Source organism: Rhizobium leguminosarum, assembly GCF_002953715.1.
Classification (GTDB): domain Bacteria; phylum Pseudomonadota; class Alphaproteobacteria; order Rhizobiales; family Rhizobiaceae; genus Rhizobium; species Rhizobium leguminosarum_V.
Genome location: NZ_CP025014.1, coordinates 225084 through 455769 on the forward strand (window position 1 = coordinate 225084; position 230686 = coordinate 455769).

A 230686-nucleotide genomic window follows, 5' to 3' on the forward strand; every position below is an offset into this window, starting at 1 on the left:
GTCGGCCCATGACGGCTTCACGCTGACGGACACGGTCTCCTTCGACGACAAGCACAACGAGGCGAACGGCGAGGATAACCGGGACGGCCATTCGGACAATCATTCCGACAATATGGGCGCCGAGGGCACGACGGATAATGCCGATATCAACGCCGCGCGGGCACGGCGCCGGCGCAACATGGTGGCGACGCTGATGCTCTCCCAAGGCGTGCCGATGATCCTGGCCGGCGACGAGCTCGGCAATAGCCAGGACGGCAACAACAACGCCTATTGCCAGGACAATGAAATCGGCTGGACGGATTGGGCAGGGCTCGACGACCCCTTCCTCGATTTCTGCCGACAGGCCGTCGCCTTCCGCAAGGCCCATCCCGTCCTGCGGCAGGAGCGGTTCCTGACCGGACAGGTTAGCGAGGACGGGCGCATCGAGATCGCTTGGTACAAGCCGGACGGCAGTTTCATGGACGACGGTGCCTGGAACGACGACGGGTTGCAGGTGCTCGGCGTCTATGTCTCGAGGAGCGTGAATGCACCAGACACCGAGACGATGGACGACCTCTTCCTCATCTTCAATGCCGGCGGCGATTGCGAGGTTCACCTGCCTGTCGTGAATGGGCTGAAACAGTGGTCGAGGGTTCTCGACACCGGGAGGGAGACGGATGCCTTCGAGGTGCAGGAGCCGGAGAATCCGGTCATCGTCTATGCCCAGAGCGTGCAGGTCTTTGCACCGAAGGGACAGACCGAGCCGCCGAAGGGCGCGACAAAAGCCGAGCGCCGCCGCTGGTTCCAGTTCGGCCGCAGGAGCAAGTAGCAGAGACCATGAATGCCGAAGCCATCACCGACCTTGGTCTCGTCTATGTCAGCGATACTGAACCAGGCATCCGCAGACGAAGGAAGGGCAAGGGCTTCAGCTACGTGATGCCTGACGGCACGACGCTTGCCGACGAATTGCAGCGGGCGCGCATCGGCGCGCTCGGTCTGCCGCCGGCCTATGAGAATGTCTGGATCTGCCTCTACGAGAACGGCCATCTGCAGGCGACAGGCTTCGACGCGCGCGGGCGCAAGCAATACCGCTACCACAAGGAATGGCAATCCTTCCGGAGTGCGGGAAAATTCCATCAGCTAACCGAATTCGGCCGGGCCCTGCCTCGCATACGCCGCACCGTGCTGCGCCATCTCGACACCGGTGCGGAGGATGTCAACGGCGTGCTTGCGGCTTTGACGACGCTGCTCGACGAGGCGCACTTACGCGTCGGCAACCAGGCCTATGTCAGGGAGAACGGGACCTATGGCGCAACGACGCTGCTGAAGCGCCACCTGAAGATCGTCGACGGGCAGATAGAGCTGAAATTCCGCGCCAAGGGCGGCAAGCGCGTCCAGCGCAGCCTCAAGCATCCCAGGCTGCAGAAGATCCTGGAGGAGATAGCGGACCTGCCCGGCCGCCAGCTCTTCGTCTGGAAGGATGAAAGCGGGGCGCTAAAACCAATCGATTCCGGCCGATTGAACGCCTATCTCGCTGAGATATCGGGCATTCCCATTTCGGCGAAGACCTTCCGCACCTGGGCCGGATCGCTGGCGGCCTTCGGGGCGGCGCGCGAGACGATTGTCGGCGGCGGCCGGCCGACGGTAAAGCAGATGTCGGAAGCCGCAGCAGAGGCGCTGCACAACACACCGGCGATCTCGCGCTCGAGCTATATCCATCCCGCGATCATCGCGCTCGCCGGCAACGATCATCCGCTGATCGAGACTGGCAACGAGCCGCTGCGGGGCTTGCGGGCCGAGGAAAACAGGCTACTTGATTTCCTCACAAGCGAGATCGAAGAATGAGCCCCAAGAATCCGCCGGTATCGGACGTATCGCTGACCCATCCCGACCGGCTCTACTGGCCGGATGAGGGCGTGACCAAGCAGGCGCTGGCGGATTATTACGCTGCGGTGTGGCCCTTCATGGCGCCTTATGTCGTCAATCGGCCGCTGGCACTGCTGCGGCTGCCGGACGGGATAAAAAGCCACCAGCGGTTTTTCCAGAAACATGCCTGGAAGGGCATGAATCCGCATATCGAAGAGATCGCCGACCCGCAGGATGCGGACGACGAAAAGCTGCTGCGCATCGCCGATTTCAACGGTCTCGTGGCGCTGGTGCAGTCGGCCGTGCTCGAAATTCATCCCTGGGGCGTAACAACCGAAAATTGGGAAAAACCCGATATGATCACCATGGACCTCGATCCCGGCGAGGACGTGGCCTGGAGTGCTGTCATAACAGCAGCGCTTGAATTGAAGGCGCGGCTGGAAGCCCGCGGCCTGCCGGCCTTCGTCAAGACCTCAGGCGGCAAGGGGCTGCATGTGGTGACGCCGCTTGCACCGAAGGCCGGCTGGGCCGAGGTGAAGGATTTTGCCCATTCGCTCGCCGAAAGCATGTCGGCCGACGCGCCGGAGAAATATCTGGCAACCGCGACGAAGGCAAAACGCGGCGGGCATATCTACATCGACTATCTCCGCAACGGTCGCGGCAACACGGCAGTCGCGGCCTATTCGACGCGGGCGCGACCGGGTGCGCCGGTTTCGATGCCGCTCGATTGGGCTGATTTGAACGAAGTCACCAGTCCGGCCGCCTTCACGCTCGGCAACGTGCCACAGCGATTGGAAACCCGGCCGAAAGACCCGTGGGGAAATTTCTTCGATGCGGCCGTGCCGCTCGCATGAACGGCACTTAACTCATACCGTGCTGTCGAGCTCAGGATAATGCCTGAAAATCCCTTCTTCGTTGAAGGCGAGGCGGCGGGGGGAGGCGAGATAGCGGGCAATGTTTGGACGTTTCGCCACCGCATCATGCAGAGCCAGCAGGGCCGGGTATTCCGCCTTGCGGTTCACCATGGCTTTCGGAAAGGCATAGGTCAGGCCCTCGATCACCTGGAAGAGCGAGAGGTCGACATAGGTCAGCGCATCGCCGACCATATGCTCAGGGCCTTTCGGGTTCTGCCGCAGCACACGCTCGAAATAGCCGAGGAATTTCGGAATGCGTTCGCGGATGAAGGCGGCTGAGCGGGCTTTTGCCTCTGGCTTCTGGTCCTCGTAATAGAGCGACATGTCGATCGGGTGATGCGTATCGTGCACTTCAGCGACGAAATCGGCGACGGTCAGCTGCAGGCCGTTGGCGACGTGGCGAAGGCCTTCGTCTTCAGGTGCTAGGCCGAGCTTCGGACCGAGGTAAAATAATATGTTGGCGACATGCGGGATGATGAGGTCGCCGTCCTTCAGGAAGGGTGGTGCGAAAGGAATGTGCGGTTCGCTTTCACTCTCCATGATGTCGATCATGGCGCCCGTACCGCGCCCGCGGCCGGACTGGCGGGTGATATCGATATAGTCGGCGCCGGCTTCTTCCAGCGCCAGCCGCACGAATTCGCCCCGACCTTGAATGCCGTCCCAATAATAAAGCTCGTATGCCATGGCTGCTCAATCCTTCGGTTGACGACCGAAGTCTTTTCGCAATTCGTCCTTGGCCTTTTCAAGAGTGCCGCGCCGCTTTTTCGTCAGCTGGTCGCCGGCGCGGTTGATGTAGAAAGTCAGCATCGACATGGCGGCGCGATAGGGGCTCGACTTGCCGCGATCGCTCTCCTCGGCGGAGTGCTTGACGGAGCGGGCAATCTTCTTCGGATCGTCCGATTTGAATACGCCTTCCTTCAGGTCCATCGCATCGCTGTGTTCGGTGACATCCTGCGACCATTTCTTCTTCGATTTGACCATGTCGAAAATCCTTTTGCCGGATGCGGCCGGCGGCAATCCACCGGCTGTCGATCTCTGGTTGGCGGTCGGTTTGCAAAGGAATTGAACCGGCACGGCGCCTAAAAGTTCCGGCCGAGGTCGTGGCCCGCAAGACCCGGATTCGGGACAAAAGCCGGTTTTATCAGGTTTCGAATGGGAGAGGCCTGCAGGAGCTGCACATAAGAAGGAGCCGAGAACATGGAAAAACACATCGTCAAAGCCAATGGAAACGGCGCGATCGACGTGAACGGCCAAGTATCGCCGGTCACTTATACTGTCTGCCTCAAGCAAGGAAAGGGCCGTTCCTACGAGGTCGACATCCGCCTGATGGCGCCGCGCGACTGGCTGCTGCAGCGGGGTTTCGAGCGGGATGCGGTGCTGGTCAGCCAGAGCGGGGCGCGCATTCCCGTCTATCACGATGATGACAATCGTCACGATGACGGCCGTCTCGACCCTGCCGACACGATCTCGATCGAACTGACGGCGCGCGACGACAGCTGCATGAGTGAGGTGGATCTGATCCTTCGACGGCGCCGATTCGCAAAATGCAGAAGTGCTTTAGCCGACGGGCCGCTGCTGGACGGCGGTCTTGACCGCCCGTTCGAGCGCGGTGCTGCTGAAAGGTTTTGACAGCAGCACCGAGCCGGACAGGCGGCTTGCATCCGGCAGGCTGCTGTGGCCGGTGGCAAAGACCAGGCCGACCGATGGAAAGGCTTCGCGCGCCTTGGCGGCAAAGACCGGACCCGACATGCCGGGCAGGCTGACATCGGCGACGATGATGTCGACGATGGTGTTTCCGATGATTTCCACACCCCGTTCGCCGCTATCAGCCTCGATGACATCATAGCCGAGATCCTGCAGAATCTCGGCAGTATCCATGCGGATGAAAGCGTCATCTTCCACGAGCAGCAGCTTCAGCTTTTCACCGGCGCTATCGGGCTGTTTGGGAACGGGCGCTGCGGCATCGCTTGCCCCTTGGCGGCGTTGCGTCCGGTTGGCAAGCACGTGGCGGATCTTGCGGGCGAGCTCCTCGCGCGTATAGGGCTTGGAGAGCAGTTCCAGACCAGGATCGAGCCTGCCGCCATGGACGATCGAATTTTCGGTATAGCCCGATGTGTAGAGCACGGCGATATCAGGCAGGCGTTCGCGCGCCATGCGCGCAAGCTCCGGGCTCCTCAACGGGCCGGGCATGACGACATCGGTAAAGAGCAGGTCGATATGGGCGCCGCTTTCGATAACGGTGAGCGCGCTTTGCGCATCCTTGGACTTCAGCACGTAGTAGCCGAGATCCGTCAGCATCTCGACGACAGTCGTGCGCACACCCTCGTCATCCTCGGCGACAAGGATGGTTTCCGTGCCGCCGGCTGCCGGAACGCTATCGACATTGGTGATGCGATCTTCGCTCTGGAACGAGCGGGGCAGGTAGAGTTTGACGGTCGTGCCTTCGTGGATCTCGCTGTAGATCTTCACGTGGCCGTCGGACTGCTTGACGAAGCCATAGACCATCGACAGGCCAAGACCGGTACCCTTGCCTTCCGGCTTGGTCGAGAAAAAGGGCTCGAATGCCTGTTCTATTACCTCCTGCATCATGCCGGAGCCGGTATCGGTGACCGCCAGCACGACATATTGGCCGGCGGTGACTTCAGGATGGGTGCGGCTGTAGGAATCGTCGAGGAAGGCGTTGCCGACCTCGATCGTCAGCTTGCCGGCGCCGTTCATCGCGTCCCGGGAGTTGATCGCAAGGTTGAGCAGGGCGTTCTCGATCTGGGTCGGATCGGCAAAGCTGTTCCAGAGGCCACCGGAGACCATGGTCTCGACTTCGATCTCTTCGCCGAGGGCGCGCCGCAGCATGTCGTCCATGCCGGTGACGAGACGGCCGATATTGACGACCTTCGGTTCAAGCGGTTGGCGTCGGCCGAAGGCGAGCAACTGGCTTGCCAGCCGCGAGCCGCGTTCGACGGCGGCAAGCGCGTTGGAAATGCGTTCCTTGGCCCGGCCGTTATCGGCCACGTCCTTGCCGAGAAGCTGCAGGTTGCCTGAAATCACTTGCAGCAGATTGTTGAAATCATGGGCGACGCCGCCGGTGAGCTTGCCGATCGATTCCATCTTCTGCGATTGCTGGAGTGCTGCTTCGGCCTGCTGGCGCTCGGCAATCTCGGCCGCGACGCGGACCTCTAGCATTTCATTGAGTTTTCGCAGCTGATCTTCCATATCGCGGCGCTGGTCGATTTCGACTTTGGCGGCACGGAAGAGCCGGATATTGTCGATCGCGACGGCTGATTGACCGGCGAGGCTGACGAGGCTTGCCTCGGCCGCTTGGGAAAAACGGCCGGGCTGGCCGTGGCCAAAGAACAAACCGCCGATGACGCTGCCGTCGCGTGATTTCACCGGCACGGCAAGATAGCTCCTGACCGGCAAATGCCCCTTGGGCATGCCTAAATGCGGCGCATTCTGCCCGTAGCGCGGGTCGAGCAGGATGTCGTCGGAGCGCACGATGCCTTCGCCATTGAACGTCGGCGCGAAGACTTTGGTGTTGCGCGGCATCGGGAATTTCTCGAAATTCTTCCGATCGACACCGGAGAGGGCATAGAGCATATAGCTGCCGCTCTCGTCATCATCGACATTGTAGAAGAAGGCGCCGAATTCCGCGCCGGTCAGCGTCACGCCGGCATCGACGACAATCTGGGTGAGGCGTTCGACACTGGGCTCGGCGGTGACCGCGGCACCCGCCCGGTTGACGACCGCAAGCGCCTCCGATTTCACGCGCAGCTCTTCGAGCGCCGTCTCTTCGCCGCGCTTGGCCGACACCTGGTCGGTGACATCAAGGGCCGCACAGAGGATGCCGGCGACCTTGCCGTCATCGTCGCGCAGTGGCGTGTAGGAGAAGGTGAACCAGGTATCTTTGGTGCGGCCGTCGCGGCGCATCGGTATGAGCAGCTCCTTGAAGAGCTGCGAACTGCCTTCGAGCGTGCTGGCGATGATCGGCGAGAACTGTTCCCAGATATCCGCCCAGACCTCGCGGAAAGGTCGTCCAAGTGCATTGGGATGCCGTTCGGAGAAAACGGGCACATAGGCATCGTTGTAGAGAAAGGCGAGATCCGGACCCCAGGCGACGAATTTGGGCTGGCGGGAATTCAACACCATTTCGGTGATATGCTTGAGAGAGGCAGGCCAGCTTTCGACCGGACCGAGACCGACGGCGTGGAAAGCCGGATGCCGTAATAATTCGCCGATTTCGCCGCCGCCTCTCGGCCAGCCGTTCCCGACGCTTCCCATTCAAAATCGCTTCCTTGTCGTCCGCTGCGCCGGAGTGTTGGCCACCTCGGGGTTCAGCCCTTCCAAACCGTCAACATAGAGGCTTCCGATAGGAGGGAAAGGGCGCGGTCGAAATATCCTTAACCCAGAGCTTTGTGCGTCCTTTCGGATGCGCAAAGCTCGATGCGCCAGGGCGTTCGACACCTTTAGCCGTCTACGGACGGCGCCTGCGAGCTGTTATTTTCGATAGAGTTTCTGCGATGCGGCGAAGGCGCGTCCGATGTAGACGGAGACCAACTGCACCGGCGCGCGCGGATCGCGGAAAACCAGTCCGACGAGGTTATCGACGACAAGGATGAACCCGAGCGCGAGACCGAGGTAGAGCAGCGCGGCGATGATGAGGAGCGACATCTCCATCCCTCACACGATCGCAGTCGAAGCGCGGTTGCTGGCTAAAAAGAGGATTTCGGTATGACCGTCGTTCATGGCAACTTCCCCGTTCCGCCATAAACAGCCATCGCACCTTGTTGTTCCCGATTATCGGGGGAGGGCTTAACCTTTTTTAGAAGCCTCAAAGCTTTCAGCGTCATCCGGCCTCTGTTCACCCCCGCATGGAAGCCCCACCTCTGAAATTCCATAAAGCACAACTAATTCAGACATATGACAAAGAGGGATCAAGGGCGTCGCGACGACGCCCTTTTTTCGATGTGCTCGGTATTTTGGTGTTCAGGACGCCGTCTTGCGGCTCGCAGTCCGTTTCGGTGCCGGTGTCACGACGCCGTTCGTCTTGCTGCCCGTCACGCTTCGCTTCGCCTTGGGCTTGACTTCCTTGCCGTCGGAAGACGCAGCAGAACCCTCGAGCGTGTCGCGCTCGTGTCGTGCCTGTTCCCAATGGATGGAATCTCGCCCTGTCGGATAGCCCTCTTCTTCCCAGAGGGCGTATGCACGTTTTTTGATCCACTCTTCCCGAGTTTCTGCCATCGCTGATCTCCAGTCACATGATGCCGTCGTTCGAACGCGATACTGCTTAGATGGTTCCAGAGGAGGGGAGCTCTTTCAAGCGAAATCGCCCTGCACCCGCGAATATTTCGCGTTGCAGCATATTAGGGTTGAGAATCGGCCTTCACCGGGACTGAAACTCCACCGCCCTGTGCAGATCTGACACGAAATCCCGGCGCTGCCGGCGCCGCTCCGCCTCGTCGCGGATGCGCAAGAGATAGGAGGGGTGGATAGTGACCAGAACGGACGGACGGTTTGCCGGATGCAGGATATGGCCGCGCTCTGGCGTCAGCTTCACCTTCGGCCCGAGCAGCGCATAAAGCGCGCTTGCGCCGAGCGTCACGACAAGTTTCGGCTGCAGGATGTTGAGCTCTGCGCCGAGCCACCAGGCGCAACGCCTGATCTCACCGGCATTCGGCTTTGCATGCAGCCGCCGTTTGCCGCGCGGCGTGAACTTGAAGTGCTTGACGGCATTGGTGACATAGCAGCGCTGTCGGTCGAGATCGGCCTCTTCCAGGCAGCGATCGAGCAGTTGGCCGGCGGGACCGACAAAGGGCCTGCCGCTCAAATCCTCCTGATCGCCCGGCTGCTCGCCGACGAGAACGATCTCGGCTTTCACAGGACCTTCGCCGAAGACGATTTGCGTGGCATTCCTGTAGAGATCACAACGGGTACAGCCTTCTGCCTGATGCCGGAGTTCGGCAATGCTTGCGGCGTCCGCAACTTCGAGCGCCAAGGCAGGGCCGACATTTCCGGCTATGTTCATGATGGCGATCCTCATCTCCTCGGGATCAATCGATCTGTGCCGGGATTGTTCCCGTTCGGGAATGGGCAACGCGCTTTCGAAATCTGCGGGCCTATTCCGGAACTGTTCGCCATCGGTTCTCGGGCCGGCAAAATGGTCACGGTGCAAAATTTCGCGTCATGGGAGAGCCGCGGCGCGATTGAACGTCGCCGTTTCGCGGCTATATTCGCCAGCGATGTTCTATCTCCTATCGATCTACTGGCCGCATATCCTCTTTGTCGTTTCGATCGCCATGGGGGCCGCGGCGGCGATCCATGCCGCTATGACCAAGGAGGAGGTGCGCGCGGCGATCGGCTGGGTCGGCGTCATCATTCTGTCTCCGATCATCGGTGCGCTGCTCTATGCGATTGCCGGCATCAATCGCATCCGCCGCAAATCGCTGAGCGTCCGTCGTGACGCGCTGCTGCTTGCGGCCGAATTCGACGAACTGGAGACATTCGATGCCGAGGCCGAGACGGTGATCAGCCAGTTCGGCCGCCGCTTTGCGGCGCTGCAGACGCTGGGCGACCGGGTGACGCGCAATCCGCTGACAACAGGCAATACGATCGATGTGCTGGAGACCGGCGACGAGGCCTATGCGGCGATGAAGACCGCCATCGACGAGGCGACGCGCAGCATCCTGCTCGAAACCTATATCTTCGACCGCGATGCTGTCGGTCTTCGCATCGCCGATGCGCTGATTGCGGCGGCCAGCCGTGGTGTGGAAGTCCGGGTACTGATCGACGCGGTCGGTGCGCGTTATTCGGTTCCGAGCATTCTCGGCCATCTCAGGGAAGGCGGCGTCACCGTCGCCGTCTTCAACGGCAACGTCATCATGGGCTTGCGGCTGCCCTATGCCAATTTGCGCACCCACCGCAAGATCCTGATCGTCGACGGGAAAGTTGCGCTGACGGGCGGGATGAACATCAGGGCGGGCTTCAGCGAGGAGGCAACGGGCGAGAGTTTTGCCCACGACACGCATTTCAGCGTCACCGGCCCTGTCGTGGCCGACCTTTTCGACCTCGCCGCCGAAGACTGGCGCTTCTCCACCCAGGAGTTGTTGAACGACGAGCCCTGGCGCATCGAACCGCCAGAGCGCAGCCCCGGTGATCCCATCCTGATGCGTATCGTCGCCTCCGGCCCGGACCGCAGCGTCGAGACCAACCATAAGATGCTGATGGGCGCCTTTTCCGTGGCGCGCCAATCGATCCGCATCATGTCGCCCTATTTCCTGCCGGATCGCGAACTCATCAGCGCCCTGGTGACAGCAGCGCGGCGCGGCGTCGAAGTTGATATCGTCGTGCCCGCGGTCAACAACCTCGTCCTGGTCGACCGGGCGATGACGGCGCAATTCGACCAGATCCTCAAGAATTATTGCCGTATCTGGCGCTCGACCGGCAGCTTCAGCCATTCGAAGCTGCTGACGATCGACGGCACCTGGGCCTATGTCGGCTCTTCCAATCTCGACCCGCGTTCGCTGAGGCTGAATTTCGAGGTCGATCTCGAAGTGCTGAACGAGGGCTTCGCCACCGAGATCGACGAGCACATCGAGGAAACCTTGAAAACGGCGACGCCGGTGACGCTTGACGGGCTGCAGGCGCGACCCTTCGCGGTGCGGCTGCTCGAGAAGGTGCTATGGCTAGGGTCGCCCTATCTCTGAAGGATTTTTTGTGATCGGACGTGGCAAGTTCGGCTTGCCTGCCTATACTGCTGAGAGAAGCCTTTTCGATCAACGGAACAAGTGCGCCTGCCGATGCACGCCAGAAAAGACAGCCTTCCCGCCAGCATTCTCGCCTCGATCAGGAGCAGGAAAAAGCGGCTCGACGCAGCCTATACGGAGGCAAGGCCGCGCAGTGCGGGAACGCTGATCGCCTCGTACAACGTGCACAAGTGCATCGGCACCGACCGCCGCTTCGATCCGGAGCGCACCAGCCGGGTCATCCATGAAATCGGCGCCGACGTGATCGCGCTGCAGGAGGCCGATACGCGCTTCGGCGAACGCACGGGCATTCTCGATCTCGGCCGGCTGGAGCGGGAGACGGGACTGATCCCAGTGCCGGTTGCCGGCATGGCGAAGGCGCATGGCTGGCACGGCAATGTCGTGCTCTTCAAGAAGGGGCTGGTGCATGATGTGCATCAGGTGAAGCTGCCGGGGCTGGAGCCGCGCGGCGCGCTGGTTGCCGAAATCGAACTCGAGCAGGGCGGGGTGCTGCGTATCATCGCCGCGCATTTCGGATTGCTGCGCCATAGCAGAGCCCAGCAGGCCCGCACATTGGTCGAGCTCATCAACGACAGGCACGAGATGCCGACCATCCTGCTCGGTGACCTCAACGAGTGGCGGCTGGGCGACCGGTCTTCGCTCAACACCTTCCAATCCGCCTTCGGACCGCTGCCGCCCGCCGTCCCGAGTTTCCCCGCCGGCCTGCCGCTTCTGGCCCTCGACCGTATCATCGCCAACCGCAAGGGGATCATTTCGCAGGTGGAAGCGCATGATACGCCACTGGCGCGCATCGCCTCCGACCACCTGCCGATCAAGGCGCTTGTCGATCTGGAGCCGGTGGCCCCTTAGAGCCGGTCGGAGACTTTGCGCTACGCCAATCACCTTGCCGCAGTCTACGATAAGCTTAAGCTCCGCTGCCTATGTCCAACTGGTCACGGTGCGCGCCACTATTCAGCCCTGATAGGGCTCCGAAGGGGAGCAGCCAGCTCCAAAGCGAGCGTGGGGAATCGTAACGCCCACTCACTTATCGACATCGTCGTCACCATTCCGCTCAAGCATCTCCAGATGCTCGGCGCACGTCGTCTTGACCAGTTCAAGCAGCAAAGCGGTTTGCTCTGCAAGCCAGGCGAGAGCCTCCTCGCTGATCTCGTAATGTTTAGAATAGCGAGCCTTCACATAGGCCTCGTTCAATGTGTTGAACCAGGCGCGTTCCTTGTGCTGATCACGCGGAAAGGCTTCGGCCAGCCGGCGGTCCTGCTCCTCCGCGAGCGAGCGCAGAAATTTGATGTTATGCGATGGTGGGCCGTAGTTGGTCAGAGTGAGCAGAACGCAGGAATAGGCTTGCTCGAGGGATTGATGCATAATGAACGCGGCTTCGTTGTAGTCCTTCTCACTCAGGCAGAACATCGAAACCTTGTGGAGCTTCGAGGCACTCCTGAACCGATGTTCAAAGTGGTCTCTCGCTAGCCGCAACCGATCGGCCGGCGAAAGCGGCATAGGTTCGGCAAGCGGCTCATCGTCGAGTTCATAGAGAACTATGCCTTCCTTGCGAATGTCGGAGAAGAAGTATTGCCCTTCCTTGAGATAGGTATTCACCTCCCGCCTGGAGTGGACGATGAAGCTCACCGGCGTTTCGATCGACTTATCGTGGATCAGCCGGTCAGCCGCCTTGTGCCAATATTCGGCGAACTCGCAGAGCTTGCGATTGTTGACGATGATCAGCAGATCGAAGTCGGAGCGATAACCCTTCATGGTGAAGGGTTCATCGACCCATCCGCCCTTGGCGTAGGAGCCGAACAGGATGATCTTCAAGATCCTGCCGCGCTTCTTGAAGTCGGCCGTGCCTTCCTTCAGCGCGTCCTCGAATTCCTCGTGCAGGATTTCGAGAACCCGGCCGAGTTCTCGCTGTTTGCGAAGCGGCATGTGTTCAAGCGACGACTTCATGAAACACCGATAGGCGAAAGATCCTGCACCGTCCAGCCGCAGTTTTCACATTGTACGACCCTAGGTTCGCGTCGGAATACGTCCACTTTGGTCCACCCTGCGAACGCACCCTTAACGTTCGCCAAGGCACTGTGGCTGCCCTGGCGTACTCTCAGGAAATTCCAGGGCCTGCTGGGCGCATATCGTCCGGCCGGGGCTCCATTCCGCCGACGCCGCCGGCTCTACGAAATCTGCTGAAGCAGTCTTCGCGCCTTTCGCCGTGACGATTTCTTGGGCGAAGCATGTTGCACCGTCATATCGATAGCCGCGACGCAGCTTGCGGCTGGTCACGCGCTCACAGGCAGTCTCAGCGTCTTCAGGCGTATCGTACAGTTCCACCATCCGCCGGCCTTCGGTACCGATCCGGCCCCAATTGCGCATGAGAGAGCTGCCTCCGAACAACGTCGACTGGATCGACAGACGATAGAAACGCGCCATATTCCGGGACGGATCGATCCGATAGAGCAGCATAATGTCAGCCGTTGTATCCATGATCGGATCATGCGCGCTCACCAATTGGCCGTCCAACGAGTTTCCTGAATCGGTCGTGGCGGATCGATTCATGTTCTTGATGCATGCTACCGCCTGACGGCTTCTTCAACACCCGGTGAAGAGCTCTTGCCGACGATCGGCGATGAGAGAGCCGACCTTGCCGATCGCAGCCGGCTGTCGCGCAAGATGGCTTGCTGCCCGGCGCAGATATGCGGAAGGAAGATCCATCCAGCTCGTGTAAGACGTCCGGGGCAGGGCTCCTGCACGAGCCGGCAATCGGATCGCCATGGATTGCTGTCTCCTGACGGTCGCTGTTCAGGACTATTCCCGTTCACCCTGCCGCCTTTCTAAGGGACCGGCCGCCATCAGCGTCAACCCGCAAGGGGTTCCCCTGCGCTGGCGCTCCGGTGACGCCTGCGGCTCGGCCCCTTCTTCGGGCGCCATCGGGAATGGTCCCGAGCAACCGAAGGAGACAGTACCATGGCCACCACGATCGCAACCCTCACCGCAAAGAGCGACGGCACCCTCGAAGGCATCTTTGCCACCATCCGGGTCAACGCCCCGATCGCCATCGTCCCGAATGACAGCAAGACGAGCGATGAAGCACCCGACTACCGCATCATCCACCGCAAGACCGGCTTCGAGATCGGCGCGGGCTGGAACCGCATCGCCCGCCTGACCGGCGAGGAATACCTCTCGGTAAAGCTGGAGGCTCCGGAGATCGGCGTGATCTTCGGCAACCTCGCACAAGCCCCCGGGGGTGAACCGAACCGCAAGGTCATCCTCTGGAACAACCCGGCCTGAGGCCTACAGGCCGGCCCCGAAAGCGGGGCCGGCTCCCAGAATGTCTCTGCCGCGAGCCTTCTTGTTATTCGAGCCGTCAAGGGCATCGAGCCATTGACGGCTATTCTGGTGCCATACGGAGAGGGAAAGTCTGCTCAGTCGATCCGAGGGTGCCATGGCGGCATAAAGGCCTCAAGCACTTCGTGGTTCCCCCAATTTTGCCTCCGCTGCGGCTCCCTCCGCTCCGACAAAACCGGCACCCCCACTTGCCGGCTCCGCCGGTCGCTGACGCGATCCTTGACCCCTCCATCCCACCATGACCGGAGCGCTCGTCTTTCACAACAGTCAAGGAGACGACAATGACCACTTGCATCGACGAAGTCATCGAAGTGCTGCGCGCAGAGCTTAGAAACGCTGACCCCGCCGAGCGTCCACAGATCGAGAACGAACTCGAGCTGGCGCTGGCCGAACGCGAGGTGATCTGGGCCGAACAGGACGGCCGCGCGAGCTCTGAGCCTCCGTTCTGACGGGGGCTTATCGCCGTATCCGTAAGCCTGGCTGGCCGGATCGACCGGCTGCCGGGCTGTCAGGGATTTCGCCCCTCGACAGTTCCGCAGGCTCGCGCCTGATAGGGTCGCGGCCCCTTCTGTCCGCCGATCTCTTCTCCTCTGACGTCCTGTGTCATCAACGAAGGAGGTCGCATTCTGACAACCGATGTGAACCTGATGCTATATACCAAGCTTGCCTGCTTCGGCTCGTCGTCCTCTCAAACCGCTTCGGCCGGGCGATGACCTTTTACAAGAGCTTCACGATCGGCTGGCCGAGGGAGCAAGGTCATCATGGAATTGGAACGAAGCGTTTTCGCGAGAGCCGGCGAGACTTGCGCAGCTGCCCCACTCCTGGCGCTTCTCATCCAGACCGCATCCACCCGGGCCTGCTCGACTGTCGATTTGCCGATCCAATTGGATTTGCGGTTAGACTAACGCAGAACCATCAGTATCTCCTTGCTTGACGTAGTCGGCCCGTGCGTAGCGACGACCTATGACCCAGCGTGATGATCTGGTCGACCCAATGTTATCGACTAGGCAGTGATGCGGCCCGATCAGCAGTCGGCGCGCAAGCTGACGCGCCGGCTTTCCCGCGTTCGACCGTTTCGGTTGCTCAGCTTAGATGGTGCGAGAAGCCTTCACCCTGGCCATGGAAGACCTCACACGCCTACTGTTCCTTTTGTTTTCGATGAGCGATGCCAGCCAACATACTAACTAGAATAACATAGTAAAATGCGCTAGCGTGCGGCGGCAAAAGCGGCATCGGCCCTTCGGTCCGATCGGTTTGAGGGCGCAATATACGTCGCTGTCGCGACGTGCTCGGATGATCAGGAGACGGCAGTGGCGATCATGTTCGTCAGAGCGCAGGTGATCAGCAGGGGAGCAGGACGCAGCATCGTCTCGGCCGCCGCCTATCGTCATCGCACCCGGATGATGGACGAACAGGCCGGTACGTCCTTCAGCTACAGGGGCGGGGCCTCCGAACTCGTTCATGAGGAACTGGCCCTGCCGGACCAGATGCCGACCTGGCTGCGGACGGCGATCGACGGCCGTTCCGTTGCCGGCGCCAGCGAGGCGCTCTGGAATGCGGTCGACGCCTTTGAGAAACGGGCAGACGCGCAGCTGGCGCGTGAGCTTATCATCGCGCTGCCGGAGGAACTGACGCGGGCCGAGAACATCGCGCTGGTGCGCGAATTCGTGCGAGACAATCTCACGTCGAATGGAATGGTCGCGGATTGGGTTTATCACGACAGGGACGGCAACCCGCATATCCATCTGATGACCACGCTGAGACCGCTGACGGAGGAGGGGTTCGGGCAGAAGAAGGTAGCGGTGACCGGCGACGATGGCGCTCCGTTGCGGGTCGTTACGCCGGACCGCCCAAAGGGCAGGATCGTCTACAGGCTCTGGGCCGGCGATAAGGAAACCATGAAAGCGTGGAAGATCGCCTGGGCGGAGACGGCCAACCGACATCTGGCGCTTGCCGGCCACGAGATCCGGCTCGACGGTCGCTCCTATGCCGAACAGGGCCTTGATGGCATCGCGCAAACACATCTCGGTCCCGAGAAGGCGGCGTTGGTCCGTAAGGGCAGGGAGCTTCATTTTGCGCCGGCCGATCTTGCCCGGCGCCAGCATATGGCCGACCGACTGCTTGCCGATCCTGCGCTCCTGCTGAAGCAGTTGAGCAACGAACGTTCGACCTTCGATGAGCGCGATATCGCCAAGGCGCTGCATCGCATTGTCGACGATCCCGCCGTCTTCGCCAATATCCGCGCGCGGCTGATGGCCTCGGACGAGCTGGTCATGCTGAAGCCGCAGCAGATCGATGCCGAAACGGGCAAAGCGAGCGAACCCGCTGTCTTCACCACGCGCGCGATCCTTCGCATCGAATATGATATGGCGCGGTCGGCGCAGCTTTTGGCGGAGCGCCGCGGATTTGCGGTTTCCGATCGGGTGGTGGCGGCCGCGATCAGAAACGTCGAGGCCCGGGATCCGGAAAAACCCTTCAAGCTAGATCCGGAGCAGGTGGACGCCGTCCGTCATGTCACCGGCGACAATGGCATTGCCGCCGTGGTCGGTCTTGCCGGCGCCGGCAAGTCGACCCTGCTTGCCGCCGCACGCGTAGCGTGGGAAAGCGATGGCCGCCGGGTGATCGGTGCTGCCCTTGCCGGCAAAGCCGCCGAAGGGCTGGAAGACAGTTCTGGCATCAGGTCGCGAACACTCGCCTCCTGGGAACTCGCCTGGGCCAATGGACGCGAGTTGCTCGAACGAGGCAATGTGCTTGTTATCGACGAGGCTGGCATGGTGTCGTCGCAGCAGTTGGCCCGCGTCCTGAAAATTGCCGAGCAAGCGCAGGCGAAAGTCGTGCTGGTCGGCGATGCGATGCAGCTCCAACCGATCCAGGCGGGTGCGGCGTTCCGGGCAATCACCGAACGCATCGGTTTTGCCGAACTTGCCGGCGTGCGCCGCCAGCGCCAACAATGGGCGCGCGAGGCGTCGCGGCTTTTTGCGCGCGGTGAGACGGAGAAAGGTCTCGATACCTATGCCCGACATGGTCATCTGATCGAGGCAGGGACGCGAGACGACATCATCGGACGGATTGTTGGCGACTGGACGGAGGCGCGCCGACAGGCGCTCCAGAACTCAGCCGCGGAAGGCAATGACGGTCGTCTTCGCGGTGACGAGCTTCTCGTGCTCGCCCACACCAATCAGGACGTGAAGCGTCTGAACGAGGCGCTGCGATCGGTGATGACGGGCGAGGGCGCGCTGGGTGAGAGTGGCTCTTTCCAGACCGAACGCGGCGCGCGGGAATTTGCCGTCGGCGACCGCATCATCTTCCTGGAGAATGCCCGCTTCCTCGAGCCACGTGCTCCCCGTCTCGGTCCGCAACATGTCAAGAACGGCATGCTCGGCACGGTCGTTTCCACCGGCGACAAACGTGCCGACACATTGCTGTCGGTCCGTCTCGACAATGGCCGTGATGTCGTCATCAGCGAGGACAGTTATCGCAATGTCGATCACGGCTATGCCGCGACCATCCACAAGTCTCAAGGGTCGACTGTCGAGCGAACCTTGGTGCTCGCCACCGGCATGATGGACCAGCACCTGACCTATGTGTCGATGACCCGACATCGCGACCGCGCCGATCTCTATGCGGCAAAGGAAGACTTTGAGGCGAAGCCGGAATGGGGACGGAAGCCGCATGTCGAGCATGCCGCCGGCGTCACCGGCGCGCTCGTGGAGTCGGGACAAGCCAAGTTCCGGCCGAATGACGAGGATGCCGACGACAGCCCCTATGCCGACGTCAAGACGGATGACGGAACTATCCATCGACTTTGGGGCGTCAGCTTGCCGAAGGCGTTGGAGGATGCCGGTGTCTCCGAGGGCGACACGGTGACCCTGCGCAAGGACGGAGTGGAGCGGGTGACGATCAAGGTTGCGACCGTCGACGAACAAACCGGCCAGAAGCGGTTCGAGGAACGTGAGGTCGAGCGGAATGTCTGGACCGCCAAGCAGATCGAAACCGCCGAAGAACGCCACGAGCGTATCGAGCAGGAAAGCCATCGGCCTGACCTGTTCAGGCAGTTGGTGGAGCGCCTGTCCCGCTCCGGCGCCAAGACGACGACGCTCGATTTTGAAAGCGAGGCGGGTTATCGCGCCCATGCCGACGACTTCGCGCGGCGCCGTGGTCTCGATCATCTCTCTCTTGCCGCAGCCGGGGTGGAAGGAAGCCTTTCCCGGCGGTGGGCCGGGATTGCCGAGAGGCGCGAGCAACTGGCGAAGCTTTGGGAGCGGGCGGGCGTTGCGTTCGGCTTCACGATCGAGCGGGAACGGCAGGTCGCCTATAGCGAGGAACGGGCCGAAACGCAAACCGTCTTGGACGCAGACGTTGTTCGTGGACGATATCTGATCCCGCCCGTCACAGTCTTCGCCAGGAGCGTGGAGGAAGACGCGCGACTGGCTCAGCTTGCGTCGCCGGCCTGGAAGGAACGGGAGGCGATCCTGCGGCCGCTGTTGGAGACGATCTATCGTGACCCGGATGCAGCACTTGTCGCCCTGAACGCGCTTTCATCGGATACAAGCATCGAACCGCGCAGGCTTGCCGACGATCTTGCCAAAGCACCGGAGCGGCTCGGCCGCCTGCGCGGTTCCGATCTCATCGTCGACGGCCGTGCGGCACGCGACGAACGAAATGCCGCGATCGCCGTCTTGACGGACCTACTGCCGCTCGCCCGCGCCCATGCCACCGAGTTCCGTCGGAATGGCGAACGCTTCGATCTCCATGAGCAACAGCGCCGCACTCATATGTCATTGCCAATCCCGGCGCTCTCGAAGACGGCGATGGCACGTCTTACGGAGATCGAGGCGGTGCTCAAGCAGGGAGGGGACGATGCCTACAAGACGGCCTTCGCAATCGCCGTCGAGGACCGTGCCGTCGTGCAGGAGATCAAGGCCATCAGCGAGGCGCTGACAGCCCGCTTCGGTTGGAGCGCCTTCACACCCAAAACCGATACGGTTGCCGAACGCAACGTGATCGAGCGTATGCCGGAAGACCTCGCGAGCATCAGAGGCGAGAAGTTGACCCGGCTGTTCGAGGCGGTGAAGCGCTTTGCCGACGAGCAGCATCTTGTCGAGCGGCGGGATCGTTCGAAGATCGTCGCGGCGGCGAGTGCCGATCAGGGGATGGAGGCAGACAAGGAGAGTGCCGCCGTGCTGCCCATGCTTGCCGCCGTCACCGAGTTCAAGACCCCTGTCGACGAGGAGGCGCGATCACGTGTGCTCTCAGATCCTCTTTATCGCCAGCAGCGCGCCGCGCTGGCGACGGTGGCAAGCACGATCTGGCGCGATCCGGCCGGCGCCGTCGGCAAGATCGAAGAACTGCTTCAAAAGGGTTTTGCTGCCGAGCGCATCGCGGCCGCGGCGACCAACGATCCGTCCGCCTACGGCGCATTGCGCGGTTCCGATCGCCTAATGGACCGGCTGCTGGCTTCCGGCCGGGAACGGAGGGCGGCGGTGCAGGCCGTGCCTGAAGCCGGGGCTCGCCTGCGCGCGCTCGGTTCGGCCTATGTCAATGTGCTCGATGCCGAACGCCAGGTTGTTGCCGAGGAGCGACGGCGCATGGCAGTCGCCATTCCCGGCCTGTCGAAGGCGGCGGAAGACGTGCTCATGCGGCTGTCGGCCGAGGCGAGGATCAACGGTCGCAAGCTGAGCGCATATGCCGCTTCTCTTGATCCGAGCATTCGCCGGGAGTTTGCCGCCGTCAGCACCGCGCTCGACGAGCGCTTTGGTCGCAACGCCATCATTCGCGGCGAAAAGGACCTCATCAACCGTGTGCCACAAGCGCAGCACCGCGCCTTCGAGGCGATGCAGGAGAGGCTGAAAGTCCTGCAGCAGGCGGTCCGCAGGGAAAGCAGCGAGCAGATCATCTCGGAACGGCGCCAGTGGGCTGTCAACCGTGGGCGTGGCGTTGGTCTCTGACCAACCGAGGAGGGCTCCATAAGCTTAGTCGTGCTTCTTTTTTGCCTGTTCTTCTGAATCCGACGCAAGTCGAAAGCGCGATGGCAGTCAGATTGAGTCACGCCCTTAGGGCATTCGCTCCTGAGCTGCGAGCGGAGGTTGTCTGATTGATGAGTAAAACTGGACGCGCGGCGGTAAACAGCTTGATCTGCCGGTTCAGTTGAGCACTCCGTTCAGCCTGAAGCCTGTATCGTTGAAGTGCCAGTACCTCGGTTGTCGATTTCGCAGGAAATCTTGGAGAAGGACGGGGCGGTCAATCGTCGTCACTCGGCGGCTGAAACGTCACCAGCCGGATGACGTTCAATATGATCTCGAATATCCGCTTGCGCATCGATATCTCTCCTTCACGATAATATGCCGCCTCTTGCCTCGCGCCTTCAAACGAGCTTATCGTCGGCCTCGAATGACTTGAGGTTATGGATGAAACGCGGACGCCTGCCATTGACGGCCTTGCGCAGTTTCGAGGTCGCCGGCCGTCTCGAAAGCTTCACGCTGGCGGCGCAGGAGCTGTTCATCTCGCAGGCGGCGGTCAGCCGGCAGATCCGCGAGCTGGAGACGTTGCTGGGCGAGGCGCTCTTCGAGCGCCGCCATCGCGGTGTCCATCTGACCGCCTCGGGCAACAAGCTGCTAGCGATCTTGACGTTATCCTTCGACCGGATCGACGAATGCCTGGAAGAAATCCGCAGCCGACCGGCGACAGCAGCGGTGACGATCAGCGTGGAACCTTCCTTCGCGGCGTGCTGGCTCGTTTCCCGCCTGCCGGAGTTTCGGGAACTGCATCCCGAGATCGACGTGATGATCGACGCCGATTCGCGGCTCGTCGAGTTCCGCAGTGGTCAGGCCGAGATCGCCATCCGCCACAGCGCCAGCGTGACCGCCTGGCCGAGGACGGAGAGCGGGCATCTCGCCGATGTCAGGATGGTGCCGGTCGCAGCGCCTGCGCTGCTCAAGGCAGGGCCTGCGATCGACCGCCCGGAAGACATGCTCCGTCATACGCTGTTGCATGAGGAGACCCGCGACGTGTGGTTCCGCTGGTTCCAGACGGCAGGCATCGCCATGCCGGAAACCGCGCGGGGGCCGGTCTATGCCGATAGCGGGCTGGTCATGCAGGCCGTCCTGCGCGGACAGGGCATAGCGCTGATGGACGATATCTTCGCCGAGGAAGAGATCAGGGCGGGCCGATTGCTTCGCCTGTCCGATCTTGCCGTTGCCCACGGCGCCTACTGGCTGGTCGCACGCAGTTTCGAGCGGCTCGCCCCGCCTGCCTCACTCTTTGTTCGCTGGATCAGCTCCCGGATCGAAACCTTCTGAAGGCGGCCGATATCGGCAGAACTCGGCCAAGGCGGCCTATCGACCGTGACGCCCGACCTCGGTCAGCGCCGTGATGAAGGCCCGCAAACCCTGCGGCACGTGACGGTGGCCGGGATAATAGAGACAAAGGCCCGGAATGGCGGGACACCAGTCGTCAAGCACGGTGACGAGCGCGCCGCTTTCGAGAAAAGGCCGGGCCGTGCGATCCGAGACATAGGCGATGCCGAGCCCGTTTGCCGCGGCCTGCGCCATCAGCTCGACATGGTCGAGCGTCAGCACGCCCGGAACGTCAACGGTAAGCTCGTGGCCGTGTTTTTCGAACTCCCAGCGGAAGAGTTTGCCGCTTGGCAGCCGGAAGCGGATGCAGGCGTGGGTCTTTAATGCGTCCGGTGTCTGCGGCGCCGGATGCGCTGCGAGATAGGCCGGCGAAGCGACGGCGACAAAGCGGGTGTCGCCGCCAAATTCCACCGCGATCATATCGAGCGGCACCGCCTCGCGAAGCCTTATGCCGGCATCGAAACCGTCGGCAACGACATCGACGAGCCGATTGTCGGTAACGAGATCGAGCGACATGTCGGGATAGCGTGTGAGAAAGGTCGGGACGGCGGCATCGAGCAGCACCCGCGCGGCGATCTCGCTGGTATTGATCCGCAGCGTCCCGCTTGGGTGGCCGCGGAATTCGTTGACCTCCTCGAGCGCCAGATCAAAATCCCTGAACAGAGGCGTCAGACGGGTGACGAGGCGCTCGCCGGCTTCCGTCGCCGCGACGCTGCGGGTCGTCCGGTGGAGAAGCCGAACTCCCATATTTGCTTCGAGCGAACGCATCATATGGCTGAGCGTCGAAGGCGACAGACCCAACTCATCGGCGGCCTTGCGGAAGCTGCGATGGTTGACGATGGCAGACAAGGCTCTCAGATCGGCAAGGGTCGGCCTGTAATTCATGGCTAAAGTTCACCAACTCATGCAGCATTCGACGGATGGAAGCAGGAATAGGCTCATCTATCTTTACCTTCAAGAGCACCGCAATCCCGCGGCATGAAAGGTAAGACAATGGCAAAGACATGGATGATAACAGGCGCCTCCTCCGGTTTCGGACGCATCATGACCGAAAAACTGCTGGCGCGCGGCGATCGCGTCGCGGCGACAGTGCGCAGGCCGGAAGCGCTCGACGATTTGAAGTCGCACTACGGCGAGAACCTCTGGATCGAGACGCTTGACGTCAGCAAAGCCGGGGCGGTGCGCCCGGTCGTCGACGCCGCCTTTCGAGCGATGGGCCGGATCGACGTCGTCGTCAGCAATGCCGGCTACGGCCTGTTCGGTGCTGCGGAGGAGGTCAGCGACGAACAGGTCCGCCATCAGATCGATACCAACCTGATCGGCTCGATCCAGGTGATCCGGGCAGCGCTGCCGCATATGCGGGCGCAGGGCGGTGGCCGCATACTGCAGGTGTCTTCGGAAGGCGGACAGATCGCCTATCCGAATTTCAGCCTCTACCATGCGACAAATGGGGCATCGAAGGCTTTATCGAAGCCGTTTCGCAGGAGGTTGCCCCCTTCGGCATTGAATTCATCATTGCCGAGCCAGGTCCGGCGCGGACCGATTTCGGGCGCGGCCTGGTGATGCCGCAGCCGATGAAGGCCTATGACGCGACGCCGGCCGGCGAAATCCGCCGCGCCATCGCCGACGGCACATTCGAAGCCAAGGGTGACCCCCTCAAAATGGCGCAGGCGATGATCGAGGCTGCCGAACAAATCCCTGCGCCGAAGCGGCTGGCGCTTGGCGCCGGCAGCTATGCCTCGATCCGCAAGGCGCTGGTCGAGCGGTTGGCTGAGCTCAACGCCTTCAAGGAGGTGACGATTTCCGCGGATGTCGATGCCTGACCGCGACCAGCAAATGTCGCTACCGGCGCCGGCCGGGTCGATGTCAGCCGGCGCCGTATGTCCAATCCTGCAATTTGCGCTATACGCGCGGTTGGCTGCCCAGCTCTGAATTCGAGGGATGATGATAACTGCGGAGACGAGCAGCGTCCCAGGGTTCGTCGCAGAACTCGTGAGGGCGGCGAATGAGGTCGACCGCCTGACCGCGAGCGAAATCGAGAGCTTGTTGCTTCGTGCGATGATCACGGTGCGCGATCTGCGCGAGCAAGCTGGCATCCCTGGAGGTGGTACTGAACACGATGCAATCGTCCGCCTGGATATCGTCGCAAAAGGCGTCGTCACATTTTCCCAAGCGAATATCTCGGCAACCCTTCGCGAAGCGGCAGATATGGTCCGGACTCTCTGGATCATCGTCGACAGCGGGACCGTTGTGACCTTGAAGCCGTCGCGGTGATCGGGTTCCGGTGCGATCCAGACTAGCAGCTTCTCGGGGGATGGGGCCGGCATTTGCGATGGACATGGGGCCCTTGCGATTGATCGTTATCCAAAGAGAGCACGGCGAAGATGCCCATGACGCGAGATCGGACGTCGAGCGCCACTCCTATCCTATTGCCCGCCCAGTTTCCAACTATCACCAGACGGGCAGACCACGCCGTTGAAGCGCGTCATGCCGTCAAGCGATTGCCGACTGGTTACAAAACCGCGACATCCGTCCGGCCCATCGTTACTGGCATCGATCTGTTCGATAATGCCCGCGCTTCCGGTCGATGGGTTGGCCCAAGCAAGCGCAGTTGCACCGACAGCACCGCGACCGACAGTATCTGCGATTACCGCCTGATCGGTCAAAGGCGTCTGGTGCTGAATTGCTGACTGGGCGATGGGCGTCTCAAGCGGCTCGATATGCGAGCATGCCGCCAAACCCGCTATGCCCATTGCCGAGATGAAATGCTTCGGATTCATCGCTCGGATAAAGCGCTTTGCCTGTTGTGTTTCAAGTTACTAATAGTTCACAATCTGGCGAGGTCTGAAGAAAACGTGGTCACTTGGAGCGGCGCGAACGTGTTCTCCAAAGTGTGGTCTAGAGGCCGTCAATGAGCTTGGGGCCCGAAAGCTGCGATTTCGAAGCTTCGGACGACGTCGATTTACCAATTTTTCCGACCTGCCTGTTTACGCTGTCTTCGCTCAAAAGAGGCGGCGATAATGGACCCCGCTGGGAACCTCCGAAACGACATCGAAGCAGCACTGCTTCGCCAGAACTTGACCGCTTGGCAGCGCGCCTTTCTGGCCGATATTCACGCTCGTCTCGAACGATCCGGCGGGCAAGCTCGTCTTTCCGATAAACAATGGCGGAAGATTTTCGAAATTCTCGGCCGGCCGAATAATGTGATTGCCCTGCCGCCGGCGGTTGGCAGCAGGTATCGGTATCGTCCCGTGGCCACGAAATCGTTCAGGCCTCATTTTGGCCGCGCGGCCAGACGGTTGAAATGGCGTCTTCGAAACGTAGCCATCGGATTTCTAGTCGTTGCCGCAGTGGCCGTTGGACAGCAAGCGTTCGATTTCGGGCGAGGACAATTTCAGTCGGCCCCAGTGACAATGCAAGCATCGCAGACGCAGGACTTTACGGTTACCGACGGAGACACCGTTCACGTTGTTGGCGAGGCGGCAGGGACCAGGCTAATCGGCTTCAATACGCCAGAAAAGTTCTCGCCCCAGTGCGAGTACGAACGCCGGCAGGGCGAGCGGGCGTCGGCACGACTTCGGGAACTGGTCGCCCGCGGCAGTGCCCGGCTGACGAAGGTCGCGTGCGCGTGTGCGCCAGGTACTGAGGGTACGAAGAAGTGCAACCATGGGCGCTATTGCGGCACCCTGCTGGTTGACGGGAAGGATGTCGGCAGCATTCTTGTCAGCGAGGGCCTTGCAGTACCATTCGTCTGTGGCAGAACGAGTTGCCCGCCAACGCCTCGGCCATGGTGCAGGGGCAACCCATGAATTTAGGCACTTCGTCTAGGGGGCCAGATCCTTCTTCTCCAGGCGAAGGGCGCAAAAGATGCTAGAATGCGATGATTGCTCGGAACGTTGCAGATCGGATCTTCGATTTGCGTCGTTTAGTTCCGCTTACTGCTATTCTGGTGGCTTCCGTCCTCGGCGGCTGCGCCTATTATTTCACGCCGCACCTCCCATAAAGCATACAGTGATCGAGTATGATTCCTGCCTGGGGATCGCTGCAGGATAGCGCTCTTTAGTCCGGCCGGATCAGTTTGCATTTGTAATTAACCGCGTCACGATTTCTACTTTGACTTTTCTCACAAGAGACCGCTTACTCGTTAGAGGGTGGTAGGGGTTTGCTCAAGTGCGTGGTCTGTGGCTCGCGTGTTTCCTTCTGTTTTCGTGGCTATCCCACGCTTGGGCCGCGAACATTCAGATCGAAAAACTTAAAGACGATATCTCTCTGATTTCGGTAGTAGGTGAGTTCACCGAAGGAGATGACGCACATTTCAAGAACCTTGCCATAACGACTGACAAAGCCGTCGTGTTCTTCGACAGCCCGGGCGGCTTGGCAGGCGTTGGGATGGAGATTGGACGTACAATTTCCATCAAAGGGTTCGCGACAGGGGTCGATCGCAATGCGGTGTGCGCTTCGTCCTGTGGACTTGCATGGCTCGCTGGCAAAATTCGCTTCATAACGCCGACGTCAAAGGTCGGCTTCCATGCGGTTTTCAAAGACGACGCGGGACAGAAAGACGTCAGTAGCGCGGGCAACGCCCTTGTCGGGTCGTATCTTCAGCAGCTTAACCTGAACGCCAACGTCATCGTATATGTGACCAACGCTGCACCAGGGGCTATGCAGTGGCTGACGGCAGACGATGCCAAGCGGATTGGCTTGGAGATCGACCTGCTCACTGATGATTCACCTCCGCAGGCCGGGCCGGTTCCGTTCGGTGGAGACGCTAGCGCCAGCTATGCACCGACGACGGTCACCATCACGCCTCCGCCCCAACCGCAGGGGCCGGCTTGGCGACTCTACGAATATACCGACCTCCCTGGCTATGATTTGCCTGGCATGCCGCTCAAGGTCTTCACGGCCGAAGACTGCAAGCTCGAGTGCGATGGCAATGATCGTTGCCGGGCTTTCACCTTCAACGAAGCGCACAACGTCTGCTTTCTCAAGGGAATGGCCTCGGAAGCCATGCAGTTCTCAGGTGCCGTATCTGGCTACAAAGGCAGCGATGGAGACATTCGTCGCATCGGGCATGATTTCGGCCCCTCGCTGCAATTCCGCACTAGCAGAAACGTGGAGATCACGGGCAAACCATTCGCGAAATTCAATGGCTCGACGTTGGACGCATGCCAAGACCAGTGCATAGCAACGGCGGCGTGTGAAGGCTTCAATTATTACCGCAACGGCATGTGCTTCATGTTTAAGGTTCGGAAACCAACCCGCAACAACTTGCTTTCCGTGGCGGGGAGCCGAACGAATTGAAGTATTGGGCTATTGGTGCAGTTGCACTCCTTTCGGCTGTGGCATTGGTCGCCGAGCCCGTGTCGGCTAACACGCCCTGCAGCGGCCGAAAAGGCGGTATCGATCACTGCCAAGGTTCCACATTTATTTGTCGTGACGGATCGGTGAGCGGCAGCAAGAAGTCGTGCGAGGCCACGATGGGTACGGTTGGTATTCTCGGATCGCAGGCTGAAGAAATGGAGCCCACGCTTTCGGGTGATTGCTCATGTCGGGGCTGGAACCACTGCACGGGGCCGAGAGGAGGTCACTACTGTCTGACGGACAGCGGAGCCAAAAGCTACATTCGCAACTAGACCCGATCGACGATGCTGACAACGAGTGCAAGTTGGATTCCTCGTTGACGGAATTTTCGAGGCGGGCCCTCTTTGTGAGGTGGACGAAATCGCCGCCAGACATCCCTGAAGATAATCCCGACCGCTTTCTTCGATGCCATGAGACCCGATCCGTCTGGCCTGGCCAGTGTTCGGGTTCGAAATCGAGGGTCGCTTGGATGAAAATCCAGATCGGGGCCGTGTCCCGGAAGTTCTTGGCAAATGGGGCCGTCGCCTTGGTGTCGCTCTCGTAGATGTCGATCGCGTTGTTGACGTGCACGAAACTCGAGAAGCGTTTCTTCTTGGCCACCGGAGCGCGCAGCATCCAACTGTTGTTGAAGACGTAATGCGGGTCGTCGGCAACGTGGGTTGCCGCGAATTTGAACAGTTGGCCGCCAGTGTGCAGGTCGTGGGTGGGGCCAGGCTTTCGCTGGTTCCAGCCCTGATTTCCGTAGACGTAGAAATAGCCCGATCGTCCCACCTGCACTCTCGGAACGGAAGCGGCGTCGGTTTAACGGCGCTGCATAGCGTAGCACCTACAGCCGGGCTGTTTCTTGCGCAGAGCGCGAAAGTGTTTCCCTTTGTGAGGCCTTTTTCCCGAAGTTCAAGAAGTTAAGTTTTGACCCACGGCGGAGGAATGCCGTTGGGAGGATTTCATGAGCTTCAATTTGTTTTGCCGGGTCGGCCTTGTTCTGCCTGCCTAACAAGGCGTCGAGCCCCTGCAGTCGGGAAACATGATTTCCCAAGACCTCAACCGAGCCGGTCCTCCGGCAGTCCAAAACTCAAAAATCAAGAAGTAGATCGATGATCAAGCATATCGTCATGTGGGACGTCCGTGGGGAAAGCGCCGAGGAAAAACAGGCCGCCGCCTTCGACCTCAAGGCAAAGTTCGAGAGCCTCCGCGGGGAAATCCCCGGACTGTTGTTACTTGAGGTCGGCATCGACTTCTCTCGCGTCGATTACGCCTGCGATGTCGTGCTCTATTCCGAGTTCACGGACGAAGCGTCCCTTGAGGGCTACGCAACTCATCCCGCGCACCTGCGGGTCAGGGATTCCCTGAAGGACGTCCGGATCGCCCGACACCAAGTCGACTATTCCCCGTTCAAGAGCGCCAGCGCGCATGCAACGCCGACTGAGGCGTGAAGGCGGAGGAACCTATGACCATGACGATCACGCAGTCCCAAGACCTCATGTCTTCGCCGGTCCTGAACGTCCGAGGCCTCCGCAAGACCTATGGCGGCGTCGTCACTCTGAAGGGTGTCGACTTCGACCTGATGCCGGGCGAAATCCACGGGCTGTGCGGGGAAAACGGAGCCGGCAAATCGACCTTGGTCAAGATTCTCGGTGGTCTTGTCGCCCCGACGGAGGGATAAATCGCAGTCGACGGCGTCTCACTCAAGGGCGGCCGCCGAACCGACCCTCGGCTGATCTCGATCGTCCATCGTGCTCCAGTCGCCGATCGACGATGGCGTCTACGCCGCCCAGGCCGTCGCTGACGTCGTCGACGGCAAGACGTTGAGAAGAACCCGCTTCCTGCCGCATGAGATCATTACGAAGGACAACGTGAAGGATTGCTACACGGCCAACGGGAAGTGATCGACGCAGGCTCGGTCGCGGCGTGCGAGCTGCTACCGCTCCATCCGAGCTGACCCCTGAGGGAGAGCGATGACGATGAAAGGAAAAGTCCATGCTCTTTGCGGTTCATTGCCTTGACCATGCGGATGGCCTGCCACGCCGCCTGGCGAACTACGACGCCCACAAGGCATATCTCTCCGCGGGCGCGGTGAAGACCATAATCTCGGGACCGCTTGTCGCCGATGATGGCGAAACCATGATCGGCTCGCTCTTCGTCTTCGAGGCCGACAAGATCGACGACATAATCGCGTTCAACAACGACGACCCGTTCGCCCACGCCAATGTCTGGCGGCAAGTGGACATCAACCCATTCTTGAAGCGCGTCGACAATCGCTAGGAACGCAGGAGGTCCGGTCCGATCGAGGCCGGAATTCGAGGAACCAACATGCAGTCTTTCGTCTATAACGGCCAGTCGGCCAGAGTGATTTTCGGGTCAGGAACGTTGGCCCAGCTTCCCGCGGAAGTCGATCGTCTCGGGCTGAAGCGGGTCTTGGTACTGGCGACGCCGCCGCAGGCCGAGGATGCGGAGAATCTTTCCGCGCTTCTGGGCGCGCGTTCGGTCGGTGTCTATTCTCAAGCGACTATGCACACACCCGTGGACGTGACCGATGACGCGATGAGGGTCGTGGCCGACAAGAACGTCGACGGCCTGATCGCAGTCGGTGGCGGATCGACCACAGGGTTGGCCAAGGCGATCGCGCTGCGGACCGATCTGCCTCAGATCGTCGCCCCGACCACTTATGCCGGATCGGAAATGACCCCGATCCTTGGCGAGACCAAGGACGGGCAGAAGGTCACGCAGAGCAGCCCGAAGATTCTTCCGGAGGTTGTCATCTACGATGTGGACCTCACCCTCACCCTTCCCGTCGGCATGTCGGGCACCAGCGGCATGAACGCCATCGCCCATGCGGTCGAGGCTCTCTACGCGAAGGAGCGGAATCCGGTCGTGTCGCTGATGGCGCTGGAGGCGATCCGGGCCTTGGCACGGTCGCTGCCGCTTATCCACGACGATCCAGCCGATCGCGACGCGCGGGCCGACGCGCTCTATGGCGCGTGGCTCTGCGGCATCTGTTTGGGTTCCGTCGGCATGGCTCTCCATCATAAGCTCTGCCACACGCTGGGCGGCTCGTTCGATTTGCCACATGCGGAGACCCACACCGTCGTCCTGCCGCACGCGCTCGCCTACAACGCGCCCGCCATCCCCGAGGTGATCGAAAAACTCCGGGACGTGCTTGGCCACCAGGACCCCGCTGCGGCGCTTTTCGAACTCGCGGGACGGATCGGCGCGCCGAGGTCTCTGAGAGAGATCGGCATGCCGGAACACGGTGTCGAGGTGGCGACCGAGCGCGCACTGGCCAACCCGTACTGGAACCCCCAACCATTGGAGCGCGACGGCATCCGCGCGCTCATCGCCCGCGCCTATGCGGGCGAGGCTCCGGCCATTTGATGGCGAGCAATTCGGGCCGAGGAGGATAGAAAATTGTCTGAGATGAGCCAAACCGAAAGGTCGAAGCCCAAGTATCCCTATTTCGAGGAAGAGACCTCGGTCGACGTCGTCAACGCGAGAATGGGGCCGGACGTCGATCCACGCCTGCGCGAGGTCATGTCCGTTCTGGTGAAGCACCTCCACGCGGCGATCAAGGAGATCGAGCCCACGCACGAGGAATGGCTCCAGGGGATCAAATTCCTCACCGAGGTCGGGCAGATGTGCTCGGATTGGCGTCAGGAGTTCATATTACTTTCCGACACCCTCGGCGTCTCGATGCTGGTCGACTCCATCAACCATCGCCGCCCCAACGGTGCGACAGAAAACACGATCCTCGGGCCGTTCTATGTTCCAGCGGCTCCGCGCTACGCCAACGGGATCAATATTTGCCTGGACGGCAAGGGCGAGCCGATGGTCGTGCGCGGACATGTCGTCGACACCGATGGCAAGCCGATCGCCGGCGCTCTCGTCGACGTCTGGCAAACCAATGACGACGGCTTCTATGACGTGCAGCAAAAGGACGTGCAGCCAGATTGGAACCTCCGCGGCGTGTTCACCACGGAAAACGACGGCTCTTACTGGTACCGGGCGGTCAAACCCCGCTACTACCCAATCCCCGACGATGGTCCGGTGGGCAAACTGCTGGGTCACCTGGGCAGACATCCCAACAGAGCCGCGCATATCCACTTCATCGTGAGCGCGCCGGGCTATGACCCTGTCATCACCCACATCTTCACGCCGGACTGCCAGTTCCTCGCGGAAGACTCGGTTTTTGGCGTCAAGGACTCCCTCATAGCGGACTTCCAAAAGGTGACCGATCCGGCACGGGCGTACGAACTCGGATTCGAAAGCCCCTTCTGGGCGGTCGACTGGGATTTCGTCCTCGCCGCGAAAAAAGACCCCGCGAAAGAGAAATGACGATGCCGCAACTCACCTTCGAACTTCCCGACACGGTCGTAGTGACCGGAGCGTCGCCCGGCCTTGGCCATGAACTTTGCAGCCTTCTCGTTGAGGCGGGAGTGGCCACGGTCGGCGTCGATCTTGCAGCCGCCCAGGACAAACCTCGCCGCGCTCGCGGGGTACCATCACGTCGGGGGGATGTCGCCGGAGAGGCGACGTGGGAGAAGGTCGTCGCCCGCCTGAGGTATTCGGGCGCGAAACGCATCGGCCTAGTGACGTCTGCAGCCATCCTCGACGTCGGTACAATCCTGGAGGCCACACCTGCGATCATGTCCCGGGCGCTCAACGTCAACATCGTGGGCACTGCGCTGGCGATCAAATTTCTGCTGCCCTGATGATCGATGCCCATGACGGGACAATCGTGGCGGTGGCGAGCGTGAACGCCACGTTGGCGGAACAGCAACTCGGTATCTACAACGCCACGAAAGCGGCGGTGCGACAGTTAGCCCGGACGGTCGCGCTCGACCACTCGCGCAGCGGCGTCCGCGTCAACGTCCTCAGCCCCGGGCCTATGTTGGCCGGCCTCTTCAAACGCCACCTCGAATCCGCCACCGACAGCGACAAGTTCTTGGCAACCCGGTCGGCGCGCCAGCCGGGCGGCCGCATCCTAGAGGCCCGCGAAGTCGCGCAGGCGGCGATGTTCCTGTTGTCGAGCGGTTCGACGGCGGTTCTAGGCGCGGACCTCGTCGCCGACGGCGGGCTGACCGCGAGCTTTGTTTTCCGAACCGGGGAGGAAGGCGCTTCGATCTGACGCGCCCCCGATATTCAAACAATCCAAGGGACTAGAGAAATGGAAACTGGACTGAAGGGTAAGATCGTGTTCATCACGGGTGCCGCCAACGGCATCGGCCGCGCGACCGCCGTGGCGTTCGCGCGCGAAGGCGCTACGTTGGGCCTCGTGGACATCGACGAGAAAGCCATGGCCGAGGTCAAGGCCGAAGTCGCCGCCGCGGGCGGAACGGCCCACACCGCAAAGGCGGACCTGTCCACCGGCGTTGGCGTATCCGCGGGCCTGGACGAGTTGCTCAAGGCGACGGGCGGCGCGGTAGACGTGCTCGTGAACAATGTTGGCTCGGGCGCGATCCGCACCTTCGACCAGCTGACCGACGAGGAATGGGAGAAAACCTTCTCCCTTAATTTCATGAGCTATGTCCGGGCTACGCGGAAGCTGCTTCCGATCCTCCGCGAGCGGAAGGGCGTAATCGTCAACAACGGTTCCGATCTCGCCCGTCAGCCCGAACCCGTGCCGATCGACTACTCGGCGTCGAAGGCCGCCGTTCTCGCCCTGACCAAGGGCCTCGCGCGCGCCGAGGGCAAGGCCGTGCGGGTCAACGCGGTCGCTCCGGGACCCATCTGGACCCCGTTCTGGACCAAGCCGGGCGGCTTCGCCGAGACGATGGGCGCGTTCCACAAGATGGAGCCGCAGGCGGCTGTCGAGCACGAAATGAAGCTGCGGCAGCTTCCCCTCGAACGCCTTGGGACGCCGGAGGAGGTCGCCAACGTGGTGGTCTTCCTCGCGTCCGACCTCGCCAGCTTCGTCACGTCGGCTGTTTGGGGCGTGGACGGCGGCAGTATCCGATCGATCTGATCCCACCTCATTGTATATCTTTGGGCTACAATGTTGATCTCCGCGGCGTAATTTATCGCTCCGGGGCTTCAGTATATAAAAGGCAATTCAAACGGATGCGGCGCGTGGCCGCCGGGAGTATGGCAATGACTGGGAAAAACGGCATCGAGTTGCTGGCGGCGTTCTTCACACTCGGAGGCGACGTCTATCCGTTCGGTCCGACCGAAATCAGTCCGATCCCCTTCAAGGATCGCGTCGAGGCGGCCGCCAAGGTTGGCTACAAGGGCATGGGCCTGATCCACGCAGACGTTCAGGCTACGGCCGCCCAGATCGGTCTCAAGGAAATGAAGCGGATCGTCGACGACAACGACATCAAATACCTCGAGTACGAGTTCCTCTCCGGCTGGTATCTCGACGGCGAGCGCCGGGCGAAGTCGGACGTCATGCGGACGGAGATGCTTGACGTTGCGCAGCGTCTCGGAGTCCGAAATCTCAAGATTGCTCCCGGCCTCGGAAGCGATCTCTACGCGCCGACCGAAGCGGAAATGACGCCCGACGTCGACCGCATGCGCGAGGCATTCGCCGGAGTGTGCCGCGATGCGGCTGAGTACGGTGTCAGGGTGGTCATGGAGATCATGCCCTTCTCCAACGTCAGGACGCTGGAAGTGGCGCGCGCGATCGTGGAAGGGGCGGATCAGCCCAATGGCGGCTTGCTCATCGACATCTGGCACATGGCCCGCGGCGGCATCCCCTACAAGGACATCGAGAAGATCCCGTCCAGGTTCATCGGTTCGATCGAGCTGGATGACGCCGACGCCGAGGTGAAGGGCCTCCTTTGGGAAGACACCATCTACCATCGCCGCCTGCCCGGCGAAGGCGTGCTGAAACCCAAGGAGTTCATCCAAGCCGTCGAGAACGCCGGTTACGAAGGCCCGTGGGGCGTCGAGATCATCAGCGAGACCTACCGGAAGCTTCCGCTGGCCGAACAGGCCAAGCGTTCCTTCGAAACCACCGCGGCCCAGTTTAAGTAAAGAAGGAAGACAAGATGAAATACCCCACCGAAAATCGGATGCTGTGGCTGTCCCAGGTCCGCAGCGTCCCCTATCGGCAGCGCGTGGAACTTGCGGCCAGCAATGGCTTCGGTTGGCTTAGCACTTCTCCGATGGATTACAAGAACACGCGCGCGGGCGGGCTGTCTGACAAGGACATCCGCTCGATCGCCGCCGACAACGGCGTCCGGCTGAGCTACCTTGACCCACTCACGAGCTGGGTCCCCGACGGCCTGACCCCTGGCGAAGACCCCGACATCAAGCCCTACCTCAACACGACGCCGGACGACTTCTTCCGGATCGCCGAGGCCTTGCAGGTCGACCGCATCCACCTGATCGGCAGCTTTCCGGAGGGTCGTTACACTCTCGAAGAGCTGACTGGCCACTACGCGGCGATGTGCGACCGCGCCGCCGAAAACGGACTCAAGTGCCTTATCGAGGCAATGCCGCTCTGGGGCCTGAAGACCGTGGACGAAGTCTGGACGATCGTCAGGGACGCCGGCCGGAAAAACAGCGGAATCATCTTCGACACCTGGCACTATGTCCGCGGCGGCCGCAACGATGCGCTTCTCAAGGAAATCCCGGTCGGAACGTTTGACACCGTACAGATCGCCGATGGTCCCCTTGTCTGCCCGCCGGGGCGCTCGATGAAGCGGGACTGCCTCTCCTACCGGGTGCCGATCGGTCAGGGAGAAATCCCCAACCTTGAAATCCTCAAAATCCTCAAGGACGCCGGGCATATCGAAAGCGTCGGTCCCGAAATCTTCTCCGACGCGCTCGACAAGCTCGAAGGCGACGAGATCATGTCGCGCCTGATGCCGGGTTTCGAAGCCCTTCTCGACGAACTCGACAAAGCATGAACCACTCTAGTCGGGGGCAGGATGTCCCTGCCGCCGGCCGCCTCTCCACGGAAGTCGCCCGCGATTTTTGCAGATTCCGGTAAAGTGTTTTCCGCGCCACCCACTTCCGATCGTTCGCGTGATTGCTACTGTCCGGCCTGGAGGGGTTTCGGCATCGTCTGCTCGATCGGCCGCCGACGTCGGCGGCCGCGGAATGTCGCCTGTGCATCTGGAGGAACACCGTTTGCGAGCGCTAAGATTCCATAAAGCCAAAGACCTTCGAATTGGAGAGCCACTGGCGCGCTTGATCGCCAGCGGGAAATTCCCGGTCGAAAAGATCGTGACGGGCCGCGTGACGCTCGACGCCGCGGTAACCGAAGGATGCGAAGAACTCACCAAGAAGGGAAACGACCACCTGAAAATTCTGATCAGGATGGCCGACGTTTCCCCCGCCGACCAGACATAGCAGTCGGGCGCTCAAACGACACATCACAGAGGAGGAAAAATATGGGTAGGCTTCAAGGCAAGGTGGCGATCGTCACCGGCGCGGCTCAAGGCATCGGGCGCGCCGTCGCCGAGCTGTTCGCGGCGGAAGGCGCGCAGGTCATCGCTGGAGACGTGAAGAAGCAGCCAGCGGCTCTCGCAGGCATCGTGAACCAAGACCTGGATGTCTCCGACGAAGCCAATTGGAAGGCCGTCGTCGACTTCACACTCCAGGCTCATGGCCGGATCGATGTTCTCGTGAACAACGCGGGGATTGTCTTCAACTATGGGCAGATACTCGACACTAGCCTTGCCGATTGGAACAAGGTGATCGGCGTCAACCTGACCGGATCGTTCCTGGGCATGCAGGCAGTGCTGCCCGCGATGCGCAAGGCCCGCTCGGGGTCGATCGTCAATTTCTCCTCGATCTGGGGGAATGTGGGTGTTCCCGGTGCTGCGGCCTACAACGCCGCGAAGGGCGGCGTCCGCAACATGACCAAGAACGCCGCGGTGTCCTATGCGCCAGACAACGTTCGCGTGAATTCCGTCCATCCCGGGCTCATCCGCACTCCGCTGGTCACGGCCCAGTCCGAGAAGATGAACAACGGCATCATCAGCAACACGCCGATGGGTCGAATGGGAACGCCGGAAGAAGTGGCCCAATGCTGCCTGTTCCTGGCGGGCGACGATTCCTCGTTCGTCACAGGAAGCGAACTGGTCGTCGACGGCGGTTATCTCGCGCAGTAGTTCCGCGAACCCGATGATACCGAAATGGACGTGATGAACAGCCAGACCGAACCCACGATCGAGCACGGTGGCAGTTGCAATACCATTTCATGGTCCCCAAGGAGTCGGTGCCGGCGGTGACCGAGGGGTTTTATCTCGAATATGTCTCCGAGTGCGAGATCGCCGTGGCCCCGTCTGGGGCCGCATCGGCACAACACCCATGAGTATTACTAGATGCTCAAGGGCAAGGCGCACATGCGGATCGGGCACGAAAAGTGCGAAGTCGGACCTGGGGACTTGATCTACATCCCGCCGAACGCCGTGCATTCGACCTCGCCCCTTGGGAACGAGCCGATGCGGGCTCTTGCATTCGCGGCGAGTTTCCTTTTCTTGCCCGCGCTTCTACCCGTAGGCGTGGTTCACCAAGAAACATGCTCGATGAATTTGCCGAAGTGGGCCGCGATTACATCTCGGATCCTTGATCTGTAAGCATGAAATACGAGCTGAGACCTGAGCATTTAAGCGCGATCGGCTTCGAATGCACTTGGTTTGCGGCTGCCGACTTAGCCGTTTCGCGTCGCGCACCAGAACGACCGTACGGCAGACGCCTTTTTCCCACGGAACGCAAAACTGTTTCCCCCAAGCGCGTCTTTATCCCACTTCGCGACACTAGCATAACCGTGGCCGAGGGAAGAGGAGGAAAATATGTTCAATACCCTTAGACTAGCTTTCGCCACCAGCATTTCCATTTCTGCCGTTATGATCGGAAGCGCCAGCTACGCCGAAACGATGAAGCTTGGTCTCTCGATGCCGACGCTCAATACCCCGTTTTTCACGGTATTGGTGAACGCGGCGACAGAACAGGCCAAGTCGTCCGGCGGGGATGTGGTTCAGACGACCAACGCCAACCGCGACGCAAGCCAGCAGGTCACTGACTTCCGTAATCTGATTAACGCAGGTTCCAACGTCATCCTGGCCGGGGTGGTAGATCGTGCCGCTATCAAGCCGGCTCTGGACTACGCGAAAAGCAAGAATGTTCCCGTCGTCATCGTCGACGACAAGCCTGCGGCCGGTGACGTCTACGCAGTGGTGCGCGCCGACAATCTTGCCATGGGCGCGCGTGCCGCGGAAGCACTTGCGACGGCGATGGTCGACAAGAACGCGACGGTTCTCAACATCACTGGCGGACTGACAACGACCAACGGCCGAGACCGTAAGAATGGTTTCGACGAGGCCTTCAAGAAAATCTCGACCGCAACGGTGATTGAGCAGACGGCCAACTGGGATGGCCCGCAGGCCGCCAATGTCGCCTCGACGGTGATGAGCGGCAATTCGGAAATCGCTGGCATCTATCTGGCGACGGACACACTCTACTATGATCCGGTTGCCGCCGCGTTGAAGTCTCGTGGCCGCCTCGCAAAGGTCGGCGAGGTTGGTCACATCGCAGTCGTCGCAATCGACGGCGGTGCGAGCGCTCTCAAAGCCATCCGCGACGGCTATCTGGATGCGACGGTTTCGCAGCCGGTCACCGATTATGCCAAGTACGGCGTCATGTATCTCCAGGACGCTCTGGACGGCAAGGAAATGAACGAAGGCCCGACCGATCACAACAGCACCGTGGTCAAGGACGGTAAGTACTTCGTGGACAATCTGCAGTCTCCCGTCGTGACGAAGCAGAATGTCGATGACAAGGGCCTCTGGGGCAACGCCAAATAATCACAACATTTGTCCTGGAGTGCTGAATATGCTGGAAAGCCCGTCGGAACAACTTGTCGCAATCGACAGCGCCGTAAAGCGTTTCGGAGGGACCGTTGCTCTGAACGGGCTTTCCATATCGATAAAAAAGGGGGAATCTCACGCCCTGATCGGTCGAAACGGTGCTGGCAAATCTACCCTGGTATCAATCCTGACCGGGTTGCGAGCGATCGATTCAGGGTCTTTTCTCCTGAATGGTGCCGCTCCCCCCGCGTTGAACGATCGAAACGCTTGGCGCGAGGCGGTGGCGTGCGTCTACCAGCACCGAACTCTCGTGCCGGATTTGACCGTGGCCGAGAATCTCTATCTCGGACGGTATCAGGGCAAACAGATGATCTCGTGGCGCGGCCTCAACCGCCAAGCGGCGGCGGCGCTCGAAAGCTGGGATATTCCGATCCTGCCTACCACTCCGGTCCGCGAATTGGGGGTGGGGGAGGCCCAGATGGTGGAAATCGCCCGCGCCCTTAGCCAGGGCTCAAGGTTCGTGATCCTGGACGAGCCGACCGCGCAGCTGATTTCCAGCGAGATCGACCATCTGATCGAGCGGGTGAACGAACTGCGCGCCAAGGGGATCACATTCCTTTTCATCTCACACCACCTCGACGAGGTCCCGAAGGTTTGCGACGCGGTCACCGTGCTGCGAAACGGGCGCGACGTATTGCATGGCAACGCGAGCAAACTCACGACAGCCGAAATCGTTTCAGCGATGGTGGGCGACGAGGGGGCGGGCAAAGCACTCACCTCCAGTGAGAAAGTGTGCCGCCCAGCATTGCCCACGAGCACGCCGGTGGTACTCGAAGCGAACCTGCGGCTTGATGCATGCGAGGACCCTCTCGGTCTCACGCTGCGGGCGGGCGAGGTCGTGGGTTTCGCCGGACACTCGGGGTCAGGCACCCGTCAAATCGCGCTTGCCCTCGCGGGCCATTATTCAAAATGGTCGGGTGCGATCAAATTGAACGGAAGAGAAATTCCGAAGCCCTGGAAACCGCCAACGGCGGTGAAAAATGGGGTCGCACTTCTACCGGAGGACCGGATAAAGACCGGCCTGGTCGGCGAAATGTCGATCGAAGACAATATGACTCTACCGAGCCTGAAGGCATTCACCAACCGCGTATTTTTGAACGGCAAGGCGCGTCGGAAGTTCGCGGAGGACAATCGGTCCGAGCTCGGCGTTGTCTGTCATTCCGTCAGACAAAATGTCGGTGAGCTGAGTGGCGGCAATCAGCAGAAGGTACTCCTGGGGTCCGCATTGAGCACGAACCCCAGCGTACTAATTCTCCTGCACCCGACCGCAGGCGTCGACATCGCGTCAAAGGCAACCATTCTCGACATCGTTGAGCAACGACGACGTCGAGGACTTGCAGTCATTCTCGTCAGTGACGAGCCAGAAGAACTCGCGTTCTGCGACCGAGTACAGGTCTGGGTTCGCGGCAAGAAAGTCGTCGAGAAAAGCGGCATGAACGAGGAAGAGCTCGTGTCCGCCATGGAAGGCTTTCACATATCTCGGGAGGAAAAATGACCCACACTCAAACAACGGGCGTCACCGGAACGGACCTCCGTTCCCGCCGGCTCCTCAGCGACCTGTTCCAACCTGAATGGGCGATAGTGCCGGTTCTGGTTGTCGTCATGATCGTAGGCACGCTTCTCAACAACGCGTTCCTCTCCTACGACAACTTTTACGGTGTAGTGCAGCAGGCCAGCGAACTTGGCGTGCTCACGATGGGACTTACCCTGGTTCTGATCGCCGGGAAGTTCGACTTGTCACTCGAGTCGACTTTCGGCCTTGCGCCGATGGTGGGCGTGTACTGCCTCCTCGAAGCAGGTGGCTCGGGCCTCAATTTTGCGAATTCGCCGCTTCTGGCGCTCCTGGTGATCTTCGCCGTGGGTGCCATTATTGGCGCGTTCAATGGTTTGCTGGTGATCTACCTTCGGTTCAACGCCTTCATCGCAACCTTGGCGACGCTGATCCTCCTGCGCGGCATCAGCCTCGGATTGACTCGCGGCGAGACACTCTCCGACCTGCCTGTGCTCCTCACATTCCCTGGAGACTCCACGTTTCTGGGTGTGCCCGTCTCCTTCCTGCTTGCCTTGACCTTGCTCGCCGTTCTTACGGTCTTCCTGTCGCGGCACCGGGTTGGAAGAATGCTTTACGCCGTCGGTGGAAACCAGCAAGCAGCTCGGGTCGCCGGCATCCCGGTGGAGCGTGTCTTGATGGGAGTCTTCATCGTTGCGGGCATCCTTGCTGCGCTGGCAGGGTTGCTGCAGGCGGGCCGGATCGCGTCCATTCCTTCTTCGCTCGGGCAAAATCTGATCTTCAACGCATTTGCGGCCGCGGTCCTCGGTGGAGTCAGTCTCAACGGAGGGCGAGGCACGATCGCTGGTGCCTGTGGCGGTGTGCTGCTGCTTGTCCTCATTCAGGATGTTTTGGTTCTCTCCCAAGTACCCGCCTATTGGATCAACGCGACTACAGGCGGCATCATCCTGATCGCTCTATACATCAGTAAAATTAGTGGGGCGGATAAAGGCAACTGAAGAACTCCGCTGGTTCATTCAAGCTGGAAATGGCCGCCGATTGGCGGCCTTTCTACTTCACACCCTCCGCTGGTCGGAAGATGTGACCGTCTCTTATCGTCGCTGTCCTGTGGTAGGTGGCGGCGCTGCAGCGGTGCCGGACTCGCCCTTGTGGGCAGCGTCGGTTCTGGCTTTGAGATCGCGCAGGGTCTTCAACGCCAGTTCGCTTGGAGCCGGCTTGACATCCAGGTCCTCCGCGAACTTGACCTTCCAGCCGCAAGTCTCCTGCACCTTCGCTGGTCGCACCGGGTGAAGCGACATGACGGTGAACTCCTTGGTCACCAGGTCGGGCCTCCAGATCGCTAGGTCTTTAATTGGCAGCGTGGATCATTTGGTCGCGATGCCGAGGCGTTCTCGGTGATCGCCACCTTCGCGGTGTCCGAAAGAGGCGACGAAGTCGATTTTATCGACCATGCCGCGGGTCGACTGAGCCATGGTGATGTAGATTTCGCCGTACGAGCTTGCGATCTCGGGCGCTCCGCCGCCGGGCAGCCGGGTCTTCGGTTTTTCGTAGCCGCCGATGACGGTCGTGTTGATGTTGCCGAACTGAACTTATCGAACTGCGCCGCACCGAGGAAGCCAATTTGATGCGGCCGCCCTGGAGGCAATAGCGAAACATCTCAGGGACCGAGACTGTCGTCACCGACGCCTCGCAAAGGTCGCCGTCGCCCATGGAGAGAGGCAGAACGGTGGGAGCCGTCCCGGATCGTACCGGATTCATAAAGGAGCGTGATGTCGGGAGCGTGGGTCAGCCGGGCGACGTTGTATGCCGCGGAAGGTGCTCCGATCCCGACGAAGCAGACGTCGGAATTGGACCGCGCCCTGGCGGCCGTGATGGTCGTGATCTCGTTTGAGTGAATGGCCGATTCATTTGGCGGACCTCAGATGTGCGACGCGTCGTTCGAAGTCTTCGCGCGTCGCCGACAGGACTTCGCCCTTGATTGCGCGATACCGCGGTGGCGCTTGCGATCGGCCCAGTTTCATTCCATCGACACCAGTATCTTCATCTTTCCGCTGTTTGGGTCGAGGAGTTCGCGGAAGCCCTTTTGCACGACGTCTTCCATCGCGATTTCGGCGTCGACGATCTTCTCGGCCGGATAGAGTCCCGTCCTCATCATCTCGAAGATTCTAGGCCAGATGGTCAGCGGGTAGTTCAGCGAGCCCCGCAGTGTGATGTCTCGCATCGTCAAGTCGAACGGGCTGATCTCAGCGGGGCCGCCCATCAAGCCCACCTGGACGACGGTGCCCTGTGCGCGCACCGCCTGGAGGCAGGCGTGCAGCGCGCGGGGATGGCCTGCGCATTCGATGGCGGCGTCAACCCCGACACCCTCTTCGGTGCCGTCCTTGATCGTGGGCAGGAAGTCCGAGGAACCAGGATCGAGGATTGTGACATCGCTCGAGAGCGCCGCGATGCGCGCCCGACGGTTGGCGTTCGGCTCGCTCACAAAAATGCGGGTGACACCTGCGGCAATAGCGGCGAGAACCACCAGCGCCCCGATCGGGCCTGCGCCCGTGATAAGGAGCGTGCCACCAGGCTTCAAACCTGACCGATCAACGGCATGCACCGCGACCGCTGCGGGTTCGACAAGCGCGCCTTGCTGGTCGGTCACGTCGTCGGGCATGCGGATCGCATTGTATTCGTGGACGATGGCGCGCTTCGCCATGCCGCCCCATGGCCAATTAAGGCCGACGACTGAGGCCCTTGGCCCCAGGAAGGAGAGATTGCGGCTGCCGAAATAGTCTACTCTTGGGCCGATCTGCGGCTGGATCGACACGCGGTCTCCAGGCTTCAGCGTCTCGACGCCGGGGCCGACCGAGGTCACACGTCCCGCGAACTCATGCCCCAGGATTTGGGGCAGGATTGCCCCGCTATAGGCATTCGGTGTTCTTGGCGTGAAGATTGGGCCGGACTCATATTCATGCAGGTCGGTGCCGCAGATGCCGCAGAATGTCGGCTCGACGATGACCTGACCGTGCTGCGGTGTCTGGGGCTCCGGCGCGTCCTCGACGCGGACGTCATGCCTTCCGTAGTAGCGCACTGCCTTCAAAGCGATCTCCTGTCGATTGCGACAGCCGCCTGGCTTCGCGATCGTGACCTTCCTCGGCCGTCCTTTGCAGAAGGACAGCGACGTCGGGCTTTAATCCTGGGGGAGATCGTTCTTTCGCGAAAAAGGCAGCTAAACCACCTGATCGAACCTCCCTCCGGCTCCCACTCCGGCGTTGGGCGAGATAATAGCGTTGCCGCAGGTGGCAAAAAGGGATCAAAGCGGAAAACACTTTCCCGCTCGCCGCGAAAATCGCCGCGCTCAAGTTGGCTTGCCGCATCCGTCTTGTCCATTTCCAGCCATCTGGCTGGATCGCAGAAACGTTGTCGATACAGGGGGCAATGTTTAGTCGAGTTCTCCCTGCCGCCCCTTTTCCGCGAGGAAGTCCACGACCGTCCTGACGCGTGGCAGCAGGTGTCGCGTTACGGGCCAGACGGCATAGACAGACACTGGGACATCTGCGACCTCATCGAGGACCGAGATCAATGCGCCTGTCTCTAGGTGAGCTCTCACGAGCGAACGAGGCATCTGGCACAGCCCCAAACCGGCCAACGTCGCCGCTACGATAGCCTCTCCGTCTCCGAACTGGTGCGACACGGGTGGCAAGTAGCGGATCGGGGCACCGTTGGAGTCTTTGATGCGCCAGCTCGCGGAGTTGTCTCGCCCAAATCCGCAAATGCAGTCGTGGCGCTGGAGGTCCGCCACGCTCTGAGGTGTTCCTCGTGTTTCCAGGTACGATGGCGCGGCGACGACAACGGATGGCTGCTCGGTGAGCTTCTTCGAAATCAGTCCGGTGCAGTCGCGTGTTTCGCCGAACCGAACCGTGAGATCGACACCCTCTTCGACGGGATCGACGATCGTATCGGTGAACGAGAGCGACAGTGTCAAGCCCGAGTAGCGTCGCGAAAAGTCCAGCAGTAAGGGCATGAGAATCTGGCGACCGAACGCTGCGGGGGAGTCGATCCTCAACCTTCCGGATATGGCTTGGCTTTTCGACAGCAAGGTGGTCTCAGCCGCCTCGATCTCGCCAAGCGCATGTCGAAGGCTCGCGAAATAGGCCTCGCCGTCCGGAGTGAGGCTCAAGCTCCTGGTGCTTCGATGGAGAAGCTTGATCCCGAGTCGCTCTTCCAGTTTCGTGACGCTTTTGCCGACTGCGGACTTCGTGATGCCCAATTTGGCGGCGGCTGCCGTGAAGCTGAGAGCTTCAGCGGAATGCACGAATGCGATGACTCCGTTCAACTGGTCGACCTGGGTCATTGTAAACCTTTGCTCCACACACTGGAGAGATATGAAGCCTTCTGTTCCCTGAGGGTTACATTATTCTACAGCGCACGCGCAAGCAAACCCCGAACATCGACAACCGCTTTCGCGCCAAACGCAAGATTGTGCGGGTCATGGATCGCCTAACCGAGATCGAAGTGTTCATTCAGATAGCGGAGCGCGGCAGCATCACCAAGGCTGCCGATGCGCTCGACATGTCGGTGTCGGCCACAAGCAGAAACCTGCAATCCCTCGAGGAGCGCCTCAATGCCAGGCTGGTGCAGCGCACGACCCGGCAACTCAGCCTGACAAGCGAAGGGGAGCACTTCTACCAGCGGGGCAAGGAGCTCATCACCGGAATGCTCGACGCCGAAGCGAGCGTCAGCGCGGGAGCGATGAGCCCGAGCGGGCTGCTCCGCATCAGCGCCTCGCTATCATTTTGCCTTCTGCATCTCAGTCCTCTGATCCCTTCGTTTACTCAGCGATATCCGAAGGTGAGGGTCGAGGTCGTCGTCTCGAACCGCTACTACGATCTCATTGAAAACGGCGTCGACCTCGCGATCCGCACCCGCCGCGTGGAGGCGGACTCGTCGATCACTATCCGTCGGCTCGCGGAGACACGGCGGTTGCTCGCGGCGTCGCCCGACTATCTGGCACGGCGCGGTGTGCCGACCAATCCAGGCGAGCTCGCAAACCATGCCCTGCTGCTCTATACACTTGCCGACAACTGGAACCACCTGACCTTCCGGAAGAACGGTGAGGCTGTCACGATTCCGGTGGCTGGCCTCCTGAACTCCAATGACGGACAGATAATAAGAAAGGCCGCCTTGGACGGCCTCGGAATTTTGGCGCAGCCGACATATATCATCAACGAGGACCTTCAGTCCGGTCGACTTGTCCGCATCATGGATGATTGGGATTTGCCGCGCCTGACGATGAATATCGCGTATCCGACGCGGCATCATCTCCCAGCAAAGACCCGCCTCTTCATCGATTACCTCGTCAAAGAATTCAAGGACAAGGACTACGAGGCGCTGTGGACCGCGTAGTCGTTTGGAAGTCCATTTGATATCGAAAGATCAGCAAGCCGCATCAGTGTTTTCCGCGAGATTTCGTAATATTCGCGGCGCCTTGCCGTGGCCAGTATTTAGAGAGGCGATATCGTCGAGTACCTTTCGTGGGATCAATTTCTATCTCGTAGTAGGCGTAGAAGTTCTGATTGAAGTATCGGCTGACATTGTCCTTATGTTTCTGCGAGGTCTTCGACAGAAGATCATTGATGATTTTGGCGATCTCTGAGGTTGTGAAGGAGGGCCGCTTCTCATCATCTGTCTCACTTCGTGAGAAGAGCCACAAGAATCGCGTCCTCGGGCTTCAGCCTTTTCTGCTGAGAAACGATCGACAACCATTTATGCAAATCAGGCTCGCCCAGGGGAACTCCCCGACATCTCACGACAAGATATCGAACAGGCGCTGCGTCGTCCGAACTTGACGAGCTGGCAGCGGACGTTCCTGAAAGACATCCACGCCCAGCTCGAACGGTCGCGGGGACAGGCCCGGCTGTCGGACAAGCAGTGGCGCAAGATCTTTGAAATTCTCGGGCGAGCAACCGGCACGAGTGCGGTGCCGCCATCCCCTGCGTTGCGCCATCCGACACCGGACCAGAAGGGAAGCCGGTTTAGACAGCGATTCAGGCCACGCCGAAGAAGACTGGACCGCGGTCTTCAAAGACTGGCCATTGGATTCCTTTTTGTTGGCGTAATTGCCGTTGGACAGCAGGTAGCTGAATACGGGCGAGGGCAGGTTCCCCAAACTCTTGTGACCAATGCCGCTTCGGAGATGCAGCGGTTCACCGTAACGGACGGTGACACCGTCCACGTCATTGGTGACGATGCCGGCACGCGGCTTGTTGGATTCAACACGCCTGAAAAATTCTCGCCCCAATGTGAGAGCGAACGTCAACTGGGGGAGCGGGCTTCATTGAGGCTCAAGGAGCTGGTTTCGAAGGGCGTAGCCCGGCTGACCAAGGTCGCATGTGCATGTATGCCAGGCACGGAGGGCTCTGAAAAATGCAATCACGGCCGCTCTTGCGGAACGCTGCGGGTCGACGGCGAAGACGTCGGAAACATCTTGATCCGGGAAGGTCTTGCGGTACCGTTCGTGTGCACAGGAACACGTTGCCCGCCGACGCCGCGGCCTTGGTGCCGGGGTTGATCCCGTCTCCGTGCCTATGTTCGTGTTGGAGACGGCAGTTCGGTCGAGGAACGTGAATGCATGAACGTGCCTGCCGTAGGAAATGGAATTTGGCAAAACCCGATATCAAGAGACCATGGTTCAGGAGGCAGAATGGGCACACAAATCGTGAGAGTTCCACCCGGTTTTAGGCACCCCGTCGATGAGGAGGGGGAGGTCATGGCGGGCGGCCACCTTGAGCCGCTCTATTATACCGACCCTGCCTCTCTTTCCTCATATCAAGTCTATGAAAACGTTAGTGATGGCACTCCCATCAGTCCTGTTTTTGAGACGGTAGACGAACTGCATGAGTGGCTTAGACAGGAGGGCTGGGATCAAGAGACCATAGAGTTCCTACTAACCCATGGACACGCTCCGTCCCTGATCCGGAAGCTCCGTCCCTGATCCGGAAGATTGAGGGTATGTGCAAAAAAACCGTCATAAGCAATTCTCAGGGCTGGGCCGGCCACGTTCTGCGGCCGCTCCCGCGGGGCAGGCGGCAGTCGCAACCGCGGCGTCGCTGAAACCTCCGCCGTCTCGCATCCGGCATGAAGAAAGTGCGTGGCCTCCTTCGCAGAAAGATGTCCGAGCAGCTCCTGGATTTGTCGGCCTTCTTGAACAAGCGATCGGAGACCTCTACTGCGGGCACAACCGATCAGCGTCCTGAACGGTGCGGCTTATATCGCCTCAGAAAATTTAGCGTTCGACCTCTGTGCCTTTGATAACGTAGTCGGAAATCCCGTATTCTGATTCACTGTGGGTGGCGAGGTAATAGCGAAGCTCTTCGATATAGAACCCATTGTCCTTGTTCCCATTATCGTAGTGGCAATTCAGCGGCCAAGCCTTGCCCTTAAGCGAAGCGTGGACTGTTTCGGCTTCGACCGGCTGGCCGAGATGACACGACGTGTCGGACTTTGTCGATTTGCGCCCTGTCAACATTTCCGTCTGGAACACAATCCCTGCATCGGGCGCCCAGATCGGGGCCTCAACCGCCAATGATTGGGTAATCGTGACGTCCCTATCTCCCGAAAGGCTCGAATTCATCTTTGATTTCAACTGCACAGGACCGAGCCATTCTCGGTCCACGGTGAACTGGGGGCTATAGATCTCCTGAACGCGAACAGTTCCGTTCTGGCTCGGCTTTATGATCTTCACTACAGAGCCGTCGCCCTGATGTTTGCTGTTCTGAATCTCTACTGCAATCTTGGCTGATGCCGCCATCGGCCCTTGCGGCAGGATTGACTGGAGTTTAGCTGCCGCGGCAATCACTGCGGGGGGATTCGCCACATCTTCAAAATTCTGGTCCCTCGGAAGCGAGGCTTTCGGTCTGATGGGGCTCCCACCGATCCCCGCAAATTTGATCGGATCGAGCGAGCTGTCACAAGCAACGTCCTTTATTGCGAGCACATAGTCGTCGTTCGCGGTGAACGGCAAATCTTCGTCACTAGGTTCGGTCATTCCGTCCGTCATCGCCCCTTCGGGCGTAAAATCGTAACCGAGTAGGATCCGATAACTGCTTGCGGCACAATTCACTTTGATGAACTCACGCTTTGAATCGAAAGGAGCGTCATATGGAGGATCGAGATGGATTTCAGGGTAATCATACCGGGTCCAAAGGAACACGCTTTCGCCTATTCTTTTGACACTGCTGACGTCGACCTGGATCAAGGTATCATCGTCCCTGAGTCTCGCGTTCACCAACCGCTCTTTTGGAAGAGGCAACCTGCAGGCCCATCGATAAAAGCTCTCGTTTTGCGGGGTGGCGTCCACCTCGGAAAACTGTACCGGGGTATAGCCGCGAGCTGAGTTGCTATAGAAACGGGTATTCATCCGGCCATAACTGAGATCGGCCCATGATGTGCGCATTGCATGTTTCCCACAGTCGAATTCGACGGCGGCTGTGTATTTCGAGAAGGCGTCCGGTGGGGACGCTCGATGAACCAGATAAACATGGTCGCCAATACGATGGGCGGAATCGACTAGATATTGAGTGTCTGGTCTATCCGGGATCGCCTGCCACGGCTCCGCCATTGCTGGCAGGCTGAACAGCAAGCAGCAAGTGAAAGCGATACTTTGTTCGATACGCGATTTCCGCAGCCGAGGGGATGAACGCCCTGGCGACCGCACGACTGCCGCGGCTGCATCGACGGCAATGGCCAAAAGTGACCCAATCATGGAATATCCTGTCTTCAAGTCGGCAGAGGGAGTTCATGCGGCGGCGCAACGACGGCGCCCTGCACCCGCACCGACGATCATCCGACTGCAAAGAATATGAGGCTCACGACCACGCCAAGCGTGACCCTGAGATTTGCGATCAATTCTTCGCGGCATGTGTCGATCCGTCATTACAATGACGACGGTGATAGCAGTGGGGCGTTAAAAATTCGCCATTTCACTCGCTAAAGTTGCTTAAATCGGATCCGTTATGGACTGCCAGTGTCGAGGCAGAGGATCTGCCCTGACGTCTCGCCAGTTTGCAAGCTGGTCGCGGGCAATCGGAAAGGGTCTTGAACTTCTTGGAATAGAAACGGTCCGGAGGATCTAATCGTCAACTCGACCGCGAGGCCAATTTAGCCCTTCAAGCTGCCATCATGTAGCGTCAGTGGACCTGCCGTGGGATCGAGTTTTCAACATGCCAGTAAAGATCCTCAAAGAACCCCATATCAGTCAGATGTTTATAAACCTTGCCAACCATGTCTTCGGGCTTCTCGCATTGGCACCAGATCGCCGGCGTCGCAATGTCGAATGTCTCTTCTACACCTGCCTCGACGATCAGGATGCGATAGATTCCGCAGGCGTCTCCGGAAGCGGCGTCGACCGCGATATCAAAGCAGGCGCATGGCGCACCTGAAGTGCGATCATAGGCTATCGCGGTGAAAAGCTCCGTGCCTATGCGGCCCTCGATCGCTGTCAATAGGTTCCTATGTGCGCTTTCCGCCTTCAGTGGGATGGCCGTGCTCCAATATAAACCAGAGAAGGGAGACACCCTGAGTTTAGATTTTTCACGCATAACCTCGCCGGCGTGCGAATGCTTCAGCATCGTCGTCTCCTGGTGCAATTATTCAGATTGGTGTTTGTAGTCGCTGATATTCTTATTATGTTCTCATATTTGGGATTGTCAACAGATTCTGGACGAACGAAACAAGCGTGGTTCGCGCAAGTGTCCACACCGTTTAAAGCAAGAACCGCAACTGCGGCGTCACTTCAGACCTTCGCCGGTCCAGTGAAGACAGCGAGACGCCAAGCAGGCGTATGCCATTGCGGGGCGGGAAGATAGGCGCGAGAAGCAGAGCGACTATCTCCTCGAGATCGACGATCGCTGACAGCGCTGAGGAAACTGTCTTGCTGCGAGTGATCTGACTGAAGTCGGCATATTTGACCTTGAGCGTCACCGTCTTCGCGCCTATTTCATTGGCCTCGCAGTAGCCCCAGACCTTCTCAATCAGCGGCTGAAGCCCTTCGCGCGCGGGCTCAAAGGAATGGATGTCCTGCGAAAACGTGTCTTCCGCACCGACTGATTTCCGCACGCGGTCCGGCCTGACCAGACGATCGTCGATTCCGCGAGCGATCCCATAAAAATACGGTCCTGACTTCCCGAAATGTTCGACGAGAAAGTCGAGCGTTCTCTCCTTCAGGTCAGCTCCCGTCTCGATCCCGAGCCGATGCATCTTCTCGGCCGTCGCCGGCCCCACGCCATGAAACTTCTTGACGGGCAGGCGCTCGACGAAGGCCGAACCGTTCTTCGGCGTGATGACGAACTGGCCGTCCGGCTTGTTCTGGTCGGATGCCATCTTGGCGAGGAACTTGTTGTAGGAAATGCCGGCCGAGGCGGTGAGCCCCGTGGTCGCTTTGATTTTGGCACGGATTTCCGCGGCGATCTCGGTAGCGATCTCCATGCCTTTGAGATTTTCGGTGACATCGAGATAGGCCTCGTCGAGTGACAATGGCTCGATTATCGGCGTGTACTCGGCAAAGATCGTCCTTATCTGCAGCGAGACAGCCTTGTAGACATCGAAGCGCGGCTTGACGAAGACAAGGTCCGGGCATTTCCGCTGTGCGGTCACCGACGGCATGGCGGAATGAACGCCGAACTTTCTGGCTTCATAGCTGGCGGCCGCCACCACTCCGCGGGCAGCAGGACTGCCGACGGCAACCGGCACGCCACGCAGCTCGGGATTGTCACGCTGCTCGACCGATGCGTAGAAGGCGTCCATGTCGACATGCACGATCTTGCGCGGCCGCCTGCTGCTTTCTTCACCTGTCATCTTCTAGTTTCCATCAGTGAGACCATTACCCAAACATGGGAAATGTGCTCCACACCTGTCACCCTCGGACGTCTGCATCCGTTCGCAGCCCATCGCCATGCGTCGGCGGATTTCCGCGAAGCTGACGCTTGCGCCAAACGCTTTCACCAACAGCCTGCGCTCATGCGCGCAATGGCGATCGCAGAAACGACAGATGAGTTCGATCACCGGGACCTTGTGATCCTTCAGTCTCGGAACCCCATCGTCCACAGGCCGCGTTCGGCGCATCCGAAAATATTCCTTCCTCGTCATCCGATTGAATCCGCAGGCGATTTTTCTGCTTTGCACTCGTGCTCAACTTCAGCGGGTTACAAGCGCATTGACTCATTTATTCTATGAGAACAAATACAGAACATATTGCTGTTTCTCAAGCTGAAAACGGGTTGCCGTCAAAGGGAGATCATGAACTCAGCCGTCGCCACCAACGCCGTCCTCGACGGCCTGCGCGAGCAGATTGCGCACCTGGAAAGCGCCAGTCAGCGCAAGCGAGGCGTTTTGCCTTTCGGCGTGGCCCAGATCGACGGGCGGCTTCCGGGCGGTGGATTGGCCTATGGGGCGCTGCACGAGTGCGCTGGCGGCGGGGCCGGCACCGTCGATGGGGCGGCCGCCGCCCTGTTCGTGGCCGGGATTGCCGCCCGCACCAAAGGCAAGATCGTCTGGTGCCTGACACGTCCCGACCTGTTCTTCCCGGCCCTGGCGCAAGCGGGCCTGCATCCGAACCGGGTCGTCTTCGTCGAGTCCGACAAAGAGGAGGACGTCCTTGCCAATATGGAGGAGGGCCTCTCGTATGGCGGCCTTGGCGCGGTGGTGGGCGAGATCGTCCGCCTGCCTATGGCGGCGTCGCGGCGGCTGCAGCTTGCTGCCGAGAAGACCGGCACGATGGCGCTCGTGGTGCGACGGTGGCGACGGCAGACCGAGGCCAGCGACTTCGGATAGCCGACGGCCGCGACCACGCGCTGGAGGGTGAGCGTCATTCCAAGCGAGGAACTGCCGGCTCCAGGCATCGGGCGGGCGAGGTGGCTTCTGGAACTGATGAGGGTGAAAGCGGGTGAGTGCGCTGAGTTCGAAGTAGGAGCCTGCGATGCCAAGGGTCGTATCGATATTTTTTCCCGATCTGCCGACCGACAGGATCAGGCGGGCCGATCCCACTATTCCCGTTGAGCCGATTGCCGTCGTTTCGAAGAGCGGCTCCAAGCGCTGGGTCTCGGCCGCCGACGCCGCGGCCAGAAAGGCCGGAATCCACGTCGGCATGCCGGCCGCCAAGGCGCAGGCACTCTTCCGGAGCCTGCGGATGATCGACGCCGATCCGGCCGCCGACGCAGCGGCGCTCGAGCGCATCACCATGTGGGCGCTGAGCCAGTATTCGCCGATGGTCGCCGTCGACGCGCCGGACGGCATGGTCATGGACACGGAAGGTGGCGACCATCTGCAGGGCGGCGAGGAGCGCATGTTGACGAGCATCGCCAACCGCTTCCGCGCCAAGGGCCTGACGGCACGGGTCGCCATAGCGGACACCTGGGGCGCGGCTCATGCCTGTGCCCGTGCGATCAACCGGCGAGACCATCCGGGCCGTCGAACGCCTTCCGATCTCATTGCTGCGGCTACCCGAGAAGATCGTCGGTGATCTGCGCATGCTCGGCTTCCGGACGATCGGCGATCTGTCGGCGACGCCGCGCGCTCCCTTGGCGCTTCGCTTCGGCCCGGAAGTCGGACGGCGTCTCGACCAGATGTTCGGTCGCGTCTCCGAACCGATAGATCCAATCCGTAGCCCAGAGCTCGTCGAGGTCGTTCGATCGTTCGCCGAGCCGATAGGTGCAGCGGAAACGATCGACAAGTATGTCGGCCGACTGATTGTTCAGCTCGTCGCCGAACTTCAACGGAAGGGTCTTGGTGTCCGCCGGACCGATCTCATCGTCGAGAAGGTCGACGGGACCAGACAGGCGATCAGAGGGGGAACCGCCAAGCCCGTGCGAGACGTTGCCTGGTTGACGAAACTGTTCCGTGACCGGACGCAGACGATCGAGCCGGGTTTCGGGATCGAAAAGCTGACCCTCGTCGCCGTGATGTCGGAATCGCTCGCAGAGACGCAGAAGGCCTCCTCGCTTGTCGACGCCGACATCACGCCTCTGATCGACGTCCTCGGCAATCGAGGCCAGCGCGTCTACCGGGTCGCGCCAGTCGCGTCCGACGTTCCGGAGCGTAGCATCCAGCGTATCGCCGCGGTCGGCGAGGACGTGACGGAAGATTGGGTCCACCATTGGCGACGGCCGGTGCGGCTGTTCGCGCGTCCCGATCGGATCGAGGCAATAGCCCTGCTGCCGGATCATCCGCCGGCCAGCATCACCTGGCGCGGCAAGCGTCATCGCGTGAAACACGCGGACGGACCGGAGCGCGTCTTCGGCGAATGGTGGAAGCGCGACAGCGAACTCGAGGCGGTGCGCGACTATTTCGTTATCGAAAACGAGATCGGCGAGCGATATTGGATCTTTCGCTCCGGCGACGGCATCGACCCCGAAACGGGCTCCCATAAGTGGTTCATGCATGGGATATTCGGATGAGATACGCCGAGCTCCAGGTCACGACGCATTTCAGCTTCCTTCGCGGCGCGTCCTCGGCCGACGAACTGTTCGCGACGGCGAAGGAGCTCGGCATCGAGGCGATCGGCGTCGTCGACCGCAATTCGCTGGCAGGAATCGTCCGGGCGCTCGAAGCGTCCCGCGCCACGGGCGTCCGCCTCGTCGTGGGATGCAGGCTCGATCTGACCGACGGGATGTCCATCCTCGTCTATCCGACCGACCGCGCCGCGTACTCCCGGCTGACCCGGCTGCTGACGCTTGGAAAGAGCAGGGGCGGCAAGGGCAACTGCATCTTGTCGCTCGAGGACGTCGCCCTCTATGCCGAAGGACTGCTAGCCGTCCTCGTTCCCGACCTGCCGGACGACGCCTGCGCCGTCCAGCTTCGCAAACTCGCCGGTCTGTTCGGCGATCGCGCCTACGTTGCACTTTCGCTGCGGCGTCGCCCCAACGATCAGATGCGGCTGCACGGGCTGTCGAATATGGCGACGAAGTTCAGGGTTCGCACCGTCGTCACCAACGACGTCCTCTTCCACGAGCCGGGCCGGCGGCATCTCCAGGACGTCGTCACCTGCATTCGAAACAACACCACCATCGACGACGTCGGATTCGAGCGTGAGCGCCATGCCGACCGCTACCTCAAGCCTCCGGAAGAAATGGAGAGACTGTTTCCACGCTACCCGGAAGCGCTGGCGCGGACGACGGAGATCGTCGACCGCTGCAGGTTCTCGCTGGAGGAGCTGACCTACCAATATCCCGAGGAGGCGATCCTCCCAGACAAGACCCCGCAGGAATCCCTCGAGCACTATGTCTGGGAGTGCGTGCCCAACCGCTATCCGGAAGGATTGCCGCCGGAGGTTCTCAGAATCGTCCGTCACGAACTCGATCTCATCCGGACGATGAAATACGCCCCATACTTCCTGACCGTGTTCTCGATCGTCCGCTTCGCCCGGTCGCAAGGCATCCTTTGCCAGGGGCGGGGCTCGGCCGCCAACAGCGCTGTCTGTTACATCCTCGGCATCACCAGCATCGACCCCTCGACCAACGATCTCCTGTTCGAGCGCTTCGTCTCCCAGGAGCGCGACGAGCCGCCGGACATCGACGTCGATTTCGAACATGAGAGGCGCGAGGAGGTCATCCAGTGGATCTACAAGACCTACGGGAAGGACAAGGCCGCTCTCTGTTCGACGGTGACCCGTTACAGGGCGAAGGGCGCCATCCGCGACGTCGGCAAGGCGCTCGGCTTGCCTGAGGACCTCATCAAGGCCCTGTCCTCAGGCATGTGGGCGTGGTCGGAAGAGCTGGTCAGTGATCGCAGTCTTCGTGATCAGGGCTTGAACCCGGAAGACCGCCGCCTCGCGCTGACGCTTAGGCTTGCACAGCAGCTCATGGGCGCTCCTCGGCATCTCGGACAGCATCCAGGTGGCTTCGTCCTGACGCACGACCGCCTCGACGATCTCGTTCCGATCGAACCCGCCGCGATGGTCGACCGGCAAGTGATCGAGTGGGACAAGGACGATGTCGAGGCGCTCAAATTCATGAAGGTCGACGTCCTGGCGCTCGGCATGCTGACCTGCATGGCGAAGGCATTCGCGCTCATCCGAGAACACAAGGACGAGCATCTTGATCTCGCCACCATCCCTCAGGAAGACCAGGCGACATACGCGATGATCAGGAAAGCCGACACCCTCGGCACTTTCCAGATCGAGTCGAGGGCGCAGATGGCAATGTTGCCGCGCCTGAAGCCGCGGACCTTTTATGACGTCGTGATCCAGGTGGCGATCGTCCGGCCCGGTCCGATACAGGGCGATATGGTGCACCCCTATCTCCGCCGCCGGGAGGGCAAGGAGCCGGTCGTCTACCCGACGCCGGAGCTCGAAGCTGTTCTCGGCAAGACACTCGGCGTCCCTCTCTTCCAGGAGTCCGCCATGAAGGTCGCGATGGTCTGCGCCGGATTTACCGGTGGCGAGGCCGACCAGCTTCGCAAGAGCATGGCCACCTTCAAGTTCACCGGCGGCGTCTCCCGCTTCAAGGACAAGCTCGTCGCAGGCATGATCAGGAACGGCTACACGGCCGAGTTTGCCGAGAAGACCTTCAGCCAGCTCGAGGGATTCGGCAGCTATGGATTCCCGGAATCCCATGCGGCATCGTTCGCCTTGATCGCCTATGCCTCCAACTATGTGAAATGCCACTGCCCGGACGTCTTTTGCGCGGCGCTGCTGAACTCGCAGCCGATGGGATTTTACGCCGCTGCGCAAATCGTCGGCTGCGCCCGGAACCACGGCGTCGAGATTCGACCGATCTGCATCAACAATTCTCGGTGGGACTGTACGCTTGAGCGTATCGGAGATACCGACCATCACGCTGTCCGCCTGGGAATGCGCATGGTGCGCGGCTTGGCCGCTGCCGATGCCGCGCGCGTCGTGGCCGCCCGCATGAACCAACCTTTCGAAAGCGTTGACGATATGTGGCGACGGTCCGGGGTTCCGGCGGCTTCTCTGGTCGAACTCGCCGAGGCCGACGCCTTCCTGCCGTCCCTGGGACTTCAGCGGCGGGACGCCTTGTGGGCGATCAAGGCACTGCGTGACGAACCCCTCCCGCTCTTCGCCGCGGCGTCCGAACGAGAGGCGAGGGCGATCGCCGAGCAGCAGGAACCCGAGGTCACTCTCCGTCAGATGACGGAAGGGCATAACGTTGTCCAGGATTACGGTCATATCGGGCTGACGTTGCGCGAACACCCTGTCACCTTCCTTCGGAAGGACTTGAGGGAGCGCCGGATCGCCACCTGTGCGGAAGCCATGAATGCACGGGATGGCCGCTGGTTGATGACGGCTGGCCTTGTCCTTGTCCGGCAGAAACCTGGCAGCGCCAAGGGCGTCATCTTCATGACGATCGAGGACGAGACCGGGCCAGCCAACGTCGTCGTCTGGCCCAAGCTCTTCGAGCAGCGCCGTCGCGTCGTCCTCGGTGCATCGATGATAGCGATCAACGGGAGAATTCAGCGTGAAGGCGACGTCGTCCATCTCGTCGCCCAGCAGGTATTCGACCTGTCCGCCGATCTTTCCGGGCTGGCCGACCGCGACGCCGAGTTCCGGCTCCCGACGGGTAGGGGAGACGAGTTCGCGCATGGGTCGCCCGGAAGTTCGGATTCGCGGGACTGGCCTGCTGCCGGTTTATCGGACACGAGGTTAAGCTAATCCCACCTTTGTTTCAAAGTCATTGGGGCTGAGATAGCCCAGTGTCGAGTGGCGACGCTTCGGGTTGTAGAAGCGCTCGATGTAATCGAACACATCGGCTCTGGCGTCATTCCTCGTGCGATAAACCTTCCGTGCCGTTCTCTCCGTTTTCAGTGAGGAGAAGAAGCTCTCCATTGCAGCGTTGTCCCAGACATTTCCAGAGCGGCTCATCGAGCAGGTGATGCCGTGATCTCCCATGAGGCGCTGGAACTGCTCGCTGGTATATTGGCTGCCCTGGTCGGAGTGATGCAGCAGAGCATCTGGTTTTCCTCGACGCCATATCGCCATGATCAGCGCATCTGTGACGAGTTGGGCTGTCATGTTGGCATTCATCGACCAGCCGACGACACGGCGTGAGAACAGGTCGATGACGGCTGCGACATACAGCCAGCCTTCCGCGGTCCAGATATAGGTGAAGTCAGCCACCCATTTCGGGTTCGGACGGTCTGCCACGAACTGGCGGTCCAGCACGTTAGGCATGATGACGGCACGGTCACCGGCATCCTTTGGCAAGCCACGCCGCCTCGGTCTTGCCCTGAGCGCATTCAAGCGCATCAGCCGCTCAATACGATGGAGGCCACAGGATAACCCTTCCTCCAGCACATCGTGCCAGACCCGTCGGGCACCATAGGTGCGGTCGCTGGACTGGAAACTCTGCTTGATCCTTTCCAGCAGGACCTCGTCATGGCGTGCATGTTCGCTCGGAGAACGATTGAACCAGGCGTGGAAACCTGAACGAGAAACTCCCAGCGCTTCACAGAGCCATGCCACCGGCCAGATCGAGCGGTGCTTTGCAACGAACGCGAACTTCATATCGCGTCCCTGGCAAAGTAGGCTGCGGCCTTTTTTAGGATATCGCGCTCTGCCTTCAGCTTTGCGACTTCACGACGGAGCCGCTCGATCTCAAGCTGCTCCGGCTTCATTTGCCCTTTTCCAGGAAAGGATTGGCTGGGATCGTCGCCGTATTCCCGAACCCATTTGCGCAACACATTCTCGTGGACATCAAGATCACGGGCAGCCTGCGCAACGGCAACCCCACGCTCCCTGACCAGCTTCACCGCCTCAAGCTTGTACTCGCGGCTGAATATTCGTCTTTGCATTCATGCTCTCCGGTTTCAGGAGGAACACCTTAACTCGATGTCTATGAAACCGGCAGCAGGCCATCGTGACCGACCGCACATTCGGAAGGTTCTTAAGGTCGCCACGGCTCCAGCGAGCGTTCGCTACCGGACTTGGCTAGCGCTCGAATCCTTGCCTCCGATGAAATTCCACCAGTCAGGGAATCCCTGCAGCCTGGCGCGCATACGAAGAGTGAGCTGAGGATCTTTCGCGCGAATAGCGGAGATTGGGGCAGGCGTAAGGGTTCGCGATCCGCAGAAGAAATCGGTGCTGTTCAAGGCGCCGGGCTTGGTCATCGGCGCGCTTGCGTTTGGTGCTGCCGGCGGCATGATCGTCAGCGATTTTCTAGCCCCATGGAGCGCTTCAGGCGGCTCCGGACAATCATGCAAGATCAAGGGCAACATCAGCATCGACACGGGCGAGCGCATTTTCCACTTGCCGTGGCAGGGATACTACTCACAGACGAAGATCAGCCCCCAGTATGGAGAACGGTGGTTCTGCTTGGAATTTGAAGCCTGGGCAGCCGGTTGGAGGAAATCGAATGCCTGATGCATCAAAGTACGGAGGGTAGCAAGTGTTAGCGCATGTGTTGCACTAACCACACAACTCTCCGAAAACGAGCGTAAATCGAGGTAAGGCAAACACTACCTATCGATGTATCGCGTCAAGATCTGCTATGAAGTCATCGAGCCGATGATTGGTCTCGCTCTCTGAGCCTTTTTCATGAATCTATTATTTGCCGGTGTGCGAGAACCACAGGCAAAATCAGTTGTAGCGACATGGCTTTCCACCTGATCGAAATCTTTGCATTTTCCATGAGACGTTTTTTGAAAAGCGGCACGAAACGGGGCGGCCGGACTGTCGCCGCCGTTCTGATCGTTGTTGCTTGTGCCAATCCGTCTTTTTCGCAATCGCCTGTCCCAGCCGATAAAGCGCCGGAACAGGCGCCGACTCAACCGGCGCCTGCCATAAAATCCCGGAAGTTCGACGACTGGTATTATCGCTGCACCAGCGGTGCGGCATGCGAAGTCGCGCAGGTGGCGCAAGTCGCCAAGGACGGCAAGAACGTCAATGTGCTCACGCTGGCGATATCAACTGCGCCAGCCGATTCCCAGCGCAAGGGCGAGAAAGGCAAGTCACGGCTGGTGCTGACCGCCCTTCTGCCCCTCAACGTCTTCCTGCCTTCGGGCCTGTCGATCAAGGCCGACGGCAAACCGGTCGCCAAGCTCGACTACCGCAATTGCAACGAGGCCGGATGCTGGGCGCAACTGGCGCTGGATACGAAGACGACGACGGCCTTGAAGAAGGGCGCGACCGCCGAAGGGCTGGTGCGGCTGATGAACGGCCAGGACGTCAATATTCGCTTTTCGCTGAAAGGGCTGAAGCCGGCCCTCGACGAACTCCAGTCCATTTCAGTGAAGTAGCCGAATTTCGAAATGACCGCAGAAATTCGATCCATCCTGGTCGCCGGCACCATCTTCGGCATGAGCATCGCGCCCGCCTTCGCGCAGTCGCCTGCGGATGATTTCACGCGCCGCCAGGAAGAACAGGCGCAAAAGCAGCGGCTGGATGCGCTTCGCCGTGCCACGCCGGGCGGCGGCGCGGATGGGGAAAACGGATCTTTGCCCGCAGCCCCCGGAAATGGTGCCTGTTTCGATATCACGCGCGTCGAGATCGATGGGGCAACCCTGCTATCGGCGCAGGAGATCGGCAAGGTGACAGCACCTTACGGCAACAAATGCGTCGGCCTCGCCGAGATCAATGCGGTTCTCAGGGATGTCACGCACCTCTATATCGATCATGGCTATGTGACCTCGCGTGCTTATGTGCCGCAGCAGGATATACGCAAGACCAGGATTCTCCGCCTGCTCGTCGTCGAAGGCACGCTTTCTGACATCTATCTCAATGGCCAGAAGGTCGCCGGCAGCGGTTCGCTAGCGACGGCCTTTCCGGGCCTGATCGGCCGGGTCGTCAATATCCGCGATATCGAGCAGGGGCTCGACCAGATGAACCGGCTGCAGGCCAACGATGCCAAATCCGCCATGCTTCCCGGCCCCAAGGACGGAACCTCCATCCTCAATATCGAAAACCGCTCGGGCCGGCCCTGGCACGTCTCCTTCAGCAACAACAATATGGGGCAGGAAAGCACAGGTTTTTCCAGAAGCTCCACGTCGCTCGGCTTCGACGATGTGCTCGATATCAACGATCAGTGGAATTTCTCCTACGAACATAGCGGACCGGACTATCCCTGGGGCAATGACGGCAGGGGCTATGGCAACAGCTATTCCGGCAGCGTCAGCGTCCCCTACGGTTATTCCACCGTTTCGCTGAACGGCTCCTGGTACCAGTATGAAAGCGCCGTCGAAGGAAACTTCAGCACGCTCGAAACCTCCGGCAATTCGGGGCAGGCGGGTGTCGGCATCGATCGCGTCGTCTTCCGCGACAAGGATTCGATCACCACCGTCCGCAGCGGCCTGACCTACAAGCAGACCAACAACTTCCTGCTCGGCAATCTGATCGAGGTCGGCAGCCGCCGCTATACGGTCGGCGATATCGGCATTTCCCATTCCCGCAGCATGTTCGGCGGCGTCTGGATGTTCGACGCCAGCTATGACAAGGGGCTTGGCCTGTTCGATGCGGTGGAGCCGGGGGATCCCGGCGCCGGCAACGCCGATCCGCGATTTTCAAAATTCAACGCCACCGTGAGCGTGACGCAGCCGTTCCAGGCCGCCGGCCGGCAGTTCGAGCTGACCTCGCTCATCAGCGGTCAATACTCCCCCGACAATCTGCTTGGCGCCGAGCAGATCTCGCTTGGCGGCTACAGCAATGTCCGCGGCACGCGCGAAAGCGTGCTCTACGGCAATAACGGCATGTTCAGCCACAACGAGATCGTCTGGAGAACGGGGTCCAACCAAGGCGGCGGCGCGGCGGCGAAGGCGTTCGGCGAGCTGCGCCCCTATCTCGGCTTCGATTACGGCCACATTTACGCGCAGCAGCGCTTCGATATATCAGGCGGCGATCTCGCCAGTTGGACGTTCGGCGTCCGGACCTCCGGCGGCAATATCAGCGCCGACCTCGGCTATTCCGAGATTGTTGCAAGCAGCGTCGACGGTGTCGACGGCGGGCTCTTTTATTTCAGTGCATCCGCTCATTGGTAGTGAAACAAGAAGTGAAGATGCCCCTCTCCATCAGGATGGTTGGGATAATGGCCAGCCATGATTGCTGCACCGCGATAAATGACGATGTTTTCTTCGGATTGCATTTACCTCAAGTGCAGGCGGAAGTTGACCGCGACCAATGGCTGTGGTCTCGGTCCTGCTGAAAAATTACAACTCCGGCGGGATTTATCCGCCGTGCAGACTTCAGGGCGCGGAAGACAGTGATGAGCGAAGAGCGGTTGGGGCGGACGGCGGCAACAAGGGGCGTCGCCGGCGCAGATGAAAGAGCTGGTCTCAGGCCAGCACGTCTTTTCAGGCAATCGCTGGCGCTCCTGCTCAGCAGTTTGCTCGTGCTGCAGCCGATGCTTGCCAATGCCCAGTCGGTCTCGGCAGGCACCACGGCGCCGGCGGCCAACCAGCCGGGCGTCGGCACGGCGCCGAACGGCGTGCCGCTCATCGACATCGTCACGCCGAACAGCAAGGGCCTGTCGCATAACAAATACGACAATTTCAACGTCGGCACGCCGGGCCTCATCCTCAACAACTTCAAGGGCGAGGTCGGCAACTCCAATCTCGGCGGCGTCACGCCGGGCAACCCCAATCTCAACAGCTCCGGTCCGGCATCGGTCATCCTCAACGAGGTGATCAGCGGCAACCGCTCGGCATTGAACGGTGCGATCGAGGTGTTCGGCGGACGAGCCGACGTCGTCATCGCCAATCCGAACGGCATCACCTGCGACGGCTGCGGCTTCATCAACACGCCGCATGCAACGCTAACCACAGGCGTCCCCGATATCGGCGCGGACGGCACGCTGAAGGGCTTCACGGTCAACGGCGGCGATGTCACCATCGGAACGAATGGCGGCAACTTCGCTGCCGGGCCTGGCGCGGTCGACCTCTTCGATATCGTCTCGCGCTCCGTGCACGTCAACGGCGCGGTCTTCGGCAAGGATCTTCGCGTCACGGGCGGCCGTAATCAATTCGATTATGCTACCGGCAACGCCACGCCGCTTGCGGCGACGTCCGGCACCCCGGAATATGCGATCGACGGTTCGGCACTTGGCGCCATGCAGGCCGACCGTATCAAGGTGGTCGTCACCGAAAAGGGCGCCGGCGTGCGCATGCGCGGCGACATGGCCGCCAATGCCGGCGAGCTGTCTCTGTCTGCCGACGGCAAGATCTCGCTCGGCAACGTCTCCGGCCAGCAGGGCGTTTCGATCTCCTCGAAGGCGAAGGTGACGGCTTCCAAGGTCACGTCGAAGGCAAAGGTCGCCGTTCAGGCGGATCAGGGCATCACCCTCAATACGGTCGCCGCCGATGACGATATCCTGCTGTCGAGCGGCAGCGGGTTGTTGAGTGTCGGCGGCGAGGTGAATAGCGGCGCCAACGTTGAGATGACGTCGGCCGCCGGAATTGCGGCCGACAGCGTCATGGCCGGGCAGATGCTTACCCTGTCCGCCACCTCAGGCGACATCCAGATTGCCGGTGCGGCAAAGAGCGGCGATGCGCTGGCGATCACCGCGACATCAGGCTCGATCGCCGCGGCCTCGCTTGTCAGCGGCAACAATCTCACGCTTTCCGCCGGCGCCGACATCGCCGTATCGGGCGATGTCCTGGCTGAGGGCGACGTCACGGCTTCGGGCCGTTCGATCGCAGCCGCGACGATCGCCTCAGGCGTCGATCTTGCCGCCACCGCCCAATCCGCCAATGCCGCACTGGTGCTGCAGCCGGCGGGCGACATAAGCCTTGCCGCCACGAATGGTTCGATCACCGTTTCCAACGCGCTGCTGAGCAGCGGCGATCTTTCGGCCGATGCCAGCCAGAATCTCGCCTATACCAAGCTGCAGAGCCTCGGCAGTGCCGATCTCTCCGCTGCCGGCCAGATCAGCTACGGCAATCCCACCAGCGCCAAGGGAAACCTGACGCTCACCACCACCACTATCGATCTCTCCAACGGCGGCGCAGGCAACATCGCCGCGGGCGGCACGCTGACGCTCAACGCCGATAGCGCCAATCTCAGCAATAACAGCATCACTCTCGGGGGGCTCACTCTCAATCTATCAGATGCTGCCGATCTCAGCGGCACCAGGATCAATGCCGTTACCAATGCCGGCGGTTCGGGCGACATCGACATCAACGCTTCCAGCCTCTCGACAACGGTCGGCACGGCGCTGCTCGCCGCCAACAACCTGACCCTGACGCTGCCGTCGCTGACCAATGCCGGGCAATTGGCTGCCGGCCACGATTTAACATTCAACATTTCCGACGATTTCACCAACAGCGCCACGGGCCTTGCCTATGCCGGCCACGACGCGGGCCTGTTCATCGGCGGGGTGCTCACCAACAATCAAGGCGCCATCCTCGCCGGCAATGATCTTGAGATTGCCGGGACGACATCGGGACTAAGAAACACTGAAGTCACCAATATTTCCGGTCTGATCCAGGCTGGAAACGACATGTCCATCCTCACCAGCAATCTGACAAACGAGCGGGCTACTGCGCCGCAATGGACGACCGGGGTGCTGGTTTCCTCGGGCGTCGTCAGCGGCTTTACGCTCAACCCCGTCGCCGCCGGCCTGCCTTTCGGCTACCTCGAGACCGCAGATCAGAACATGTACCAGCTCTATGCGGGCGTGGATCCGGGGTTGTGGCAGGACTATCAGCCTCTGCTCTGGTCGAAGGCGACGCTTGCCGACGGCACGACCTATCGCGCCTGGACATGGATCTCGGCCGACGGACCCGAAAAGGTCGAGCCAATCATCGACTGGATCAGGGCCCGCGTGCCGAGGGACGCGAACGGCAATCCCGTTGTCGATCCCAACAATCCGTCGCGCTATTTCATCGTCGACGAGGTCAATTTCAGCGGCTCGGATGAAAGCACCACCTATAGCTGGGATTGGTCGTCCCACCTCAGCCAGTCGGTCTATGAAGATCGCCTGGTTGGCACACTCAGCCCTGAAGCGACGATCCGGGCGAGCGGCAATCTCACCATCGACGCCACCAATCTGACCAACGCCTACAGCTCGATCGAGGCTGGCGGCAACGCGACGCTGAAGGGGTCGACACTGACCAATACCGGCGTCAGTCTTTTCCGCACTACGACGACGACCTGCCATGCCCAGGGCGCCTGCACCGCCTATAATGCCAATGGCACCGCCAATCCCTCGAAGAATATCGCCAACGGCTCGACGATCGTCAGCTCCGTCGAGGCGATCGGCGGCGTATCGGCCAACATCAAGGCCGGCGGTGCGCTCTCCGTCGATTTCGGCAGCGTCAGCAACACGTCGGCGGCCGGCTCGATGGCCGGCGGCGCCAGCGTCACGGCGGCAGGCAATCCCGGCGATCCGCTGTCGGCGCTCAGCGGCCTGACCGCGGGCGGTGCGCTGTTCAACGTCAATGCAGGACTCGGCGGTGCCGCCCTTCTGCCTCCTGCCAACCCGAAATCCGGCGGCTTCGGCGGCAAGATAGCCCACCAGACCTTCCTGTTCGAAACCCGCGCAGCCTACCTCGATGTCGGCACCTTCTATGGCTCCGGCTATTTCATGGATCAAATCGGCTATCAGCCGGAGACGACGGTTCCGTTCCTCGGCGATGCCTATTTCGAAAACCAACTGATCGACACGCAGTTGCGGCAGCTCGTCGGCGAAGGGCTCGGCAGAAGCACGTTTATCGCCGGCGACAGCGCCATCAAGCAGATGAAGACGCTGCTGGACAACGGTGCCACCTATGCCAAGGATCATGGCCTGACCGTCGGCCAGGGCCTCACGCCTGAGCAGGCGGCGGCGCTGACCGAGTCGATCGTCCTCTACCAATGGCAGACCGTCAACGGCGTCCAGGTGCTGGCTCCGGTCGTTTATGTTGCCGCCGCTGACCGACAGAAGCTTTCCGGCGCCGGCGCGGCCATGGCGGGCGGCTCGGTCAATATGAATGTCGGCAATCTCGACAATTCCGGCCTGATCGCGTCGGCTGGCGGCCTTACCGTCTCCGGCAGCTCCATCCAGGGCAGCGGCACGTTCCTGTCGCGCGGCGACACGGCGCTCAATGCCACCAACGGCATCACGCTCGCCGCCCAGACGATGACGATCGGCGGCCAGAACGTCGTCAATACCAATGCAGGCGTGACGGCAGGCGGCGCTCTGCAGCTTGCCGGCGGCAGCGGCGATCTGGCGCTGACGGGCGTCAAGGTCAATGCCACAGGCAACGCTTCGCTCACCGGTAAAAACGTAACGCTGGATGCGGCCAAGGTCGACAATAGTGGTCAACAAAATGCCACCGGCACTCAGATCGCCAGCGGTGGGGCCTTGACGATCAAGGCCACCGACAATGTCAACGTCATCGGCAGCTCCGCCAAGGCGGGCACGACGCTCGACGTGACTGCCGACAAGGGTTCGGTGGCCGTGGTGTCGACCGATGTCGCCCGCGGCAATCAATCCGGCTACACCAAGACCCTCTCCACCGACCAGCAGCAATCGCAGCTATCCGCCGGCACCAATGCGACGATCAAGGCCGGCGACGACATCCTGCTCTCCGGTTCGTCCGTCAAGGCTGGCGGCAATGTCGCGCTCTCCGCAGGCGACGATATCAACATCACGGCCGCGCAGGAGCGCTCCGAGTCCTCCTTCGGTAAGAAGTCCGCCTCGTCGATCACCCATGTCGGCTCAGAGATATCGGCGGGCGGCGACCTCTCGGTGACGGCAGGCAGCGGCAGCGGCGATCACGACCTCAACATCGTCGGCAGCAAGCTCGCCGCCGACGGCAAGGTCGCTCTCAAGGCCGATGGTGACGTAACGATCGCCGAAGCCACCGACACCGCGACCCTCGACACCAAGCTCAGCATCAAGGGCGGTTTCCTCGGCAGCAGCGAGAAGACGACTACGCATCAGGAAACGACGACGGCCGTCGGTTCCGCCATCACAGGCGGTGGCGGCGTCGACATTGAATCCGGCAAGGACACGGTCATCTCGGCCTCGAAGATCGAAGCCGGCAATGAGGCCGGCGCCGCGAACCTGAACATCACCACCAAGGGCGACCTCATCATCGCCTCCGGCAAGGACACCAGCGCCAAGGATGACAAGGGCTCGCGCAGCGGCTTCCTGTCCAAAGGCTCATCCAGCTACAAGAGTTACGACGAAACGACGGTCGCTTCCGAACTCGGGGCATCCGGTAATATCAATCTGGATGCCGGCGGCGCTGCGGTGATCGCTGGCTCACAAGCGTATGCGGATGGTTCGATTTCCGTCAAGGGCGACAGCGTCTCGGTCATCGGTGCGGCCGAGCAGCATGAGCTTGAGATCACGCGCAAGAAGTCCGGCTTCGGGGTCGGCGGCGGTGGAGGCTTCATTTCGATCTACGGCAGCCAGCAGAACAGCGGCAAGCAGGCCTCTGAGCTCAACGTGGCCTCTGTGCTTTCTGCCGGAACGGATGTCGCACTCAAATCGCGCGAGACCGATGTCAACATTCTCGGCTCGCAGATCTATGCCGACAACAACATCGTGCTCGACGCCGCCCGCGACGTCAACATCACCCCCGGCGCCGAAAGCGAATCGTCGGAGGAAAAGGAAAAGCGCTCCGGCTTCGGCATTTCCTTCGGCTCGAGCAGCGGCGGCTTCTCGGTCGGTATCGGCATGTCCTCGGTTTCCGACACGACAAAGCAAGGCTCGCAGACCAACGCGATGGCCACCCTTTCCGCCGGCAACGACCTGACGATCAAGGCCGGCCGCGACGCCAACCTGCAGGCTGCCGATGTCTCCGCCGATCGCGACGTGGCGATCACTGCGGAGCGTGATGTCAATCTGCTGAGCGCGGAAGACAAGTCGAACTACGAGAGCGTGCACGAACAGTTCTTTGCCGGTGTGACGCTGTCGGTTTCGACTGGCCTGGTCAGTGCAGCCCAGAGCATTGCCGGCGCTGCACAGAAGATCGCCGGTATTTCCGACGGTTATGCGGCGGCCAACGCTGCCTTCGCCTCGCTGAAGGCTTATGATGCCCTGCAGCAGCTCTCCAGCATCGCCAAGGACGGCGGCAGCATCGCCTCCGTCTCGCTGACGGCAGGCTTCAACTACGAAAAGAGCAGCGCCTCCGCGTCCACCTCTACGCCAGTCGTCACCAACGTGGAAGCTGGGCGATCGGTCACAATCGAAGCGACCTCCGGCGATCTCACAGGCCATGGCGCGCAGATAACCGCGGGGTACGATTACGGCGTTGCTGCAGCGGTCGGCGACGACAAGATCGGCGATATCACGCTGAAAGCCGGTCATGATATCAAGCTTGAAAGCGCCCAGGCGACCAGCGAGACGGGCAGCGACAGCAAATCGGCGAACGCCAGCTTCGGCGTAAGCGCGGGTATCGGCCTGCAGGGTGTCGGCGTTGGCGTCACCGGCGGTGCCGGCGCGGGCATGTCGAAATCCAACGCCAATTCGATCACGCAAGTCAACAGCCATGTCACCGGCAGCGGCGACATCACGATCAGCTCCGGCAATGATACGACGCTCAAGGGCGCCGTCGTTTCCGGCGATACGATCACAGCCGATATCGGCGGCAATCTCAGCATCATCTCCACGCCCGATACCGGCAGCAGCGCCAACAGCTCAGCCTCAGCGGGCTTCTCGTTGAGCGGTGCGGTCGGAGGCAATTTTCTGCCGTTGACCACTCAGCTTTCAGGCTTGCAATTCGGCGGCGGCCTGGGCGCGGGTGCAACGAACTGGATCAGCGAGCAATCCGGCCTGCTGTCCACCGGCAAGATGGATATCGAAGTCGGCGGCAATACCGATCTTCAGGCCGGGAAGATTATCTCCGAGAGCGGCAACTTGTCGCTTTCGACCGATACACTGACCTACAGCGATTTCCTCGGGCAGAAGGGTTACGAAGGCTTTAGCGCCCAAATCGGCATAGACATTCCCGGCAAGCAACTGCCCGGTGCGCCGCCGGCCAACAATACGCTGGAGGGCAATTACCAACTTGATGACACGCGCCAGACGGTCCGCGCCACCGTCGGCCCCGGCGCAATCACTGTCCGCAACGAGCAGAAGCAGTCCGAGCTGACGGCGCAAGGCGCGACGCCATCGTTGCAAAACCTCAACCGAGATCCCCAAAAGGCCTACGAAATTACCAAAGACAAACATGTCAGTATTGAGTTCTATCTTTCCGACACTAGCCTGAGAGCCGCACTGTCCGCGGGCAAGACAATCGCCGAGGTTCTCGGTGATCTCTTGGACCGGATGGTTGCTGAAGGAGTGAGGAGCCCGGAACAAGCTGCCTTGTCAAAAGAAATGTTCCCCTATCTTGACGACCCCGAAGTCCGTGATCAACTCGAACAGTGCGGCCAACAGCAGGGCAGTATCGATTTCAATATCTTCGACTGGATAATCACCCCCGCATACGCGCAGACCGGCTGCCTGATTTCGCTGCCAAATGGACAGACAAAGCTATTTTCTGCGACGCAGGCGGCGGACTGCCTGTCTGATTACGAGCAAATGACGGGTATTGTCCGTGGGATCATAGGAACCACGGGTGTGGCAGTTGCAGCTTTGGCCGGCGCTTTTCTTTTAGTGTCAGCAGGGTCAACTGGGCAAGATATCGATCAAGAGTTCACTGCTGCGGATGGAAGTACGGTGCAGGTTTCCGGTCAAAGTGAGCAACCGGGTCGATTGGTCTTGGTGACCTATCCTGATGGAACAAGGGCGAGCCTTACTATTGAAGTATACGATGACGGCGGCGCCATTTACCTAACCGGCGGGACAATTGGCAATCAACCGATGACAGCGTACATGTTGCAGGACATGCAAATTACGCTCAGCACTGCCGGCATGCCTAACATCGTGTTGAGCCAGAATTCGAATGCAGGAGGTGATCAGAAATATTTCCCGCCACCAAAGACCGCAGAAGGAATACCGGGAATTCCGGATTTGCAAAAGGGAAAGCCAGTTGGCGGCAGAGCGCGGTGGTACGACAGCAAGGGAAACATTTATGAATGGGACTACCAACACGGTAAACTTGAGAAATTCGATAAGTCGGGAAAGAAGCATCTCGGTGAATACGATCCGGTGACCGGGGCGCAAACAAAACCTCCAAAGCCTGGACGAACAACACCAAAAGGATGACCCTATGCAAGTTTCGCTTGTTCTGGAGCTGTATGAGAAGCAGGGCCAAGTTCTGAAGAATACACTTGATGTAGAATTCAGCGACCTGGAGTTTTTTCGACGAGTATTATCTGTTCCAGATCAGGATCCATTAATGTATGGATCGTACAAGATAGACAAAATTAGTAACGGTAAAATTTTCGACAAGTATGGATTTATGTTGGATGTCGACAGATACGATTGCTATGCGGGATATAGGCAAATTTCGTAGTGCGCGAAGCGAATTGGTGAACTGGACGATCACTGAACTGAGGAAGTTGGATTTTAAATTACGCTGCCATGACTGGTTCGTCCAGCATCGCGTAACACTGGGCGTCGCCCGCGGGACAAAATCACCGTCGGTAGGTAAGAACAATGCGGGATACCCTTCGATTGCTAATGATGTCAGTCAATCTTTCAGGATACGGCGCATCAAATGGCTTCCTGGGTTTTTTTGAAAAAGACACCCGATATGAGGCGGGCATGGAAGAATCTGCCGTCGACTTCTTCATGCGATATTTCAGAAACGATCTGGAATATATTGTGATTGCATCTTCGGTGCACGCAAACTCTGACGAAGTTGGGCATTACGGCGATGCTGCGGATGACCAGCGAGACGGCGATCTAATAAAAGGCCTAGTTCAGTCCGGGCTTGTTAGACAATTTAGTTACAAAAAACGATTTGGGCGTGATCCTAGTTCGCAGCAATATGCTGAATCCGTTGAAACTGAATGGGGGAATATTACCCTCATGAAAGTGGATGATTTCCCTATCGAAAGTGTAAGATCTTTACTTGTCGCAAAGATGGTTGTGTATGGACTGTACGGTCATTGCTTCATGATCTCACTCGATTGGAATCTGGCTTTTTATCCACACGATGATTTTGGTTTTGGCGTGATAGGTTTAAGCGACAACCCAAATGTACAAGTCGCGCACGATTTTTTGGCGCATGCCGATCAATTGCCAGGCATGCATTCCATCATCAGGACGCCGCCCACCGATTGAGCCGATCAATGGCGCCCAGTGCGTCAGACGAAGTCGATCAGCGAGCTGGGTAACAAATTGATTCAGAGGATAAAGGCAGAGAAGGGCATAGATCTAAGGTCGAGCGATAACCGCTATCACTGCCCGATCCAGACCGGCAAGTGGTCGCACATCTCGCCAGCAAGATGGAGAAGAAGCTTCCAATAGAAGGGCGCGGAATCATCGAGCCCGCCTCTTCGTCTCCTTTGGGGCTGCCCGGCTTTTGGCCGTGGCACCACCTGATTGGTTTTCTTATTCGACAGATGGGCGATGAGGAGTGGGAGCGGTCCGTCGATCTGCAGTGGATATTAACGATCTCTAAAGCTCGGACCTTGATCGGCAGTTGTGCCTGTGGGACACCATTTCTAGTTTAACTCAGCATTGGACTTTGATTCCATGAACGGCCCTTTTAATACCTCCGTTCGCGACTTTTCTAAGCTTGTCGCCGCCAAGATCGAAGACATCCGGCCAAGGCTCCTCGACCTGACGTCGAAGAATCCGCTCGTGAACATGAGCTTCGACGCCAGGTCGGCAAGTCAGATCCGTGTAGTCGACGAATTGCCGGACCGCGTGTTCTATAGCCTCAACAACGACAATTCGCTGAAATTCAGGTCGCTCCCATCGCTGGAGGAAGACAACAAGGACGAACTCTCGCCGCTGTTCGTGGAGGAGGTTTCGATCGCTCTACGAACTGACGAGGAGTACTTGGCGGAAACAAAAGCGTTGGACGCCGAGGCGCTCGACTATCCAGATCGCGTTCGGAAAGCGGAAAGGGCTCTTCGGGACCGCGTCCGAGAACGACTCGGTATGCCAACGCGCGTGACGCGGAAGGACGAATCGCTTGCTCAGCATGCCCGGAACAACGGCATCAATCCGAGCTTTGAGCTTCCCTTGCCAGGCGTCGACGTCGATGACGATCGTTATGAAGACGAGCACCTGCAGACGCTGCTCCTGGCCCCCGACCTCGAGCGAAAGTTGAACGCCTTGATGACCAAGGCGCGGACGGCACAGCAGGAGACGGGTCTGAACCTCTTGCGCGGCGCGTTCGGCTTTCTCGAGTGGAAGGATCCTGCTCGTGCCGACGATCGTGTCTACCTTTCGCCTCTCGTTCTTGCTCCCGTCACCGTGGAAAGGAAGAAGAGTGCCGGCGGCCCAATCTTCTCCGTGGAAGGCACCGGTGAAGAGGCTGAAACCAATCTGGTGCTCCGCGAGAAGTTCAAGCGCGAATTCAACATCGAGCTTCCGCTGTTCACGGGCGGCTCGCTCGAAGAATATTTTGATGAAATCGCGCAGATAAAGCATGCGACGCTTCCGTGGCAGGTCCGCCGCCGGATCACCTTCTCGGTTTTTCCGGCAGCTCGCATGGCGATGTACGAGGACCTCGACCCAGGCGCGTCGGATTTCTCCAAGAACGGCATCGTCGAATCCATCCTGGTAGGATCCGAAAGTTCGGAGGCCGGCGCAATCGCCGAGGAGTACGAGGTCGACGCGCCCGATGTCGAGGCGGAAGTCCCACACCTTGTCAAGAAGGCGGACGCCAGCCAGTTCAGTGTCCTCGTCGACGTCGCCCGTGGCCGCAATCTCGCGGTCGAGGGGCCGCCCGGCACCGGGAAGTCCGACACGATCGTCAACGCGATCGCGACCGCTCTCGCCACGGGCAAGAAGGTCCTTTTCGTCGCCGAGAAGTCCGCTGCCCTGGAAGTGGTGCAAAGCCGTCTCGAAGCCGTGGGTCTCGGTGAGTTCGTCCTTCCGCTTCTTGCCGGCAAGAGCTCCAAGGACGAATTCATGAGGTCGGTGCGCGACCGCATGGGGCTTCGGGAACACCTGCCGAGAGAACTAAAGGAAAGCCGCGAACGCTTTGTAGAAGTTCGCGAAAAGCTGTCTCGCTATGTCACGATCCTTTCGAGCGAGTGGGAGAACACGGGAGAAACCGTTCACCGCGTGCTTGGGCGAGCGATCGCTACTCAGCACTTGCTCGAAGCCATGTCGCCGGTGGCCCTTTCTGAACATTCGGTACCTTCCCGCGAATTCCGGCTCCACGAAATTGAAGAGCTCGTCTCGAATGTTTCGCGGCTTTCACGGATCAGTTCGACGCCCGTTGCCGGAAGAACTCACTGGCAGGGTACTCAGAATCTCGACACAAGCCAGTTCAAGAGCTCGGCAATTCTTGCTCTCGCCCAGCGCACTGCCGACGCCTTCAGGACTCTCGAGGCGACGGCCGAAGACTTAAGGCGAAGCGGCGTCGAACAGCGGATTTCGATGGAGGACATTTCGGCGATCGAAGGACTGGCTGCAGCGCTTCGCAATCTTGTCGTTGGCGAGATGACGACGGCCGAGGCCAGGATCGCCACGTTCGAAAAGCCGGCCGAGCTGCGAGCATTTCTGTCGGATTGCGATGCCGCCCGGTCAGCGGCAGCGAGCCTCGGTTCCTCATTGGTCGATCCGCTGCGAGACGACGCGCTTCCGATATTGGCTCGGATAACCGAGATCTGCCGGTCAACGGGAATTCAGTCTTTCGGCGCCGCGGCACGAGCTATCGAGATATCGGCCGTCGAGCAGACCATCGCCGATTTCGGCAAGTCATTGTCGACGGCGAGAGATTTCATTTCCCAGTGCCCGCCTGCTGCAGGATGGTCGATCGGCGTCCTGCGGAAGATTGGCGAGCTGGCTCGCTCAGTTCCAAGGAATATCCTTGAGATGAGATCGGCAGCGCTGGCGGACGCCAACGCCGTTTCGACCCTGAAGACGATGATGACAGCGGGGCTTGCCCTTCGTGAACAGCGTCGTCAGTTGGAAAGCAGCCTTACGCTTAGAACTGGGATGCGTGCGGCCGACATCGACGGCCCTCTCGCCGCGATCCGGAGTGCCGGCGCATTCAGTTTTCTGTCTTCGAAGTACAAGGAAGCAAAGGCGTTTTATGGCTCTCTCGCGAAGTCCGACAAGTTCGACAAGCAAGCTGCCATCACGCAACTCGACGCCGCGCGAAACCAGCTCGACGAGGAGGCGCGGTTCGACGCCCGCGCCGGAAATAGCGGCGTGTTCGGGTCGCATTTCGATAGCGTCCGGACAGATTTCGAAAGTTTTGCTCAGCTCGCTGGATTTTACGAGAAGATCGAAGCGGATTTCAGCGGGTTCGGCAACAGAGAGGTCAGAGAGCTCTTGAAGGGCGAAGCGGTCCAGGTTCTGGTCGATACTCCCTCCCTCCCAGACCTTCCTCCGGAAACGGTGCTTCGAGGTCTGGAAGGTACACGCGAGAAGCTCACCGCTGACCTCGAGAAGATGAAGTCGACGGATGCTGAATTGACGCGCCTTTGCCAGGTGTTTCAACGGGCCGGCGCGGTCACTCCCGCCGAGGTCCAGAGGCTCGCGGGCGAGGTGGCCAAGCTGCAGCATTTGATCAGCGTTCTTAACGCAAGCCCGCTCGCCGATATCCTTGAAGAACGATTCGCCGGCTGGAAGACCGACGGAGGAGCAATCGGGCACCTGGTCGAAGTTGCGGACGCTCTTCAGAGATACGCTTTCGGCGGCGTTTTTGCTGTGGCGGCGCGGCAGGGCCGCCTGCAGGAGCTGCTCTCCTGTGCCGCCAACACCTATGCGGCCGCAGAGAAGGTTCAAGAGCTTCTGGCGCGTGCGTCGTCCGAGGGTTCGCTGGACCTGACGGCGAAGATTGCCGATCTCACTTTCAGGCAGGCTGGCGACTACCTCGCGGAAGCCGCCGCAGACGCCGAGGCACTCGAGCACTGGATCGCCGTCGCAAAGGCGCGAGCGGAAATAGATCGCTTGGGCATGCTGGCCTCCATCGATCTGCTTTCACGGCAGCTAGGGACCACCGACGTGGCAAATCACGCCGAGGCCTTGCTTCGACGAGCTTCTGCAGCGCGGGTCTACGCAAAGTACGGTCGCGAGCTCGTGAACTATTCCGGTCGGCAGCTCGACTCTCTTCGCGAGCGCCTAAAATCGCTGGACGACGACATCACGGTACTGTCCCGGAAGGCGCTGCGCCACCAGTTGACGACCGGCCCCAGTCCTCCGGCTGGCAATGCGCGTGGGCGCGTCGCCGAGTTCACGGAGATGGGACTTCTAGAGCATCTCGCCGGCCAGAAGAAAATCCGCGTGCCCGTTAGAGACATCACGAGGCGGGCAGGGCGGTCGCTACAGGCCCTCAAGCCGTGCTGGATGATGTCGCCTCTGGCGGTGGCGCAGTACATTCAGAAGAACACCATCGAGTTCGACATCTGCATCATCGACGAGGCCTCGCAAATGCCTCCTGAAGACGCGATCGGCGCGCTGTTCAGGAGCCGGCAGGCGATGATCGTCGGCGACACGCAGCAGCTTCCGCCCACGAATTTCTTCCACAAGAGCATCGCAGACACTGCCGACGACGAAGAGTCGGACGCCGTTACCGAGGAGTCCGTTCTCGAGATGGCCAACAGCGCGTTCCGGCCGCGTCGGATGCTTACTTGGCATTATCGTTCGAAACACTCCGCGCTGATCCGGTTCTCGAACAACGTGATCTACCGGAATCGGCTGACGGTCTTTCCTTCCGCAAATGAAGACAATCCGAAGATGGGCGTCTCGCTCGTCCAGACGGGTGGGATTTACAAGGCCGGCGTGAACACGACAGAGGCCCATGCCGTCGTCGAGGCCGCGCTTTCGTTCATGCGTCATGACGCGGGCCGGTCGCTCGGTATCGTCGCCGTCAACAAGGCCCAGGCCGATTACATCAACGAGCGGCTCCAGTACGAGATCGCCCGCGACAGAGCTGCCGGAGACTACGTGGATCGCTGGCTGCGCGAGCGCGATGGTCTCGAGGAGTTCTTCGTAAAGAATCTGGAAAACGTCCAGGGCGACGAACGTGACGTGATATTCGTATCGACCGTGTATGGCCCGCCTTCGGAAGGCGCCAAGGTCGCGCAGCATTTCGGCCCAATTGCCGGACCTACGGGCCGCCGCCGCTTGAACGTCCTTTTCACGCGAGCAAAGGAGCAGATCAAGACGTTCACCTCGATGTCGCCGTCCGACATCACCGCCGAGGAGACGACGAACGCCGGCGCCTGGATGTTGAAGCGTTGGCTCGAATATAGTGCGGGTGCGCCCCTGGAGGCGGGCATTGGGATACACGGTGCGTTCGACTCTCCGCTCGAGGAGTTCGTGGCCGCACAGATCGAGGCCATTGGGTGCGTGGCTGTCCCGCAGGTTGGGGCCGGCGGCTACTCCATCGATCTCGGCGTGCGTCATCCCCAATGGCCTCACGGCTTCCTGATGGGGGTCGAATGCGACGGGGCGACCTATCACTCGTCCCGCTCGGCCCGAGACCGTGACCGTCATCGCCAGGAAATCCTCGAAAACCTCGGATGGAACATTCACCGGGTCTGGTCGACGGATTGGTTCGACAATCCGCGACGGGAGGCGGAGAGACTTCGCGCCGCAATCGGCAATCGTCTTGACCAGTTGAAGACGAGGCTCGCTGAACGGGCCGCCGCGCCGGTCCGCTCGCCGGAGCTTCCGCGTCCGGCGTCGCCCCCACAGCCGTCGACGGCCGCACGTAGTGAGGCGAAGCAGATCGTTCTTCCTGTTGAACCGCCGGCGAAAGCTAAGCCGGACAGGGTACCGCCACCGCGTCCAAAAAGCGGCGTCGCACGACTGGGAAGCAAGGTTCGTCTTCGATATGTCGATCGCGGCCTGGAAACTTATCAGTTCACGATCGTCAAGGATCCGAGCGCTCCGGAGAGGGGGCTCGTCAATCAGAACGCTCCACTGGCGAAGGCCGTCCTCGATGCTGAGGCGGGGGACGAACTGGAAATCCTGCTTGGCAGCCTGATCAGGAAGGCGATCGTTGAAAGCGTCACATAGTCCACGCGGTGCCGGGGTCCGCCTTTCGAACGCATCGTCCACACGACCCGGCGGGGCCCATCGGCGTGGAACACGGTGGCCTTTTGCCGACCAGACTCGTAGTTCTAAAGCTTCTCGTAGAAAGGCAATGCTGTGAGGGCACTCTATATTTCGTTTTTCCTATGTTTGACTGCCAGCGCCTCCTATGCCGACCTCATTAGCGATGTGCGCTCATGCAAGGCCGAGAGTGATTCTCTAAAACGGCTGACCTGCTTCGACGCGATCGCGGTCCCTGGGCCTGCAGAAGCATCAACCGGGCCGACGGCACCTCCGAACCCGCTTTCGAAGGCTCCAGTTGAATCGGTCTCGGCGAAGATGCGGGTCCAGAACAAGGATTATCAGCGACAGATTTACCACAGCCGAGTGGAACTGGCTCCGACATTCAAGAACACCTCCAAGAAAACAGTGGTGGCGATCGCGCACACGCTGACCGTCACCGACGCCTTCGGAGACAAGATTGTCGATGGAGAAAGCAAGCTCGATATCAAGATACCGCCTGGCAAGACCGCCGCGAGCGAGACCTTCTATTTCTGGGACGACAATCCTTTCATCCAGGGAGAGCCGTACGACAAGCTCACGGGGCCGGTTTCCACCGGAACTGCTAAAGCGACCCTGCTCGTCACCAAGGTCATCTACTCCGATGGATCATCCGAGAGCTTTTAAGAGAGTCGGGTGAAAGTGCCGCGAGGCGGTCAGCCACAATCCAGAAAATGGTTCAATTAGTCCAAATAACGGATCGATCTGATTCAGCGCAACGCCGGCTCTAGGTTGACCCAGCTTGTCGGTACGCCCTGCGTTTTCGGATGATGACGACTAATGCCCAGCAATTGGATTCTGCGTCTACGTCTGCCACTGCTACCATTGTTGGCATCTGCGGCGAGTGAAGCGTGGTTCAATGCTAGCTTCACTTGAATCATTTGCGATGGCTAAAGGATTGGCGATGAATCAGAGCGAAGATCTCGGTGAACAAGATGGATTTCAGGCATTAGTTCCCGATGCGGTGCGGAACGCATTTCATCAGGCCTTCGGAGAAGCGATGGCTTCGTTCGGAGGCATCGAGGCGGCATTGATGTACGTGTTCACAAGTTTGCTGCAGCCTGCCAATGCCACGCGCGGTCACGATGTTTTCAGGAGCGGGATCGGCTTCAAAGGTCAGTTGGACATGATTTCCGCGCTCGTCGTGAGCACTGACGTCGATGGCGAACTCCAGCAAGAGTGGAAGCAACTCAGGAACAGGATCGAAACGGTTCAGAGCCGGAGAAACAAGCTCGCCCACATGCATGTCTGGCAGATGAGCGGCCATGGGCTTTTCGGCTATGATACCAAGAAAAAGATCGAAGACTTGCCTGTTGACTGGTCACGGCGCCAGCATCACCAAAGCGTGTTCACCACTGAGAAGATGAGGACCTATCGCCTGGAATTCGACGAGGTGGCGAGGCTGATCGTCGACTTCGACGAGAAAGCAAATAGCTATGTGAGAGGGTCGGCGCTCGTGCGGGCAAAGTGAAGACACCCCCGGAGTTTTCGGATCGGTTCCTGTTTGAGGCGGCCATCGCGATTAGAGGTTAGCCAAGTGCCGCGGTCGAGATGCCCCGCGGGTGGGCGTCTGGGAGATGTTGGTTTTCGCTGGCGGATCTCCATGACAGCTAGGTTGCGTCGTTGTCGATTGAGGCACCTGTTAGACGATCAGGCCTCTGCGGCCTGCGTTTCGTGGTGATGAGCTCGCGGAAATAATCGGAGATCGAACCGTCACGGCTGGCATCTTCCGTCTCCCATCCGAACTTCCAGGCATCATGGCGCGCGAGCCAGTCAGCAAGCGCCGAGCTGTCGCCTGTGGGCATTCTCGCGGGAGCAAGATACGGGTTTTCGCAAGATTTCAGACCAAGAACACGTGCTCTGGAGCCCGCCTCCTGCAATTCCATCAGTTCATCTATGGTCATTATCGATCCCTCGGCGGCGGCATGCTACCATCGAAGCTTTTATAGGCAAGATGATACTGCAGAATTACTTTAGAAAGATCAAAAGTTGCGTGCCTGGTCGCAGGAAGCTATGGAAACGAACGAAAAGCCCTGGCGCGACTGCATGGAGGAGAAAAGGCCATGCCGCTCTACTGTCGACAGCTCGAGATCGTGCGCCTAGTCGTGCCGGAAGAGACCGCGTGCCGACCAAGCGAAAGGGGCGCTTGAAACATCCGCCTAGGTGTAGCCTCGGCTTAAGTTGGCGGAGGACAGGGAGCCGGAGGCGCTAGATCACGTCGTCGGCAGAGATATGTTTCACCTCGGTGATCCGGATCAAGGGTATCCCTGCGCGTTCGTTTGCCTCTTTCACATCCTGCTCGGACGAGGCGTCAAACAGGCAGAATGAACGCTCCTCGGACGGCACGAACGTCGACCGAAGATAGCGCACGGGCTTGCCCTGGCTAGTCATCTCCGCCGTGACGTTCTTTGCGCGGGAGGCCGCTGCGCCAAGCTGATCGGGGGTTATACCTGGCAGGTGTCTTTCGACCATGTACTGTGGCATGATGATGGTCCTTGATTGCGCGATGACAAGGGGTTGCGTTTAAGCCAGCTCCTCGGTCGCTTGGAACATTCGGCAGTTGCGAATGGACATCTACTTTGCCGCCGTGTTCACAGATCTCGTCCGACACTCAGCGGTCTGGAACAGGGTTTCGCGCGACTCCGTTACAACTACGATTGCCGAATATCGATACCTGTCTCAGACGCTCGCGAGCCAATACGGTCGGCGGCATGAGAACTTTACAGGCGACGGGCATCTTTATCTATTCGAATCTGCTGATGTAGCCGTTCATTTCTCGTTGAAACTGATCGCCTACTGGAAGCAACGACGACGTCACTTGATGTCGGACCCGGCTCACGACCTGCCAATCCGAGTCGGTTGCCATTTCGGTGAGTGCTCTCGAATGCACGACGACGACGCCTGGATTGGCCGGGCGTTGAATATCGCCAAGCGAGTGGAATCGTGCGCCGAGCCCGATACCCTCTTGGTCACGCAGACTGTCCTCGATCTCATCGACCTGCCGGTCTATCTTTTCCAGGAGGTCGACGTCTTCGAATTGAAAGGCGACTACCTTCCGCGACGGCATCTCTATCGCGTCCTTTCCGTCGATCAAGGGGCGCTAGCTGCGCGGCCCGAAGAGCAGATGACGGCTGAGGACTGGTTTTTGAAAGGAGCAGGCATCGTCGGTACGGACGATCGGCAGTTGGCAGAAGAGATGCATTGCTGCGAGAAAGCATTGGAGCTTCGAATTGACTACCCCGAAGCGCATAACAACCTCGGCGTGATCTTAAAACGCAGCGGTGATCGAATAACCGCCGAAAAGCACTATCGAGACGCCATTCGTCTTTGGCCTCAATATCCTGAAGCCCATTACAACCTGGCTATCCTGCTCGAAGAAACCGCTCGACCCGAGGAGGCCGAGACGCATTACAGGCAGGCTCTGAAGTGGCGGCCGGAATATGTAGACGCCCTCCTGCGTTTGGCCGGTTTGTTCGACGCCTGGGGTGATCGGCACGAGGCGGAACATCACTTTCGAGAGTCACTGCGGCTCCGACCCGGCTTTGCCGAGGCGCACAACAATTTCGGGGTTTTCCTCGAAAGCCAAGGCGAGGTGAAAGAGGCTGAGTCGCACTACATACAAGCGTTGCAGGCTAGACCGAATTACGCCGAAGCTCACTACAACTACGCCATGCTGCTCGAAGTGCGAGACCTAGAGGAGGCGGAAAAACACTATCGAGCAGCCATCAGGGCGATGCCTGAGTACGCAGAAGCCCACAATAATCTGGCGGTACTTCTTCATGAGAAAGGCTCTTTTTCGGATGCGCGCTCGCATTATCTGACAGCAATAAGAATACGTCCTGCTGACGCTCAAACGTATCAGAATCTTTCTCTTCTGCTTGCAGCGATGGGTGAAGACGAACAGGCCGACCGGTACGCCCGGAGGGCGGCCGAAATTATCGAGGGTTGATCACCACGCCTTGATGCCGTCGATCCACGTCAAGTGTATTCCCTGCTTTTCGACCCGCTTGGCACCATCAAGTGCTCTGGGTCTTCGGTCTTCGGTAGTGTGTCGGTCGCACCTAGGCCAAGACGCTTTAAGTTGTCGAGGATTGCCGCAACGAGGGGCGCCTGAGATGCAAGTGTCCGCAAGGCTACTACTCGGTCAGCACAGCCGGAGAAATGTTCACGAACCCGAGTGTGTATCCTGTGATCAGTCCCTTGCAGGTCACAGGATTGCCAGCAGCGAGTGTCTCTAATCTATTGATGGCCCCGGCCGTTTCTGCGGACACCTTGCAGAAGATCGAAATTGGCGCGTCGCTGCTCGTCTGCACGATATATTTCTCGCCATCTTTTGTGACGTCCCAGACCGGCAAGGTCCACTCGACAAGCATTCCGCGGTATTTATCCTTCACCGAATCTTTCTGGACCTCGGTGAGTTTGGAGAAAAACGACAGGGCGTCCGAGAGATCATCAGGTGGGCTGGTGCTGGACGGCGAACCGTCCAGCGTTGCTTGAGTTTGAACAGAACCCCCGCTTCCGAAATCAGTGAATGACGATAGAACCAACGTCACCAGAATACCGAGAACTGGCAAGCCAAGCCCGATGATCACGATCCAGAAGAGGACCTTCCAGATGGTCTTCACTTAGGCGCTCGCCGCAACCGGCTTCTTGACGCCGATGGTCGCAAGTAGTCCACCGATGAAGGCGAGAACCATGAAGATGGCGACAAACGTCCCACCGAGAACCGCGCCGACGATAGCGCATACCATGAGGAGCGCGCCGGGTACTTTGCCGTTGGCTCCCATCGCGACCGCACCCAGCACGATCGTCAAGAAGGAGAACAACATTCCACCCCAGCCGAGGCCGATCACTGTTGAAGCCCCCTCAGATTCCAAACCTGCTCCAACGCCTCCAACGAACAGCGTAACCAGAGCAGCAAGCACTCCGAAAATCCCCGCCACAAGTGCGATAATGCCACCAGCTTTTTGCATTTACCCCTCCACAAAATATGACTGGGGATTGAAAGCATCGTTCAACGATGGTCACGCTCCCCAACTTTAAAGGAACATAAGCTTGTGATTCCGGCAACTGAAAGTTGGAATAATGGTTTACGCTAGAACGGATCAAATATAGATTCAGGCACCGCCGCTCGAGGTTGGTAGCGACCGGCCAGCCAAGCTCTTCGCGAAAGAGCGGAGCTCAAGGTTCGGTGCTGCTGATGCGCGATTGACTATCATGAGGGACCGCTTCACCTCGACTCGAAGACATCCGACCTCGACGAGATGAGACCTGTCCATCGAGTGAAGACACGTTCGTCCATCCTCTTACGGTGGATCCCCATCAAGAGACCAGCACTTGCAGACGGCGCTATGGGTCTGGCGGTACGTCCGGAATCCCACGCTCTCGTAGAATGCCTGGGCGGCCGCGTTATCCAAGCCGATAAAAGCCTCGATCTTGGTCACTCCGGTATCGATCGCCGCCTGCCGGGTGAAATTCAACCGTCTCCCGACACCGAGCCTGGCGGCGTCCGGCGACACGTGCGTCCCGATGATGCCCCAGCCGATCGGCGTGCCATACCGATTACCTTCTGTTACCCGGATCAGCGACTGGAAGCCGAGCAGGCAGCCGCCTTCGTCCTCAGCCAGTGAATAGCGGATAACGACAGAATTGGCGACGTAATTGTGCTGAACAAATTCGACGTCGGCTTTCGCCGACCTCTTTGCCGACTGCGACGAGCCTCTGAAGCATTACGCGTCCCAAATGGCAGTTCTAATGTTCATGCCACAACCGCCCCAGGGGATTCACGTTATATCGCGCGGACGTTTTCCGCCTTCGACTTTCCTGTTTTGCGATCTTCGCCAATCTCGTAGGACACCTTCTGGCCATCGCGCAGCAACGTCGACCCCTGTACGGCGCTCACGTGGACGAACACGTCCTGACCGCCGTCGTCAGGTGTGATGAACCCGAAGCCCTTGTTTTGATTGAAAAACTTAACTGTGCCGTTTGCCAATGGAATTCCCCGGTGCCTTGTTGGTGACGTCAATTCATAACCAGCGGGGCCATATTTCGCAACGGCATCCGCACGATAGGCCAGCGAGGCGCGGCGAGTTCGTTCGACAGATTGAACCACGTCGTCGCGTTGACTTTGATGCCGGTTTCCGTAGCCTCCGAATTCGGGCCATCCGATAGTGCTGACAAACTTGTCAGCTTGACCAAACGGAAATCCAAGCCGGCGATCCATGGTCCGCTTGCGCCAAGGATCGCTTCAAAGTCTGCAAACGTGCTCCAGCGCCGAAGCTCTCGAAACGAAAGGGTGTCCCTCAAGCTCGCAAACCGCGCATGTGAGCGGTTTTCGCCGGGAAGGACGGCTTGTGAAATCGACCCCCTAGACCCTCATCGTGGCCCTCGTTCGCATCCAGTTTGCCGATGATCGTCGTCGCCCATTTACCCTTATATACAACTTACCAAAAGCAGACTTGCGACCTGAAGTGGACTGTGCATTTGATCTCCTGAGTTGGGGTGCGTCAGATGTCGTTAAAGTTTCCGGTCGCTGCTGTAGCGATGTTCCTTGGGGCCGCGGTAGGTCAAGCAAATGCTGGGCTGGAATATGCCGCTCATCACACGGACGCCGGGTGGGCTTTCGTCACCGTTAGCGGCGCGTTCGAGTACATCGACGATCTCGCACGCTTCAGGGAGATTGTCGCGCGCGAACACCCGGCCGTCATCGGCTTTGATAGTCCCGGCGGCAATGTAGCCAAGGCTATCGAACTGGGCCGCCTCATTCGCTCGCTCGGGCTCTCGACAATTCAGGTGCGACAAGCGGAGTGCGCGTCGGCCTGTTCGCTCGCGTTCCTCGGAGGGGTCAGCCGTCTTGCCGAGCCGGGCTCGATCGGCGTCCACAAGTCGTCTTTCAACGACACCCAGGGTATGAAGATCGATGACGCGGTCTCCGCCGTACAGGAGACGACTGCGGAGGTCATTGGCTACATGTCGGAGATGGGCGTCGATCCAGCGCTTCTCCAGCTCTCGTTTTCGTACGACAGCAACGACATTCGGTACCTGTCGGGAAGCGAGATGGCGAAGTATCGGGTCACGACCGGCTCGCATTCACCTGATCTGTCGACAAAGGTAGAACCTCGCGACGTCGCGCGAGATGCTCCGGTACCGCGCCGTGTCGAGGCGAAGGCCGATCCGTCGCTGGAGGTTCCTCTCGCAAGAGATGGTACTGTCCGACATCCCAAGGGCAGGGCTCCGGTCAAGCTTTCCGCGGACGCCGACGCCAAGGCGATCGGCGATGCTGGAAACGGCGCATCCGTCGACATTCTCGATATCCGCGGCGATTGGTACAAGGTTTCCGTCGCCGGGCTGGTCGGCTTCATGCACTACTCGTGGGTTCACATCAGCCAGTTCGATGAGGACTCCGGCGAGCAACGTTATGTTCAGGTAAAAAGCTTCAATTCGTTGCCAGACGCCCAGGAATTTGTGAAGGGGTCGCCTGTGCCATTGAGCGTGCACCTGGCTGCCAATGGGTGGTTCGCCGTCACATTGCACGACCTCTATACCGAGCAAGAGGCGAAAGATGTTTCCAATGCCCTGAAGAGCCATGGGCTGATCGCGAAGGACTCGATGGTCACGATCGGCAACACCTACGTTAGGAGAGTCTGTTGTGATTGACCGCTCCCAGCCACGCCCGATGAGCCTTATTGCAAAGCTTCTCTCCATTCTCGTGATCGCCTTGGCGCTAGTGGGCGTCGACGCCCAGAATGCGGCCGCTGCGATCACGTATGAGCGGCTATCTCTCGACGATGGCAGGCGGCTACTGGTCATCAAGGGCGAGTTCGAACCCTCTGACGATCCGATGAAACTCGTCGCCGTGTACTCCGAGTATCAGCCGACCGTGATTAGCTTTGACTCCAATGGCGGAAGCGTCGTGGCCGCAATCAAGAGCGGACGAGCGATCCGTGCGTTGTCGGCAAACACCGTTCAGATCCGATCGACGCAGTGCGCCTCGGCATGCGCTCTCGCATTTCTCGGCGGCGTGAAGCGCTCGGCCGAAGCTGGTTCGATCGGCGTCCATCAGGCTTCGTTCTCGGACGACGCAGCACTCGACAACAAGACCGCGGTCGCCACGGTGCAGACGATGACCGGCGAGATCATCGGTTATCTGTCCGACATCGGAGTGAGCCCGAACCTGCTCAGGCTCAGCCTGTCGATCGAAAGTTCGGACATGCGGTACCTGACGACGGCCGAGATGCGCGACTGGAACATCATCACATCCAACGATGCCGTGACGGCACAGACAGCCGATAATCCAGTCTCCAGCCCGAACCCAAAGGCCGAGGCCACGGCGACTGCGCCCCGCACATCTCGCGACAATGCGCTTGAGTTTATCCGGCGATACCACGAGGCGTGGTCACGCGATAATTCGACGGCGCTTGCCTTCATGCACAAGGCATATGAGGACCAGGTGACATTCTACGGCAAGGTCGTCGACCGCGACGCCGTTATGAAGGACAAGGCGACGTTCGCGCAGCGATGGCCGGAGCGCATCTATAGCGTCAAGCCCGGATCCGAGGCGGCGGTATGTGCGGAGAAATGTGACGTATCCGGCGTCGTCGAGTGGTTCGCAAGAAGCCGTGAAAGAGGCAAGACCTCCTCCGGGATGGCTGAGTTTGCGCTCGTCTGGAATCCTGCAACGAGCCAGATCGAATCCGAAAACAGTAAGGTGCTTGCGACGGACAGAGGCGCACAGGCGCCGGACCGGATCATTAGCCAGTGGCATGTGGAGAACGGCGAATGCCGCGGCAGCACCAATCCCGACAGTCCTGAGACGCAGACGGCATGCGCGCGGCGCGAACAAATTGGTGCCATGCTCGACACGTTCGGCTGGTGTTATGGTCACAAGAACGATTACGGGTACCAGATGAAATGGCACCTTTGCGATGCCGCCTCGAACCGGCTTTAAACATCCGCGTAGAAAGCTCGGCCGGGTCTGGTCGAAAGTCCGTCTCTGCTGTGAGCGTGCCGGCGACGTATACCAGACCGCCATCTCAGCACGTGGGATTCCGGGATATTGGTTCCCGAAGGTCGATCTCTATTCCGAAAGCTTCGCCTTCGATTTCCTCCACAACGCGGATACTGCCGGGGTTCCCGCAGACGGCGCCGACGCCGACCGAGCAGTCATTCAAAGTTCCGGGGAAGGGGTGATCACCATCCTCAATGTCATTGGTTGCGTGATACGGAATCGGCGTGGATTTACCTAGTGTTGGACGCGACGCTGCCGTCAACCGTTCGGTCCGGGCCTTCGAGGTCTAGGTTTCGGCCTAGGCTTATCGTCATAGGAGGGCTTGGGGCCGAAGGTGCGCTCCATCATCCATCGCGACATGATAGGAACGATCTTCATCGGGCGATCGTCTAAAACGGAGTAAATATGATCTCTCAAGAGTTCTGTTTCTGTGGCGAAGTCCAGCACTGCAACGAACTCGACCTCCAGGCCGTCATATCGGAAGTACTTCGTCAGCCTAGCTCGCAGTTCTGTTGCTAGTGCCGCCGCACAAATGATCAATCGATCAATTCGCTGTTCCATCTGCAAGCGCGAGATGATGGTTTGCACTTCGAATTCGTCCGCAATGACTGACTGGCAGAGAACCACGGTGGATTTCGGCGGAAGCGGCTCGATGATCTCCTGGCTTATGCAGAAGTTTCGGATATTTCCCGCTACGCGGTGGGGAAGTAAGTGTGTCCAAATGGCCGCGGCGCCGAGGAGCTGCTTTCCAAGCTTGTCGGCCACTCTCGCTCCAAACTGATCGAGGTCTGGACCGGATCCTACCACGTACGCCGGCTGCCCTCCCAGCTTCGACGCCAGTTCGTCTGCAACCAGATCGGCTAGGCGTCTAAGCTCGCGCGCTGTGCGTTTGCGGTCGGTGATAGCGAAAAGCGCGTCAATCGACGCTGTCGTAATATTCATCGTCGCAATCTTCATCAATTCCAAAGCCACCGATCGCGTCCCAAAACTCCCAGGGGTCTTGTGGGAAATCATTCCAGAAACCGTCGTCGACAGCCGACATGAGAACTGGCAACGGCACTAACGTCCGGCCCTGTCGACCCGTAACGACGAGCGTCTCACTGTCGGCGGCGAAGTGCAACTTGCCCTTCATCGTTTCATTCAGCAGCCAAACAAGGTCATTGGTTTCGTTGCTGGGAGCCTTGAGCGAACTTATGATGTAGCGGGATGTACGGCTGAGATCTTCAAACAGCTCCAACAGATCGCCCTTCCGCTCCCAATCGTGGATCCAGACGGAATATATGTGATGCCAGATACTCGCAAAGAACGTCGGGTGAGCGGGTACTAGGCTCACGGAGTCTATGAGCCTGCATATTTCCCGGTTGTGATGGGGATTATGGCGAAGCGCAATACTAACGTGGTTCACCGTTACGAACGAAAGCTCGTAGTCATGTCGCTCGATCTTCAGCTTTTCCGCGAGATCCATGCGATGAACTGTCAGCACCAGCTCTGCGTGCGGATCCTTACGATGCTCTACGATGAACTGCTTCTGCAGGTTGGTGTCCCATCCAAGTTCCTCTTCTGACTTGATTTGATATCGCCGCGAAAAGGAACCCTCGGGCCAGTCCATGTGCAAATCGTCAGTCTTTGATCCCCGCTTTTCCTGCGTTATAAGCGGACTGTCGCCGATACCTAAGCAGGTCGAGCCGCACTCCAGGATTCTGGCAACAGCAACAAGATCTTGGAAGTGGTAGCCTTTACCACCCGCAGCTCCGCCGACATGCTGACGCAACGAAGTCGAGGCGATCTCTGCAAGTATCTCCGGCTCTGTAGGCTTGCGTCGCATGGGTTCCCTTGATGCCTCCTCTCCGGCGACGGACACATAAGGCTGCTCGGTTAATTTTTTGGGGTAGCGGGGCGAGACCTTCCCAGATCACGCGGACCCTTCAACGACGAGTTTTGAAGCCACGCTGCAATCCTGCCGACCGAGAGGGACGTGCACTGTCATCCTCGATGCTCTGGTAGTGACTGACGGAACTCGACAGCGGCCTCTTCAGTCGCCGATGGAGGTGCGGCAGTCAAAGGTGGCCGACTTCGGGATCATGATCGTTCCTTCAAGGGCTGCCGAGAGAGGACTAAGAGCTCGCGTACTGAATCCGGGTCGCCATCTATCAGGGCAGGCCTGAAACTGCAGTCCCATGTGCTGGCAAAAATACCTGAGCCGAACGGGCGGAATTGGCGGGCCAATCTCGATAGAATGCTAAAAGGAACCGCCGGCGTGTGTCCGAAACTAGCCGCCAACGTTTGCATGCATGCCTAAGACAGTCGAGAGGGTTCTATCTATATATTAACCAGAACAAGCCATATAAGGTCGTCCGCGAGGGATTCGAACATGAGCAGCGGTGGCAGATCGTTCCAGTTACGCTACGTCGGAAAGCGTTTTGACGGCGCGCGGCTTCCGCTGGAAGTTCTCTCCGATCTCCCGGCATTTCGAGATCTGCTTGCCGCTTACGCCAAGGAGTCCTGGCGCGTTTCCCATAGAGGGAGAAAGCGACTGCCCAGGGGGTTTGACGGGAGCATCACGTTCGATCTCGTTGCGATCGATGAAGGAAGCGCGATGCCGCGCCTCGACTGGAGTCGGGAGACGGCTCAGGAGCTGCTACCTGGGTTCGACAACGAGCTCGACGTGCTCGTGGGCGACTCGTTTTCGAAGATCGTCGATCTGATCGACAATGCCGGCGTGAACAAGTTCCCTTCGTCGCTGCCGTCCGAACAGATTCGGGCGCTCAATCGGCTGGGCGCCGGTCTCAGGCCCGGAGAGCGCATCGAGTTCCTTGGGAGCACGGGCGCTGACGGAAAGGTGGTTTACCTCGATACGCATCGACGCAAGTCGTTGATCACTCAGGTACGCGAGACTTATCAGACGCGGTTCGACGGTTTTGGGATCCTCACAGGCATCCACATCGACGGCATGCTACAGATCTCTACTAAGGAATACGGGGAGATCGACGTCCGCGTTGATCGCGATCGTGTGGCCGAGGAATTCGATGGAAATATCGGGTCGCCGGTTCAGATTTCTATCCAGATCGAACTCGATGACCGAGATGTTTATAGAAGCGTCGTCGACGTGTACGATCTGGATGTGATCGACGAGAAGGTATCGGAAGAAGTCATGAAGTGCCGCGAGCGGTTGAACGAACTGCGCGACTACCGGTCTGGCTGGCTCGACGGATCCGGCGAGCCGCCGAGCGCGGCCGCCATTAAGGCCGCGGAGACCTTCCTCGCAAAACGACCGTTCCAAGCTGTCGCCTACAAGCTGTTTCCAACACCGTCGGGCGGTGTCGTGTTCGAACTGGATGTCGGTGGCTGGGACTATTCCGTCGAATTCCCAAGCGACGGCAGCGTTGAGATGTACGGCATCGAAGTGGACGGTACGGATGAAATTCTGCCGGAGCGTTTCGATGCCGTGGGCGACGAATTTCTCGAATTCTTCGATCTGAGGACCGGCAAGTGACGGCAGTGCATCTCGAGGACAAGGACGAAATATTGTTTCGGCAGATCCATCCGAGTTTCATCCAGGACGGTGAGCTTTCCAGTCAGCCGTTCACTCCGACCAGCCAGGCCTTCGCGCCAACCCCCAAGGATGAAGGCTATCTGTCCGTCGATCGGTCTTCGATGACGTCGGCCGGCGATTCCTATCGACTATTCACATCCAACGGTCATGCATCTAGCGCGGTGTACGGCGTCACGGTAGGCGAATTCTGCGAACAAGCGATCGCATGCATCCAGGCGCCGATCCAGGCGTCCGAAAATCAGACCGCAAATCCGGCTCATGCGCTAGCCGATTACAATCCGCACAAGTCCGGGCAGCAGAAGAATAAGGCCAAGAGATTGAAGCAGAGGGCGATCGCGCGGGGCCGTCTTCATCCTTAGGCGCGGGTTGGCACTGTTCCAACTTGGCTCGCGGCCGTCAGCCCGCCTTGTTTCGTTTGAACGTCTCGAATTCTGTTCGTAACGTAATAAGTGACATCCAGACCGAACGCATCTTCGACGCCAGCGAGAGAAAAAATCTGCGCGCCTCGTTCGCCTCTTCCTAGAAGGGCTTCTGCGTTTCGTTTGCGAAGCTTCGCCGTGACGCTCCAGGACGAGATGCCCGCTGCGGTTCCGCTTTGGGCCGCGGATGCGTCGGGTGTACAGGAACTTTCTCCCGCCGCCTTCGACGTTGTCCGTCCGTTTTGCAGGCCTCTGATGGCGGACGACGTGCCGCAGCATGACAAAACGCGCTTTTTGCGCTACTACTCCACGCCAGAAATGATTGTCAGCCAGGGGGAGCGCCATGACCTCGTATGACTCTGACAAGGCCGCCAAACTTCATCGCGAATTGCATAGCCACCTGCCGCCGGAGCCCGCGTTGCGTCTGAAGGCCCTGGAAACGGTTCTGACCGAAAAAGGCTTTCTCGATGCCGATGCTGTCGACGCTTGGCTCGACAACTATGCAGAAAATGTCGGGCCGATGAACGGCGCCAAGGTGATTGCCCATGCCTGGACAGATCAGGCCTTCGCCGATCGGCTGGCAGAGAATGCGATCTCTGCCTTTGCAGAAGTGGTGCCAAGCGTCGAGCCGGATTACAATCTGCGCGCAGTCTTCAACACCCCGGATGTTCACAACCTGATCGTCTGCACGCTGTGTTCCTGCTATCCGCTCGGCATCCTCGGCATGTCGCCTTCCTGGTATAAATCGACCGAGTACAGGGCCCGTGCCGCCCGCAATCCTCGGGGCGTCCTTCAGGAGTTCGGCATCGCCTTGCCGGAATCGGTGGAGATCAGGGTGTGGGATTCAACATCCGACCGTCGTTACATGGTCATTCCGCAGCGACCCGAGGCGACCGAAGGCTGGTCGGAAGAGCAGTTAGCGACGCTCGTGACCCGCAATTCGATGATCGGCACGTCGAGGGATCTCACGCCGGGGGCCAGGTGATGGATACCATCCACGATCTCGGCGGCAGGCAGGGATTTGGGCCGGTCTTGCACCAGTACGACGATGACGACGTGATGTTTCCTGAAGAATGGAAAGCGCGCCTCTGGGCGATTGCGATGATGTCGATGTCGAAACTCAGCCAGGAAGAAACCGGATGGACGCTCGACTGGTATCGTCACGTTCTGGAACGGTTGCCGCCGGACCTCTATCTCCGCTTCGACTATTTCGAAAAGTGGACACTGGCGATGATGGTCACGGCGATCGATGAAGGCATTGCCGATGTCCAGGAATTCGTGGACGGGCACGCAAGGTCTGCCGAGATGCAGTTGCAGCATATGCCGCCGCAGACAGAGAGCGCGAGGGTCTTTGACTCCTTCAAACCCGGCGACAGGGTCGTCGCCAAGCGAGACAGCGGTTCGATGCACACCCGCTTGCCATCCTACGTGCGAGGGCGCCGCGGTATCATCGAAAGCGTGACAGGGCCGCAGCCTCTGCCGGATCTTTCCGCGACCGGCAGGATTTCCATCGAGCAGACCTACGCGGTTCGCTTCGATATGAAGGAGCTTTGGCCCGAAGCGGCTGACAGCCGCGACGTGCTCCTGATCGACATGTGGGAGAGCTACCTTGACCCAGCCTGAGATTTCCCGTGGTTCGCTTCGATCTCGCGACCGAAATCCCGCCTTCCAGGAGCAATGGCATGCCCAGGTCGTCGCGATTGTCGAACTGCTGCTCGCTTCGGGAAAACTGGACCCGGAGGACTGGTCGCAAACCCTGGGCGCGGAACTCGTAAAGCGCGCGCGCGCCGGTGAAACCGACGACGATGCGACCTATTACGGGGCGTTCAAGGCGGCCCTCGAACTTGTTCTCGATCGCACCGGAATAGCGCTGTATTCGGAAGTGGATCGGCGCGAGTGCGAATGGCGTCAAGCCTATCTCAGCACGCCGCATGGCAGGCCGGTGGCGCTCCCGGACTAACGGGCCGGGACCAGCGGCGCAACACTGACTACAGTGTCGCCGGGCAGAGGGAATCCCGCGTTTCTGACACCAGACTTGATACTACATGCAGGTCGGCCAGCCTGTTTGGAAGGCGCCTTCATGGATCACGCCTCGACCGGCCGCGAGACCTACAGCTTCGATGAGCGCGGTACCTGAAGCACTTAGATTTCTGCTTGAACGTCGGGCTCGTCGCCAGGGCTCGCAAGGTGACAGAAATCCTGTCGAAGTATGACCTCGGACACCTGGCGGAACTCGCCGATAGTAGATCGCGCCAGAGATTGGCTACCCGTAGCTGAACTTTTCGAGGCCTCCCACGGCGATGGATCGCTCATGAATGTCAGTCACCCGAGATACCTGCGGGGGGCCGCCAAGGCCCGTAGAACGGCTGGATTCTAGCGAGGCTATGGCCGTTGTGCTTGCCGAAACAGCCGTGGATGAAGATCGGCTGAGCGTGGCATACACTGCGGATGTCTGCGCGTTGTAACGTTTCCGCGAGAAGGTTACAACGGTGACAAAACCGAGCATCGCGCGCCAGGGCGGGCATTTATCGAGACGTCACCTATTCTGGCCTCGAAACAAAGCCATGAAAGAAAATATTGCCAGGGTCCCTTGGCTGAAAGATACAATGTAATGGATGCCGCCTAGTCTGCAATATCGCCGAGTAAAGCCGTTGACGGGCCTTCGACGATGGGTCGGACGAACGTACATCATTTGTAACTTCGCACCCGCGGTAATTGTCATACGATTCAAAACGCTAAATAATAACAAAAATCAGTTGCTTACTCGAAGTTTCTCGACTACGTTTTTTACAGAATAGTTCCGAAATAACGGGCCCCGCCGGCGATACTCAGCGGTCGTTTGACCTCGCTTGAGGAGGATGATGACGTTGTTTGCCCGACTTCGTTTCTTTGCAATGGTGCAGCGAGTGCGTGATCTCGTCTCGATCCGATACCGAACTACGACGGCAAACTGACGCGTCGTAAACCCTTTGTTCCACTTTTCTAAGATGGTGCTCCCGTGTGGCGCGCCCGAGGTTTGTTATGCAAAAGCAAGCTGTCGTATTCAACGGTCAGGAAGTCGGGATCGCGGTCCCTGTCGAAAACCGTCTCAAATTCATCGCTGTCCGCTTCAATGTCATCGACTTGGACAACAGGCTCTTCGACACGGTTACCGAAATCCGGCGCGCCATTACTGAGCATCTCGCGTCCAGCGGTCGTGCGATCACCTCGCACTGAATGGCAGGAGATATTTTTCTACGTCATGCGGCGTCCGTCATCGGAGGCCGACATGAACGCAATCCCCATCTGCTTCACAACGCTGCCCGATTACGAGAACTCAAAGGTGAAGAACGGTGGACGAAAGACCATCAGCCGAGGCGGTTCAATGCCCCACGTCTCAACCATGAAACTCCCGAACACCATCATCGAACTGAATTCTCTCGTGGCTCCGAGGTCGGTTGTCGTGTTGATGTCCGATTGAGGTTCCTTAGGCCCAGCAAGCTGGCCAGTGCTCAGGGCTCTTGCTTCCTACTCACGAACTTCAAGCTTGTCGCCATATTTCAAGGCGAGCCGACGGCAGTCCTCGCAATTCAACATCATGCCCTCCGCAACTACACTCGCGGCGGCGGTCGTGCAAACCGAAACGTCCAGTCTCGCGACATGCAGAATTGCATTACCCAGTAGCATATCGCAGGGCGCAGTCTCGACTTCGGCCCCGCCCACGCTATGCGCGACGACGCCGCGCACGGTCGCCAGCATTCCGCGCTTTCTTAATATGGTTATGTCGGCATCCCTTGCCATGACGATCTCTTCTGCCGCCCGAGGCGCAGGATATCCGCCCGATACGCCGCATCTGCAACCAAACGGCCGCGAGACACCGAAGTTCCCATCGCCCGTCCAGCGGACATTCCAGGAAGAAGCGACGAAATGCCCGATTAGAGAAGCGGTCTTCGTGTCGCTACTGATAATAAGGCCGAAGGAAAATGAGGTGGAACAACATGGGGATCGCAACGACAGCGCTGTGCTTCAGCCTTTGACTGCGAAGATGTAAATACTCGTCTCTGATCTCTTGCGGACACTCCGGAGAGCCCCAAGCGATCCCGGTGTGGATCGTGAATGGAGTTGTGTAGGTAATGTTGCCGAATTTCGAAGCCTTGGCAGCAAGGCGCTCGTTCATGATCAAGTAATACATGCCACCGGCAACGAAGATCGCATGGCAAACCAAATTGGTGCTCCTGTTACCGCGCCAAGCGACACGGTTTGGATTCACCCTAACGGCACCCTCACCGTAGGTTCAGAAGCAACCGTCAACAGCGGAGCGTGGAACACATTTACGCCGGGAATTAAACCATGAAAAAACAACTGAAGCGTATCGGTTTTTTTCGAGAGCTGCCCTATGGGAGTCCGGAGGGATTGAGTATAGATTCGTCGTTCTCGGAGTTCTCTTTAGAAAAAAGAGCAAAGGTCATTGCATATCTGAGATCGGGAACGGTTTGCGTCGTATCTCCGGGTCTTTCGAGAGATGTGGTTTCCGCTGAGCGAAACATAATTGGATCTTTGTCACTATTGACGGATGGGGTTTTCTTGTGGCCGAGCGATTTGGCATATTATATTGAAAAATACTCGGTCGGGATTCCGCAGGAATTCCTAGAACATATGGAACAGAATGCGTGGGTCATTTCGACCGATATTGATATTCACAATTTGGAACTGTGATTGGGTGTTAGGTTCTGAATGACGGCAGCGAATATTTGCGTGCGGCGAATTGGGTGCAAAAGCATCTACCAGCATCATGATGCTGGCCTTCGACTCTGAAGTGTCCAGTTGTTGATGGAGTGTACCTGTCAAGATCGTGATTGAACCGGCCGGCGAGGGCATCATCACAGGCTACCCACGGTATTGAGGCTCATATGGACATTGAGAATCGCCTTACAGAATTGATCCGTGATTTCGGCAGGCGGTTACCTGACGAGTATATTCGCGAATATGTATCTCTGGCAGAGTATAATGAGTGTGCGGTCGCGCTGGAGAATCTGTGCACGCAGTTATACGAGTATGACGTGGTGCCGACCCCAGGGGGAACTGATAGTCATTCAAGAGCTGTCGGATGGATTGCACCTGGAAAAGGAGACCTGGGATTTCCTCGGGCGTGCTGATTTGTGACGCCTATCTTGCGCGTCCCTGGATGTTCGTTGCTCCATCGAGGATGCCGCGCGGAGAGACTAGGCCACCGAATGGCGATCCAAAAAATGGACTGATCGAACCACTTTTCGGATCGACATCGTATCGGTGGCAGTTGCTACTGACTGCCCGAGAACCGGGTAATTTTCCCCTCAACTTTGGGCGACTCTCTTAATCCGAGGATGCCAGACCGGGAGATATCTATATATTACACGAGACTTGGATGGCCATTACGGGGGCGCTTGGAAGATAGCAACGTCTATCAAGAATCTCGGCAGCAAGGCCACCCGACTTGGGACTTACGACACGAACTAGACCGCATAGGTGATTGAAATGATATCAAACGTCGTCGACGCTCAAAACTGGACGGAGAGAGGAAAGACTATTTGCGATTTAATAAAAGAGTTGCAGTCTTTCGAGAATCCAGAACTGCTCGCGGAAATATCTATTGACGGAGGCAAAACCACCCGTCCCATCAGTTTCGTTGGGAAGGAAAATGGGAAATGCCTAATAGTCTATACGAAGTGATCGAGCAGCCTACCCCTTCTTGCCGCGACGTCGTGCGACTTCGTCCGGACGAAGCCTTTTGGCAAGGTCATCGGCAGTTATGTTGATCCGGTGGCCGGTGAGAGAAACCGACGACAAAAGGAATCATTTCCATGGCTGCAAGAGAGTGCAAATTGTACCGTCGAGGCCACGACCCTGTCAGAAAAAACTGAATTACGCGTCCGGGTTTTGCTGGCTGTACAGCAGTCACTCCTAGGAAGCGTTAGCCCCAATTTACGAGCGGTAACGTGCTCTTGGAGCAGTTCAGATATTCAAGTACGCGCGATATTTGACTTGGCTGTAAGTGAAATCGACAAGGAAAACATGGGCGAGGTTGAGACAGAGATCATGTCTCATTTTCCTGACCAGGAGGTGGCTGTAAACTGCACAAGGGTGGATGCCCCGGCAATAATTCGTGCCGATCAAAACGAGGTATTTGTCTTTAAGCGGCGTGAAGGTTAGGACGCCCGAACAGGCCGCCGCGCTTGCGAGCCGATCGGAACTTAAAGAGGAGGCCAAAACCGTTTTGCCGCATGCGTCGTCTTACATCACCACAGTGCTCCGTTTCCTCGGGGTCCAGAAACGTCCGTCTCATCAGCGTCGACAGCTTGGCGTTCGGAGAACAGGCCGCGAAAGACTCGATCGGGGCCGTCCGCGCTGGTGATCGGAGCGCATGCGAGCGGTGGCGCCACGGAGGGACACGGCAGGGTCTGGTAGCCGCTCTTTGTCTCGATTGCAGCGGACCAATCATTGATGTTTCAGTTCACATCGTGACCTTTGTATTGAGCAAAGCTTACCGAAACGTGGGCGCAGCGACTTATGTGGCCGTTCGGGCATCCGAAATTTATTAGTTCCAGAAACGAAAGAATACAGCTAAAAATTGCATCGGAAGACACGAATTTTAGGAGGCACGATGCGCCGCGTTTTCGTGGTTATGGGGATGGTTTGCTTCGCCTACGCCGTCTGGCATGTGGCGATGGCGCGGTCGACCACAATTCGGCTTGGGCCTGCTGGCTACGAAGTGACCTACAGGATGACTTGGGGCTTGGGTATGGAAGAGCGCCTGACCCTGAAAAAGTTCGGCGCACTATGGCCGTCGCAATCGAGCGAGTGGACTGAAATATGGAAAAAGCCCTATAATTCGGGGATGGTTGTCTACGTCAGCGATGACGGAACGACATACTATTTCGGAACAGGCTACGGGCTCCATTTCTTTCAGCCGAAGCAAGGAGCCTATTGGACTACTTGCCACAAAGGCAACATTCCAATACGTACGCCACTTGCGGAACGCCTGTCATTCTTTGGATCGGACGCCGCTGACGAGGATATCGATCCTGGTAGACCCCGCCTTTTTGAATACGTCCAAGCAAATGAATCTAGCGGCGCTATTCCAGGTTCGCCACCCGCGTCAAGGTATTATGCTGGCCTTAGATACCTTGGGAAGTTCGGGCTGGTAGCGACAAACGGACAAGGGCGAGGCAACGAGGTAAGATTCGTTCCAGCAGGGACCTCCATCGAGCCGCGCTTAGGTCTGCAATTTAGCTGCGGCTGACTTTTCAAAATGACTGCTTGAGCCGGATGGTGTCCCTGCTGGCGTTTTGTGCCTAACTCCGAAACATCTGTGGACCGGTTGGCCAGCCCTACAGCCGGACGCGACATTTTTTGGAGAATCTGGCCTGATCCTGACCTCGTTGATCCTACACCTTCTCTCGACCGAGGATCGCCTCTACCTCGTTGTGGAAAACGGATTTCTGCTCCCCGCGAATATACTATTAGAAGTGTTTACCTGTGCGAACGGGATAAGCCATAAAAAAGATTTCGCAATTTAACCCCTATGGTGGGCGACTAGGTAGCGACCAGTTCGGCGATTTTTTTCGCGACTTCCTCCATCGACTCTTCTGCTGTGTTTAGCCCCGCTCGGGAGGCTAGCAAGAGGCTGACCTTCTCAAGCTCGTCATAGGTCGTTCCGTGAACAACCGGGACGAGCCGCTCGCGGCGGAGGAGCGCCGATAGCTCTTTGTCTGCGATGCCTTCCGCCGGGAGACGGCGCAACATAGCCGGGGTTACCAGAACAATACCGACGCGCGAATTCACCAAGCCCTTATCGATTGCCCGCATCATCGGCACACCAAGGCCAAGATCCTTCTCGCTGAACCACACGCGAACGCCCCGCGCTTCAAGCAGATCATGAAGTTCCTTGGCGGCCCCTTGCCTGTCATCCCACGCATGACAAAGGAACACATCTCGGAGATCTGGCTGTGACGCCGCTAGGCTCTCAACATTTTCGCGAACCGGCGTAAGCGCCTGTACTTGTTCCGGTGTGTACCACGCTGACGAACCGCCACTCGACCAACGGGGCTTTGACGTGCGGCGACTGGACCCGCCGCCGCTGCTTCGACCACTGCTAAGTCCGGAGGATGAGGAAGAGGTAGTTGGGTATGAAGGCGAGGAGTATGATCCATAGTCGTAGCGGCTGTAGCCGCCGTATCGCGACCGGCTAGAGCACGCAGGGCAGGACGCCGCGCCGCCGCCCGTATGACCACGAACCGGTGCAGTACATTTCGCCATTTACACTTTCCCCCATCGTTTGGTCACACGACCAACACGCAAATAGGTATCCATAAAACTCGCTTCAAGTGATTGAAGGTAAGCGGTTAGCTGATGGCGTCAGGCCTGAAGTTCCATGGCATAAGCGCCTCGAGCTCGGATACTGGCCAGCCTTTAGCGATGCGGGTCAATGTCTGGGAGAGCCAGTCGAGCGGGTCAACATTGTTCATTTTGGCCGTCTGGAGAAGCGTGGCCAGCGTCGCCCATGTCCGTCCACCGCCCTCGCTACCGGCGAATAGACTGTTCTTCCTCGTGATCGTTTGGGGCCTGATTGCGCGCTCGACGATATTGGAGTCAATTTCGATCCGGCCGTCCGTCAGGAAGCGCTCCAGTGCTTCGCGCCGGGTGAGCGCGTAGCGGATAGCTTCGGCGGTCTTGGACTTGCCAGAGACCTTGCCCAGTTCCTTTTCCCAAAGATCGAAGAGGTTGGCGACGATGGTCACCGACTTCTTCTGACGCAGCGTGGAGCGGCTGTCGGCATCCCGACCGCGGGCCTCATCTTCGATGCCCCACAACTCGGTCATCGCGACGATCGTGTCCGTTGCGGCCTTGGAGACACCGCTGATGTGAAGATCGTAAAACTTGCGGCGAAGATGCGCCCAGCACCCTGCGAGCTGGATCGTTTCATTGCTGCCGGCTTTGGCACGCGTCTTGGCCAGACTGGTATAGGCCGAGTATCCGTCAACTTGCAGGATGCCGTTGAACCCGGAGAGATGATGCGCCACGCAATCTGCGCCCCTACTATCCTCAAACCGATAGGCCACCATCGGCGGACTGGTTCCACCAAAGGGTCTATCATCGCGAGCATAGGCCCAAAGCCAGGCTTTCGTCGTCTTGCCCGAACCCGGTGCGAGGGTAGGCAATGTCGTCTCGTCGGCGAAGACCCTGTCGCCCTCCTTGACGCGCTCAAGAATGTAGTCGGCGCATATCTGCAGTTCGAAGCCCAGATGCCCCATCCACTGGGCCATCAACGATCGGCTGATCTCGACACCGTCGCGTAGATAGATTGCCTCCTGCCGGTAAAGCGGAAGGCCGTCGGCGTATTTGGAGACGGCGATATAGGCGAGCAGCCGTTCTGTTGGCAGGCCACTTTCAATGATGTGTGCCGGTGCCAAAGCCTGGATCACGCCATCGTTGCCCCGGAAGGCATATTTGGGGCGACGCGTCACGATGACCCTGAACTGAGGCGGCACGACATCCAATCGTTCGGAGCGATCCTCACCGATCAGGACCTTTTCCAGCCCCTCGCAGCCGGCCGGGATCTCTGGCTCGATCACTTCCTCGATGCGTTCGAGATGAGCGGCAAAACCCTTGCGCGGACGTGGTGCTCGTTTCGGCTTGTCTTTGGCCGCGTAATCAAGCTCGCTCTGGATTGCCGAAAGGCCGGTCTCGACTTCCTCGAAGGCAAAGGACACCTGCTCGTCATTGACGCCAAGGCGCAGTCGCTCGGAACGGGTGCCGTGTTGGGTGCGCTGCAGAACCTTCAGGATCGATGTGAGGTTGGCAATCCGCTCGTTGGCACTCTTCTCCACCGCTTCCAACCGGGCGATCTCGGCTGCCGCGGTGACAAGCCGGGCTTCCTTCGCGGCCTGTTCGCGGGCCAGCGCAAGAACCATCGCTTTCAGCGCGTCAACGTCGTCCGGCAGGTCGTGAAGGGGCAAATCCATGGGAATGAGTAGAGCACAAAAACAGCCGTTTTCCCAACCATTACAGCGGCATGATTCATCTTGCCGCAGGCGCTGTCAGCCCGTCAACAAGGGTCGCCTGACCTTGGTCGGGCGGATCTTTTTCCAATCCATTCCGGCCAGCAACGCCATGAGCTGAGAATGGTCAAGACGTATCCGTGCCGCCGATATGCCCGGCCAGCAGAAGCCTTGATCTTCCAGGGTTTTCAAATAGAGGCAGACCCCGCTGCCATCCCACCACGCGATCTTAATTTTGTCTGCCCGTTTCGACCGGAAGACGTAAAGCGCGCCATTGAAGGGATCGAGACCGCCATCGCGCACCAGCGCCATCAAAGACGCGGACCCCTTGCGGAAGTCGACTGGCTGGCACGACACATAGACCACAACACCAGACGCGATCATGCCTTGCGAACCGCCCGCAGAACCTTCACCAGGTGATCGGGGTCAAAATCGCCGCCGACGCGCACCACCATATCTGCAATGACAATATCTACCGAGCCGCTGCTTACCGTTTCAACGCGCGCGAACTTGATCTGCTTGCCCGTTTCCTCCGTCAGCGGCGCAACAACTCCCGATGCCAGTGCCTTGCGACGCCACCCATAAAGCTGCGAGGGATCCAAGCCTTCAGACCGGGCAACCGCCGAGACATTGGCCCCAGGCTGCAGCGCCGCGGCGACGATCCGCGTCTTTTCGTCATCCGACCATTCCCGGGGCTTGCGTCTTTGTCGCACGGGCTCAGCCGTCAAAACCTCAAAGGTTCGATGGTGATTCACAGTATCGCTCATAGGATTCTCCGCATGATTCATGCAGAAAATCGCTGATCAGCAGTCCGAAAGATACGTGGGATGGCCTACGCGCTTACGATTGAAGTAGCTGAACTTCGTATCAAAAAAGCTAGAATGGCGGAAGGTCGCGACGAAGACCTTTGTATCGATGAACGTTCGGAATGGGATCGGTAGTGGCTTACCTTGATCCGCACTGTTTTTGTCCGCTGTTGGCGAATTGCGGACGATGACTACTGCCGCCTTTATGCAAGCTCGAAAACCCGCTGGGGTTGCGCGTATTCTAGTGCTGTAGCCGAGCGATAACGAACCATCGTGATCGGAGACTGCATGTCACATGATACAGAGAGCGAGGGAGCCAAGCCTGGCGACACAGAGGCGACCGGATAACCTTGCCAACGTACCGAAACGGTTGGCGAGGCCCTATCAAAGGTGGGCTTTGAACCCGCAAGGGTGGAGCAGAGGATCATGCCGCGAGAAACCTTGAAGAGGCGGCCCAGGGGTTGTCAGTGACTCCTTCCGGAATTCCGTCAGATCTTATTTGACGGATCCGATGCAGGGTCAATCCCGGACGCGAAATTCGCAACGTCTTTCGCTCCGGGCCCTACCGACTCACCGTTGGAGAAAATTGGGTAAAGTTCGAAATCATTTCCGTGCAGTACCATCGCTGCGCAGTGCGCTGAAGGAATTTCGAGCATCCACACTTCCATGTCCTCGATCCTATGTGCCGCATTCCGCTGCATTTCATCCAGGGCGTTCATGAAGGCGGTGGAAGGCCCACGCCTTACGCGGCTGAAGGATCCTTCGGGTTCGCCGGAGATGTCCATTACAGCGAGACCCTGGCCGTCGTCGATGAGGTATTGCCAGCCTGCGGCAGAGGCAAGCCTGACATCGTCGTCCGTCTGCGGCGGGGTTGCCAGCACACGCTTCGGGAACGGGCCGTAGCTGACGTAGGAAGTGTTCTCGGGGCTATGTCGAGGACTGCAGGCGAGACTAGCCATCGCGCGCTCAAACTTCAGCGATATGAAGTCAGGAGCGGCCTCAATCAAAAATGGCATAGCGAGTTCCCTCGTTGAGCGTTCAAGTTAGCCTCTGCTTACAAAAAACGTGTATTCCCAGTCGCCGCCGCCGAACGGACGCAGCTTACAGTCGGCGACAAAGTCGACCTCGGAGTTGTCCAAGGTGACGCGCCGCCACTGTCGAGCTCTGTTCACGCCATCTTGAACAGGTCGACCCACCTGGAGGAGAAGCAGCCTTTGCTACTGAAGGTCTAGGATGCGTGACGTTTTTTAAGGAGCAATGTGCATCGCAACTCGGGTCCAGCGACATATCTGGCGCGCCCACGCAAGAAGGTGATGCTCACTTCGAAAATGCGGGAGCCGAGGGAGCGACGAAGCAGCAGCTTCGGCAGTTTCTGTCGTAGCCGGTTGTCGATCGACGAACTGACTGCTCGCGCGTCGGATAACTTCATAGGTGTCTTCTGACATGATCCAGCGGAAATCTTATCGGAGCCACATCCCTCAGCTCAAAAGCGCGCCATTCCGAATGCAAGGGCATATTTCAGAACGGTGTCGCAGGCCCGTGACGTTAGGCGCAAAGCTATCGCGGAGAATCTATCAAACCAAGGGATCCAGGCGCAAACCTAGGCGGGCTTACCATACCACAAGATGCTCCTCCATAGTACGCAGCGTCGAAGACGAGTGGTGCACCCGACGAGACTCGAGCACTCGACCTCAACCTCCGGGCGGCATTCCGTTCATGGTTTCGCAGTGACCGTAATCGGCGCTCCGTGTCTGTGGATCGGACTACCTCCCCCTGCGATCGATTGCCCACGCGGGACATCGATTCAGATACTTTGGGGCCTTTTCGGGGGTGCAAAAGGACATTGTGGAGGAGCGGGGCCATCTACAGACAAACACAACTTGACGCATTCCGCCATTTGAGAAATGCTAAGATGTCAGACCAATTTTAAGCTCTGACTGCCTGATAAGAAAATGGGGAACCATGAAGGCAAATAGCAGCGACAGGCCGGTGATCCGGCCGCTTCCGGTCATGGACCGCGCGCGTCAGGTGACCGATGCGCTGGCGGACTATGTTGAGGAAGCCAGGTTGAAGGCGGGTGACCGGCTACCGGCCGAGCGCGAGCTGATGGCAGCCCTAGTCGTCGGCCGCTCGACCATCCGTGAGGCGATCCGACACTTCCAGGCGCTCGGCGTCATCGAAACCCGCAAGGGCAGCGGCACCTATCTGCTGAAACCGGTTTCCAGGGCGACGATCCACATGCCGCTGTCGTTCGACACGGTTCATCTGCGCGACGTGCTGCTGCAGACGCTGGAGGTTCGCCGCGGCATCGAATGCGAGGCAGGTATGGTTGCGGCGCGGCGGCGCACGAGCACCGATCTCGTCGTCATCGAGGAAAAGCTGAACGAGATGGAGCGGGTGCATATCGAGAAAGGCACCTCCGGGCCGGAGGATCTGGCCTTTCACCTCGCTGTCTACGACGCCACCCACAATCCGCTGTTTCGCCAGCTTCTCGAGCAGATGCGCGAGACCTTCGAGCGTTTCTGGGAACATCCGTTCGACCGGCAGGATTTCGCGCGCCGATCCTTTCCCTTTCACCGCGAACTTTTTAACGCGATCGCTGCCGGGGATCCCGAGGCGGCGCGCGCGGAAACATTGAAAATTCTCGATATCGTCGAGGAAGACATCAAGGAAATGTCCAAATGAGCAACGGCGCAGAACCGTTCGATCTTGCTTCCCTCATCACGGCTCATGACGAAGGCAACTTCGCAGACGCCGTCGTGCCGCCGATTTTCCAGACCTCGCTTTTCACCTTTTCCGATTATGACGACATGATCGCCTCTTATCGCGGCGAGAAGGTGCGGCCGATCTATACGCGCGGCCTGAACCCGACGGTGCGCGCCTTCGAAGAAATGCTCGCCAAGCTCGAAGGTGCCGAGGATGCGCTGGGCTTTGCCAGCGGCATGGCCGCGATTTCGTCGGCAGTGCTGAGCTTCGTCGAGCCGGGCGACCGCATCGTCGCCGTCAAACATGTCTATCCCGATGCCTTCCGTCTGTTCGGCACGATCCTGAAGCGGATGAAGATCGAGGTGACCTATGTCGACGGGCGCGACGAGGAAGCGGTCGCCAAGGCGCTGCCCGGCGCCAAGCTGTTCTATATGGAAAGCCCGACGAGCTGGGTGATGGAAGCGCATGATGTCGGAGCGCTCGCAGCACTCGCCAGACAACACGGCATCGTCTCGATGATCGACAACAGCTGGGCAAGCCCGTTCTTCCAGCGGCCGCTGACGCTCGGCGTCGACCTCGTCATTCATTCGGCCTCGAAATATCTCGGTGGCCACAGCGATGTGGTGGCGGGCGTCATCGCCGGCTCGAAGGCGATGATTGCGCGCGTCAAGGCCGAGGCCTATCCTTATCTCGGCGGCAAGCTTTCGCCGTTCGACGCCTGGCTCCTGATCCGCGGCCTGCGCACGCTGCCGCTGCGTATGAGGGCCCACGAAAGCTCTGCCCTCGAGATCGCCAGGCGCCTGCAGAAGCTCGACGTGGTGGAGACGGTCTGCCATCCGGGGCTCGCCAACCGTCTGCCCGCCGGGCTCAACGGCACCTCGGGCCTGTTTTCGTTCATCTTCCGCGAGGGCGTCGATATCCGCGCCTTCGCCGATCACCTCAAGCTCTTCAAACTGGGCGTAAGCTGGGGTGGACATGAAAGCCTGATCGTACCGGGCGAGGTGGTGCTTCAGCAGAAGGCACAACCGAATTCCGCACATGCCTTCGGCATCCATGCGCGATCCGTACGTCTCCATGTCGGCCTCGAAGGAACCGAGGCTCTGTGGAGAGACATCGAGGAGGCGCTCGCCGCCGCCTCACAATCCTGAAACCCGAGAGAAACCTAATAAGGGGGAACTGAGCCATGAAAAAACTAATAATCTCGACGCTCTTTGCTTCGATGATGGCGGGCACGGCCTTTGCCGATACCACGCTCAAGCTTGTCGAAGTCATCACCAGCCCGGAGCGCACCGAAACGCTGAAATCGATCGTCGGCAAGTTCGAAGCCGCCAATCCCGGCACCAAGGTCGACATCATCTCGCTGCCCTGGAACGAAGCGTTCCAGAAGTTCGCGACCATGGTGTCCGCCGGCGACGTGCCCGATGTGATGGAAATGCCCGATACCTGGCTGTCTCTCTATGCCAATAACGGCATGCTCGAGAGCTTGGAGCCCTACCTCGAAAAGTGGGAGCACACCAAGGAGCTGACGCCACGCGCGCTCGAACTCGGCCGCGACGTCAAGAATACCGCCTATATGCTGCCCTACGGCTTCTATCTCAGGGCGATGTTCTACAACAAGAAGCTGCTGTCGGAAGCCGGCGTCGCCGCACCGCCGAAGACGATGGAAGAATTCACCGCCGCTTCGGAGAAAGTTTCCAAACTGTCCGGCAAATACGGCTACTGCATGCGCGGCGGACCGGGCGGCCTCAACGGCTGGATGATCTTTGCCGCATCGATGGCCGGCTCGAACAAGTATTTCAACGACGACGGCACCTCGACGATGAACAGCCCCGGCTGGGCCAAGGGCATCGAATGGATGGTCGATCTCTACAAGAAGGGCTATGCGCCGAAGGACAGCGTCAACTGGGGCTTCAACGAAGTCGTCGCCGGCTTCTATTCCGGCACCTGCGCTTTCCTTGACCAGGATCCGGATGCGCTGATCGCCATCGCCGAACGCATGAACAAGGACGATTTCGGCGTCATGCCGCTGCCGAAGGGTCCCGACGGCAAGTCCTTCCCGACGATCGGCTATGGCGGCTGGTCGATGTTCACGACAAGTGGCAACAAGGATCTCTCCTGGAAGCTGATCGCCACCCTCGAAGGGCCGGAAGGCAATATCGAGTGGAACAAGCGCATCGGCGCTCTGCCGGCCTATACGGCGGCTGAGAAAGATCCCTTCTATGCCGGTGACCAGTTCAAGGGCTGGTTCGAGGAACTGGCGGACCCGAACACGGTACCAACCGTCATGCCGACCTACCTCGAGGAATTCGCCTTCTTCAAGGATTCGCTGGCGATCAAGACCTCGCAGCAGGCAATGCTCGGCGATATCTCGGCAAAGGATCTGGCCGACCAGTGGGCGGAATACCTCACCAAGGCGCAGCAGAAGTTCCTCGCCAAGAAATAAGCAACGGACTGACGGCGGTGGCCTTTCGAGACGGGGCCGCCGTCGCTTCTTTGATGACACAGACGGCGCATGAACGCCGCGAATGGGAACCTCTGGCTGATGACCATTTCCGCCGATACGCTCGACATGCGTCGCGACCGCAGGCCATGGCTGCGTCGCGTTGCCGATGCTTCGGAGCCCTACCTCTACAGCGCGCCGTCGCTGATCCTGATCATTGCGGTGATGCTGGTGCCGCTGACGGTCGGCATTTCCTACGCCTTCCGCGATATCCAGCTGCTCAATCCGTTTTCCGGCGGCTTCATCGGGCTCGATCATTTCCGCGAGCTTGCCGGCGATGCCGCCTTCTACGGGGCGCTGCGGAATACGCTCTGGTGGACGGGCGCCTCCGTCGTCCTGCAGTTCGTTTTCGGGCTGATGCTGGCGCTGCTGCTCGACAAACCGTTCAAGGGCAGGGCAATCGCGCAGGCGCTGGTCTTCCTGCCCTGGGCGGTGCCGTCCTTTCTCGCCGGCCTCAACTGGGCCTGGCTGTTCAATCCCGTCATCGGGCCGATCCCGCACTGGCTCTTTGCCCTCGGGCTGATGCATGAGCCGGGCAATATCCTTTCTGATCCCAACTATGCGATGTGGGGGCCGATCGTCGCCAATGTCTGGTGGGGCATTCCGTTCTTCGCCATCACGCTGCTTGCCGCCCTGCAGGCGATCCCGCGCGATCTCTATGAGGCGGCATCCATCGACGGCGCCGGCTGGTTCCAGCGCTTCCGCTCGATCACCCTGCCGTTTCTGGCGCCAACGATCGCCATCACCGTGCTGCTGCGCACCGTGTGGATTTCCAATTTCGCCGATCTCATCGTCGTCATGACCAATGGCGGGCCGGCGGACCGGACGCAGATCGTCGCCAGCTACATCTTCACGACAGCCTTCAGGCGGCTCGATTTCGGCTATGCCTCGGCGATCGCGCTGGTGCTGCTCGTACTGCTGCTTGCCTATTCGATGCTGATCATCCTGCTCCGGCAGACGCTGCTGAACAAGGATTGAGATCATGAGACGATCCGTCATTCCCACCATCGCACACCGTCTGGCGATCCTCTGCTACATCGCCTTCGCACTCTTTCCGCTGTTCTGGCTGCTCAAGGTGTCGGTGACGCCGAACGACCTGCTCTATAGCGAAGGCGTGCGGATGTGGCCGTCGCGCACGACATGGGATCACTATGCCTTCGTGCTGCGGCACAGCGCCTTTCCGACCTTCTTCAAGAACAGCCTGATCGTCTCGGCCTCGACGGCAGTGACTGTGACGATCTGCGCCTCGCTGTCCGGCTACGCGCTGTCGCGCTTCAATTTCCGGGCAAAATACTGGATCATCGCCCTGATGCTGCTGACCCAGATGTTCCCGCTGGTCATGCTGGTCGCGCCGATCTTCAAGATCCTTTCGCCGCTGCATCTGACCAACAGCCTGACCGGGCTCGTCATCGTCTACACCGCCTTCAACGTGCCTTTCGCCACCTTCCTGATGCAGTCCTTTTTCGACGGCATCCCGAGGGATCTCGAAGAGGCAGCGAAGATCGACGGGGCGACCCAGTTCACGGCGTTTCGCCAGATCATCCTGCCGCTGACGCTGCCGGGGATCGCCGCCACACTCGGCTTCGTTTTCACTGCCGCCTGGAGCGAGCTGCTCTTCGCGCTGATGCTGATCAACGGCAATGACGCGGCGACCTTCCCCGTCGGCCTTCTCACCTTCGTTTCGAAATTCTCGGTGGATTTCGGGCAGATGATGGCGGCGGGCGTCATGGCGCTCATTCCGGCCGGCCTCTTCTTCCTGCTTATCCAGCGCTATCTCGTCCAGGGCCTGACGGCCGGCGCGGTCAAGGGTTAAACAAATGGCATCGATCGATATCCAGAATATCCGCAAAGCCTATGGCCATGTGCAGGTGCTGCACGGCGTCGATCTCGAAATCCGAGACGGCGAATTCGTCGTGCTCGTCGGCCCGTCCGGCTGCGGCAAGTCCACCTTGCTGCGCATGATCGCCGGGCTGGAGGAGGTCACATCAGGCGAGATCCGCATCGCCGGGGTCAGGGTCAACGAGTTGCATCCCAAGGACCGCGATATCGCCATGGTGTTCCAGTCCTATGCGCTTTATCCGCATATGAACGTCGCCGGCAATATGAGCTACAGCCTCAGGCTGCGGAAGGTGGCGAAGGAGAAGATTGCAAGCGCGGTCGCCGCGGCCGCCGCCAAGCTCGGCCTCGATCCGCTGCTCGAACGAAGGCCGAAGGCGCTTTCCGGCGGCCAGCGCCAGCGCGTCGCCATGGGCCGCGCCATCGTGCGCCAGCCGAAGGCCTTCCTGTTCGACGAACCGCTATCGAACCTCGATGCGCGCCTGCGCGAACAGATGCGCGCCGAAATCAAGAAACTGCATGGCGACCTGAAGGCGACCTCGATCTACGTGACCCACGACCAGATCGAGGCAATGACGCTGGCCGACCGGATCGTCGCCATGCATGGCGGGGTGGTCCAGCAGGTCGGCAGTCCCCTGGAACTCTACGACCGCCCCGCCAATCTCTTCGTTGCCGGCTTCATCGGCTCGCCGGGGATGAATTTCCTCGAAGCCAGCTATGATGCCGGCGGCGTGAAGCTGAAGGACGGCACGATCGTGCCGCTTGCAAAGCCTTTGCCGCTTTCAGACGGCGCAAAGGTGACGCTCGGCATCCGGCCGGAACATGTGTTGATGAGCGACGGCGGGGCGGGGCTTGCCGCGGATGTCGAACTCGTCGAACCGACAGGCTTCGGCATCATCCTGCACCTTGCCCTGCATGGTCTGCCGTTCAAGATCTTCACGCTGAACCGCGAAGCGCTGAAGGCGGGGCCGAAAGTCAACGTGGCCTTCCCGGCCCAATATCTGCATGTGTTCGACGGCGAGGGAAAACGCGTCGATTGAACGGTTAAGGCCGGTAGCCCGATGCTGTCGGTTTCGGCATACTGTCTCCGGCAGAGCTGAGAGGCACAACATGCTCGTTGCGCAGATATCCGATATCCATGCAGGGCCGGACCTTTCGTCGCTCCAGACGCTGGAGCGAGCAATAGGCTGGCTGAGGACGTTCCGTCCGGATGCGCTGGTTGTCACCGGAGATCTGGTGGACGACGGATGGCGGCAAGGCTATCGCCTGGTCGCCGAAAGCCTGCTGTCGCTGGACTGTCCTGTCCACCTGTTGCCGGGCAACGGTGATGATGCGCAATTGATGCGCTCCGAACTTGCCGCCGTCGGCACGTGGATTAATGCGACGGGATCGATGCATTTCCGGACAGCCGTCGATGGCCTGACCCTCTTCGGTGTCGATGTGACCGTCGCTGGTCAGAGCTACGGCGACGTCCAGCCGCATCTGCCGTGGCTGATGAGCGCGCTTGCGGACGTGACGACGCCGGCCCTTCTTTTCATGCATCAGCCGCCATTGAGGATCGGCATCGAGGTGCTGGACCAGGTCGGATGCCGGAATGGCAGTGCGCTTCTCAGCACCCTGGAGACGGTGCACAGGCTGCCGCTGGCGATTCTCTGCGGCCATGTTCACCGACCTTTATTTGGTCGGCTGGGAATAATCCCTGTCCAGACCTGCGGCTCCCTCTGCCCACCCAATCCGCTTCTGCTCCAAGGCCGGGCCGATCTTCCAGTGATCGACGCTCCGTCCTTCCTCGTGCATGAAGTCAGCGACGGCGGGCTGGTTTCCCATGTGGTATCGATTCCGGCATCCGATGGCAGCGCATGAAATGGATTGAATGGGGAAACCCTCCCGGACTGCGAGCGGAAAAATCTTTTGCCGCATCGCCCATGAGGGCTATATCCTCTGCGTGATCTTGCTGGACTGGATGCTATGACCGACACTGCTCTCGACCGCTTTCTCCGTTATGTCGTTATCGATACTCAATCCGATCCTTCCTCGTCGACGCAGCCGACCACCGGAAAGCAGAAGGATCTTGGACGGGTTCTGGTCGATGAATTGCTGAAGATCGGTCTTGCCGACGCGCATCTCGATGAACACGGTTATGTCTACGCGACCATTCCGGCCAATAGCGACAAGACGGTGCCGGTCATCTGTTTCTGCTCGCACATGGATACGGCGCCCGATTTCAGCGGCACTAATGTCAAGCCGCAGATCGTCAGGAATTATGCCGGCGGGGATATCAAGCTTGTCGGCGACACGGGTCGGGTGATCCGCGTTGGCGAACATCCCGAGCTGAAGAACCAGATCGGCAACGACATCGTCACGACCGATGGAACGACATTGCTCGGCGCCGACGACAAGGCCGGACTGGCCGAAATCATGACCGCGGCTGCGATGCTCGTCGGCAATCCTGATATCAAGCACGGGACGATCAAGATCCTGTTCACGCCCGACGAGGAAGTCGGGCGCGGCGTCAACAAGGTCGACCTGAAGAAACTCGGTGCCGATTTCGCCTATACGATGGATGGCGAGACGGCCGGTCATATCGAGGATGAGACCTTCTCGGCCGACGGCGTCGAGATCAGCATATCAGGTGTGGCAATCCATCCCGGTTTCGCCAAGGACCGCATGGAAAACGCCATCAAGATCGCTGGCGCCATCATCGACCGGCTACCGAGGGATCTTGCCCCGGAGACCACGGAAGGCCAGCAGGGCTTCATCCATCCGATCGGCGTCACCGGCTCGATGGAGAAGGCGTCGCTGAGCTTCATCATCCGTGACTTCACTGACAAGGGGCTCACGGAAAAGGAGACGATGCTCGAAGCCATCGTCAAGGACGTGATGTCAGCCTATCCCGGCTCGACCTATCATTTCCAGGTGAAGGAACAGTATCGCAACATGAAGGTGGTGCTCGATCGTCACCCGGAGATCGTCGAGAATGCCATCGAGGCGGTGCGCCGGGCCGGCATGACGCCGGTGCGCGGCAGCATCCGCGGCGGCACGGATGGCTCGCGCCTTTCCTTCATGGGACTGCCGTGTCCGAACATCTTCGCCGGCGGCCATGCCTTCCACTCGCCGCTCGAATGGGTGAGCCGCCAGGACATGGAAAAGGCGGTCAAAACGATCGTGGAACTGGCGAGGGTCTGGGAAGAGCGCGCCTAAAGTGCGTCGCGTCGATCCGGATTCATCCGACGCGCTTTAAGTCCTTGATGTATGCATGTCGTTATCCCAAAACCGTTTCGCACTTTTGGGCGACGTGCATCGGAGCAATTCCAGCAAAAGTGGGCAGCGGTTCGCGTCCGGAATTGCGCGGAAACAAAAACACGCTTCCACCCCATAGACCGGAACGGCGGTTTAACCGCCGTTCGTCGGAAGGCTTTCACGCAGCATCACGCTGTCATAGGCGGGCCGGGGAATAGGGATCGCGATGGGCATTCCCGGCTCGGGTTCGACCGATGTTACCGGTGATGTTTCCGGCGCGGTCACCGGCGCCGTGATCCGCATCTGCCCGGTGCTCGCCGTCGCCAGGGGGTCCGGAGCCGGCAGAGGAACGGGAACCGCCGAGGGTATCAGGGCCTCGAATTGCGGCGGCAGCATGGTTTCGCCGGGCACATAGTTCATCGCCACCTCGTAGGAGGGCAGCGGCGGCGGCGTTTCAAGCATGCCGTTGGAGTCGCGCTTCTCGTAGAAGGCGTTGCCGCCAGCAACCGTCACATAGTGCATGTTGTCGTAAGGGAATTTCAGCCCATCGGTGTGGAAGAACATCGCGTCCTTCACCGCAGGATGGCGTGCGCCTTTAACAAGGATTGCATCGGCCGCGCTGGCAAGCTCAGTTTCCGCCTGCGGCTTGACTTCGCGCGTCATCACGCCGGGCGCGAACTGCCTTTTCTGGGCCACCACGCCGCAGATCGATGTGGGATAGGCGCCGGAGGTGAGCCTGTTCATGACGACGGTCCCGACAGCCATGTAGCCGTCCTCGTCCGAATGCAGCGATTCGAAATACATCGCGCGCTGCAGGCACTCGCGGTCTTTGGCCGTATAATTGAACGTGACTTTCGCCGCTTGGCCCTGCTTCGTCTTGGTGTTCGCCGCCGTTGCCGCCGGTTTCGATGTCGTTGTGCAGCTTGCAGCTGCCAGTCCTACGAACAAAATCCCGATCAGGGATTTTCCAAAGGAAATCTCCGCCCTCAACGCCAGGTGCCTCCTATGGGATTAGTCCAGCCCTTAATGATTAAGCGAAAACGTTTTACTCGTCATATGACTGAAATACAAACAACCTTAGATAACAAAAACCTTAAGGGACTCTCGCCAAATACGATTCCGGCGATGGCCTCCTGCATAATTCCCTAAATCGGAGTCGATTTAGGGATAAAATTATGCAAGAATTCAAGGTGTTACAGCGTCACCAATCTCCATCAGCTGCGAAACAGCTTCCAGCGGGTCGGCTTGAAAGCCACCCGGTTGCGGTCGAGCCTGTCGGCCTCGCTCGGCGGCAATTCGATCTCGATATGCGGTCGGTCGTTGCCGATATCCAACTCGATATGGCGGGTGCCTGCCACGCGGCGGCTGGAGACCGGCTGGCCGGCGATACAGTTTTCAGCTGATTCGCAGAGCCTGACGTCATGCGGGCGGAAATAGAGTTGCGCCGTGCCATCCGGCTCGCCTTCGGCATTGAGGCCGAGCGAGCGGCCTTCGAATCGGATGTCACCGTCTGATACCTCGACTTGCAGGCAGTTCGACTGGCCGATGAAGCCGAAGACGAAGGGAGAATTCGGATTGTCGTAGACTTGGTCCGGCGTGCCGACCTGTTCGATCGCGCCCTGACTCATGACCACGACGCGGTCGGCAAGCTCCAGCGCCTCATCCTGGTCGTGGGTGACGAAGACGGTGGTATGTCCGGTGCGATCGTGGATATCGCGCAGCCATTTACGCAGGTCCTTGCGCACCTGGGCGTCGAGCGCGCCGAAGGGTTCGTCGAGCAGCAGCACGTTCGGCTCGACGGCCATGGCGCGGGCGAGCGCCACACGCTGGCGCTGGCCGCCTGAAAGCTGGGCGGGGTAGCGTTTTTCGAGACCGGAAAGCTGGACGAGGTCGAGCAGTTCGAGCGCCCGCCTGCGGATATCGGCCTTAGGCGGCCGCCGCGCGCTGTTTCTGACCTTCAGGCCGAAGGAGACGTTTTCGAGCACAGTCATGTAGCGAAAGAGAGCATAGTGCTGGAAGACGAAGCCGATATTGCGCTGCTGCACTGATTTCTTCGAGGCATCCTCGTCGCCGAAGAAGATCAGCCCCTCCGTCGGGCTTTCGAGGCCGGCGATCAGCCGCAGCAATGTCGTCTTGCCGGAGCCCGAGGGGCCCAGCAGTGCGATCAGCTCGCCGGAGCGGATGTCGAGCGAGACATCGTGCAGCGCCGGAAAACGATCGAATTCCTTGCGAATGTTTTGAACGCGTACTTCCATTCCAAATCCTTCAGTGCCGCCGGCTGGCGGCGATTTCCGCGCTATAGCGCATTTCCAGCAGCGTCTTCAAAACAAGAGTCACGAGCGCGAGCAAGGCCAAAAGTGTGGCGACGGCAAAAGCGCCGGTGAAATTATACTCGTTATAGAGAATTTCCACCTGCAGCGGCATGGTGTTCGTCTGACCGCGGATGTGGCCTGACACCACCGAGACGGCGCCGAATTCACCCATGGCGCGGGCGTTGCAGAGCAGCACGCCGTAGAGCAGGCCCCATTTGATATTCGGCAGCGTCACGTGCCAGAAGGTCTGCCAGCCGCTGGCGCCGAGCGAAAGGGCTGCCTCCTCATCGGCCGTTCCCTGTTCCTGCATCAGCGGGATCAGCTCGCGGGCGACGAAGGGGAAGGTGACGAACATGGTGGCGAGGATCAACCCTGGCACCGCAAACAGGATCTTGATGTCGTGAGCGCTGAACCACTGGCCGAGCCAGGTATTGGCGCCGAACAGCAGAACGAAGACCAGGCCCGATATGACGGGTGAGACCGAGAAGGGCAGGTCGATCAGCGTCGTCAGGAAGGCCTTGCCCTTGAACTCGAACTTGGCGATTGCCCAGGCGGCGGCGACCCCGAAGACGAGGTTGAGAGGCACGCTGACGCCGGCGACGATCAGCGTCAGGCGGATCGCCGACAAGGTCTCGGCGTCGGCGAGCGCCACGAAGAAGGGGGCGGGCCCTTTGCGCAAGGCCTCGACGAAAACGGCTGCGAGCGGCAGAAGCAGGATCAGCAGCAGGAAGACGAGTGAAAGAACGATCAGCGTGAAGCGCGCGATCCTGTTTTCGGTGGTCACCGAACGCAGCTTCACCGGTTGAGCGGTCGCATCAAGCGCCATAGCCGTACCTCCGCCTGCTCCAGCTCTGGATGAGATTGATAACGAGCAGCATGGCGAACGAGATGACCAGCATGATCGCCGCAATACCGGTCGCTGCCGCGTAATTATACTCTTCGAGTTTGATGATGATCAGCAGCGGCGCGATCTCCGATTTGAACGGCAGGTTGCCGGCGATGAAGATGACCGAGCCGTATTCGCCGACGCCACGGGCAAAGGCGAGCGCGAAGCCGGTGAGCACGGCGGGCGCCAGCCCCGGCAGCAGCACGCGGAAAATCGTCTGGAAGCGGTTGGCGCCGAGCGTTGCTGCGGCCTCCTCCACTTCCTTGTCGATTTCCTCCATGACGGGTTGCACGGTGCGCACCACGAAGGGCAGGCCGACGAAGATCAGCGCCACGACGATACCGGCTGGCGTAAAGGCGATCTTGATGCCGAGCGGCGTCAGGAACTGGCCGATCCAGCCGTTCGGCGCGTAGAGCGTCGTCAGCGCGATGCCGGCGACGGCAGTCGGCAGCGCGAAAGGCAGGTCGACCATGGCATCGATGACGCGCTTGCCGGGGAAACGGTAACGCACCAGCACCCAGGCGAGGATGATGCCGAAGACAGCATTGACGATCGCGGCGATGAAGGCGCTGCCGAAGCTGATGCGCAGCGCGTTCAGCGTGCGCGGATCGAGCGCGATCGACCAGAATTTCTCCCAGCCGAGCGCGCTCGACCGGACGGCAAGGCCCGAGAGCGGGATGAGGATCAGAAGGGTGAGCCAGGTCAAGGTAAGGCCGAGCGCCATTCCGAAACCCGGAATGACGCTCGGCCGCTTGAACCGCCACCGCGTGGGGCTATGTGCTTTCATGAAGTCTATTATTGGGCCGGCTTGTAGATTTGGTCAAATACCCCGCCGTCGCCGAAGAATTTCGGCTGTGCGTCTTTCCAGCCGCCGAAATCGTCGATGGTCGCGAGCGTCAGCTTCGGGAAGCGGGCGATGTCAGCCGGATCGGCGACTTCCGGCTTGATCGGCCGGTAGAAGTGCTTGGCGGCGATCTTCTGGCCTTCGTCCGAATAGAGGTAGTTGAGATAGGCTTCGGCGACCTTACGCGTGCCCTTCTTGTCGACATTGCCGTCGACGATGGCGACCGGCGGATCGGCGCGGATGGAGAAGGCCGGCGTCACGATCTCGAACTGATCGGGACCGAGTTCCTCAAGCGAAAGATAGGCTTCGTTTTCCCAGGCCAGCAGCACGTCGCCGAGACCGCGCTGGACGAAGGTGGTCGTGGCGCCGCGCGCGCCGGTGTCGAGAACCGGAACGTGCTGCAGCAGTTTCGTCACGTAATCCTGCGCCTTGGCTTCGTCGCCGCCATTCGCCTGCTTGGCCCAAGCCCAGGCTGCCAGGAAGTTCCAGCGGGCGCCGCCCGATGTCTTCGGGTTCGGGGTGATGACCTGCACGTCGTCCTTGACCAGGTCGCCCCAATCCTTGATGCCCTTCGGGTTGCCCTTACGGACCAGGAAGACGATCGTCGACGTATAGGGCGTCGAATTGTTGGGGAACTTGGTCTTCCAGTCGGCCGGGATCTTGCCGGTCTTCTTGGCGATGGCGTCGATATCACCTTCGAGCGCAAGCGTGACGACGTCGGCGTCGAGACCGTCGATGACGGAGCGGGCCTGGGCACCGGAGCCGCCATGCGACGCCTGGATCGTTACGGTTTCACCGGTGTCCTTCTGCCACTTGGCGGCAAAGGCAGCATTGAAATCCTTATACAATTCGCGAGTCGGATCGTAGGAAACGTTAAGAAGCGTCTGATCCGCGAATGCAGGAGCGATGCTCCCGATTGCGAAGCTGCCTGCCATGACCGCGGCGGCGATGAGCCGGGTGAGCCGTTGTGTCTGCATTGGGGAACCCTCCGTGTTTGTGCCTAAACACTATCAAGTCAGTCGTATAATGAAACAAAGGTTCTTCCGGTTCCGGCGTGGCTGTTAGAATGCCATTCCATTTAAGGGGCAATTTGGAAATGGACGTGCCGAAGTTGGCCGCGGCCAATTGGTCGCCGGGCGCTGCCTGCCGCGCGGCCGTGTTTTTTTGGCCACAGTTCCTCCACGAAAGCGACATGGTGATGCGGATTTTTGCCAAAATTTTGCCGCGATGACACTTGTGGATTCCTATATGGCTCCCGTGCGGCCGTATTCGCCGACCGCTACGCGGGGGCACCCCTTGAAGTGTGCCTCGCATTCCAAACCTGTTAGGGCCATTCAAAATGAATATCAGAACTATCCTTTTTGCCTCCGTTGCCGCCCTTGCCGCGGCCTCCGGAGCCCGCGCAGCCGACGCCATCGTGGCGGCGGAACCCGAGCCCGTGGAATATGTTCGCGTTTGCGACGCCTACGGTACCGGCTATTTTTATATTCCGGGGACGGAAACATGCCTTTCGATCGGCGGTTACATCCGTACCGAAGTCCGCTTCGGTGACCATATTTCCGGCGATTCCGACGTAAACTTCTGGACTCGCGGTCAGGTCACCTTCCAGGCCAAGAACGACACCGAGTACGGCACGCTCACCGGCGTCATCACGCTGCGTTACAATGCCGACAATGCCTCCGATCAGGACGCTCTGCTTGATGAAGGCTACATCGACATTGCCGGTTTCCGCGCCGGTAAGCTGTACAGCTGGTGGGATGACGACATGAGCGGCGAGACCGATACGCTCGCCAGCAACGAGACGACCCACAACTCGATCCGTTATCAGTACGAGGCCGGCGCTTTCGCGGCCGGCATCTCGGTCGACGAACTGGAAGAAGACTACGCCACCAAGCCGGGCGACGGCCCGAACAACTTTGGTGTCGCAGGCCAGGTCTCCTACAAGGCCGGCGCCATCAGCGCTTACCTGCTTGCCGGCTATGACACCGACACCAGCGAAGTCGCTGTCCGCGGTATCGTCTATGCCGACATCGGCCCGGGTACGCTCGGCATTGCCGGCGTATGGGCAAGCGGCGCCAACTACTACTACGAAGAGTCCGAATGGACGATCGCAGCTGAGTATGCCTTGAAGATCAACGACAAGTGGAAGGTCACTCCCGGCTTCCAGTACTTCGAAAACATCGCTCTCGAGGCTGACGGCAACGGCTTCACCGGCGGCAGCGCCTACACGACCGGTGTCACCATCGACTACCAGATCGTCGAAGACCTGCGTACGAAGCTCAGCGTGCAATATCACGATGAGGACGAAGGCGACGACGACGTGTTCGGCTTCCTGCGCTTCCAGCGCGATTTCTAAGATCGTCTCTTTGCAGACAAGTGAGGCGCGACCTTCGGGCCGCGCCTTTTTTTAATTTAGAACAGGATTCAGATTTTAGACTGCCGGCCTGAAATCGGAATCCTGTTCCAATGCCGTCACACCCGTGAATCGGCGATGAAATCGGAATAGAATTCGTCGACCGTTCTTGCCTTGCGCATGGCGGCAAGCGCGCCGTCCGATTGCAGCCGCCTGGCGATGGCGGAAAGCACGTTCAGATATTCGCCGCGATTATTTTCTCCGAAGAGCAGCACGAAGGCGATGTCGGTCGGGATATCGTCGATCGCCTCGAAATCCAATGGTTGGGCGAAGCGGAGGAGAAGGCCGCGCGGGCTGGTCATGCCGTCGATCGCCGCATGCGGGATGGCAATGCCGTTGCCGATGCCGGTGGAACCGAGCTTCTCACGCGCTTCGAGCGCCTTCAGGATGGTCTGGCCATCGACGGAGAAAGCCTTGGCGGCCTTGTCGGCTATGGTCTGCAGCGCGCGCCATTTGGTCGGCGCCGACACGCCGATGAAGGTGTGTTCCGGCCGGATGATGTTGGGAAGGTTCATGTCATTCTCGATGCTGTTCGGGCTCGATACTGTTCGGGCGGCGGGAGGGAAGGGAGGTCAATCCGGTTCCCTGAGCCGGTAGCCGACGCCGGTCTCCGTGGTGATATAGTGCGGCTGGTCCGGAATCTGTTCGACCTTTTGCCGCAGTTGCCGGACGTAGACGCGCAGATACTGCACATCCGCCGCCGGCCCCCATACCTGCTTTAGAAGAAACTGGTGTGTCAGCACCTTGCCGGCATGCTGGGCGAGCACGCGCAGGATGTCGTATTCCTTCGGCGACAGCTTTATTTCCTGGCCGTCGACCTTGACGATGCGCTTGACGAGATCGATCGACAGCCCACCGGTCTGGAAGATCGCCTTTTCGCCCTGCTGCTGCAGGCGGTGGCGCAGCGCCACGCGGATGCGGGCGCCGAGTTCGTTGATGCCGAAGGGCTTGGTGACGTAATCGTCGGCGCCGCTTTCCAGCGCCTTGACGATGCCGGCCTCGTCGGTGCGGCTGGACAGAATGACGACCGGCATGGAAAGCCCTTCATCGCGCCACGCCTGCAGCAGGTCGTGGCCTGATGTGTCGGGCAGGCCGAGGTCGAGCACGATGAGATCGGGCATATCGTCGGCGACCGACTGCCGGGCGGTGCTGGCATTTGGCGCCTCGCGCACCTCGTAGCCCTGAGCGGTCAGGCCGACGCGGAGCAGCTTGCGGATCGGAGGCTCGTCGTCGACGACGAGGATTTTGACGGCTGAACCGGTCATCTGAGTTCATCCAGTTTCGGAATGTCGTTGGGTTTCGGCAGGCGGATGGTGAAGACTGCGCCCGGACGGCCAATCCGGTTGCCGGCGGTGATCGTGCCGCCCATCGCCTCGATAAAGCCGCGGCAGATGGAAAGGCCAAGACCGGTGCCGGCGCGCACCTGATCGCCCTTGCGCACGCGGTAGAAGGTATCGAAGACGCGGTTAAGATCGGCCGGCGGAATGCCTGGGCCCTCGTCCGAAATCTGCACGACGACATTGTCGGCATCGGCCCAGCCCTCGATATAGATCACCGATCCCTCGGGCGCGTATTTCGCGGCATTGTCGAGCAGGTTGAAGATCACTTGCTCGAACAGGACAGGATCGACGCGCACCATCGGCAGGTCGGCGGGAATGCTCATCTCGGTCTTGTGGCCGTCGAGGATCTTTGCGGCACGGCGAAGTGCGCTTCCGACAATATCGCCGGCATAATGCAGCGCATAGTTCGGCTCCATCGCGCCGGATTCGATCTTGGTCATGTCGAGCAGGTTGGCGATGAAGCGGTTGAGGCGTTCGGATTCGTCGACGACGGTCGACAGCAGGTCGCTGCGGTCCTCCTCCGGCATCGAGGCGAAATAATCGCGCAGCGTGCCGGCGGCGCCGAGGATGGCGGCAAGCGGTGTCTTCAGGTCGTGCGAGATCGAAGTCAGCAGGGCCGAGCGCAACCGGTCTGCTTCGGCCCCAAGTCTTGCCCGGTCGACATCGGCGACGAGCTGGACGCGTTCGATGGCAAGGGCCGCCTGGTCGGCCAGCGCATCGAGCAGGCGCTGTTGCTCAGGCGTCAGCAGCGGTCCGTCGCGGCGGTCACTGTCGAGGCCGATGACACCGACGGCGGTGCGCCCGGTTCTCAGCGGCACATAGAGGCGTTTGGCGCCGGGCAGGGTGTCGGCGCCGCGGCCGGCGGCGTGATTGTGCTCCCAGGCCCAGCGGGCGGCGGCGATATCGGCATCGTCAAGCGTATCATCAGGCGGATAACCGGCCTTGACGGCGATGCTGCCCTCTTCCGGCAGCAGCAGCACGACGCGGACCTTCAGCATCGAGGCAAGTTGGAAGGCGGTTGCCCAGAGCACGTCGTCGAGCGTGCCGGTGCCGGCGAGCTTTTTCGAGAAGAGATAAAGGTCTTCGGTCGTGCGCGCCCGCTGGCGGGCGGCGGCGGCCTGGCGCTGCACGGTTGCAGTCAGGTTGCTGGCGATGATGGCGACGCCCAGGAAGAAGAAGAGCGCAAGCACGCTCTCCGGATCGCTGATCGTCAGCGTGTAGCGCGGCGGCAGGAAGAAGAAGTTGAAGGACAGCGCGCTGAGGATGCAGCTGTAAAGGGCCGGCCGCAGGCCGTGGAGGACGGCTGAGGTCAGCACCGCCATCAGGAAGACGAGGGCGAGGTTGCGCACGTCGAGCACCTGGTCGAGCACGACGCTGACGCCGAGCGCGATGGCGACATAAAAGGTTGCCAGCAGGTAGGCCCTGAGATCCAGTTGCGGCGGGGTGGCCGCCGCCCTGACGCCGCGCGCGGTGGTGCCGTCCTTCTCATTGCCGGAAATGACATGGACGCTGATCTCGCCGGTCTTGCGGATCAGCTCGTCGGTGATCGAGCGGCTCCACCAGTCGCGCCATGTCGGCTTCTTCGGGGCGCCGATGACGATATGGGTCACGTTGTTGGCGGTGGCGTGGCGGACAAGCTCTTCGGCGACTTCGCGGCCGGGAATGGTGATCGCTTCGCCGCCGAGCTGCTCGGCAAGTCGCAGCGTCGCGGCGACGGTATCGCGCTCGGCTTCGTTCAGATTGATCGAGCGGTTGGTCTCGATATAGACGGCAGCCCAGGGCGCGCGCAGCCGCGAGGCCATGCGGGCGGAATAACGCACCAGCGAGGCGGAGCGCGGATGGTGGTCGACCGAGACGAGAACGCGTTCGCCCGCCGCCCAGGGGCCTGATATGGCATGGGCCTGCATGTGCGTGAGCAACTGGTCGTCGACGCGCTGTGCGGTCTTGCGCAGCGCAAGTTCTCTGAGCGCCGTCAGGTTGCCCGGCGTGAAGTAGTTGGTCAGCGCCCGCTCGGCGGTGCGCGGCATGTAGACCTTGCCGTCATGCAGGCGCTTGATCAGATCATCCGGCGTCAGGTCGATGATCTCGACGTCATCGGCAAGGTCGATGATCGAGTCCGGTACCGTCTCGCGCACACGGATGCGGGTGATCTGCGAGACGACGTCGTTCAGGCTTTCGACATGCTGAATGTTCAGCGTCGTATAGACATCGATGCCGCGGTCGAGCAATTCCTTCACGTCGAGATAGCGCTTCGGATGGCGGCTGCCCTCGGCATTGGTATGGGCGAGTTCATCGACCAGCACGAGATCAGGCCGGCGGGCAAGGATGCCGTCGAGGTCCATTTCCTCCAGCGGCCGGCCCTTGTAGCTGATTTCGACACGAGGGATGATCTCGAAGCCGCTGAGGAGCGCTTCGGTTTCCTTGCGGCCATGAGTCTCGACGACGCCGATGATGACATCGAGACCGTCGGCGATCTTGGCACGGCCGGAGACGAGCATCTCGTAGGTTTTGCCGACGCCGGGGGCGGCACCCAGAAAGATCTTCAGACGGCCGCGCGTTTCAGCCCGGGCTTTTTCGAGAAGGGCATCGGGCGAGGGCCTGCCGGCCTGGTCGCGGTTGTCGTCTGGCATGCGTATGGTCTTTCTGCAGATGGCTGCCGAGGCCGGGTTACATCTCCCTATCCCTCGTCCCTGTGACGAGCGCAGGGATGAGGGAAGGAAAGGGGCGCAGCCTGCCAGGGTCACTCAGTCATAGAAGCATCAAGGCTCTGGTTCAACGCCAGAACATTGACGGTGGGTTCGCCGAGAATGCCGAGCTCGCGGCCTTGAACGGCACCGTCGACCAGCGCGTTGACCTTGGCCTCATCAAGGCTTCGCGCCTTGGCAACACGCGCCACCTGGAAATAGGCAGCCTCCGGCGAGATATCGGGATCGAGGCCGCTGCCCGAAGCGGTGACAAGGTCGGCAGGCACGTCAGCCGTTGGGTTCGCCGCCTTGGCGGCGGTATAGTCGCCCTTGACGCGGTCGATCAGCTTCTGGCTGGTCGGGCCGAGGTTCGAGCCGCTGGAGGCGGCCGCATTGTAGCCGTCGCCGGCGGCCGAGGGACGGCCGTGGAAATACTTGTCGCTGGTGAAGGCCTGGCCGATCAGCGTCGAGCCGATCACCTGGCCGTTGTTCTCGATCAGGCTGCCGTTCGCCTGGGCCGGGAACAGGGCCTGGGCAGCACCCGTCATGGCAAGCGGATAAAGCAGGCCGGTGATGGCGGTGGTGGCAACGATCATGACGACCGCCGGACGAAGTTCTTTCAACATTGTCTTACTCCTTCGAGTGTTCAGACGGGATCCGTTAGGCGAGGCCGAGGGCTGCGACAGCCATGTCGATCGCCTTGATGCCGATGAAGGGAACGATGATGCCGCCGGCACCGTAGATCAGCAGGTTGCGCGACAGCAGCGCGCCGGCGCCGATCGGACGGTAGCGGACACCCTTCAGCGACAGCGGGATCAGCGCGATGATGATCAGCGCGTTGAAGATGATCGCCGAGAGGATGGCGCTTTGCGGCGTCGAAAGCCCCATGATGTTCAAGACGCCGAGCTGCGGGTAGAAGGTCAGGAACATCGCTGGGATGATGGCGAAGTACTTGGCAATGTCGTTAGCGATCGAGAAGGTCGTCAGCGCGCCGCGCGTCATCAACAGCTGTTTGCCGATCTCGACGATCTCGATGAGCTTCGTCGGGTCGGAGTCGAGATCGACCATGTTGCCGGCCTCGCGGGCGGCGACCGTGCCGGTGTTCATGGCGACGCCGACATCGGCCTGGGCGAGCGCCGGCGCATCGTTGGTGCCGTCGCCGCACATGGCGACGAGCTTGCCCTTCGACTGTTCTTCGCGCATCAGCGCCAGCTTCATCTCCGGCGTTGCCTGGGCGAGGAAGTCGTCGACGCCGGCCTCGGCGGCGATGGCGGCTGCCGTCAGCGGGTTGTCGCCTGTGATCATCACGGTGCGGATGCCCATGCGGCGCAGCTCGGTGAAGCGCTCGCGGATGCCGCCCTTGACGATATCCTTCAGCTGGATGACGCCGAGCAGCCTGCCGTCGCGGGCAACGGCCAGCGGCGTGCCGCCTGATTTGGCGACTTCGTCGGCGATCGACTGCAGTTCGCGCACGATCTCGCTGCCGTTTTTCGAGGATGAATCGCCATTGACATAGGTCAGCACGGCATCGACCGCACCCTTGCGGATCGAGGCGCCTTCGAGATCGACGCCGCTCATGCGGGTCTGGGCGGTGAAGGGCACGAAGGTTGCTTTCAGGCTTGCCATGTCGCGGCCGCGGATCGCGTATTTCTCCTTGGCGAGCACGACGATGGAACGGCCTTCCGGCGTTTCGTCGGCAAGCGAGGCGAGCTGGGCGGCATCGGCGAGATCCTGTTCGGAAACGCCGCTGACCGGACGGAAGGTCGTCGCCTGGCGATTGCCGAGCGTGATCGTGCCCGTCTTGTCGAGCAGCAGTGTGTCGACGTCGCCGGCGGCTTCGACCGCGCGGCCGGACATGGCGAGCACGTTGAAGCGGACGAGGCGGTCCATGCCGGCAATGCCGATTGCCGAGAGCAGTGCGCCGATCGTCGTCGGGATCAGGGTGACGAAGAGGGCGACGAGCACGATGATCGGGATCGAGCCGCCGGCATAGATGGCAAAGCTCGGGATCGTCGCGGTGGCGAGCACGAAGATCAGCGTCATGCCGGCGAGCAGGATGTTAAGCGCGATCTCGTTCGGCGTCTTCTGGCGTTCGGCGCCTTCGACGAGCGCAATCATCCGGTCGATGAAGGTCGAGCCGGCAGCCGCGGTGATGCGCACGCGGATCCAGTCGGAGAGCACCTGCGTGCCGCCGGTGACGGCCGAGCGGTCGCCGCCGGATTCGCGGATGACAGGGGCGGATTCGCCTGTTATCGCCGCTTCGTTGACGGAGGCTACACCTTCGACCACTTCGCCGTCCGACGGGATGATGTCGCCGGCTTCGACGAGCACGAGGTCGCCGACCTTGAGGCTGGTGCCCGGCACCACGCGGTAGCCGCTGCCGTTATTGGCAGTCAGCAGCTTCGCCTGGGTTTCGGTGCGCGCCTTGCGCAGCGAATCCGCCTGAGCCTTGCCGCGGCCTTCAGCAACGGCTTCGGCGAAATTGGCAAAGAGCACGGTGAACCAGAGCCAGAGATTGATCTGGAACGAGAAGCCGAGATTGCCGTTGCCTGCCACGAGATCGCGCAGGAAGAGGACGGTGGTCAGCACCGAGACCGTGGCCACGACGAACATGACCGGGTTTCTGGCAAGCGCCCGAGGGTTGAGCTTCTTGAAAGCGGCGCCCACGGCCGGAATGAGGATGCGAGAATCCATGATGCTCGCGGATTTTGCCTGGCTCATAAGAGACTCCAGCTTTGAAACGAGGATGGCGAACCGGAAGCCGGTCAGCCCTGTAGGATTTTGAAGATGGCGGCGATGACGAGGAGGCCTGCCATCATCACCAGGATGATGTCGGTGGCGCGGGCCGTCGGGCCATTCCCACGCCCCGGCGCACCGGGACGTGGATGGAAGGCGTTGCGAAGCCTGTGGCGCAGGATCATGGCATCACCTCAGAAGGTCTGACCGGCGATCATGACCAGGTGCTCGACGACAGGGCCGAGCGCCAAGGCCGGGAAGAAGGTCAGGCCGCCGACGATCAGGATCGTACCGACGAGCAGGCCGACGAAGAGCGGACCATCGGTCGGGAAGGTGCCTGCCGAGGCCGGAACCGACTTCTTGGCGATCAGCGAGCCGGCGATCGCAAGCGCGGGGATGATGACCAGGAATCGGCCGGCGAGCATGCCGATGCCGAGCGTCACGTTGTACCAGGGCGTGTTGCCCGTCAGGCCGCCGAAAGCCGAGCCGTTGTTGGCCGCAGCCGAGGTATAGGCATAGAGGATTTCGGAGAAGCCGTGCGGGCCGGCGGTGCCGATCGAGGCGACGGCGCTTGGCAGCACCGTGGCGATCGCGGTGAACACCAGCATGGCCAGCGGCAGGCAGAGAATGGCGAGAACGGCCATCTTCATTTCTTTCGCCTCGATCTTCTTGCCGAGATATTCCGGCGTGCGACCGACCATCAGGCCGGCGACGAAGACGGCGACGATAATGAAGAGCAGGATGCCGTAGAAGCCCGCGCCGACACCGCCGATGATGACTTCGCCGAGCTGCATGTTGATCAGCGGGACGAGGCCGCCGAGCGCGGTGAAGCTGCCGTGCATCGCATTGACCGCGCCGCACGAGGCTGCCGTGGTGATGACCGCAAAGAGCGAGGATAGGGCGACGCCGAAGCGGACTTCCTTGCCTTCCATGTTGCCGCCGCCAAGACCAAAGGCATGCATCAGCGGGTTGCCGGCGGCTTCCGCCCAATAGGTGACGCCGACACCGACGATGAACAGGATGCCCATCGTGGCAAGGATTGCCCAGCCCTGGCGCTGGTTGCCGACCATTCGGCCGAAAACGTTGGTGAGGGCCGCACCGATCGCGAAGATCGACACCATCTGGATGAGGTTGGAGATCGCATCGGGGTTTTCGAACGGATGGGCGGAATTGGCATTGAAGAAGCCGCCGCCGTTTGTGCCGAGCATCTTGATTGCAAGCTGCGATGCAACGGGACCGACGGCGATTGTCTGCTGCGCGCCTTCGAGCGTCGTCGCATTGACGTAGGGGCCAAGCGTCTGCGGCACGCCGAGATAGACGAAGACCAGTGTCAGCAGGATGCAGATCGGCAGTAGCACATAGAAGGTCGCCCTGGTCATATCGACCCAGAAATTGCCGACGGCCTTGCCCGAAGCGCGCGAGAAGGCGCGGATGAAGGCGAGCGCGATGGCTATGCCCGTCGCCGCAGAGGCGAAGTTCTGGACCGTGAAGCCGGCCATCTGGGTCAGATAGGACATCGTGCTTTCGCCGCCGTAATTCTGCCAGTTGGTATTGCTGACGAAGCTGACGGCGGTGTTGAAGGAAAGCTCGGGCGGGACGGCGGCCATGCCGGCTGGATTATAGGGAAGGCCGGCCTGCAGGCGTTGCAGCGCGTAAAGCACGATGACGCCGAGCAGGCTGAAGAGCAGCATGGCGAAGGCATAGGAGGTCCAATGCTGTTCCTCGCGTTCGCTGGTGCCGGCAAGGCGGTAAAGCCCCCGTTCGATCGGAACGAGGACCGGTGACAGGAAAGTGCGCTCGCCGCTGAAGACGCGCGTCATGTAACCGCCGAGCGGTTTGACGAGCACGAGGACGATCCCGCAATAAAGCAGGATCTGAAGCCATCCGTTGAGGGTCATTTGGGGTAACTTTCAATACCCGGCTGCTTCTCGGTCGCGCATGCGCGACCTCAGAAGCGCCAGTTCTCTTCAAAAGCGTTCTGGGCGAAGGAGAGCGTAGGTGAGGTAAACGGTGAGAAACACGGTTACGGCACCGCTCAAGACATAATCGAGGGTCATCGTCGCTTCTCCTGTCAAAGCCTGTCGCAGGCTCGGGTGTAGGCAAAGCACAGCGCGAAGAATATGATCGCGGTGCCGAGTAGAATGATATCCATCATGATCGTGACTCCTGTTGTTCTTCTTGGAGTCAGACAAGACGAAGGGCGCTGGGAGGCCGCCTTTCATGCTTTCTGGCGTGGAGATGATCTTTTCGATCTCTCGGCCATGAATATGGAGCCGAAGCGCATAAAGGTTCGAGACGGACGACAGGCCATCTATATAAAAATCTTATAAATGCCCTTCCGAGGCTGCTCGCCATCGGACCAGGCTGGCGCTGTTTCCCGACGGACCGCTGCCGCCACTGAGCCTCGGCAAGTCCGAGTGAGCATTTTTTCATTTGTTGAGCAAAAGCCTTCGCAATCCGGTTGAATTGGGAAGGCTTCGGGCCTTATAGTCGGCTTCGACGCTGCCCGATGGAGTCATGGGCAAGCCATTAGGGAAGGAAACCGACGATGACCAAAGTCCGTGCGCTTGTCCTCGAGCGCCAGCATGAGCTTGCGCTTCGCGATATCGATCTGCCGCTTGAAACCGGCCCTGGCGAGGTGAAGATCAGGATCCACACGGTCGGCGTGTGCGGTTCGGACGTGCATTATTACACCCACGGCAAGATCGGCCCCTTCGTCGTCAACGCGCCGATGGTGCTCGGCCATGAGGCGGCGGGCACGGTGGTCGAGGTCGGCGCTGGCGTCACGCATCTGAAAGTCGGCGACCGCGTCTGCATGGAGCCCGGCATTCCGGATCCGAATTCCAAGGCAAGCCGGCTCGGCCTGTACAATATCGACCCGGCCGTCACCTTCTGGGCGACCCCGCCGATCCACGGCGTGCTGACGCCAGAGGTCGTGCATCCCGCCAATTACACCTTCAAGCTACCCGACAATGTCAGCTTTGCCGAAGGCGCCATGGTCGAGCCCTTCGCCGTCGGCATGCAGGCGGCCGCCAAAGCGAAGATTACGCCTGGTGATACTGCCGTCGTCCTCGGCGCCGGGCCGATCGGCACGATGGTGGCGATCGCGGCCCTTGCCGGCGGCTGCGCCCGCGCGATCGTCGCCGATCTCGCCCAGCCGAAGCTCGATATCGCCGCGCAGTACCAGGGTGTCATTCCGGTCAATATCCGCGAGAAGAACCTGGTCGAAGAGGTCGGCCGGCTGACCAACGGCTGGGGCGCCGATGTCGTCTTCGAATGCTCCGGCTCGCCGAAGGCCTGGGAGACGATCATGGCGCTGCCGCGCCCGGGTGGCGTCATTGTTGTCGTCGGCCTGCCGGTCAACCCGATCGGCTTCGACGTCTCGACGGCATCCACCAAGGAAATCCGCATCGAGACGGTGTTCCGCTACGCGCACCAGTATGAGCGCTCGATCGCGCTGCTCGGCTCAGGACGAGTGGATCTGAAGCCACTGATTTCCGAGACCTTCAAATTCGAAGATTCGATCAAGGCCTTTGATCGCGCCGTCGAGGCCCGGCCGAGCGACGTGAAGCTGCAGATCGTGATGGGGTAGGTCTACAGCGCTTCTATGAGTGCCTGGCACTCAGTTTTATCTTGCGAAAGGCAAGAGCCGCGCCTGTGACGACAGCCGCGGCTCCGACTGCGATCAGCAGATGGCGATGAAGGGGAAGGTGGCCCAATGTCTGTTGGATGCCGTGCCCGAACAAGTAACCGAGCGCCGTGAAAAGCTGCCCCCACGCAAACGCGGCCACGGCATTCAGGATGATGAATTTTCCGGTCGCTATTCGCGTCGTCCCGATGACGATCGGGCTGATCGTCCGCAACCCCACAAGAAAACGAAACGCAAGGATGAATCCGGTGGGATATCTTTCCAGAAGCCGGGTTGCGCGCGCCAGCGCCGGTCTTTCCATCAGCCGGCGGACGAGACCCCATCGAGCCGCATAACGGCCGGCGAAGAACCAGAACTGATCGCCGGCGAAGGATCCTGCCGTTGCCGCAAGCGACGCCGACCAATAGGTCAGCAGACCGCGGTGGGAGATGACGCCGCCAAGGAAGGCGGCTGTTTCGCCTTCGAAGGCGGCGCCCAGAAATATCGCCAACAGGCCGTAGTGCTCGATCAGCAGTTCGATAGACACTCAGCCCGCCTCCAGCTGTCGATTTCGGAGCATCAATTCATAGCTAAACCGGCTTCAAATCCCCAAGCAGCGTCGGGATCAGCTCCGACACCGTCGGATGGATCGGCACCGACCATTGCAATGCGGGATAGGTCGTTCCTGCATTCATCGCGTCTATGATGCCGTGGATCACCTCGTCGCCCTCGATGCCGAGGATCGCCGCACCGAGGATTTTTTTGGTCTCGGCGTCGGCGATCACCTTCATGAAGCCCTTGGTCTCTCCGCGCTCGTTGGCGCGACCGACGCGGCTCATCGGCCGGGTCGAGATCATAATCTTGCGGCCGGAGGCGCGAGCCTGCTTCTCCGTCATGCCGACTCGGCCAAGCGGCGGGTCGATATAGAGCGCATAGGCGGGGATGCGGCTCGAGAGATTGCGGTCGTCGCCGTCGAGCAGATTGGCGGCGGCAATCTCGAAATCATTGTAGGAGGTGTGCGTGAAGGCGCCGTGGCCGTTGCAATCGCCGAGCGCCCAGATACCCTCGACATTGGTGGCGAGCTTGTCGTCGACGGTGATATATCCGTGCTTGTCGGTGATGACGCCGGCGGCATCGAGGCCGAGATCGTCGGTGTTCGGCTTGCGGCCGGTGGCGATCAGCACATGGCTCGCATCGATCCTCGCTGAATCGGTGGCGACCGTTATTCCGTCGCTGCTCCTGGCGAAGGCGATGTCGCTGACGCCGGTATGAATGTCGATGCCCTCCGAGCGCAGGACATCGGCGATCGCGTCGGATATATCCTCGTCCTCGCGCGACGCGAGCTTCGGGCCATGCTCGATGACGCTGACTTCGGCGCCGAAGCGGCGATACATCTGCGCGAATTCCAGCCCGATATAACTGCCGCCGATGACGGCCAGATGCCGTGGCAGCGTGTCGAGATGGATGATCGAGGTGCTGGTGAGATAGTCGATATCGTTGATCCCTGGCAGGTCGGGGATGACGGGGCGCGCCCCGACATTGAGGAAGATGCGCGGTGCGGTCAGTGTCTCGCCGTTGACGCTGACGGTCTTCGGGTCCTCGAAACGGGCATGGCCGTAGATCACGGTCATGCCATCCATGCCGGCGAACCAGCCGATCAGGCCGTTGCGGGCGTTCATGGTCACCGCCTCGGCACGGGCCCTGACCACCTTCATGTCGATGGCGATCTCGCCCGGAATATTGACGCCGTAAACGGCGCCGCTTCTTGCGACATGGGCGGCGCGGGCGCTGGCGACCAGCGTCTTCGTCGGCATGCAGCCGGCATTGACGCAGGTACCGCCGAGGAACTTGCGCTCGATCAGCGCCACCTTCATGCCCTTTTCGACCATGCGGGCGGCGAGGAAGGGGCCGGCCTGGCCGCCCCCGATGACGATGGCGTCGAAGCTCTTCATGACACGGCCACGATCAGTAGCGCGCCGATGACGGCGACGGCATCCTCGATGAGAGCGGCCGGCAGATCCTTGCCGAAGGATGCGGCAAGCCTGCCGCGGAGGGCGGCGCCTCCATATGTGCCGATGACGGCGCCGATCACCCCGGCGATCAACCCGCCGAACAGCAGGCCGCTGGCGGCACCGATCGTGGCGCCGGCCAGCGCGCCGCTGACAATGCGGGCGCCGAATTGCACCGGCACCTTGCGCGACGGCGTGGACGGCAGCTGGTCGGTGATTAGTTCGACGACGGCGAGAAGCGTGAAGATCCAGGGCGTCCACTTGTAACCCATGAAGGCCAGCGGCGTCTGCGAGACATCAAACCAGCCAAGCGCCGCGCCCCAGGCGACGGCGGCCGGCGCCGTCATGGCGCGAAGCCCGGCAATGACACCAATCAGCAATGCAAGAAGCAGAAACATGCGGCGATCCCCCTTTTTGCCGGCTCTTGCCGTCGTCAGGGAAGGTTGCACATTGTCAGGCGCGTGGCAATTCGCCTTCCCCGGCAGCCGGCCTAGTTTGCAAAGGCGGCGATGCCGGTGATCGCCCGGCCGATGATCAGCGCGTGGATGTCGTGCGTGCCCTCATAGGTGTTGACCACTTCGAGGTTGACGAGGTGACGGGCGATGCCGAATTCGTCGGAGATGCCGTTGCCGCCGAGCATGTCGCGGGCCGCACGCGCGATCTCCAGCGCCTTGCCGCAGCTGTTGCGCTTGAGGATCGAGGTCAGCTCCACCGGTGGATGGCCTTCCTCCTTCATGCGGCCGAGCCGCAGGCAGCCCTGAAGACCGAGCGAGATCTCCGCCACCATATCGGCGAGCTTCTTCTGGATCAGTTGGTTGGCGGCGAGCGGCCGGCCGAACTGCTTGCGCTCCAGCGTATATTGCCGGGCTCTGGCATAACAATCCTCGGCAGCACCGAGCGCGCCCCAGGCGATGCCGAAACGGGCCGAGTTGAGGCAGGTGAATGGTCCCTTGAGGCCGGTCACATCAGGCAGAAGGTTTTCTTCAGGCACGAAGACCCCGTCCATCACCACTTCGCCGGTGATCGAGGCACGTAAGCCCACCTTGCCGTGGATGGCGGGAGCCGAAAGCCCTTTCCAGCCCTTTTCGAGGATGAAGCCGCGGATGAGACCATCCTCGGTCTTTGCCCAGACGACGAAGACATCGGCGATCGGCGCGTTGGAGATCCATGTCTTCGAGCCGGTGAGGCTGTAGCCGCCGTCGACTTTTTTGGCGCGTGTTGCCATCGAGCCGGGGTCGGAGCCATGATCGGGTTCGGTCAGGCCGAAGCAGCCGATCCATTCGCCGGTGGCGAGTTTCGGCAGGTATTTCAGCTTCTGCGCCTCGGAGCCGAAGGTTTCGATCGGAACCATCACGAGTGAGGACTGGACGCTCATCATCGAGCGGTAGCCACTATCGACCTTTTCGACCTCGCGGGCGATCAGGCCGTAGGCGACGTAACCGAGGCCGGCGCCACCATAATCCGGCGAGATCGTCGGGCCGAGCAGGCCGAGTTCGCCCATCTCGCGGAAGATCCCAGGATCGGTCTTTTCATTGCGGAAGGCGTCGAGAACACGGGGCGCAAGCTTTTCCTGCGCATAGGCGTGGGCGGTGTCCTGCACCATGCGCTCTTCACTGGTCAGCTGCTCCACCAGCCGGAACGGATCGGCCCAGTCGAAAACCTCGCGCGTATGCTGCATGGCCGCGTCTCCTCATCCCGGTTCTGGCTTGCCTCGCTTAAGTTGGCCATAGACCCGCCAGCCAATCGCGTCAACAGAAGGCGGCAGTCTCGAAAGACCGGCCGCGCCATCTTTTCAAAAGCGTCGGCATGATCCACTTTGCCCGCGATCGATTCTGGAACGAGGAGGCGGAAATGTCGTCAAGCGATCTGTTCGTATCGGCCGAAGGCGCCGAATGGGTCAATCCCGAGCCCGGCGTCGTCAGGCGCATCATGACCTATCTGCCCGAGATGATGATGGTGGAAGTGGCTTTCGAAAGCGGCGCCGTGGGTGCGGCCCATTCGCATCCGCACATCCAGGCCAGCTACGTCGCCGAAGGCAGTTTCGAAGTGACGATCGATGGCCGGACCGAGGTGCTCAAGCAGGGCGGCAGCTTCATCGTGCCCCCTAATCTGGTCCATGGCGTCAAGGCGCTGGAAAAGGGCCGGCTGATCGATGCATTCACCCCGCACCGGGCCGAATTCCTGAAGTAACCAGAGCATGATGCCGAAAACTGTGAGCGGTTTCGGACGACATCATGCTCTAATCAAACATCCGCTCTTGTCCGGCGCGCCGGGCCGGCGGCCGTGACATAGGGCGGCACGAAGCGCGCATCTTCGCCGCGCACCGCCTCGCGCAGGAAATCGATGACGGCGCGCACGCGTGGTGCCTGTTTGAGGTCGCGATGGCAGGTGATCCAGTAATGGCGCTTGAGGTCGATCTCGTCTGGCAGCACGCGCACCAGTTCGGGATAACGGCTGGCGAAGAAATAGGGCAGGATGCAGAGGCCGAGGCCGTTTCTGGTGGCGGTGAGCTGTGCGAAGATGCTGGAGCTCTGGAACTGCGGCTTGATGCGCGGGTGCACATCGCCCAGATAATCCAGGCCCGGCGCGAAAATCATCTCCTCGATATAGCTGACGAAGGGATGCTCAAGCAGGTCTTCGCGGCAGGTGATCGGTGCGGCCTTCGCCAGATAGTCGCGCGAGCCATAGATCTGCAGATGATAGTCGGTCAGCTTCTCGGCAAAATACGGCCCGCCCTTCGGCTCATCGAGCACGACGGAAAGATCGGCCTCCTTGCGCGACAGCGACATGATCTGCTGGATCGTCACCAGTTCGAGCGAGAGATGCGGATGCTGGGCGGCAAACTGCGGCAGCACGGTTGCGAAGAAGAAGTTGGCAAAACCCTCCGGCGCGCTGAGCCGCACCAGGCCGCGCTGCGCCATCGAGCCGTCGGCGAGGTCGGCGCGCAGCCGCTCGGTCTCCTGCTCCATCCTCTCGGCCGTCTCGACGAAGCGGGTGCCCATGGCGGTCAGCACGTAGCCGCGCGGATTGCGCTCGAACAGTTTGACCTTGAGGGTGAACTCCAGCCGGTCGATGCGGCGTGAGACGGTGGCATGGCTGGAGCGCAGCTGGCGGGCCGCCGTCGACAGCTGTCCCGTGCGGGCGACGGCTAGAAAAAACTGCAGATCGTCCCAAGTAAACTGCGGTGGATTGTTCATCGCGGTCCCCTCTGTTCAAAAATGAACAGATACTGTTTGGAATTAGTTGTAAACCACCCGTTGCCTCAGGGCGGAATTTCCGTGATCGTAAGGTGAGGGTCCGTCGTTCTGAGGAGTGCGGCTGGCCAAATTTGAACAGATCCGCAATCTGGCCAATCTCTGGGAGGAGATCATATGCGAAAGAATCTCATTGCATCAGTTGCATTTCTGCTTGCAAGCAGCACAGCGGTGCTCGCGCAGAGCGCGACCGACGGCAAGGTCAAGATCGGCATCCTGAACGACCAGTCGGGTGTCTATGCCGATTTCGGCGGCAAGTCCTCCGTCGAAGCCGCCAAGATGGCGGTCGAGGATTTCGGCGGCAAAGTCCTGGGTGTTCCAGTCGAGATCGTCGATGCCGACCACCAGAACAAGCCTGATATCGCCTCCAACATCGCCCGCCAGTGGTACGACACCGAGCAGGTGGATGCGATCATGGAACTGACGACCTCGTCGGTGGCGCTCGCCGTGCAGGCGATCGGCAAGGAAAAGAAGAAGATCGACATCGTCACCGGTGCGGCGACGACGGATCTGACCGGCAAGGCCTGCTCGCCTTATGGCTTCCATTGGGCCTATGACACACATGCACTCGCCGTCGGCACCGGCGGCGCACTGGTCAAGCAGGGCGGCGACAGCTGGTTCTTCCTGACTGCCGACTATGCCTTCGGCTATTCGCTGGAACAGCAGACCAGCGATTACGTCAAGGCGAGCGGCGGCAAGGTCGTCGGCGCCGTCCGCCATCCGCTCTCGACCCAGGACTTCTCGTCCTTCTTGCTGCAGGCGCAATCATCCGGCGCCAAGGTGATCGGCCTTGCCAATGCCGGCCTTGACACCTCGAATGCCATCAAGCAGGCGGCCGAATTCGGCATCACCCAGGGCGGCCAGCATCTGGCGGCGCTGCTCTTCACGCTCGCCGAAGTCCATGGCCTCGGCCTCGAGGCGGCACAGGGACTGACGCTGACGGAAGGTTTTTACTGGAACCGCGACGACGAAAGCCGGGCCTTCGCCAAGAAATTCTTCGCCCGCACCGGCAAGATGCCGAACATGATCCACACCGGCACCTATTCGGCAGTGACGCAATATCTGAAGGCGGTGGAGAAGGCCGGCACCGACGAGACGGAAGCCGTCGCCAAGCAACTGCATGAAATGCCGGTCGACGACGTCTTCGGCCGCGGCGGCACCGTCGGCGCCAATGGCCGCATGATCCATGACATGTACCTGCTGCAGGTCAAGAAGCCTTCCGAAAGCAAGGAGCCGTGGGATTACTTCAACGTGCTCGCCACCATTCCCGGCAAGGAAGCCTATATCGATCCCGCCAAGAGCGGCTGCGATCTGGTGAAGTAAGCACGATGGCGGTTTCCGCAATTGAAACTCAGGAAAAGCCGCGGGTGGTCTTGTCCGCCCGCGGCCTGCGCCGTGATTTCGGCGGCTTCACCGCCGTCAAGAACGTCGATCTCGACGTGCATGACGCAAGCGTGCATGCGCTGATCGGCCCGAACGGCGCCGGCAAGACGACGGTCTTCAACCTGCTGACCAAGTTCCTGCAACCGACATCAGGCACGATCACCCTGATGGGCGTTGACATCACGAAGACGCCGCCCGACAAGGTGGCGCGCATGGGACTGGTGCGCTCTTTCCAGATCTCGGCGGTCTTCCCGCATCTGACCGTGCTCGACAATGTGCGTGTGGCGCTGCAGCGGCCGAACAATCTTTCCACGCAGTTCTGGCGGCCGATTTCGGCGCTCGACCGGCTGAACGAGCGCGCCGAGCAATTGCTCGCCAGCGTCGGGCTTTCCAAGGAGCGCGATCATGTCGCCGCCGATCTTTCCTATGGCCGCAAGCGCGTGCTGGAGATCGCCACCACGCTGGCGCTCGATCCCAAGGTGCTGCTGCTCGACGAGCCGATGGCCGGCATGGGGCAGGAGGATGTCGGCGTCGTCTCATCGATCATCCGCGAGGTCGCCCGCGAGCGGGCGGTGCTGATGGTCGAGCACAATCTCTCCGTCGTCGCCAATATCTGCCAGCATGTCACCGTGCTGCAGCGCGGCGAAATCCTCGCCGAGGGCGATTATGCCACAGTCAGCCAGGACGAGCGCGTCCGCGTGGCCTATATGGGCACGGAGGAGCATTGATGGCCGCTCTCCTCGAAGTCCAAGGGCTCAATGCCTGGTACGGCGAAAGCCACGTCCTGCACGGCGTCGATATGCGCGTCGGTGAAGGCGAGACAATAACCATTCTCGGCCGCAATGGCGTCGGCAAGACGACAACGCTGCGCACCATCACCGGCATCGTGCGTGCCCGTAAGGGCACGATCAGCTTTGCCGGCAGCGATATGATGCAGGTGCCGCTGCACAAGACGGCGCATCGGGGCATCGGCTTCGTGCCGGAGGAGCGCGGCATCTTCTCGACGCTCACCGTTTCGGAAAACCTGCTGCTGCCGCCTGTCGTGGCAGAGGGCGGCATGACGCTCGACGAAATCTACGAGCTCTTCCCCAATCTCTACGAGCGCCGCGGCAGTCCCGGCACCAAGCTTTCCGGCGGCGAGCAGCAGATGCTGGCGATCGCCCGGATCCTGCGCACCGGCGTCAGGCTGCTCATTCTCGACGAACCGACGGAGGGGCTTGCCCCCGTTATCGTCCAGCGCATCGGCGAGGTGCTGAAGACGCTGAAGGAGCGCGGCATGACGATCCTGCTCGTCGAGCAGAACTTCCGTTTCGCCAGCCGTATTGCCGATCGCTTCTATCTGATGGATCATGGGCAGATGGTGTCGGAATTCCCGGTTGGTGAACTGCCGCAGCGCATGGATACGCTGCACAAGGTTCTGGGAGTGTGACCAGATGACGATGATCTTCGGCATTCCCCTGCAGGCGCTGTTCGGCCAGTTGCTGATCGGCCTGATCAACGGTTCGTTCTACGCGCTGCTCAGTCTCGGCCTCGCCATCATCTTCGGCCTGCTTAGGGTGATCAACTTCGCCCATGGCGCGCAGTATATGCTCGGTGCCTTCGTTGCCTACCTGCTGCTGACTTATGCCGGCATCGGCTACTGGCCGTCGCTGATCGTGGCGCCCCTTATCGTCGGCCTTGCCGGCGCTATCATCGAGCGGCTATTCCTGCGCCGGCTTTACGATCTCGATCCGCTCTACGGCCTGCTCTTCACCTTCGGGCTGGCGCTCGCGGTCGAAGGCACCTTCCGCTATCTCTATGGCTCTTCCGGCCAGCCCTATGCGACGCCGGCAGCGCTCGCCGGCGGTGCCAATCTCGGCTTCATGTTCCTGCCGATCTATCGCGGCTGGGTGGTCGTCGTCTCGCTCGTCGTCTGCCTCGGCACCTGGCTGCTCATCGAGAAGACCAAGCTCGGCGCCTATCTCCGCGCCGCCACGGAAAACGCCGTGCTGGTTCAGGTCTTCGGCGTCAACGTGCCGGTGCTCTTGACGCTCACTTACGCGCTCGGGGCGGGTCTTGCCGCCTTTGCCGGCGTGCTGGCGGCGCCGATCTACCAGGTCTCGCCGCTGATGGGCTCGAACATGATCATCGTCGTTTTCGCCGTGGTCGTCGTCGGCGGCATGGGATCGATCATGGGCGCGATCATCACCGGTTATGTGCTCGGCATCGCCGAGGGCCTGACCAAGGTCTTCTATCCCGAGGCGTCCAACATCGTGATCTTCGTCATCATGGCGATTGTGCTTCTCATCAGGCCCGCGGGCCTCTTTGGCCGGGATGCCTGATATGGCTGACATCACCGAAACCATCCAAACGGAAAAAAGCCGAACCGCCCTTTCGGTGCAGGCGGGTTTTCTGCTGGCGGGGCTGCTGCTCCTGCTGCTGGCGCCGTTTTTCTTCTATCCGATCTTCCTGATGAAGCTGCTCTGCTTCGCGCTCTTTGCCTGCGCCTTCAACCTGCTGCTCGGCTACACCGGCCTGCTGTCCTTCGGCCACGCCACCTTCTTCGGGGGAGCGGCCTATTTCACCGCCTATACGGTGAAGGCATGGGGCCTGCCGCCGGAACTCGGCATTCTGATCGGGGTGATGGGTGCGGCGTTTCTCGGCCTCGTCATGGGTTTCTTCGCCATTCGCCGCCAGGGCATCTATTTCGCGATGATCACGCTGGCGCTGTCGCAGATGTTCTTCTTCTTCTGCCTGCAGGCGAAGTTTACCGAAGGTGAGGATGGTATCCAGTCGGTGCCGCGCGGCCATCTCTTCGGCTTCATCGATCTGAACAGCTCGACCAACATGTATTATTTCGTGCTGGCTGTTTTCATCATCGGCGTGCTGATCATCTGGCGTTTCATCAACTCGCCTTTCGGCATGATCCTGAAATCGATCCGCGAAAACGAGCAACGGGCAATCTCGCTCGGTTATTCGGTGGCGCGCTACAAGCTCGGCGCCTTCGTCATGTCGGCAGCGCTTGCCGGGCTCGCGGGCGCGGTGAAATCGATCGTCTTCCAGTTTGCGACGCTGACCGACGTCGCCTGGCAGATGTCGGGCGAGGTGATCCTGATGACGCTGCTCGGTGGCATCGGCACGCTGATCGGCCCGCTTTTCGGCGCGGGACTGGTAGTGGCGCTGGAAAACTACCTCGCTACCTCGGAATTCCCGGTGACGATCATTACCGGCATCGTCTTCATGGTCTGCGTGCTGATCTTTCGCCGCGGCATCATCGGCGAATTCTACGCCTCGCGGCTGGGGCGGAAACTGGGCTTCGTCTATCGCCGCTGAACGGGCGGACCTCTCTTCGTTCCAGGAAAGAATCCCTCTTTCCCGGGAAAGGAGACGGGCGGCGGCGCTGCGACTCTCCCTCTCCCCGTGCTGCGGGGAGGGGGAAGCGGCAAGCATCTGGAGTCTCATGCGGGGCATGGATCGTTACGACTATATCATCATCGGGGCAGGCAGCGCCGGCTGCGTGCTCGCCAACCGGCTGTCCGCCGATGGCCGGAGCCGCGTGCTGCTGCTCGAAGCCGGCGGCAGCGACAACTACCACTGGATCCATATTCCGGTCGGTTATCTCTATTGCATCAACAATCCGCGCACCGACTGGTGTTTCACCACGGCGCCGGAGGCGGGATTGAATGGTCGGGCGCTGAGCTATCCGCGCGGCAAGGTTCTCGGCGGCTGTTCGTCGATCAACGGCATGATCTACATGCGCGGCCAGGCGCGCGATTACGACCTCTGGCGGCAGATGGGCTGCACCGGCTGGGGCTGGGACGATGTTTTGCCGTTCTTCCGCAAGTCGGAGGATTTTTATCGCGGCGAAGACGAGATGCATGGTGCCGGCGGCGAATGGCGCATCGAGAAGGCGCGTGTGCGCTGGGCCGTGCTCGATGCCTTCCAGCAGGCGGCGAAGGAGGCGGGTATTCCGGAGACGGCGGATTTCAACCGCGGGAGCAATGAAGGTTCCGGTTATTTCGATGTCAACCAGCGTTCCGGCATTCGCTGGAACACCTCGAAGGCTTTTCTGCGCCCGGCGATGAGGCGCTCCAACCTGACGGTGCTCACCAAGGCGCAGGTCCGGCGGCTGCTGGTGGAGGAGGGCGCCGTTGCCGGGGTCGAATTCCAGCATGGTGGCGTTGCGAAACGCGCCTATGCGGCGAAGGAAACCGTCCTTTCGGCCGGTTCGATCGGTTCGCCGCATATACTGGAACTGTCAGGCATCGGCAGGGGCGAGGTTCTCAGCCAAGCGGGCGTCGATGTCGTCACCGAGGTGAAGGGTGTCGGCGAGAACCTGCAGGACCATCTGCAACTGCGTCTGGCCTACAAGGTGACAGGCGTTCCGACCCTGAACGAGAAGGCGACGAAGCTGATCGGCAAGGCGGCGATCGGGCTCGAATATCTCGTCCGCCGCTCCGGGCCGATGGCGATGGCGCCGAGCCAGCTCGGTATCTTCACGCGATCGGGCCCGGACCGGGAAACGCCTGATCTGCAGTATCACGTGCAGCCGGTATCGCTGGAGAAGTTCGGCGATCCCGTCCATCCTTTCCCGGCGATCACGGCGAGCGTCTGCAATCTCAGGCCGGAAAGCCGGGGTTCGGTGCACCTGTCGAGCCCGGATTTTGCCGCCCAGCCGACGATCAGCCCGAAATACCTCTCGACGCAGCGCGATCGTGACATAGCTGTCCGTTCAATACGGTTGACGCGCAGGATCGTCGCGCAGCCTTCGTTTGCCCGTTTCAGGCCGGAGGAATTCAAGCCGGGGCCTGCCTATCAGACGGAGGCCGATCTGGAGCGGGCGGCGGGCGATATCGGCACGACGATCTTCCATCCCGTCGGCACCTGCCGCATGGGCGCCGACAGGGACAGTGTCGTCGATCCCAGGCTGAGATTCCGGGCGCTCGGCAAGCTCAGGATCGCCGACGCCTCGGTGATGCCGTCGATCACCTCGGGCAACACCAATTCGCCGACCATCATGATCGCCGAAAAGGCGGCAGCAATGATCCTCGAAGACAATCGATAGGAGAAGACCATGGCAAGGATCGCATTCATCGGGCTTGGCAACATGGGCGGGCCGATGGCGGCCAATCTGGTCAAATCAGGTCATGAAGTCTTTGGCTTCGATCTCGCGGCTTCGGTGCTGAAGGCGGCCGAGGAGAGCGGCGTCAAACCGGCAAGCCATGCCAGCCAGGCGGTCAAGGACGCGGAGATCATCATCACCATGCTACCGCAGGGCAAACATGTGCTGACGGCCTGGACCGATATCCTGCAGTCGGCGGCGCAAGGCACGCTGGTCATCGATTGTTCGACCATTGACGTCGACAGCAGCCGCAAGGCGCATGAGATGGCCAAGGCCGCAAGCTGCCTGTCGCTCGACGCTCCCGTCTCCGGCGGCACAGGCGGGGCGACCGCAGGCACGCTGACCTTCATGGCCGGCGGCTCGGAAGAGGCCTTCGCCAAGGCAAAGCCGATCCTGGAGGCGATGGGAAAGAAGATCGTCCATTGCGGCGAGGCCGGCGCCGGCCAGGCTGCGAAGATCTGCAACAATATGATCCTCGGCATTTCGATGATCGGCGTCTGCGAGGCCTTCGTGCTCGCCGAGAAACTTGGTCTCTCGCATCAGGCATTGTTCGACGTTGCCTCGACCTCATCGGGCCAGTGCTGGTCGATCAATACCTATTGCCCGGTGCCCGGGCCGGTGCCGACTTCGCCTGCGAATAATGACTACAGACCGGGCTTTGCCGCAGCCCTGATGCTGAAGGATCTCAGGCTTTCGCAGGAGGCGGCGCTGACCAGCGGCGCCTCCACGCCGCTCGGCGCGGAAGCAGCACAGCTTTTCGCGCTCTTCGAAAAACAGGGCAATGGCGGCAGGGACTTTTCCGCCATTATCGAGATGTTCCGCGAGAAGGCGTAGGCACCGCGGCGTCAAATCAACCCTTCGACACCGAGAAGCTGAGCCTGATGTCGCCGAGGAGGATGTTGATCTCGCCGGGTTCGGTCAATTCGATCGCGCCGCTCAACGTGCCTGTGGTGATGAGCGCACCTGTCCTCAGCGATGTATCGGGGCGCAAGCCGTCATTGGCGTAATCGACGAGCCAGGTGAGAACGTCGCCCTTCGGATGCTGTGCCGGACCATCATAGATCGTGCGGCCGGCATGAGTGACCTTGAGCGGCGTGCCGCCGACGGTGTCGACAACGCTTTTTTCGAGCTTCGGACCGAGCACATAGCCGCTATTGCCGAGGCGGTCGGCAACGAACAGCAGAAACGAAACGCTGCCGCTTTCCCTAACGGCGCTCACCAGCAGTTCGGCGCCGAGATAGACCGCGGCGATCGCCTCGACCACGTCGGCGCGGCTGTAGGGAACGCCTGTGCGGACCGGCAGGTCACTGCCAAGACGGACGGCGATCTCGGTTTCGAATTTCAGGCCCGGATACCAGGGAATGTCAGCGTCCGAGACGGCTTCGGTATAGGGATGCAGCGGAGCGGTGACCGCCTGGCCCTGCGGCGAGACCGTCACCTTCCAGGCGTTGCTGGAAATACTGTCTGCAGCGGTGAGCAAATTCTGCGCCTCCATCGCCTGATGGAGATCGGCTGGCAGCGCGAAACTGTCCGTTGCCTCCTGCCGGCCGGCCTGTCGCAGGCTGTGAAGCCTGGCTGCAACCGTGCGCGGATCGAATGTCTCTGTCATGCTATCTCCTCGACCTGATTTTCGAGGTGCCACACTAACCAGAAGGCAGGGACGAACAAGGCCGCTTTTGGAAAGACTCCTATTCCATCGCCGCGTACCAGCGAGCGCGATAGACGGTCAGTCCGGGGATATCGGTCGGCGGAACATGCGTCTCGGCACCCGACACTGGCCGGATGCCGGTGAGAAGGGCAGCACCCTGGCTGGTGCCGGTCGAGCCCGGAAGGGCCATGACCTCGCGGCCGGTTAGGGCGGCCAGCAGCTTGAGATAGGTCCCATTCAGGGCAAAAGGCCCTTCGACGATAACAGGGCCTTTGGCGCCGATCAGTCCGAGGCAGGCATCGGTCATCAAGGCGAGATAGAGGCAGGCAGCGGCAGAGCGCTCCTCGCGGCTTGCCTCTTCGGCGCCGATCCAGCGGCTTGTCTTTCCGGGGAAAGGCCCCGAACCCGGCGCGATATTCGGCAGCAGCATCATGCCTTTGTTGATGACCGGGCCGATTGCCGTCTGGGCGGCTTTTCCGTCGACAGGGCCGATCTCGGCCGAAAGGATCTCGAATTCCCGGCCGCCCATAAAACGCGAGGAAGGGACGGCACGGCCATAGGCATCGACATTGGCGAGCGCATCGCGGCTCGGATCGAGATGATCGAGGTCGCCGCCGACGCCGAAATTGATGACCCATGTGCCTGTCGAGACGACAGCGAAGGGCGCCTCCCGATGGACCAGATGCGGCAGCAGCGAGGCATTGGAATCGTGAATGCCGCAATAGACCGGCAGAGGTGCGGCAAGGCCGAGCTCAGCGGCGATGTCGGGCAGGACCGGGCCGAGCGCATCGAAGGCGGAGCGTATCGGCGCCATGAGGTCGCGGATGCCAAGCCTGTCGACGAGCGAGGAATAGCTGCCGGCTTTCGGATTCCAGAGGTCGGTGTGACAGCCGAGCGAAGTCAGCTCATTGGCGGCGACACCGGTCAGCCGTGCCGTCCAGTATTGCGCATAGGTGAGGATGGTCGCCACCTCGGCGAATTCCTCGGGAAAGGCGGACTTCTGGTAGTGCAGCTGCGCGCCGACATTGAGGCCCATCGCGAGGTGCGGCGAGAAGGTTTCGTCGAAGGAGGGGCGCAGCCGCGTATAGGCATCGCGGATTTCCTGCGGATATTCGTGTTCATAGTCGATGACAGGCATGGCAAGCGCGCCGTCTCGGCCAAGCAGTGCTGCGGATGCGCCATGAGTGGTGATCGAAATGGCGTCGAAGCCAGGCTCGCGCGCAAGGCTCTTCAGCGCATCGAGCGCAAAGGACCAGAGAGCCTCTACGTCGTAATGCGGATAAAGGCCGGTTTTGATTGTAACGTTCGGCCGCTTCAGGACGGCGATCTCGGCGCCCGTCTCGCTGTCGAGCACGACGACCTTTGCGTTGGTCTTGCCGATGTCGAGGACGGCGATGCGGCGATAGGAGATGGCGTTCATGGTAAGTGGAAGACGGTGACCAGGTCGCTCTGGACCGGCGAATTATCGGGATTGGTCGCCATGATATCGGCCATGTGCGCCCACCATTTTTTCATAACCGGATGGTCCGGCAGGCTCGCCATCCTATGGTCGGCGGGCCGCGTCAACACGCCGAACAGCGTGTTGGTCTCGCGGTCGAGATGGATGGAATAGTCGCTGGCGCCTGACTTATGCAGGAGATCGACCAGTTCCGGCCAGATCTCGTCATGCCGCCTGCGGTATTCGGCTTCCATGCCGGGGTTGAGCTGCATTTTGAAGGCGTGTTTTTCTAAAGTCATCGGGAGCTCATGACCTTGATGCGGCGGGCGATGATCGGGATGGCGATGGTGATGATCAGAAGCAGGCCGATGAAGATCGACATGACGATGCCGGGCACGTTCAGCAGACCGAGGCCGAAGGTGACGAGGCCCATGACGAAGGCGGCGATGACGACGCCGACGATGGTACCGGAGCCGCCGAGGATCGAGATGCCGCCAAGCACGACCATGGTGACGACCTCGAGTTCCCAGCCCTGGGCGATCGATGGCCGGGTCGAGCCGAGGCGTGAAGTCAGGCAGACGGCAGCGATGCCGCTCATGACGCCGGTCAGCAGGAAGAGGATGAATTTGACGCGCTCGACCGGAATGCCGGAGAAGCGGGCGGCGAAGTCGTTGTTGCCGATCGCATAGACCTGCCGGCCGAAATTCGTCGCATGCAGCAGCACGGCGAAGAGGATCGCCAGCACGATGAAGAGCACGAATTCGAAGGAGAATACCCAGACGACATAGCCCTGGCCGAAATAGGCGAAATCAGCCGGGTATTTGCCGTAGGCCTGGTCGCCGAGGACGATATAGGAAATGCCGCGGAAAAGGCTCATCGTGCCGATGGTGACGACGATCGACGGCAGTTTCAGCACCGAGACCAGAACGCCGTTGAAGATGCCGCAGGCAAGGCCGGTGCCGATGCCGATCGCGACCAGGCCCGGTGTGCCGATGCCGACCTGGGCTGCCGCGCCCATTGCCGTCGAGGCGAGCGCGATGATCGCGGCGACCGAGAGGTCGATCTCGCCTGATATGACGAGCAGCGCCATGGCGAAGGCAATCATTGCCTTTTCGGTGAAATTGAAGGTGGCGTCCGAGAGGTTCCAGGCGTCGAGGAAATAGGGCGAGGCGAGCGAATTGAAGATGAAGATCAGCACGGCGACGGCAAAAAGCAGCACTTCCCAGCTCGCGAGGATGCGGCGGAAGGGTGTGCCGAGACGGTCGGGAATGATCCGCTTTTCGTGTGTGGACGCGGTGTTCATGCTGCGGCCTCCGTTCTGATCTCGGCTGCGGCGCGGTCGCGCAGGATGATGCGGCCGCGGTTGCGCTCACGCCTGGCGTTGAAGGCGACGGCGAGAATGATGACGGTTCCGGAGATCGCCATCTGCGTGAAGGGTGAAATGCCGATCACCGGCAGCGCATTCTTGATGACGCCGAGGAAAAGCGCGCCGAGCACGGTGCCTGCGACCGAGCCGACGCCGCCGGCAATCGAGATGCCGCCGATGACGCAGGCCGCGACGCTGTCGAGCTCGAAGCCGTTGGCGATATCGACATAGGCGACGGCATAACGCGACACCCAGAGATAGCTCGCGAGGCCGGCAAGCGCGCCCGACAGAACGAAGGCCAGGAATTTCGTCCAGCCCGTATCGATGCCGGCATAGACGGCCGCAGTCGGATTGCCGCCGGTCGCATAGGCCGAGCGGCCGAACTGAGTGTATCGAAGCACAACATACATCAGAAGCACGATGACAATGCCAACCCAGCCGAGAACGGGCAGGCCGAGGATCGGCGTGCGCGGCACCGATAGAAAGACCGGCGTCATCTGGTGAGCGTTGACCCACGCCCCGCCCGAGAGCACGAAGGCCATGCCGCGATAGATGGTGAGCGTGCCGAGGGTGACGACGATCGGTGGGATTTCGAGCGCCCAGACGAGAAGGCCGTTGATGGCGCCGAGGCAGGCGCCGATGACGATCGCGGCAAGGATGAGCACGACGAGCGGCAGGTCGGGATAGGCGGCATTCATCATCGCGATCGCCATGCCGGTGAAGGCGAGGTTGGCGGCAACCGAAAGGTCGATCGATTTCGTCAGGATGACTGTCATCTGCGCGAGTGCCAGGATGATCAGGATGGAGGTATCGTTGAAAATACCGGCGAGATTCTCCGGCGTTGCGAAATCGGCAGCGCGCGTCGAAAAGATCGCGATCATCACGACGATGATGAGGAACAGCAGGGTTTCGCGTTTTCTAATCAGTCTTGCCATGCTCTTACCTTATGCATTGCGGGCCTCATGCATTGCCGGTGGCGGCGCGCACCAGCGCTTCCGGCGACAGCTCGGCGCGGTCGAAAATTCCGGCGGCGAGACCTTCCTTCATCACCAGGACGCGGTCCGACATGCCGATGATCTCGGGCAGTTCGGACGAGACCATGATGATCGACAGGCCCTCGGCGGCGAGTTCGCTGATGAAGCCGTGCACGGCCGCCTTCGAGCCGATGTCGATGCCCTTTGTGGGTTCGTCGAGGATGATTACCTTCGGCGCCGTCGCCAGCCATTTGCCGATGACGACCTTCTGCTGGTTGCCGCCGGAGAGCGTGCCGACCGGGACGGAAAGGGCAGCGGCGCGTAAGTCCAGCCGTTCGGCATATTTGCGGGCAAGCGCGAATTCTTCTGCCGCCCTGAGGAAGCCCCGGCGCGAGGTGCGGGCAAGCGACGGCAGCGTCATGTTCTGGAAGATCGGCATCGGCAGCGCCAGCCCGTGGCGGCCGCGCTCCTCCGGCACGTAGACGATGCCGGCGCGGATCGCATCCTGCGGCGAATGGATGGTGATTTCGCTGCCTTCGAGCATCATGGTGCCGGAGAGCGGCCTGGTAATGCCGAAGAGCGATTGGGACAGTTCCGAACGGCCGGCGCCGATCAGGCCGTATATGCCGAGAATCTCGCCCTTGCGCAGGGTGAAGGAGATGTCGCGGAATTCCGTTCGGTGGCTATAATTGCGGATCTCGAGCACCGGGCCGCCGATGGCGACATCCACCTTCGGAAAGGCATTCTCGACGTCGCGGCCGACCATCATGCGGACGATCTCGTCCTGCGGCGTTTCCTTGAGCCGGCCCTGGCCGACGGCGCGGCCGTCGCGGAAGACGACGAAATCGTCGGCGATCTCGTACACCTCGTCGAACTTGTGGCTGATGAAGAGGATCGCCTTGCCCTTTTCCTTCAGGCCCCGGACGATGCGGAAGAGATCGTCGATCTCCTTGCGGGAAAGGGCTGCCGTCGGTTCGTCCATGATGACGATGCGGGCCTCGATCGACAGAGCGCGCGCAATCGCCACCAGATGGCGCTGCGCGATCGAGAGGTCCTTCAGCCGGATCGTCGGATCGATATTGCTTTCGAGCGCGGTCAGCAGCGCCTTGGCGCGGCTGTTCATCGCCTGCCAGTCGATGGTGCGCAAACGTGTGCGCGGCGCATGGCCAAGGAAAATATTTTCGGCAACCGTCAGCTCGTCGAACAGCACGGTTTCCTGATGGATGGCGGTGACGCCAGCGTCGATTGCGGCCTGGGCGCTGGCAAAGGTCACCGGCTGGCCATCGACCAGGATCTCGCCTTCGTTCGGCCTGTAGATGCCGGTCAGGATCTTAACCAGCGTCGATTTGCCGGCGCCGTTTTCGCCGATTAGCGCGGTGACCGTGCCGGGATGCAGCGCGATGCTGACATTGTCGAGCGCCTTCACGCCCGGAAAGATCTGGGAGATGCCGCGCATTTCCAGAATGGCGGGCGCATCACCGGTTTTGCTGTCCGTGGCGGTTTGTTGAAAGGCAGCGTTCATCGAGCTTCTACCAGTGTCGAATGAGAATCCCGGCGGCCATCAGGCCGCCGGGCTTTTATGCGTCGGCCCCAGATCAGAAGACCTTGGAGAACTGGTCGATATTCGAAGCATTGTAGACGAAGGGATCGGCCATGGCGGCTTCACCGTTGTCGCCGACCTTGATCTTGCCCATGCGGCCGGCCTCGATCTCGCTGCCTGGCTTGCCGTCGGTCTCGCCCTTGACGAGGCGATAGGCGATCTGCGTTGCGGAGTAGCCGAGATCGATCGGGTTCCAGATGGCGAATTCCTTCGTGGCGCCCGACTTGATCGCGCCGGCCATTTCGGACGGCAGACCGAGACCCGTGACGTAGACCTTGCCGACAAGGCCCTTGTCTTCGACAACCTTCGATGCCGCGAGAACGCCTACCGTTGTCGGAGCGACGATGACCTTGATGTTCGGGTTCGCCTTCAGCAGGCCCTCGGCTTCACGATAGGACTTGTCCGAGAGGTCGTCGCCATAGACTGTGGTGACGAGGTTGAGGCCCGGGAAATCCTTGAGCTGCTTCTTCATCTGGTCGATCCAGATGTTCTGGTTGGTCGAGGTGGTCGTGGCGGACAGGATGGCGAAGTCACCCTTGCCGCCGTCGAGATGGTCCTTGACGAGCGTCAGGCACATCTTGCCGATCAGTTCGTTGGACGACGGGTTGAGCTGCAGGATACGGCCTTCAGGTGCGACGCCGGAATCCCAGGAGATGACCTTGATGCCGCGCTGTGTAGCCTTCTTCAGCGCCGGAACGAGCGCGTCGGGATCGTTGGCCGAAACGGCGATGGCGCTGACGCCCTGGGCGATCAGCGAGTTGATGACTTCGATCTGGCCTTCGGCCGTCGTCGTCGTCGGACCGGTATAGATGACCTCGACGCCGCCGAGTTCCTTGGCGGCTTCCTGCGCACCCTTGTTGGCGGCATCGAAGAAGCCGTTGCCGAGCGACTTGACGACGAGACCGATCTTGATGTCGGCAGCACTTGCCGTGCCGGCCATCATGGCGACGGCAAATGCCACGCCGATTGCGAGTTTCTTTGCGAGTCTCATGCTTTCATCCTCCCACTTGATTGACACTCTTCACACCTGGCCGGCGCCTTATGCGACCGACGAGGAATCCTCCTTGATTGCCTGGGTGACCGGGCTCGCGACAATGAGCCTGATGCCGGCATTCTCGATCATCCTGACGGCTTCCTCTGGAATGCCGTCATCGGTGATGATCGTAGACACACGCTCGAGCGGGCACAGAATGAGGCTCGACCGGCGATGGAACTTGCTGGAATCGGCCATGACGACCAATTCGTCGGCCTGATGCATCAGCTTCTGTTCGCTCTGGATGATCAGCGCGTCGGCTTCCATGATGCCGAGCGGGCCGATGCCCTGCGCGCCGATGAAGAAACGGCGGGCGTAGAAATTGCGGATCGCGTCATTGTCGAAGGGGGAGAGGATCAGGCTCTGCTCGCGATAGATCGCGCCGCCCGGCACCGTCACCGTGTTCTTCGAATGTTTGACCAGATGTTCGGCGATGGCGAAAGAATTGGTCATCACCTGCAGGCGGTGCGCCGCCATGAAATGCACCATCTGGAAGGTGGTCGTGCCACCGTTGATGATGATCGCATCGCCAGGATCGCAAAGCTCGACTGCCTGGCGGGCGATTGCGCGTTTCTTGTCGATATTGACCGATTCCGATACCCGGAAGGGGCGGCCGGCAAGATTGCCGAGCTGCGGCGGATGCACGGCCTCGGCGCCGCCGCGCACACGGCGGATCTTGCCTTGAACATGAAGAGCCGCGATGTCGCGCCGGATCGTCGCCTCGGAAGCCTCGGTCAGTTCGGAAATATCCTGAACCGTCACGACGGACTTTTCCTGAACGGCGCTCAGAATGATGCGATGGCGTTCGCGTTCGTGCATGGGGCTCCTCCTTCAATCGTTTATTTCGCACATATGACAATGTGTCAATCAAAAACGATCATAAATTTTCATACTGCGCTGCACAATAATCGAATTTGATCGTTTTCGATTGACAACCGCCGTTTTGATGAGCGATACCGTCAGCGAAAAGGGGCGCGAACTTTGCGTCCCGATGAAGATTTCATATGGGAGGATGACATGGCGGCGAACGTCCGGCTTCTGGAAAACCGGTGGGATGATGCTTACGCGGCAGGCCTCGATGAGCCTGGCAAGCTGCTCTATCGCTCCAACCTGCTGGGCGCCGACAAGCGCATCACCAATTATGGCGGCGGCAACACCTCGGCGAAAGTGCTGGAAACCGATCCGCTGACCGGCGGAAAGGTGAAGGTACTTTGGGTCAAGGGATCGGGCGGCGATGTCGGCACGATCAAGCTCGACGGTTTCGCGACGCTCTACCAGGACAAGCTGGAATCGCTGAAGAGCATCTACAAGGGCGTCGAGGACGAGGACCGCATGGTCGGCTTTCTGCCGCACTGCACCTTCAACCTGAACGCCCGTGCCGCCTCAATCGACACGCCGCTGCATGGTTTCGTGCCTTTCACCCATGTCGACCACATGCATCCCGACGCGATCATCGCGATCGCCGCGTCGAAGAATTCGAAGGAATTGACGCAGCAGATCTTCGGCGACGAGATCGGCTGGCTGCCCTGGCGTCGTCCGGGCTTCCAGCTCGGCCTCGACCTCGGCGCATTCGTGGCCGCCAATCCGAATGCCAAGGGCGTCGTGCTCGAAAGCCACGGCCTCTTTACCTGGGCTGATGACGCCAAGGCCTGCTACGAGCTGACGCTCGACATCATCAACAAGGCGATCGTCTGGTTTGCCGAAAAGACCGAGGGAAAGACCATTTTCGGCGGCGCGCTCACTGAGAGCCTGGCCGTTGCCGAACGCCGCGCCATCGCCGCGCGGCTGATGCCGGAGATCCGCGGTCGCATCGGCAAGCAGGAGCGTAAGCTCGGGCATTTCGACGATCAGGACGCCGTACTCGAATTCGTCAATTCCAGCGATTTGCGGCCGCTCGGCGCGCTCGGCACCAGCTGCCCTGACCATTTCCTGCGCACCAAGATCCGCCCGCTGATCGTCGATTTCGACCCGGCCAAGCCGGATGTCGACGCGATCATCGCCGGTCTCGACAAGGCGCTGGAAGACTATCGCGCCGACTACGCCCGCTATTATAACGACTGCAAGCATGACAATTCGCCTGCCATCCGCGACGCCAATCCCGTCATCTTCCTGGTGCCCGGCGTCGGCATGCTGTCCTTTGCCCGCGACAAGGCGACGGCCCGCATCGCCAGCGAATTCTACGTCAATGCCATCAACGTCATGCGCGGCGCCTCGACGGTCTCCGAATATCAGGGCCTGCCCGAGCAGGAAGCCTTCGATATCGAATACTGGCTGCTCGAAGAGGCCAAGCTGCAGCGCATGCCGAAGCCGAAGAGCCTTGCCGGCCGCGTCGCCTTCGTCACCGGCGGCGCCGGCGGCATCGGCCGGGCGACGGCCGCGCGCCTCGTCGGCGAAGGTGCCTGCGTGGTGCTTGCCGATATCGACCAGGCCGCACTCGAGGGCACCGAAGCCGATTTCGTCAAGAGATACGGCGCTGACGCCGTACGCAGCGTCCGGCTTGACGTCACCAAGGAAGATGCGGTGATCGCCTCCTTCGCGGAAGCCTGCGTCGAATTCGGCGGCATCGATATCCTCGTCTCGAATGCCGGCATTGCCTCCTCCGCGCCGATCGAAGCGACCGAACTGTCGACTTGGAACCGCAATATCGATATTCTGGCGACCGGCTATTTCCTCGTCTCGCGCGAAGCCTTCCGCCTGTTCCGCCGTCAGGCGCTCGGCGGCAACGTCATCTTCGTCGCTTCGAAGAACGGTCTTGCCGCTTCGCCGAATGCGGCTGCCTATTGCACCGCCAAGGCTGCCGAAATCCATCTCGCCCGCTGCCTGGCGCTCGAAGGCGCGGATGCCGGCATCCGCGTCAACACCGTCAACCCGGATGCCGTCCTGCGCGGCTCGAAGATCTGGAGCGGCGAATGGCGCGAACAGCGCGCCGCCTCGTCCAAGATCGAGGTGGACGATCTCGAGGAACATTACCGCAAGCGGTCGATGCTGAAACTCAACGTGTTTCCGGAAGATATCGCCGAGGCGATCTATTTCCTCGCATCGGACCTTTCGGCAAAATCGACCGGCAACATCATCAACGTCGATGCCGGCAACGTGCAGAGTTTTACGCGCTGATTTTTGATTGACGGCGGATGCGTCGGCCTTTCACCCTAACCCTCTCCCCGTTCAGACGGGCAGAGGGGACTTGCCTGACGAAATGTTGGAGCAGGACGGAGACGGTGCGGCATATCCCCTTCTCCCCGTCTGAACGGGGAGAAGGTGCCGGCAAGCGGATGAGGGGCTGTCCCATGACAAAGTCCCAATGTTTAAATTGCATAATCGGGAGGAAGAAATGGCCGAATTCAGGATCGCGCAGGATCTGGTTGCGACGGATAATGACAAGCGGGCAACCGCGCTGAAAGCCGACTACGAGGCACTGGGCGCGACGCTTGCCCGTCGCGGCGTCGATATCGAAGCAGTCACCCGGAAGGTTGCGGAATTCTTCGTCGCCGTTCCGTCGTGGGGCGTCGGCACCGGCGGCACGCGCTTTGCCCGTTTCCCCGGCATCGGCGAGCCGCGCGGCATCTTCGACAAGCTCGACGATTGCGCCGTCATCAACCAACTGACGCAGGCGACCCCGAACGTCTCGCTGCATATTCCCTGGGACAAGGCCGATGCCAGGGAGTTGAAGGCCAAGGGTGATGCGCTCGGCCTCGGCTTCGATGCGATGAATTCCAACACCTTTTCCGATGCGCCCGACCAGGCCCATTCCTATAAATATGGCTCGCTCAGCCACACCGATGCGGCAACACGGGCGCAAGCGGTCGAGCACAATCTCGAATGCATCGAAATCGGCAAGGCGCTCGGCTCCAAGGCATTGACAGTGTGGATCGGCGACGGTTCGAACTTCCCCGGCCAGAGCCATTTCACCAAGGCTTTCGAGCGTTACCTCGCCTCGATGGCGGACATCTACAAGGCGCTGCCTGGTGATTGGAAGCTGTTCTCCGAGCACAAGATGTACGAGCCGGCCTTCTATTCCACCATCGTGCAGGATTGGGGCACCAACTACCTGATCGCTCAGACGCTCGGCCCCAAGGCCTATTGCCTCGTCGATCTCGGCCACCATGCGCCAAACACCAATATCGAGATGATCGTCGCCCGCCTGATCCAGTTCGGCAAGCTCGGCGGTTTCCACTTCAACGATTCGAAGTATGGCGACGACGATCTCGACGCCGGCGCGATCGATCCCTATCGGCTGTTCCTCGTCTTCAACGAACTGGTCGATGCCGAGCAGCGCGGCGTCAATGACTTCAACCCGGCCCATATGATCGACCAGTCGCACAATGTCACCGACCCCATCGAAAGCCTGATCAACAGCGCCAACGAAATCCGCCGCGCCTATGCGCAGGCGCTGCTCGTCGACCGCAAGGCGCTCTCCGGCTATCAGGACGACAACGACGCGCTGATGGCATCGGAAACGCTGAAGCGCGCCTATCGCGCCGATGTCGAGCCGATTCTGGCCGAAGCCCGCCGCAGGGCCGGCGGCGCGATCGACCCGATTGCCGTCTATCGCGCCAGCGGCTATCGCAGACAAGTGGCGGCCGAGCGCCCGGCATCCGCTGCCGGCGGCGGCGGCATCATCTGAACGAGAGATTGTTTCGCATGGCCTGAAGCCATGCTGATTGGGGATGAGGTTGCCGGCAGCGCAGGGGTGACGCGCTGCCGACAACCTCGTCGTTTACGGCTTCCAGGCCCCGGCGATCTGGCGGGTGGCGATGTTCAGCCGGTTCCAGACATTGATATTGGCGATGGCAATGACGAGTGCTGCAAGGCTCCTGCCGTCATAATGCCGGGTCGCTTCGTCCCAGATATCATCCGGCACAGGGTCGGCGCGGTCGCTGACGCGGGTCACTGCCTCGGTCAGCGCAAGGGCTGCGCGCTCGGCATCGCTGAAATAGGGCGAGTCGCGCCAGGCGCCGATGGCGAAGAGCCTTTCGTCGGTTTCGCCGAGTTTCTTTGCAATGCGGGGATGACCGTCGACACAGACGCTGCAGCCGTTGATCTGGCTGGCGCGCAGGTTGACGAGTTCGAGCAGCTTCGGCGAAAGGCCGGTTTCGACTGGCACCTTGCTGAGCGCATTGAGCGCCTGCATGGCCGCGGGAAGGACGAGGGCGGGATTTCCCATTCTCTCCTGCATGATATGTCTCCTTGATAAGTTGACTGTTCGACGATCCGCCGGCGCTGTCACATCGGCCGGGTTTCATTCGTCATGGCGTTGACGGAACGCAGTGGAGGAATGTGACAAATGGACGAGAAAAAATGGCTGGCCGATGAGTTCGAGGCGAACAGAGCGAATCTGAGGGCCGCAGCCTATCGCATGCTCGGCTCGCGCAGCGAGGCGGAGGATGCCGTTCAGGAGGCCTGGTTGCGGCTCAGCCGCACGGACACGACAGGGGTCGGCAATCTCGGCGGCTGGCTGACGACGGTGGTGGCGCGCATCTGCCTCGACATGCTGCGCGCCCGCAAGACCCGGCGCGAGGAGCCGCTGGAGGCGCCGGTCCACGGAGGGATCGCCGATCCGGCGAACGATCCCGAGCGCGAAGCCGCCTTTGCCGATTCGGTCGGTCTGGCGCTGCTCGTCGTGCTGCAGACGCTGGCGCCCGCCGAACGTGTCGCCTTCGTGCTGCATGACATGTTCGATCTGCCCTTCGACGAGATCGCGCCAATCATCGGCCGCTCATCCGCGGCTGCCCGCCAGCTCGCGAGCCGCGCCCGCCGCCGGGTGCAGGGTTTGGACGAAGCGCCTGATGTCGATCTCGGTCGCAAGCGGACGATCGCCGAGGCCTTTCTGACGGCGTCGCGCAACGGCGATCTGGAGGGCTTGATCGCGGTGCTTGCCCCTGACGTCGTCTTACGGCCGGATGCGACGGCAGCGCGCTTCGGCACCATCGGCGAAATGCGCGGCGCAGCTCACGTGGCTGAAGCCTTCAAGGGGCGGGCGCAGGCGGCAGAAATCGCCATCGTCGACGGCGAACTCGGATTCGTCGTGGAGATCGGGGGCCATCTCCGTGTCGTGGTGGCGCTGACAATCGCCGACGGCAGGATCGCCGCGATCGACGCTATCGCCGATCCGGATCACCTGGAACGGCTTGACTATTCTATTCTTCGCGATTGAAAACAAACAGGAATTTGTCGGATCTTCGAAACAGGCGCGCTTCGGAAGGAGCGCACCGCTTAGGTTTCTCAGTGACGACGACCGCGTCATTTTTCTTGACAGCGTCGTCCTCGGCTTTATTCTTTTATAAAGCCTTATGTATCATAATTATGGAATTTCCGCAGTGCGGTGCCATCTCTAGCCTCCCCATTACTCTTTCATAGCGACCCGCAGACGGATGACGGAGGAGCGATCCCGGTCCGAGACTTCGAAAGGAATGCATGTCATGTCCGGCGACCAGGCGAAGAAGCCGCTTCTCCTCACCAATGTCAAACCGATCGCTTTCGGTGCGGGCGCATCCGAGGGGGCAATCGACATTCTTGTCGATGCCGACGGCAGGATCGCCGAGATCGGTCCGTCGCTTGCGGTCTCGCAGGATGTGACGCGCATCGACGGCAAGGGCGCCTTCATTTCGCCGGGCTGGGTCGACCTGCATGTGCATATCTGGCATGGCGGCACTGACATTTCCATCCGCCCCTCCGAATGCGGCGTCGAGCGCGGCGTCACCACGCTGGTCGATGCCGGTTCGGCCGGTGAGGCGAATTTCCACGGCTTCCGGGAATATATCATCGAGCCTTCGCGCGAGCGCATCAAGGCTTTCCTGAATCTCGGCTCGATCGGCCTCGTCGCCTGCAACCGCGTCGCGGAATTGCGGGATATCCGCGATATCGATCTCGACCGCATTCTTGAAGTCTATGCCGAAAACAGCGAGCACATCGTCGGCATCAAGGTGCGCGCCAGCCATGTCATCACCGGGTCCTGGGGCGTCACGCCGGTTAAGCTCGGCAAGAAGATCGCCAAGATTTTGAAAGTGCCGATGATGGTGCATGTCGGCGAGCCGCCAGCGCTCTATGACGAAGTGCTGGAGATCCTCGGACCCGGCGACGTCGTCACCCACTGCTTCAACGGCAAGGCCGGGTCGAGCATCATGGAAGACGAGGACCTCTTCAATCTCGCGGAGCGCTGCGCCTCCGAGGGCATCCGTCTCGACATCGGTCATGGCGGCGCCTCGTTCTCCTTCAAGGTCGCCGAGGCGGCGATCGCGCGCGGGCTTCTGCCGTTCTCGATCTCGACGGACCTGCACGGCCATTCGATGAACTTCCCGGTCTGGGACCTGGCGACGACGATGTCGAAGCTGCTCAGCGTCGGCATGCCTTTCGACAAGGTGGTGGAAGCTGTGACCCATGCGCCGGCATCCGTCATCAAGCTGTCGATGGAGAACCGGCTTTCGGTCGGCTCGCAAGCGGAATTCACCATTTTCGATCTCGTCGATTCCGACCTTGAGGCGACGGATTCCAACGGCGACGTCTCGGTCCTCAACAAGCTGTTCGAGCCGCGCTATGCCGTGATGGGCGCTGATGCCTTTGCCGCCAGCCGCTATCTGCCGCGGGCGCGCAAGCTCGTGCGCCACAGCCACGGCTATTCCTACAGGTAGGATCCGCTGAAGAGCGCAAGGCTCAGCGGTTGCGCCAGCCCATCAGCTTTTCGATCCGTTCCGCTGAACTGCGCACATGGGCCGTATAGTGGTTCTCGTCGGAAAAGGCCTTCTGTTCTGGCAGCACGATGGAAATGGTGGCGATGCACTGGCTGTCGCGATCGCAGATCGGCGAGGCGATGCAGGCAACCGCATAATCGGATTCCCCCGCCTGGATCGACAGACGCGATTCAAAGGCCTTGCCGGCGGCTTCCGACAGCGTGCCGGGATCGATCTCGGCGCGGCCGGTCGGTGAAGAGCGGGCGCAGCGCTTGAACAGTTCGATGCGCTCCTGCTCGGCCAGGTGGCCGACGAGCAGGCGACCGGAGGCCGTCCAGTTCAGCGGCACCCGGGTGCCCACACGGGAGGCCACCTGGAAGTGGCTCGGGCCGTCAGCCATGGCCAGTACCAGCATATAGTCGCCATCGCGACCGCAGACCTGCACGGTTTCGCCGGCCTGGCGGCAGAGATCGTGCATCTCATGGGTGGCGATGCTCATGAAATCCAGCGACCGTGCATAGGCAAGGCCGTAATGGTAGAGCCGCGCGCCGAGCCAGATCGAGCCGTCCGCCTGACGCGTCAGCATGTTCTTCTCGACGAGATCGTCGACGATGACGTAAACGGTCGACAGCGGCGCCTTCACCGCCTTGGCGATCGCATAGACGCCGGCGGGCGATCCGGTCTCGTAAAGATGGTCGATCACCTGAAGCGCCCGGTCGATGCCGCTGACGCGCGCGCGACGCGCACCCTTGCCGGCGGCTTCGTCGGCAACGCCCTGATCTTCGGAGTAAACTGCGGATGATGTCTTTCCGTCCAATTCCACGCACCTCATGAAAACTGCGATCATGTTACATTACTATGGCATAGCCGTTGCTGTGGCAAATCGCAATATTTTGCGGGTTGATAGTGTCGGGTGAATGCGACAGCGGCATGTAGGCCAATTGGGCCGACCAGGTGAGCAGGCTCCGTTTTCCAATAATCAGCCAGGGCAACGCGCCGACAATGAGGGGAAATTCGGGTTGCGGCGACGGCCGTGAGCGTGCTCCGCGAGGGCTTGGAACAGATCCTCTAAAGCGGCAAGGGCCGCCGTCTGGTTGTGACGGCAGCCCTTGACGGGGGCAGGGAGAGATCCCCAAGCTATTCAGGCGGCTTGTTCAGCCGAAGCAGGGCATAGCCGGCAGATTGGCGCGGTTTGCGAGTGCTCCGATCAAATTGCCCACCGAAGTCGAGCGCGGTTCGCGTTTGCGGGCGGCCGTCTCCAGGAGTTGCTTGAAGTCTTCAAGCTTCACGCCGTCGGCGCGCAACACCATGGCAATCAGGGGGTCGCGAAGGGCTTCGGATATCGTGAGATCGTCTCTGGTCTTTGTCATGGTTGTCCTCCTTTCGTGGGCGGTCGCCCGTGTTCCACTTCCCGCTGTCATGCCCTCGGCATTGACTTTCGCGTTTCGCGGTGTTACCGGTAAGTAACAATGCATTTGTTACCGATCGGTCACATTGATGTCAAGGACTACGTCCGCAAAAAAATCAGAAACTTCGAATGAAATCTCCGCCGCCGTTCCAGAAGATCGCATCCCGCCGCGGGAACGTATCGTCTCGACCGCGTCGGAGCTTTTCCGCGAGCGTGGCATCCGTGGCATCGGCGTCGACGCCATTGCCGACGCGGCTCTGACCAACAAGATGACGCTCTACCGGCATTTCGGCTCAAAGGACGAACTCGTCTGCGAAACGCTGCGCCGCGCCTCCGAAAAGGCGGGTACCATCTGGCGCGATCTGGAAGCAGCCTATCCCGGCAATCCGCGCGCCCAGCTGGACGCCTGGGTGGAGCTGCGGGCGCAATGTCTGAACGGCGAGCCCGCCGGTTGCGATCTCGCCAATGCCGCCATCGAGCTGAAGGGCGAGGGCCATCCCGCCCACGAAATGATCGAGCGGCACAAGGCCGAACAGCGTGATCGCTTGGCCGCGCTCTGTTCGGCGGCCGGCGCGCGCGAACCCCAGCTTCTTGCCGATACGTTGACGCTGCTGCTCGAAGGCGCGCGCGTCAGCCGCCAGGCCATGGGCGCTGCCGGCTGCTGCGGTCATTTCGCCAAGGCCTGCCACGCGGCGATAGCTTCTTTCGCCTGACCGCCTCTTTCGGGGGAACCTTACCGCTTCCATGCCGTTTTCCCATCACCGGGGCGATGTGGAGGCAGGGAGATGAACTACGTCTATCTCAAGCGCCTATATGACAAACGCGCCGAGCTCGAAGCCAAGCTGGAGCTTCATGACGCGCGCTATTGCTTCGGCGAGGAAGAGGTCGATGATGGCACCGACAGCGATCTGCGTGAGCGGTTGAGCGAGATCTCCGAGGAAATCGCCACGCTGGAGAGCAGGCCGGGCCGCTAACTGTTTCATTTGGGAACGGGTTCGGATTTCAGGCCGGCCTGGCCTAAAATCATCCCGTGCTGACACTGAGGATTTCCATCGTCCGTTCGTCGAATTTTCCCTGATAGAAATGCTCGATCACCCGGTGGAAGGGCGAACCGTGATCGCTGATCGCGGCAAACAAGGTCATCGACGAGCGCAGCTTGAGGTCGTCGGGTGAGCCCAGGATTTCGTGCGCCGATCTGCCGCCAACAGACAGGATCGCCTCGACGCAGCGCAGCAGCCGGCCTGAGAGAATGGGATCGGCGAGATAGGCGGTTGCTTCCTCGGCCGAGCGGATCGCATATTTTTCGGCCATCACCGACGTGCCGAGACCGGCGATCTGCGGGAAGATGAACCACATCCAATGGGACGTCTTGCGTCCCGCTTTCAGCTCTGAGAGCGCCTGTTCATAGACGCCGTTCTGGGCATCGATGAATCGATCGAGATTATAATCGATTTCACCGGCCATGGTCCTTTTCCCTTTTCCTGCTGTCGACGCAGCCCGGGCCAAGGTCTCCATGCCCGGCGAGCTAGCTTTCCTGTTAGCAGACCCTTTCAGCGTAGGGGCTGCTGTCGCGGCAATGGCCGTAAGCCGGATGCGGCGGCGTGTTATCGCCGGCGGGGGCGGCAATGGCCGATGTCGTCATCGGGTCCGTATTGCCGGAAGAATAGGCGGCAAAACCCGCAAAGCTCAAGAGAACCAGCGCTCCGACCACGACAATGCGCTCGAAGGTCGAAAGTTTCTGGGCGCTGACACGGTCCACGTAATCGCGCTCGCCTAAACCGGCGGTTTCATCCTCTTTTACATGGAGGGTCACCATATCCTGGCGACGGCTTAAAGTTTCACAATCTGTCATTTCAATTACTCCTGCAACACATGCGGCGCCGGTCTCTCTAGAGCAAACTCTCACCCTCGTGCCGAACCGCGTCCGCATGCGAGCAGCATGTGTGTCTTCGATCGTGGCAATTGAAGGGGCGATATTCAAACTCAGTGTTCAAAAAATCGTACCAATAAATGCAAAATATCGTGAAGCTCTGGTTCACCGGAATGATCCGGGGTAGTCCAGAGAGGAACATCTTTCTTCTGGATAGTCCCATGAGCAAATCCTTCGGCGCGATGTCGGTCGCGCAACTTTCCGCCCTCATTCAAGCTGGCGCGGCCGATCCGACCGAGGTGGCCGAGGCGATCTTCGAGTCCATCGCGAATTATGCCGACAAGGCGGTCTTCACGACCCTGCTCGAAAGCCGGGCGATGGCGGAGGCGCGTGCCTCTTCGCGACGTCTGCGGGAAGGGCGCTCGCTTGGATTGCTGGACGGCATTCCGATCGCCTGGAAGGATCTTTTCGACATTGAAGGCCTGCCGACGACAGCGGGTTCCGTCGTTCTGGCAAAGGAGATGCCGGCCAAGCGCGATGCGGCCGTCGTCGCTTTGCTCAGGCAGGCGGGCATGGTCGCCGTCGGACGCACCAATATGAGCGAATTCGCCTTTTCCGGCCTCGGCATCAATCCGCATTACGGCACGCCGGTAAATCCGCGAGGCGCCGATCTCCCGCGCATTCCGGGCGGCTCGTCCTCGGGTGCTGGTGTCGTCGTCGCGGCCGGGTTGGTTCCGGTCGCCATGGGCACCGATACCGGCGGCTCGGTGCGTATTCCCGCCGCCTTCAACGGTATCGTCGGCTACAAGGCGACGCGCGGCCGCCACGCGATGGCAGGCGTCTATCCGTTGGCAAAGAGCCTGGATTCGTTGGGACCGCTCTGCCGCAACGTTAGAGACGCGGTCTGGATCGATGCGGCGATGCGCGGCTTGACGGCGCCTGATGTCGCCACGCGTCCCCTGCAAGGGCTGGAACTCATCGTGCCTGAAAACGTCGTCTTCGACGGAGCGGAAGCGGGCGTCGTCGCCGCGTTCGAGGCAGCTTTGGAACGTCTTCAAAAGGCCGGCGCGCATGTTGCCCGCACCGTCATTCCCGCCTTCGACGAGATATTCGATCTGATGACGAAATATGGTCCGCTGGTGACGGCGGAGGCTTTCGCGCTTCACCGCGAACGCTTGGCCGGACCGGACGCGGACAGTATGGACCACCGTGTCGTCATGCGCACTCGGCTCGGAAGCAAGACGACGCTGCCCGATTACCTGGCAATCCTCGAGGCGCGCAGCCGCCTGATCGCCGATGTCGAGCGCCTGGTCGGCGACCGGCTGCTCGCCTTTCCCACCGTTGCCCATGTCGCTCCGCCGATCGGACCGCTGGAGCAGGATGACGAGCTGTTCTTCGCGACGAACAACAAGACGTTGCGCAACACTGCGCTCGGCAATTTCCTCGACTGGTGCGGCGTTTCCATTCCCTGCGGCAGCGGTGAGGCTGGCATGCCGGTCGGCCTGCTGCTTTCGGCCACCGCCCATCGCGATGAGGCGCTGCTGGGGATTGCCCTTGCCGCCGAGCCGGTCATCCGCGACGATTTTGCCTGAATTGGCAATTGAACCGCCGGGATTTAGTTGCCATTGATGGCATGAGGAGATCCCGGAGGAAAGCAAGTGCAGGTTTTGCAAAACGGACGTTTCGCGGTTTCGACATGGTCGCTGCATCGGCTGCTTGGCGCCGTTTATGCCTATAGTCCCGATCCCGGCAAAAGTGCTGCGCCGAAAGAGCCCTATGGCCCCGGTGCCGCGGCGCTGATCGACGTGTCGGCGGCGCTCTCGGCACGCGGCGTCAACCGGCTGGAGGTCTGTTCCTTCCATCTGCCGAGCCTCGACGCCGCCTATATAGGCGAATTGCGCGAGGCGATGGCGGCCTCGAACGTGCTGTTCCAGACGCTGCTTGTCGAAGACGGTGATCCGAGCCATCCGGAGTCGGCCGAACGCGACGTCAAATGGATGGCGGAGTGGATCGACATCGCCGCAGCCCTCGGAGCGCAGAGGATGCGCGTCATAGCCGGCAAGCAGAAGCCGACGGAGGAAAACCTTACCCGCGCCGCCCATCATCTGAACTGGCTGGCCGGAAAGGCGGCAGGCAGCGGCGTGCGTGTCGTCGTCGAGAACTGGTTCGACCTGCTGCCGTCGCCGGTCGAGATGAACTGGCTGCTGGACCGGCTGGACGGCAAGGTCGGCCTCAATGGCGACCTCGGCAACTGGGCGGCGCCAGCCAAATATGAGGGCCTCGCCGACATCATGGGCCGGGCGGAAATCTGCCATGCCAAGGCCGATTACGGCGTTGCCGGCCTCGATGCCGACGATTACCGCACGTGCCTGGAGATGTGCGAGAGGGCGGGTTACGACGGTCCCTTCACGCTGATCTACGACTCGCCCTTCTTCCCTGACGAATGGGACGGCATCCTGCTGCAGAAGACGTTCATCGAGGATTTCCTGCGCGAGGCGCCGGCGCGCAGGACGGCTTAAATCAGAAACACCTCTCGTTCATTCCTAGAGCATGATGCCGAAAAGTGTGCGCGGTTTTCGGACGACATCCTGTTCTAGCGCGGGAACCTTTGGTTTTCCTCCAGCACGTTCAGATCCATGTGGTTGCGCATATAGCGCTCCGAGGCTTTCTGCAGCGGCTGGTAGTCCCATGGATAATAGGCCCCGTTGCGTAGTGCCGCATAGACCACCCAGCGGCGCGCCTGGCTTTCGCGCACGGCTGCATCGAAATCGGAAAGGTTCCAGCGCCGGCCGGCCTGTTCGACAAGCCTTACCAAGATCTCGGCATGCGCCGGGTCGGCCGCCAGATTGTCGAGCTCCTGCGGATCGGCCTCGAGATTAAACAGCATCGGCGGGTCCTTCTCGCAGAGCGAGAGCTTGTATCGTCCGTCTCGGATACAGACGAGCGGCGCCTCGGAACCCTCCGCGGCATATTCCATCGGCACCGGGCTGCGGCCGCCGGTGCCTTCGGCAAGCGCAGCCAGATCCTCGCCCTCGGTCCACGGCTTCAGCGAGGCGATATCGATCCCGGCAAGACCGGCAAGAGTCGGCGTCACGTCAAGAGTGGAGACAGGCTGGTCGATCCGCCTGGGCTTCCAGCCGGGTGCCGCGATCATCAGCGGAACGCGGGCCGATCCTTCGAAGAAGTTCATCTTGAACCAGAGGCCGCGATCGCCGAGCATGTCGCCATGGTCGGAGGCAAAGAGGATGATCGTGTTTTCAGCCATGCGGCTCCGTTCCAGGACGCCGAGAATGTCGCCGATCTTCTCGTCGACATAGGAGATATTGGCGAAATAGCCGCGCCTTGCACGCCTGATCTGCTCATCGCTGATGTCGAAAGCGTCGTGGTCGCAGGCTTTCATCAGACGCTGCGAGTGCGGGTCCTGCCGCTCGAAGGCAATCGGCGCAACCGCCGGGTCAAGCGCCGGGCAGTCCTCATAGAGGTCCCAGAATTTGCGGCGCGCGACATAGGGGTCGTGCGGATGGGTGAAGCTGACGGTCAGGCACCAGGGGCGCTCGTCATGGCCGCGTGACAGATCGAACAGCTTGCGGACGGCGTGATAGGCGACCTCGTCGTCATACTCCATCTGGTTGGTGATCTCGGCAACGCCGGCGCCGGTGACCGAACCCAGATTGTGATACCACCAGTCTATGCGCTCGCCGGGCTTGCTATAGTCGGGCGTCCAGCCGAAGTCGGCCGGGTAGATGTCCGTCGTCAGGCGCTCCTCGAAGCCATGCAACTGGTCGGGGCCGACGAAATGCATCTTGCCGGAAAGCGCTGTCTGGTATCCGGCAGCGCGCAGATGATGCGCATAGGTCGGAATATCAGAGGCAAATTCCGCCGCATTGTCATAGACGCGGGTTCGGCTCGGCAATTGTCCGGACATGAAGGAGGCCCGCGCCGGTGCGCAGAGCGGGCTTGCCGTATAGGCGTTGGTGAAACGCACGGAACGCTCCGCCAGTGATTTCAGATGCGGCGCATGCAGAAACTCGGCAGGCCCATCTGGAAAGAAAGTCCCATTCAACTGATCGACCATCAGGACGAGGATATTCGGACGCGCCATGCGAAATTGTCTCCTGTGGTGTCAGATGCCGGGGAAGGTCCGATGAGGGACGTCGCCGAGTGCTATTTGCAGATCTTATCAAAGCCAGTATCATAGTGCCTGTAAAGCTGGCTTTTTTCGATGGCTGCCAAAAGGAATTTTTATGCCAGACCGCCGGCCTGAGCTGGGATGGATGCGCATCTTCGCGGAGGTCGCAAGGCTCGGCAGCTTTTCGGCTGCGGCGGCAGTTCTCGGCCTTACGCAGCCTGCCGTCAGCTATCAGATTCGGCGGTTGGAAGAGCAGTTCGGCGTCGCCCTGCTGCGCCGGAAGCATCGCGGCGTCGAGTTGACCGCGGAGGGCGAACGGCTTTTCAAGGTCGCCGCCAAGACGGTTGGTGACATCGATGCCCTGGCGCGCAGTTTCCGCACTGAGGCTCAAAGGCCGGTCGTCAGACTGAGGACCGACTATGCCTTTTCAGCGCTTTGGCTCATCCCGCGCATGCACGGCTTTCGCCTGCTTCACCCCGAAACGGATATACAGATCGTCGCGACCCAAAGGCTTGAACCCGGCTTTCGTGACGACGCAGATGTGGTGGTGGTTTTCGGCACAAAGGTGGAATTCGGCGCCATCGGATCGCTTCTGCTGCAGGAAAAGGTCGTGCCCGTCTGCACGCGAGGCTTTCTCGATCGCAACGGCCCATTCGACGATCCGCAGCTTCTTGCCAAGGCGATCCTGATCCACCTCGATTCGCCGACGCCATCGCCCTGGTTCGACTGGCGAAGTTATCTTGCCGAATTCTCCGTTACTCGCGATCTCCATGCCGGCCGCGGCGATATCAGCTTCAACACCTACTCGCTGGTCGTCCAGGCCGCGCTCAGCGAACAGGGCGTGGCGATCGGCTGGATGGGGCTGGTCGATACGCTTCTCTCCACACATATGCTGGTGGAAGCCGGGCCGCCGCTCGAGGCCTGGGACCGCGGTTATTGGCTGATACCGCCGCGATCGGCAAATGTTGATAGCGAGAGGCTCAGCACCTGGCTGGTGGATGAAGTCGGCAGGACATGACATTCGGACCGAGGCCAGCGCGTCATCGCATCCGGAATATGTTCGCGCTCGGGAGAGAAGCCTTGTCATGACCGACGCCGATCGACATTGTGGCATCGATTCATAGGGAAGGGCCGAAGCATGTCGCGAACCGTCGGATACGTCGTTGGACTGCTCATGATCCTCTTGGGACTGATCTGGATCGCACAGGGAAGCGGCTATTTTCCCTATCCGTCATCCAGTTTCATGATCAACCAAAGCATCTGGGTTCTCTGGGGAGGCATCATGGCTGCGGCGGGGATCACCGTGACGGTCATTATTTCACGGCTTCGCCGGAAGGGATGAGCCGGCAATCCGTGCATGGCTTTGAGGAATTCGACATTCAAGAGTTCCTCGAGGTGAAATATCTGGCCGCTGGCGGCCTGTCGAATTGAGGAGAATGGCATGAGCGCAGCTGAAATCGACGGCTTTGCGGACCGGATCAGGCATCACGGGGGCGGCATGATCTCTGCCTGGATCGGTATTCCCGACGCCACGCTCGCCAATCACCTGGCGCAGGAGGCCTTCGACACCATCGTGCTGGATATGCAGCACGGCATGTGGGACATGCCCTCGGCAGCGAACGCCGTCGCCCAGGTGCGCCTTGCCGGCAAGCCAGCGCTGGCGCGCATACCGGTCGGTGATTTCGCTTCCGCCTCGCGCCTGCTCGATGCCGGCGCCTCCGGCATCATCGCGCCGATGATCAATTCGGCCGAAGACGCGCAAGCCTTCGTCAAGACCACGAAATACCCGCCTCTTGGTCACCGCAGCTGGGGACCGTCGCTGGCACTCAACCATACCGGCCTGTCGGCCGATGATTATCTGAAAAACGCCAACGCGCTCACCGTCGCCATCGCCATGGTAGAGACCCGGGCGGCACTCGAGGCGATCGACGACATTCTCGGCGTTGCCGGCCTCGATGGCATCTTCATCGGTCCCTCCGACCTTTCGATCGCACTGTCAAACGGCGACCAGGTGGCGCCGAACGCCGCCGAGATCGACAGCGCCATGCAGCATGCGGTTTCGCGCTGCCGCGCCCACGGCAAATTCGCCTGCGCCTTCGCCGGTGACGGCGAGCGGGCCGGCGAGCTGCTGAAATTCGGCTTCGATCTGGTCATTGCCGGTGCCGAGACAGCGCAGCTGCGCTCCGGCGCCCGCCGCGCCATCAATGCCGCCCGCAGGATCGCTTCGGCTTGAACGTCATTTCACCGGCTTGACGGCGAGCCAGATGATGTGGCGGGCGCCGCCGCGTTTGCCGTTGGCGCGCGTGTTGACCACATCGACGGCAAAACCGCTGCCCTTGAGACGCCGGGTGAAATCGGGGTCCGGACCGGACGACCAGACGGCGAGCACGCCGCCGGGGCGCAATGCGTCGCCGGCGGCGCGAAGGCCGGCGAAATCGTAGAGCCGGTCGTTGGATTTGCGGGTCAGGCCATCAGGGCCGTTGTCGACATCGAGCAGGATCGCGTCATAGGCGCCTTTACCGGAACGGATCGCCTCGCCGACGTCGCCCTGATGGATGCCGACGCGCGGATCGTCGAGACAGCCCTGGAAGACCTCGGCCATCGGCCCGCGTGCCCAGGCGATCACGGCCGGCACCAGTTCGGCGACGGTGACGCCGGCATCTTCGGGAAGGACGGCGAGAGCGGCGCGCAAGGTAAAGCCCATGCCGAGCCCGCCGATCAGGATCCTTGGCTTCGGGTGCGCCTTGATCCGATCCCAGGAAAGGGTCGCCAGCGCTTCCTCCGAGCCGCTGAGGCGGCTGTTCATCAGCTCGTTGGCGCCAAGCATGATCGAGAACTCGCTGCCGCGCTGCTTCAGCCGCAATTCGCCGTTTTCGCCGGGAATGGTCGCGGAATCGAGCTGGATCCAGGGCAGCATGACGGTTTTGCCTCATATGAAAGAGACCGTCCCCTAGCATAGGGCGCTAGATGAGGCCAGCAAGCCGGCCTCAGATCATCCGCATGAAATGATCCGGCTCGAATTCGACGATGTCGTCCTGCGGCACGGCCGAACGGCGGCGGATGTCCTCCACCTCGTCGGGCCTCAGCCGGGCCTTCGGGTCGTCGAAGCGGACATCCGGATCGGGCACGGCCGAGAGCAGCAGCCGGGTATAGGGATGCAGCGGATTGTCGATCACCTTGGCGACGCTGCCCCATTCGACGATCTGGCCGGCATACATCACGGCGATATCTTCCGCGACGTAACGGGCGGTGGCGATATCATGGGTGATGTAGAGCAGGCCGAGATTCAGCTCCCGCTTCATCTCGTTCAGGAGGTTCAGCACGCCGAGGCGCACCGAGACGTCGAGCATCGAGGTCGGTTCGTCGGCGACGATGACCTCCGGCTTGACGGCCAAGGCGCGAGCGATGTTGACGCGCTGGCGCTGGCCGCCGGAGAGTTCATGCGGATATTTCGGCGCGACGAGATCGGGATCGAGCCTGACGCGCTGCAGCAGTTCGCGGACCGCAACGTCGATCTCGGCCCCCTTGATCTCCGGGCGGTGCAGCTTCAGCGGCCGCCTGAGATGATGGGCGATGGTGTGGGCGGGGTTCAGCGAGGCAAAGGGGTCCTGGAAGATCATCTGCACCGAGCGGCGGTAGCGGGCGATCTCGGCGGATTTCGCCGCCTCGACAGGCCGGCCCTTGTAGAGAATCCGGCCCGATGTCGGCAGATATTCGCGCATCGCCATGCGGGCGCAGGTGGTCTTGCCGCTGCCGGATTCGCCGACCAACGCCAGCGCCCGGCCGGCATGCAGCGAAAAAGAGATGGCGCGCGCCGCATGCACGGCCCCGGAGCCATGGCCGAAGGTCTTCGTCACCTGGTCGAGTGCGAGAATGGCGTCGGTCATAGCAGCACTCCTCCATGCAGCGAGGGGAAGGAGGCCCAGAGCTTCTTCGTGTAGTCGTGCTTTGGCGTCCTGTAGATCGCCTCGGCCGTGTTCTGCTCCACCAGCCGGCCGGCAAGCATGATGCCGATGCGGTCGCAAAACTGCACCATCAGGCCGAGATCATGGGTGATGAACAGCACGGAGAAGCCGAAGCTGCGGCGCAATTCGTTGATGCGCTGCAGGATTTCGCGCTGGACGACGACGTCGAGCGCCGTCGTCGGCTCGTCCATGACGACGAGCTTCGGATCGAGCGCCATGCAGATGGCGATGACGATGCGCTGGCGCATGCCGCCGGAAAACTGGTGCGGATAGTCGCGCATGCGATCCGGCGCGATGTCGACGAGCGTCAGCATCTCGGCGGTGCGCTCGCGGGCTTCCGCACGGCTCATGCCCTTGTGGGTGCGCAGCATGTCGTTGAATTGCGCCTCGATGCGCAGCACCGGGTTGAGCGAGTTCATGGCGCTCTGGAACACCATGGCAACCTCGCGCCAGCGGAAGGCGCTGAGCGCCTGCCGGTCGAGGCCGAGCACGTCGCGGCCGTCGAGCAGGATGCGGCTCTCCTTGCGGATCAGCGCCGGCGGCTTGTGCAGGCGGCTGATGGCAAACGCGATGGTGCTCTTGCCGCAGCCGGATTCGCCGGCAAGGCCGAAGACCTCGCCGGGCGCGACGTCGAAGCTGACATCGTTGACGGCGCGAAAATCCTTCTCCTCGCCGATATAGTCGATGGTGAGGTTCCTCACCGAAAGCAGCGGCTGCGTCACAGGCGGCCCTCCCCGGAACGGACGAGCAGGGACCAGCGCTTCAGATGATTGCCGGTGCGCAGCCGCGGATTGGCGATCTCGTCGACGGCGAAGTTCAAGAGCGACATGCCGATACCGAGGAAGGCGAGCGCGAAGCAGGGGGTGAGAATATCCCACCAGGCGCCGACCGAAAGGGCTGAGGCCTTCTGCGCATTGTAGAGCATGGTGCCCCAGGAGATCGCTCTCGGATCGCCGAGGCCGAGGAATTCGAGCGTCGCCTCGGTGATGATCGCAAAGATGACGCTGCCGATGAAATTGATGCCGACGATTGAAATCACGTTGGGAAAGATCTCGAATGTCATGATGCGCCATTGCGGCTCACCCATCATCTCGGCCGATTTCACGAAATCCTTCTGCTTGACGGAGAGCGTTTCGGCACGGGTGACGCGTGCGCCCCAGGCCCAGGAGGTGGCGCCGAGAATGAGGGCGATGACGAGGGGGCTTGCCTGGCCGATGAAGGCGGCAAGTACCAGCAGCAGCGGCAGGTTCGGAACGACCAGCACCATATTGGTGAAGAAGCTGATGACCTCGTCGGTCTTGCCGCCGCGATAGCCGGAGATGATGCCGAGCGCGGTGCCGACGAGGGTGATCAGGAGGCCGGCGCCGAAGCCGACGGCAAGCGAGGTGCGGGCACCGTAGATCAGCCGGGCAAAGACATCCTGGCCGATGCGCGTGGTGCCGAGGATATGGTCGAGTGACGGCGCTTGATGCGGCCGCCCGGTGCGGGCGGCGGGATCGTACTGCGTCAGGAGGGGCGCTGCGATCGCGACGAGGACGATAAAAGCGATGAAGACGAGGCCGATCAGCGCCTTGCGGTTTTGAAGCAGGGTCTTCATCTCACGCTCCCTTCAGCCGCGGGTCGAGCATGACATAGCTGACGTCGACGATAAAATTGGCGATCAGCATGGTTGCGGTCATGATGAGGAGCTGGCCCTGGATGACGGGATAGTCGCGGGCGAGGATCGCCTGGTAGAGAATATTGCCGAGGCCGGGATAGTTATAAACGACCTCCGTCACCAGCGAGCCGCCGAGGATGGTGCCGATGGCGATGGCAAGGCTGGAGACGGTCGGCAGCAGGGCGTTGCGTGCCGCGTACCAGAGCATCACATGCCGGTCGGAAAGGCCCTTGGCGCGAGCCATGACGATATAGTCCTCGCCGAGCAGGTTGATCATGTTGTTGCGCATGGTGACGGTGAAGCCGCCGATCAGCACGGTGCAGAGCGTCACCATCGGCAGGATGCCGTGATAGGCGAGGCTGCCCATATATTGCAGGCTGAAGGCCGGATCGAGCGATGGGTCGGCGGCATAACCGTTCGGAAACCAGCCGAGCGTGAAGCCGAAGATGAAGAGCACGATCAGCGAGGTGACGACGGCCGGCACCGAGGTGGCGAAGATCGCGCCGACGGAGACGACGACATCGAACTTGCTGCCGCGGCGCCAGGCGGCGACGATGCCGAGGAAGGTGCCGAGCGCGAAGCTGACGATCGTCGCCGTGCCCATCAGGCCGACGGTCCAGACGAGGGCATGGCCGAGCACCGACGCGACCGGCAGCGGAAAATATTTGATCGAGCGGCCGAGATCGCCGGTGAAGATGCTGCCGAGATAGGTGAGGTACTGTTGCCAGAGCGGACCGTCGACGAAGCCGAAGGTGAGTTTCAGCGCCTGCAGGCTTTCCGGCGGCAATTCGGTGCCGGCGCTGGAGAACATGATCTGCACGGGATCGCCCGGCATCAGACGGGGCAGGAAGAAATTGATCGTCGCTGCCGCGATGAAGGCTGCCATGTAGAAGACGAGGCGGCGAAGCAGGAAAGCCATGGGAACTCCGTCGTGACGGAAGCGGCGCTTTACGCCGCTCCCGAGGATTGCGATGCTTACTTGACCGGCTCGAGGGCCAGGAGGTTCAGCAGGCGTGCCGGATTGGTCCGCGAGATCGACGGATTGACGAAGGGGTTTTCCTTGGTCGACCAGCCGGTGAAGCGCTTGGTGTTGTACTGATACCAGTTCGGATTGTTGAACACCGGAATCACAGGCATGTTTTCGGCGACGATGCGTTGCGCCTTGTTCATCGCTTCTTTCTGCTTGGCAAGATCGGCGGTCTGGGTGAACTCGGTGACGAGTTTTTCGACCTCCGGGTTGAACCAGCGCTGCGCGGTGAAGCGGGTCTTGCCCTTGTCCGAGGCGCTGAAAGCGCGCTTATAGGGGTAATAGGGCGAAGCCGATGCCGGCAGGCTGTTGATCGCCGCATCGAAGGTGCCGTTGATGAGGTTGCCGGTCCAGACAGCTTCCTCCGGCGTTTCGATCTTGGCGTCGATGCCGACCGCCTGCATGCCTTCGACGGCGAGGTTGACGGTGTCGATCCAGTCCGTCCAGGCGCTCGGGACGATGATCGAGAAGGAGATCTTGGTGCCGTCGGGATTGTCGCGGAAACCGTCGCCGTCCTTGTCCTTGTAGCCCGCCTCGTCGAGCAGGGCCTTGGCGGCATCCGCATCATAGGTTGCGAATTTGCCGAAGTCGGCCTTGACGGACGGGTCCGCCCAGCTCTTGTAGAGCTCGCCCATCAGTCCGGGGTCTTCGTTCAGCGTCGGATAGCCGTAGCCGGCGACATCGATCATTGTCTTGCGGTCGAGCGCCATCGAGACAGCCCGGCGGAACTTCAGATCGTTGAAGGCCTTCTTGTTGTTCTCGTTCGCCGTTTCCAGGTTGAACAGGAAGGCGACCATGCTGCTTGGCGAATACCAGTAGTGGAAATGCGCCGGATCCTTGGAAACATAGACATTATCGATATCGGGAATGAAGGAGACGCCCCAGTCGAGCGTGCCGTCGGCCGTTGCGGTCAGCATCTGGTTGTTGTCGGCAAGCTGCGGGAAGCGCATGCAATCGACCTTCAGGTGCTCGTTATCCCAGTAGTTAGGGTTGCGGCACTGGTCGTAGGTCTGGCCGGTGAAGCGCGGCACCTCCGTCAGCGGACCGCTGCCAACCGGGGTCTCGTTGGCGAAGGTGACCGGATCGGCGACATCCTTCCAGACATGTTCGGGAACGATCGGCAGCTGCGAGATCTGCTCGGCCGCAAGCGAGCTCGGATTGGCGAGCGTGAAGCGCACCGTCTGGCCGTCGACGGCCTGGACATCGGTGATGAAGGTCCAGATGCTGACGAAATCGAGCGCCGGGAACTTCTTCAGGTAATCATAGGTGAACTTGACGTCGGCTGCTGTCAGCGGCTTGCCGTCCGACCATTTCAGGTTCGGCCGCAGCTTGAAATCGATGCTCTTCAGGTCGTCGGAGAGCTTGAAGCTTTCGGCCAGGCGATAGACCGGCTTGTTGCTGTCGAAGCGATTGAAGACGACCAGCGGCTCGTAGATGAAGTCGAGCGTGGACTGGCGCGACGAGGTCTGGTTGAACGGGTTGAAGTTGCGAACCCAGGTCGTTGCCGGTTCGATATTCACTGTGAGGACCGTCTGCGCCATGGCAGAACCCGAAAGCAACGTTAGTGCGGTGGCAAGAAGATATTTTTTCATGTTTTATTCCCCTTTTCTTATGCGGTGAGAGATGAGGTGCCGGTCAGGAGACCAGCGCGCTTGCAAACATGTCTTCGACTTGCGCATGGGCGGCGCGGACATCGATCTTGAGATTGCCGAGGCGGGCGCTACCGGCAGCGATCCGCTGCAGGGCAGCTTCCGTCAGCGGGCGGGCGGCCTTGGCGGCGGCTTCGCTTTCCGGGATGTCGCCATGGCTGTGGAGCGCGATGTCGAAGCCTGCGTCGAGCACCTGTTTGACGCGTTCCGGCAAGGTGCCGGAGAGCGACTCCATGAAGATGCAGTCTGATATCAGCACGCCGTCATAGCCCATGTCGTTGCGGATCACGTCGTGCATAACAGGCGAGACGGACGCCGGCAGCTCGGCGTCATAGGCCGAGTAGACGACATGGGCGACCATTGCCCAGGGCGTATCCTTCAGTGCCACGAAGGGCTTGAAGTCGGTTGCGGTGAGCGTCTCGCGGCTGGCATTGACCACCGGACGCTCCTTGTGGGAGTCGAGCGTCGCACGGCCATGGCCGGGAATGTGCTTGATAACAGGCATGTTGCCGGTCTCGAGCAGGCCATCGACCACCTCGCGGCCGAGGGCAGCGATGAAATCGGGATCAGGGCCGAAGGAGCGGGCGCCGATGACCGCGCTCGTCGTCTCGAAGACGAGGTCGAGAACGGGCGAGCATCCGCTGGAAAGGCCGAGTTCCGTCATCATCGCGCCCATGGCCTGGGAGGAAAGGCGTAGTGCTTTTTTGCCGAGATCGAAATCGCGGAGTGCAAGTTCGGCGAACTGGCCGAAACTGCGGAAGAGCGGCCAGGGGCCGGCATCGAGATGCTGAACGCGGCCGCCTTCCTGGTCGGTGAAGATAGGCGCGTCGTCGCGCCCGACGGCTTCGCGGAAGCGCTCGATCAGGCGCCTTGTCTGCTCCGGCTCGCGCTGATTGCGCCGGCCGACGAACAGGCCGAGCGGATTGGTTTCGCGAAAGAGGGCGAATTCGTCATCCGAAATAGTGGGATTCGGAAGGCCGACGAAAAGGGCGAGCGGGGTCGAGGACAATTCTGTAGCTCCGGTATCAGATGATCATTTCGGCGTGCTTCTCAGCATGCCTTCGTAAATGCCCTTATCGGGGGCGGGGATGATGGTTGCGCCTGCGGTCCTGGCGTAGAATTCGACCGGCCCGGCATCGCCGATGAAGGCATAGGCGTGGCCGAGCGTCTTCATGGTCTGAAGGCAGGCGGAAAAGAGGGCGAGTCCGATGCCCTTGCCGCGGGCGTCGGGATCGACGCCGGTCGGGCCGAAGAAGCCGCGCGCCGTCGTGTCATAGCAGGCAAAGCCCAGGAGCTTGCCGCCGTCGACGGCGATCAGGCAGGCAACCGGCTGCCGGGAGAAGGCGACCGCGACTTCGCTTGCCCAGTTCTCGCTGAACCGTTCGCGAGCCCAGCTGACGACGAGATGCAGTTCCGGGGGGAGGGCCGGACGGATGGAGGCGCCGACATCGTTGGCTTTGCGTTTCAGGTCGGCGAGCTCAGTGGAATATAGGCTCACAAGCAGGTCTGGCACCTGTCACTCCTCCAGTTATTCCGTTATTGCGGAACATATCCCCTTTTAGTGTCATAGACTTGGCCATCTGGCCGGGCTTGTCAACAAGGTTTTTCAAACGGCCAAAGGCGCGACCCGCCGCTGTCCCCAGGGTTTCAACGCAAAGTAGGTGCCGAACGCAAAAACGGCCCGGGAAGGCCGGGCCGTTTCGATTGGCGGAATATTGATGGAACGAGCGCCTATTCGCTGTCTTTCCAAAGCGCATGAAAATGCTGCACCGGGCCGTGGCCGGAGCCAACGCTTAGGTGTCCGGCAGCCGCGACTGCGCCGGCGAGATAATCCTTGGCGATGGCGACGGCCTCTTGCGCCGAGGCGCCCTTGGCGAGCTCGGCCGCCAGCGCGCTGGAGAGCGTGCAGCCGGTGCCGTGGGTGTTCTTGGTCCGCACGCGTCTGGCCTCAAAACAGTGCAGGCCGGCGGCAGTGGCAAGCACGTCAGGGCTCTCGTCGCTGTCGAGATGTCCGCCCTTGACCAGCACCGCGACCGGGCCAAGCGCCCGCAGGCGCTCGGCCTGCGCCGCCATGTCAGCCCGGTTTGTCGCGACCGGCTGGTGCAGCAGGGCGGCGGCTTCGGGCAGGTTCGGGGTTAGAAGTGTGGCAAGCGGCAGCAGCCGGTGGGTCAGCACATCGACCGCTTCAGGCGCAAGCAGGGCGGCTCCACCCTTGGCGATCATGACCGGATCGATGACGATCGGAATGTCGCGGTGGTCAGACAGCGCACCGGCAACGGCATCGGCGATGCCGGCATTGGCGATCATGCCGATCTTGACGGCATCGACGCGGACATCGGCAAAGACGGCATTGATCTGGTCGGCGACGAATTGCGGCGGCACCAGATGCACACCGCTCACCCCTTGCGTGTTCTGCGCCGTCAGCGCGGTCAGCACCGCCATGCCGTAGACGCCGCGGGCGGAAAAGGCCTTGAGATCGGCCTGGATGCCGGCGCCGCCCGAGGGATCGGAGCCGGCGATCGAGAGAACGTTGCGGATCATGCGCGCACCTTTCGAATTTCTGCGGCGATGCGGCGCGTGGCCGCTTCGGGGTCGGGCGTGCCGCAAATGGCGGAAACGACGGCGAGCCCCCGAGCGCCCGCGGCGAACACTTGGGCGACATGATCCGCCTTGAGCCCGCCGATGGCGACGGACGGCACTGGCGAGGCCTTCACCAGCCTTGCAAGGCCGTCAAAGCCGATCGGCTGCTTGTGGTCGGCCTTGGTCGGTGTCGCAAACACTGGCCCGACGCCCGTGTAGTCGATGAGATCAGGGTCGACCGCGTTAGCAAGCGCCTCGCTCTCCACCGACAGGCCAAGGATCATGTCGGGGCCGATCATCGTCCGCGCTCTCATCGCATCCATGTCCTCCTGGCCGATATGCAACCCGTCGGCGCCGATGGCGATTGCCGCCTCGACATCGTCGTTGACGATGAGGAGGGCGCCGGTTCCATCCAATGCCTGCTTCAAGGCACGGCCGGTCTCGATCATCCCGATGGTGCCGGCATGTTTGTCGCGCAGTTGCAGCATGGTGGCGCCGCCGGCAATGGCAAGTCGCGCAGTTTCGACCATGCCGATCCCCGCGCAGAGATCGGGGTCGAGGACGAGGTAGAGCGAAAGGTCGAAAGCCTTCATGCCGCCGATATCCTTGCCCTGGCGTCAAGCGTTTCGGCGTCGAGCGCGGCCAGTGCATCGAGGAAGCGCCAGGAGAAGGAGCCGGGGCCGGCCGCCCCAAGTGCCGCCTCCTCGCCGGCAATGGCGAAGGTTGCAAGTGCCGCAACCGTCGCGCCGAAAATGTCTTCAGGTGCCGTCGCGGCAAAGGCGCCGACGAGGCAGGTGAGCGAGCAGCCAAGCGCGGTGACTTGCGGCATCAAGGCCGATCCGCCTTCGATGCGCACGGCCCGCTCGCCGTCGGTGACGAAATCCACGGCGCCGGTGACGGCGACGACTGCCCGCTGCCGCTCAGCCAGCCATCGCGCCGAACCTTCCGCCTGTTCGACCGGATCGCGGCTGTCGACCCCCTGGCCGCGGCTCTCTCCGCCGGCAAGCGCGATGATCTCGGAAGCGTTGCCGCGGATGATGGTCGGACGTAAGGCCAGGAGATCGGCAACCGCGTTGCGGCGGAAGGCCGTCGCATAATGGGCGACCGGATCGAGCACCCAGGGTTTGCCGGCGGATGTCGCCGCCTTTGCAGCCGCTTGCATGCCGTCGATCCATTGCGTCGACAGCGTGCCGATATTGATGGTCAGCGCACTGGCGATCCCGGCGAACTCGCCGGCTTCTTCCGCGGCATGCACCATGGCGGGCGAGGCGCCTGATGCAAGCAGAACATTTGCGGCAATGTTCATGGCGACGTAATTGGTGATGCACTGAACGAGCGGCGGCTTCTCGCGCATCGCCTTCAGCATCGCTCCGGGTGTGGTCTTGGTCTGCATATGGCCCCTTTCAGGCGGGGGCGGGCACGGGGCGGTTCGTGCGGGCGATGCCGCGGCCCCGAGCGACTCCCTCCGCCGGCATTATCCGGTTCAGGTTCGAAGGGTGCTTCTCAGCCCGTCTGTCGACGAACGCCCCTGTCTCTCATCGCGCTCTTTTTCGCAGAGAACGGGGCTGATGTCATCCTGAAAATGACAATTCTGCGACCGACGCGGCGCGACGTTTGTGGACGATCTACGAAAGGCGATCAGCCGACGATCTTTGCCAGCAGCCGTCCGACATCCTCGTTGGCGACATTGTTATGAGCATCCGAGGCCGCCGTCTTGATGATGTACTTGTCCGCCAGGAAGATGTTGACGTTGCCGGCCTGCGGCGCGAAGACGGCATTCGTATTGTCCTCGGCGGCCTGGCCCGCCGTCAGGTGCTGCGGACCGTTCGCCTCCATCGCCCCGAACTCGTCGTTTGCATTGTCGATGCACCTGGCGATATCGCGCGACAGGTGCGAAGCCAGCGCATAGGCGAGCGTGCAGGCGAGACCAGCTAAGCGCCGAAGCTAAGGCCGACGAGATGCAGGCGGATCGGCTGCTGCAGCACGAGCTTCGACAGCAAAGCGCTCCTCGTCGACATTCTAGTCATGTCTCAAGCCCTCACTCACGCATGCGCTTCCCTGCCGCGATAGACCTCCGGATCGGGGATCGGAACCGCGGCGATCAGCGCGCGGGTGTAATCATCCCCCGGATTCTCGAATATCTCTCGCCGCGTGCCGGTTTCGATGATGCGGCCGGCGCGCATGACGGCGACGTTGTGCGACATGCGCTCGACCACCGCCATGTCGTGGGAGATGAAGAGATAGGCGAGCCCCATCGTTTCCTGCAGTTCGAGCAGCAGGTCGAGCACCCGGGCGCGGACGGAGACGTCAAGCGCTGCGACGCTTTCGTCGGCGACGATCAGCTTCGGCTCCAGTGCCAGCGCCCGGGCGATGCAGATGCGCTGGCGCTGGCCGCCTGAAAATTCGTGCGGATAGCGCGTCGCCGCATCAGGCGTCAGGCCGACCCGGCGCAGCAGGTCGGCGACGCGGTCCTGCCGTTCGCTGTGGTTGCCGATGCCGTGGATGAGCATCGGTTCGCCGATCGCCTTGCCGACGGCCATGCGCGGGTCGAGCGAGGCATAGGGATCCTGGAAGATCATCTGCGCAGAGCGGCGCACCGGCCGCATCTCGCGCTGGCTGAGGCCGGCAATGTTGCGGCCGTCGATCAGGACGTTGCCCTGGAAGGGGATGAGACCGAGCACGGCCTTGCCGGTCGTCGATTTGCCGGAGCCGCTTTCGCCGACGAGACCGAGCGTTTCACCCGGCAGGATATCGAAGGAGACGCCATCGACGGCTGCGACCGGCGGCTTGCCCCGGAAAATCCGGCTTGCGGCATTGCCGTAGGTAACGGTCAGATCGCGGACGTTGAGGATCGGCGTTCGGTCCGGGTGCAGCGTTTCAACGGCGCGCTGCGTAATGCGTGGTGGCCGATCCGTGCCTGCGAGCGCCCCGAGCCGTGGGACGGCGGCAAGCAATTGCTGAGTATAGGCTTCCTTCGGCCGCTGGAAGACGGCGAGCGCCGTTCCCTGCTCGACGATCCTGCCGTTCTGCATGATGACGACGCGGTCGGCCATTTCGGCGACAACGCCCATATCGTGAGTGATCAGGATGATCGAGGCGCCGAATTCGCGCTTCAACTCGCGCATCAGCCTGAGGATCTGCGCCTGTACGGTGACGTCGAGTGCCGTCGTCGGCTCGTCGGCAATCAGCACCTTCGGCCGGCAGGAGAGCGCCATGGCGATCATCACCCGCTGGCGCATGCCGCCGGAAAGCTCGTGCGGATATTGCTTCAGCCGCCGGGCCGGCTCGGTGATCTGCACGGCATCGAGCATCTTCAGCGCTACCGCCTCGGCATTGTCGCTGCCCTGGTGCGCGCGGATTGCCTCCGTCAACTGGTTGCCGACCGACATGACCGGGTTCAGCGAGGTCATCGGCTCCTGGAACACCATGGCAATTTCACCGCCGCGCACGCTGCGCATCGCCCGGTCGGAAAGCCTGAGCAGGTCGCGCTCGCCGAGCAGTACACTGCCGGAGGCGACCTTCAGCGAGGCTTTCGGCAGCAGCCCCATGATCGACAGCGAGGTGACGGACTTGCCGGAGCCGGACTCGCCGGCGATGCAGAGCGTTTCGCCGCTTGCAAGCTCGAAGCTGACGTCCTGGAGTACCGGCTTGCGGCCTTCGGGCGTGCGGGCATCGACGCTCAGATTGCGAAGGCTGAGCACCGGTGCTGCGGCTGAAATCGCTTCGTTCACGCGAACACGATCCTCGGGAAGTAGAAGGAGACTACCCAATTCGGCTGGTCGACGATCTCGCTGATGCGGAGATCGCCGCAGACCGAGCAGAGCAGATAGGCGTCGACGGCGCTCATGCCATGTTCGGCGCCGAGCAGGTCGATCATGCGCATGACGCTTTCGCGCGCGCCGGTCATCAGATCAGGGCCGATGCCTGTCGTCACCTCGTAGCCGGCGCCGTCCAGATGGCGGGTCACCGGTTCGGTGGTGGTGAAGCGCGGCGTCTGCAGCTTTGCGTCCTTGACGAGCTCGATCGTCGCCTCGACGTTCATCTGGCTCTCGATCGCCGTGCCGCAGACTTCGCCATCGCCCTGGGCGGCATGGGTATCACCGATCGAAAATAGCGCGCCGTCGACCTCGACGGGCAGGTAGAGCGTCACCCCTGCCGTCAGGTCGCGGATGTCCATGTTGCCGCCGACGCGACGTGGGGGAACGACGGAGTGGGTGCCGGGCTCGGCGGGTGCGACGCCGATCGTGCCGGCAAAGGGCTTCAGCGGCACGCGGCCGCCCGGGCCGTAAAGGGCGGGCACCATGCTGTTGGCGTCATAGGACCAGACATGCAGCGCCGGGTCCGTGAACTGGTCGGCAAGCAGGCCGAAGCCTGGAATATTGGCCGTCCAGCCAACGCCCGACGGAATGAACTTGCGCAGCGTCACCTTCAGCGCATCGCCGGGCTTGGCGCCTTCGACATAGACCGGGCCGGAGACCGGGTTGATCTTGCCGAAATCGAGCGCGTTCAACGTTTCCAGCGTCGCATCGTCTCCGAGCTGGCCACCCGATGAATCCATGCATTCGAAGTGGATCGTCTCGCCGGGCTTGGCGACGACGGCGGGGGCGAAATCCTTGTTCCAGCCGAAATTATGCTGGGCGCGGTGAATGGTGTGGGTGCAGGCGATGCACATGTCATGTCTCCCTCGATTTTATGACGCCTTCCCGGCCGGGACCGGGAAGGCATTGTTCTTCAGGGCTTATTGCTTCACGTAGATCGCGTCGTAATTGATGACGCGGGTCGGATCGATGTAGATGTTGTCAGTACCGCCCATGCGCAGCGACTTGGCGACGACGCGGCGTTCGTTGATCACAGGGATCCATGGCGCATCTGCCATGATGTCGGTGAAGATCTTGCCCCAGGCGGCGGTGCGTTCGGTTGCCTTTGCCGGATCGGACATGGAGTCGGCGGCAACTGCGCGCTTGTCGAGATCGGCGTTGCAGTACCACGACCAGTTCCAGCCGCCCGGAACCGCGCCGGCGCAACCGAGGATCGGGCCGTAGAAGTTGGACGGATCCGGGAAGTCGGCGATCCAGGCCATGCCGCCCGACCAGATCATCGGCGCTTCGCCTTCCGTGCCGCCGGCCGAGATGACGTTTGCCTGGGCCAGCGCCCGGACTTCGGCCTTGACGCCGACGGCGGCCAGATCCTGCTGGATCGCCTGGGCGATACGCGGCTGCGGATCGGTATTGGTGGAGTAGAGCACGGTCTCGAAGCCGTCGGGATATCCGGCTTCGGCAAGTAGCGCCTTGGCTTTCGCCACGTCGTAGGCATAGCCGGTGAAGGACTTGTCGTAGCCCGGCATCAGCGGCGGCAGCGGCTGGTTGGCAGGCGTTGCGCGGCCGTTGAGGATGCGGGTGATGCGCTCCTTGTTGATCGCCATGTTCAGGGCCTGGCGAACCTTGACGTTGTCGAAGGGCTTCACCTTGGTGTTCAGCGTGATGTAGCCGGTGTGCAGTTGTTCGCCGTCGACGATCATCTGCGCGCCGTCGGCCGAATTCTTGATTTCGAGGAACTTTGCCGGCGGAATGCCGTCGCCGGCAATATCGACCTCGCCCTTCTGCAGGCGCAAGAGCGCCACCAGCGGTTCCTGGCCGACCTCGACCTTGAAGCTGTCGATATAGGGAACGCCCTTGACGAAATAATCCTTGTTGCGCTCGAAAACGAGCTGCTGGCCGATCGTCCAATCCTTGAGGATGAAGGTGCCGGAGCCGACCGGCTTCTTGCCGAAGTCGCCGGCGGCCGCCTCGACGGCTTCCTTCGGCACGACCGAAGCGAAGTTGATGGCAAGCACGTGCAGGAAGGTGGCGTCGGGACGCGAGAGATTGAAGATGACGGTGCTGTCATCCGGCGTCTCGATGCCGGAGAGCGTCGTCGTCTTGCCGCCGGTTTCATCCTCGAAGCCCTTGATGGCGCCGAAGAAACCGGCGCCGGGGCCTTGCGTCTTCGGGTCGACGGCGCGTTCGATCGAATATTTCACGTCGGAGGCGACGACCTCGCGGCCGTTCGAGAACTTCACGCCCTTGTGCAGCTTGAAGGTATAGGTCAAGCCGTCGGGCGAAACGGTGAAGCTTTCGGCAAGCGAGGGAACCGGGTTCGGCGTGCCGGGTGCGTAATCCATCAGCCGGGAATAGAGGCTCTTGATCATCGACCAGTTCACCCAGTCGTAGCCGATCGCCGGGTCGAGCGTGGTGATGTCGTCCTTGTAGGTGACGACGATGTCGCCGCCCTGCTTGGGCGTTTCCTCAGCCATGACGGACAATGGGGCGAGCGCCACCATCGTTGCCATGGTCGTCTGTTGCAGCCAGCGTTTGAACATCTTGGTTCCCCTTCTTTGGTTGCTGTCAGCGTGTGCGGATGCGCGGATCGATGACCGGCGCGACGAGGTCGGCAAGCAGGTTGCCGATGATGATGGCAAGCGCCGACGTCAGCGTGACACCCATGATGATCGGAATGTCGACCTGCTGGATCGCCTGCCAGGCGAGCTGGCCGATGCCGGGCCAGCCGTAGACCGCTTCGACCACGACCACGCCGCCCATGAACTGGCCGATATCGATGCCGATCATCGCGATGATCGGCAGCACGGCATTGGGCAGCGCATGCCGCAGGATGACGCGTTTCGAGGAAAGACCCTTGGCGCGCGCCGTGCGGACATAATCCTGGTTCAGCACGTCGATCATCGACGAGCGCACCATCCGGGCGTACCAGCCGGCGCCGCAGATGCCGAGTGTTACGGCCGGTAGGACGAGATGCGAGAAGCTGCCATAGCCGCTCATCGGAAACCAGCCGAGCGTTGCCGCCAGCAGGTAGAGCAGCAACAGGGCAACAAGGAACTGCGGCGCCGAGGTGCCGACAAAGGAGGCCATCATCACCAGCCGGTCGACGAAGCCGCCGCGGCGCACGGCAGCGATGGTGCCGAGCGTCAGGCCGAGCACCACCTCGACGAAGATGCCGGCAAGCATCAGTGTCAGCGTCGCCGGCAGTCGCCCGGCGATCAGCGTCCAGACATCGGTTTTCTGCGCATAGGAGCGGCCGAGATTGCCATGTAGCAGATTACCGAGATAGGTGCTGAACTGGACCAGCAGCGGCTGGTCGAGGCCGAGCTCATGGCGGATGTTGGCGACCGTCTGGGCAGTGGCGCTGCGGCCGGCGATCATGCGGGCCGGATCGGCCGGAAGGGCATAGAGCAGCACGAAGGTGATTGCCGCGACGCCCAGCAGGATGAGAGCCGCCTGCGCCAGCCGGCGCAGCATGAGTGACGCCATCAGCCCCTCCCGCGCTGGGTCGGGTCGAGAATGTCGCGCAGCGCGTCGCCCACCAGATTGAAGGACAGCGCCGTCAGAAGGATGATCGCGCCCGGGATGAAGACCAGCCAGGGGGCGGCCTGGAAATAGCTTTGGCTCTCGAAGATGATGTTGCCCCAGGAGGGCTGTGGCGGCTGGACGCCGACGCCGAGGAAGGAGAGTGTGGCTTCGAGCAGCACGGTGGTGGCGATGCCGAGCGTTCCCCAGACGATTGCCGTCGGCACGAGATGCGGCAGGATATGCATGAAGAGCACGCGCATGTGGCCGGCGCCGAGCGAGCGCTCGGCCATGATGAAATCACGCTCCACCAGGCCGCGAGTCTCGGTATAGACGATGCGGGCGACCTGCACCCAGTTGACGAGCGCGATCACCATGGCGACGATCCAGAGGCTAGGCTTCAGCAATGCCGCGAGCACGATGGCGAGCAGCAGCGCCGGAAAGGCCATCATCAGATCGGTGAAGCGCATCAGGATGTTGCCCGGCAGTCCGCGGAGATAGCCGGCAACGATGCCGACGAAGAGGCCGATCGCCACCGCGATGCCATTGGCGACAAGGCCGATGATCAGCGAGGTGCGGGCACCGAAGAGCAGGCGGGAGAAGAGGTCGCGGCCGAGCGTGTCGGTGCCCAGCAGATAGGGACCGCCCGGCGGCAGCGGCGCGCCTTCGAGCGAGAGGCCGTCAAACATCTGCTCGTCGGGGCTGAACGGCGCGATCCACGGCGCTGCAATGGCAAGCCCGATGACGAGTGTGACGACGATCAGGCCGAAGAGGGCCGTTGGCTGGCGGATCATCTGTTTCAGCACATGCATCAGCCCGCCTCCGGCAGAGGTTCGGCACCCGCCAGGATGAAGGCTGATATCTGCTCCATCGGCAGGCGGCGGCGCATCGCGCAATTGCGCAGGATTGCGTAAGCGCTCTCCTCGTCGATGCCGTGTGCGGCCTGAAGCTTTTCGACGGCGGCGTGCACGAGCGGCCGCAGCCGGACGCGCTCTTCGAGATATTGCAGCTTTTCCGCAGTCGCCTTGCGTTCCTGATGAATGGAGACGGCCATGACAAGCGCCGGATAGACGGCCGATGTGGCGATCGGCTTGGCGATGATCGCGCCGGCACCCTGTCCGAGCGCCCAGGCGATGCGGCCGGGCGCTTCCGAACCAAGCAAGGCGACGACGGGGCAAACAGGCGTTTCGCCGTTCCAGGGCAGCAGATCGTCCCAGCCCTGGTCGGCATCGACGATGACGAGATCGGGCAGTGCCGCGGCCGAAAGCGGCGCCCATTGCAGCGTTGCATGGATGCCGAGCAGGCGAAGCTGGCGGATCAGCTTGTCGGTGTTGCCGTCCTCGCGATGCAGGACCGTCGCCTGCCAGCCGGTAAAATTGGGTGTCTCTCTCATGACACCACCCTCAGCCGCGGCAAGGCCTGTCGGTTGCGGCCGGTCAGATAGGGGTCGGCGGCGAGTGGCGGCCGCGAGGCGACGACATCGAAGCCGTTGTCAGCGTTGATCCGGCCGAGATGGAAGGGCAGGGCGGCATGATTGGTCTCGCGGTCGATCGAAAGCGTGCCGAACGGGGTCGGCCAGGATCGATTGTAGAGCTCGCGCCGGACCGCGTCGGGATCGTCACCGCCGGCAGCGACGATTGCATCGACGCAGAGCCGGACGGCCGTATAGGCGCTGGCGAAAACGCTGGAGACACGCCGCTCGGCGCCGTGACGCTCGGTGACGCGGGCCTTGAAGGCGGCATTTTCGGGGGTCGCGATACTGTCGAAATAGGAAGCGGCGCAAAGCTGGCCGGCGGCGGCACCGGCGGCGATATCGTCGAGCTCGCATTCCATCAGGTCGCAGCTGACCACCGGGCAGTTTTCCGCGCGGAAGGCCGGGTCGCGGTCACCGAGGGCCTTGATCGCTTCCAGGAAGGCGTAGCTCGAGGGGCCGATCAGGTTGTTGAGGATGAAGCTCGGGCGGCGTTGCGCGATCTCGGCGACGATGCGCTCGACGGCGGTTTCCTCGAGCGGAAGGTAGCGTTCGCCAAGCACCTCGCCACCGGCATTGGTAATGAGTTCGCGGGCGAGCCGGTTCATCTCCCAGCCCCAGACATAGTTGGCGCCGACGAGATAGGGCCTTGCGCCGTAGCGCGGGATCAGGTGCTCGAAAAGCGGCAACAGATGCTGGTTGGGGCAGCCGCCGACATAGATGACGTTCTCGTTGGCCTCGAAGCCTTCATAGGGGCACATGTACCAGAGCAGGCCGTCATGTTTCTCGACGAGCGGGATGACTTCCTTGCGTGCAGCAGAGGTGATCGTGCCGACGATATGGCGGCAGCCGGCGCGCAGAAGATGACGCGCGCCGTCGAGATAGGCGGCAAGATCGGCATGCGGGTCGAAGAAGACCGGCTCGATCGCCAGCCCTTCGACGCCGGCATATTCGGCCATCGCGAAATCGGCGCCGTCGCGCGCGTCGCGGCCCATCGAGCCGTAGGGTCCGGTGGTCGAAAAGAGGATGCCGATTTTCAGCGCGTCATTCATGAAGTGACCACATCAAAAACCCCACGACGCTGGTCCCATCGAGCGATGAGGCGTCATGGGGCGAAACTGCCCAGAGACTATCGGAGTCATGTCAACGCGGCAGGCCTTCTGCCTAATCCGCAGGCTTGAGTAAAATACAGGCAGCTTATCTTTGTCAAGTGTGCTGCGCTGCACTCGCAGTCATTTGATCTTGTTCTTTCCGTAGAGCCGCAAAAGGACGCTCTTCTAGCTCAAATCATGCAGATCCCTGGTGATCGCCGGGCCGATCGAGAATTCGGAAAAGCGCACCGTCAGTCCGCTACGCTCCGGCGTGCAGGCGGTCGGTCCGACCTCGTAGCGCGTGGCTGCCGGGAAGGGGGCGAGCCGCAGCAGCGGCCAGAAACTCCCATCGCGCGAAGCCTGGATGCGCAGCGCGCCGTTTGCGAGGGTGACGCGGATGCGAAAATCCTCCAATTCCTTGAAGGGTTGCGCCACGGACCAGTCGGACTGGCCGTCGGTGACGACGGTGCTGAGGAAGGCTTCGCCGTCGGTGAACTCGACGCCTGTTTTCACCCAGCGTGTCTCGTCGATGCGCACCATCAGTCCGGCCTGGTCGTAGAGCGTGCGGAATTCGCCTTTGACGCGGATCTGCGCCGTGAAGCCGTCGCCGGTGAGAAAGGCGAGGAAATGGCCGCTGTCGCGGGTGAAGCCATAATGGGTCTCCCGCCAGAAATCGGTTTTCTCGTCGGTCGTCAGGGTGAGACCGGCTTCGTTCGCCAGCCAGTCTGCCGGCTCGTTCAACCATTTGCCGTCGTTGAAATCGATGGTCATCCTGTTCTCCCGTTCCGTTAAAGCCTTGCCACAGGGCGATCGCCTCACCTTGGCATAATGCCCGGCTGTCGTGCAGAGGGCGAGCCGCAGCCGAAGATGGTGTTTCTCCGGCGTCGCGCTACTCGTGAGGCATAATCCGTCGCTCGTGCTTGACAGGATCGATCCATCTCCTATTCTGTTACAAAAAGATGAATTACATAATTGTGGAACTAAATGGGAGCCCTCACATGAAAACATTGGTCGCATTCCTTCTCGGCACTGCGCTCGTCGCCCTGCCTTCGACGCTCCTTGCCCAGGAAAAGGGCGGCGTCATCAACGTCGCGACGATCGGCGAGCCACCGACGCTCGATCCGATGTCATCGACGGCCGATCTGGTCGGCATCGTCACGCAGCATATTTTCGAAACGCTCTATACCTTCGACAAGAGCTGGAACGTCACGCCGCTTCTGGCCGAAAGCCTGCCTGAGATCAGCGCCGACGGCAAAACCTATACGATCAAGCTCAGGACCGGCATCAAGTTCCACAACAATACCGACATGACCTCGGAAGATGTCGTCGCCTCGCTTGGCCGCTGGATGAAGATCGCCTCGCGCGGCAAGCAGGTGGCCGGTTTCATCGACAAGGTCACCGCCGTCGATCCGGCAACCGTCACGATCACGCTGAAGCAGCCCTATGCGCCGCTGACCTCGTTGCTTGCCTTCAACAATTCGGCCGCGATCATCATCCCGTCCGAAAAGCAGGACGAGCCGATGAAGGAATTCATCGGCACCGGTCCCTACATGCTGAAGGAGCGCAAGGCCGACCAGTATATCCAGCTCGTCCGCTTCGACGGCTATAAGTCACGCGAGGGCGACAGCAACGGTTATGGCGGCGCCCGTCATCAATATCTCGATGAAATCCGCTTCGTGCCGGTGCCCGACCCGAACACCCGCGTCGAGGCCGCCATTTCCGGCCAGTATGATTATGTCGACTCCATTCCGGTCGAATCCTACGATAAGCTGAAGGCCTCCACCGCCTCGCAGCCGATCATCCTGAAGCCCTTCGGCTATCCCGTCTTCGTCTTCAACACCGCCGATGGCGTCAACAAGAATGTCGAAGTCCGCAAAGCGGTTCGCCAGGCGCTCAGCATGGAGGACATGCTGGCGGCGGCGTTCGGCAGCAAGGATTTCTACGCGCTCGACGGCGCCATCTATCCGAAGACCTTTGCCTGGTCGACGGATGCCGGCGTTGAGGGCGCCTATAACGTCGCCGATCCGGAAGGGGCGGCGGCTGCCGCCAAGAAGGCCGGTTACAACGGCGAACCGATCCGCATTCTGACCAGCCGCCAGTACGAGTTTCACTACAAGATGGCGCAGGTCGCCGCCGAATATCTGAAGCTTGCCGGCTTCAACGTCGATATGCAGGTCGTGGACTGGGCGACGCTGACGCAGCGCCGCACCGATCCGAAGCTCTGGGATATCTATATCACCCATAGTCCCTTCCTGCCGGAGCCTGCCCTGATCGGCTCGCTCTCGACCAGCTCGCCGGGCTGGTGGGATACGCCGGCCCGCAAGGCCGCCGTCGATGCCTTCACCTCGGAAGTCGATCCGAAGAAGCGCGTGGCGCTCTGGGCCGATGTCCAGAAGGCGATCTATGCCGACGCCCCCTTCATGAAGATCGGCGACTTCAACGCCGTTTCGGCCGAGTCGACCAAGCTCGAAGGCGTCGATCCGGCTCCGTGGCCGTATTTCTGGAATGCTTCGATCAAGAAATAAGCATCGTCACCGATACCGGCCCGCCGTGGCCGGTATCGGGCTTCTTTTTCGCAGCGTCTGCAAAGGTTACCAGGCATTCATGATACGCTACATCCTCCAGCGCCTGTTCGGCATGATCGTCGTGATGTTTCTCGTCGTCACGATCGTCTTCGTCATCGTGCGCGTGACGCCGGGAGATCCGGCCGCCGTCATGCTCGGGCCGGATGCGACGCCGCAGGATATTGCCGACCTCAGGTCCCGGCTCGGCCTCGATCAGTCGCTCGGCCTGCAATATGTCTATTATATCGGCCAACTGCTGAAGGGCGATCTCGGCCAGTCGATCTTCCTCAACATGCCTGTCACTTCGGCCTTGCTCGACCGTGCCGAGCCGACCTTTTTCCTGACGCTGTTCTCGCTGGCTATCGCCAGCATCATCGCCTTGCCGATCGGCATTTATGCCGCCTATCGGCGCGGCTCCTTCGTCGACCAGGCGGCAACGACGCTGGCGATGTTTGCCGCCAGCATTCCAAGCTTCTGGCTCGGCCTGATCCTGATGCAGTTCTTCGCTGTCAGGCTCAACCTCTTCCCGGTCTCAGGTTATGGCGGCCCCGGCTCGACCTTTTTCGAGCGCATGTATCACCTGACGCTGCCCGCCTTTGCGCTCGGCATCGTCTCCTCGGCGCTGATCCTGCGCTTCACCCGCGCGTCGATGCTTGATGTGCTCGGCGACGATTATATCCGCACGGCCCGCGCCAAGGGGCTGATCGAGCGCCGGGTCATTCTCAAACACGCGCTGAAGAATGCGCTGATCCCGATCCTGACGGTGATCGGCCTGACGGCAGCGGTGCTGATATCTGGCGCCGTCGTCACCGAGACCGTCTTCGGCCTGCCGGGTGTCGGCAATCTCGTCGTCTCGGCGGTGCTGCGCCGCGACTATCCCGTCATTCAGGGGGCGCTGCTCGTCATCGCCGCCCTCTACGTGCTGATCAATTTTGCGATCGACATGCTCTATCTGCTGATCGATCCGAGGGTGCGCTACTGATGGCCGATATCGCAATCAAGTCAGTCGAAGGCGAGGGCAGCAAATTCACCAGGCGCTTGCTGAAGCGCAAGACGGTCGCCTTCGGCCTGCTGATCCTGACGATCTTCGTGCTTCTGGCAGTCTTCGCGCCTGTTGTCGCACCCTATTCGCCGTCGAAGCTTTCCATCGTCAACCGGCTGAAGCCGCCGAGCGGCATGTTCTTCTTCGGCACCGACGAGTTCGGCCGCGACGTCTTTTCGCGCACGATCTTCGCCGGCCGCCTGTCGCTGCTGGTCGGTGTTGCGGTCGTGACTCTGTCAGCCGTGATCGGTGTGACGCTTGGCCTGCTTGCCGGCTTCTTCCAGAAGCTCGATACGCCGATCGCCCGATTGATCGATGCGATGATGGCGTTTCCGGATATTCTGCTGGCGATCGCGCTCGTCGCAGCCCTCGGCCCGTCGCTGACCACGGTCATCATCGCGCTGTCGATCGTCTATGCGCCGCGCCTTGCCCGCATCGTCCGCGCTTCGACGCTGGTCATTCGTGAGCTGCCCTATGTCGAGGCGGCAAGGGCGCTCGGCATCTCGACCTTCCATATCATGACGCGGCATGTGCTGCGCAATCTGCTGTCGCCGATCCTGGTGCAGGCGACCTTCCTTTTCGCCAGCGCGATGCTTGCCGAAGCCGGCCTGTCTTTCCTCGGCCTCGGCGTCAGCCCCGAAATCCCGACCTGGGGAACGATGATCGCCGCCGGCCGCCAGTATATCGGCCAGGCCGACTGGATGACGCTGTTTCCAGGCGTCGCCATCATCCTCTCCGTGCTGTCGCTGCAGATGGTCGGCGACGGCCTCAGGGACATGCTCGATCCCAGACTTCGCAAGGATCTTTAATCTGCCGACCAAGCGTCGGCCCAATCCAATTCGCCCAATCGAAAATTGCATGACAGGAGTTTGCGTGAATCAGTTTCCTACCGCCGCCGGCAAGGTCGAGAACTCGCCTTACGAACGGCTTGCCGCCCTCGGTATTGCGCTTCCGCCGCCGCCGCCGCCGATCGCCAATTTCGTGACGCATGTAATCGAAGGCAATATGCTCTACCTCTCCGGCCAGGGACCGCGCGAGGCCGACGGTTTCATGCATGCCGGCAAGGTCGGCGCCGGCATCAGTGTCGAGGAGGCCTACGGCCATGCGCGGCTGACCGGCATCAACCTGCTTGCCGTCATGCAGGATGCGCTCGGTGATCTCACCCGGGTCAAGCGCGTGGTGAAACTGCTCGGCATGGTCAATGCCGTGCCTGAGTTCGAGGATCATCCGAGCGTCATCAACGGCTGCTCGGATCTGCTGATCGCAGTCTTCGGGACGGCTGGCGAACATGCCCGCTCGGCGGTCGGCTTCGGCTCGCTGCCCGGTAACATCACCGTCGAGATCGAGGCGATCGTCGCCTTGCACGGCTGACGGGAGCTCGACACGCTTGATCGACCGCCCCATGTTTCGTTTTTCGACCCAGAATCCTGGAGATCTCCATGTCCACTGATATCCGCCCGTCGTTTGGCCTTCGCCCTGTCATCAATGTATCGGGCACGATGACCAGCCTCGGCGCCTCGATCGTCGTTCCCGAAGCGATCGAGGCGATGGCATCGATCCTGCCGCACTTCGTCGAGATCAACGATCTGCAGCGCAAGGCAAGCGGCATCATCGCCCGGCTGACCGGCGGCGAAGCGGGCTTCGTCACCGCCTCCTGCTCGGCCGGCATTTCGCTGGCTGTTGCTGGCGCGATCACCGGCAATAATCTGCTGGCGATCGAGAGGCTGCCGGATGTCGTGCCGGAGAAGAACGAAGTGCTGGTGCAGATGGGCCATGTCGTCAGTTACGGCGCTCCGGTCGACCAGGCGATCCGGCTTGCCGGCGGCAAGGTCGTGCTTGTGGGGCAGGCGACCTCGACGCATCGCTTCCACATGGAAAACGCCATCACCGACAAAACCGCAGCCGCCGTCTATGTCGTCTCCCACCATGTCGTCGATTACGGCCTATTGAACCTCAAGGAATTCGTCGAGATCGCCCATGCCAAGGGCGTGCCCGTCATCGTCGATGCGGCTTCGGAATATGATCTCAGGATTTTCCTGGAGCAGGGGGCCGATATCGCCCTTTACTCCGGCCACAAATTCCTCGGCGGCCCGACTTCGGGCATCGTTGCCGGCAGGAAGGAGCTGGTGCGTCATGCCTTCCTGCAGAATATGGGCATCGGCCGCGGCATGAAGGTCGGCAAGGAGAGCATCTTTGGCGTCATGGCAGCACTCGAAGCCTGGGAAAACCGCGACCATGCCGGCATCCGGGAACGCGAGACCAGCTATCTCAACCTGTGGAAGCGGACACTCGACGGTCGCCCTGGCCTCACCGCACTGATCGAGCCTGACCCGACCAACAATCCGCTCGATCGGCTGCGCCTGATCGTCGATCCCGAGCAAGCCCATATCACCGCCTGGGATCTGGCCGATGCGCTTGCCAAGGGTAGCCCGCCGATCATCGTGCGCGACCATGAGGTGGAGCACCGCTATTTCTACCTCGACCCGTGCAACCTGCATCCGGGTGAGGAGAAGATTGTCGCCGAGCGCCTGGCGCAGGAACTCGACAGGGCGCGCGCCTCCAACGAGATCATCGCAACGCCGATCGAGAACCGCAGCAGGCACCGCTTCGACGGTGCGCTGCGCTGGCCGGATTGATCCGTCGCCGCTCATCTGCCGCAAGAGGAATCACCATGGCCAGTGCCCAAGCGCAACCGATTGAGACAACCAGCGCCGTTCTTTCCGTCGAAAGGCTGACGACATCCTTCCTGGTGGACGGCGTCTGGAAGCCGGTCGTGCGCGATGTTTCCTTCACGGTGGCGCCAGCCGAGACGGTGGCGATCGTCGGCGAATCCGGCTCGGGCAAGAGCGTCACCTCGCTCTCGATCATGCGGCTGCTGCAGGCGGACACCAGCCGCGTCGAGGGCCGCGTCATGCTCGGTGGACGCGACCTCCTGGCATTGCCGGAAAATGCCATGCGGCAGGTGCGCGGCAACGAGGTGGCGATGATCTTCCAGGAGCCGATGACATCGCTCAATCCGCTCTTCACCATCGGCGACCAGATTTCCGAAGCGCTGCTCTGCCATTCCGATATGAGCAGGGCCGATGCCAAAGCCGAGACGATAAGGCTGCTGGAAAAGGTCCGCATTCCCTCGGCCGCCTCGCGCTTCGGCGAATATCCGCATCGTTTCTCCGGCGGCATGCGCCAGCGGGTGATGATCGCCATGGCACTCGCCAGCCGGCCGAAACTGTTGATTGCCGACGAGCCGACAACGGCGCTCGACGTGACGATCCAGGGCCAGATCCTCGATCTCATCAAGATGCTGCAGGATGAGGAGGGGACCTCGGTTCTGTTCATCACTCATGACATGGGTGTCGTTGCCGAGATCGCCGACCGGACGGTGGTGATGTATCGCGGCGAACAGGTGGAAAGCGGCGCCACCGCCGATATTTTCCACCGCGGCAAACACCCCTATACCAGAGCCTTGCTTTCCGCTGTGCCGGTGCTCGGCTCGATGCAGGGCCGGCAAAGGCCGCTGCGCTTCCCCGTGGTCAATACCGCAACGGGGGAATCGGACATTCCTGCCGAGGTCGCCGATACGGTGGCGGCGACGCCAGTCCTGCAGGTGAAGAACCTCACCAAGCGCTTCGACATTCATTCCGGTCTGTTCGGCCGGCTGACCAGCCGGGTGCATGCCGTCGAAAACGTCTCCTTCGATCTTCACGCCGGCGAGACGCTGTCGCTCGTCGGCGAATCCGGCTGCGGCAAGTCGACGACCGGCCGCGCCATCATGCGCCTGATCGAGCCGCAGGCCGGTTCCGTTCTCGTCGAGGGCAGGGAGGTGCTCGGCCTCGACAGGAAGGATCTGCGCGAGATGCGCAAATCCGTACAGATGATCTTCCAGGATCCCTTTGCCAGCCTCAATCCACGCATGACGGTCGGCGCAGCGATTGCCGAACCCTATCTCGAGCACAGGATGGGCAATTCGAAACAGGCAAAGGACGTCGTCGCCGACCTGCTGGTAAAGGTCGGCCTGTCGGCGGATATGGCCGCGCGCTATCCGCATGAATTTTCCGGCGGCCAGCGCCAGCGCATCTGCATCGCCCGCGCGCTCGCCTTGCAGCCGAAGGTCATCGTCGCCGACGAAAGCGTCTCGGCGCTCGACGTCTCGATCAAGGCGCAAGTCATCAACCTGATGCTGGACCTGCAGCAGAGCCTCAACCTCGCTTTCCTGTTCATCTCGCACGACATGGCGGTCGTCGAGCGCGTGAGCCATCGTGTAGCGGTGATGTATCTCGGCGAGATCGTCGAGATCGGCCCACGGGCCGCCGTCTTCGAAAATCCGCAGCACCCTTATACGAAGAAACTCATTGCTGCAGTGCCCGTGCCCGATCCGGACCGTCGCCACGAAAAGCGGATGGTGGCAAACGACGAGATCAAGAGCCCTATGCGTGCCGTCGACTATCAGCCCGCGAGCACTTCCTATCGCGAAGTCGGGCCGGGCCATCTGGTGATGGCCGATCGGTAGACCTGCCATCGCATTTCGGATTTGGCCGGCACTATTCCATCGCCAGGATCATGTTGCGCACGACGGGGTAGATTTCTCCCTCCCAGCGGCGGCCGTTGAAGACGCCGTAATGCCCGACATTGGCCTGAAGATGATGGCGCTTCAGATGCGGGCGCAGCGCCCGACAGAGATCGTGCGCGGCGGAGGTCTGGCCGAGCGCGCAGATATCGTCGCGCCCACCCTCGACGGTCAAAAGCGCGGTGTTGCGGATCTGGCCCGGGTCGACCTTGCGGCCATGGTGGGTCAAGTCGCCGGTTGCGAGTTCTGCTTTCTGGAAGACGCGTTCGATGGTCTCGATGTAGAATTCCTCGGTGAGGTCGAGCACGGCGAAATATTCGTCATAGAAATTCTTGATCTTGCCGGCCTCGGCGGTCTCGCCCTTCGACAGATGGTCGAAGAGCTTGCGATGAGCGTCCTGGTGGCGCTCCATGTTCATCGACATGAAGGCGACGAGCTGGAGAAAGCCGGGATAGACGCGCCGTCCGGCGCCCCGATAGCGCCAGGGAACAGCTGCGATCAACGAATTCTCGAACCAGGCGAGCGACTTCGACACGGCAAGCTCGTTGACCTTCGTCGGGCTTTCGCGCGGGTCGATCGGCCCGGCCATCAGCGTCATGGTCCGCGGGGTGGCGGGATGCCGCTCTTCCGACATCACGGCAACAGCGGCCAGCGCCTGTACGCAGGGCTGGCAGACGGCAAGGATATGAGCACCGGGGCCGATCTCCTCCAGGAAATGCATGATGTAATCGACATAGTCGTCCATGCCGAAGCGTCCGGCCGACAGCGGCACGTCGCGGGCGTTCGCCCAGTCGGTGATATAGACGTCGTGATCGCGCAGCAGGGTCTGCACCGTGCCGCGCAGGAGTGTTGCGAAATGGCCGGACAGCGGGGCGACGACCAGCACCCGCGGCCGCTTTGCATCGGTGTCGGTTGCAAAGCGCAGCAGTGTGCCGAAGGGCATGTCGAGTACGGCCTCGACGGTGACCGGCACCACGCGATTGCCGATCATGACCGAGTCTATGGCGAAATCCGGACGTTGGTGGGTGATCTCGAAGCGTGAGATCATCTCCAGCGCGGCGGCGAAGTGCCGTCCCATTTCGCTGCCGGATCCCCAGAGCGCTGTCGCGGAGAAGATTTGCAAGCGCCGCGCCAGATCGCGGAGCGGCGCGATGAGATCATCCTGGAACTGATAGGCCTGGTAGAGCATGGCCGAAATCTCCCGCACTGCCGCATCGATGCGGCGGTGCAAAAAATGCTAGTGGAATATGTCCTGCCATGCGAGAAGATTATCGAGGAAGAAGCAACATTGTCCGGCAAGGATACGAGCGCGATGTCGCAGGCGGCACTGACGATTTCCTCGAAGAACTACTCCTCATGGTCTCTGCGCGGCTGGCTGCTGTGCCGGATGGCCGGGCTGGACTTCGCCGAAGTCCTTGTGGAGATGGATGACGAAGCGCGCCAGGAACTGCTTCTGCTTTCACCGTCAGTTCTGGTGCCGAGGCTGACCCATGACGACGTGACGGTCTGGGACACGCTGGCGATCGCCGAATATCTCCACGAAGTGACGCCCACTGCGGGGCTCTGGCCCACCGAGCGCGCAGCGCGCGCCCGCTGCCGGTCGGTCTCGGGCGAGATGCATTCGGGTTTCCACAATCTGCGCTCGGCATTGCCGATGAACCTCAAGGCGCGGCATGAGCGGTTCAAGATATTTTCAGGCGCCCGGCCCGATGTCGAGCGCGTCAAGGCGATCTGGTCCGAATGCCTCGAGGCAAGCAGCGGGCCCTGGCTGTTCGGGACCGCGCCGACCGTGGCCGATGCGATGTACGCGCCGGTCTGCACCCGCTTTCGCACCTATGCGGTGGAACTGGAGCCGCGGCTTGCGGCCTATGTCGAGACGGTGCTGTCCTGGCCGCTGATGGGCGAATGGACCGAAGGGGCGTTGATCGAGCCGGACGAGATCGTCGAGCTGGAAGTCGAGTTCTGACGGAAACACGGCCGGGCGGCTCCGCATCGATTTTCACGGTCGAATTAAGAGTTGCCTGGAAGGTGAGCGGCGCATAAAGCAGATGCAGTGCCACATGCCGCGAAGCCTGGACCGATGAACAGAGATTATTATTCCAAACTCGGCGGATTGCCGCCGCAAACCGAGCTGCTTTCCAGCAAGGCTGTCTTCACCACAGCCTATGCGGTCATCCCGCGCAGCGTCATGACCGACATCGTCACCAGCGTCCTTCCGCATTGGGCGGGGACACGGGCATGGGTTCTCTCCCGGCCGCTCTCCGGCTTCTCCGAGACCTTCTCGCAATATGTGATGGAAGTTCAGCCGGGCGGCGGAAGCGACCGGCCGGAGCCCGACAAGCGGGCCGAAGCGGTTCTGTTCGTCGTCGAAGGCGAGATGACCGTGGAACTCGACGGCGTCACCCATGCGCTCCGCGCCGGCTCGTTCGCCTATCTTCCAGCGGGTTCGGTCTGGCGCCTGAAAAACGGCGGCTCGACTGCGGCAAAATTCCACTGGATTCGAAAGGCCTTTCAGGAGGTCGAGGGGCTGGAGCCGCCACCGGCGATCGTCACGCATGAGGACGAACACGCCATCTCGGCAATGCCCGACACCGATGGACGCTGGGGGACGACCCGGTTCATCGATCCGGCAGATGTCCGCTACGACATGCACGTGAATATCGTGACTCTGGAGCCGGGTGCCGTGATCCCCTTCATGGAAACCCATGTCATGGAACATGGTCTCTATGTGCTGGAAGGAAAAGCCGTCTATCGGCTGAACCAGGATTGGGTCGAGGTCGAGGCCGGCGACTTCATGTGGCTGCGCTCCTTCTGCCCGCAGGCATGTTACGCCGGCGGCCCCGGCCGGTTCCGCTATCTGCTCTACAAGGATGTCAACCGTCACATGACGCTCTGGTAGGAGCTATGGTGAGGGACGATGCAGCTCGAAACTGAACGTCTGATTTTGAGACCCTGGCAACGGCAGGATCGCAAGCCCTTCGCTGCGATCAATGCCGAGCCCGACGTCGTCCGATATCTCAATCCTCTGAGCGACGAACAGTCGAATGCGATGCTCGACCGCATCGACCTTCACTTCGAGGATCATGGCTGGGGGTTCTGGGCGCTGGAGGAGAAGGCGAGCGGCGCGTTGATCGGCATGTGCGGCCTCGCCAAGGTTTCACCTGCTTTGCCATTTGCCCCGGCAGTCGAAATCGGTTGGCGGCTTTCAGCCTCGCGGCACGGCGCCGGATATGCGCGCGAGGCCGCGGAACGGTCTCTCGACTTTGCGTTCAACGATCTGAAGCTTGACCGCATCGTCAGCTTCACGGTGCCCGCAAACAGCAATTCCTGGGGTTTGATGAGACGACTGGGGATGAACCGGATCGGTGAGTTCGATCATCCCAATTTGGCTGAAGGGCATCCGTTGCGCCGTCACGTGCTCTACGAATTGCGATCATCAAACGGTATTTGAACCCAGCCGCCGATCGGCACCAACTACGAGGGGCGCTCCCACAATTACACAACTTATAATTGTAAAAGTGGCGTAATCTATCTTATGGAACTGAACGCGCATTTGCCAACGACGTGGCTGCGGTCGGAAGACCGGATTTTCTAGGAACGATTCACGGAAATACCCGACGACGCGAGCCGGCAGCATACGGGAAGTGGCGCCGCTGCGCATAGTGATGATCGTCGAGTTCAAACGGCCCGGACGGACAAGATACCGCATGGTCGAGGATTTTGTGGAAGATCGCCCAATATCTGCGTCAATTGAAGAGTCGATCGATCGAGGTGTTCAACCGAAAAGGGACGGCAAGAATGCCGCCCCTATATTCAGTTGTTGCAATTCGGATCCTTTGGATCGCAGGCGCCACGCGGCCTCCTACGATCATTACCCGGCGTGCGGTGATCGCCTCCGCGCCGGATGTCGCGGCTATTGTCGTCGTCGTTGCCCCGACGCTGAAAGTCACGTCGAACACGGTTGCCACCGTCATTGCCGTCGCGGCGGAAATCCGGTCGGCGCTCGAATTGCGGGCGGCGGTTCTGGTCATCGACGGCATCCCGCCTGCGATTGTCGCGATCGCGCGTAAAAGCGGGTTGACGTTCCTGGTCGCGATTGACGTTCGGGCGGCGACTGTCATCCGGCGCCCGATCAAAGTCAGGCCTACGATCGAATTCGGGGCGCCGGCCAGTGTCAAGCCGCCGATCAGAATCAGGTCGCCTGTCCAAATCCAGACGACGGTCGACGTCGCGGGGCGACGGCGGGCGGTAGAAATCGGGGCCGCGGCGCCAGCGGTCCCGGTCACGGTAGAAATCGCGGTTGCGGTAATAGCGGTCCCAATAGTTGCCAACGCTGAAGACCACCGTGGGAATGCCTAGTGGGCGATAATATTCCGGGCCGACATAGACGCGGCGGCTCTGATAGAGCACCTGGACATAGCGACCAGCAACCCAGCCACGGCCACCATAGAATTCAACGTCGCACCATGGAACGTCCGCAAGGCACCCGTGAATTTCGACGGATTCGCCAGCAGGAATAACGGCAACCGCGGGATAACCGGTACTTGGACCGGCACGCATGTTGACGTTCGCTGTCGAATAGCCTTCGGCAGCTTGGGCTAAAGCGGGCGCCAGCAAAAGCAGACTTGCTGCAGCAATCTTGAGAAGGGTGTGTCTCACGTTCAACTCCCTGCCGGTGCGGCCATAGTGTCACCGTGAATTTGTTGGACGCCTTCCATGGCTATAAAATAGTTAAGCGCTGGCAGCCGTTTACGAGGCGTCTCTGACCCATTTCATCTTGTTATGATTTATAGCGCCGTGCCGATGAACGCAGTTTGAACGTAATAATTGGATTACTTCTAGGTTTTGTTGTTCACAAGCGCACCCGCATTCTCTTCGGTCATCGTCGCGAACTTTCCACCGGACAAGTATTCTTGATGAGACCCGCGGCTACCCGAAGATCATGCTCTGCGTGCGCGCCTCGCCGCATAGTGAACGGCAGCGCCAGGCAACAGTACCTTCCGTCGCGGGCATATTGAAATACGCTCCAAAGATCACGATCTGAGATTGGCAATCGGAGCCCTGAAGTGCTGTACCTCATCCCTGCCCTGTTCGTCATTGCGTGCGCGATTTTCGTGGGAAGGTCCTATGCTATCAAGGCGCGACTAGCCCAGGCCATGCTTGACCGAGCAATTGCACGAAAGCTTTCCACATCTCCTCTGAACCTGGAGGTGATGCACTTGAGGGAGCAAAATGCGGTGATGCGCAACCTCCTCCTAGACATGGTAGAGAACGAGACATCGGTTGCGACCGACCAAACAAAGTCGGAGCAAGCTCGCGCGTTGAGCGCCAGGACAAAGCGGCGACGGGAGATCTTCGGAGAAGCCGTATTCGTGCTGCAGCAAAACGAGAGACCCCAGGCATCAAATCAGAATCATAAGATTGCCGGTTAAGTCACCGCTTACAAAACAAGTGAGGCCAAAATTGTTCGGGGGCATGGTGAGACAGTTACAGTAGCACCTCGGTAAGTGGCGATTGGGAAAACTGCATTTCCTTCGTCTTGTTATGTGAAATCATCACCGAACGGAATGATTGAACTAACGGATCAATGTCTTGGGGGAAAGTTTTAAGTTCCGGTGTGAGGACTAAGCGACGACAGCGCCTGCGGCATGCACCACTAGTTGATGGACTACGCCCATTTGGGTGCGCGGATATTACTGTGATCCGGTAGCCCTGCGCTGCTACCAAACGTTCGGAAACTTGCCAATCGCGCGCTCTGCGTGTTGAAGCTGATTGGATTGTCAACACCGTAGCAACACAACTGGCTTGTGGCCGACGGTAGATCTGCCCGTGCGACCGATCTGTCGGAGTTGTCAAAGAGACTCAATTATTCTCGGAGTTTTATTCGTCAGGCCGTTCGTCCAAGGGTGGAAAGTGCATCCTGCAGTCTAAGCGCCGCCAGCGCCTCGGTTGCCTCATCCGAAGACCATCCCGCTTCCAGCGCCGCAGACAGGACCAGCGATTCCGTTTGAAGCTCGAGCTTCTCGTAAAGCGGCTCGATGGCTTCGCGCGCTGTTACAACGTGCTGGTCTGGTGGGGTGATGGGTGTCGCGGCAACCGTAGGCATGAAATGCTCCTCCTATTGAACGCTAAGGTTCGAAACCCGTTAGGGGCATCCTTGTTCCATTCATATCGCCTTTTCGGTCTTCGAGCGGCGATGCTAAAGATGACGACGCCACATATGGCGAAATTTCTTCCATCGCAGGAACGCGCGAATAATGATTGCCGGCGGGATCTTCTTGTGGTCGCCGACAGTCCCCTGCCTGGTGATAGATGCGTTCGGGTCGAGCAGAAACGCGACCAACGTGCTTGCACTCTGCGCCTCTACTTCGAGCTTGTCATCAGATAAATGCAGCCCCTGCTCGCCTTCGGCGAAGGTCTGCTTATCGACGACAACGGAACCGCTAAAGACATAGAAATAGAGGTCTCGGCCTTGTTTCTGCGGGAATTCCACCCGTACGCCTGCGTCCAGCCGCATGTCGAAGAAGTCGACTGCGCTGCGGACATAGAAGGGCGCGCCCTCTCCTTCCTGCCCGATCAGGTGTCGCCAGACGTTTGCCGCGGCAGCTGGCACCGGCCCGTGCTGGATCTTCGGCTCCAGATCGACCGCATAAGGGCGAACGAGGATCTGCAGCATTCGCAGAGGCGGATCGGATGCCAGCGTCTCTTCGGAATGCCATAAGCTTTTTCCGGCATTCATCACCATCAGATGGTCGCGGTCGATCACCAACCGGCCAGCGGCCTTGTCGTCGTGACGCATGACGCCTTCGGGCACCCAGGAAATGATCTCGTCGTTTCTATGCTCGTGCATGGCGATCAGGCGACCGGGATCGAGGATGGATTCAACGATCATGGCGAGGGGGCCATGGCCGTGATCGGTCGGCTTTGGCTTCAACCAGCCCGGCATGTTGACATGCGCGACGAAACCTCCCGCATCCCGCACCACGAATGTTCGTTCGCCCTTGAGCAACATCGCATCCTCCATGCTTGCAAGGCAATGACGACACCAGGCCATTACCGCTCGTGATCAAGAATCACGGTCGGCGCGTTCGTCCAGGCATTACAAATCAATCACGATGTCGCCCTCAGGTTTTGCGCAGCAAATCAGCACATTCCCATCCGCCGGCGCGTCGACGGGGTCCGGCCGGTAGCCGACGCTTCCTTCCACAAGTCCGGTCTCGCAAGTGTGACAGACGCCGGTTCGGCACGACCATCGCACCGGTACGTCGCAGGCCTCGGCCAGTTCGAGCAAGCTCTGGAATGTCGGCTCCCAGCGCACATTGAGACCGGTGCGGGCAAACGACACCAGCGGCCCCGAGCCTGGAAGCCCTGCCGGCAAATGTGGCTGCCGGCGAGATGAGGCAGCTATGCCGGGGGTCATCGCAGGACCGGCGCCAAACATCTCGGTGCGGATGCGATCCGGCGCGATGCCCAAGGCTGCAAGGCCGACGGTCAGATCGCTCATGAAGCTCGACGGTCCGCAGACATAGACGTCACAATCGCGCGGCAGGTTGAGCGATTTGAGCGCCTGCGCATCCAGATGGCCGCGAGCGTCGAAATCTATATCAGGCCGATCCTTGGGGTCGGGAGAGCTGTAGCAAATGTGGCTGTGATGATGAGCGAGCGCCTTAAGCAGCCCGCGCGCCTCCTCGGCAAACGGATGTTCGCGGCCATTGCGGGTTCCATATAACCACCAGACCTCCCGCGTTGATGCTTCGGCCGCCAAAACATGAAGCATCGCCAGCACCGGCGTCACTCCGATCCCGGCACTCATCAGAACAACCGGCCTATCGCCCGGCCGCAATGTGAAACTGCCGCGTGCAGCACTTGCCTGCACGATGTCGCCAACCTGCAGCTCGTCGTCGATGTAGCCGCTGGCTGCGCCATGGGCCTCCCGCTTGACGCTGACGCGATAGCGGGTGGCGCCGGGCTCGCCTGACAGCGAATAGCTACGCATCAGCGCAGGCGCCGAAGCCGGCCCGAGCCGTAGCACCACGAACTGCCCGGGGAGTGCGGCGGAAACAGGTTGGCCATCCGCAGGTTCGAGTACGAGGGAAACCACGCTGCCGCTTTCGCGCACCTTGCGCGACACACGCAGCGGGCGGAACCCGCGCCATGCCGGAGGTGTGCCGGACGCGGCTGTCAGCCCGGCATTTCCTGTCGTCGCGCCCTGCTTCCGCTCCTGCTTGAGCAGCGCTTGGAAAGAACGACGCCAGCCTGGGCTCAGTGCCGGGATGCGCAGCGCACGTTCCAACTGATCGCGGGGGTGGCCCGGCATATAAAGCAATGCGTTGATCTCGAAAACGCTCATGCCCTCAGGCCCGGACGCCACTTTCGTGATCTCGTCGCCGGCCTGCACTTCCCCTTCCTCCATCACACGGAAATAGAAACCAGGCCGACCGTGTTTGACCACCAGCGCAGCCATCTCCGGCTCGTCCATGCGTATGCCGAGCCGGTAACAGGTGACGCGTGGTTGCGTCACTTCGAACAAAGCGCCGCCGATCCGGTAACGGTCTCCAATGCATACCTCGGCGTCGGGCAAGCCATCGACGGTGAAATTCTCGCCGAACTGCCCGTAGACGAAGTCGTCTCGGCGCAATTGCTCCTGCCAGTACCGATAGGACTCGATTTGATAGACAAAGACTGCGCGGCGTTCGCCGCCGTGGCCGGCCAGGTCGCCTTGTCCATCGCCGTCCACGTTCAGGCGCCGCACCATACGCGGGCCGTCGACCGGCGTCTTCCAAATGGCCGTGTTGACGATCTTGCCTTGCCAGGTGACGTCGCGCGGCAGGCCTACATTGACCGAAAGCAAGTGTACCATGACATTTCTCCCGAATGACGATCACCGCAATCTCGAGATCGACGGAGGATGGCTACAACGTCAATCTCAGCTCGAGATAGTGTTCGGTCAATGTCGTCAAGGTGAAGGCTCTGTTGAGGCCACTCGGATTTGGCAACAGCCATATGACGGCGCCGGCAAATTCCTCGGGCTGCCGCCCCCATTCAACATCGGCTCGAAGACTGATGGCCGCGTATGCCGCCTTTCCAAGAAAGGCCAGATTGGCTGGCGCAAACTTTCGTATCTTGTTTTCCAGGACGGGCGCGGCGCTGAGATAATCCTGCCTCTTGAGCTCGCTTGCGCTTTTCGTGGGACGTGAAACCGCCGATGTCAGACCACAGCCATATTGCAATAGCGCGTGCTCTTCATCAGCGCGCAGCAACCGCGGTGTAAATCCAGCCAGATGCAAGACCCGCCAAAAACGGTTGCTCGGGTTCGAGAAATTATGCCCATCGCGAACGGCGGACAGAGCCGGATTCAATCCGCAGAAAACCACGGAAAGGCCAGGAGCGAGGATTTCCGACAATCCGGCTTTCGGCATCGTGGAGGCGTCTGGACAATCAAGTTCCGCGGACATGGCATCATCTTGCATTATGGGACATCGCTCGAATTTAGCCTGTCAAATACACCAACCATGCGTCGATCGGACGGTGCTAATCATCTTGCTGAAAATGCCGATGAATGGCCTTAGTGGCAATTTGAAAAATATCGGGCGCAATCGATTCTTTGACGGGATCTACAATGACCACCGAAGCAGCGCGTAATTCGCATCCCATCTATTTCATCGGAGCTTTTGCCACGGGTGGGCTCCTGACGTTCATGGTGCACCTCAATGGGGAGTTGGCCCGTTATGGGAATCCCCTGTTCTCATCGTGGATCGCTCACGGCACAGGCATCATAGCAGCCGTCATTCTTCTCCTGGTGGTCCATCGCCGACGCACGCCGAGGCCAGAAAAAGCCCCCAACGCGCCTTGGTGGGCTTATTTCGGTGGGATATCCGGCGCGGCAACGGTCATTCTGACTTCGACCGCGGTCAACTCACCGCTCGGGCTCTCCGGCACCTTGGCTTTGGGTTTGGCAGGCCAGGTCGCTTTCAGCGTCGCGGCCGACAGTTGGGGATTGTTTGGTCTGCCAAAGCGGCGTCCAGATACACGAGACATCGTAGCACTCGGCTTGGTCGTCACGGGGGCTGCGCTCATTATCCTGTTTGGCCGAGGTGCGGCGTGACGGTGTTCATTCTCCTGGCTTGCCTGGGCGGTGTGCTCGTCGGCCTCAGTCGTCAGCTCAATGGGCGGTTGAGCATATCCACCACGCCGCTGATTGCATCCTTCTGGAATCATGCCATAGGCTTTGCTGTCCTCACCTGCCTTGGTCTCTTTGTCGGAGGCCTGCTTCCTGCGGGCGCTGCCGAGGCGCCTTGGTATGCCTATCTGGGTGGTTCCATCGGCGTTGTTTTCGTGGCGGCGGGCAGTTGGGTCATTGCCCGAATAGGTGCGGTTAATTCGGCCCTGCTGATCATCGGTGGCCAGATGGTAACAGGGGTAGCGTTTGATTATATCAGCGCCGTTCCCGCATCATTTTGGGCGAACGCGGCCGGAATTGTTCTCATCGTCGGCGGAATGATGGTCAGCCGGCGACGACGCAAAGCCGGCGGCTCGCAATAGCCAAGCGCCGCGTTAAGATTCCGGTGCCATTGCGACCGGGCAATTTCATCGGCCGGTCGCAAGGGGACGGATGGACGGAAGGGAATGGCTCCCCGCCGTATTTGCTATTGCAAGAGCGGCTAAGACGAGCAGGCACGCGCCCGACAAGCGGAAATAGCCGGGAAGCCCGAGCGGCCGGGAACTACCGGCTGTGAACTGTTGCAGGCATCACATCGTCAGGGATCGGGCACACATAGGCTTTGCCGCTGGTCTTTTCCCGCCACTCGGCCGTCGCGGCTGCCAGAAGGTCGGATGACGACATCAATGCGAGCCCCGTTGTCGCAAGCGTCTTGGCCGCATGCGCCATGGCTTTGTGCGCGGCCGGGCTTTTTCCCTGCGCGACGACCTGCCAGGTATGGGGATTGGTGCCGATCGCCCAGGCTGGCGCCCAGCATTGCGCGGTCGGCGTCACCCAGCTGACATCGCCGACATCGGTCGATCCGGCCCGGAAATGCGATTGTCCCTCGAAATTCCGCAGGCCGGTGTGCAGGGGCGCCGAGCCATCGACCTTGGCGTTGGAGAACACATCGCCCTTGATCTGATAGAGGCGGATGCTGCTCCTGATCGCTTCGGGTGTGAAGGTATCCTGGATTTTCCTGGCGAAGGCGATGTCGGCCTCGTCGAAGGCTATCGGCCCGAGCGCGACCATGTTCTCGTGCATCGCCGTTTCAAGCGTGATGTTGGGAAGCAGGTTCGTCGAGGCGGTGTCGAATACGATCGCGACCTCGGTTTCGGTCATCATCGCCGCACCTCGTGCAACCTTCTCGACCCGCCCAGCAAGCTCAAGCGCCTGCGGCATATCAGGCGCTCTGATCAGATAGAGAACCTCGGCGCTAGCCTGCACGACATTGGCGGCCCTGCCGCCGGTGTCGGTGATCGCGTAGTGAACGCGACAATCCTGCGGCATGTGTTCCCGCAGGAAATTGACGCCGACATTCATGAGTTCGACCGCATCGAGCGCCGAGCGGCCGAGATGGGCGCTGTTGGCCGCATGTGCCGCGACACCCCTGAAGCGATAGTAATATTCGAGAACGGCAAGATTGTTCGTCGAGCGAACACCGTTGAACGGAGCCGGATGCCAGGTCAGGGCGGCATCGACGTCATCGAACGCGCCGGCACGAACCATAAAGGTCTTGCCGGAACCGCCCTCCTCTCCCGGGCAGCCGTAATAGCGCACTGTTCCGGGCAGGTTGTTCTCCTTGAGGTGGCGGGCAAGCGCAACCGCGGCCATCAGCGATCCGACGCCAAGCAGATTGTGCCCGCAGCCGTGACCGGTTGCTCCCGCCGCCTCGGGAAAAGGCTCGGCTAGGTCGGCGGTCTGGCTCATTCCGGCCAGGGCATCGTATTCTCCGAGGAAGGCAATCACCGGCTTGCCGCTGCCGGATTCGCCGATGAAGGCCGTTTCCATGCCTGCGACGCCGCGGTGCACGGCAAAGCCGTTTTCCTCGAGTGTCCTTGCCAGCAATTGCGACGAGCGCCGCTCCTCGAATTTCAGTTCCGCGAAGTCCCAGATACTGTCGCTGAGGGCGGTATAATCCGGCTTCATCTTTTCGATCGTCGCGGCAATGGAGCTGATCGCGTCAAGATTCATGGTATTCCTCGCTGTCTGCCCTGCCGCCACAGGGATGTGTTGCACCGGACCCGGCAGGTCTGCCTGCCGGATCTCCTGTTGACTGTCGAAGTGGGATGGCGGCGCCCGACCACCGGGCGCGGCAGTTCAGGATTAGTTGTCGAGCGAAACTTCCCAAAGACGGGCATTCGATTGCCAGACGGGCTGGCCCTTCAGCTTCTTGGTCGCGCCCCAGACATCGACCATGTCATAGAGGAAGATGCCTGGCATTTCCTTGAGCATCAGCGTGTGAAACTCGTCGAAAATCGCCTGACGCTTCGTCTGGTCGGGTTCCGCATAGGCGGCCTTCATCAACTCGACTGCCTTTGGATCATCCCACATCAACGACGCATTCTTGTCCTTGTTGCCGACATAGAAGCCGTACATCAGCGCCGGATCGAGCCGCGGCGCGACTGATTGCGAGATGATCTGATAGTTGCCGGACCGGCGGCGATCGACCTGCGTCGCATAGTCGAGCACCTCGATCTGCACATTGAGACCTGCCTGCTGCATCATGGCCTGCGCCATCACCGCGGCCGGGAAGCTTGGCACGTTGCTGCGCTTGTTGGCGATGATGGTAATCGGCTCGCCCTTATAGCCGGCCGTCGCAAGCTCTTTCTTCGCGGCCTCGATGTCGTAGGGCAGACGCTCCTTCTGGACATCGTCGAAATAGAGCGAGTCTTGAGAAACCATCGAACCGTTGGCTGCGCCGGTGCCATTCGAGGCGGCCTCGACGAGCTGGTCGAGATCGAGCGCCATCGCCATGGCGCGGCGCACGCCGGGATTGCTCAGAACCTTGTCGCGCGTCTGGATGTAGAAGAGATTTTTGCCGTTGTTGCGAGCCACGATCAGTTGCATCGTGTCGCTCGTCTTGAATTCGGGAATGAGATCCGGCGAAATCTCCGCGGTATCGAGCACGCCGGACTGAAGGCCGGCCTTTACGGTCGAAGCATCGGGAATGACCATGAACTTGATGCCATCGACGAGAGGGCGTTTGGATCCGACCATGCCGTCGGGCTTGCCGTCGTTCTGGGGCGAGACATAATCGTCGAACTTGGCGAGATGGATATACTCGCCCTTCTTCCATTCATCCCATTTGAAGGGACCGGTACCGATCGGCTTGATAAAGCTGCCATCCGCGCCGACCGATTCCGGCGAAATCATCCCGGTGTAACCGCATTCGGGGCGCGACATCAGGCCAAGGAAAACCGCGGATGGTTTTTCCAGCGTGATGGTGACGGTCGAAGCATCGACTGCCTTGACCCCGGTAACATGCACGGATCCGCTGCCGTCGAAATCGGGAAGGCAGGTCCATTTCGTTTCAGGCTTGAGATAGCGGTTCCAGTTCCACACGACGTCATCGGCGGTCAATTTCTTGCCGTTATGGAATTTGACGTCGTCACGCAGTTTGAAGCTGTAGGTCAGCCCATCCGCCGAAACTTCGAAGCTCTTTGCCAGCAGCGGCTTGACCTCGCCGTTGTTGGCGTAGCCTACGAGCCCTTCGACGATATGCAGGATGACGCCATCGGTATTGCCGTCGCGGTTGACGCCCGGATTGGCACTGCGCAGATCGGAACTTTGCGCCACGACGATGTCGCGGGCGTCGACCACGCCGGTCATCGCCATCAACATGGTCCCTGCAAGAAGAAGCTTATGCATTGTTCTACCCTCTTTTATGGATTGTTAGGATTGGAGTTCATCCCAGCAGGCGCGTGAAAGCCTGCCGATGGTTTCAAGCGCGACCGTATAGCCAGGGGTGCCGTCCGGCATTTCCTGCGGCACGTCGTCGGTATAGGCGGCGATGATGTAGAAGGGGGTCCCGTCGCGATAGACGATACCGGCATTCATGCGGCCGCGCTTTCCCGTGCCACCCTTGTGGGCGACGAGCGCACCGAATGGCAGCCGGGAAGGAATGGCATAACGCAGGATCTGGTTCTTCAGGGTTTGAAGCGCGTAAGCGCACAGCGCCTGCGAGGAGCCGAGCCGGTCCGCGGCTTCCCGCGAATCCTGGGCATCCAGGATGGTCTGCAGCAGATAGACCTGATCCCGTGCCGTCGTCGTGGTGACGGCTTTCAAAGAATGATCGGGCGACAGCGCCAAGGGAGGGATGAGGAAGCGATGGTTGGTGCCTGACATGCCGATCGACTTGCAATAACCGTCGACCTCTTCGAGCGTCAGCCTTTCGAAGACCATCTTGGTGCAGACATTGTCGCTCAGCACCATCATGCCGGTGATGGCATCGCGCAGCGATATGACGATACCGGGCGTCAGATAGCGGAACATCCCGCTCGCCACTTCCTCGGCGAAGCGCTTTTCGTAGGTGATCCGCTCGTCCAGATCCAGGCGGCCCTCATGCGCGGCCTTCAGGGCCGCCATCATGATCGAGGTCTTTCGGGTACTGGCGGAGGGTGTTTCCTCGTCCGCACCTCTGCCGATCGTTTCAGCGCTACCAAGCGCACGCACCATGAAGCGCGTCACGAAAGGCTGGGCATCGCAGATCGCGTTCAATCGCTCCGCGAGCTTTGCGGATTCAATCATCGTCGTCATGTCAGTTCTCCAGGCGCCATTTGAGGATCACGCCGCCCTGAGCATTGTGGTCCAGAGCGGGGATGGCCGAGAGAAGCCTTTGCGTATAGGCCTCCTTCGGGCTGTCGAAAACCGTATCGCGGTCGCCCTCCTCGATGATCCGGCCGTCCTGCATGACGACGACGCGATCGGCCACCTGTTCGACCACGCCGAGATCGTGGCTGATGAACAGGCAGGAAAAGCCGTAGCGTTTTTGCAGATCGGACAGGAGTTCGAGCACCTGCGCCCGGACCGTCACGTCGAGGGCCGATACCGGTTCGTCGGCGATCAGGAATTTCGGCCGGCGCGCAATGGCCCGGGCGATCGCTACGCGCTGACGCTGGCCGCCCGAAAGCTCATGCGGGTAGCGCCCGGCGTAGTCGGCCCCAAGCCCGACTTCTTCCAGCGTCTCCAGGGCGCGCTTGCGCTTTGCCGCAGTGTCGAGATCGGGAACGAGCCGCAGAGCTTCTTCCACAAGCGCGACGATGGTCATGCGCGGATTGAGCGAGGAATAAGGATCCTGAAAAACCATCTGGCAATTCAGCCGATAGTCCATCCAGTCGTCGTCGCGGCTGCGTCCTTTGAACCGGATATCGCCTTCGCTCTCCCGGACCAGTCCGGCAATGGTGCGACCGAGCGTGGTCTTGCCGGAACCCGAACCGCCGACCAGTGCCACGACTTCGCCCTCGTGGATATCGATGCTGACGCCATGCAGCGCCCGTTTCGGCGTTGCCTTCTTCATCAGCGACCGCCGGCCCGGATAGTCGACGACGATATCGCGCGCCGAGACCATCGGCGCCTTGGTCTTGTCGATCGTCCGCGTCGCTCCGCGAAACGGCAGGGAGGAAAGCAGTTTCTTCGTATAGGCACGCTGCGGTGCGTCGAGCAGATCGGCGGTGCGTCCTTCTTCGACGATCACGCCCTTTTCCATGACGACGATGCGGTTCGTGTAACGGGCAACCATCGGCAGGTCGTGACTGATCAGCAGCACGGCGGTGCCTTCCGCCTGGGTCAGCTCCACCATCAATTCCATGACGTCGCGCTGGATCACGGCATCGAGCGCCGTCGTCGGCTCGTCGGCGATCAAGAGCGCCGGCTTCAGCAGCATGACCGATGCCAGCATGATGCGCTGGCGCATGCCGCCCGAGAATTCATGCGGATAGGAAGTGAGCGCCCCGGCGGGATCGCGGATCCCGACCCGGTTCAGCATGTCGAGGATCCGGCTGCGCCGTTCTTCCCGCGAAAGTTTCGTATGCAGCTGCAACCCTTCTTCGAGTTGGCGGCCGACGGTCATCGAGGGATTGAGTGAGGTCATCGGCTCCTGGAAGACGACGCCGATTTCCGCACCACGCAATTGGCGCAATTGCGCGCCGTTCATGGAAAGCACGTCGCGTCCCTTGTAGGCAACGGAGCCGCCGATCACCTTGATGGGTGCCGGCAGCAGCGAGATCAGGGCGCGTGTTGCCAGCGTCTTGCCCGATCCGCTTTCTCCGACGATGCCGAAGATCTCGCCTGGCGCGACGTCAAAACTGACGTCCTTGACGACCTGCACACCGGTGCCAGTGACCTGAAGCGACAGGTTGCGGACATTCAAAAGCGTTCTATTGGTCATTTCAGCCCCCTCATCCGCGGATCAAGCTTGTCCCGAAGAGCGTCGCCCAGAAGATTGATGCCGAGGAGCGTCAGGGCGATCGCCAGGCCCGGGAACAGACCCAGCCAGACCGCCTGCTCGATGAATGGTCGGCCGGCGGCCAGCATGTTGCCCCAGGTCGGCGCCGGTGGCGGGACGCCGAGACCGAGAAAGCTGAGCGCACTTTCCGAAAGGATCGCCCAGCCGAACATCGAGGTCGCAAGCACGGTGATCGGGGCGATGCAATTGGGGAGGATATGGCGGAACATGGTGTAGAACTCGCCATTGCCCATCACCTTGGAGGCCTCGATGAATTCCCGCTCGCGCAGCGACAGGACGGCACCCCGGACAACGCGGGCCATGGAGGGCGAATACGCAATGCCCAGCGCGAAGATGATGCCATATTGGTTGGCGCCGAAGACGGCGAGCAATCCAAGCGCCAGAAGGATGCCCGGAAAGGCGAGAAGCGCATTGTTGACGGCCATGATGACTGCATCGATCCAACCGCGGGCGTAACCGCTGACGAGACCGATCAGCGTGCCGCAGACCGTCGCGAATGTGACCGTCAAGGTGCCGATCCAGACGCTCGCCCGGGCGCCGACGATCAGGCGGCTGAGCACGTCCCGGCCGAATTCGTCGGTCCCGAGCCAGTGGGCGCTGCTTGGCGCTGCCAGCCGTGCCGTGAAGCCGAGCTTCATCGGATCATAGGGGGTCCAGAAAAGGCCGATCGCAGCGGAGATGAGCAATGCGGCAATCAGAATGCTGCCGATGAAGCCGTTGAACGTGACGTTTTTCATTCGGCGACTACCCGCGGATCGAACAGGGGATAGAGCAGGTCGACGACCAAATTGACCAGCACATAGGAAAGCGAGACGAACAGCAGGCAACCCTGGATCACGGGGTAATCGCGGGCAAAAATACTGTCGACCATCAGTCGCCCGAGCCCCGGAATGGTGAAGACCGTCTCGATGACGGCAATGCCGCCGAGGAGATTGCCGAGGATCAGACCGATGACTGTCCAGGTCGGGCCGAAGGCGTTCTTGAAGGCGTGCCGCCAAAGGACGGCGCTCTCGGAAAGCCCCTTGGCCCGGGCGTGGGTGATATAGTCGAGACGCAGGACTTCCAGCGTCGAGGCGCGCGCCATGCGGATCAACACACCCATCTCGTGAATGACCAGGGTCATGATCGGCAGCACGAGGTAGAGCAGGCCGCCGGTGAGGTTGCTGCTGATCGAGACATAGCCGAGGACCGGTAACCAGCTGAGTTTCAAGCCGAAGAAAAGCAGAAGCAGAAGGCCGAGCCAGAATGTCGGGATCGACAGCAGGATCGTGGCCGTGCCGACCAGCGCCAGGTCTGTCAGACTGTTCTGCCGCCAGGCGGCGATGACACCGGCCGGCACGGCGATGAGGCTCGCCAGAAGCACGGCGACGACGACGATTTCGGCGCTGACCAGAAAACGGGATGCGACGAGCGGCAGAACCGGCTCGTCATTGACGATCGAGCGGCCGAAGTCACCCTGCACGACATTGGCGGTCCAGATCAGGAACTGTTGCGGCAACGATTTGTCGAGGCCGAGTTCCGAGCGCATCGCCGCGATCTGAGCCGGCTCAGCCATATCACCCAGCATCAGTGCCGCCGGATCGCCGGGTATGAAGCGGATCAGCGTGAAGACGGTCACCGAAACGAGGACGATCGTCGGCAATGCCATCAACAGGCGGTTCAGAACGAATTTCAGCATTTTTGTTCCCCGCGATTGGCGACGGACAGTGCCCGGCGCCATCGGTTTCGTTGCCGCAAACTATGATCGAATGAGGAAATATCCGCAATATTATGCGATTCTGTCATAAGTCTATGCGGAATACGGCCGCAACCAAAACGGCTGCCTTGGCGTAAGGGTGCAAGCTAAAAGTTTGATTTTAAACGTCTTTTTGAGAAAGCCGGATCTGTCGCTTCAAGGCGTCGCTCAGAGCGTGGGCGGCAATCGAGAGTGGCGTTCCGACCGCCCGCGCCAATCCGAATTCCTGGGTCGCGCGTGGCACGAAAGGACGGTGAACCACCGGCAGGTGGCGATAGAGATTCGCATAAAAGCTGCTGATGATCGTGACCCCAAGGCCATGCGCGACATAGGAACAGGCGGAACTGTTGGTATGCGTCTCGATCTTGACGATCTGCTTGACGCCGGCCCGCCGGAAGGTCTGGTCGAGCGCCATGCGGTTCGGCCGTTGGCGGCCAATCAGAATGAGGGGCACGTCGCGCAAATTCCTGACCGTGATCTCCTCCAGTTTCGCAAGGGGATGATCCTTCGGTACGACGCAGACGCTTTCGCCGGTGGCGACACGCTCGACCTCGATGCCCGGTCCGCTCTCGCCCTCCATGCGCAGAAAGCCGAAATCGATCACCCGCTGCTCGACGAGCTTGTTGATCGCAGTCGTCGTCTCGAAGAAGGTTTCGATCCGCACACCGGGAAAATCGCTGATGTAATCGGCCAGCATTGCCGGCGCGAAATGCTCCCACATGCTGCTCGGCAGGCCGATGCGGACGATCTCCGGGCCGGCGGCGCCGCTTCTTAAGTCCTCCGCGTGGCCCGACATCCGATCGACCGCCAGCAAGATGGTCTCGGCATCGCGGGCAAGAAGCAGGGCCTCGGGGGTGGGGATGAGACGGCCCTTGTCGCGCACGAAAAGCGACATCGAAAGGTCCGCCTCGAGCTGCTGGAGGAGGCGGCTGACGCCGGACTGACTGAGCCCCATCGTCTTTGCCGTGGCAATCGTCGACCCCGTCGCCAGAAGCGTGCGCAGGACTTCCAGTTGCTTGATATTCATGCGTTCGCGATCCCCCGGGACAGTTCAAGCATCGTCATCATGCCCAGTCCGAAATGCTTTGAAGGAAAAGGCTGGCGGCCTTGGGCATCGGAAATTTCTCTCCGCTGATCAGCGCGTAGGCAACCGGCAGTTCCGGTTCGAGCGGAATGAACCGCAGCGGCAGCGTCGCATATTCGCGGGCGATGATCTCGCCGACCAGCGCAATGCCGAGCCCCTGGGCGGCCAGCGCGCAGGCACTCGCCACCGAATGTGCCTCGAGCAAGGGGCGTTGACGGATGCCGGCCTTGTAGAACAACGCCTCCAACTCGTGGCGAACCGGTCGCTCCCTGTTCAGCATGATCAGATCCTGCCCCTTCAGGTCGCCGACAGACAAGAGGCGGCTGCCGGCCTTGGGATGATCATTGTGCAGGGCGCAAATGATCCGCGACGACAGGATTTTCTCCTGTTTCAATCCCGGGCTCATCAGCGGCAGACGCGCGAAGCCGAGATCGGCCTCGCCATCGGCCATCATCCGTTCAATTGCCAGATAGCTGCCGGATGCGACCTCGACGCGCATCGGACCATTCGCGGCGAGAAAGTTCTTCACCAGCTTCGGAATGAGCGTCGAGGAAAGGCTGGCGGGAAAGGCGAGCCGCAGCATGATCTCGCGCGATCGGCCGCTCTCGAGCTCCATCGCCGCCGTTTTCAAGGCGCGCAGCCGGTCGGAAATGGCACGGATTTCCGGGCCGAGCTGCAGCCCCTCGCGGGTCGGTTGAAGCCGGTTCTTTTCCCGGTCGAAAAGCCGGACGCCGAGATAGTCTTCCAGTTGCTGCAACAAGCGGCTGGCATTCGATTGCGAAATCCCAAGCTCGACGGAAGCGGCGATCGTCGAGCCCGTCGCGGCGATGGCGTCATAGGCCTCGATATGCTTCAGGCTGATCGCCGCACTCGTGTCTCGCGCCATTCTATCTCCAATGTCGATAGCCCTACCCGTAAACCGCATAAGATTGCGGACCTGCGGAAAGTTGAACATTTTCCGCTGAGAACCAAACTCACGGAAAGACTTTCGTCAATGGCCACCATTCTCCGGAAGATCGCGGAACAGGTCCTGTCGCGAACGACGTTCTCAGACCTCGCGATGGATCGGGCAAGAGATGCTGCGGTGGACACCATCGGCTGCATGATTGCAGGCAGTGGCGATGAAAGCGTTGCCGCGCTTACCCGCGCCTTCGACGGGGAAATCGCCGGAGGCGGCGAAGCGCGGCTCGTCACCGGCGGCTCCGCCTCGCCCTCTTTCGCCGCACTCATCAACGCAACGGCGGCTCATGCGCTCGATTTCGATGACAATTTCCATCCGGCAAGGGCGCATGCTTCCGCGGTGCTGGTACCGGCGCTGCTGGCGGTTCTGACGAGCGGCAAGGTGACAAGCGGAAGACGGTTTCTCGAGTCCTACCTGGCCGGGCTGGAAGCGCAGGCGGCGGTCGGCTTCGGCGTCAATCCCTCTCACTACAACAGGGGCTGGCACGCAACGGCGACGGTCGGCAGCATCGGGGCCGCGGCTGGCGTGGCACGGCTTCTCGGCGCCGGCGAAGAGAGCCTGGTCGCGGCGATGAGCCTCGCGACCAGCTTCGCCTGCGGCCCGAAAGGGCAATTCGGCACGACCGCCAAACCGCTTCATGCCGGCATTGCCGCGCGCAATGCCGTGGATGCGGCGCGCATGGCGCTTGCGGGGATGAGCGGGCGGGCGGATATCCTCGAACGGCCGCAAGGCTTCCTCGATCTTTTCGGGGGCGATGATGCCAAGGGCTGGGAGGGCCTGACATTCGACGAGGAGCATATCGTCGAAAGCCGGGGTGTGGTGACCAAGCGCCATCCCTGCTGCGCCTCCACCCATCGCGCAATCGACGCGCTTCTGGATCTGAAGCAGGAGCATGGGCTTTTGGCGGGCGACATTGCCAGGATCGAGACGAAAGTCGGCATATCCGCTGCCCGCAACCTCGCTTATCCCGAGCCCACCGACGAGATGCAGGCCCGCTTCTCAATGCAATATTGCCTGGCGACAGCTTTCCTCAGGGGATCTCTTAGCCTTTCCGATTTTACACGGCAGGAGATTGGGCGGCCGGAAATCCGGGAATTCATGCCGCGCATCGAAATGCAGTCCTATTCGGCCGATGAGGAAAAGGGCGTGGAGCGCCTGCCGCATGTCGTCACGGTCACGATGCGCGACGGGCGCATTTTGAACAAATCCCGCTTGCATGCGAAGGGATCGCTCGAAGCGCCGATGAGCGCTCATGAACGTGAAGTCAAGTTCATCGACTGCTTGCGCTGGGGAAATCGGAATGTGTCCGGCGCCTCTTTCCTGCAGCTTCGCAGGCTTGCCGATTTGGAAAACCTGTCCGGCGACGATCCCTTCTGGAGCCTGATTGCAGACCGTCAGTCGCCTTGACACACCACGGGGCGGATAGGCGGCGGGGAATGGCTCCCCGCCCGCAGCATCGTTCAGGCCGCGGCCTGCTCAGGCGAGGTATTTCGTAAACCAGTCGACCGTTCGCTGCCAGGCGAGCTTGGCTGCCGCTTCGTCGTAGCGGGGTGTGGAATCATTGTGAAAGCCGTGATTGACGTCGGGATAGACATAGGCCTCGTAGGTTTTTTGAGACGATTTCAGCGCAGCTTCATAGGCCGGCCAGCCTTCGTTGATCCCCTTGTCCAGCCCGGCATAGTGGAGAAGCAACGGCGCCTTGATCTTCGGCACGTCGTCGGCGCGCGGCTGCCTGCCGTAAAAGGGCACGGCTGCGGCAAGCTCCGGATAGGCCACCGCCGCAGCGTTGGCAACGCCGCCGCCATAGCAGAAGCCGGTGATGCCGACCTTGCCGGTGGTGAGATCGCTGTGCATCAGAAATTCGACCGCCGCGAAGAAATCGTTCATCAGCTTTTCCGGGTCGACCTTCTGCTGGAGCTCCCGGCCCTTTTCGTCATTGCCGGGGTAACCTCCGACCGAGGTGAGGCCATCCGGCGCCAACGCGATGAAACCCGCCTTCGCCACGCGCCGCGCCACATCCTCGATATAGGGGTTCAGGCCCCTGTTCTCGTGAACGACCACCACGGCCGCGACTTTGCCGGTCGCGTTTTTGGGGCGGACGAGATAGCCGCGGACATCTCCATTTCCTTTGGGCGAAGGATAGGTGATGTACTCGGCCGATATATCGGGATCAGTGAACTCGACCTGGGTCGCCAGCGCATAATCAGGGCTCAGCGACGCAAGAATGGCGGCTGCCGTCACGCCGCCGACCGCGAATTTGCCGGCCCGGTCGAGAAACTCGCGCTTGGTAATTCTCCCGTGCGCGTAATAATCGTAGAGTTCGAGAAGTTCCTGAGGGAAATCCTTGGCTGTCATTCGGGTCATGATGGCTCCTCCTTGCCTCCGGTTGTCGCACCATCCTACACACGTAAACTCGCGGCTCTTTTCAACATTTCGCGAGTTCCGCGTGAGCTTGCCGACGCGATTGCTACCTGCGGCGACAGGCGCTGAATTCGCCGCCCCGGCTTCAAGAGATGCGCACTATTGCCATTGGCAATCGGCGTCCGGCCGGTCGCAGCCAGCAATCGACCGCCGGCTACCGATCTATGAAAATTAATTTCATACTCGCGCTTTGAGGCCCGTTTTCTATTGACGCCTCCCGATTTTTGTCCCAACTTAAAGAAAATAAATTACTAAATGGGAACTTGATCGGCATGAAAGTGGGAATCATCGGGCTAGGATTCCGGCTCGGCTATCTCGGCTACGTTTTCAAGGCAATCGATAGCAGCTTTGACATCGTAGGCTATGTGGATCCGGAACCTGCCGGACTTCCCGGATTGACGGAAAAGGGAATTTCGGTCGGCAAGGCCTATGGTTCGCCGGAGGAGCTCCTTGCCTCTGAAAAGCTCGATCTCCTGATGATCGGCTCCCCCAATCATCTGCATCTCGACCATATCAGGCTCGGACTTCAAGCCGGTCTCAAGGTCTTCTGCGAAAAGCCGATCGTCACCACGATCGCCGAAAGCATCGAGCTTGCCCATCTGATGGCAAAATTCGGCCACGAGCGGCTGATGGTCGGTCTCGTGCTGCGCTATTCTCCTCTTTATAAGGATCTCCGCGCCATCCAGGCCGAGGGCAAGCTTGGTCAGATCGTGTCGATTGAGGCCTCTGAACATATCGAGCCTTATCATGGTGCCTTCTTCATGCGCGACTGGCGCCGCTATGAGCGCTATTCCGGCAGCTTCATGCTGGAGAAATGCTGCCACGACCTCGATCTTTACAACGGTGTCGCCGGCGCACGGCCGGAACGCGTCGCAAGTTTCGGTGGCCGCAAGAGCTTCATTCCGGCAAACGACCCGGCGCGCGAGGGCATCAACGACCTCGAGCTTTTCCACCGCAAGCCGAGCGGATGGATGGGATCGGACAAGGTCTTCGACAGCGATGCCGATATCATCGACTATCAGGTCGCGATCGTCGAATATGCCAATGGCGTCGGCATGAACTTTCACACCAATCTGAATGTGCCCGATCAATTCCGCCGTTTTGCCATCATGGGTTCGCGCGGCATGGCCGAAGGCGATTTCGTTCGCGGCTATCTCGATGTGCACGAACAGCTGACCGGCAACAAGATTGTCGAAAACAAATATGCCGCCACCGAGCTCTCCCAGCACTACGGCGCCGATGAACAGATGGCGAGCGACCTGCTTGAAAGCGTGCGCACCGGGCTCGAACTTCCTGTTTCCACGCTGAATGCGCTCGAGGCCGGCATCCTCGCCTTGGCGATGGACGAAGCGAGGATGAAGAAGGCAGTCATCGATCTGCGTCCGATCTGGGACCGCTTCGACGAAGCCCTTCACGCAAGAGCGGCTTGAGGAGGGCGGCAAGATGAGTGTTCAAAGAAGCACCTTCATCTTCGCTTGCATCCTTCTTCTTCCGGCTGTGCTCTATGTTCTGGCGATCGTCGCCTATCCGCTGGTCGATACCTTCATTCTCTCCTTCACCGACGCGTCCCTCAGGAAGACCACCAATTGGGTTGGCTGGGCCAATTACGAGAAGATCTTCAACGAGCGGTTTGCAGAAGTCATCATCCGTACGTTCATCTGGACATTCTTCTCGGTCGCCCTGAAAATGGTGATCGGCACTTTCGGTGCGACCATGCTGAATGCCGCGGTCCCCGGCCGCTCGCTGTTCCGGCTTTTGACCATGCCGCCATGGATCGTGCCGATGGCGATCGGCATCTTCATGTGGGGCTGGATGTATAACGGCCAGTTCGGGATGATATCAGGCATGTTGCAGCGCTTCGGTCTCGTCGACGGCCCGGTCGCCTTCCTCGCCTATGGAAGCACCGCCTTCTGGGCAACGATCATCACCGATGTGTGGATCGGCGTGCCGCTGGTGACGATCTACTTCCTGGCCGCGATCCAATCCATTCCGAAGGATCTCTACGAGGCTGCCTGGACCGATGGCGCCGGCCGCTGGTACCGCTTCCGCCGCATCACGCTGCCGCTGATGGTTCCGGCGATCATCACCATGTCGATGCTTTCGCTGATCGCTACCTTCAACTCGTTCGACATCATCTGGATCCTGACGCAGGGCGGACCGAGCGGCGAGACGACGACGATGATCATCGATACCTATCAGACCGCGATCGGCTCGAAGAAATACGGTGAAGGTGCAGCGCGCGCCGTTTTGATCTGCATCTTCCTGTCACTCTTCTGCTTCGCTTATTTCCGCGTCACCCGTCGCCTCAATCCGGAGAAGCGCGCATGAGCAATGCAGCCATGATCGACCGTTACCGCTGGTGGGAAATCATCCTGATCTATTGCGGCATCGCGCTGTTTCTCTTCTTCGTGCTGTCGCCCTTCGTCGAAGGTTTCCTGGTTTCGCTGAAGCCGCTCAGCCAGCTCTTCTCCTCGCCCTACCGCTTCTGGCCGGAAAACGGCTCGTTTGAAGCCTACCGGACGATGTGGATCAGCGTGCCGGGCTTCGGGCGCTATATCTTCAACTCGTTCTTCATCTCGATCATCGTCACGCTGATCGTGCTCTGCCTCGTCATTCCGGCGGCCTATGCCTTTGCGAAGTTCGAATTCAAAGGCATGGGCATCCTGCTCGGCGCATTCCTGACGGTGAACATGTTTTCCGGCGCCGTGCTGTTGATCCCGCTTTTCCGGCTGATGCGCAGCATCGGCGTGCTCAACACCTATCTCGCCATGATCGTACCGGGCGTCGCCTTCCTGATTCCGTCGGCGATCTGGCTGCTGCGCACCTACATGATCCGTATTCCGCAGGAACTTAACGAAGCGGCCTACATGGATGGCGCCAGCCATTTCTATACGCTTCGCCGTGTCATCCTGCCCATTGCGATGCCGGGGATCATCGTCGTCGCCATTACCACCTTCATCGGCGCCTACGCCCAGCAATTCATCTTCGCGCTGACGTTCAACTCGAAGACCGAATACATGCCCTTGCCGGTGGGGCTCTTTGCTTACTTCGGCAAGCAGGAGGTCATCTGGAACGAACTGATGGCGGCTTCCTTCGTCGGTATCGCGCCGGCGATGGTCGTCATCTTCTTCCTTCAGCGCTACCTTGTCGGCGGACTGACCGCCGGTGCGGTGAAACAATAAGACCAAAAAACGAGTGAACAGCTAACACAAGAATGGGAGTCACGACGTGAGCATTACCATCAAGACAGGCCTTATGGCGCTCGCCTTGCTCGGTTCGACGGCATTGACGGCAGTCACTGCCCAGGCGGCCGACAAGGAAATCAGCTGGATCTATTGCGGCGACACGATCGACCCGGTCCACATCAAATACATCAAGCAGTGGGAAGAAAAGAACGCAGGCTGGAAGGTCGCCCCCGAAGTCGTCGGATGGGCGCAGTGCCAGGACAAGGCAACGACGCTCGCCGCCGCCGGTACGCCGGTGGCGATGGCCTATGTCGGTTCGCGCACGCTGAAGGAATTCGCGCAGAACGACCTCATCGTTCCGGTGCCGATGACGGACGACGAGAAGAAGACCTATTATCCGCACATCGTCGACACGGTCACCTTCGAGGGCTCACAGTGGGGCGTTCCGATCGCCTTCTCCACCAAGGCGCTCTACTGGAACAAGGATCTCTTCAAGCAGGCCGGCCTCGATCCTGAGACGCCGCCGAAGACCTGGGCTGAAGAAATCGAGATGGCAAAGACCATCAAGGAAAAGACCGGCATTCCGGGCTTCGGTCTCTCCGCCAAGACTTTCGACAATACGATGCACCAGTTCATGCATTGGGTTTACACCAATAATGGCGCGGTGATCGATGCCGACGGCAAGGTCACGCTCGACAGCCCTGAGATTCTTGCTGCACTGAAGGCTTACAAGGACATCGTTCCCTACGCCGAAGAAGGCCCGACGGCCTACGAGCAGAACGAAGTCCGCGCCATCTTCCTCGACGGCAAGGTCGCGATGATCCAGGCAGGCTCGGGTGCGGCCGACCGCCTGAAGAAAACGAAGATCAGCTGGGGCATCACGACACTGCCGCTCGGTCCCGACGCCAAGGGCCCCGGCACGCTGCTGATCACCGACAGCCTGGCGATCTTCAAGGGTTCGGGGGTCGAGGACAAGGCGACGGAATTCGCCAAGTTCATCACCTCGCCCGATGTGCAGTCCGAATACGAACTGCAGGGCGGAGCCGGCCTCACCCCGCTGCGTCCCTCCGCAAAGGTCGACGAGTTCGTCGCCAAGGATCCCTACTGGAAGCCCTTGATCGACGGCATCAGCTATGGTGGTCCGGAGCCGCTCTTCACCGACTATAAGGGCTTCCAGAACTCGATGATCGAGATGATCCAGTCCGTGGTGACGGGTAAGGCCGAGCCGGAAGCAGCACTCAAGAAGGCTGCCGGCGAAGTTGAGGCGTTCAAGTAAGCTTCTTTGGGATCGCGGGAGGCAACATCCGCGATCCCTCCCCTACAGCGCCGCGGGTCTTTTCGAGAGCCGCAAAGGACGCTGTAACACTTTGAATTGCTGCATAATTTTATCCATAAATCGAATCCGATTTATGGAATTATGCAGGGATAGTGATCGAATGTGCGACGAAGGCCGCTGGCGGAGACAGATTTTTGGGACAGCTCTTTCTCAACAAAGTTCAGAAGTTCTATGGCGATTACGAAGTTCTGAAGGGCGTGCAGCTCGACGTGAAGAACGGCGAATTCGTCGTCTTCGTCGGCCCGTCAGGCTGCGGCAAGTCCACCCTGCTGCGCATGATCGCCGGTCTCGACGCGACGAGCGCGGGCGACATCGTCATCGATGGTATCAGGGTCAATGACCTGCCGCCGGTCAAGCGCGGCATCGCCATGGTGTTCCAGTCCTACGCACTTTATCCGCACATGACGGTCTTCGAGAACATCGCCTTTCCGCTTCGGGTCGAAAAGATGGAGGAGGAAAAGCTCAAGGCCAAGGTGGAAAATGCTGCGCGCATCCTTCACCTCGAACAGCGGCTGCAACAGAAACCTGGCATGCTGTCCGGCGGCCAGCGCCAACGCGTCGCGATCGGCCGCGCCATTGTGCGCGAACCGAAGATATTCCTGTTCGACGAGCCGCTTTCCAACCTCGACGCAGCACTTCGCGCCGACATGCGCATCGAGCTTGCCAAGCTGCACAGGCAGTTGAAGGCGACGATGATTTATGTCACGCACGACCAGGTGGAGGCCATGACCATGGCCGACCGTATCGTCGTGCTGGATTCCGGCGATATCTCCCAGACGGGGGCGCCGCTGGAGCTTTATCACAAGCCCAGAAATCAGTTTGTCGCCGGCTTCATTGGCAATCCGAAAATGAATTTTCTGCCCGTAACCTGCAAGGGTGTCAGCGCCAATGGCGTTGAGGTGGATTATCAAGGCCAGACAGCCGTTCTGCCCGTGACGCCGCGCGACGGCATTGTCGGCAAGGCTTTGACGCTCGGCATCCGGCCGGAGCATATCCAGCTTAACGGCGGCGATATCGTCTTTACCGTGACGCCGACGGTCATCGAGCGCCTCGGGGCAAATACGGTCGCTTACGCCTCGCTCAATGGAGAGTCCGAGAATTTCTGCGCGATGCTGCCGGGCAGCGTCGGCATCCGTGCGGACGCGCCTGTCGCAGCCGGCATCAATGCCGCAGATTGCCACCTCTTCGACGAGGCGGGCATAGCCTTTGAGCGGCGGGTGGAACTGACCGAAATCGATATGAACGTGATCAATCCGACGGCGGCCTAACACGTCAGACTTCTATATCAGCAACGCTTTTGAGAACGTGGGGGCGCCGTATTTTCGGATTGGCGATCAGCCCCACCCTGATCAGTTCCTTCGCAGTCGTTTCGCCTATGGCTCTCGCAATACGTAAAATGACGCTCGACGCAGGTCGGGTTCACGATCGTAATCTTGACAACGACGGTTATACTAAGCTTCGTTCCGTTTGGTGGAAATACAACGGGAGATCGACCTGCACCCCATGCCTTGGATCAGACGGAATAATGCCTGCGCGCTGTATATTTCTTATTGCCGCCTGGTTCGTTGCGCCGGCCTTGGCGTTTGCTGATATGAATCTAACCAAGCCATCTGGCTGGATTGAGTACAAAGAAGAGATAGCTCAACTGAGCTCTCGCTTAAAGCCTTCAATGGCTCCTATTGGTGGGCGTTTCATTTGTTCACGCGACGAAGACGAAGACCGAATGGTTGCGCTGCTCACAAAGGAGGGATTAGCTGTATCCGACAGCGGACAATGCGAGATTGTCGCATACAAATCAGTCACAACTGATCAACCGGCTGTGCGCGAAGCAATTGCGTATATGCGCGAACTGGGAGACCAGCTAGGCTATCGTCTCGTTTCAGTTGAATCCGGTGACTTCGAAAGTGGGAACGCCACCATTCTCGCCAGCGAGGACGAAAATATACCGTGGTGGCAAACAAGTGATAATTTTGAGCCGATCGATCAGTTTGTGCGAAGCACGATGTCACGAGCAGATCTCGATGCTGAATCCGTTGAGGCCATTAGGCTTTATCTGGATAATCGAGAATATGAAATGGCTTTCGAGGGTCTGTTTTTAGAGCTTATCAAGTCTCGAAAAACGATCAAATTAAACGCCAGTGAATGCATCGGCATGGCACGGCAGCTAAAACTCGATAAAGAAACTGTATTTGACCACCAGTTCTGGTCAAAGTTTGAAACATACCTTCACGATATGGCCAGGTGACGAGATCTAAGCCCCGCCGATCGGCGTTATTCCCTTACCAGACGAGACCGCGGGCCGCGACATCCTCGACGCGGGTGACGATGCCGCCCCGATGGAAGACCATCGTGTCGAACAGGTTGGAGACCACGCAGGTGTGGTTCGGGATGATGAAGAGCCTCTCGCCGATCTGCGGCCGCGGGCCGGTGCAATTCGACAGGTCGATCACGCCGTGTTCTTCCGAGAGGCTGCTGATCCGCGCCTCGGGATAACCGACGATCAGTCCGTAATCGCTGAAGCCCTGAAGATCCGATGTCAGAGCCTTCGACCCGGCATCGATGACGGCGCGGTCGGCGTTTGGCCGCGACACGACGGTTGCCAGCACATGCATCGCGCAATCGTCCTCGGTGCAATGGCCCATGCGCACCATCTGGCGATCGTTGTAGATATAGGTGCCGGCGCGGTGTTCCGTGGCCGAGGTGACGAGATGCGCTTCGAAGAGGCTGGGCGTTCCGCCGTTGCTGACGATTGGGCAAGTTATGCCTTCCGATGTCAGCTGCTCGAGCGCCTCTGTGATGAAGGCTTCGACGGCGGCGGCCGATTGCGGCTTCGGATAGGTCACGATGCCGCCGAAGGTGAGGCCGTCGGCAGCGGTGATGCGCTTGGCGAGGGAGGCCGCCTCGCCTGGTGTCTGCACGCCGCAGCGGCTGCCGCCCGTATCGCATTCGACCAGTACGTTCAGCGGCTTGTGGCCGGAGAAATGTGCCGCGAGCCCGTCGACCGTCACTTCGCTGTCGGCGACGACCTTGAGGGCCGAAATTCTCTCGTTCAACTTGGCCAGGCGCTCGAGCTTCTGCGGTCCCAGGATGTTGAAGGTGATGAGGATGTCCTCGAAGCCGGCTTCGGCAAAGACTTCGGCTTCCGTCACCTTCTGGCAATTGATGCCCTTGGCACCGGCGGCAACCTGCGCGACGGCCAGTGCCGGGATCTTGTGCGTCTTGATATGCGGGCGGAAGTTCAGCCCTTGCTGATCCATATAGGATTGAACGCGGCTTATGTTTGCCGCCAGCCGGTCTTCGTCGATCACAGGACGCGGCGTCGAGAGATCGGCGATCCTGTCGCCTGCCTTGGCGATGACGGCAAACCGATTGTCATGCATCTAGGCGGCTCCGCGTTCTAGTCCGTGTGGATCGGCGACGATCGGCCATATGGTCTTCGGTGCCCGTTGGTACGGTGTCGTCGCCGGATTATTGGGATAAGGCGTTCCGGCGGAGCAGTAAAGGATCTCCGCCGCGATCTTCGAGAAGGACGCGAAGAAGTGGTTGGTGGATTTGATCACCAGGATCTTCTGCCTGGCGGGATCGATGCCCATCGCCGAAAAAAGGCTCGGATCGAAGCTTTGAGCGCGCGTCGAATTGAGGATGATGTCGATGCCGTTGAGGACGATATGTGCGGCATCGCCGAAAGGTGCGAGGCTTTCGCCGAACTGCATCTCGGCATTCTTCACCAGCTTGACGACCTTGACGGTGCCGTCGACAGGATTGCCGGTGCCGGGCGCCGACTTTGCGCCGAAGCGCAGTGGAATTTCCGCCCCCTCGCCTGCCGCAAAACAAATCTGGACGGCCACCGGATCCCAGATGGTGCCAATCGCAGCACTCCTGACGCCGCGGGCCATGAGCTCCCCGAGGATGACAGTCGCATCCCCTGCGGTGCCGCCACCCGGATTGTCCCAGACGTCGGCAATGACAACAGGCCATGCGGTGGCAGTCATCGCGCGCGAGACGGCTTCCTTCTCGTCGATCTGCGGGACCATGAAGGTGCCACGCTTCGAAAATAGCTCGAGGCCGAGCTCGCGCGCCAAAGCCGCGCCCTTTTCCGGCTTGTTATCAGTCACCACCAGCAGCTTCGTCCCCATTTCGGGAACGTCGCCCACCATGAAGCCGTGGATCACCGAGATCGACAGGATGTCCGGATCATCCGTCTCGATCTGCATGATCTTGTCGACGAAGGAACGCATGGGCTCGCGCGATGTCGGGAAGACGTCGATCATCTTGCAGTCGAACACCGACATAACAGGCTTGATCCGGCCTTCGAGCGTTTCGACGGTAATGCGCCAGAGATCCTCGGCGCGGTCGACGAAGTCCGTATGCGGAAACTCCTTGAAATAGACGGCGAAATTAAGCGCAACGACGCGTTTTGCTGTGAGATGGCTGTGCGGATCGAGTTCGGCGCAGATGAGGACATCAGGCCCGACGATCTCGCGGATGCGCGAGAGAAGATCGCCTTCCGTATCTTCGTATCCGGCGGCCACCATGGCGCCATGCAGGCCCATGACAACGGCGTCGACAGGCATTGCCGCGCGGAGTTGACCGAGGATTTCGTCACGCAATTCCTCGTAGGTCGCCCGGTTGACGAGGCCTGCGGGGTCGGCCCAGGTGGCGGTTCCCTCGATCAGTTGCCAGCCCTTTTCAGCCGTGACGCGCCTTCCGACGGTGATCGGCGCGGTGCAGAGCGTTGGCGTTTCGGGATGTTGGCCGGGCGGGGCATAAAGAGAGGCTTCGAATGCGCGACGATCCACGCAGATCGGGGAAAAAGTGTTGGTCTCGGTCGCTAGTGCTGCCGTGAAAATGCGCAAGAAAGTCGCCTTCGTGTTGTCGGCCCCGCGTCAACCCATCGGGTTCGGCAGATAGCCGGTGAAACCTGAGATCTTCCAGCGTCCTTGGTGAAGCCTGCAATAATAGAGCGTCTGCCATTGCATGACGTCTCTGCTGCCGTCAGGCTTGGAAATGCCGCCGTCGAATTTCTTGCGGACAAGCGCCATATCGCCTTCGATTTCGATGTCTTCCAGCGTCGTCGTGGTGAAGATCGCCATACGCGTATCTTCTGCGAAACTCTGTTTGGCGAAATCCTCCGCCTGCCTCAGCCATTCCTGGCGATAGGCCGACAGCGTCGGAAATGCGAGGCGCCACTTGTCGGGGCTGACTTCCTTTCGGCCGTCAATGCCGATGAAGCCCTCTTCCACGAAGTCATGTTCGACCATCGACCAATCGGCGGCGAGAAAGGCATCGATATCGCGCGGAACGAGCATCTCCCAGATAGCGTGCCGGGCGCTGTCGGACGGGAAAGGATTCTTGAAAGGATCGCGCATATCTGCCCCAGATTGAAATTCTTTTCATAAATCGTGTTTTTCACTGGTCAAATTCTGCTTTCTATGGTCACTTGTCAACTTATCAAGAAAATAATTTGCAAGGACTTCAGCATGCCCATCAAGCGCTATGGCACTGTTCAAACGGGCGCCGGCGGCAAGGCACTGCCTTTCGCACGGGCGGTCGAAGCCGATGGATGGCTGTATGTTTCCGGCCAGGTTGCGATGGAAGATGGCGAAATCATCGACGGCAACATCATTGCTCAGACCCACAAGACGATTGCCAATGTTCTGGCGATCCTCGATGAAGCCGGATACGGCGTCGAGGACGTCGTGCGCGTCGGCGTCTGGCTCGATGATCCGCGCGACTTCTGGACCTTCAATAAAATCTATCAGGAGTATTTCGGCGAACATCCGCCGGCACGCGCCTGTGTGCAATCGTCGATGATGGTTGATTGCAAGGTTGAGATCGACTGCGTGGCCTATAAGAAGAAGGATAAATAGAGAACCATTGGGGGGGACGGGCTTGGATATCTTTTCAACGCTGCAGGAAGACAAGAGCAGGCTCTCTCCCTCCGAGAACCGCATCGCGGAGATCATTGTCAACGATTTCGAGTTTGCCGTGAATGCCTCGATCATCGAGCTTGCGGAACGAGCCGAGGTATCGCCGCCGACCGTCACCCGCTTTTGCCGGCGGCTCGGTTGCGAGAGCTTTTCCGACTTTAAGGTGCAACTCGCCCGCACCGCCCATATCGGCGTTCGCTATCTGAAACCGGAATCGAAAAGCACCGATCCGGCCGATGTCGCCCAGGATATCATCACCAAGGCCCAAAATGCGCTCTTTCTCCTGCACCGGTCGCTCGATCTTGTCGCGATCGAAGCCGCCGTTTCGCATATCGCCAAGGCCGACATGATCTATGCGTTCGGCTCGGGCGGCAATTCGTCGATGATCGCCGACGAGCTCCAAAACCGCCTCTTCCGTCTCGGGCTTCGCATCACGGCAAGTTCCGACCACAGCATGCAGCTGATGATGGCTGCCGCGGCACGACCGGGTGATGTGTTGATCGGTTCGTCCTTCTCCGGGCGCAATATGGAGTTGGTGCGGGCCTTCGAGCTTGCCCGCCAGACCAAGGTGAAGACGATCGCGCTCACCCAGACGGCCAGCCCGGTTGCCAAGGCTGCCGAAATTGTCGTGCCGATCGACCTTCCCGAAGGCAACAATATCTATCGCCCGACCTCCACGCGCATCGCCTACATCGCGACGGTCGATATCCTGTCGAGCCTGGTTGCCTACGCCGTTCAGCCAAAGGCGACGACCACGCTTCGGCGCATCAAGCAGCAGCTGGTCATTCACCGCGACGGCGACGACCGGCAATTGCTTGGAGATTGAGGTCATGAACGGGAGCGACAGAAAATGACGCAGTCGATAGCCATCGTTACGGGCGCTGCCGGTGATATCGGCGCGGCGATCGCCGCACGGCTCGCCGATGACCACGACGTCGTGTTGCTCGCCGACATCGATGCCGCGGCTGCGGCTGCCGTGGCGTCGAAGCTCGGGCCGGACAATCGCTTCGTCGCCGTCGGATGCGATGTGACCAGCGAGACGAGCATTGCCGAACTGGCAAGACGCGCTGCGGAGGCCGGTGTGGTTCGAACCCTGGTCAACAATGCCGGTGCAGCCCGCGCCACCAGCCTGCACGAGACAACGCCCGAGATCTGGCGGGCGGACAATGCGCTCAATCTGGAAGCTGCATTCTTATGTTTTCGTGCATTCGAGCCCATGTTGAACGCCTCGAAGGGTTCCGTCGTCAACATTGCCTCGGTCAACGGCATGCATGTCTTCGGGCACCCGGCCTATAGCGTCGCCAAGGCAGGCCTTCTGCATTTCACCCGGCTGGTCGCCGTCGAATACGGCAAGTTCGGCATCCGCTCCAACGCCGTCGCACCCGGCACGGTGAAGACGCAGGCCTGGGAAGCACGCGCGGCAGCCAATCCGAATGTTTTCGAGGAAGCACGCCGCTGGTATCCGCTGCAGCGCGTTGTTGATCCGAAAGATGTTGCCAATGCCGTGGCCTTCCTTGCCGGTCCCCTGGCCGCAGCCATCACCGGCGTCTGCCTGCCTGTCGATTGCGGCCTCACGGCCGGCCAGGCCGAGCTCGCGCGAACCTTCTCGCAATCGGAACATTACTGAAATCCAGAGCGGTTCAAGTTTTCATGGAACCGCAGAACCGCTCTAACTTTTTGTTTTTACGCAATTCCGGACGAAAAACCGCTTCGCACTTTTCCTGGAATTGCTCCAGAGGAGGACGAGAGGAGCAGGTTGTGAAGCCGGCTTACTTCTGATCGATGACCGCATGAGCCGACTTTTTCCCGACGTCTTCCGCAATCCGGCGATCCGCGCCAGCATGATCGCCATTTTCACCTTCGGAATGGCGGGGGCAATGACTGCCCCCTATCGTTCGGTCGTGGGTATCCGCGAATTGGGCTTGAGCGACGGTCTCTATTCGTTCCTGAGTTTCGTCTCGGCGGCGGTCAACGTCGTCATCAGCATTCTGCTCGGCAATCTCGCCGACCGGCTTGGCGAGTACCGGTCGACGATGATCGGCGCATGTCTCTTCGGCATCGTCGGCTACGGCATGGTCTACGCCTTTCCGACTGCGGCCATATTCGTTATCAGCGGCTTGCTGCCCCTGCCGATCTACGGGGCGCTGAACTCGCTGCTGTTTGCCAATGCGCGCGCGGCGATGCACGGCATGAACCGAAGCGACATGGTGACGGCCAACTCCGGCGTGCGCGCTATGATCTCGCTGTCCTGGGTGCTGATCCCAGGGATAACCGGCCTGCTGCTGTCTGGCGCATCGAGCATGCTGCCGGCCTACCTCTTTGCCAGCATCTCATGCCTGCTCTGCCAGGGGATCGTCGTCTTCGCCTTGCCGAAGCGAACGGGAACGGAGATGGCTGCGGCTCATCATCTCAGCTATCTCGGCGCGCTTCGCCAGGTGGTTTCGCCGCGCATCTCGGCGCATATTTGCGGGGTAGCGCTCATCACCAGCACGCTGCATCTCAATGACGCCCTTCTGCCATTGATCGCCACTGGTGCTGCGCATGGCAGGCTGAGAGACGTCGGCATTCTCGTTGGCATCGTCGCATTGCTGGAAGTCGTCTTCATCATCGTCTGGTCGCGGATCGCGCGGAAGGCCGGCCAGATGACGGCGCTTGCTGCCGGTACCATCATCTATGCCGTGTTCCTCAGTCTTCTCGGCTTTGCCTCTGAGCCGTGGCACCTCTATGCGCTCACCTTGCTTGCAGGCATGGGAGCGTCGGCGATCATCAGCATTCCGATCACCTATCTGCAGGATCTGATCGCCGACCGGCCGGGGCTCGGCAGCGCCCTGATCTCCGTCAATATCTTTGCCAGCGCCGGGATCGGTGCGCTGGTCTTTGCCGCCGGCACCTATGTGACAGGCTATTCGGGAACCGCGATCCTGAGCGCCGTCACCGGATTGGCGGGGATAGCGATCATCGGCCTCCTGCATAGAGGCAAAGCCCGCTAGTCGACAGCATTAGCAAATGGGACGTGACGAAGAATGTGGCTTTCATCAATGTTCGTCTTGTGACAAGGGTGACGCACCATTTCCTTTGAAGGCGACATGAAGGCGATCTCCGGCACGAATCTCGAGCAGGCCAAGTCTCACAACCGGCGAGTGGTAATCGAGGCTGTCCGCACGAACGGTCCCTTGTCGCGCGCGGCAATTGCCCGGATGACGGCGCTGACCGCCCAGACCGTGTCGAATATCGTCGAGGAACTGGAGAGGTCGCACCTTCTCGTCCCATCCGAGGCGCAGAAGCTGGCGCGCGGCCAGCCAATCATCCCCTACACCATCAATCCGCGCGGCGCCTACTCGATCGGCCTCGAACTTGGCCGCCAGCGCGCAAGCGGCGTTCTGACGGATCTCTCCGGTGCCGTCTGCGCGCGCATCGAGCGGCATGTCGAACATCCGGATCCGCAACGGGCCATGCCGGCGCTCCAATCCATCGTCGAGGATCTTCAGCAGGACTTCGCATTCGACCGGAACAGGCTGCTCGGTGTCGGGATGGCCCTGCCCGGCCGCTATGCCGATGGCGGTACCACCTCTCTCAGCCCGTTGAATCTGCCCGGCTGGCAGGGTTTTCCTGTCGGGCATGAGCTGGAACAGCGGGTAAAAGTGCCGGTGCTCGTCGAGAACGATGCGACGGCGGCCGCGATCGGCGAGCGTCTTCACGGTGTCGCCCGCGGTTTGGGCAGCTTCGTCTATCTGTTTCTCGCCGGCGGGGGTGGCATCGGCGCCGGCATGTTCCTCGACGGCCACCTCTACAAGGGCAGTCGCAACAATGCCGGCGAGATCGGCCATATCATCGTCGAACCGCATGGCAAGCTCTGCAGCTGTGGCAAGCGCGGCTGTCTGGATCGCTACGTCTCGCCGGCCGTTGCCTACGAGTTCATGGGCATTGCCAATGCCGAGGAGCTGTCGCCTGACGATCTCGATGCGCTGATCGCCAAGGGCAGTGAAGGTCTCGACGCCTGGCTGGATCAGGCCGTCCAGCCTCTACGGCAGACAGTCGATTTTCTGGAGCTTGCCTTCGATCCGCAGACCATCGTGCTCGGCGGCAGCATCTCTACATCGCTGATGCTTCGGCTTGCAGAGCGGCTGGAACCGCTGCACACCCCGATCGATCCCAACCAGAAGCGGACGGTACCTCGGGTGATGATCGGCATGACCGGCAAGGATACGGCAATCCTCGGTGCCGCCGCCCTGCCGATTTTTTCCGAAACCAATCCGCGCTTCGACGTGCTGCAAAAGCCGCTCGGCTAGAACAGGATGATTTTAGGTCGGATCGGCCTAAAATCTGAATCCTGTTCTAAATCAAAGAAATAGAGCATGATGTCGTCCGAAAACCGCCCACACTTTTCGGCATCATGCTCTAGGGAGATTGCAGACGCCGGTCTCATCCGCCTGCCGGCAGCCTCGCATCTGACTGCGGCGGGCGACGGGCTAGTGGTCGCGCAAAGATGACCACGTTGCCGAGAAGCGTCAGCGCCAGGCCGATCAGGCCCAGACCGCTCCAGTGGTAGCCCTCGAAGACCGTCGACAACGACAGGGCGACGATCGGGAACAGGACGGTGGCATAGGCAGCGCGTGAGGAGCCGATGCGGGACACCAGCATGAGGTAGGTGGTGAAGCCGATCACCGATCCGATTGCCGCGAGATAGAGCATGGCGGCAAGATAGGTGATGTTGGGCGGTGCCACGATCGGCGTTCGCGTCACGGCAATCAGGAAGAGGAGGATGATCGCGCCATAGGTCATGCCCCAGGCATTGGCGGTCAGCGGTGAGATTCCGGCCGCGCTGTTTCGACGCGATGCCATATTGCCCAGCGAGAAGAACAGCGTGCCGAGCGCTGCGAGCCCGATCCCTTTCAACGTGGCCATATCGAAATCGACGACAACGTCCTGTCCGAAAAGGAGCAGAAGCCCGGTTGCTCCGAGCGCGGCTGCGAGAAGCGTGCGGCCTGTAATGCGGTCGCCGAAGAAAAGGCGCGCATTGACGGCATTGTAGATCGTTGCGAGCGAGAAGATCACCGAGATCAGCCCGGACGGGATAGAGGCGGCGGCGTTGTAGAAACAGATGAAATTGAGGCTAAACAGGCAGAGCGCTTGCGCAAGGATGAAAGGTTGATCGCGCAAGGCAGGCAGCTTGAGCTGCCGCATAACAACCAGGATGGCGACGAGGATCGCGGCTGCAACCGCAAATCTGTAAAAGACCGAGACCAAGACCGGCACGGGACCGACCTGCATCGCAATGGCGATCCAGGTCGTCCCCCATATCAGGACGGTCGCGATGAAAAGAGCGGCATTTGCCATGGAGTGATCCTCGTTTTCCCGACCAATAGGCGAACCGTGAGCAGGCCTCTTGCAGATTCTTGCTATGAAATCGATTTGCCCGGACTTCCGGCTCGCCATGCGGGTCATCCGCCGGTATTGTTCGCGCGGCATGGTCAGGTGTGGGGAAGAATTGGTGAAATATAGTCACCCCTCGGTTTTCAGGTTTCTATCCGCATCTCCCACTGCGCGGATGTCACAGTCCATCGATCTAGGGTTCGGGCGATCAGCTGCCATCTGGAGCAATGCACACGACAGGATGAGCTATGAGCGGCCGAACGGTCATACGTTCAGTCTTTATCTCAGGGGCGGCGCCGGAACGCGTCGTCTGGATGGCAGCCCCGCCGCTCGCGGCCGTCCGGGCGTGCTGTGCGTCATGCCACAGGAGCACTCTTCCGAATGGGAAATCACCGACTTCTCCCAATTCGTCCATCTCTATGTTCCCGACGACCAGATGCGCCGGATGTTTGCCGAGACGTTTGACCGCGATGCTCGGCTCATGGCTCTTCCCGAATTAACCTTCGCAGATGCACCCGCCTTGGCGCACACGCTTCGGCAGATGACGAAAGCGATGGTGACGGGCGGTCATCTGCTGGCTGAGGAAGCGATGACGCAGGCGATCAACGATTTCTTCGTTGATCCGCGTTATGGAGGGATGCGTCCCTGTGCGATCAGCGGCGGGCTCGCTCCTCATGTGCGGCGCCGGAGTCTGGAGTATATCGAGGCCCATCTCGGTGAGACAATCCGCTTGCAGGATCTGGCGACGATCGGGCAGCTCAGCGCCTTTCATTTTCAGCGGATGTTCCGGGCAAGCTATGGTGTGTCCCCAAATGGCTGGGTGGCTCACCGGCGTGTCGAGCGCGCCAAATCGATGTTATCAGGCATGGATCCAATAGCGCAGATCGCTTCGGCCTGCGGCTTCAGCAGCCAGAGCCACATGACACGGGCATTCAAGTTGGGCACGGGCGTCACACCCTCTGCCTACCGGCAACGACAATGAAGCCCTTCGCTCGACCGCATTTCTCTTTTCCGAAACCAATCCGCGCTTCGACGTCCTGCCAAAGCCGCTCGGCTTAACCGAGGGTTCTTCGGCCTTCCAGACCTCACTTCACCGCAATGACGACCTTGCCCTTCACGCGTCCCGTTTCCACATAGTCCAGCGCCTCGTTGGTCTTCTCGAATTGGAAGGCCCGGTCGATGACGGGGCGGATGGCGCCCGCCTCGATCAGCGAGGTGATCTTGCCGAGTTGCGCGCCGTTTGCCGTCATGAAGAGGAAGGAATAGCCGATCCCGCGGCGTTTCGATTTCCGCCGGATGCCTAAACTCAAGAAGCGCATGACCTGCCGCAGCAGCCAGCCGAAGCCGTTTTCCCTGGCGAAATCGGGATCGGGCGGACCTGATATCGAGATCAGCTTGCCGCCGGGCTTCAGGACGGCGAGCGATTTCTCCAGCGTATCCTTGCCGAGGCTGTTCAGCACGACGTCATAGCCCTTCAGTACCTTTTCGAAGTCGTCCTTCTTGTAATCGACCACCACGTCGGCGCCGAGGCTTTTCACCAGATCGATATTTGCCGTGCTCACGGTCGTCGCCACATGGGCGCCGAGATGTTTGGCAAGCTGGATCGCGATGGTGCCGACGCCGCCGGAGCCCGCATGGATCAGCACCCTCTGCCCCTTCTGCAGCTTGGCGCGCTCGACCAGCGCCTGCCATGCGGTCAGCGCCACAAGCGGAATGGATGCGGCCTCTTCCATGCTGAGATTGGCGGGTTTCAACGCGATATCGGCAGCGTCGATGGCGATATACTCGGCGAAGGTGCCGATGCGATCCTGGCCAGGACGCGCATAGACCGCGTCGCCGGGTTTGAATTGCCGGACATTGGCGCCGACCCGGACCACGACACCAGCGACATCATTGCCGAGCACCAATGGAAGCCGGTAAGGCAGGATCAGCTTGAATTCTCCGTCCCGGATCTTGGCATCCAGCGGGTTCACGCTGGCGGCATGGATCTCGACCATGACGTCATTCTCGCGCAGCTGCGGTTCAGGGCTCTGGCCGAGCCTGAGGGCGCCGCCTTTCTTGTAGCGATCGATCAGGAATGCTTTCACGGGAGCGAACTTTCGTTTTGCGATGAGCCGACAATACGGCAAGCCAGGATCAATCGGGAAGTTTGTTGAATTTCCGGAGGCTCTTGTCGACGAAGGACTCGGGCAGGAAGCGGCGGATGAAACGCACCTGCCCTGCGGCCTTTCCGGCCGTGTAGCGTCGCTTGGGCGAGGCCGCATTGGCAGCCCGGATGACGGTTGCGGCGACCACCTCGGGCGCATCGCCTTTTGAGACGATCTCGCGCATCAGCTTCTCCGCGTCGGCGCGCACCGCATCATAGACGGCAAGCGGCCGGTCGGGGCGCGTGATGTTCTCCTCGAAGGAGGTGCGGGTGACACCCGGCTCGACGAGCACGACGCGGATGCCCTGTGTGCGCACTTCATGGTCGAGGGATTCCGAATAGCCTTCGATCGCGTGTTTGGTCGCTGCGTAAAGCGCGTTGAAGGGCGCC

Annotated in this window: 212 protein-coding genes, 7 pseudogenes and 1 riboswitch (2 of these 220 only partly in view); of the genes and pseudogenes, 113 read left to right on the top strand and 106 right to left on the bottom strand. The window is 60.6% G+C overall.

Annotation, left to right across the window (positions count from 1 at the left end; genetic code table 11):
* The 3 genes in view from glgX to ligD are tightly spaced (at most 8 nt apart) and all read left to right on the top strand, a layout consistent with a single transcriptional unit that may run on beyond the window.
* Positions 1-808, top strand: the final stretch of a protein-coding gene (gene glgX, locus CUJ84_RS30600; RefSeq protein ID WP_105009377.1) for a glycogen debranching protein GlgX. The gene continues 1349 nt to the left of window position 1, outside the view; 808 of the gene's 2157 nt are visible here — the last part of the coding sequence; its start codon lies beyond the left edge, outside the window; its stop codon occupies positions 806-808.
* 8 nt (positions 809-816) lie between these two features.
* Positions 817-1824 (top strand): DNA topoisomerase IB, encoded by a 1008-nt coding sequence (locus tag CUJ84_RS30605; protein WP_105009378.1) that lies wholly within the window; start codon positions 817-819, stop codon positions 1822-1824.
* Entirely contained in the window at positions 1821-2699 is an 879-nt protein-coding gene (gene ligD, locus CUJ84_RS30610) for a non-homologous end-joining DNA ligase (RefSeq protein WP_105009379.1), read from the top strand. The genes CUJ84_RS30605 and ligD overlap by 4 nt, the downstream gene beginning before the upstream one ends.
* A gap of 12 nt (positions 2700-2711) precedes the next feature.
* Here ligD and CUJ84_RS30615 read toward each other — a convergent pair whose 3' ends face one another.
* Both CUJ84_RS30615 and CUJ84_RS30620 read right to left on the bottom strand, forming a co-directional pair.
* A complete protein-coding gene (locus CUJ84_RS30615) occupies positions 2712-3443 on the bottom strand; it encodes a glutathione S-transferase family protein (protein ID WP_105009380.1) in 732 nt (243 codons plus the stop codon).
* A 6-nt stretch (positions 3444-3449) separates the two neighbouring features.
* Positions 3450-3740, bottom strand: coding sequence for a DUF3175 domain-containing protein (locus CUJ84_RS30620; RefSeq protein ID WP_105009657.1), 291 nt, complete (start codon positions 3738-3740; stop codon positions 3450-3452).
* Positions 3741-3956: 216 nt separating this feature from the next.
* Here CUJ84_RS30620 and CUJ84_RS30625 point away from each other — a divergent pair, with 216 nt between their 5' ends.
* A complete protein-coding gene (locus CUJ84_RS30625) occupies positions 3957-4388 on the top strand; it encodes a hypothetical protein (protein ID WP_245457616.1) in 432 nt (143 codons plus the stop codon).
* Here CUJ84_RS30625 and CUJ84_RS30630 read toward each other — a convergent pair.
* The 4 genes from CUJ84_RS30630 to CUJ84_RS30645 form a co-directional block, all read right to left on the bottom strand.
* A complete protein-coding gene (locus CUJ84_RS30630) occupies positions 4317-7034 on the bottom strand; it encodes a hybrid sensor histidine kinase/response regulator (protein ID WP_105009381.1) in 2718 nt (905 codons plus the stop codon). The genes CUJ84_RS30625 and CUJ84_RS30630 overlap by 72 nt on opposite strands.
* Before the next feature lie 216 nt (positions 7035-7250).
* Positions 7251-7424 carry a hypothetical protein gene (locus CUJ84_RS38455; protein ID WP_018071066.1) on the bottom strand — a complete coding sequence of 58 codons (174 nt, stop codon included), beginning with the start codon at positions 7422-7424 and terminating at the stop codon, positions 7251-7253.
* 315 nt (positions 7425-7739) lie between these two features.
* Positions 7740-7994: a DUF2934 domain-containing protein gene (locus CUJ84_RS30640; RefSeq protein ID WP_018448499.1), complete on the bottom strand. Its 255-nt coding sequence runs from the start codon at positions 7992-7994 to the stop codon at positions 7740-7742.
* Between the two features lie 142 nt (positions 7995-8136).
* Positions 8137-8778 carry a UdgX family uracil-DNA binding protein gene (locus CUJ84_RS30645; protein ID WP_105009382.1) on the bottom strand — a complete coding sequence of 214 codons (642 nt, stop codon included), beginning with the start codon at positions 8776-8778 and terminating at the stop codon, positions 8137-8139.
* Positions 8779-8992: 214 nt separating this feature from the next.
* Between CUJ84_RS30645 and CUJ84_RS30650 the strand changes: the two genes are divergently transcribed.
* A complete protein-coding gene (locus tag CUJ84_RS30650) occupies positions 8993-10456 on the top strand; it encodes a phospholipase D-like domain-containing protein (RefSeq protein ID WP_105009658.1) in 1464 nt (487 codons plus the stop codon).
* Between the two features lie 93 nt (positions 10457-10549).
* Positions 10550-11365, top strand: coding sequence for an endonuclease/exonuclease/phosphatase family protein (locus tag CUJ84_RS30655; RefSeq protein ID WP_105009659.1), 816 nt, complete (start codon positions 10550-10552; stop codon positions 11363-11365).
* Positions 11366-11536: 171 nt separating this feature from the next.
* On the opposite strand, the gene CUJ84_RS30660 is transcribed toward CUJ84_RS30655, so the two are convergent.
* Together CUJ84_RS30660 and CUJ84_RS30665 are read right to left on the bottom strand one after the other, a co-directional pair.
* Positions 11537-12460 carry a nucleotidyltransferase and HEPN domain-containing protein gene (locus CUJ84_RS30660; RefSeq protein ID WP_105009383.1) on the bottom strand — a complete coding sequence of 308 codons (924 nt, stop codon included), beginning with the start codon at positions 12458-12460 and terminating at the stop codon, positions 11537-11539.
* A gap of 111 nt (positions 12461-12571) precedes the next feature.
* Complete coding sequence (locus tag CUJ84_RS30665; RefSeq protein WP_245457617.1) at positions 12572-13027, bottom strand: WGR domain-containing protein; 456 nt, start codon at positions 13025-13027, stop codon at positions 12572-12574.
* A gap of 444 nt (positions 13028-13471) precedes the next feature.
* Between CUJ84_RS30665 and CUJ84_RS30670 the strand changes: the two genes are divergently transcribed.
* From CUJ84_RS30670 to CUJ84_RS30680, 4 genes are all read left to right on the top strand, one after another.
* Positions 13472-13795 (top strand): DUF736 domain-containing protein, encoded by a 324-nt coding sequence (locus CUJ84_RS30670; protein ID WP_105009384.1) that lies wholly within the window; start codon positions 13472-13474, stop codon positions 13793-13795.
* A gap of 338 nt (positions 13796-14133) precedes the next feature.
* Entirely contained in the window at positions 14134-14301 is a 168-nt protein-coding gene (locus CUJ84_RS38460) for a hypothetical protein (RefSeq protein WP_199788872.1), read from the top strand.
* A gap of 861 nt (positions 14302-15162) precedes the next feature.
* The gene (traA, locus tag CUJ84_RS30675) at positions 15163-19800 is read left to right on the top strand and encodes a Ti-type conjugative transfer relaxase TraA (RefSeq protein ID WP_105009385.1); all 4638 of its coding nucleotides are present in this window, start codon (positions 15163-15165) and stop codon (positions 19798-19800) included.
* Between the two features lie 459 nt (positions 19801-20259).
* Entirely contained in the window at positions 20260-21150 is an 891-nt protein-coding gene (locus tag CUJ84_RS30680; RefSeq protein WP_105009386.1) for a LysR substrate-binding domain-containing protein, read from the top strand.
* A gap of 36 nt (positions 21151-21186) precedes the next feature.
* On the opposite strand, the gene CUJ84_RS30685 is transcribed toward CUJ84_RS30680, so the two are convergent.
* Entirely contained in the window at positions 21187-22092 is a 906-nt protein-coding gene (locus CUJ84_RS30685; protein WP_105009387.1) for a LysR family transcriptional regulator, read from the bottom strand.
* Positions 22093-22200: 108 nt separating this feature from the next.
* Here CUJ84_RS30685 and CUJ84_RS30690 point away from each other — a divergent pair.
* Together CUJ84_RS30690 and CUJ84_RS30695 are read left to right on the top strand one after the other, a co-directional pair.
* A pseudogene (locus CUJ84_RS30690) lies at positions 22201-23030 on the top strand (SDR family oxidoreductase).
* 169 nt (positions 23031-23199) lie between these two features.
* Positions 23200-23481 carry a hypothetical protein gene (locus CUJ84_RS30695; protein ID WP_245457618.1) on the top strand — a complete coding sequence of 94 codons (282 nt, stop codon included), beginning with the start codon at positions 23200-23202 and terminating at the stop codon, positions 23479-23481.
* Positions 23482-23633: 152 nt separating this feature from the next.
* Here the strand turns inward: CUJ84_RS30695 and CUJ84_RS30700 are convergent, their stop codons facing one another.
* Positions 23634-23987 carry an RT0821/Lpp0805 family surface protein gene (locus CUJ84_RS30700; protein WP_105009389.1) on the bottom strand — a complete coding sequence of 118 codons (354 nt, stop codon included), beginning with the start codon at positions 23985-23987 and terminating at the stop codon, positions 23634-23636.
* 1390 nt (positions 23988-25377) lie between these two features.
* Between CUJ84_RS30700 and CUJ84_RS30710 the strand changes: the two genes are divergently transcribed.
* The 17 genes and pseudogenes from CUJ84_RS30710 to CUJ84_RS30790 all read left to right on the top strand — a co-directional run bounded on the left by CUJ84_RS30710 (position 25378) and on the right by CUJ84_RS30790 (position 39890).
* Complete coding sequence (locus tag CUJ84_RS30710) at positions 25378-26508, top strand: PAN domain-containing protein (RefSeq protein ID WP_105009391.1); 1131 nt, start codon at positions 25378-25380, stop codon at positions 26506-26508.
* A gap of 1154 nt (positions 26509-27662) precedes the next feature.
* Positions 27663-28001 carry a Dabb family protein gene (locus CUJ84_RS30720; protein WP_105009392.1) on the top strand — a complete coding sequence of 113 codons (339 nt, stop codon included), beginning with the start codon at positions 27663-27665 and terminating at the stop codon, positions 27999-28001.
* Positions 28002-28048: 47 nt separating this feature from the next.
* Positions 28049-28228 (top strand): annotated as a pseudogene (locus CUJ84_RS38965) (ATP-binding cassette domain-containing protein); the annotation flags it as partial.
* A gap of 73 nt (positions 28229-28301) precedes the next feature.
* Positions 28302-28454 carry a hypothetical protein gene (locus tag CUJ84_RS38465; protein WP_199788875.1) on the top strand — a complete coding sequence of 51 codons (153 nt, stop codon included), beginning with the start codon at positions 28302-28304 and terminating at the stop codon, positions 28452-28454.
* Between the two features lie 91 nt (positions 28455-28545).
* Positions 28546-28830 (top strand): YciI family protein, encoded by a 285-nt coding sequence (locus tag CUJ84_RS30730; RefSeq protein ID WP_105009393.1) that lies wholly within the window; start codon positions 28546-28548, stop codon positions 28828-28830.
* Positions 28831-28878: 48 nt separating this feature from the next.
* Complete coding sequence (locus tag CUJ84_RS30735) at positions 28879-29940, top strand: maleylacetate reductase (protein ID WP_105009394.1); 1062 nt, start codon at positions 28879-28881, stop codon at positions 29938-29940.
* 42 nt (positions 29941-29982) lie between these two features.
* Positions 29983-30897: an intradiol ring-cleavage dioxygenase gene (locus CUJ84_RS30740; protein WP_105009395.1), complete on the top strand. Its 915-nt coding sequence runs from the start codon at positions 29983-29985 to the stop codon at positions 30895-30897.
* 2 nt (positions 30898-30899) lie between these two features.
* Positions 30900-31690 (top strand): annotated as a pseudogene (locus tag CUJ84_RS38970) (SDR family NAD(P)-dependent oxidoreductase).
* Positions 31691-31729: 39 nt separating this feature from the next.
* Complete coding sequence (locus CUJ84_RS30755; RefSeq protein ID WP_105009398.1) at positions 31730-32527, top strand: SDR family NAD(P)-dependent oxidoreductase; 798 nt, start codon at positions 31730-31732, stop codon at positions 32525-32527.
* A 125-nt stretch (positions 32528-32652) separates the two neighbouring features.
* Complete coding sequence (locus CUJ84_RS30760) at positions 32653-33537, top strand: sugar phosphate isomerase/epimerase family protein (RefSeq protein WP_105009399.1); 885 nt, start codon at positions 32653-32655, stop codon at positions 33535-33537.
* A gap of 14 nt (positions 33538-33551) precedes the next feature.
* Positions 33552-34415: a sugar phosphate isomerase/epimerase family protein gene (locus CUJ84_RS30765; RefSeq protein WP_105009400.1), complete on the top strand. Its 864-nt coding sequence runs from the start codon at positions 33552-33554 to the stop codon at positions 34413-34415.
* A 283-nt stretch (positions 34416-34698) separates the two neighbouring features.
* On the top strand, positions 34699-34860 hold the full coding sequence (locus CUJ84_RS38095; protein ID WP_158686977.1) for a hypothetical protein: 162 nt from the start codon (positions 34699-34701) through the stop codon (positions 34858-34860).
* Between the two features lie 41 nt (positions 34861-34901).
* A complete protein-coding gene (locus tag CUJ84_RS30770) occupies positions 34902-35624 on the top strand; it encodes an SDR family NAD(P)-dependent oxidoreductase (RefSeq protein ID WP_105009401.1) in 723 nt (240 codons plus the stop codon).
* Between the two features lie 234 nt (positions 35625-35858).
* Complete coding sequence (locus CUJ84_RS39430) at positions 35859-36092, top strand: cupin domain-containing protein (RefSeq protein ID WP_432444927.1); 234 nt, start codon at positions 35859-35861, stop codon at positions 36090-36092.
* A gap of 216 nt (positions 36093-36308) precedes the next feature.
* On the top strand, positions 36309-37319 hold the full coding sequence (locus tag CUJ84_RS30780) for a sugar ABC transporter substrate-binding protein (protein WP_105009403.1): 1011 nt from the start codon (positions 36309-36311) through the stop codon (positions 37317-37319).
* Positions 37320-37347: 28 nt separating this feature from the next.
* Positions 37348-38877 (top strand): sugar ABC transporter ATP-binding protein, encoded by a 1530-nt coding sequence (locus CUJ84_RS30785; RefSeq protein WP_158686978.1) that lies wholly within the window; start codon positions 37348-37350, stop codon positions 38875-38877.
* Positions 38874-39890 (top strand): ABC transporter permease, encoded by a 1017-nt coding sequence (locus CUJ84_RS30790; RefSeq protein WP_105009405.1) that lies wholly within the window; start codon positions 38874-38876, stop codon positions 39888-39890. Before CUJ84_RS30785 ends, CUJ84_RS30790 begins: the two co-directional genes overlap by 4 nt.
* A gap of 93 nt (positions 39891-39983) precedes the next feature.
* Here CUJ84_RS30790 and CUJ84_RS30795 read toward each other — a convergent pair.
* The 3 genes and pseudogenes from CUJ84_RS30795 to CUJ84_RS30805 all read right to left on the bottom strand — a co-directional run bounded on the left by CUJ84_RS30795 (position 39984) and on the right by CUJ84_RS30805 (position 43231).
* Positions 39984-40789 (bottom strand): annotated as a pseudogene (locus CUJ84_RS30795) (CoA-transferase subunit beta).
* A gap of 120 nt (positions 40790-40909) precedes the next feature.
* Complete coding sequence (locus CUJ84_RS30800; protein WP_348632688.1) at positions 40910-41968, bottom strand: zinc-binding dehydrogenase; 1059 nt, start codon at positions 41966-41968, stop codon at positions 40910-40912.
* Positions 41969-42319: 351 nt separating this feature from the next.
* Positions 42320-43231, bottom strand: a complete 912-nt coding sequence (locus CUJ84_RS30805) for a LysR family transcriptional regulator (RefSeq protein ID WP_105009407.1) — start codon at positions 43229-43231, stop codon at positions 42320-42322.
* 137 nt (positions 43232-43368) lie between these two features.
* Here CUJ84_RS30805 and CUJ84_RS30810 point away from each other — a divergent pair, with 137 nt between their 5' ends.
* Positions 43369-44283, top strand: coding sequence for a LysR family transcriptional regulator (locus tag CUJ84_RS30810; protein ID WP_105009408.1), 915 nt, complete (start codon positions 43369-43371; stop codon positions 44281-44283).
* Positions 44284-44683: 400 nt separating this feature from the next.
* Here the strand turns inward: CUJ84_RS30810 and CUJ84_RS38100 are convergent, their stop codons facing one another.
* Positions 44684-45196, bottom strand: coding sequence for a hypothetical protein (locus tag CUJ84_RS38100; RefSeq protein ID WP_158686979.1), 513 nt, complete (start codon positions 45194-45196; stop codon positions 44684-44686).
* A 384-nt stretch (positions 45197-45580) separates the two neighbouring features.
* On the opposite strand from CUJ84_RS38100, the gene CUJ84_RS30820 reads away from it, so the two are divergent.
* A complete protein-coding gene (locus CUJ84_RS30820) occupies positions 45581-45871 on the top strand; it encodes a hypothetical protein (protein WP_105009410.1) in 291 nt (96 codons plus the stop codon).
* 291 nt (positions 45872-46162) lie between these two features.
* Here the strand turns inward: CUJ84_RS30820 and CUJ84_RS30825 are convergent, their stop codons facing one another.
* From CUJ84_RS30825 to CUJ84_RS38975, 4 genes are all read right to left on the bottom strand, one after another.
* Complete coding sequence (locus tag CUJ84_RS30825) at positions 46163-47641, bottom strand: surface-adhesin E family protein (protein WP_158686980.1); 1479 nt, start codon at positions 47639-47641, stop codon at positions 46163-46165.
* Between the two features lie 424 nt (positions 47642-48065).
* Positions 48066-48506 (bottom strand): hypothetical protein, encoded by a 441-nt coding sequence (locus CUJ84_RS30830; RefSeq protein ID WP_105009412.1) that lies wholly within the window; start codon positions 48504-48506, stop codon positions 48066-48068.
* Positions 48507-48639: 133 nt separating this feature from the next.
* Positions 48640-49731 (bottom strand): DNA polymerase IV, encoded by a 1092-nt coding sequence (gene dinB / locus CUJ84_RS30835; protein ID WP_105009413.1) that lies wholly within the window; start codon positions 49729-49731, stop codon positions 48640-48642.
* A gap of 3 nt (positions 49732-49734) precedes the next feature.
* Positions 49735-49998: a hypothetical protein gene (locus CUJ84_RS38975; protein WP_105009414.1), complete on the bottom strand. Its 264-nt coding sequence runs from the start codon at positions 49996-49998 to the stop codon at positions 49735-49737.
* A 174-nt stretch (positions 49999-50172) separates the two neighbouring features.
* Here CUJ84_RS38975 and CUJ84_RS30845 point away from each other — a divergent pair.
* From CUJ84_RS30845 to CUJ84_RS30855, 3 genes and pseudogenes are all read left to right on the top strand, one after another.
* Positions 50173-50931: pseudogene (locus CUJ84_RS30845) on the top strand (ImuA family protein).
* A pseudogene (locus tag CUJ84_RS30850) lies at positions 50852-52328 on the top strand (Y-family DNA polymerase). The pseudogenes CUJ84_RS30845 and CUJ84_RS30850 overlap by 80 nt, the downstream one beginning before the upstream one ends.
* Entirely contained in the window at positions 52325-55540 is a 3216-nt protein-coding gene (locus CUJ84_RS30855) for an error-prone DNA polymerase (protein ID WP_105009415.1), read from the top strand. Before CUJ84_RS30850 ends, CUJ84_RS30855 begins: the two are co-directional and overlap by 4 nt.
* On the opposite strand, the gene CUJ84_RS30860 is transcribed toward CUJ84_RS30855, so the two are convergent.
* A protein-coding gene (locus tag CUJ84_RS30860; protein WP_105009286.1) for an IS3 family transposase occupies positions 55532-56679 on the bottom strand; the annotation gives its coding sequence in 2 pieces (ribosomal slippage) (positions 55532-56430 and positions 56430-56679; 1149 coding nt in all). The genes CUJ84_RS30855 and CUJ84_RS30860 overlap by 9 nt on opposite strands.
* Before the next feature lie 244 nt (positions 56680-56923).
* On the opposite strand from CUJ84_RS30860, the gene CUJ84_RS30865 reads away from it, so the two are divergent.
* The 9 genes from CUJ84_RS30865 (at position 56924) to CUJ84_RS30905 (ending at position 76395) form a co-directional block, all read left to right on the top strand.
* A complete protein-coding gene (locus CUJ84_RS30865; protein WP_105009416.1) occupies positions 56924-57247 on the top strand; it encodes a sunset domain-containing protein in 324 nt (107 codons plus the stop codon).
* A 266-nt stretch (positions 57248-57513) separates the two neighbouring features.
* Positions 57514-58122 carry an invasion associated locus B family protein gene (locus CUJ84_RS30870; RefSeq protein WP_105009661.1) on the top strand — a complete coding sequence of 203 codons (609 nt, stop codon included), beginning with the start codon at positions 57514-57516 and terminating at the stop codon, positions 58120-58122.
* Positions 58123-58134: 12 nt separating this feature from the next.
* Complete coding sequence (locus CUJ84_RS30875) at positions 58135-59856, top strand: ShlB/FhaC/HecB family hemolysin secretion/activation protein (RefSeq protein ID WP_105009417.1); 1722 nt, start codon at positions 58135-58137, stop codon at positions 59854-59856.
* A 224-nt stretch (positions 59857-60080) separates the two neighbouring features.
* On the top strand, positions 60081-67955 hold the full coding sequence (locus CUJ84_RS30880; RefSeq protein ID WP_105009418.1) for a hemagglutinin repeat-containing protein: 7875 nt from the start codon (positions 60081-60083) through the stop codon (positions 67953-67955).
* Between the two features lie 4 nt (positions 67956-67959).
* Positions 67960-68205: a DUF7683 domain-containing protein gene (locus CUJ84_RS39435; RefSeq protein ID WP_027687407.1), complete on the top strand. Its 246-nt coding sequence runs from the start codon at positions 67960-67962 to the stop codon at positions 68203-68205.
* Positions 68206-68348: 143 nt separating this feature from the next.
* The gene (locus CUJ84_RS30890) at positions 68349-68978 is read left to right on the top strand and encodes a hypothetical protein (protein ID WP_027687408.1); all 630 of its coding nucleotides are present in this window, start codon (positions 68349-68351) and stop codon (positions 68976-68978) included.
* Positions 68979-69392: 414 nt separating this feature from the next.
* Positions 69393-74849, top strand: a complete 5457-nt coding sequence (locus CUJ84_RS30895; RefSeq protein WP_105009419.1) for a DUF4011 domain-containing protein — start codon at positions 69393-69395, stop codon at positions 74847-74849.
* Between the two features lie 132 nt (positions 74850-74981).
* Complete coding sequence (locus CUJ84_RS30900) at positions 74982-75551, top strand: hypothetical protein (RefSeq protein WP_105009420.1); 570 nt, start codon at positions 74982-74984, stop codon at positions 75549-75551.
* Positions 75552-75783: 232 nt separating this feature from the next.
* Complete coding sequence (locus tag CUJ84_RS30905; RefSeq protein ID WP_158686981.1) at positions 75784-76395, top strand: hypothetical protein; 612 nt, start codon at positions 75784-75786, stop codon at positions 76393-76395.
* Between the two features lie 139 nt (positions 76396-76534).
* Here CUJ84_RS30905 and CUJ84_RS30910 read toward each other — a convergent pair whose 3' ends face one another.
* The gene (locus tag CUJ84_RS30910) at positions 76535-76828 is read right to left on the bottom strand and encodes a CrpP-related protein (RefSeq protein WP_105009422.1); all 294 of its coding nucleotides are present in this window, start codon (positions 76826-76828) and stop codon (positions 76535-76537) included.
* Between the two features lie 304 nt (positions 76829-77132).
* Positions 77133-77408: a DUF4242 domain-containing protein gene (locus tag CUJ84_RS30915; protein ID WP_105009423.1), complete on the bottom strand. Its 276-nt coding sequence runs from the start codon at positions 77406-77408 to the stop codon at positions 77133-77135.
* Between the two features lie 82 nt (positions 77409-77490).
* Between CUJ84_RS30915 and CUJ84_RS30920 the strand changes: the two genes are divergently transcribed.
* Positions 77491-78873, top strand: coding sequence for a tetratricopeptide repeat protein (locus CUJ84_RS30920; RefSeq protein WP_105009424.1), 1383 nt, complete (start codon positions 77491-77493; stop codon positions 78871-78873).
* Between the two features lie 187 nt (positions 78874-79060).
* Here the strand turns inward: CUJ84_RS30920 and CUJ84_RS30925 are convergent, their stop codons facing one another.
* From CUJ84_RS30925 to CUJ84_RS30940, 4 genes are all read right to left on the bottom strand, one after another.
* Entirely contained in the window at positions 79061-79549 is a 489-nt protein-coding gene (locus CUJ84_RS30925; protein WP_105009425.1) for a hypothetical protein, read from the bottom strand.
* Positions 79550-79897, bottom strand: a complete 348-nt coding sequence (locus CUJ84_RS30930; protein WP_105009426.1) for a hypothetical protein — start codon at positions 79895-79897, stop codon at positions 79550-79552. It lies immediately after the preceding gene.
* A 333-nt stretch (positions 79898-80230) separates the two neighbouring features.
* On the bottom strand, positions 80231-80563 hold the full coding sequence (locus CUJ84_RS39440; RefSeq protein WP_105009427.1) for a GNAT family N-acetyltransferase: 333 nt from the start codon (positions 80561-80563) through the stop codon (positions 80231-80233).
* A 149-nt stretch (positions 80564-80712) separates the two neighbouring features.
* A complete protein-coding gene (locus CUJ84_RS30940) occupies positions 80713-80916 on the bottom strand; it encodes a cold-shock protein (protein ID WP_105009428.1) in 204 nt (67 codons plus the stop codon).
* Between the two features lie 518 nt (positions 80917-81434).
* Here CUJ84_RS30940 and CUJ84_RS30950 point away from each other — a divergent pair.
* Positions 81435-82580 carry a hypothetical protein gene (locus CUJ84_RS30950; RefSeq protein WP_105009430.1) on the top strand — a complete coding sequence of 382 codons (1146 nt, stop codon included), beginning with the start codon at positions 81435-81437 and terminating at the stop codon, positions 82578-82580.
* A gap of 19 nt (positions 82581-82599) precedes the next feature.
* Positions 82600-83871, top strand: coding sequence for a hypothetical protein (locus CUJ84_RS30955; RefSeq protein WP_105009431.1), 1272 nt, complete (start codon positions 82600-82602; stop codon positions 83869-83871).
* A gap of 318 nt (positions 83872-84189) precedes the next feature.
* On the opposite strand, the gene CUJ84_RS30965 is transcribed toward CUJ84_RS30955, so the two are convergent.
* Positions 84190-84873: a hypothetical protein gene (locus CUJ84_RS30965; protein WP_105009433.1), complete on the bottom strand. Its 684-nt coding sequence runs from the start codon at positions 84871-84873 to the stop codon at positions 84190-84192.
* On the bottom strand, positions 84848-85756 hold the full coding sequence (locus CUJ84_RS30970; RefSeq protein WP_105009434.1) for a hypothetical protein: 909 nt from the start codon (positions 85754-85756) through the stop codon (positions 84848-84850). The genes CUJ84_RS30965 and CUJ84_RS30970 overlap by 26 nt, the downstream gene beginning before the upstream one ends.
* A gap of 546 nt (positions 85757-86302) precedes the next feature.
* Between CUJ84_RS30970 and CUJ84_RS30975 the strand changes: the two genes are divergently transcribed.
* From CUJ84_RS30975 to CUJ84_RS31005, 7 genes are all read left to right on the top strand, one after another.
* The gene (locus CUJ84_RS30975) at positions 86303-87424 is read left to right on the top strand and encodes a hypothetical protein (RefSeq protein ID WP_105009435.1); all 1122 of its coding nucleotides are present in this window, start codon (positions 86303-86305) and stop codon (positions 87422-87424) included.
* Positions 87421-87843 carry a hypothetical protein gene (locus CUJ84_RS30980; protein ID WP_245457602.1) on the top strand — a complete coding sequence of 141 codons (423 nt, stop codon included), beginning with the start codon at positions 87421-87423 and terminating at the stop codon, positions 87841-87843. Before CUJ84_RS30975 ends, CUJ84_RS30980 begins: the two co-directional genes overlap by 4 nt.
* A gap of 198 nt (positions 87844-88041) precedes the next feature.
* A complete protein-coding gene (locus CUJ84_RS30985; RefSeq protein WP_105009436.1) occupies positions 88042-88260 on the top strand; it encodes a hypothetical protein in 219 nt (72 codons plus the stop codon).
* Complete coding sequence (gene nthA / locus CUJ84_RS30990; RefSeq protein ID WP_105009437.1) at positions 88247-88888, top strand: nitrile hydratase subunit alpha; 642 nt, start codon at positions 88247-88249, stop codon at positions 88886-88888. Before CUJ84_RS30985 ends, nthA begins: the two co-directional genes overlap by 14 nt.
* Complete coding sequence (gene nthB / locus CUJ84_RS30995) at positions 88888-89526, top strand: nitrile hydratase subunit beta (protein ID WP_105009438.1); 639 nt, start codon at positions 88888-88890, stop codon at positions 89524-89526. The genes nthA and nthB overlap by 1 nt, the downstream gene beginning before the upstream one ends.
* Positions 89513-89863 (top strand): hypothetical protein, encoded by a 351-nt coding sequence (locus tag CUJ84_RS31000; protein WP_105009439.1) that lies wholly within the window; start codon positions 89513-89515, stop codon positions 89861-89863. Before nthB ends, CUJ84_RS31000 begins: the two co-directional genes overlap by 14 nt.
* Before the next feature lie 1061 nt (positions 89864-90924).
* Positions 90925-91119 (top strand): hypothetical protein, encoded by a 195-nt coding sequence (locus CUJ84_RS31005; protein ID WP_003577126.1) that lies wholly within the window; start codon positions 90925-90927, stop codon positions 91117-91119.
* 291 nt (positions 91120-91410) lie between these two features.
* On the opposite strand, the gene CUJ84_RS31015 is transcribed toward CUJ84_RS31005, so the two are convergent.
* Complete coding sequence (locus tag CUJ84_RS31015) at positions 91411-91683, bottom strand: hypothetical protein (RefSeq protein WP_105009440.1); 273 nt, start codon at positions 91681-91683, stop codon at positions 91411-91413.
* A 304-nt stretch (positions 91684-91987) separates the two neighbouring features.
* On the opposite strand from CUJ84_RS31015, the gene CUJ84_RS38105 reads away from it, so the two are divergent.
* The 5 genes and pseudogenes from CUJ84_RS38105 (at position 91988) to CUJ84_RS31045 (ending at position 95161) form a co-directional block, all read left to right on the top strand.
* Positions 91988-92236, top strand: coding sequence for a hypothetical protein (locus tag CUJ84_RS38105; RefSeq protein WP_158686983.1), 249 nt, complete (start codon positions 91988-91990; stop codon positions 92234-92236).
* Entirely contained in the window at positions 92233-92598 is a 366-nt protein-coding gene (locus tag CUJ84_RS31025) for a hypothetical protein (RefSeq protein WP_105009442.1), read from the top strand. The genes CUJ84_RS38105 and CUJ84_RS31025 overlap by 4 nt, the downstream gene beginning before the upstream one ends.
* Positions 92599-92792: 194 nt before the next feature.
* The gene (locus CUJ84_RS31030) at positions 92793-93038 is read left to right on the top strand and encodes a MafI family immunity protein (protein ID WP_245457603.1); all 246 of its coding nucleotides are present in this window, start codon (positions 92793-92795) and stop codon (positions 93036-93038) included.
* A 229-nt stretch (positions 93039-93267) separates the two neighbouring features.
* Positions 93268-93395, top strand: a pseudogene (locus CUJ84_RS31035) (toxin C-terminal domain-containing protein); the annotation flags it as partial.
* Positions 93396-94522: 1127 nt separating this feature from the next.
* The gene (locus CUJ84_RS31045) at positions 94523-95161 is read left to right on the top strand and encodes a hypothetical protein (RefSeq protein ID WP_105009444.1); all 639 of its coding nucleotides are present in this window, start codon (positions 94523-94525) and stop codon (positions 95159-95161) included.
* A 293-nt stretch (positions 95162-95454) separates the two neighbouring features.
* Here the strand turns inward: CUJ84_RS31045 and CUJ84_RS31050 are convergent, their stop codons facing one another.
* The 5 genes from CUJ84_RS31050 to CUJ84_RS31070 form a co-directional block, all read right to left on the bottom strand.
* Positions 95455-96177 (bottom strand): toll/interleukin-1 receptor domain-containing protein, encoded by a 723-nt coding sequence (locus CUJ84_RS31050; protein WP_105009445.1) that lies wholly within the window; start codon positions 96175-96177, stop codon positions 95455-95457.
* A gap of 86 nt (positions 96178-96263) precedes the next feature.
* Positions 96264-97883, bottom strand: coding sequence for an IS66 family transposase (gene tnpC, locus CUJ84_RS31055; protein ID WP_105005954.1), 1620 nt, complete (start codon positions 97881-97883; stop codon positions 96264-96266).
* Positions 97884-97958: 75 nt separating this feature from the next.
* On the bottom strand, positions 97959-98303 hold the full coding sequence (gene tnpB, locus CUJ84_RS31060) for an IS66 family insertion sequence element accessory protein TnpB (protein ID WP_105005955.1): 345 nt from the start codon (positions 98301-98303) through the stop codon (positions 97959-97961).
* The gene (locus CUJ84_RS31065; protein ID WP_245457544.1) at positions 98300-98707 is read right to left on the bottom strand and encodes a transposase; all 408 of its coding nucleotides are present in this window, start codon (positions 98705-98707) and stop codon (positions 98300-98302) included. The genes tnpB and CUJ84_RS31065 overlap by 4 nt, the downstream gene beginning before the upstream one ends.
* Positions 98708-99213: 506 nt before the next feature.
* Positions 99214-99741, bottom strand: a complete 528-nt coding sequence (locus CUJ84_RS31070) for a hypothetical protein (RefSeq protein ID WP_105009446.1) — start codon at positions 99739-99741, stop codon at positions 99214-99216.
* A 946-nt stretch (positions 99742-100687) separates the two neighbouring features.
* Here CUJ84_RS31070 and CUJ84_RS31075 point away from each other — a divergent pair.
* From CUJ84_RS31075 to pepT, 8 genes are all read left to right on the top strand, one after another.
* Positions 100688-101410 carry a FadR/GntR family transcriptional regulator gene (locus tag CUJ84_RS31075; RefSeq protein ID WP_105009447.1) on the top strand — a complete coding sequence of 241 codons (723 nt, stop codon included), beginning with the start codon at positions 100688-100690 and terminating at the stop codon, positions 101408-101410.
* A complete protein-coding gene (locus tag CUJ84_RS31080) occupies positions 101407-102579 on the top strand; it encodes a PLP-dependent transferase (protein ID WP_105009448.1) in 1173 nt (390 codons plus the stop codon). The genes CUJ84_RS31075 and CUJ84_RS31080 overlap by 4 nt, the downstream gene beginning before the upstream one ends.
* 35 nt (positions 102580-102614) lie before the next feature.
* On the top strand, positions 102615-103874 hold the full coding sequence (locus CUJ84_RS31085) for an ABC transporter substrate-binding protein (RefSeq protein ID WP_105009449.1): 1260 nt from the start codon (positions 102615-102617) through the stop codon (positions 103872-103874).
* A 99-nt stretch (positions 103875-103973) separates the two neighbouring features.
* Positions 103974-104909 (top strand): carbohydrate ABC transporter permease, encoded by a 936-nt coding sequence (locus tag CUJ84_RS31090; RefSeq protein ID WP_105009663.1) that lies wholly within the window; start codon positions 103974-103976, stop codon positions 104907-104909.
* 4 nt (positions 104910-104913) lie between these two features.
* The gene (locus CUJ84_RS31095; protein ID WP_027687424.1) at positions 104914-105744 is read left to right on the top strand and encodes a carbohydrate ABC transporter permease; all 831 of its coding nucleotides are present in this window, start codon (positions 104914-104916) and stop codon (positions 105742-105744) included.
* Between the two features lie 4 nt (positions 105745-105748).
* Entirely contained in the window at positions 105749-106807 is a 1059-nt protein-coding gene (locus CUJ84_RS31100) for an ABC transporter ATP-binding protein (protein ID WP_105009450.1), read from the top strand.
* A gap of 70 nt (positions 106808-106877) precedes the next feature.
* Entirely contained in the window at positions 106878-107630 is a 753-nt protein-coding gene (locus CUJ84_RS31105) for a metallophosphoesterase (RefSeq protein ID WP_105009451.1), read from the top strand.
* A gap of 105 nt (positions 107631-107735) precedes the next feature.
* Positions 107736-108968, top strand: coding sequence for a peptidase T (pepT, locus tag CUJ84_RS31110; RefSeq protein ID WP_105009452.1), 1233 nt, complete (start codon positions 107736-107738; stop codon positions 108966-108968).
* 192 nt (positions 108969-109160) lie between these two features.
* On the opposite strand, the gene CUJ84_RS31115 is transcribed toward pepT, so the two are convergent.
* The 5 genes from CUJ84_RS31115 to CUJ84_RS31135 all read right to left on the bottom strand — a co-directional run bounded on the left by CUJ84_RS31115 (position 109161) and on the right by CUJ84_RS31135 (position 114026).
* A complete protein-coding gene (locus tag CUJ84_RS31115) occupies positions 109161-109997 on the bottom strand; it encodes a cell wall hydrolase (protein WP_105009453.1) in 837 nt (278 codons plus the stop codon).
* 224 nt (positions 109998-110221) lie between these two features.
* The gene (locus tag CUJ84_RS31120) at positions 110222-111262 is read right to left on the bottom strand and encodes a sulfate/molybdate ABC transporter ATP-binding protein (RefSeq protein WP_105009454.1); all 1041 of its coding nucleotides are present in this window, start codon (positions 111260-111262) and stop codon (positions 110222-110224) included.
* 10 nt (positions 111263-111272) lie between these two features.
* A complete protein-coding gene (gene cysW, locus CUJ84_RS31125) occupies positions 111273-112145 on the bottom strand; it encodes a sulfate ABC transporter permease subunit CysW (protein ID WP_105009455.1) in 873 nt (290 codons plus the stop codon).
* Positions 112135-112992, bottom strand: coding sequence for a sulfate ABC transporter permease subunit CysT (gene cysT, locus CUJ84_RS31130; RefSeq protein ID WP_027687429.1), 858 nt, complete (start codon positions 112990-112992; stop codon positions 112135-112137). Before cysT ends, cysW begins: the two co-directional genes overlap by 11 nt.
* An 8-nt stretch (positions 112993-113000) precedes the next feature.
* The gene (locus CUJ84_RS31135; protein WP_105009456.1) at positions 113001-114026 is read right to left on the bottom strand and encodes a sulfate ABC transporter substrate-binding protein; all 1026 of its coding nucleotides are present in this window, start codon (positions 114024-114026) and stop codon (positions 113001-113003) included.
* Positions 114027-114145: 119 nt separating this feature from the next.
* Here CUJ84_RS31135 and CUJ84_RS39205 point away from each other — a divergent pair, with 119 nt between their 5' ends.
* The gene (locus tag CUJ84_RS39205) at positions 114146-114280 is read left to right on the top strand and encodes a hypothetical protein (RefSeq protein WP_281069966.1); all 135 of its coding nucleotides are present in this window, start codon (positions 114146-114148) and stop codon (positions 114278-114280) included.
* Between the two features lie 108 nt (positions 114281-114388).
* A complete protein-coding gene (locus CUJ84_RS31140) occupies positions 114389-115405 on the top strand; it encodes a porin (RefSeq protein ID WP_027687432.1) in 1017 nt (338 codons plus the stop codon).
* 116 nt (positions 115406-115521) lie between these two features.
* On the opposite strand, the gene CUJ84_RS31145 is transcribed toward CUJ84_RS31140, so the two are convergent.
* From CUJ84_RS31145 to CUJ84_RS31175, 8 genes are all read right to left on the bottom strand, one after another.
* Entirely contained in the window at positions 115522-115977 is a 456-nt protein-coding gene (locus CUJ84_RS31145) for a PTS sugar transporter subunit IIA (RefSeq protein ID WP_027687433.1), read from the bottom strand.
* Between the two features lie 57 nt (positions 115978-116034).
* Complete coding sequence (locus CUJ84_RS31150) at positions 116035-116727, bottom strand: response regulator transcription factor (RefSeq protein ID WP_105009457.1); 693 nt, start codon at positions 116725-116727, stop codon at positions 116035-116037.
* Positions 116724-119432, bottom strand: coding sequence for a sensor histidine kinase (locus CUJ84_RS31155; RefSeq protein ID WP_105009458.1), 2709 nt, complete (start codon positions 119430-119432; stop codon positions 116724-116726). The genes CUJ84_RS31150 and CUJ84_RS31155 overlap by 4 nt, the downstream gene beginning before the upstream one ends.
* 110 nt (positions 119433-119542) lie before the next feature.
* Entirely contained in the window at positions 119543-120112 is a 570-nt protein-coding gene (gene kdpC / locus CUJ84_RS31160; RefSeq protein WP_105009459.1) for a potassium-transporting ATPase subunit KdpC, read from the bottom strand.
* A gap of 34 nt (positions 120113-120146) precedes the next feature.
* A complete protein-coding gene (gene kdpB / locus CUJ84_RS31165; protein WP_105009460.1) occupies positions 120147-122207 on the bottom strand; it encodes a potassium-transporting ATPase subunit KdpB in 2061 nt (686 codons plus the stop codon).
* Positions 122208-122251: 44 nt separating this feature from the next.
* Positions 122252-122407 (bottom strand): hypothetical protein, encoded by a 156-nt coding sequence (locus CUJ84_RS38470; protein WP_196237591.1) that lies wholly within the window; start codon positions 122405-122407, stop codon positions 122252-122254.
* 9 nt (positions 122408-122416) lie between these two features.
* Positions 122417-124120 (bottom strand): potassium-transporting ATPase subunit KdpA, encoded by a 1704-nt coding sequence (gene kdpA, locus CUJ84_RS31170; protein WP_105009461.1) that lies wholly within the window; start codon positions 124118-124120, stop codon positions 122417-122419.
* Between the two features lie 69 nt (positions 124121-124189).
* Positions 124190-124279: a K(+)-transporting ATPase subunit F gene (locus CUJ84_RS31175; protein ID WP_003547774.1), complete on the bottom strand. Its 90-nt coding sequence runs from the start codon at positions 124277-124279 to the stop codon at positions 124190-124192.
* 491 nt (positions 124280-124770) lie between these two features.
* Between CUJ84_RS31175 and CUJ84_RS31185 the strand changes: the two genes are divergently transcribed.
* Complete coding sequence (locus CUJ84_RS31185; RefSeq protein ID WP_105009463.1) at positions 124771-125814, top strand: NAD(P)-dependent alcohol dehydrogenase; 1044 nt, start codon at positions 124771-124773, stop codon at positions 125812-125814.
* 13 nt (positions 125815-125827) lie between these two features.
* Here the strand turns inward: CUJ84_RS31185 and CUJ84_RS31190 are convergent, their stop codons facing one another.
* The 4 genes from CUJ84_RS31190 to CUJ84_RS31205 form a co-directional block, all read right to left on the bottom strand.
* Positions 125828-126397 (bottom strand): DedA family protein, encoded by a 570-nt coding sequence (locus CUJ84_RS31190; RefSeq protein WP_105009464.1) that lies wholly within the window; start codon positions 126395-126397, stop codon positions 125828-125830.
* 43 nt (positions 126398-126440) lie between these two features.
* Positions 126441-127802, bottom strand: a complete 1362-nt coding sequence (locus tag CUJ84_RS31195) for an FAD-containing oxidoreductase (RefSeq protein WP_105009465.1) — start codon at positions 127800-127802, stop codon at positions 126441-126443.
* Positions 127799-128257 carry a DUF4126 family protein gene (locus tag CUJ84_RS31200; RefSeq protein ID WP_105009466.1) on the bottom strand — a complete coding sequence of 153 codons (459 nt, stop codon included), beginning with the start codon at positions 128255-128257 and terminating at the stop codon, positions 127799-127801. The genes CUJ84_RS31195 and CUJ84_RS31200 overlap by 4 nt, the downstream gene beginning before the upstream one ends.
* A 92-nt stretch (positions 128258-128349) precedes the next feature.
* Complete coding sequence (locus tag CUJ84_RS31205) at positions 128350-129537, bottom strand: acyl-CoA dehydrogenase (RefSeq protein WP_105009467.1); 1188 nt, start codon at positions 129535-129537, stop codon at positions 128350-128352.
* A 173-nt stretch (positions 129538-129710) separates the two neighbouring features.
* Between CUJ84_RS31205 and CUJ84_RS31210 the strand changes: the two genes are divergently transcribed.
* On the top strand, positions 129711-130049 hold the full coding sequence (locus CUJ84_RS31210; protein WP_011655128.1) for a cupin domain-containing protein: 339 nt from the start codon (positions 129711-129713) through the stop codon (positions 130047-130049).
* Between the two features lie 53 nt (positions 130050-130102).
* Here the strand turns inward: CUJ84_RS31210 and CUJ84_RS31215 are convergent, their stop codons facing one another.
* A complete protein-coding gene (locus tag CUJ84_RS31215) occupies positions 130103-131056 on the bottom strand; it encodes a LysR family transcriptional regulator (RefSeq protein ID WP_027687444.1) in 954 nt (317 codons plus the stop codon).
* Positions 131057-131230: 174 nt separating this feature from the next.
* Between CUJ84_RS31215 and CUJ84_RS31220 the strand changes: the two genes are divergently transcribed.
* The 7 genes from CUJ84_RS31220 to mmsB all read left to right on the top strand — a co-directional run bounded on the left by CUJ84_RS31220 (position 131231) and on the right by mmsB (position 138431).
* Complete coding sequence (locus tag CUJ84_RS31220; protein ID WP_018246520.1) at positions 131231-132436, top strand: ABC transporter substrate-binding protein; 1206 nt, start codon at positions 131231-131233, stop codon at positions 132434-132436.
* 5 nt (positions 132437-132441) lie between these two features.
* Positions 132442-133224 (top strand): ABC transporter ATP-binding protein, encoded by a 783-nt coding sequence (locus CUJ84_RS31225; RefSeq protein ID WP_027687445.1) that lies wholly within the window; start codon positions 132442-132444, stop codon positions 133222-133224.
* Entirely contained in the window at positions 133224-133925 is a 702-nt protein-coding gene (locus CUJ84_RS31230) for an ABC transporter ATP-binding protein (RefSeq protein ID WP_105009468.1), read from the top strand. The genes CUJ84_RS31225 and CUJ84_RS31230 overlap by 1 nt, the downstream gene beginning before the upstream one ends.
* Before the next feature lie 4 nt (positions 133926-133929).
* Complete coding sequence (locus CUJ84_RS31235; RefSeq protein WP_105009469.1) at positions 133930-134817, top strand: branched-chain amino acid ABC transporter permease; 888 nt, start codon at positions 133930-133932, stop codon at positions 134815-134817.
* Position 134818: 1 nt separating this feature from the next.
* The gene (locus CUJ84_RS31240) at positions 134819-135808 is read left to right on the top strand and encodes a branched-chain amino acid ABC transporter permease (RefSeq protein WP_105009470.1); all 990 of its coding nucleotides are present in this window, start codon (positions 134819-134821) and stop codon (positions 135806-135808) included.
* Positions 135809-135944: 136 nt separating this feature from the next.
* Complete coding sequence (locus CUJ84_RS31245) at positions 135945-137540, top strand: GMC family oxidoreductase (protein ID WP_105009471.1); 1596 nt, start codon at positions 135945-135947, stop codon at positions 137538-137540.
* A 9-nt stretch (positions 137541-137549) separates the two neighbouring features.
* Positions 137550-138431, top strand: a complete 882-nt coding sequence (mmsB, locus tag CUJ84_RS31250) for a 3-hydroxyisobutyrate dehydrogenase (protein ID WP_105009472.1) — start codon at positions 137550-137552, stop codon at positions 138429-138431.
* 16 nt (positions 138432-138447) lie between these two features.
* Here the strand turns inward: mmsB and CUJ84_RS31255 are convergent, their stop codons facing one another.
* The 8 genes from CUJ84_RS31255 to CUJ84_RS31290 form a co-directional block, all read right to left on the bottom strand.
* Positions 138448-139206 carry a fumarylacetoacetate hydrolase family protein gene (locus tag CUJ84_RS31255; protein ID WP_105009473.1) on the bottom strand — a complete coding sequence of 253 codons (759 nt, stop codon included), beginning with the start codon at positions 139204-139206 and terminating at the stop codon, positions 138448-138450.
* A gap of 79 nt (positions 139207-139285) precedes the next feature.
* Positions 139286-140665, bottom strand: coding sequence for an FGGY-family carbohydrate kinase (locus tag CUJ84_RS31260; RefSeq protein ID WP_105009474.1), 1380 nt, complete (start codon positions 140663-140665; stop codon positions 139286-139288).
* Positions 140662-140982, bottom strand: a complete 321-nt coding sequence (rhaM, locus tag CUJ84_RS31265) for an L-rhamnose mutarotase (protein WP_105009475.1) — start codon at positions 140980-140982, stop codon at positions 140662-140664. Before rhaM ends, CUJ84_RS31260 begins: the two co-directional genes overlap by 4 nt.
* A complete protein-coding gene (locus tag CUJ84_RS31270; RefSeq protein ID WP_105009476.1) occupies positions 140979-141986 on the bottom strand; it encodes an ABC transporter permease in 1008 nt (335 codons plus the stop codon). Before CUJ84_RS31270 ends, rhaM begins: the two co-directional genes overlap by 4 nt.
* The gene (locus tag CUJ84_RS31275; protein WP_105009477.1) at positions 141983-142984 is read right to left on the bottom strand and encodes an ABC transporter permease; all 1002 of its coding nucleotides are present in this window, start codon (positions 142982-142984) and stop codon (positions 141983-141985) included. The genes CUJ84_RS31270 and CUJ84_RS31275 overlap by 4 nt, the downstream gene beginning before the upstream one ends.
* A gap of 25 nt (positions 142985-143009) precedes the next feature.
* Positions 143010-144545 carry a sugar ABC transporter ATP-binding protein gene (locus CUJ84_RS31280; RefSeq protein ID WP_105009478.1) on the bottom strand — a complete coding sequence of 512 codons (1536 nt, stop codon included), beginning with the start codon at positions 144543-144545 and terminating at the stop codon, positions 143010-143012.
* 73 nt (positions 144546-144618) lie between these two features.
* Positions 144619-145614 (bottom strand): rhamnose ABC transporter substrate-binding protein, encoded by a 996-nt coding sequence (rhaS, locus tag CUJ84_RS31285; protein WP_105009479.1) that lies wholly within the window; start codon positions 145612-145614, stop codon positions 144619-144621.
* Between the two features lie 48 nt (positions 145615-145662).
* Positions 145663-146475 carry a DeoR/GlpR family DNA-binding transcription regulator gene (locus tag CUJ84_RS31290; RefSeq protein WP_018071139.1) on the bottom strand — a complete coding sequence of 271 codons (813 nt, stop codon included), beginning with the start codon at positions 146473-146475 and terminating at the stop codon, positions 145663-145665.
* A 198-nt stretch (positions 146476-146673) separates the two neighbouring features.
* On the opposite strand from CUJ84_RS31290, the gene CUJ84_RS31295 reads away from it, so the two are divergent.
* The gene (locus CUJ84_RS31295; protein WP_105009480.1) at positions 146674-148770 is read left to right on the top strand and encodes a bifunctional rhamnulose-1-phosphate aldolase/short-chain dehydrogenase; all 2097 of its coding nucleotides are present in this window, start codon (positions 146674-146676) and stop codon (positions 148768-148770) included.
* Between the two features lie 217 nt (positions 148771-148987).
* Positions 148988-150280, top strand: coding sequence for an L-rhamnose catabolism isomerase (gene rhaI / locus CUJ84_RS31300; RefSeq protein ID WP_105009481.1), 1293 nt, complete (start codon positions 148988-148990; stop codon positions 150278-150280).
* Between the two features lie 93 nt (positions 150281-150373).
* Here the strand turns inward: rhaI and CUJ84_RS31305 are convergent, their stop codons facing one another.
* Complete coding sequence (locus tag CUJ84_RS31305; RefSeq protein ID WP_105009482.1) at positions 150374-150832, bottom strand: carboxymuconolactone decarboxylase family protein; 459 nt, start codon at positions 150830-150832, stop codon at positions 150374-150376.
* Positions 150833-150940: 108 nt separating this feature from the next.
* Here CUJ84_RS31305 and CUJ84_RS31310 point away from each other — a divergent pair, with 108 nt between their 5' ends.
* Positions 150941-151810: a sigma-70 family RNA polymerase sigma factor gene (locus tag CUJ84_RS31310; protein WP_105009483.1), complete on the top strand. Its 870-nt coding sequence runs from the start codon at positions 150941-150943 to the stop codon at positions 151808-151810.
* A gap of 265 nt (positions 151811-152075) precedes the next feature.
* A complete protein-coding gene (locus CUJ84_RS31315) occupies positions 152076-153284 on the top strand; it encodes an amidohydrolase/deacetylase family metallohydrolase (RefSeq protein WP_105009484.1) in 1209 nt (402 codons plus the stop codon).
* A gap of 22 nt (positions 153285-153306) precedes the next feature.
* Here CUJ84_RS31315 and CUJ84_RS31320 read toward each other — a convergent pair whose 3' ends face one another.
* Together CUJ84_RS31320 and CUJ84_RS31325 are read right to left on the bottom strand one after the other, a co-directional pair.
* Positions 153307-154155: an IclR family transcriptional regulator gene (locus tag CUJ84_RS31320; protein ID WP_105009664.1), complete on the bottom strand. Its 849-nt coding sequence runs from the start codon at positions 154153-154155 to the stop codon at positions 153307-153309.
* Between the two features lie 322 nt (positions 154156-154477).
* On the bottom strand, positions 154478-154693 hold the full coding sequence (locus CUJ84_RS31325) for a hypothetical protein (protein WP_105009485.1): 216 nt from the start codon (positions 154691-154693) through the stop codon (positions 154478-154480).
* 127 nt (positions 154694-154820) lie between these two features.
* On the opposite strand from CUJ84_RS31325, the gene CUJ84_RS31330 reads away from it, so the two are divergent.
* On the top strand, positions 154821-155444 hold the full coding sequence (locus tag CUJ84_RS31330) for a TetR/AcrR family transcriptional regulator (protein ID WP_017968388.1): 624 nt from the start codon (positions 154821-154823) through the stop codon (positions 155442-155444).
* A 72-nt stretch (positions 155445-155516) separates the two neighbouring features.
* The gene (locus tag CUJ84_RS31335) at positions 155517-155705 is read left to right on the top strand and encodes a hypothetical protein (protein ID WP_027687461.1); all 189 of its coding nucleotides are present in this window, start codon (positions 155517-155519) and stop codon (positions 155703-155705) included.
* Between the two features lie 49 nt (positions 155706-155754).
* Here CUJ84_RS31335 and CUJ84_RS31340 read toward each other — a convergent pair whose 3' ends face one another.
* On the bottom strand, positions 155755-156195 hold the full coding sequence (locus CUJ84_RS31340; RefSeq protein WP_105009486.1) for a DUF1810 domain-containing protein: 441 nt from the start codon (positions 156193-156195) through the stop codon (positions 155755-155757).
* Positions 156196-156268: 73 nt separating this feature from the next.
* Complete coding sequence (locus CUJ84_RS31345; RefSeq protein WP_105009487.1) at positions 156269-156547, bottom strand: hypothetical protein; 279 nt, start codon at positions 156545-156547, stop codon at positions 156269-156271.
* A 275-nt stretch (positions 156548-156822) separates the two neighbouring features.
* On the opposite strand from CUJ84_RS31345, the gene CUJ84_RS31350 reads away from it, so the two are divergent.
* Both CUJ84_RS31350 and CUJ84_RS31355 read left to right on the top strand, forming a co-directional pair.
* A complete protein-coding gene (locus CUJ84_RS31350; protein WP_105009488.1) occupies positions 156823-158193 on the top strand; it encodes an amidase in 1371 nt (456 codons plus the stop codon).
* A gap of 66 nt (positions 158194-158259) precedes the next feature.
* The gene (locus tag CUJ84_RS31355; protein ID WP_105009489.1) at positions 158260-159120 is read left to right on the top strand and encodes a sugar phosphate isomerase/epimerase family protein; all 861 of its coding nucleotides are present in this window, start codon (positions 158260-158262) and stop codon (positions 159118-159120) included.
* Between the two features lie 74 nt (positions 159121-159194).
* Here CUJ84_RS31355 and betC read toward each other — a convergent pair whose 3' ends face one another.
* Positions 159195-160703 (bottom strand): choline-sulfatase, encoded by a 1509-nt coding sequence (betC, locus tag CUJ84_RS31360; protein ID WP_105009490.1) that lies wholly within the window; start codon positions 160701-160703, stop codon positions 159195-159197.
* A 142-nt stretch (positions 160704-160845) separates the two neighbouring features.
* Here betC and CUJ84_RS31365 point away from each other — a divergent pair, with 142 nt between their 5' ends.
* From CUJ84_RS31365 to CUJ84_RS31375, 3 genes are all read left to right on the top strand, one after another.
* Positions 160846-161748 (top strand): choline sulfate utilization transcriptional regulator, encoded by a 903-nt coding sequence (locus tag CUJ84_RS31365; protein ID WP_105009491.1) that lies wholly within the window; start codon positions 160846-160848, stop codon positions 161746-161748.
* 120 nt (positions 161749-161868) lie between these two features.
* Positions 161869-162072: a hypothetical protein gene (locus tag CUJ84_RS31370; RefSeq protein ID WP_105009492.1), complete on the top strand. Its 204-nt coding sequence runs from the start codon at positions 161869-161871 to the stop codon at positions 162070-162072.
* 99 nt (positions 162073-162171) lie between these two features.
* A complete protein-coding gene (locus tag CUJ84_RS31375; protein WP_105009493.1) occupies positions 162172-162963 on the top strand; it encodes an HpcH/HpaI aldolase family protein in 792 nt (263 codons plus the stop codon).
* 3 nt (positions 162964-162966) lie between these two features.
* Here CUJ84_RS31375 and CUJ84_RS31380 read toward each other — a convergent pair whose 3' ends face one another.
* From CUJ84_RS31380 to CUJ84_RS31475, 20 genes are all read right to left on the bottom strand, one after another.
* Complete coding sequence (locus CUJ84_RS31380; RefSeq protein ID WP_105009494.1) at positions 162967-163647, bottom strand: spermidine synthase; 681 nt, start codon at positions 163645-163647, stop codon at positions 162967-162969.
* 70 nt (positions 163648-163717) lie between these two features.
* Positions 163718-164617: an ABC transporter ATP-binding protein gene (locus CUJ84_RS31385; RefSeq protein WP_105009495.1), complete on the bottom strand. Its 900-nt coding sequence runs from the start codon at positions 164615-164617 to the stop codon at positions 163718-163720.
* The gene (locus tag CUJ84_RS31390) at positions 164614-165417 is read right to left on the bottom strand and encodes an ABC transporter ATP-binding protein (RefSeq protein WP_105009496.1); all 804 of its coding nucleotides are present in this window, start codon (positions 165415-165417) and stop codon (positions 164614-164616) included. Before CUJ84_RS31390 ends, CUJ84_RS31385 begins: the two co-directional genes overlap by 4 nt.
* On the bottom strand, positions 165414-166292 hold the full coding sequence (locus CUJ84_RS31395; RefSeq protein WP_105009497.1) for an ABC transporter permease: 879 nt from the start codon (positions 166290-166292) through the stop codon (positions 165414-165416). Before CUJ84_RS31395 ends, CUJ84_RS31390 begins: the two co-directional genes overlap by 4 nt.
* Position 166293: 1 nt before the next feature.
* Entirely contained in the window at positions 166294-167271 is a 978-nt protein-coding gene (locus CUJ84_RS31400; RefSeq protein ID WP_105009498.1) for an ABC transporter permease, read from the bottom strand.
* 56 nt (positions 167272-167327) lie between these two features.
* Positions 167328-168971: an ABC transporter substrate-binding protein gene (locus CUJ84_RS31405; RefSeq protein ID WP_105009499.1), complete on the bottom strand. Its 1644-nt coding sequence runs from the start codon at positions 168969-168971 to the stop codon at positions 167328-167330.
* 43 nt (positions 168972-169014) lie between these two features.
* Entirely contained in the window at positions 169015-170037 is a 1023-nt protein-coding gene (locus CUJ84_RS31410; protein WP_105009500.1) for a glycoside hydrolase family 3 N-terminal domain-containing protein, read from the bottom strand.
* A gap of 24 nt (positions 170038-170061) precedes the next feature.
* On the bottom strand, positions 170062-170541 hold the full coding sequence (locus CUJ84_RS31415) for a GNAT family N-acetyltransferase (protein WP_105009501.1): 480 nt from the start codon (positions 170539-170541) through the stop codon (positions 170062-170064).
* Positions 170542-170759: 218 nt separating this feature from the next.
* On the bottom strand, positions 170760-171569 hold the full coding sequence (thiD, locus tag CUJ84_RS31420; RefSeq protein WP_105009502.1) for a bifunctional hydroxymethylpyrimidine kinase/phosphomethylpyrimidine kinase: 810 nt from the start codon (positions 171567-171569) through the stop codon (positions 170760-170762).
* Positions 171566-172201 (bottom strand): thiamine phosphate synthase, encoded by a 636-nt coding sequence (thiE, locus tag CUJ84_RS31425; RefSeq protein ID WP_105009503.1) that lies wholly within the window; start codon positions 172199-172201, stop codon positions 171566-171568. The genes thiD and thiE overlap by 4 nt, the downstream gene beginning before the upstream one ends.
* Entirely contained in the window at positions 172198-173001 is an 804-nt protein-coding gene (thiM, locus tag CUJ84_RS31430; RefSeq protein WP_012763240.1) for a hydroxyethylthiazole kinase, read from the bottom strand. Before thiM ends, thiE begins: the two co-directional genes overlap by 4 nt.
* Positions 173002-173051: 50 nt before the next feature.
* Positions 173052-173148, bottom strand: a riboswitch (TPP riboswitch).
* A gap of 98 nt (positions 173149-173246) precedes the next feature.
* Positions 173247-173444: a hypothetical protein gene (locus CUJ84_RS38980; protein ID WP_245457604.1), complete on the bottom strand. Its 198-nt coding sequence runs from the start codon at positions 173442-173444 to the stop codon at positions 173247-173249.
* A gap of 206 nt (positions 173445-173650) precedes the next feature.
* The gene (locus tag CUJ84_RS31440) at positions 173651-175339 is read right to left on the bottom strand and encodes an ABC transporter ATP-binding protein (RefSeq protein WP_105009504.1); all 1689 of its coding nucleotides are present in this window, start codon (positions 175337-175339) and stop codon (positions 173651-173653) included.
* Complete coding sequence (locus CUJ84_RS31445; RefSeq protein ID WP_105009505.1) at positions 175336-176280, bottom strand: acetamidase/formamidase family protein; 945 nt, start codon at positions 176278-176280, stop codon at positions 175336-175338. The genes CUJ84_RS31440 and CUJ84_RS31445 overlap by 4 nt, the downstream gene beginning before the upstream one ends.
* A 66-nt stretch (positions 176281-176346) precedes the next feature.
* Positions 176347-177966, bottom strand: a complete 1620-nt coding sequence (locus CUJ84_RS31450) for an ABC transporter substrate-binding protein (RefSeq protein ID WP_105009506.1) — start codon at positions 177964-177966, stop codon at positions 176347-176349.
* A 25-nt stretch (positions 177967-177991) separates the two neighbouring features.
* Complete coding sequence (locus CUJ84_RS31455) at positions 177992-178912, bottom strand: ABC transporter permease (protein ID WP_105009507.1); 921 nt, start codon at positions 178910-178912, stop codon at positions 177992-177994.
* Positions 178912-179760: an ABC transporter permease gene (locus CUJ84_RS31460; RefSeq protein ID WP_017996436.1), complete on the bottom strand. Its 849-nt coding sequence runs from the start codon at positions 179758-179760 to the stop codon at positions 178912-178914. The genes CUJ84_RS31455 and CUJ84_RS31460 overlap by 1 nt, the downstream gene beginning before the upstream one ends.
* Entirely contained in the window at positions 179760-180341 is a 582-nt protein-coding gene (locus CUJ84_RS31465; RefSeq protein ID WP_105009508.1) for an ANTAR domain-containing response regulator, read from the bottom strand. Before CUJ84_RS31465 ends, CUJ84_RS31460 begins: the two co-directional genes overlap by 1 nt.
* Positions 180338-181471, bottom strand: coding sequence for a transporter substrate-binding protein (locus CUJ84_RS31470; RefSeq protein ID WP_105009509.1), 1134 nt, complete (start codon positions 181469-181471; stop codon positions 180338-180340). The genes CUJ84_RS31465 and CUJ84_RS31470 overlap by 4 nt, the downstream gene beginning before the upstream one ends.
* 225 nt (positions 181472-181696) lie before the next feature.
* Positions 181697-182281 carry a DUF1349 domain-containing protein gene (locus CUJ84_RS31475; RefSeq protein ID WP_105009510.1) on the bottom strand — a complete coding sequence of 195 codons (585 nt, stop codon included), beginning with the start codon at positions 182279-182281 and terminating at the stop codon, positions 181697-181699.
* A gap of 227 nt (positions 182282-182508) precedes the next feature.
* Between CUJ84_RS31475 and CUJ84_RS31480 the strand changes: the two genes are divergently transcribed.
* From CUJ84_RS31480 to CUJ84_RS31505, 6 genes are all read left to right on the top strand, one after another.
* The gene (locus tag CUJ84_RS31480) at positions 182509-184035 is read left to right on the top strand and encodes an ABC transporter substrate-binding protein (protein ID WP_105009511.1); all 1527 of its coding nucleotides are present in this window, start codon (positions 182509-182511) and stop codon (positions 184033-184035) included.
* 79 nt (positions 184036-184114) lie between these two features.
* Entirely contained in the window at positions 184115-185056 is a 942-nt protein-coding gene (locus tag CUJ84_RS31485) for an ABC transporter permease (protein ID WP_018246589.1), read from the top strand.
* Positions 185056-185925 (top strand): ABC transporter permease, encoded by an 870-nt coding sequence (locus CUJ84_RS31490; RefSeq protein WP_105009512.1) that lies wholly within the window; start codon positions 185056-185058, stop codon positions 185923-185925. Before CUJ84_RS31485 ends, CUJ84_RS31490 begins: the two co-directional genes overlap by 1 nt.
* A 49-nt stretch (positions 185926-185974) precedes the next feature.
* On the top strand, positions 185975-186487 hold the full coding sequence (locus CUJ84_RS31495) for a RidA family protein (protein WP_105009513.1): 513 nt from the start codon (positions 185975-185977) through the stop codon (positions 186485-186487).
* Between the two features lie 68 nt (positions 186488-186555).
* Positions 186556-187752, top strand: a complete 1197-nt coding sequence (locus CUJ84_RS31500) for an aminotransferase class V-fold PLP-dependent enzyme (RefSeq protein ID WP_105009514.1) — start codon at positions 186556-186558, stop codon at positions 187750-187752.
* A gap of 35 nt (positions 187753-187787) precedes the next feature.
* Positions 187788-189623, top strand: coding sequence for an ABC transporter ATP-binding protein (locus CUJ84_RS31505; protein WP_105009515.1), 1836 nt, complete (start codon positions 187788-187790; stop codon positions 189621-189623).
* A 31-nt stretch (positions 189624-189654) separates the two neighbouring features.
* Here CUJ84_RS31505 and CUJ84_RS31510 read toward each other — a convergent pair whose 3' ends face one another.
* Positions 189655-190869, bottom strand: a complete 1215-nt coding sequence (locus tag CUJ84_RS31510) for a polyhydroxyalkanoate depolymerase (RefSeq protein WP_105009666.1) — start codon at positions 190867-190869, stop codon at positions 189655-189657.
* A 123-nt stretch (positions 190870-190992) separates the two neighbouring features.
* Between CUJ84_RS31510 and CUJ84_RS31515 the strand changes: the two genes are divergently transcribed.
* From CUJ84_RS31515 to CUJ84_RS31525, 3 genes are all read left to right on the top strand, one after another.
* Complete coding sequence (locus CUJ84_RS31515) at positions 190993-191646, top strand: glutathione S-transferase (protein WP_105009665.1); 654 nt, start codon at positions 190993-190995, stop codon at positions 191644-191646.
* A gap of 114 nt (positions 191647-191760) precedes the next feature.
* On the top strand, positions 191761-192579 hold the full coding sequence (locus CUJ84_RS31520; protein ID WP_105009516.1) for a bifunctional allantoicase/(S)-ureidoglycine aminohydrolase: 819 nt from the start codon (positions 191761-191763) through the stop codon (positions 192577-192579).
* Positions 192580-192597: 18 nt separating this feature from the next.
* Positions 192598-193131, top strand: coding sequence for a GNAT family N-acetyltransferase (locus tag CUJ84_RS31525; RefSeq protein WP_105009517.1), 534 nt, complete (start codon positions 192598-192600; stop codon positions 193129-193131).
* A gap of 362 nt (positions 193132-193493) precedes the next feature.
* Here the strand turns inward: CUJ84_RS31525 and CUJ84_RS31530 are convergent, their stop codons facing one another.
* Complete coding sequence (locus CUJ84_RS31530) at positions 193494-194339, bottom strand: SH3 domain-containing protein (RefSeq protein WP_105009518.1); 846 nt, start codon at positions 194337-194339, stop codon at positions 193494-193496.
* A gap of 407 nt (positions 194340-194746) precedes the next feature.
* Here CUJ84_RS31530 and CUJ84_RS31535 point away from each other — a divergent pair, with 407 nt between their 5' ends.
* A complete protein-coding gene (locus tag CUJ84_RS31535; protein WP_024320055.1) occupies positions 194747-195112 on the top strand; it encodes a hypothetical protein in 366 nt (121 codons plus the stop codon).
* Between the two features lie 455 nt (positions 195113-195567).
* Here CUJ84_RS31535 and CUJ84_RS31540 read toward each other — a convergent pair whose 3' ends face one another.
* The 4 genes from CUJ84_RS31540 to mug all read right to left on the bottom strand — a co-directional run bounded on the left by CUJ84_RS31540 (position 195568) and on the right by mug (position 199135).
* A complete protein-coding gene (locus tag CUJ84_RS31540; RefSeq protein ID WP_003547964.1) occupies positions 195568-195786 on the bottom strand; it encodes a hypothetical protein in 219 nt (72 codons plus the stop codon).
* Positions 195787-195879: 93 nt separating this feature from the next.
* Positions 195880-196692 carry a pirin family protein gene (locus tag CUJ84_RS31545; protein ID WP_105009667.1) on the bottom strand — a complete coding sequence of 271 codons (813 nt, stop codon included), beginning with the start codon at positions 196690-196692 and terminating at the stop codon, positions 195880-195882.
* 87 nt (positions 196693-196779) lie between these two features.
* Positions 196780-198540 (bottom strand): MOSC and FAD-binding oxidoreductase domain-containing protein, encoded by a 1761-nt coding sequence (locus CUJ84_RS31550; RefSeq protein ID WP_105009519.1) that lies wholly within the window; start codon positions 198538-198540, stop codon positions 196780-196782.
* Positions 198541-198592: 52 nt separating this feature from the next.
* A complete protein-coding gene (mug, locus tag CUJ84_RS31555; protein ID WP_245457605.1) occupies positions 198593-199135 on the bottom strand; it encodes a G/U mismatch-specific DNA glycosylase in 543 nt (180 codons plus the stop codon).
* Between the two features lie 164 nt (positions 199136-199299).
* Between mug and CUJ84_RS31560 the strand changes: the two genes are divergently transcribed.
* Both CUJ84_RS31560 and CUJ84_RS31565 read left to right on the top strand, forming a co-directional pair.
* Positions 199300-199785, top strand: a complete 486-nt coding sequence (locus CUJ84_RS31560) for a DMT family transporter (RefSeq protein ID WP_105009521.1) — start codon at positions 199300-199302, stop codon at positions 199783-199785.
* Positions 199782-200222: a DMT family transporter gene (locus CUJ84_RS31565; protein WP_105009522.1), complete on the top strand. Its 441-nt coding sequence runs from the start codon at positions 199782-199784 to the stop codon at positions 200220-200222. The genes CUJ84_RS31560 and CUJ84_RS31565 overlap by 4 nt, the downstream gene beginning before the upstream one ends.
* 181 nt (positions 200223-200403) lie before the next feature.
* Here CUJ84_RS31565 and CUJ84_RS31570 read toward each other — a convergent pair whose 3' ends face one another.
* The 8 genes from CUJ84_RS31570 to CUJ84_RS31605 all read right to left on the bottom strand — a co-directional run bounded on the left by CUJ84_RS31570 (position 200404) and on the right by CUJ84_RS31605 (position 209899).
* A complete protein-coding gene (locus CUJ84_RS31570) occupies positions 200404-201852 on the bottom strand; it encodes a M20 family metallopeptidase (RefSeq protein WP_105009523.1) in 1449 nt (482 codons plus the stop codon).
* A gap of 132 nt (positions 201853-201984) precedes the next feature.
* Positions 201985-203529: an ABC transporter substrate-binding protein gene (locus CUJ84_RS31575; RefSeq protein WP_105009524.1), complete on the bottom strand. Its 1545-nt coding sequence runs from the start codon at positions 203527-203529 to the stop codon at positions 201985-201987.
* Positions 203530-203553: 24 nt separating this feature from the next.
* Positions 203554-204417: a serine hydrolase gene (locus tag CUJ84_RS31580; protein WP_105009525.1), complete on the bottom strand. Its 864-nt coding sequence runs from the start codon at positions 204415-204417 to the stop codon at positions 203554-203556.
* Between the two features lies 1 nt (position 204418).
* Entirely contained in the window at positions 204419-206047 is a 1629-nt protein-coding gene (locus tag CUJ84_RS31585; RefSeq protein WP_105009526.1) for an ABC transporter ATP-binding protein, read from the bottom strand.
* Positions 206044-206862, bottom strand: a complete 819-nt coding sequence (locus tag CUJ84_RS31590; RefSeq protein WP_105009527.1) for an ABC transporter permease — start codon at positions 206860-206862, stop codon at positions 206044-206046. The genes CUJ84_RS31585 and CUJ84_RS31590 overlap by 4 nt, the downstream gene beginning before the upstream one ends.
* A complete protein-coding gene (locus CUJ84_RS31595) occupies positions 206859-207803 on the bottom strand; it encodes an ABC transporter permease (protein ID WP_105009528.1) in 945 nt (314 codons plus the stop codon). The genes CUJ84_RS31590 and CUJ84_RS31595 overlap by 4 nt, the downstream gene beginning before the upstream one ends.
* A gap of 178 nt (positions 207804-207981) precedes the next feature.
* A complete protein-coding gene (locus CUJ84_RS31600; protein WP_105009529.1) occupies positions 207982-208887 on the bottom strand; it encodes a LysR family transcriptional regulator in 906 nt (301 codons plus the stop codon).
* 37 nt (positions 208888-208924) lie between these two features.
* A complete protein-coding gene (locus CUJ84_RS31605) occupies positions 208925-209899 on the bottom strand; it encodes a LysR family transcriptional regulator (RefSeq protein ID WP_199788862.1) in 975 nt (324 codons plus the stop codon).
* A 39-nt stretch (positions 209900-209938) separates the two neighbouring features.
* Here CUJ84_RS31605 and CUJ84_RS31610 point away from each other — a divergent pair, with 39 nt between their 5' ends.
* On the top strand, positions 209939-211312 hold the full coding sequence (locus CUJ84_RS31610) for an MmgE/PrpD family protein (protein WP_105009531.1): 1374 nt from the start codon (positions 209939-209941) through the stop codon (positions 211310-211312).
* Positions 211313-211381: 69 nt separating this feature from the next.
* On the opposite strand, the gene yghX is transcribed toward CUJ84_RS31610, so the two are convergent.
* Positions 211382-212269: a YghX family hydrolase gene (gene yghX / locus CUJ84_RS31615; RefSeq protein WP_105009532.1), complete on the bottom strand. Its 888-nt coding sequence runs from the start codon at positions 212267-212269 to the stop codon at positions 211382-211384.
* 329 nt (positions 212270-212598) lie between these two features.
* Between yghX and CUJ84_RS31620 the strand changes: the two genes are divergently transcribed.
* The 6 genes from CUJ84_RS31620 (at position 212599) to CUJ84_RS31645 (ending at position 219092) form a co-directional block, all read left to right on the top strand.
* Positions 212599-213756 (top strand): Gfo/Idh/MocA family protein, encoded by a 1158-nt coding sequence (locus CUJ84_RS31620; protein ID WP_024320074.1) that lies wholly within the window; start codon positions 212599-212601, stop codon positions 213754-213756.
* 13 nt (positions 213757-213769) lie between these two features.
* Entirely contained in the window at positions 213770-214654 is an 885-nt protein-coding gene (locus CUJ84_RS31625; RefSeq protein ID WP_018495148.1) for a carbohydrate ABC transporter permease, read from the top strand.
* Positions 214651-215508 carry a carbohydrate ABC transporter permease gene (locus CUJ84_RS31630; RefSeq protein ID WP_018071212.1) on the top strand — a complete coding sequence of 286 codons (858 nt, stop codon included), beginning with the start codon at positions 214651-214653 and terminating at the stop codon, positions 215506-215508. Before CUJ84_RS31625 ends, CUJ84_RS31630 begins: the two co-directional genes overlap by 4 nt.
* A 73-nt stretch (positions 215509-215581) precedes the next feature.
* Complete coding sequence (locus CUJ84_RS31635; protein ID WP_027687532.1) at positions 215582-216787, top strand: ABC transporter substrate-binding protein; 1206 nt, start codon at positions 215582-215584, stop codon at positions 216785-216787.
* A 194-nt stretch (positions 216788-216981) separates the two neighbouring features.
* Entirely contained in the window at positions 216982-218115 is a 1134-nt protein-coding gene (locus tag CUJ84_RS31640) for an ABC transporter ATP-binding protein (protein WP_105009533.1), read from the top strand.
* 128 nt (positions 218116-218243) lie between these two features.
* Positions 218244-219092: a hypothetical protein gene (locus CUJ84_RS31645; RefSeq protein ID WP_158686984.1), complete on the top strand. Its 849-nt coding sequence runs from the start codon at positions 218244-218246 to the stop codon at positions 219090-219092.
* Positions 219093-219126: 34 nt separating this feature from the next.
* Here the strand turns inward: CUJ84_RS31645 and CUJ84_RS31650 are convergent, their stop codons facing one another.
* From CUJ84_RS31650 to CUJ84_RS31660, 3 genes are read right to left on the bottom strand one after another with little or no spacing between them, the layout of a single operon-like run.
* Positions 219127-220227, bottom strand: a complete 1101-nt coding sequence (locus CUJ84_RS31650; protein ID WP_105009535.1) for a D-TA family PLP-dependent enzyme — start codon at positions 220225-220227, stop codon at positions 219127-219129.
* Complete coding sequence (locus CUJ84_RS31655) at positions 220228-221703, bottom strand: M81 family metallopeptidase (RefSeq protein WP_105009536.1); 1476 nt, start codon at positions 221701-221703, stop codon at positions 220228-220230. It lies immediately after the preceding gene.
* A 30-nt stretch (positions 221704-221733) separates the two neighbouring features.
* Complete coding sequence (locus CUJ84_RS31660; RefSeq protein WP_105009537.1) at positions 221734-222216, bottom strand: hypothetical protein; 483 nt, start codon at positions 222214-222216, stop codon at positions 221734-221736.
* A 111-nt stretch (positions 222217-222327) separates the two neighbouring features.
* Between CUJ84_RS31660 and CUJ84_RS31665 the strand changes: the two genes are divergently transcribed.
* The 5 genes from CUJ84_RS31665 (at position 222328) to CUJ84_RS31685 (ending at position 227066) form a co-directional block, all read left to right on the top strand.
* Positions 222328-222717 carry a RidA family protein gene (locus tag CUJ84_RS31665; RefSeq protein ID WP_018071220.1) on the top strand — a complete coding sequence of 130 codons (390 nt, stop codon included), beginning with the start codon at positions 222328-222330 and terminating at the stop codon, positions 222715-222717.
* Positions 222718-222739: 22 nt separating this feature from the next.
* Entirely contained in the window at positions 222740-223603 is an 864-nt protein-coding gene (locus tag CUJ84_RS31670) for a MurR/RpiR family transcriptional regulator (protein ID WP_105009538.1), read from the top strand.
* A gap of 24 nt (positions 223604-223627) precedes the next feature.
* The gene (locus tag CUJ84_RS31675; protein WP_105009539.1) at positions 223628-224404 is read left to right on the top strand and encodes an SDR family oxidoreductase; all 777 of its coding nucleotides are present in this window, start codon (positions 223628-223630) and stop codon (positions 224402-224404) included.
* A gap of 163 nt (positions 224405-224567) precedes the next feature.
* Complete coding sequence (locus tag CUJ84_RS31680) at positions 224568-225767, top strand: MFS transporter (RefSeq protein ID WP_105009540.1); 1200 nt, start codon at positions 224568-224570, stop codon at positions 225765-225767.
* Positions 225768-225863: 96 nt separating this feature from the next.
* Positions 225864-227066, top strand: a complete 1203-nt coding sequence (locus tag CUJ84_RS31685) for an ROK family transcriptional regulator (RefSeq protein ID WP_105009541.1) — start codon at positions 225864-225866, stop codon at positions 227064-227066.
* 133 nt (positions 227067-227199) lie between these two features.
* Here CUJ84_RS31685 and CUJ84_RS31690 read toward each other — a convergent pair whose 3' ends face one another.
* On the bottom strand, positions 227200-228114 hold the full coding sequence (locus tag CUJ84_RS31690; protein ID WP_105009542.1) for a DMT family transporter: 915 nt from the start codon (positions 228112-228114) through the stop codon (positions 227200-227202).
* Positions 228115-228391: 277 nt separating this feature from the next.
* Here CUJ84_RS31690 and CUJ84_RS31695 point away from each other — a divergent pair, with 277 nt between their 5' ends.
* Positions 228392-229132 carry a helix-turn-helix domain-containing protein gene (locus tag CUJ84_RS31695; RefSeq protein ID WP_105009543.1) on the top strand — a complete coding sequence of 247 codons (741 nt, stop codon included), beginning with the start codon at positions 228392-228394 and terminating at the stop codon, positions 229130-229132.
* A gap of 103 nt (positions 229133-229235) precedes the next feature.
* On the opposite strand, the gene CUJ84_RS31700 is transcribed toward CUJ84_RS31695, so the two are convergent.
* A complete protein-coding gene (locus CUJ84_RS31700) occupies positions 229236-230237 on the bottom strand; it encodes an NADP-dependent oxidoreductase (protein WP_105009544.1) in 1002 nt (333 codons plus the stop codon).
* Positions 230238-230286: 49 nt separating this feature from the next.
* Positions 230287-230686, bottom strand: partial view of an oxidoreductase gene (locus CUJ84_RS31705; protein ID WP_105009545.1) — the 3' portion only. 416 nt of this gene lie beyond the right edge of the window; the window shows 400 of its 816 coding nt (coding positions 417-816); the start codon falls outside the window, past its right edge; its stop codon occupies positions 230287-230289.

Coding starts and splice junctions, on each gene's coding strand:
- CUJ84_RS30605 (WP_105009378.1), top strand. CDS start 817: ATGAATGCCGAAGCCATCACCGACCTTGGTCTCGTCTATGTCAGCGAT.
- ligD (WP_105009379.1), top strand. CDS start 1,821: ATGAGCCCCAAGAATCCGCCGGTATCGGACGTATCGCTGACCCATCCC.
- CUJ84_RS30615 (WP_105009380.1), bottom strand. CDS start 3,443: ATGGCATACGAGCTTTATTATTGGGACGGCATTCAAGGTCGGGGCGAA.
- CUJ84_RS30620 (WP_105009657.1), bottom strand. CDS start 3,740: ATGGTCAAATCGAAGAAGAAATGGTCGCAGGATGTCACCGAACACAGC.
- CUJ84_RS30625 (WP_245457616.1), top strand. CDS start 3,957: ATGGAAAAACACATCGTCAAAGCCAATGGAAACGGCGCGATCGACGTG.
- CUJ84_RS30630 (WP_105009381.1), bottom strand. CDS start 7,034: ATGGGAAGCGTCGGGAACGGCTGGCCGAGAGGCGGCGGCGAAATCGGC.
- CUJ84_RS38455 (WP_018071066.1), bottom strand. CDS start 7,424: ATGTCGCTCCTCATCATCGCCGCGCTGCTCTACCTCGGTCTCGCGCTC.
- CUJ84_RS30640 (WP_018448499.1), bottom strand. CDS start 7,994: ATGGCAGAAACTCGGGAAGAGTGGATCAAAAAACGTGCATACGCCCTC.
- CUJ84_RS30645 (WP_105009382.1), bottom strand. CDS start 8,778: ATGAACATAGCCGGAAATGTCGGCCCTGCCTTGGCGCTCGAAGTTGCG.
- CUJ84_RS30650 (WP_105009658.1), top strand. CDS start 8,993: ATGTTCTATCTCCTATCGATCTACTGGCCGCATATCCTCTTTGTCGTT.
- CUJ84_RS30655 (WP_105009659.1), top strand. CDS start 10,550: ATGCACGCCAGAAAAGACAGCCTTCCCGCCAGCATTCTCGCCTCGATC.
- CUJ84_RS30660 (WP_105009383.1), bottom strand. CDS start 12,460: ATGAAGTCGTCGCTTGAACACATGCCGCTTCGCAAACAGCGAGAACTC.
- CUJ84_RS30670 (WP_105009384.1), top strand. CDS start 13,472: ATGGCCACCACGATCGCAACCCTCACCGCAAAGAGCGACGGCACCCTC.
- CUJ84_RS38460 (WP_199788872.1), top strand. CDS start 14,134: ATGACCACTTGCATCGACGAAGTCATCGAAGTGCTGCGCGCAGAGCTT.
- CUJ84_RS30680 (WP_105009386.1), top strand. CDS start 20,260: ATGAAACGCGGACGCCTGCCATTGACGGCCTTGCGCAGTTTCGAGGTC.
- CUJ84_RS30685 (WP_105009387.1), bottom strand. CDS start 22,092: ATGAATTACAGGCCGACCCTTGCCGATCTGAGAGCCTTGTCTGCCATC.
- CUJ84_RS30700 (WP_105009389.1), bottom strand. CDS start 23,987: ATGAATCCGAAGCATTTCATCTCGGCAATGGGCATAGCGGGTTTGGCG.
- CUJ84_RS30720 (WP_105009392.1), top strand. CDS start 27,663: ATGATCAAGCATATCGTCATGTGGGACGTCCGTGGGGAAAGCGCCGAG.
- CUJ84_RS30730 (WP_105009393.1), top strand. CDS start 28,546: ATGCTCTTTGCGGTTCATTGCCTTGACCATGCGGATGGCCTGCCACGC.
- CUJ84_RS30735 (WP_105009394.1), top strand. CDS start 28,879: ATGCAGTCTTTCGTCTATAACGGCCAGTCGGCCAGAGTGATTTTCGGG.
- CUJ84_RS30740 (WP_105009395.1), top strand. CDS start 29,983: ATGAGCCAAACCGAAAGGTCGAAGCCCAAGTATCCCTATTTCGAGGAA.
- CUJ84_RS30755 (WP_105009398.1), top strand. CDS start 31,730: ATGGAAACTGGACTGAAGGGTAAGATCGTGTTCATCACGGGTGCCGCC.
- CUJ84_RS30760 (WP_105009399.1), top strand. CDS start 32,653: ATGACTGGGAAAAACGGCATCGAGTTGCTGGCGGCGTTCTTCACACTC.
- CUJ84_RS30765 (WP_105009400.1), top strand. CDS start 33,552: ATGAAATACCCCACCGAAAATCGGATGCTGTGGCTGTCCCAGGTCCGC.
- CUJ84_RS30770 (WP_105009401.1), top strand. CDS start 34,902: ATGGGTAGGCTTCAAGGCAAGGTGGCGATCGTCACCGGCGCGGCTCAA.
- CUJ84_RS39430 (WP_432444927.1), top strand. CDS start 35,859: ATGCGGATCGGGCACGAAAAGTGCGAAGTCGGACCTGGGGACTTGATC.
- CUJ84_RS30780 (WP_105009403.1), top strand. CDS start 36,309: ATGTTCAATACCCTTAGACTAGCTTTCGCCACCAGCATTTCCATTTCT.
- CUJ84_RS30785 (WP_158686978.1), top strand. CDS start 37,348: ATGCTGGAAAGCCCGTCGGAACAACTTGTCGCAATCGACAGCGCCGTA.
- CUJ84_RS30790 (WP_105009405.1), top strand. CDS start 38,874: ATGACCCACACTCAAACAACGGGCGTCACCGGAACGGACCTCCGTTCC.
- CUJ84_RS30805 (WP_105009407.1), bottom strand. CDS start 43,231: ATGACCCAGGTCGACCAGTTGAACGGAGTCATCGCATTCGTGCATTCC.
- CUJ84_RS30810 (WP_105009408.1), top strand. CDS start 43,369: ATGGATCGCCTAACCGAGATCGAAGTGTTCATTCAGATAGCGGAGCGC.
- CUJ84_RS30820 (WP_105009410.1), top strand. CDS start 45,581: ATGGGCACACAAATCGTGAGAGTTCCACCCGGTTTTAGGCACCCCGTC.
- CUJ84_RS30825 (WP_158686980.1), bottom strand. CDS start 47,641: ATGATTGGGTCACTTTTGGCCATTGCCGTCGATGCAGCCGCGGCAGTC.
- CUJ84_RS30830 (WP_105009412.1), bottom strand. CDS start 48,506: ATGCTGAAGCATTCGCACGCCGGCGAGGTTATGCGTGAAAAATCTAAA.
- dinB (WP_105009413.1), bottom strand. CDS start 49,731: ATGACAGGTGAAGAAAGCAGCAGGCGGCCGCGCAAGATCGTGCATGTC.
- CUJ84_RS38975 (WP_105009414.1), bottom strand. CDS start 49,998: ATGCGCCGAACGCGGCCTGTGGACGATGGGGTTCCGAGACTGAAGGAT.
- CUJ84_RS30855 (WP_105009415.1), top strand. CDS start 52,325: ATGAGATACGCCGAGCTCCAGGTCACGACGCATTTCAGCTTCCTTCGC.
- CUJ84_RS30870 (WP_105009661.1), top strand. CDS start 57,514: ATGAGACGTTTTTTGAAAAGCGGCACGAAACGGGGCGGCCGGACTGTC.
- CUJ84_RS30875 (WP_105009417.1), top strand. CDS start 58,135: ATGACCGCAGAAATTCGATCCATCCTGGTCGCCGGCACCATCTTCGGC.
- CUJ84_RS30880 (WP_105009418.1), top strand. CDS start 60,081: ATGAGCGAAGAGCGGTTGGGGCGGACGGCGGCAACAAGGGGCGTCGCC.
- CUJ84_RS39435 (WP_027687407.1), top strand. CDS start 67,960: ATGCAAGTTTCGCTTGTTCTGGAGCTGTATGAGAAGCAGGGCCAAGTT.
- CUJ84_RS30890 (WP_027687408.1), top strand. CDS start 68,349: ATGCGGGATACCCTTCGATTGCTAATGATGTCAGTCAATCTTTCAGGA.
- CUJ84_RS30895 (WP_105009419.1), top strand. CDS start 69,393: ATGAACGGCCCTTTTAATACCTCCGTTCGCGACTTTTCTAAGCTTGTC.
- CUJ84_RS30905 (WP_158686981.1), top strand. CDS start 75,784: ATGCTAGCTTCACTTGAATCATTTGCGATGGCTAAAGGATTGGCGATG.
- CUJ84_RS30910 (WP_105009422.1), bottom strand. CDS start 76,828: ATGACCATAGATGAACTGATGGAATTGCAGGAGGCGGGCTCCAGAGCA.
- CUJ84_RS30915 (WP_105009423.1), bottom strand. CDS start 77,408: ATGCCACAGTACATGGTCGAAAGACACCTGCCAGGTATAACCCCCGAT.
- CUJ84_RS30920 (WP_105009424.1), top strand. CDS start 77,491: ATGGACATCTACTTTGCCGCCGTGTTCACAGATCTCGTCCGACACTCA.
- CUJ84_RS30930 (WP_105009426.1), bottom strand. CDS start 79,897: ATGCAAAAAGCTGGTGGCATTATCGCACTTGTGGCGGGGATTTTCGGA.
- CUJ84_RS30950 (WP_105009430.1), top strand. CDS start 81,435: ATGTCGTTAAAGTTTCCGGTCGCTGCTGTAGCGATGTTCCTTGGGGCC.
- CUJ84_RS30955 (WP_105009431.1), top strand. CDS start 82,600: ATGAGCCTTATTGCAAAGCTTCTCTCCATTCTCGTGATCGCCTTGGCG.
- CUJ84_RS30965 (WP_105009433.1), bottom strand. CDS start 84,873: ATGAATATTACGACAGCGTCGATTGACGCGCTTTTCGCTATCACCGAC.
- CUJ84_RS30970 (WP_105009434.1), bottom strand. CDS start 85,756: ATGCGACGCAAGCCTACAGAGCCGGAGATACTTGCAGAGATCGCCTCG.
- CUJ84_RS30975 (WP_105009435.1), top strand. CDS start 86,303: ATGAGCAGCGGTGGCAGATCGTTCCAGTTACGCTACGTCGGAAAGCGT.
- nthA (WP_105009437.1), top strand. CDS start 88,247: ATGACCTCGTATGACTCTGACAAGGCCGCCAAACTTCATCGCGAATTG.
- nthB (WP_105009438.1), top strand. CDS start 88,888: ATGGATACCATCCACGATCTCGGCGGCAGGCAGGGATTTGGGCCGGTC.
- CUJ84_RS31005 (WP_003577126.1), top strand. CDS start 90,925: ATGCAAAAGCAAGCTGTCGTATTCAACGGTCAGGAAGTCGGGATCGCG.
- CUJ84_RS31015 (WP_105009440.1), bottom strand. CDS start 91,683: ATGGCAAGGGATGCCGACATAACCATATTAAGAAAGCGCGGAATGCTG.
- CUJ84_RS31025 (WP_105009442.1), top strand. CDS start 92,233: ATGAAAAAACAACTGAAGCGTATCGGTTTTTTTCGAGAGCTGCCCTAT.
- CUJ84_RS31030 (WP_245457603.1), top strand. CDS start 92,793: ATGGACATTGAGAATCGCCTTACAGAATTGATCCGTGATTTCGGCAGG.
- CUJ84_RS31045 (WP_105009444.1), top strand. CDS start 94,523: ATGCGCCGCGTTTTCGTGGTTATGGGGATGGTTTGCTTCGCCTACGCC.
- CUJ84_RS31050 (WP_105009445.1), bottom strand. CDS start 96,177: ATGGCGAAATGTACTGCACCGGTTCGTGGTCATACGGGCGGCGGCGCG.
- tnpC (WP_105005954.1), bottom strand. CDS start 97,883: ATGGATTTGCCCCTTCACGACCTGCCGGACGACGTTGACGCGCTGAAA.
- tnpB (WP_105005955.1), bottom strand. CDS start 98,303: ATGATCGCGTCTGGTGTTGTGGTCTATGTGTCGTGCCAGCCAGTCGAC.
- CUJ84_RS31065 (WP_245457544.1), bottom strand. CDS start 98,707: ATGAATCATGCGGAGAATCCTATGAGCGATACTGTGAATCACCATCGA.
- CUJ84_RS31070 (WP_105009446.1), bottom strand. CDS start 99,741: ATGCCATTTTTGATTGAGGCCGCTCCTGACTTCATATCGCTGAAGTTT.
- CUJ84_RS31075 (WP_105009447.1), top strand. CDS start 100,688: ATGAAGGCAAATAGCAGCGACAGGCCGGTGATCCGGCCGCTTCCGGTC.
- CUJ84_RS31080 (WP_105009448.1), top strand. CDS start 101,407: ATGAGCAACGGCGCAGAACCGTTCGATCTTGCTTCCCTCATCACGGCT.
- CUJ84_RS31085 (WP_105009449.1), top strand. CDS start 102,615: ATGAAAAAACTAATAATCTCGACGCTCTTTGCTTCGATGATGGCGGGC.
- CUJ84_RS31090 (WP_105009663.1), top strand. CDS start 103,974: ATGACCATTTCCGCCGATACGCTCGACATGCGTCGCGACCGCAGGCCA.
- CUJ84_RS31095 (WP_027687424.1), top strand. CDS start 104,914: ATGAGACGATCCGTCATTCCCACCATCGCACACCGTCTGGCGATCCTC.
- CUJ84_RS31100 (WP_105009450.1), top strand. CDS start 105,749: ATGGCATCGATCGATATCCAGAATATCCGCAAAGCCTATGGCCATGTG.
- CUJ84_RS31105 (WP_105009451.1), top strand. CDS start 106,878: ATGCTCGTTGCGCAGATATCCGATATCCATGCAGGGCCGGACCTTTCG.
- pepT (WP_105009452.1), top strand. CDS start 107,736: ATGACCGACACTGCTCTCGACCGCTTTCTCCGTTATGTCGTTATCGAT.
- CUJ84_RS31120 (WP_105009454.1), bottom strand. CDS start 111,262: ATGGAAGTACGCGTTCAAAACATTCGCAAGGAATTCGATCGTTTTCCG.
- cysW (WP_105009455.1), bottom strand. CDS start 112,145: ATGGCGCTTGATGCGACCGCTCAACCGGTGAAGCTGCGTTCGGTGACC.
- cysT (WP_027687429.1), bottom strand. CDS start 112,992: ATGAAAGCACATAGCCCCACGCGGTGGCGGTTCAAGCGGCCGAGCGTC.
- CUJ84_RS31135 (WP_105009456.1), bottom strand. CDS start 114,026: ATGCAGACACAACGGCTCACCCGGCTCATCGCCGCCGCGGTCATGGCA.
- CUJ84_RS39205 (WP_281069966.1), top strand. CDS start 114,146: ATGGACGTGCCGAAGTTGGCCGCGGCCAATTGGTCGCCGGGCGCTGCC.
- CUJ84_RS31140 (WP_027687432.1), top strand. CDS start 114,389: ATGAATATCAGAACTATCCTTTTTGCCTCCGTTGCCGCCCTTGCCGCG.
- CUJ84_RS31145 (WP_027687433.1), bottom strand. CDS start 115,977: ATGAACCTTCCCAACATCATCCGGCCGGAACACACCTTCATCGGCGTG.
- CUJ84_RS31150 (WP_105009457.1), bottom strand. CDS start 116,727: ATGACCGGTTCAGCCGTCAAAATCCTCGTCGTCGACGACGAGCCTCCG.
- CUJ84_RS31155 (WP_105009458.1), bottom strand. CDS start 119,432: ATGCCAGACGACAACCGCGACCAGGCCGGCAGGCCCTCGCCCGATGCC.
- kdpC (WP_105009459.1), bottom strand. CDS start 120,112: ATGTTGAAAGAACTTCGTCCGGCGGTCGTCATGATCGTTGCCACCACC.
- kdpB (WP_105009460.1), bottom strand. CDS start 122,207: ATGAGCCAGGCAAAATCCGCGAGCATCATGGATTCTCGCATCCTCATT.
- CUJ84_RS38470 (WP_196237591.1), bottom strand. CDS start 122,407: ATGATCCTGCGCCACAGGCTTCGCAACGCCTTCCATCCACGTCCCGGT.
- kdpA (WP_105009461.1), bottom strand. CDS start 124,120: ATGACCCTCAACGGATGGCTTCAGATCCTGCTTTATTGCGGGATCGTC.
- CUJ84_RS31175 (WP_003547774.1), bottom strand. CDS start 124,279: ATGACCCTCGATTATGTCTTGAGCGGTGCCGTAACCGTGTTTCTCACC.
- CUJ84_RS31185 (WP_105009463.1), top strand. CDS start 124,771: ATGACCAAAGTCCGTGCGCTTGTCCTCGAGCGCCAGCATGAGCTTGCG.
- CUJ84_RS31195 (WP_105009465.1), bottom strand. CDS start 127,802: ATGAAGAGCTTCGACGCCATCGTCATCGGGGGCGGCCAGGCCGGCCCC.
- CUJ84_RS31200 (WP_105009466.1), bottom strand. CDS start 128,257: ATGTTTCTGCTTCTTGCATTGCTGATTGGTGTCATTGCCGGGCTTCGC.
- CUJ84_RS31205 (WP_105009467.1), bottom strand. CDS start 129,537: ATGCAGCATACGCGCGAGGTTTTCGACTGGGCCGATCCGTTCCGGCTG.
- CUJ84_RS31210 (WP_011655128.1), top strand. CDS start 129,711: ATGTCGTCAAGCGATCTGTTCGTATCGGCCGAAGGCGCCGAATGGGTC.
- CUJ84_RS31215 (WP_027687444.1), bottom strand. CDS start 131,056: ATGAACAATCCACCGCAGTTTACTTGGGACGATCTGCAGTTTTTTCTA.
- CUJ84_RS31220 (WP_018246520.1), top strand. CDS start 131,231: ATGCGAAAGAATCTCATTGCATCAGTTGCATTTCTGCTTGCAAGCAGC.
- CUJ84_RS31225 (WP_027687445.1), top strand. CDS start 132,442: ATGGCGGTTTCCGCAATTGAAACTCAGGAAAAGCCGCGGGTGGTCTTG.
- CUJ84_RS31230 (WP_105009468.1), top strand. CDS start 133,224: ATGGCCGCTCTCCTCGAAGTCCAAGGGCTCAATGCCTGGTACGGCGAA.
- CUJ84_RS31235 (WP_105009469.1), top strand. CDS start 133,930: ATGACGATGATCTTCGGCATTCCCCTGCAGGCGCTGTTCGGCCAGTTG.
- CUJ84_RS31240 (WP_105009470.1), top strand. CDS start 134,819: ATGGCTGACATCACCGAAACCATCCAAACGGAAAAAAGCCGAACCGCC.
- CUJ84_RS31245 (WP_105009471.1), top strand. CDS start 135,945: ATGGATCGTTACGACTATATCATCATCGGGGCAGGCAGCGCCGGCTGC.
- mmsB (WP_105009472.1), top strand. CDS start 137,550: ATGGCAAGGATCGCATTCATCGGGCTTGGCAACATGGGCGGGCCGATG.
- CUJ84_RS31255 (WP_105009473.1), bottom strand. CDS start 139,206: ATGACAGAGACATTCGATCCGCGCACGGTTGCAGCCAGGCTTCACAGC.
- CUJ84_RS31260 (WP_105009474.1), bottom strand. CDS start 140,665: ATGAACGCCATCTCCTATCGCCGCATCGCCGTCCTCGACATCGGCAAG.
- rhaM (WP_105009475.1), bottom strand. CDS start 140,982: ATGACTTTAGAAAAACACGCCTTCAAAATGCAGCTCAACCCCGGCATG.
- CUJ84_RS31270 (WP_105009476.1), bottom strand. CDS start 141,986: ATGAACACCGCGTCCACACACGAAAAGCGGATCATTCCCGACCGTCTC.
- CUJ84_RS31275 (WP_105009477.1), bottom strand. CDS start 142,984: ATGGCAAGACTGATTAGAAAACGCGAAACCCTGCTGTTCCTCATCATC.
- CUJ84_RS31280 (WP_105009478.1), bottom strand. CDS start 144,545: ATGAACGCTGCCTTTCAACAAACCGCCACGGACAGCAAAACCGGTGAT.
- rhaS (WP_105009479.1), bottom strand. CDS start 145,614: ATGAGACTCGCAAAGAAACTCGCAATCGGCGTGGCATTTGCCGTCGCC.
- CUJ84_RS31290 (WP_018071139.1), bottom strand. CDS start 146,475: ATGCACGAACGCGAACGCCATCGCATCATTCTGAGCGCCGTTCAGGAA.
- CUJ84_RS31295 (WP_105009480.1), top strand. CDS start 146,674: ATGGCGGCGAACGTCCGGCTTCTGGAAAACCGGTGGGATGATGCTTAC.
- rhaI (WP_105009481.1), top strand. CDS start 148,988: ATGGCCGAATTCAGGATCGCGCAGGATCTGGTTGCGACGGATAATGAC.
- CUJ84_RS31305 (WP_105009482.1), bottom strand. CDS start 150,832: ATGCAGGAGAGAATGGGAAATCCCGCCCTCGTCCTTCCCGCGGCCATG.
- CUJ84_RS31310 (WP_105009483.1), top strand. CDS start 150,941: ATGGACGAGAAAAAATGGCTGGCCGATGAGTTCGAGGCGAACAGAGCG.
- CUJ84_RS31315 (WP_105009484.1), top strand. CDS start 152,076: ATGTCCGGCGACCAGGCGAAGAAGCCGCTTCTCCTCACCAATGTCAAA.
- CUJ84_RS31320 (WP_105009664.1), bottom strand. CDS start 154,155: ATGAGGTGCGTGGAATTGGACGGAAAGACATCATCCGCAGTTTACTCC.
- CUJ84_RS31325 (WP_105009485.1), bottom strand. CDS start 154,693: ATGACAAAGACCAGAGACGATCTCACGATATCCGAAGCCCTTCGCGAC.
- CUJ84_RS31330 (WP_017968388.1), top strand. CDS start 154,821: ATGTCAAGGACTACGTCCGCAAAAAAATCAGAAACTTCGAATGAAATC.
- CUJ84_RS31335 (WP_027687461.1), top strand. CDS start 155,517: ATGAACTACGTCTATCTCAAGCGCCTATATGACAAACGCGCCGAGCTC.
- CUJ84_RS31340 (WP_105009486.1), bottom strand. CDS start 156,195: ATGGCCGGTGAAATCGATTATAATCTCGATCGATTCATCGATGCCCAG.
- CUJ84_RS31345 (WP_105009487.1), bottom strand. CDS start 156,547: ATGGTGACCCTCCATGTAAAAGAGGATGAAACCGCCGGTTTAGGCGAG.
- CUJ84_RS31350 (WP_105009488.1), top strand. CDS start 156,823: ATGAGCAAATCCTTCGGCGCGATGTCGGTCGCGCAACTTTCCGCCCTC.
- betC (WP_105009490.1), bottom strand. CDS start 160,703: ATGGCGCGTCCGAATATCCTCGTCCTGATGGTCGATCAGTTGAATGGG.
- CUJ84_RS31365 (WP_105009491.1), top strand. CDS start 160,846: ATGCCAGACCGCCGGCCTGAGCTGGGATGGATGCGCATCTTCGCGGAG.
- CUJ84_RS31370 (WP_105009492.1), top strand. CDS start 161,869: ATGTCGCGAACCGTCGGATACGTCGTTGGACTGCTCATGATCCTCTTG.
- CUJ84_RS31375 (WP_105009493.1), top strand. CDS start 162,172: ATGAGCGCAGCTGAAATCGACGGCTTTGCGGACCGGATCAGGCATCAC.
- CUJ84_RS31380 (WP_105009494.1), bottom strand. CDS start 163,647: ATGCTGCCCTGGATCCAGCTCGATTCCGCGACCATTCCCGGCGAAAAC.
- CUJ84_RS31385 (WP_105009495.1), bottom strand. CDS start 164,617: ATGACCGACGCCATTCTCGCACTCGACCAGGTGACGAAGACCTTCGGC.
- CUJ84_RS31395 (WP_105009497.1), bottom strand. CDS start 166,292: ATGAAGACCCTGCTTCAAAACCGCAAGGCGCTGATCGGCCTCGTCTTC.
- CUJ84_RS31400 (WP_105009498.1), bottom strand. CDS start 167,271: ATGGCTTTCCTGCTTCGCCGCCTCGTCTTCTACATGGCAGCCTTCATC.
- CUJ84_RS31405 (WP_105009499.1), bottom strand. CDS start 168,971: ATGAAAAAATATCTTCTTGCCACCGCACTAACGTTGCTTTCGGGTTCT.
- thiD (WP_105009502.1), bottom strand. CDS start 171,569: ATGATCCGCAACGTTCTCTCGATCGCCGGCTCCGATCCCTCGGGCGGC.
- thiE (WP_105009503.1), bottom strand. CDS start 172,201: ATGAAGGCTTTCGACCTTTCGCTCTACCTCGTCCTCGACCCCGATCTC.
- thiM (WP_012763240.1), bottom strand. CDS start 173,001: ATGCAGACCAAGACCACACCCGGAGCGATGCTGAAGGCGATGCGCGAG.
- CUJ84_RS38980 (WP_245457604.1), bottom strand. CDS start 173,444: ATGGAGGCGAACGGTCCGCAGCACCTGACGGCGGGCCAGGCCGCCGAG.
- CUJ84_RS31445 (WP_105009505.1), bottom strand. CDS start 176,280: ATGTGCATCGCCTGCACCCACACCATTCACCGCGCCCAGCATAATTTC.
- CUJ84_RS31450 (WP_105009506.1), bottom strand. CDS start 177,966: ATGTTCAAACGCTGGCTGCAACAGACGACCATGGCAACGATGGTGGCG.
- CUJ84_RS31455 (WP_105009507.1), bottom strand. CDS start 178,912: ATGGCGTCACTCATGCTGCGCCGGCTGGCGCAGGCGGCTCTCATCCTG.
- CUJ84_RS31460 (WP_017996436.1), bottom strand. CDS start 179,760: ATGCATGTGCTGAAACAGATGATCCGCCAGCCAACGGCCCTCTTCGGC.
- CUJ84_RS31465 (WP_105009508.1), bottom strand. CDS start 180,341: ATGAGAGAGACACCCAATTTTACCGGCTGGCAGGCGACGGTCCTGCAT.
- CUJ84_RS31470 (WP_105009509.1), bottom strand. CDS start 181,471: ATGAATGACGCGCTGAAAATCGGCATCCTCTTTTCGACCACCGGACCC.
- CUJ84_RS31475 (WP_105009510.1), bottom strand. CDS start 182,281: ATGACCATCGATTTCAACGACGGCAAATGGTTGAACGAGCCGGCAGAC.
- CUJ84_RS31480 (WP_105009511.1), top strand. CDS start 182,509: ATGAAAACATTGGTCGCATTCCTTCTCGGCACTGCGCTCGTCGCCCTG.
- CUJ84_RS31485 (WP_018246589.1), top strand. CDS start 184,115: ATGATACGCTACATCCTCCAGCGCCTGTTCGGCATGATCGTCGTGATG.
- CUJ84_RS31490 (WP_105009512.1), top strand. CDS start 185,056: ATGGCCGATATCGCAATCAAGTCAGTCGAAGGCGAGGGCAGCAAATTC.
- CUJ84_RS31495 (WP_105009513.1), top strand. CDS start 185,975: ATGACAGGAGTTTGCGTGAATCAGTTTCCTACCGCCGCCGGCAAGGTC.
- CUJ84_RS31500 (WP_105009514.1), top strand. CDS start 186,556: ATGTCCACTGATATCCGCCCGTCGTTTGGCCTTCGCCCTGTCATCAAT.
- CUJ84_RS31505 (WP_105009515.1), top strand. CDS start 187,788: ATGGCCAGTGCCCAAGCGCAACCGATTGAGACAACCAGCGCCGTTCTT.
- CUJ84_RS31510 (WP_105009666.1), bottom strand. CDS start 190,869: ATGCTCTACCAGGCCTATCAGTTCCAGGATGATCTCATCGCGCCGCTC.
- CUJ84_RS31515 (WP_105009665.1), top strand. CDS start 190,993: ATGTCGCAGGCGGCACTGACGATTTCCTCGAAGAACTACTCCTCATGG.
- CUJ84_RS31520 (WP_105009516.1), top strand. CDS start 191,761: ATGAACAGAGATTATTATTCCAAACTCGGCGGATTGCCGCCGCAAACC.
- CUJ84_RS31525 (WP_105009517.1), top strand. CDS start 192,598: ATGCAGCTCGAAACTGAACGTCTGATTTTGAGACCCTGGCAACGGCAG.
- CUJ84_RS31540 (WP_003547964.1), bottom strand. CDS start 195,786: ATGCCTACGGTTGCCGCGACACCCATCACCCCACCAGACCAGCACGTT.
- CUJ84_RS31545 (WP_105009667.1), bottom strand. CDS start 196,692: ATGTTGCTCAAGGGCGAACGAACATTCGTGGTGCGGGATGCGGGAGGT.
- CUJ84_RS31550 (WP_105009519.1), bottom strand. CDS start 198,540: ATGGTACACTTGCTTTCGGTCAATGTAGGCCTGCCGCGCGACGTCACC.
- mug (WP_245457605.1), bottom strand. CDS start 199,135: ATGTCCGCGGAACTTGATTGTCCAGACGCCTCCACGATGCCGAAAGCC.
- CUJ84_RS31560 (WP_105009521.1), top strand. CDS start 199,300: ATGACCACCGAAGCAGCGCGTAATTCGCATCCCATCTATTTCATCGGA.
- CUJ84_RS31570 (WP_105009523.1), bottom strand. CDS start 201,852: ATGAATCTTGACGCGATCAGCTCCATTGCCGCGACGATCGAAAAGATG.
- CUJ84_RS31575 (WP_105009524.1), bottom strand. CDS start 203,529: ATGCATAAGCTTCTTCTTGCAGGGACCATGTTGATGGCGATGACCGGC.
- CUJ84_RS31580 (WP_105009525.1), bottom strand. CDS start 204,417: ATGACGACGATGATTGAATCCGCAAAGCTCGCGGAGCGATTGAACGCG.
- CUJ84_RS31585 (WP_105009526.1), bottom strand. CDS start 206,047: ATGACCAATAGAACGCTTTTGAATGTCCGCAACCTGTCGCTTCAGGTC.
- CUJ84_RS31590 (WP_105009527.1), bottom strand. CDS start 206,862: ATGAAAAACGTCACGTTCAACGGCTTCATCGGCAGCATTCTGATTGCC.
- CUJ84_RS31595 (WP_105009528.1), bottom strand. CDS start 207,803: ATGCTGAAATTCGTTCTGAACCGCCTGTTGATGGCATTGCCGACGATC.
- CUJ84_RS31600 (WP_105009529.1), bottom strand. CDS start 208,887: ATGAATATCAAGCAACTGGAAGTCCTGCGCACGCTTCTGGCGACGGGG.
- CUJ84_RS31605 (WP_199788862.1), bottom strand. CDS start 209,899: ATGTTCAACTTTCCGCAGGTCCGCAATCTTATGCGGTTTACGGGTAGG.
- CUJ84_RS31610 (WP_105009531.1), top strand. CDS start 209,939: ATGGCCACCATTCTCCGGAAGATCGCGGAACAGGTCCTGTCGCGAACG.
- yghX (WP_105009532.1), bottom strand. CDS start 212,269: ATGACCCGAATGACAGCCAAGGATTTCCCTCAGGAACTTCTCGAACTC.
- CUJ84_RS31620 (WP_024320074.1), top strand. CDS start 212,599: ATGAAAGTGGGAATCATCGGGCTAGGATTCCGGCTCGGCTATCTCGGC.
- CUJ84_RS31625 (WP_018495148.1), top strand. CDS start 213,770: ATGAGTGTTCAAAGAAGCACCTTCATCTTCGCTTGCATCCTTCTTCTT.
- CUJ84_RS31630 (WP_018071212.1), top strand. CDS start 214,651: ATGAGCAATGCAGCCATGATCGACCGTTACCGCTGGTGGGAAATCATC.
- CUJ84_RS31635 (WP_027687532.1), top strand. CDS start 215,582: ATGGCGCTCGCCTTGCTCGGTTCGACGGCATTGACGGCAGTCACTGCC.
- CUJ84_RS31645 (WP_158686984.1), top strand. CDS start 218,244: ATGACGCTCGACGCAGGTCGGGTTCACGATCGTAATCTTGACAACGAC.
- CUJ84_RS31650 (WP_105009535.1), bottom strand. CDS start 220,227: ATGCATGACAATCGGTTTGCCGTCATCGCCAAGGCAGGCGACAGGATC.
- CUJ84_RS31660 (WP_105009537.1), bottom strand. CDS start 222,216: ATGCGCGATCCTTTCAAGAATCCTTTCCCGTCCGACAGCGCCCGGCAC.
- CUJ84_RS31665 (WP_018071220.1), top strand. CDS start 222,328: ATGCCCATCAAGCGCTATGGCACTGTTCAAACGGGCGCCGGCGGCAAG.
- CUJ84_RS31675 (WP_105009539.1), top strand. CDS start 223,628: ATGACGCAGTCGATAGCCATCGTTACGGGCGCTGCCGGTGATATCGGC.
- CUJ84_RS31680 (WP_105009540.1), top strand. CDS start 224,568: ATGAGCCGACTTTTTCCCGACGTCTTCCGCAATCCGGCGATCCGCGCC.
- CUJ84_RS31685 (WP_105009541.1), top strand. CDS start 225,864: ATGAAGGCGATCTCCGGCACGAATCTCGAGCAGGCCAAGTCTCACAAC.
- CUJ84_RS31690 (WP_105009542.1), bottom strand. CDS start 228,114: ATGGCAAATGCCGCTCTTTTCATCGCGACCGTCCTGATATGGGGGACG.
- CUJ84_RS31695 (WP_105009543.1), top strand. CDS start 228,392: ATGAGCTATGAGCGGCCGAACGGTCATACGTTCAGTCTTTATCTCAGG.